This is a genomic window from Pilosibacter rotomagensis (genome assembly GCF_045062245.2).
Classification (GTDB): Bacteria; Bacillota; Clostridia; order Lachnospirales; family Lachnospiraceae; genus Pilosibacter.
This window is the reverse complement of sequence record NZ_CM170323.1, coordinates 1405555-1636240: the sequence shown is the minus strand read 5'-3', so window position 1 is coordinate 1636240 and position 230686 is coordinate 1405555. Positions and strand designations below refer to the sequence as shown.

197 protein-coding genes, 1 tRNA gene, 1 other RNA gene, 1 riboswitch and 2 other annotated features (2 of these 202 running past the window's edge) are annotated in these 230686 nt (G+C 50.6%); of the genes, 21 read left to right on the top strand and 178 right to left on the bottom strand.

Annotated features, from left to right (window positions below; translation table 11 throughout):
* Positions 1 to 38 carry the final stretch of a YihY/virulence factor BrkB family protein gene (locus ACI3EW_RS07250; RefSeq protein WP_405582348.1) on the top strand. Its footprint begins 832 nt before the window's first position, so only the last 38 of its 870 coding nucleotides appear in the window; the start codon falls outside the window, past its left edge; its stop codon occupies positions 36 to 38.
* A gap of 31 nt (positions 39 to 69) precedes the next feature.
* On the opposite strand, the gene ACI3EW_RS07245 is transcribed toward ACI3EW_RS07250, so the two are convergent.
* The 9 genes from ACI3EW_RS07245 to ruvA all read right to left on the bottom strand — a co-directional run bounded on the left by ACI3EW_RS07245 (position 70) and on the right by ruvA (position 10345).
* Positions 70 to 876: an amidohydrolase family protein gene (locus tag ACI3EW_RS07245; RefSeq protein WP_405582351.1), complete on the bottom strand. Its 807-nt coding sequence runs from the start codon at positions 874 to 876 to the stop codon at positions 70 to 72.
* A gap of 165 nt (positions 877 to 1041) precedes the next feature.
* Positions 1042 to 1494: an NUDIX hydrolase gene (locus ACI3EW_RS07240; protein WP_118296753.1), complete on the bottom strand. Its 453-nt coding sequence runs from the start codon at positions 1492 to 1494 to the stop codon at positions 1042 to 1044.
* A gap of 346 nt (positions 1495 to 1840) precedes the next feature.
* On the bottom strand, positions 1841 to 2857 hold the full coding sequence (galE, locus tag ACI3EW_RS07235; protein WP_118296755.1) for a UDP-glucose 4-epimerase GalE: 1017 nt from the start codon (positions 2855 to 2857) through the stop codon (positions 1841 to 1843).
* Positions 2858 to 3132: 275 nt separating this feature from the next.
* Positions 3133 to 4563, bottom strand: a complete 1431-nt coding sequence (locus tag ACI3EW_RS07230) for a peptidoglycan D,D-transpeptidase FtsI family protein (protein ID WP_485663340.1) — start codon at positions 4561 to 4563, stop codon at positions 3133 to 3135.
* A complete protein-coding gene (locus ACI3EW_RS07225; RefSeq protein ID WP_485663339.1) occupies positions 4550 to 5884 on the bottom strand; it encodes an FtsW/RodA/SpoVE family cell cycle protein in 1335 nt (444 codons plus the stop codon). Before ACI3EW_RS07225 ends, ACI3EW_RS07230 begins: the two co-directional genes overlap by 14 nt.
* Positions 5885 to 5894: 10 nt before the next feature.
* Positions 5895 to 8114 carry a U32 family peptidase gene (locus tag ACI3EW_RS07220; protein WP_405582260.1) on the bottom strand — a complete coding sequence of 740 codons (2220 nt, stop codon included), beginning with the start codon at positions 8112 to 8114 and terminating at the stop codon, positions 5895 to 5897.
* A gap of 105 nt (positions 8115 to 8219) precedes the next feature.
* Positions 8220 to 8549 (bottom strand): cell division protein ZapA, encoded by a 330-nt coding sequence (locus ACI3EW_RS07215; protein ID WP_118296761.1) that lies wholly within the window; start codon positions 8547 to 8549, stop codon positions 8220 to 8222.
* 112 nt (positions 8550 to 8661) lie between these two features.
* Complete coding sequence (gene ruvB / locus ACI3EW_RS07210) at positions 8662 to 9663, bottom strand: Holliday junction branch migration DNA helicase RuvB (protein ID WP_405582265.1); 1002 nt, start codon at positions 9661 to 9663, stop codon at positions 8662 to 8664.
* 64 nt (positions 9664 to 9727) lie between these two features.
* Complete coding sequence (ruvA, locus tag ACI3EW_RS07205) at positions 9728 to 10345, bottom strand: Holliday junction branch migration protein RuvA (RefSeq protein ID WP_118296765.1); 618 nt, start codon at positions 10343 to 10345, stop codon at positions 9728 to 9730.
* A 190-nt stretch (positions 10346 to 10535) separates the two neighbouring features.
* On the opposite strand from ruvA, the gene ACI3EW_RS07200 reads away from it, so the two are divergent.
* The gene (locus ACI3EW_RS07200; protein ID WP_405582269.1) at positions 10536 to 11615 is read left to right on the top strand and encodes a ribonuclease H-like domain-containing protein; all 1080 of its coding nucleotides are present in this window, start codon (positions 10536 to 10538) and stop codon (positions 11613 to 11615) included.
* 129 nt (positions 11616 to 11744) lie between these two features.
* Here the strand turns inward: ACI3EW_RS07200 and ACI3EW_RS07195 are convergent, their stop codons facing one another.
* From ACI3EW_RS07195 to pheS, 17 genes are all read right to left on the bottom strand, one after another.
* Positions 11745 to 12326 carry a DUF5662 family protein gene (locus tag ACI3EW_RS07195; RefSeq protein ID WP_118296769.1) on the bottom strand — a complete coding sequence of 194 codons (582 nt, stop codon included), beginning with the start codon at positions 12324 to 12326 and terminating at the stop codon, positions 11745 to 11747.
* Between the two features lie 98 nt (positions 12327 to 12424).
* The gene (gene hslO / locus ACI3EW_RS07190) at positions 12425 to 13309 is read right to left on the bottom strand and encodes an Hsp33 family molecular chaperone HslO (RefSeq protein WP_118296771.1); all 885 of its coding nucleotides are present in this window, start codon (positions 13307 to 13309) and stop codon (positions 12425 to 12427) included.
* 3 nt (positions 13310 to 13312) lie between these two features.
* Positions 13313 to 14074, bottom strand: coding sequence for a class I SAM-dependent DNA methyltransferase (locus ACI3EW_RS07185; protein WP_405582273.1), 762 nt, complete (start codon positions 14072 to 14074; stop codon positions 13313 to 13315).
* A gap of 127 nt (positions 14075 to 14201) precedes the next feature.
* Positions 14202 to 14717, bottom strand: a complete 516-nt coding sequence (locus ACI3EW_RS07180; RefSeq protein ID WP_021904246.1) for an SEC-C metal-binding domain-containing protein — start codon at positions 14715 to 14717, stop codon at positions 14202 to 14204.
* Between the two features lie 140 nt (positions 14718 to 14857).
* Positions 14858 to 16024, bottom strand: a complete 1167-nt coding sequence (locus ACI3EW_RS07175) for an amidohydrolase (RefSeq protein WP_405582279.1) — start codon at positions 16022 to 16024, stop codon at positions 14858 to 14860.
* Positions 16021 to 17214, bottom strand: coding sequence for a M20 metallopeptidase family protein (locus ACI3EW_RS07170; RefSeq protein WP_021904244.1), 1194 nt, complete (start codon positions 17212 to 17214; stop codon positions 16021 to 16023). Before ACI3EW_RS07170 ends, ACI3EW_RS07175 begins: the two co-directional genes overlap by 4 nt.
* A gap of 112 nt (positions 17215 to 17326) precedes the next feature.
* Positions 17327 to 18877 carry an AbgT family transporter gene (locus ACI3EW_RS07165; protein WP_405582282.1) on the bottom strand — a complete coding sequence of 517 codons (1551 nt, stop codon included), beginning with the start codon at positions 18875 to 18877 and terminating at the stop codon, positions 17327 to 17329.
* 391 nt (positions 18878 to 19268) lie between these two features.
* Entirely contained in the window at positions 19269 to 20561 is a 1293-nt protein-coding gene (locus tag ACI3EW_RS07160) for a CapA family protein (RefSeq protein WP_405582285.1), read from the bottom strand.
* Between the two features lie 269 nt (positions 20562 to 20830).
* Positions 20831 to 22483, bottom strand: coding sequence for an ABC transporter ATP-binding protein (locus ACI3EW_RS07155; RefSeq protein ID WP_021904241.1), 1653 nt, complete (start codon positions 22481 to 22483; stop codon positions 20831 to 20833).
* A 1-nt stretch (position 22484) separates the two neighbouring features.
* Positions 22485 to 24281 carry an ABC transporter permease gene (locus ACI3EW_RS07150; RefSeq protein ID WP_243021210.1) on the bottom strand — a complete coding sequence of 599 codons (1797 nt, stop codon included), beginning with the start codon at positions 24279 to 24281 and terminating at the stop codon, positions 22485 to 22487.
* A gap of 112 nt (positions 24282 to 24393) precedes the next feature.
* On the bottom strand, positions 24394 to 25818 hold the full coding sequence (locus ACI3EW_RS07145) for a hypothetical protein (RefSeq protein ID WP_118531684.1): 1425 nt from the start codon (positions 25816 to 25818) through the stop codon (positions 24394 to 24396).
* A 518-nt stretch (positions 25819 to 26336) separates the two neighbouring features.
* Positions 26337 to 26474, bottom strand: coding sequence for a 4Fe-4S binding protein (locus ACI3EW_RS07140; protein ID WP_118531686.1), 138 nt, complete (start codon positions 26472 to 26474; stop codon positions 26337 to 26339).
* Positions 26475 to 26636: 162 nt separating this feature from the next.
* The gene (gene smpB / locus ACI3EW_RS07135) at positions 26637 to 27107 is read right to left on the bottom strand and encodes an SsrA-binding protein SmpB (protein ID WP_118297114.1); all 471 of its coding nucleotides are present in this window, start codon (positions 27105 to 27107) and stop codon (positions 26637 to 26639) included.
* Positions 27108 to 27198: 91 nt separating this feature from the next.
* Positions 27199 to 29433: a ribonuclease R gene (gene rnr, locus ACI3EW_RS07130; RefSeq protein ID WP_346011233.1), complete on the bottom strand. Its 2235-nt coding sequence runs from the start codon at positions 29431 to 29433 to the stop codon at positions 27199 to 27201.
* A gap of 186 nt (positions 29434 to 29619) precedes the next feature.
* Positions 29620 to 29853, bottom strand: a complete 234-nt coding sequence (gene secG, locus ACI3EW_RS07125; RefSeq protein WP_118296789.1) for a preprotein translocase subunit SecG — start codon at positions 29851 to 29853, stop codon at positions 29620 to 29622.
* Positions 29854 to 30098: 245 nt separating this feature from the next.
* A complete protein-coding gene (pheT, locus tag ACI3EW_RS07120; protein WP_405581558.1) occupies positions 30099 to 32513 on the bottom strand; it encodes a phenylalanine--tRNA ligase subunit beta in 2415 nt (804 codons plus the stop codon).
* An 18-nt stretch (positions 32514 to 32531) separates the two neighbouring features.
* Entirely contained in the window at positions 32532 to 33554 is a 1023-nt protein-coding gene (gene pheS / locus ACI3EW_RS07115; RefSeq protein WP_142412572.1) for a phenylalanine--tRNA ligase subunit alpha, read from the bottom strand.
* Positions 33555 to 33622: 68 nt separating this feature from the next.
* Positions 33623 to 33849: a binding site (T-box leader), on the bottom strand.
* Positions 33850 to 34150: 301 nt separating this feature from the next.
* On the opposite strand from pheS, the gene ACI3EW_RS07110 reads away from it, so the two are divergent.
* Positions 34151 to 34615 carry a methylglyoxal synthase gene (locus ACI3EW_RS07110; protein ID WP_118531692.1) on the top strand — a complete coding sequence of 155 codons (465 nt, stop codon included), beginning with the start codon at positions 34151 to 34153 and terminating at the stop codon, positions 34613 to 34615.
* A gap of 479 nt (positions 34616 to 35094) precedes the next feature.
* Here ACI3EW_RS07110 and ACI3EW_RS07105 read toward each other — a convergent pair whose 3' ends face one another.
* The 4 genes from ACI3EW_RS07105 to ACI3EW_RS07090 form a co-directional block, all read right to left on the bottom strand.
* Entirely contained in the window at positions 35095 to 35562 is a 468-nt protein-coding gene (locus ACI3EW_RS07105) for a 2-thiouracil desulfurase family protein (RefSeq protein WP_118531694.1), read from the bottom strand.
* A gap of 220 nt (positions 35563 to 35782) precedes the next feature.
* Complete coding sequence (gene typA / locus ACI3EW_RS07100; protein WP_118531696.1) at positions 35783 to 37624, bottom strand: translational GTPase TypA; 1842 nt, start codon at positions 37622 to 37624, stop codon at positions 35783 to 35785.
* A 430-nt stretch (positions 37625 to 38054) separates the two neighbouring features.
* Complete coding sequence (locus tag ACI3EW_RS07095; RefSeq protein ID WP_118531698.1) at positions 38055 to 38708, bottom strand: YigZ family protein; 654 nt, start codon at positions 38706 to 38708, stop codon at positions 38055 to 38057.
* Positions 38690 to 38869, bottom strand: coding sequence for a hypothetical protein (locus tag ACI3EW_RS07090; RefSeq protein WP_215702813.1), 180 nt, complete (start codon positions 38867 to 38869; stop codon positions 38690 to 38692). Before ACI3EW_RS07090 ends, ACI3EW_RS07095 begins: the two co-directional genes overlap by 19 nt.
* Positions 38870 to 39066: 197 nt before the next feature.
* Between ACI3EW_RS07090 and ACI3EW_RS07085 the strand changes: the two genes are divergently transcribed.
* Positions 39067 to 41760, top strand: coding sequence for a transglycosylase domain-containing protein (locus tag ACI3EW_RS07085; protein ID WP_118531700.1), 2694 nt, complete (start codon positions 39067 to 39069; stop codon positions 41758 to 41760).
* 235 nt (positions 41761 to 41995) lie between these two features.
* Here the strand turns inward: ACI3EW_RS07085 and ACI3EW_RS07080 are convergent, their stop codons facing one another.
* The 28 genes from ACI3EW_RS07080 to ACI3EW_RS06945 form a co-directional block, all read right to left on the bottom strand.
* Positions 41996 to 42964, bottom strand: coding sequence for an electron transfer flavoprotein subunit alpha/FixB family protein (locus ACI3EW_RS07080; protein ID WP_118531702.1), 969 nt, complete (start codon positions 42962 to 42964; stop codon positions 41996 to 41998).
* Between the two features lie 86 nt (positions 42965 to 43050).
* The gene (locus ACI3EW_RS07075) at positions 43051 to 43827 is read right to left on the bottom strand and encodes an electron transfer flavoprotein subunit beta/FixA family protein (protein ID WP_118531704.1); all 777 of its coding nucleotides are present in this window, start codon (positions 43825 to 43827) and stop codon (positions 43051 to 43053) included.
* A 102-nt stretch (positions 43828 to 43929) separates the two neighbouring features.
* Complete coding sequence (locus ACI3EW_RS07070; RefSeq protein ID WP_118296809.1) at positions 43930 to 45066, bottom strand: acyl-CoA dehydrogenase family protein; 1137 nt, start codon at positions 45064 to 45066, stop codon at positions 43930 to 43932.
* A gap of 141 nt (positions 45067 to 45207) precedes the next feature.
* The gene (locus ACI3EW_RS07065) at positions 45208 to 46647 is read right to left on the bottom strand and encodes an FAD-binding oxidoreductase (RefSeq protein ID WP_118531706.1); all 1440 of its coding nucleotides are present in this window, start codon (positions 46645 to 46647) and stop codon (positions 45208 to 45210) included.
* A gap of 57 nt (positions 46648 to 46704) precedes the next feature.
* Positions 46705 to 47997: a nickel-dependent lactate racemase gene (larA, locus tag ACI3EW_RS07060; RefSeq protein WP_118531912.1), complete on the bottom strand. Its 1293-nt coding sequence runs from the start codon at positions 47995 to 47997 to the stop codon at positions 46705 to 46707.
* Between the two features lie 427 nt (positions 47998 to 48424).
* Entirely contained in the window at positions 48425 to 49093 is a 669-nt protein-coding gene (locus ACI3EW_RS07055) for a FadR/GntR family transcriptional regulator (protein WP_118531914.1), read from the bottom strand.
* A 296-nt stretch (positions 49094 to 49389) separates the two neighbouring features.
* A complete protein-coding gene (gene thrH / locus ACI3EW_RS07050; protein WP_118513444.1) occupies positions 49390 to 49995 on the bottom strand; it encodes a bifunctional phosphoserine phosphatase/homoserine phosphotransferase ThrH in 606 nt (201 codons plus the stop codon).
* A 178-nt stretch (positions 49996 to 50173) separates the two neighbouring features.
* On the bottom strand, positions 50174 to 51403 hold the full coding sequence (locus ACI3EW_RS07045) for a hydantoinase/carbamoylase family amidase (protein WP_118531708.1): 1230 nt from the start codon (positions 51401 to 51403) through the stop codon (positions 50174 to 50176).
* Positions 51404 to 51667: 264 nt separating this feature from the next.
* The gene (locus ACI3EW_RS07040) at positions 51668 to 52846 is read right to left on the bottom strand and encodes a PucR family transcriptional regulator (protein WP_118531710.1); all 1179 of its coding nucleotides are present in this window, start codon (positions 52844 to 52846) and stop codon (positions 51668 to 51670) included.
* A gap of 407 nt (positions 52847 to 53253) precedes the next feature.
* The gene (locus ACI3EW_RS07035) at positions 53254 to 53610 is read right to left on the bottom strand and encodes a SpoVA/SpoVAEb family sporulation membrane protein (protein ID WP_118320933.1); all 357 of its coding nucleotides are present in this window, start codon (positions 53608 to 53610) and stop codon (positions 53254 to 53256) included.
* Between the two features lie 120 nt (positions 53611 to 53730).
* Entirely contained in the window at positions 53731 to 54780 is a 1050-nt protein-coding gene (locus tag ACI3EW_RS07030; RefSeq protein ID WP_118531712.1) for a stage V sporulation protein AD, read from the bottom strand.
* Position 54781: 1 nt separating this feature from the next.
* On the bottom strand, positions 54782 to 54913 hold the full coding sequence (locus ACI3EW_RS07025; RefSeq protein WP_275950579.1) for a hypothetical protein: 132 nt from the start codon (positions 54911 to 54913) through the stop codon (positions 54782 to 54784).
* Between the two features lie 159 nt (positions 54914 to 55072).
* The gene (locus ACI3EW_RS07020; protein WP_243022297.1) at positions 55073 to 56071 is read right to left on the bottom strand and encodes a DUF362 domain-containing protein; all 999 of its coding nucleotides are present in this window, start codon (positions 56069 to 56071) and stop codon (positions 55073 to 55075) included.
* Positions 56072 to 56252: 181 nt separating this feature from the next.
* Entirely contained in the window at positions 56253 to 56693 is a 441-nt protein-coding gene (gene spoVAC, locus ACI3EW_RS07015) for a stage V sporulation protein AC (RefSeq protein WP_118531716.1), read from the bottom strand.
* 134 nt (positions 56694 to 56827) lie between these two features.
* Positions 56828 to 57250, bottom strand: coding sequence for a stage V sporulation protein AB (locus tag ACI3EW_RS07010; protein ID WP_118296825.1), 423 nt, complete (start codon positions 57248 to 57250; stop codon positions 56828 to 56830).
* A complete protein-coding gene (locus ACI3EW_RS07005; protein WP_118296827.1) occupies positions 57240 to 57872 on the bottom strand; it encodes a stage V sporulation protein AA in 633 nt (210 codons plus the stop codon). The genes ACI3EW_RS07010 and ACI3EW_RS07005 overlap by 11 nt, the downstream gene beginning before the upstream one ends.
* Positions 57869 to 58093, bottom strand: a complete 225-nt coding sequence (locus ACI3EW_RS07000) for a hypothetical protein (protein WP_118531721.1) — start codon at positions 58091 to 58093, stop codon at positions 57869 to 57871. Before ACI3EW_RS07000 ends, ACI3EW_RS07005 begins: the two co-directional genes overlap by 4 nt.
* Before the next feature lie 217 nt (positions 58094 to 58310).
* On the bottom strand, positions 58311 to 59033 hold the full coding sequence (locus ACI3EW_RS06995) for a SigB/SigF/SigG family RNA polymerase sigma factor (protein WP_215702818.1): 723 nt from the start codon (positions 59031 to 59033) through the stop codon (positions 58311 to 58313).
* 4 nt (positions 59034 to 59037) lie between these two features.
* A complete protein-coding gene (gene spoIIAB, locus ACI3EW_RS06990) occupies positions 59038 to 59451 on the bottom strand; it encodes an anti-sigma F factor (RefSeq protein WP_118297118.1) in 414 nt (137 codons plus the stop codon).
* Positions 59452 to 59516: 65 nt separating this feature from the next.
* Positions 59517 to 59858, bottom strand: coding sequence for an anti-sigma factor antagonist (locus ACI3EW_RS06985; protein WP_405581541.1), 342 nt, complete (start codon positions 59856 to 59858; stop codon positions 59517 to 59519).
* A 104-nt stretch (positions 59859 to 59962) separates the two neighbouring features.
* A complete protein-coding gene (locus ACI3EW_RS06980; protein ID WP_329752020.1) occupies positions 59963 to 61267 on the bottom strand; it encodes a tetratricopeptide repeat protein in 1305 nt (434 codons plus the stop codon).
* A gap of 3 nt (positions 61268 to 61270) precedes the next feature.
* The gene (locus ACI3EW_RS06975; RefSeq protein ID WP_015554816.1) at positions 61271 to 61414 is read right to left on the bottom strand and encodes a hypothetical protein; all 144 of its coding nucleotides are present in this window, start codon (positions 61412 to 61414) and stop codon (positions 61271 to 61273) included.
* Between the two features lie 88 nt (positions 61415 to 61502).
* Complete coding sequence (locus ACI3EW_RS06970) at positions 61503 to 62873, bottom strand: bifunctional folylpolyglutamate synthase/dihydrofolate synthase (protein WP_182426805.1); 1371 nt, start codon at positions 62871 to 62873, stop codon at positions 61503 to 61505.
* Between the two features lie 313 nt (positions 62874 to 63186).
* On the bottom strand, positions 63187 to 65838 hold the full coding sequence (locus tag ACI3EW_RS06965) for a valine--tRNA ligase (protein WP_118531737.1): 2652 nt from the start codon (positions 65836 to 65838) through the stop codon (positions 63187 to 63189).
* 20 nt (positions 65839 to 65858) lie between these two features.
* Complete coding sequence (locus ACI3EW_RS06960) at positions 65859 to 66068, bottom strand: DUF6472 family protein (RefSeq protein ID WP_021906052.1); 210 nt, start codon at positions 66066 to 66068, stop codon at positions 65859 to 65861.
* Between the two features lie 91 nt (positions 66069 to 66159).
* Positions 66160 to 66395: a binding site (T-box leader), on the bottom strand.
* 186 nt (positions 66396 to 66581) lie between these two features.
* Positions 66582 to 67391, bottom strand: coding sequence for a hypothetical protein (locus ACI3EW_RS06955; protein WP_118320898.1), 810 nt, complete (start codon positions 67389 to 67391; stop codon positions 66582 to 66584).
* Complete coding sequence (locus ACI3EW_RS06950) at positions 67388 to 68614, bottom strand: DUF5716 family protein (RefSeq protein WP_118531741.1); 1227 nt, start codon at positions 68612 to 68614, stop codon at positions 67388 to 67390. Before ACI3EW_RS06950 ends, ACI3EW_RS06955 begins: the two co-directional genes overlap by 4 nt.
* Before the next feature lie 13 nt (positions 68615 to 68627).
* On the bottom strand, positions 68628 to 72200 hold the full coding sequence (locus ACI3EW_RS06945; protein ID WP_118531744.1) for a DUF5717 family protein: 3573 nt from the start codon (positions 72198 to 72200) through the stop codon (positions 68628 to 68630).
* Between the two features lie 236 nt (positions 72201 to 72436).
* Between ACI3EW_RS06945 and ACI3EW_RS06940 the strand changes: the two genes are divergently transcribed.
* Positions 72437 to 72958: a DUF4364 family protein gene (locus tag ACI3EW_RS06940; RefSeq protein ID WP_118296847.1), complete on the top strand. Its 522-nt coding sequence runs from the start codon at positions 72437 to 72439 to the stop codon at positions 72956 to 72958.
* Positions 72959 to 73023: 65 nt separating this feature from the next.
* Here the strand turns inward: ACI3EW_RS06940 and yihA are convergent, their stop codons facing one another.
* The 7 genes from yihA to ACI3EW_RS06905 form a co-directional block, all read right to left on the bottom strand.
* A complete protein-coding gene (yihA, locus tag ACI3EW_RS06935; protein WP_118296849.1) occupies positions 73024 to 73716 on the bottom strand; it encodes a ribosome biogenesis GTP-binding protein YihA/YsxC in 693 nt (230 codons plus the stop codon).
* A gap of 40 nt (positions 73717 to 73756) precedes the next feature.
* Positions 73757 to 76069 carry an endopeptidase La gene (gene lon, locus ACI3EW_RS06930; RefSeq protein WP_118531747.1) on the bottom strand — a complete coding sequence of 771 codons (2313 nt, stop codon included), beginning with the start codon at positions 76067 to 76069 and terminating at the stop codon, positions 73757 to 73759.
* A 261-nt stretch (positions 76070 to 76330) separates the two neighbouring features.
* Positions 76331 to 77632, bottom strand: coding sequence for an ATP-dependent Clp protease ATP-binding subunit ClpX (clpX, locus tag ACI3EW_RS06925; RefSeq protein ID WP_118296853.1), 1302 nt, complete (start codon positions 77630 to 77632; stop codon positions 76331 to 76333).
* 33 nt (positions 77633 to 77665) lie between these two features.
* On the bottom strand, positions 77666 to 78247 hold the full coding sequence (gene clpP, locus ACI3EW_RS06920; protein ID WP_118296855.1) for an ATP-dependent Clp endopeptidase proteolytic subunit ClpP: 582 nt from the start codon (positions 78245 to 78247) through the stop codon (positions 77666 to 77668).
* 241 nt (positions 78248 to 78488) lie between these two features.
* Entirely contained in the window at positions 78489 to 79778 is a 1290-nt protein-coding gene (tig, locus tag ACI3EW_RS06915; protein WP_118531752.1) for a trigger factor, read from the bottom strand.
* 554 nt (positions 79779 to 80332) lie between these two features.
* Positions 80333 to 80881, bottom strand: coding sequence for a DJ-1 family glyoxalase III (locus ACI3EW_RS06910; protein WP_215702824.1), 549 nt, complete (start codon positions 80879 to 80881; stop codon positions 80333 to 80335).
* A gap of 232 nt (positions 80882 to 81113) precedes the next feature.
* Positions 81114 to 82454 (bottom strand): DUF975 family protein, encoded by a 1341-nt coding sequence (locus ACI3EW_RS06905; protein ID WP_405581953.1) that lies wholly within the window; start codon positions 82452 to 82454, stop codon positions 81114 to 81116.
* Between the two features lie 265 nt (positions 82455 to 82719).
* Here ACI3EW_RS06905 and ACI3EW_RS06900 point away from each other — a divergent pair, with 265 nt between their 5' ends.
* Positions 82720 to 83172 carry a CYTH domain-containing protein gene (locus ACI3EW_RS06900; protein WP_405581950.1) on the top strand — a complete coding sequence of 151 codons (453 nt, stop codon included), beginning with the start codon at positions 82720 to 82722 and terminating at the stop codon, positions 83170 to 83172.
* 84 nt (positions 83173 to 83256) lie between these two features.
* Here ACI3EW_RS06900 and groL read toward each other — a convergent pair whose 3' ends face one another.
* Together groL and ACI3EW_RS06890 are read right to left on the bottom strand one after the other, a co-directional pair.
* Positions 83257 to 84882 (bottom strand): chaperonin GroEL, encoded by a 1626-nt coding sequence (gene groL / locus ACI3EW_RS06895; protein WP_118296864.1) that lies wholly within the window; start codon positions 84880 to 84882, stop codon positions 83257 to 83259.
* Positions 84883 to 84912: 30 nt separating this feature from the next.
* Entirely contained in the window at positions 84913 to 85197 is a 285-nt protein-coding gene (locus ACI3EW_RS06890) for a co-chaperone GroES (RefSeq protein WP_015554836.1), read from the bottom strand.
* Between the two features lie 478 nt (positions 85198 to 85675).
* On the opposite strand from ACI3EW_RS06890, the gene ACI3EW_RS06885 reads away from it, so the two are divergent.
* Positions 85676 to 86083 (top strand): hypothetical protein, encoded by a 408-nt coding sequence (locus ACI3EW_RS06885; protein ID WP_405581947.1) that lies wholly within the window; start codon positions 85676 to 85678, stop codon positions 86081 to 86083.
* Positions 86080 to 86847, top strand: coding sequence for an IclR family transcriptional regulator (locus tag ACI3EW_RS06880; RefSeq protein ID WP_329752026.1), 768 nt, complete (start codon positions 86080 to 86082; stop codon positions 86845 to 86847). The genes ACI3EW_RS06885 and ACI3EW_RS06880 overlap by 4 nt, the downstream gene beginning before the upstream one ends.
* 72 nt (positions 86848 to 86919) lie before the next feature.
* Here ACI3EW_RS06880 and pdxR read toward each other — a convergent pair whose 3' ends face one another.
* Positions 86920 to 88362, bottom strand: a complete 1443-nt coding sequence (gene pdxR, locus ACI3EW_RS06875; RefSeq protein WP_215702826.1) for a MocR-like pyridoxine biosynthesis transcription factor PdxR — start codon at positions 88360 to 88362, stop codon at positions 86920 to 86922.
* 6 nt (positions 88363 to 88368) lie between these two features.
* On the bottom strand, positions 88369 to 90057 hold the full coding sequence (locus ACI3EW_RS06870; RefSeq protein WP_405581943.1) for a glutamine--tRNA ligase/YqeY domain fusion protein: 1689 nt from the start codon (positions 90055 to 90057) through the stop codon (positions 88369 to 88371).
* 360 nt (positions 90058 to 90417) lie between these two features.
* Between ACI3EW_RS06870 and ACI3EW_RS06865 the strand changes: the two genes are divergently transcribed.
* On the top strand, positions 90418 to 91440 hold the full coding sequence (locus ACI3EW_RS06865; RefSeq protein WP_118296870.1) for a sugar kinase: 1023 nt from the start codon (positions 90418 to 90420) through the stop codon (positions 91438 to 91440).
* A gap of 215 nt (positions 91441 to 91655) precedes the next feature.
* Here ACI3EW_RS06865 and ACI3EW_RS06860 read toward each other — a convergent pair whose 3' ends face one another.
* The 11 genes from ACI3EW_RS06860 to ACI3EW_RS06810 all read right to left on the bottom strand — a co-directional run bounded on the left by ACI3EW_RS06860 (position 91656) and on the right by ACI3EW_RS06810 (position 107619).
* Entirely contained in the window at positions 91656 to 93518 is a 1863-nt protein-coding gene (locus ACI3EW_RS06860) for a cadherin-like beta sandwich domain-containing protein (RefSeq protein WP_405581934.1), read from the bottom strand.
* Between the two features lie 151 nt (positions 93519 to 93669).
* Complete coding sequence (locus ACI3EW_RS06855; protein ID WP_182426806.1) at positions 93670 to 95886, bottom strand: N-acetylglucosaminidase; 2217 nt, start codon at positions 95884 to 95886, stop codon at positions 93670 to 93672.
* 369 nt (positions 95887 to 96255) lie between these two features.
* Positions 96256 to 97668, bottom strand: coding sequence for an oxaloacetate decarboxylase subunit alpha (locus ACI3EW_RS06850; RefSeq protein WP_118320878.1), 1413 nt, complete (start codon positions 97666 to 97668; stop codon positions 96256 to 96258).
* A gap of 67 nt (positions 97669 to 97735) precedes the next feature.
* Entirely contained in the window at positions 97736 to 98884 is a 1149-nt protein-coding gene (locus ACI3EW_RS06845) for a sodium ion-translocating decarboxylase subunit beta (RefSeq protein ID WP_015554843.1), read from the bottom strand.
* Positions 98885 to 98922: 38 nt separating this feature from the next.
* The gene (locus tag ACI3EW_RS06840; protein ID WP_405581929.1) at positions 98923 to 99309 is read right to left on the bottom strand and encodes a biotin/lipoyl-containing protein; all 387 of its coding nucleotides are present in this window, start codon (positions 99307 to 99309) and stop codon (positions 98923 to 98925) included.
* 21 nt (positions 99310 to 99330) lie between these two features.
* Complete coding sequence (locus ACI3EW_RS06835; RefSeq protein ID WP_405581926.1) at positions 99331 to 100122, bottom strand: OadG family transporter subunit; 792 nt, start codon at positions 100120 to 100122, stop codon at positions 99331 to 99333.
* 17 nt (positions 100123 to 100139) lie between these two features.
* Positions 100140 to 101570 carry an acyl-CoA carboxylase subunit beta gene (locus ACI3EW_RS06830; RefSeq protein ID WP_405581923.1) on the bottom strand — a complete coding sequence of 477 codons (1431 nt, stop codon included), beginning with the start codon at positions 101568 to 101570 and terminating at the stop codon, positions 100140 to 100142.
* Positions 101571 to 101745: 175 nt separating this feature from the next.
* Positions 101746 to 102648 (bottom strand): YitT family protein, encoded by a 903-nt coding sequence (locus ACI3EW_RS06825; protein WP_118531774.1) that lies wholly within the window; start codon positions 102646 to 102648, stop codon positions 101746 to 101748.
* A gap of 260 nt (positions 102649 to 102908) precedes the next feature.
* Complete coding sequence (gene fsa, locus ACI3EW_RS06820; RefSeq protein ID WP_118320870.1) at positions 102909 to 103562, bottom strand: fructose-6-phosphate aldolase; 654 nt, start codon at positions 103560 to 103562, stop codon at positions 102909 to 102911.
* 116 nt (positions 103563 to 103678) lie between these two features.
* Positions 103679 to 105310 (bottom strand): RsiV family protein, encoded by a 1632-nt coding sequence (locus ACI3EW_RS06815; RefSeq protein ID WP_215702833.1) that lies wholly within the window; start codon positions 105308 to 105310, stop codon positions 103679 to 103681.
* A 335-nt stretch (positions 105311 to 105645) separates the two neighbouring features.
* On the bottom strand, positions 105646 to 107619 hold the full coding sequence (locus tag ACI3EW_RS06810) for an oleate hydratase (protein WP_118531778.1): 1974 nt from the start codon (positions 107617 to 107619) through the stop codon (positions 105646 to 105648).
* A 516-nt stretch (positions 107620 to 108135) separates the two neighbouring features.
* On the opposite strand from ACI3EW_RS06810, the gene ACI3EW_RS06805 reads away from it, so the two are divergent.
* Complete coding sequence (locus ACI3EW_RS06805) at positions 108136 to 109350, top strand: 6-phosphofructokinase (RefSeq protein WP_118296881.1); 1215 nt, start codon at positions 108136 to 108138, stop codon at positions 109348 to 109350.
* A gap of 141 nt (positions 109351 to 109491) precedes the next feature.
* Here ACI3EW_RS06805 and ACI3EW_RS06800 read toward each other — a convergent pair whose 3' ends face one another.
* The 10 genes from ACI3EW_RS06800 to recQ all read right to left on the bottom strand — a co-directional run bounded on the left by ACI3EW_RS06800 (position 109492) and on the right by recQ (position 122016).
* Entirely contained in the window at positions 109492 to 111774 is a 2283-nt protein-coding gene (locus tag ACI3EW_RS06800) for a SpoIID/LytB domain-containing protein (RefSeq protein WP_485663336.1), read from the bottom strand.
* 87 nt (positions 111775 to 111861) lie between these two features.
* Positions 111862 to 113151, bottom strand: a complete 1290-nt coding sequence (locus ACI3EW_RS06795) for an AI-2E family transporter (protein ID WP_118531782.1) — start codon at positions 113149 to 113151, stop codon at positions 111862 to 111864.
* Between the two features lie 196 nt (positions 113152 to 113347).
* Positions 113348 to 113526: non-coding RNA, 6S RNA (gene ssrS, locus ACI3EW_RS06790), on the bottom strand.
* Between the two features lie 353 nt (positions 113527 to 113879).
* Complete coding sequence (locus tag ACI3EW_RS06785) at positions 113880 to 114566, bottom strand: HAD family hydrolase (protein WP_485663335.1); 687 nt, start codon at positions 114564 to 114566, stop codon at positions 113880 to 113882.
* Between the two features lie 251 nt (positions 114567 to 114817).
* A complete protein-coding gene (locus ACI3EW_RS06780; RefSeq protein ID WP_142411216.1) occupies positions 114818 to 115759 on the bottom strand; it encodes a cell wall hydrolase in 942 nt (313 codons plus the stop codon).
* 303 nt (positions 115760 to 116062) lie between these two features.
* Complete coding sequence (gene ybaK, locus ACI3EW_RS06775; protein WP_118531786.1) at positions 116063 to 116560, bottom strand: Cys-tRNA(Pro) deacylase; 498 nt, start codon at positions 116558 to 116560, stop codon at positions 116063 to 116065.
* 343 nt (positions 116561 to 116903) lie between these two features.
* Positions 116904 to 117698, bottom strand: coding sequence for an ABC transporter ATP-binding protein (locus tag ACI3EW_RS06770; protein WP_405580914.1), 795 nt, complete (start codon positions 117696 to 117698; stop codon positions 116904 to 116906).
* Positions 117691 to 118620 (bottom strand): ABC transporter permease, encoded by a 930-nt coding sequence (locus ACI3EW_RS06765; protein WP_118605694.1) that lies wholly within the window; start codon positions 118618 to 118620, stop codon positions 117691 to 117693. The genes ACI3EW_RS06770 and ACI3EW_RS06765 overlap by 8 nt, the downstream gene beginning before the upstream one ends.
* A gap of 92 nt (positions 118621 to 118712) precedes the next feature.
* Positions 118713 to 119747: an ABC transporter substrate-binding protein gene (locus ACI3EW_RS06760; RefSeq protein WP_118531792.1), complete on the bottom strand. Its 1035-nt coding sequence runs from the start codon at positions 119745 to 119747 to the stop codon at positions 118713 to 118715.
* A 403-nt stretch (positions 119748 to 120150) separates the two neighbouring features.
* Complete coding sequence (gene recQ, locus ACI3EW_RS06755; protein ID WP_405580918.1) at positions 120151 to 122016, bottom strand: DNA helicase RecQ; 1866 nt, start codon at positions 122014 to 122016, stop codon at positions 120151 to 120153.
* A gap of 490 nt (positions 122017 to 122506) precedes the next feature.
* Here recQ and ACI3EW_RS06750 point away from each other — a divergent pair, with 490 nt between their 5' ends.
* The gene (locus tag ACI3EW_RS06750; RefSeq protein ID WP_118296890.1) at positions 122507 to 123091 is read left to right on the top strand and encodes a xanthine phosphoribosyltransferase; all 585 of its coding nucleotides are present in this window, start codon (positions 122507 to 122509) and stop codon (positions 123089 to 123091) included.
* 189 nt (positions 123092 to 123280) lie between these two features.
* On the opposite strand, the gene ACI3EW_RS06745 is transcribed toward ACI3EW_RS06750, so the two are convergent.
* The 14 genes from ACI3EW_RS06745 to ACI3EW_RS06680 form a co-directional block, all read right to left on the bottom strand.
* Positions 123281 to 124678, bottom strand: coding sequence for a hemolysin family protein (locus ACI3EW_RS06745; protein WP_118531798.1), 1398 nt, complete (start codon positions 124676 to 124678; stop codon positions 123281 to 123283).
* A 213-nt stretch (positions 124679 to 124891) separates the two neighbouring features.
* Complete coding sequence (locus ACI3EW_RS06740; RefSeq protein ID WP_118531922.1) at positions 124892 to 125242, bottom strand: type II toxin-antitoxin system PemK/MazF family toxin; 351 nt, start codon at positions 125240 to 125242, stop codon at positions 124892 to 124894.
* Positions 125243 to 125393: 151 nt separating this feature from the next.
* Positions 125394 to 126569, bottom strand: coding sequence for an alanine racemase (gene alr, locus ACI3EW_RS06735; RefSeq protein ID WP_118531800.1), 1176 nt, complete (start codon positions 126567 to 126569; stop codon positions 125394 to 125396).
* Complete coding sequence (locus tag ACI3EW_RS06730; RefSeq protein ID WP_405580923.1) at positions 126559 to 128142, bottom strand: NAD(P)H-hydrate dehydratase; 1584 nt, start codon at positions 128140 to 128142, stop codon at positions 126559 to 126561. Before ACI3EW_RS06730 ends, alr begins: the two co-directional genes overlap by 11 nt.
* A complete protein-coding gene (gene acpS, locus ACI3EW_RS06725) occupies positions 128139 to 128507 on the bottom strand; it encodes a holo-ACP synthase (RefSeq protein WP_118296894.1) in 369 nt (122 codons plus the stop codon). Before acpS ends, ACI3EW_RS06730 begins: the two co-directional genes overlap by 4 nt.
* A complete protein-coding gene (locus tag ACI3EW_RS06720) occupies positions 128501 to 129193 on the bottom strand; it encodes a redox-sensing transcriptional repressor Rex (protein WP_118531806.1) in 693 nt (230 codons plus the stop codon). Before ACI3EW_RS06720 ends, acpS begins: the two co-directional genes overlap by 7 nt.
* A 261-nt stretch (positions 129194 to 129454) precedes the next feature.
* The gene (locus tag ACI3EW_RS06715) at positions 129455 to 131437 is read right to left on the bottom strand and encodes an ABC-F family ATP-binding cassette domain-containing protein (protein WP_405580927.1); all 1983 of its coding nucleotides are present in this window, start codon (positions 131435 to 131437) and stop codon (positions 129455 to 129457) included.
* 206 nt (positions 131438 to 131643) lie between these two features.
* Positions 131644 to 132366, bottom strand: coding sequence for a DUF554 domain-containing protein (locus tag ACI3EW_RS06710; protein ID WP_118531810.1), 723 nt, complete (start codon positions 132364 to 132366; stop codon positions 131644 to 131646).
* A gap of 393 nt (positions 132367 to 132759) precedes the next feature.
* A complete protein-coding gene (locus ACI3EW_RS06705) occupies positions 132760 to 134127 on the bottom strand; it encodes an MATE family efflux transporter (protein WP_243022300.1) in 1368 nt (455 codons plus the stop codon).
* A 315-nt stretch (positions 134128 to 134442) separates the two neighbouring features.
* The gene (locus ACI3EW_RS06700) at positions 134443 to 135333 is read right to left on the bottom strand and encodes a MetQ/NlpA family ABC transporter substrate-binding protein (RefSeq protein WP_118320850.1); all 891 of its coding nucleotides are present in this window, start codon (positions 135331 to 135333) and stop codon (positions 134443 to 134445) included.
* 140 nt (positions 135334 to 135473) lie between these two features.
* A complete protein-coding gene (locus ACI3EW_RS06695) occupies positions 135474 to 136154 on the bottom strand; it encodes a methionine ABC transporter permease (protein WP_118531812.1) in 681 nt (226 codons plus the stop codon).
* The gene (locus ACI3EW_RS06690) at positions 136147 to 137181 is read right to left on the bottom strand and encodes a methionine ABC transporter ATP-binding protein (protein WP_118531814.1); all 1035 of its coding nucleotides are present in this window, start codon (positions 137179 to 137181) and stop codon (positions 136147 to 136149) included. The genes ACI3EW_RS06695 and ACI3EW_RS06690 overlap by 8 nt, the downstream gene beginning before the upstream one ends.
* A gap of 223 nt (positions 137182 to 137404) precedes the next feature.
* Positions 137405 to 138250, bottom strand: coding sequence for an Mrp/NBP35 family ATP-binding protein (locus tag ACI3EW_RS06685; RefSeq protein ID WP_118531816.1), 846 nt, complete (start codon positions 138248 to 138250; stop codon positions 137405 to 137407).
* Positions 138251 to 138487: 237 nt separating this feature from the next.
* Positions 138488 to 138751, bottom strand: a complete 264-nt coding sequence (locus ACI3EW_RS06680; RefSeq protein ID WP_118297848.1) for an HPr family phosphocarrier protein — start codon at positions 138749 to 138751, stop codon at positions 138488 to 138490.
* Between the two features lie 285 nt (positions 138752 to 139036).
* Here ACI3EW_RS06680 and ACI3EW_RS06675 point away from each other — a divergent pair, with 285 nt between their 5' ends.
* The gene (locus tag ACI3EW_RS06675; protein ID WP_118531818.1) at positions 139037 to 140041 is read left to right on the top strand and encodes an MBL fold metallo-hydrolase; all 1005 of its coding nucleotides are present in this window, start codon (positions 139037 to 139039) and stop codon (positions 140039 to 140041) included.
* Between the two features lie 3 nt (positions 140042 to 140044).
* Here the strand turns inward: ACI3EW_RS06675 and ACI3EW_RS06670 are convergent, their stop codons facing one another.
* From ACI3EW_RS06670 to ACI3EW_RS06620, 11 genes are all read right to left on the bottom strand, one after another.
* The gene (locus ACI3EW_RS06670; protein WP_118531820.1) at positions 140045 to 140704 is read right to left on the bottom strand and encodes an epoxyqueuosine reductase QueH; all 660 of its coding nucleotides are present in this window, start codon (positions 140702 to 140704) and stop codon (positions 140045 to 140047) included.
* 225 nt (positions 140705 to 140929) lie between these two features.
* Complete coding sequence (rpoD, locus tag ACI3EW_RS06665) at positions 140930 to 142054, bottom strand: RNA polymerase sigma factor RpoD (protein WP_118297844.1); 1125 nt, start codon at positions 142052 to 142054, stop codon at positions 140930 to 140932.
* Positions 142055 to 142198: 144 nt separating this feature from the next.
* Complete coding sequence (locus ACI3EW_RS06660) at positions 142199 to 143128, bottom strand: diacylglycerol/lipid kinase family protein (RefSeq protein ID WP_346011239.1); 930 nt, start codon at positions 143126 to 143128, stop codon at positions 142199 to 142201.
* A gap of 21 nt (positions 143129 to 143149) precedes the next feature.
* Positions 143150 to 144304, bottom strand: coding sequence for an A/G-specific adenine glycosylase (gene mutY / locus ACI3EW_RS06655; RefSeq protein WP_243022301.1), 1155 nt, complete (start codon positions 144302 to 144304; stop codon positions 143150 to 143152).
* Positions 144297 to 145277, bottom strand: a complete 981-nt coding sequence (locus ACI3EW_RS06650; RefSeq protein WP_118531824.1) for a biotin--[acetyl-CoA-carboxylase] ligase — start codon at positions 145275 to 145277, stop codon at positions 144297 to 144299. The genes mutY and ACI3EW_RS06650 overlap by 8 nt, the downstream gene beginning before the upstream one ends.
* 20 nt (positions 145278 to 145297) lie before the next feature.
* Positions 145298 to 145600 (bottom strand): DUF6637 family protein, encoded by a 303-nt coding sequence (locus tag ACI3EW_RS06645; RefSeq protein WP_118297842.1) that lies wholly within the window; start codon positions 145598 to 145600, stop codon positions 145298 to 145300.
* 23 nt (positions 145601 to 145623) lie between these two features.
* A complete protein-coding gene (locus ACI3EW_RS06640) occupies positions 145624 to 146769 on the bottom strand; it encodes a patatin-like phospholipase family protein (RefSeq protein WP_243022302.1) in 1146 nt (381 codons plus the stop codon).
* On the bottom strand, positions 146753 to 147688 hold the full coding sequence (locus tag ACI3EW_RS06635; protein WP_118531826.1) for an SPFH domain-containing protein: 936 nt from the start codon (positions 147686 to 147688) through the stop codon (positions 146753 to 146755). The genes ACI3EW_RS06640 and ACI3EW_RS06635 overlap by 17 nt, the downstream gene beginning before the upstream one ends.
* Positions 147689 to 147723: 35 nt before the next feature.
* Positions 147724 to 148176 carry an NfeD family protein gene (locus ACI3EW_RS06630; RefSeq protein WP_118531828.1) on the bottom strand — a complete coding sequence of 151 codons (453 nt, stop codon included), beginning with the start codon at positions 148174 to 148176 and terminating at the stop codon, positions 147724 to 147726.
* A gap of 12 nt (positions 148177 to 148188) precedes the next feature.
* Positions 148189 to 148971, bottom strand: coding sequence for a TrmH family RNA methyltransferase (locus ACI3EW_RS06625; protein ID WP_118531830.1), 783 nt, complete (start codon positions 148969 to 148971; stop codon positions 148189 to 148191).
* Positions 148968 to 150899 (bottom strand): NAD(+) synthase, encoded by a 1932-nt coding sequence (locus tag ACI3EW_RS06620; protein ID WP_118531832.1) that lies wholly within the window; start codon positions 150897 to 150899, stop codon positions 148968 to 148970. Before ACI3EW_RS06620 ends, ACI3EW_RS06625 begins: the two co-directional genes overlap by 4 nt.
* A gap of 798 nt (positions 150900 to 151697) precedes the next feature.
* Here ACI3EW_RS06620 and ACI3EW_RS06615 point away from each other — a divergent pair.
* On the top strand, positions 151698 to 153116 hold the full coding sequence (locus ACI3EW_RS06615) for a spore germination protein (protein WP_118531834.1): 1419 nt from the start codon (positions 151698 to 151700) through the stop codon (positions 153114 to 153116).
* A gap of 120 nt (positions 153117 to 153236) precedes the next feature.
* Here the strand turns inward: ACI3EW_RS06615 and ACI3EW_RS06610 are convergent, their stop codons facing one another.
* The 14 genes from ACI3EW_RS06610 to ACI3EW_RS06545 all read right to left on the bottom strand — a co-directional run bounded on the left by ACI3EW_RS06610 (position 153237) and on the right by ACI3EW_RS06545 (position 168235).
* Entirely contained in the window at positions 153237 to 154790 is a 1554-nt protein-coding gene (locus ACI3EW_RS06610) for an ABC-F family ATP-binding cassette domain-containing protein (RefSeq protein ID WP_118531837.1), read from the bottom strand.
* 124 nt (positions 154791 to 154914) lie between these two features.
* Complete coding sequence (locus tag ACI3EW_RS06605) at positions 154915 to 155814, bottom strand: AEC family transporter (protein ID WP_015554888.1); 900 nt, start codon at positions 155812 to 155814, stop codon at positions 154915 to 154917.
* A gap of 114 nt (positions 155815 to 155928) precedes the next feature.
* Positions 155929 to 157383: an IMP dehydrogenase gene (guaB, locus tag ACI3EW_RS06600; RefSeq protein ID WP_118531841.1), complete on the bottom strand. Its 1455-nt coding sequence runs from the start codon at positions 157381 to 157383 to the stop codon at positions 155929 to 155931.
* A 217-nt stretch (positions 157384 to 157600) separates the two neighbouring features.
* Positions 157601 to 158689: a pyridoxal phosphate-dependent aminotransferase gene (locus tag ACI3EW_RS06595; protein WP_118531843.1), complete on the bottom strand. Its 1089-nt coding sequence runs from the start codon at positions 158687 to 158689 to the stop codon at positions 157601 to 157603.
* Complete coding sequence (locus ACI3EW_RS06590) at positions 158689 to 159765, bottom strand: bifunctional adenosylcobinamide kinase/adenosylcobinamide-phosphate guanylyltransferase (protein WP_405580947.1); 1077 nt, start codon at positions 159763 to 159765, stop codon at positions 158689 to 158691. Before ACI3EW_RS06590 ends, ACI3EW_RS06595 begins: the two co-directional genes overlap by 1 nt.
* A gap of 56 nt (positions 159766 to 159821) precedes the next feature.
* Positions 159822 to 160916, bottom strand: coding sequence for a cobalt-precorrin 5A hydrolase (locus ACI3EW_RS06585; protein WP_405580950.1), 1095 nt, complete (start codon positions 160914 to 160916; stop codon positions 159822 to 159824).
* A gap of 152 nt (positions 160917 to 161068) precedes the next feature.
* Complete coding sequence (locus ACI3EW_RS06580) at positions 161069 to 161275, bottom strand: alpha/beta-type small acid-soluble spore protein (protein ID WP_182426495.1); 207 nt, start codon at positions 161273 to 161275, stop codon at positions 161069 to 161071.
* Between the two features lie 55 nt (positions 161276 to 161330).
* Complete coding sequence (locus ACI3EW_RS06575; RefSeq protein WP_405580953.1) at positions 161331 to 162065, bottom strand: hypothetical protein; 735 nt, start codon at positions 162063 to 162065, stop codon at positions 161331 to 161333.
* A 313-nt stretch (positions 162066 to 162378) separates the two neighbouring features.
* Positions 162379 to 163458 (bottom strand): 30S ribosomal protein S1, encoded by a 1080-nt coding sequence (gene rpsA, locus ACI3EW_RS06570; RefSeq protein ID WP_117469879.1) that lies wholly within the window; start codon positions 163456 to 163458, stop codon positions 162379 to 162381.
* Positions 163446 to 164291, bottom strand: a complete 846-nt coding sequence (ispH, locus tag ACI3EW_RS06565; RefSeq protein ID WP_405580956.1) for a 4-hydroxy-3-methylbut-2-enyl diphosphate reductase — start codon at positions 164289 to 164291, stop codon at positions 163446 to 163448. Before ispH ends, rpsA begins: the two co-directional genes overlap by 13 nt.
* Before the next feature lies 1 nt (position 164292).
* Entirely contained in the window at positions 164293 to 164964 is a 672-nt protein-coding gene (gene cmk, locus ACI3EW_RS06560; RefSeq protein ID WP_118297828.1) for a (d)CMP kinase, read from the bottom strand.
* Positions 164965 to 165018: 54 nt separating this feature from the next.
* A complete protein-coding gene (locus ACI3EW_RS06555) occupies positions 165019 to 166251 on the bottom strand; it encodes a BaiN/RdsA family NAD(P)/FAD-dependent oxidoreductase (RefSeq protein ID WP_405580959.1) in 1233 nt (410 codons plus the stop codon).
* Positions 166248 to 167729: a polyphosphate:AMP phosphotransferase gene (gene pap / locus ACI3EW_RS06550; protein WP_405580962.1), complete on the bottom strand. Its 1482-nt coding sequence runs from the start codon at positions 167727 to 167729 to the stop codon at positions 166248 to 166250. Before pap ends, ACI3EW_RS06555 begins: the two co-directional genes overlap by 4 nt.
* A 131-nt stretch (positions 167730 to 167860) precedes the next feature.
* Positions 167861 to 168235, bottom strand: a complete 375-nt coding sequence (locus ACI3EW_RS06545; RefSeq protein WP_118531855.1) for a DUF3783 domain-containing protein — start codon at positions 168233 to 168235, stop codon at positions 167861 to 167863.
* A gap of 132 nt (positions 168236 to 168367) precedes the next feature.
* On the opposite strand from ACI3EW_RS06545, the gene ACI3EW_RS06540 reads away from it, so the two are divergent.
* Positions 168368 to 168441, top strand: a tRNA-Pro gene (locus tag ACI3EW_RS06540).
* 51 nt (positions 168442 to 168492) lie between these two features.
* On the opposite strand, the gene ACI3EW_RS06535 is transcribed toward ACI3EW_RS06540, so the two are convergent.
* Both ACI3EW_RS06535 and ACI3EW_RS06530 read right to left on the bottom strand, forming a co-directional pair.
* Complete coding sequence (locus ACI3EW_RS06535; protein WP_405580966.1) at positions 168493 to 170115, bottom strand: Na+/H+ antiporter NhaC family protein; 1623 nt, start codon at positions 170113 to 170115, stop codon at positions 168493 to 168495.
* A 210-nt stretch (positions 170116 to 170325) separates the two neighbouring features.
* Positions 170326 to 171054 carry a YebC/PmpR family DNA-binding transcriptional regulator gene (locus ACI3EW_RS06530; protein ID WP_015554900.1) on the bottom strand — a complete coding sequence of 243 codons (729 nt, stop codon included), beginning with the start codon at positions 171052 to 171054 and terminating at the stop codon, positions 170326 to 170328.
* Between the two features lie 377 nt (positions 171055 to 171431).
* Between ACI3EW_RS06530 and ACI3EW_RS06525 the strand changes: the two genes are divergently transcribed.
* The gene (locus ACI3EW_RS06525; RefSeq protein ID WP_405580969.1) at positions 171432 to 173360 is read left to right on the top strand and encodes a S9 family peptidase; all 1929 of its coding nucleotides are present in this window, start codon (positions 171432 to 171434) and stop codon (positions 173358 to 173360) included.
* A 237-nt stretch (positions 173361 to 173597) separates the two neighbouring features.
* Here ACI3EW_RS06525 and ACI3EW_RS06520 read toward each other — a convergent pair whose 3' ends face one another.
* Positions 173598 to 174368, bottom strand: coding sequence for a TraX family protein (locus tag ACI3EW_RS06520; RefSeq protein ID WP_405580972.1), 771 nt, complete (start codon positions 174366 to 174368; stop codon positions 173598 to 173600).
* Positions 174369 to 174621: 253 nt separating this feature from the next.
* On the opposite strand from ACI3EW_RS06520, the gene ACI3EW_RS06515 reads away from it, so the two are divergent.
* Positions 174622 to 174951: a helix-turn-helix transcriptional regulator gene (locus tag ACI3EW_RS06515; RefSeq protein ID WP_405580975.1), complete on the top strand. Its 330-nt coding sequence runs from the start codon at positions 174622 to 174624 to the stop codon at positions 174949 to 174951.
* A gap of 148 nt (positions 174952 to 175099) precedes the next feature.
* Here the strand turns inward: ACI3EW_RS06515 and ACI3EW_RS06510 are convergent, their stop codons facing one another.
* The 14 genes from ACI3EW_RS06510 to ACI3EW_RS06445 all read right to left on the bottom strand — a co-directional run bounded on the left by ACI3EW_RS06510 (position 175100) and on the right by ACI3EW_RS06445 (position 187323).
* The gene (locus ACI3EW_RS06510) at positions 175100 to 180022 is read right to left on the bottom strand and encodes an InlB B-repeat-containing protein (protein WP_405580978.1); all 4923 of its coding nucleotides are present in this window, start codon (positions 180020 to 180022) and stop codon (positions 175100 to 175102) included.
* A complete protein-coding gene (locus ACI3EW_RS06505) occupies positions 180023 to 180355 on the bottom strand; it encodes a hypothetical protein (protein ID WP_118600728.1) in 333 nt (110 codons plus the stop codon).
* Positions 180356 to 180514: 159 nt separating this feature from the next.
* Complete coding sequence (locus ACI3EW_RS06500; protein WP_405580982.1) at positions 180515 to 181102, bottom strand: PrsW family glutamic-type intramembrane protease; 588 nt, start codon at positions 181100 to 181102, stop codon at positions 180515 to 180517.
* Between the two features lie 50 nt (positions 181103 to 181152).
* Positions 181153 to 181770: a hypothetical protein gene (locus ACI3EW_RS06495; RefSeq protein WP_405580985.1), complete on the bottom strand. Its 618-nt coding sequence runs from the start codon at positions 181768 to 181770 to the stop codon at positions 181153 to 181155.
* The gene (locus tag ACI3EW_RS06490) at positions 181757 to 182110 is read right to left on the bottom strand and encodes an MgtC/SapB family protein (RefSeq protein WP_405580988.1); all 354 of its coding nucleotides are present in this window, start codon (positions 182108 to 182110) and stop codon (positions 181757 to 181759) included. The genes ACI3EW_RS06495 and ACI3EW_RS06490 overlap by 14 nt, the downstream gene beginning before the upstream one ends.
* Entirely contained in the window at positions 182097 to 182651 is a 555-nt protein-coding gene (locus tag ACI3EW_RS06485; protein ID WP_405580991.1) for an RNA polymerase sigma factor, read from the bottom strand. The genes ACI3EW_RS06490 and ACI3EW_RS06485 overlap by 14 nt, the downstream gene beginning before the upstream one ends.
* Positions 182652 to 183018: 367 nt before the next feature.
* Positions 183019 to 183480 carry a hypothetical protein gene (locus ACI3EW_RS06480; protein ID WP_405580993.1) on the bottom strand — a complete coding sequence of 154 codons (462 nt, stop codon included), beginning with the start codon at positions 183478 to 183480 and terminating at the stop codon, positions 183019 to 183021.
* A gap of 8 nt (positions 183481 to 183488) precedes the next feature.
* Positions 183489 to 183761: a transposase gene (locus tag ACI3EW_RS06475; protein ID WP_405580996.1), complete on the bottom strand. Its 273-nt coding sequence runs from the start codon at positions 183759 to 183761 to the stop codon at positions 183489 to 183491.
* Between the two features lie 83 nt (positions 183762 to 183844).
* On the bottom strand, positions 183845 to 184480 hold the full coding sequence (locus ACI3EW_RS06470; protein ID WP_405580999.1) for a sugar O-acetyltransferase: 636 nt from the start codon (positions 184478 to 184480) through the stop codon (positions 183845 to 183847).
* Positions 184481 to 184492: 12 nt separating this feature from the next.
* Positions 184493 to 185368: an SIR2 family NAD-dependent protein deacylase gene (locus tag ACI3EW_RS06465; RefSeq protein ID WP_405581002.1), complete on the bottom strand. Its 876-nt coding sequence runs from the start codon at positions 185366 to 185368 to the stop codon at positions 184493 to 184495.
* Positions 185322 to 186092 (bottom strand): protein-ADP-ribose hydrolase, encoded by a 771-nt coding sequence (locus tag ACI3EW_RS06460; protein ID WP_485663333.1) that lies wholly within the window; start codon positions 186090 to 186092, stop codon positions 185322 to 185324. Before ACI3EW_RS06460 ends, ACI3EW_RS06465 begins: the two co-directional genes overlap by 47 nt.
* Before the next feature lie 73 nt (positions 186093 to 186165).
* A riboswitch (FMN riboswitch) is annotated at positions 186166 to 186283 on the bottom strand.
* Positions 186284 to 186296: 13 nt separating this feature from the next.
* Positions 186297 to 186692 carry a pyridoxamine 5'-phosphate oxidase family protein gene (locus ACI3EW_RS06455; protein ID WP_405581526.1) on the bottom strand — a complete coding sequence of 132 codons (396 nt, stop codon included), beginning with the start codon at positions 186690 to 186692 and terminating at the stop codon, positions 186297 to 186299.
* A gap of 112 nt (positions 186693 to 186804) precedes the next feature.
* On the bottom strand, positions 186805 to 187146 hold the full coding sequence (locus tag ACI3EW_RS06450; RefSeq protein WP_485663365.1) for a nuclear transport factor 2 family protein: 342 nt from the start codon (positions 187144 to 187146) through the stop codon (positions 186805 to 186807).
* A gap of 54 nt (positions 187147 to 187200) precedes the next feature.
* A complete protein-coding gene (locus ACI3EW_RS06445; protein WP_485663332.1) occupies positions 187201 to 187323 on the bottom strand; it encodes a hypothetical protein in 123 nt (40 codons plus the stop codon).
* A gap of 181 nt (positions 187324 to 187504) precedes the next feature.
* Here ACI3EW_RS06445 and ACI3EW_RS06440 point away from each other — a divergent pair, with 181 nt between their 5' ends.
* Entirely contained in the window at positions 187505 to 187837 is a 333-nt protein-coding gene (locus ACI3EW_RS06440) for a winged helix-turn-helix transcriptional regulator (protein ID WP_405581520.1), read from the top strand.
* Positions 187838 to 188115: 278 nt separating this feature from the next.
* Here ACI3EW_RS06440 and ACI3EW_RS06435 read toward each other — a convergent pair whose 3' ends face one another.
* The 6 genes from ACI3EW_RS06435 to ACI3EW_RS06410 form a co-directional block, all read right to left on the bottom strand.
* A complete protein-coding gene (locus tag ACI3EW_RS06435) occupies positions 188116 to 189828 on the bottom strand; it encodes a recombinase family protein (protein WP_485663363.1) in 1713 nt (570 codons plus the stop codon).
* Positions 189809 to 190039 (bottom strand): helix-turn-helix domain-containing protein, encoded by a 231-nt coding sequence (locus ACI3EW_RS06430; protein ID WP_015540908.1) that lies wholly within the window; start codon positions 190037 to 190039, stop codon positions 189809 to 189811. The genes ACI3EW_RS06435 and ACI3EW_RS06430 overlap by 20 nt, the downstream gene beginning before the upstream one ends.
* An 88-nt stretch (positions 190040 to 190127) precedes the next feature.
* A complete protein-coding gene (locus ACI3EW_RS06425; RefSeq protein WP_117515293.1) occupies positions 190128 to 190313 on the bottom strand; it encodes a hypothetical protein in 186 nt (61 codons plus the stop codon).
* 15 nt (positions 190314 to 190328) lie between these two features.
* On the bottom strand, positions 190329 to 191618 hold the full coding sequence (locus tag ACI3EW_RS06420; protein WP_405581511.1) for a plasmid recombination protein: 1290 nt from the start codon (positions 191616 to 191618) through the stop codon (positions 190329 to 190331).
* A gap of 369 nt (positions 191619 to 191987) precedes the next feature.
* Positions 191988 to 193379 (bottom strand): DNA primase family protein, encoded by a 1392-nt coding sequence (locus ACI3EW_RS06415; RefSeq protein WP_405581508.1) that lies wholly within the window; start codon positions 193377 to 193379, stop codon positions 191988 to 191990.
* Entirely contained in the window at positions 193354 to 193974 is a 621-nt protein-coding gene (locus ACI3EW_RS06410; protein ID WP_117504838.1) for a CHC2 zinc finger domain-containing protein, read from the bottom strand. The genes ACI3EW_RS06415 and ACI3EW_RS06410 overlap by 26 nt, the downstream gene beginning before the upstream one ends.
* A gap of 222 nt (positions 193975 to 194196) precedes the next feature.
* Here ACI3EW_RS06410 and ACI3EW_RS06405 point away from each other — a divergent pair, with 222 nt between their 5' ends.
* Genes ACI3EW_RS06405 through ACI3EW_RS06395 form a run of 3 tightly spaced genes read left to right on the top strand, consistent with a single transcriptional unit; the run spans position 194197 to position 197464 of the window.
* On the top strand, positions 194197 to 195321 hold the full coding sequence (locus ACI3EW_RS06405; RefSeq protein WP_347463160.1) for a DUF6076 domain-containing protein: 1125 nt from the start codon (positions 194197 to 194199) through the stop codon (positions 195319 to 195321).
* Position 195322: 1 nt separating this feature from the next.
* A complete protein-coding gene (locus ACI3EW_RS06400; protein ID WP_117504842.1) occupies positions 195323 to 196252 on the top strand; it encodes a hypothetical protein in 930 nt (309 codons plus the stop codon).
* A gap of 36 nt (positions 196253 to 196288) precedes the next feature.
* Positions 196289 to 197464 (top strand): sigma-70 family RNA polymerase sigma factor, encoded by a 1176-nt coding sequence (locus ACI3EW_RS06395; RefSeq protein WP_405581504.1) that lies wholly within the window; start codon positions 196289 to 196291, stop codon positions 197462 to 197464.
* 71 nt (positions 197465 to 197535) lie between these two features.
* Here the strand turns inward: ACI3EW_RS06395 and ACI3EW_RS06390 are convergent, their stop codons facing one another.
* The 7 genes from ACI3EW_RS06390 to ACI3EW_RS06360 form a co-directional block, all read right to left on the bottom strand.
* Positions 197536 to 199773, bottom strand: a complete 2238-nt coding sequence (locus tag ACI3EW_RS06390; RefSeq protein ID WP_347463003.1) for a M56 family metallopeptidase — start codon at positions 199771 to 199773, stop codon at positions 197536 to 197538.
* Positions 199770 to 200141: a BlaI/MecI/CopY family transcriptional regulator gene (locus tag ACI3EW_RS06385; protein ID WP_368187804.1), complete on the bottom strand. Its 372-nt coding sequence runs from the start codon at positions 200139 to 200141 to the stop codon at positions 199770 to 199772. The genes ACI3EW_RS06390 and ACI3EW_RS06385 overlap by 4 nt, the downstream gene beginning before the upstream one ends.
* Positions 200142 to 200272: 131 nt before the next feature.
* Positions 200273 to 200521: a DUF6061 family protein gene (locus tag ACI3EW_RS06380; RefSeq protein WP_347463005.1), complete on the bottom strand. Its 249-nt coding sequence runs from the start codon at positions 200519 to 200521 to the stop codon at positions 200273 to 200275.
* A gap of 24 nt (positions 200522 to 200545) precedes the next feature.
* A complete protein-coding gene (locus ACI3EW_RS06375) occupies positions 200546 to 202501 on the bottom strand; it encodes a recombinase family protein (protein WP_405581499.1) in 1956 nt (651 codons plus the stop codon).
* A gap of 100 nt (positions 202502 to 202601) precedes the next feature.
* Complete coding sequence (locus ACI3EW_RS06370) at positions 202602 to 202766, bottom strand: hypothetical protein (protein ID WP_405581496.1); 165 nt, start codon at positions 202764 to 202766, stop codon at positions 202602 to 202604.
* A 567-nt stretch (positions 202767 to 203333) separates the two neighbouring features.
* Positions 203334 to 203729 (bottom strand): RNA polymerase sigma factor, encoded by a 396-nt coding sequence (locus tag ACI3EW_RS06365; protein WP_405581493.1) that lies wholly within the window; start codon positions 203727 to 203729, stop codon positions 203334 to 203336.
* A 329-nt stretch (positions 203730 to 204058) separates the two neighbouring features.
* Entirely contained in the window at positions 204059 to 204436 is a 378-nt protein-coding gene (locus ACI3EW_RS06360) for an RNA polymerase sigma factor (RefSeq protein WP_405581490.1), read from the bottom strand.
* Positions 204437 to 204832: 396 nt separating this feature from the next.
* On the opposite strand from ACI3EW_RS06360, the gene ACI3EW_RS06355 reads away from it, so the two are divergent.
* The gene (locus ACI3EW_RS06355; protein WP_405581487.1) at positions 204833 to 205180 is read left to right on the top strand and encodes a helix-turn-helix domain-containing protein; all 348 of its coding nucleotides are present in this window, start codon (positions 204833 to 204835) and stop codon (positions 205178 to 205180) included.
* Positions 205181 to 205240: 60 nt separating this feature from the next.
* Here the strand turns inward: ACI3EW_RS06355 and ACI3EW_RS06350 are convergent, their stop codons facing one another.
* The 19 genes from ACI3EW_RS06350 to ACI3EW_RS06260 all read right to left on the bottom strand — a co-directional run.
* On the bottom strand, positions 205241 to 205615 hold the full coding sequence (locus ACI3EW_RS06350) for a metal-dependent transcriptional regulator (RefSeq protein ID WP_405581484.1): 375 nt from the start codon (positions 205613 to 205615) through the stop codon (positions 205241 to 205243).
* Positions 205616 to 205627: 12 nt separating this feature from the next.
* Positions 205628 to 206215 carry an MptD family putative ECF transporter S component gene (locus tag ACI3EW_RS06345; protein ID WP_006573907.1) on the bottom strand — a complete coding sequence of 196 codons (588 nt, stop codon included), beginning with the start codon at positions 206213 to 206215 and terminating at the stop codon, positions 205628 to 205630.
* Between the two features lie 12 nt (positions 206216 to 206227).
* Positions 206228 to 207946, bottom strand: coding sequence for an ABC transporter ATP-binding protein (locus ACI3EW_RS06340; RefSeq protein WP_405581480.1), 1719 nt, complete (start codon positions 207944 to 207946; stop codon positions 206228 to 206230).
* On the bottom strand, positions 207940 to 209730 hold the full coding sequence (locus tag ACI3EW_RS06335) for an ABC transporter ATP-binding protein (RefSeq protein ID WP_071143466.1): 1791 nt from the start codon (positions 209728 to 209730) through the stop codon (positions 207940 to 207942). Before ACI3EW_RS06335 ends, ACI3EW_RS06340 begins: the two co-directional genes overlap by 7 nt.
* A gap of 179 nt (positions 209731 to 209909) precedes the next feature.
* Positions 209910 to 211568 carry a nickel ABC transporter substrate-binding protein gene (locus ACI3EW_RS06330; RefSeq protein ID WP_405581474.1) on the bottom strand — a complete coding sequence of 553 codons (1659 nt, stop codon included), beginning with the start codon at positions 211566 to 211568 and terminating at the stop codon, positions 209910 to 209912.
* A complete protein-coding gene (locus tag ACI3EW_RS06325; RefSeq protein WP_405581471.1) occupies positions 211565 to 212377 on the bottom strand; it encodes an ABC transporter ATP-binding protein in 813 nt (270 codons plus the stop codon). The genes ACI3EW_RS06330 and ACI3EW_RS06325 overlap by 4 nt, the downstream gene beginning before the upstream one ends.
* Positions 212374 to 213162, bottom strand: a complete 789-nt coding sequence (locus tag ACI3EW_RS06320) for an ABC transporter ATP-binding protein (protein WP_483880009.1) — start codon at positions 213160 to 213162, stop codon at positions 212374 to 212376. The genes ACI3EW_RS06325 and ACI3EW_RS06320 overlap by 4 nt, the downstream gene beginning before the upstream one ends.
* Positions 213143 to 213961 carry an ABC transporter permease gene (locus ACI3EW_RS06315; protein WP_405581465.1) on the bottom strand — a complete coding sequence of 273 codons (819 nt, stop codon included), beginning with the start codon at positions 213959 to 213961 and terminating at the stop codon, positions 213143 to 213145. The genes ACI3EW_RS06320 and ACI3EW_RS06315 overlap by 20 nt, the downstream gene beginning before the upstream one ends.
* Positions 213958 to 214911: an ABC transporter permease gene (locus ACI3EW_RS06310; protein WP_390570206.1), complete on the bottom strand. Its 954-nt coding sequence runs from the start codon at positions 214909 to 214911 to the stop codon at positions 213958 to 213960. The genes ACI3EW_RS06315 and ACI3EW_RS06310 overlap by 4 nt, the downstream gene beginning before the upstream one ends.
* Before the next feature lie 168 nt (positions 214912 to 215079).
* The gene (locus ACI3EW_RS06305; RefSeq protein ID WP_405581461.1) at positions 215080 to 216045 is read right to left on the bottom strand and encodes a helix-turn-helix domain-containing protein; all 966 of its coding nucleotides are present in this window, start codon (positions 216043 to 216045) and stop codon (positions 215080 to 215082) included.
* Between the two features lie 370 nt (positions 216046 to 216415).
* On the bottom strand, positions 216416 to 217843 hold the full coding sequence (locus ACI3EW_RS06300; protein ID WP_405581458.1) for a relaxase/mobilization nuclease domain-containing protein: 1428 nt from the start codon (positions 217841 to 217843) through the stop codon (positions 216416 to 216418).
* Between the two features lie 71 nt (positions 217844 to 217914).
* A complete protein-coding gene (locus ACI3EW_RS06295; protein WP_405581455.1) occupies positions 217915 to 218196 on the bottom strand; it encodes a CD1845 family protein in 282 nt (93 codons plus the stop codon).
* A gap of 73 nt (positions 218197 to 218269) precedes the next feature.
* The gene (locus tag ACI3EW_RS06290; protein ID WP_227177457.1) at positions 218270 to 218608 is read right to left on the bottom strand and encodes a plasmid mobilization protein; all 339 of its coding nucleotides are present in this window, start codon (positions 218606 to 218608) and stop codon (positions 218270 to 218272) included.
* Positions 218608 to 219909 (bottom strand): helicase-related protein, encoded by a 1302-nt coding sequence (locus ACI3EW_RS06285; protein WP_405581451.1) that lies wholly within the window; start codon positions 219907 to 219909, stop codon positions 218608 to 218610. Before ACI3EW_RS06285 ends, ACI3EW_RS06290 begins: the two co-directional genes overlap by 1 nt.
* Positions 219910 to 219985: 76 nt before the next feature.
* Complete coding sequence (gene ltrA, locus ACI3EW_RS06280; protein WP_405581448.1) at positions 219986 to 221887, bottom strand: group II intron reverse transcriptase/maturase; 1902 nt, start codon at positions 221885 to 221887, stop codon at positions 219986 to 219988.
* A 768-nt stretch (positions 221888 to 222655) separates the two neighbouring features.
* Entirely contained in the window at positions 222656 to 229402 is a 6747-nt protein-coding gene (locus ACI3EW_RS06275) for a DEAD/DEAH box helicase family protein (RefSeq protein ID WP_485663330.1), read from the bottom strand.
* Positions 229403 to 229459: 57 nt separating this feature from the next.
* The gene (locus ACI3EW_RS06270; protein ID WP_405581529.1) at positions 229460 to 229747 is read right to left on the bottom strand and encodes a hypothetical protein; all 288 of its coding nucleotides are present in this window, start codon (positions 229745 to 229747) and stop codon (positions 229460 to 229462) included.
* A 5-nt stretch (positions 229748 to 229752) separates the two neighbouring features.
* Positions 229753 to 230427 carry a hypothetical protein gene (locus ACI3EW_RS06265; RefSeq protein WP_485663329.1) on the bottom strand — a complete coding sequence of 225 codons (675 nt, stop codon included), beginning with the start codon at positions 230425 to 230427 and terminating at the stop codon, positions 229753 to 229755.
* Positions 230420 to 230686: the 3' end of a type IA DNA topoisomerase gene (locus ACI3EW_RS06260; protein ID WP_405581440.1), read on the bottom strand. It continues 1824 nt past the right edge of the window; 267 of the gene's 2091 nt are visible here — the last part of the coding sequence; its start codon lies off the right edge, out of view; the stop codon is at positions 230420 to 230422. Before ACI3EW_RS06260 ends, ACI3EW_RS06265 begins: the two co-directional genes overlap by 8 nt.

The window sequence follows — 230686 nt, the reverse complement described above, 5'->3', positions numbered from 1 at the left end:
AGAAGAAAACTGCCTCGGATCCTACTACAAAGATTTGAGTTTCAGACCGGCCGGTCTGCGGAGCAATTCTTAAAATCCGTAGATCCTCTTTGCATTCTCGTAAAAGACTTTCTCCCACTCTTTCTCCGGGATCAGCCATTTTACGACCCCGATGTAATCTCCGTAATTAGCTAACGGCCAGTCAGTTCCAAACATGAACTTCTCATACTGGCTGCAATAGGAGATCCAGGTCTTCAGCGTGTCAAAATATCCTCTCTGCTGCTCTAAAAGCTTTGGAAAATCGATCTTTCCCTCCAGAAGTCCGGAGAGATCCGTCATCACATTCTCATTTTTCTCCACGACAGCCGCCGCATCCATGAGCCACGGATTTCCGAAATGGCACATCACGAACGTCACATCCGGATGGCGGACTGCTGCCTCATCCAGGGTCAGCGGGTGGCTGTACTTTAAGTAAGCGCGGGAACCGGCCGTCTGCCCCATGTGGATCGCAACCGGCTTATTATATGCCTTTGCAAGCTCATAGACCGGCTCATACACTTCATCCGTCACATACGCTTTATTGTAGCCGGGATACAGCTTGATCCCGACGCAGTCCTCCCGCTTTAAGTTTGCCTCCACCTGGTCCAGACTCTTCTTTTTATCCTGACTCACCAGAAAATCCCGGTCGAGTCCGACACAGTATTTCAGAAAATCCGGGTAGGAATGTGCCGCCGGATCAACGCCGCGGTTTCCCATAACGACACCGCCGACGATCCCGTATTTCTGATAGACTGCCCTTAAATCTTCTTCTGTATTTTTATGTTCCGCCCGCACCGCGATCTCCTGAAAATAAGGATTCTCCGGCACAAAGTGAAGATGTACATCAATAATTTTCATATTCTCACTCCTTATGTCTTTCCCTGTACTGTTTTGCCGCACTTGCTGCTTTCCGGTCTTCATATACAGCAAAAACCTCTGTTTCCAGAGGTTTTGCCGGTTGCTTTTCACGGTCAGGAATCTTCCTGACCGAAAATTCTGCATGACACAGTTGTGATCCCGGGATCAGAAATATTTCTTGCTGCCCCAGAGATTACATCTTTTCAGATCCAGATATTCGTGGTAGGCTTTCTCCAGGATCTGCTTCTCATTTGAGAATTTCAGAAGGTGGTACGCCTCATAATATTTATAATATCCGGAGTCTACGAAGTACTCTTCGCGCTGTGGTTTACTGTAATAACTGTCCGCCATCATCAGATACCAATGGACTTCCTTGTCGACGGTATCCTGCGGCGTGTTAAATGAATACTGGCTCTTTCCGATGTACTTGATGATCTGGGCCTGAACCCCGGTCTCCTCTTTCACCTCTCTGAGAGCCGTTTCTTTAAACTCTTCTCCTGCTTCCACAGTTCCTTTCGGCAAAACCCATCCTTCATACTTATTTCTGTAGTTCTTATAGAGGACCAGGATCTTGCCCCGAAATATAACCACACCGCCACAGCTCGTTGCTTCTATCATCGCAATTTTCTCCTGACAGGCATTCAAGGGACTCCGCTAAAAGCAGATTCCGCAGGTGTGTTTTTAACTGTGTTTAGTATACTTCTTTTTATCCGTGTTTGCAACCACGTTTTCTCTGACCCTGACACCAGGAGGCATGTGCCAAGGTACATTCGGGCGTCTCGCGCGCGGTCGCCTGCGACAACCTTCCTCTTCGCGCGAGTACTCATCTTAGGGAGGCAGTGCCCTTTTTTAACAGGAAGTTCCATCGGTATTTCCTGTTAAAAAGAAAACTCCGGCAGGAATATCGACATTCCGCCGGAGTTTTCACATCCGTGACCATTTTCAGGTCGCCTGTTGTTTTCTTTTATGAACGATATCCGTTCGGGTTTTTGGACTGCCAGTTCCATGCATCACGGCACATATCATCGAGTGTTCTCTTTGCTTCCCAGCCGAGCTCCACTTTCGCCTTTGTCGCATCGGAATAGCAGGTCGCGATATCTCCCGCGCGGCGCGGCTTGATCACATACGGGATCTCTTTTCCGACCGCCTTTGAGAATGCGTGGATCACATCAAGAACACTGTATCCGTGACCGGTTCCGAGATTATAGATATATACCGCCGGCTTGTCCTCAAATTTCTTTAACGCCTTTACATGACCTTCCGCAAGATCCATCACATGGATATAATCGCGGACGCCCGTTCCGTCCGGAGTATCGTAGTCGTTTCCGAATACACCGACCTCTTTTAACTTTCCGATCGCAACCTGAGTGATGTACGGTGTCAGGTTGTTCGGGATTCCCTCCGGATCCTCGCCGATCAGGCCGCTCTCATGAGCTCCAACCGGGTTGAAGTAGCGGAGCAGGATCACATTCCACTCCGGATCTGCCTTCTGCATATCGGTAAGAATCTGCTCCAGCATGCTCTTCGTCTGTCCATACGGGTTTGTGCACTGTCCCTTCGGGCACTCCTCGGTGATCGGGACGAACGCCGGGTCTCCGTATACGGTAGCGGAGGAGCTGAAGATGATCTTCTTCACGCCATGCTTTCTCATCACGTCGAGAAGAATCAGCGTACCGGTGATATTGTTGTGGTAATATTCCCACGGTTTTGCCACGGACTCGCCGACTGCCTTTAATCCAGCGAAATGGATCACTGCGTCGATCTTCTCCGCGTCAAAGATCTTTTCCATCGCATCACGGTCCAGCATATCCGCCTTGTAGAATGTGATATCCTTTCCTGTGAGCTGTTTTACTCTTTTCAATGACTCTTCCGACGCATTGTAGAGATTATCAAAAACTACGACCTCATGTCCCTGCTCTAAAAGTGCCAGACATGTATGGCTTCCGATATATCCTGCGCCGCCGGTTACTAAAATTCTCATGATGAACCCTCCCCGAATATTGCCGTTCTGAGATACGGTTATTTTACTTTTTCGTTATCATTTTAACACCGCTGCAGATAAAAGGGAATATCATTTTTCTTTTATCCTATACAGATTTCTTTGTTACTCTTCACGGGTAGGAATTTTCTGAACTGAAAATTCCGTATGATACCGTTGGGGTCGCGGATTTTGCCGATTCGGAATGCGGAGCATCGGCAAAATCCTGTTATAGTGCGCGGGCATGGAGTGCCCGTGTACTGTAACATTTCTTTCCTTTACTGCAGCCACGCGTCAAACAATTTCGCCGCGATCGGAGCCGCAGTGTGTCCGCCGGAACCGCCTTCCTCGACGATCACGCAGACTGCGATCTTCGGATCATCCGCCGGAGCAAAGCCTACAAACCAGGCGTGGGTCTCTTTTGCCTTGTCGACTTCCGCAGATCCTGTCTTTCCTGCCACCTGGTAGGAATCCCGCTTCAAGGCGGATCCTGTTCCGACGTTGACAACCTGTACCATCAGATTCTTTAAGGCGTCCGCCTCGTTCGGCACCATCAGTTCTCCCGCCACTGACGGGGAAAACTTCCGGATCACATCGCCGCCGGAATTCTCCACATGATCCATCAGATACGGTTTCATCAGAATCCCGCCGTTCGCGATCGCTGCAGTGATCAGGAGGTTATGCATCGGGGACATCAGTGTCTGTCCCTGTCCGATACTTGTCTGCAGGACTTCCCATGTCTCTGCGTCCGGCTGCATCTTGAAGGTGCTCCTGCTGTACGGAATGTCGAGCGGCAAACTCCGGTTAAACAGCAGCTGCTCCGCAAGATTCCGGTAGCTTGTCAGATCAAGCTCTGTGCCGAGGTTCGCGAACGCTCCGTTGCAGGAGTTTGCAAACGCCTGCGTAAAGTCCTGGGACCCATGAGCCGTCTTGTGGTAGCACTGGATCTTATTATTCTCAAATGAAAAGATCCCGCTGCAGTCAAAGTGATAGTCATTGTATGCGCCCGGGTGCTCTCTCATATACTCCAGGGCCGTGACGATCTTGAAGGTGGAGCCCGGCGGGTAAAGTCCCTGGGTCGCACGGTTCAACATTTTTGCCTCCGTGCTGTCCCCGTTTACAAGGTCCTGCCAGTTTGCCGCCACCGTGTTCGGATCGAACGACGGTTTTGACACCATGCAGAGGATCTTTCCGGTATCCGGCTCGATGGCAATGACCGCTCCCCGGTTCTTTCCGAGTGCGTCCGAGGCGATCTGCTGCAGATTCACATTTAAGGTTGTCACCACATTGTCACCGACGCTCTTTCTCCCCATGATTTCATCCGCCGTCTGCTCGATCAGGTTTGTATGGGACCGCAGGAGGTCAAAGTTTGCCAGCGACTCGATTCCGGTCTTTCCCACCGTCGAATACCCCACCACATGGGCAAACAGACTGCCGTATGGGTACTCACGGGTCTCTGTCCCGTCAGAACCGGTCGCTGTCACGGTCCTCGCAAGCACGGTCCCGTCATCGGCAAGGATCTTTCCGCGGGTGACCCGGTCCTCGAAGATCGTCGCTCTGGCATTGTAAGGATTGTCGATCACCGTATCGCTCTTCACAACGAGAAAGTATCCCAGATAGATCCCCATCGCCAGAAATAAAAATACTGCTGCATACACAAACCAGAGGATATTCCGGTTTGCTTTCGGATTCGGTTTACTCTTCTTCACTTGAATGTTCCTCCTCCTCTTCTTCTCCGCGTTTTAAGACGTAGAGTCCCTGAATGACCTGGAATATGATAAATGTGGAGACGATGGAACTTCCGCCGTAGCTCACAAGCGGCAACGTCACACCCGTCGACGGGATAAACTTTGTCACACCGCCGATCGTCAGGAACACCTGTGTGATATAGACGCTTCCAAGCCCGAATGCAATCAGTTTGTAGAACATCGCCTGCATCTTCATCGCGATCATCATGAACTGCATATAGCAGCCAAGGCACAAAAACAGAACACAGAGCGCATAGAGCGCTCCCATCTCCTCGGAGATCGCTGCAAAGACAAAATCCTTGTCCACCACCGGGATCTTCTCCGGCATTCCACGGTATAATCCCATTCCGAACCAGCCGCCTGTTCCGATCGCGAACAGCGCCTGGGCAACCTGGTAGCCCTTGTTCGCGATATCAGACCACGGATCCGCCCAGGCCTCCACACGTCTTCTCACATGCGGGAAAAGGTAGTAAGCCGCGACCGCTGCAACGGATCCGCCTGCGATGCCTGCACCGAACCACAGATAACTGGATGTCGCGACAAAGAGCATCGTCATATAGGCCACGAAAAAGATCAGCGCACTTCCCAGGTCCTTCGAGAGCACCAGGACCAGAACATGGACCGCCGCAACAACGGTCGTCTTAATGATCGTGTCCCGGTCTGTCGACTGGTAGAACATGGCAGCCACAAAGAATACAAAGCTGATCTTTACAAACTCGGATGGCTGCACCGTAAATCCCCCGAACGTCAGGGAGAGCTGGGCTCCGTAGGAAGTATTTCCGATCACGCACACCACGGCGAGAAGCACAAGCCCCAGGATCCCGTAGACCCACGGAAACGTGACAAGCTGCCACACCCGGTCGATGATGAACGGGATGATCCATGTCACGACTGCTGCCACCACAACGATCGCAAACTGACGCATCGCCCGGTCGGGATTCAGTCTTGTCAGGATAATAAATCCCGTTGCCAGGAGCGTGCACATATTGTTGACGAGAAGCCTGGAGCTGTTCCGGTAAAACAGGCGGGTCAGATAGATATACAGCAGGAAAAACAGCACCTGCGCCCCATAAAAGGCCAGCATCGTCACAGATCCCGTATTCAGCCAGATCAGGACATTCGCCAGAAAGTGAAGCATAAACAGGCACACGAGCTGACGCCCGCAGACGCGGTCTTTTCCCTCCTCATCCCGTACGGAAAAGAAACGGAAATTGTAATAGGTATCCAGGGCAATGAGAAGGATCATCAGGTATCTCGATATTTGTATGATCAGATTCGTCAAAAATTATCACCTACTCTACTCCGCGCTTAAAATGTCCGCGCGTAAACTGATTTTTCAAAACAGACGGTTCTGCTGCCTTTTCTCCCAGAGCGTACTCCTCGAAAAACGCGTCCAGGATCTCGCCCGCAGCCGCCGGTTCCTCTACCGTAAAGTTCAGGCGGAGCGCCTTCGGTCCGAGTCCTTCCACCGAAGCCGAAAGTCCAAGAAGAGAAAGCGGAGCCGAGTTGTAGATCGTGTTATAACAAAAACGGCACTGATTCACCACCGGGAAACGCATCTCTTTGCGGTCCTTCAGCCACATGATCTCCGGTTTTCCGGAACATCCGAGCGTCGTCTTCCTGATACACTGTGCGGAGATCATCATCGGCAGATAGCCGTATACGATCATCTCTCCGTGGATCCCGGAATCCCGGATCTCCCGCTCATTCAACTCCACAGGAACGGTCAGACGGTCTGCCCCGTACTGCTCCATCGCCTCCCCGGCCAGGTGGTTCCAGGAATACATTCCCTGGTCAAAAAAGAGCGGCAGCCCGATCCCAGCTTCCTTAAGGAATCCCGGTTCTTCCATTGATCCGATCCCGAGAGCGTCAAAACCGGCGTTCTTTAAAAGATCCATCTGCTTTCTAAAATACTGCTCCGCCTCTTTCCGGAAGATTCTCGGCATCATCAGATAACATCTCACTCCGGCCTCATGGCAGCGGTCCGCAAGTTTTTTCCACTCCTGGGCATCAAAGCTCTCCGACGCCAGATAGATCCCGTATTCTCCCGCGGATAATTTCCGGTACATCTTGAACTTCCCGAGAACTGTCTCGAACTGTGCCTTTGTCTGGACAAACGCAGTAAATTCCGGGATCTTTTCCGACGGTTCCCTTACAGGAAGCGTCTCCTCTTCCTTTGTCGGAGGAACTGAGCTGTTTCTCCGATATCCGGAAAGGATCTCTTCCTTAAGTTTTTCCAGGACATCCCGACGCATCTTATTTAACGCCTGTACCGGCATGAACACATTTCCCTCGCACTCCACGGAGAGATCTGTGAAGGTGAACATGGAATCTCCCGTCTTTGAGAGCTGTTTCCGGATGCGCTCCGCGTCCATCGGGGCATTCTTTGCCTCCTCAGCAGGCTGGGATTCCTCCCAGGCCGTATTTCCGGCCTCATCTGACACAGAAAAATATCCCGCGTTTCCAACCGCGATATACGCATTTCCCGTCACCGGGATCTTCTTCTCCGTATTTACATAGGTGCGGTCCAGATAGTCGAAAAGCTCCTGGTTCACGTCGCGGTATTCCGGTTTTTCTTTCAGGACTACCATATCCCGGCCATTGTGGGCTCTGTAATAGCCCTGTGACTGCCCGCCGCGGTCAAAAAGGGCGAGCAGGGCGTCACGGTCCGCCTGGTCTACATGGTACCCGGCGCGGCCCTCTTTTAAATAGAGGTCCACATATTTCCGGTAAATGCTCACGACACCGGCCGTATAGCGCGGGCTCTTCATCCGTCCCTCGATCTTTAAGGAACAGACTCCTGCTTCCAGGATATCCGGGATCAGATCCAGGGTGCAGAGGTCCTTTAAGCTTAAAAGATACTTCTCGTTCTTTTTATTGACATATTTTCCATTCTGCTCCGCGTCAAAAGGCAGACGGCAGGTCTGGGCACAACGCCCTCTGTTTCCGCTGCGCCCGCCGATCAGACTTGAAAACAGGCACTGGCCGGAATAGCAGTAGCAGAGCGCCCCGTGGACGAACGTCTCCACCTCAAGCCCTGTATCATCATAGATCTCGCGGATCTCCTTCAGTGAAAGCTCTCTCGCCGGGACCACGCGGACAGCGCCTAACGACTTTAAGTCCCTCGCGCTGTACTTTCCCGTCACAGTCATCTGGGTACTGATATGCACCGGCAGATCCGGAAAGTGTTTCCGGATATAGGTGAGTGCGCCCATGTCCTGGACCAGGACAGCGTCCAGCCCCGCCTCGTAATATGGTTTCAGATAGGAATACAGATCCCACATTTCTTTTTCTTTGACGAGAGTATTGACTGTCATATAGATCCTGCATCCGTGAAGGTGCATAAAATCGATCGCCTTTACCATCGTCTCCTCATCCAGGTTGTTCGCATAAGCACGCGCGCCAAACCGGCTTCCGCCGATGTAGACTGCGTCCGCTCCCGCGTTCACCGCTGCCACCATACTCTCGTAGGAGCCGGCCGGTGCGAGGATCTCAACCGTTCTGTTCTTCATCTTGTCTCCTTCTTTACATCAGGATCTGCAGCTGGCTGGATCCAGCAGCTGCAGATCCGCACATATTTACAGTCACATTCCGGGGACAACCCGTATTTTCCCCGGCTAGTCCTCTTTCTGGGCAGCCTCCTGCTTCATCTGAAGGCTGATCAGCTCATGTTTCAGGCTGTAGATCTCTTTCTCCATCTCATCCTTCTGGGCGCGCAGCATCATCGCTTCCTGAAGCGTCTTAAAATAATCATCCGCAAGATTTAAGTAGATCATGACTTCCTGGTAATCTTTGTTCTGTCTTGTAAAACCCGGCTGCGCCTTTAATACGGCAACTTTTTCATTGATATAGGCAGCCACTTTCTGCAGATATTCCGGGTCTTCCGCTCCGCCCAGTGTATAGACGTTTCCATTGATCAGTACTTCTGTATAATTCTTCTCTTCCATTCCAATATTCCTCACTTTTTCTCCCCGCATGACCGTTCTTCTGCCTTCCGGTCAGCGAAAAGATCTATCTTAACTGGTAACTGTTTCATATTCTCACAGCTGTCATATTTTTTCATTCTTTTGCCGTCTCAAGTCCGAGATGTCTGTAGGCGAGATCCGTCGCCATTCTTCCTCTCGGAGTGCGCATGATGAGCCCGTTCATCAGAAGATACGGCTCATATACGTCTTCTAACGTCCCGGAATCCTCCCCGATCGATGCTGCTAACGTCTCCAGTCCCACCGGACCGCCGGAGAATTTCTGGATCAGCGTGAGGAGCAGGGTCCTGTCATTATTGTCGAGACCGAGTTTATCGACATCCAGGATATCGAGGGCAAAGTCCGCCACATCTCTTGTGATCGCGCCGTCATATTTTACCTGGGCAAAGTCGCGCACTCTCTTTAAGAGGCGGTTTGCCAGTCTCGGAGTTCCTCTGGATCTTCTGGCGATCTCGAACGCGCCCTCCTCATCGATCTCAACGCCGAGAACCTTCGCGGAGCGCTTTACGATCACACAGAGTTCCTCCGGCGTATAAAATTCCAGCCGCTGGATCACGCCGAAACGGTCACGGAGCGGGGCTGTCAAAAGTCCTGCCCTCGTCGTTGCGCCCACCAGCGTAAATTTTGGAAGATCCAGCCGGATCGAGCGGGCCGAGGAATCTTTTCCCAGCATGATATCGATGGCAAAATCCTCCATCGCGGGATATAATACTTCCTCCACCTGGCGGTTCAGTCTGTGGATCTCATCCACAAACAGGACATCGCCTTCCTGGAGATTATTTAAGATCGCGGCCATCTCCCCCGGTTTCTCGATCGCGGGACCGGAGGTCACTTTCAGATTCACGCCCATCTCGTTCGCGATGATCCCGCAGAGCGTTGTCTTTCCAAGTCCCGGAGGACCGTAGAAAAGCACATGATCGAGCGCCTCCCCGCGGCTCTTCGCCGCATCGATGAAGATCTTCAATGTGGATTTGATCTTCTCCTGACCGATATAATCTTTTAAATATTGCGGGCGCAGAGTCCCATCTATTTTCTTATCTTCTTCCGTCTCTTCGGTCGTAATGATTTTCCGGCTCATAATATTTCCTATCCTGTCTTAGTTTCTGCTCCTCTGATACCGAATTACCTCATACGCTGCGGTATCATAAAAACGCAAGATGTTTCAGCGCACCCTTTAACACATCCTCGGAAGTCATCGTTTCCGTGATCGTCACTTTCTTCACGGCCGTCTGTGCCTCGGATGCGGAATATCCGAGCGCTGTGAGTGCCTCCACTGCCTCTTTTCCGGCTTCCGCCATTCCGGAGAATTCCGTCTTTCCTGTCTCTTCCGGTTCCACCCCGGCAAACAGGACGTCCTCCGCTTTTACCTTGTCCTTGAGGTCAAGAATGATCCTCTGGGCCGTCTTTGCTCCGACACCGGGTGCCTTTGAGATCGCCTTCGCATCGCCGGAGAGCACCGCCATCCGCAGGACATCCGGCTTCAGGGCGGATAAGATCCCGAGCGCACTCTTCGGTCCCACTCCGTTCACCCCGATCAGCTGGCGGAACATCTCAAGATCCTGTTTCGAGAGAAATCCATAGAGGCTCATTCCGTCCTCGCGCACAGAAAAATAGGTATAGATCTTTACTTCCTCCCCAAGTCCCGGCAGTTCCCCGAGAACCGACGACGGAATAAAGATCCGGTAGCCGATATTCCCCGCCTCGACAACGACAGAATCTTCCCTCTTTTCCTCCAGAGGACCGCGTATATATGAAATCACTGGATGAACCTCCTTAATCATAATGCATGTCGTAATCATACCATAGCCGCCATTTAAGTGCAAGCAAAACCGCTGGTGGAATCGAACATATTTTCGATTTTATTTTATCGATGCTTCATTGACTTTCCAAAAGCCCACAGGTATAATCAGAAAACGCAGACACCGAACATAAACACTACAGGAAAAACGTATGATCACAATAGAAAAAACATTTCCCGGCACCATCGCCTACCCGTTAGAGCGCCTCGGCGACCCGGAAAAACTCGTCTTTTTTGACATCGAGACCACGGGATTCTCCGCTGACTACAACACGGTGTATCTCATCGGTTGTATCTGGCCGGAAGGAGATCAGCTCCGCTTTATCCAGTGGTTTGCCGACACAAAAACTGCCGAGGCCGATGTCCTCAATGCATTTTTTGAATTTTTAAAGAATTTCCGCACCCTCGTCCATTTCAACGGGGACATGTTCGATATCCCCTTTGTCACAAAGCGCGCCGGCACATTAAAGCTCACTCCCACGTTTGACTGCGTGGAAAGCATCGATATCTTCCGCCGGATCAAACCATTCAAAAAACTCCTCGGTCTGCCTGACATGAAGCAGAAGACCATCGAGCGGTTTTTAAAGATCAGCCGCGAGGATCTCTATAACGGCGGCGAGCTGATCGAAGTCTATCTGGACTATCTGAAGACCCGGGATGAGGAAGAAAAGCGCCTTCTTCTCCTCCACAACGAGGATGACTTAAAAGGAATGCCGTCACTTCTCCCAGTCCTCTTCTATCCGGACTTTTTCGCTCAGGATTTCACATTGAGCTCTGTGAGGGAAGCTTCCGGTGAGACGGACCGGCTTCTCCTCTCCCTGGCCGGAGATCCGGAAACGATCCTTCCGGCCCCGGTGAGTGCCTCTGTCCCCGCCTACGCTTTTCGGGCAGACAAAGACCGGATGGAGCTTTCCATCCGGGTCTACAAAGGCACATTGAAATATTACTATCCGAACTATAAAGACTACTACTATCTGATCTACGAGGACACTGCGATCCATAAGAGCGTCGGCGAGTTTGTTGACAAGGACGCCCGGATCAAGGCAACGAAGGAGACCTGCTATACGAAAAAAGACAGCGTCTTTCTCCCTCAGCCCGCGGATATCTGGGAACCGGAATTTAAAACTTCCTGCAAAGATAAAACAGGATTTTTTGAAGTCCGGGAAGACTGTTTTTCCGATGCCGAAAAACTGAATCACTACATCCATGAGATCTTTTCATTTCTGAAATGACCGCACATGAACACAGATCCCGCCCACGATCGTCATTTTCCGGGAACCGGCATGACAATGATGACAGCAGCCGACTGTGAGATCCTTCTCTCTTCCCGCTGCTGTCGTTTTGCCTGCACATCTGTTCCTCTAATAATCCCCGTCTCTCAGAAGTTTTCTGATATATGCGAACGTTTTTCTCTCGCCCTTTTCCTTTAACATCAGAAGGATCTTATCGAGACATGCCTTCGTCTCCGGATGCATGACGATAAATTCCTTGTTTCTGGAGAAATAGGTATACGGCGCCGCGTCCGTGTAATTCTTTCCCTGATAGATCTTAGATGCGGCGATCCGGTCCATGACCATCTCTGCCAGATAATTCACCGGCATCTTCACTCCGACGATCTTCCAGTTGTTTTCCGCTGTGGACACGTCAGTCCAGTACTCAAAATGATGCTTGTTTCTTCCTTTATGATGAAGCCATGCGGAGGAATATCCTTTCTCTTCCTTCTCCGCAGCATTCGGGCTTCTCGTTCCCTGATAATACTTTACTCCTGTCCGAAATTCCTCCCAGGAATATTTTGACAGGTCATGGAGCAGTCCCTGTTTAAACAGCCCCACCTTAAAACATCCTTCCATGACAACCAGCTTGTGGTGCGTGATCGTCAGAAAATGATGCCATGCATTGCAAAGCAGCCGTTTTTCCTCATCATTTAACTTAACAGAACTCATATCTTTATTTCCTTATCTTCCGGACCGTTCCATCTTCCGGTGTGCGATCCGGCAAAGATCCATATTTTTGTAGAGGTCTGCCCGCGGCGGATCCTCAGTTACTCTCTTGTCGCCTTTTTTAACATCTCACCCAGTTCATCCACAGAGAATTTATAATGTTTGTTGCAGAACTGGCAGTTGACCTCGATTTCTTTTCCCTCATCGATCATATCCTGGATCTCTTTTCTTCCGATGCTGATGATCGCCTTCTCCACTCTGGAACGCTCACAGTCGCAGTGGAACTGCACCGGCATCTTCTTTAAGATCTCAAGTCCGAACTCCCCGAGAATATCTGTCAGGATCTCCTCCGGAGTCTTTCCTGCATCGAGAAGGGATGTGATGGAGGAAATTCCGGAAAGCTTTGCCTCAAGGCGGTCGATGATCTCATCGGATGCGCCCGGAAGAAGCTGGATGATAAAGCCGCCGGCCTGACGGACGGTATTGTCTTTGTTCATCAGGACTCCGAGAGCGACGGAGGACGGAACCTGCTCGGATGTTGCAAAATAGTAAGTCAGATCTTCCGCGATCTCACCCGTGATGAGCTGTGTCTGTCCCACATACGGCTCTTTTAAACCGATATCCTTGATCACACTCAGGACGCCGAGTCCCAGGGAACCGCCGACATCAAGCTTTCCCTGCGCATTCGGCGGCAGCATGACATCCGGATTGAACGCGTATCCCTTTACATCGCCCTTTCCGTCAGCAGTCACTAAAAGTCCTCCGATCGGGCCGTCTCCCTCGATCCGGAGTGTCAGGAGTTCTCCTTCCCCCTTTAAGTCGGATCCCATCATGGCAGCCGCCGTCATGAGACGTCCCAGGGCAGCCGTCGCGATCGGGCTTGTATTGTGGGCATTCTTCGCGGTTTCCACCATCTCTTTTGTCGTTGCGGCAAAGGCGCGGATCTGTCCGTCCGCAGCCGTCGCACGGATCATATAATCATTCATGCTCTATTTCCTTTCTTTTCCATGTTCTCTCGCGATCACATAAACACGCTCGCTGTCTTTTCGCGGCGGATTTTTCGTAAACGCGTCATAAACGGCAACAAATTCCATGCCTGCCTCACTGATCGCGCGTTTCACTTCCTCCAGGGAATACGCCCGCTGGTAGTGCGTCTCGTGATATTTCCGGAAAAGGTCTCCCTCTTCCCGGACGAAGATCGACAGGTCGTAGATATTGATCTTTTCCTCTTCTTCGTACTGGTTGTCCCAGATAAAGCTGGAGTCGTCCCGGTCCTCGGCGATCGTACTGTCACCCATGATCTCCCGGTATTTGTACTCGGTATTCAGATCAAAGATAAAGACTCCGCCCGGATCGAGATAGTTGTTGACCAGGCGGAACACCTCCGTCAGATCCTCCGGCTCCAGAATATAATTTATACAGTCACAGATGGAGACAACCGCCGCCACCGTGCCGTAAAGCTCAAATTCCCTCATATCCTGGCAGAGATAGAGGATATCGCTTCCGGATTTTTCCTTCTTTTCCAGGGCAAGTTCCAGCATTTCTTCGGAATTATCGACTCCGATCATATCGTAGCCGGACTTTGCCAGAAGCTCCGTGAGACTTCCAGTCCCGCAGCCGAGATCCAGGAGCAGTCCTTCTGAAACTCCCTGCTCTTTTAAAAGTCCTGTGAGATACTCACACCACTCTTCATATGGGATATTGTCCATGAACGTATCATAGACAGCGGCAAATCCTGTATATGCCTGCATTGTTTTTTCTCCTTATCAATCCGCGGTCACAACTGTATCACACAGAATTTTCCGTTCAGAAAATTCCTGCCCGTGTACAGTAATGAAAAAGCCACTACCCGCAATAGGTAATGGCTTACGTTTCATCTTATGCGTTGCGGCCGCAGCACTTTTTGTACTTCTTTCCGCTTCCGCACGGACACGGATCGTTCGGGTAGATCTTGTGGCCCTGGCGGCGTACGGTTCCGGAAGCTTTCTGCTTCTTGTAGAGCTCGGTTCTTGTCTCAGCGGAGAGGATCTCTGTCCACTGCGGAAGCTCATAGAGCCAGGAAGCCTTTGCCTCTACCATATTGTAGTAAAGCTTCTCCGGATCGATCTCGATCTTAACAACAGTATCCTCTGTCATTGTGTCGATCGGGTTCTCATATCCCTTTAAGCTCTCGTTGATTCCATCGAGGAAACCGGTCATAATGAGAACTTCTGTGCCATACTTCTCAGCAAGCTCTTTTACAGTTCCCTCAACAACCTCTGTCGGGTTGGAGAGGATCTTCTCGTAGATGCCTTTCTCGATCGTAAAATAGTTTGTCCAGAGTTCTTCTTTCTTTTTATCATCGAGACCGTCGCCGTAAGCGAGGTTTCTCCATGTTTCAAGTAATGTTGCCATATCAGTTCCATCCTTTTCGTATACTGTTTCTATTCTTTTCCGCACCGCCGAGCTCCAAAAGGGCAGACTGGTACAGGAAACGTCTAGAGCGTATTATAACATAGGATATTTTTTCTGTAAACAGGAAAATTGGCAAAAGGTTATTCCAAATAGTCTAATGCAAACTGCGCATAGATCCCTGTGCCGTGGAACAGAACGTCCTCATCCACATCGAATGACGGATGATGATGCGGTGCTGTGACGCCTTTTTCCTCATTTCTGCAGCCGAGATAGCCGAACACGCCCGGGACATGTTCCGTGTAGACGCTGAAGTCCTCGGCCCCTGTCATCTTCTTTAACGGGATGAGTGCTTCCTCGCCCATCTCCTCCGCAGCCGCGCGTCTCGCTGTCTTCACGAGCTCCTCATTGTCATTGATCAGCGGGCTCGGTCCGAAATAGTAGTCAAACTCCGCTGTACATCCATATCCTTCGACCGTCGGCTCCACGACCTTTTTGATCAGCTCCGGCATTCCGTTCCGGAATTCCCGGTTGAAGGCTCTCACCGTTCCGACAAGCTCCGCCTCATCCGCAATGATGTTCTCCTTTGTTCCCCCGTGGAACATTCCGACGGAGACGACGAGTGCATTGAACGGGTCATTGATCCTGCTCGGGATCGTCTGGAGGACCTGGATCGCCGCCGCCGCCGCCAGGATCGCGTCTTTTCCGAGATTCGGGGCACTTCCGTGTGCTTTCTGACCATGGATCTTTATCGTAAAGCGGTCGCTGCACGCCATCCGCTCGCCGGATTCAAAGTTTGCGGTTCCGGTCGGCATCGTCGCCCAGATATGCATTCCGAAGATCGCATCCACGCCTTCCAACGCCCCGCGTTTTACATATTCCTCCGATTTTCTTCCGATCTCCTCCGCCATCTGGAAGATCAGCTTCACGGTCCCGTGAATTTTATCACGGTTTGCACTTAAGATCTTCGCAGCTCCGAGCAGCATCGCCGTGTGGCAGTCATGACCGCAGGCATGCATTACGCCCGGATTTTTGCTGCAGTATGATTTCCCCGGATTTTCCTGGATCGGGAGCGCATCGATGTCCGCGCGCAGCATCACGGTCTTTCCCGGCATCGTCCCCTCGATCGTTCCGACGCAGCCGGTGATCCCGTCGAATTCCTGTACCGGGATCCCCATCTTTGTAAGCTCCGCTTTGATGAACTTTGTCGTCTCAACTTCCTGCGTGCTGAGTTCCGGATGTTCATGGAGATGGCGGCGGCACGCGATCACATATGCTTCCTGTTCTTTTGCAAGTTCCTGTACTCTCATCGCTCTTCTCCTCCCTTTTTCTCCAGATAATCTGCGGCAAACTGCGCGTAGAACGCAGCTCCCTTTTTCAGGATCTTCTCGTTGACTCTGAATTTTCCGTTGTGGAGCGGATAGATGTCCTTGTCGTTCTCATCATAGCAGCCTAAAAATGCGAACATGGAAGACGGGATATGATCCATCACATAGGAGAAGTCCTCACTTCCGCTTGCCTTCTTCGCCTCAGCCCATGCACCCGGTCCGTAGAGCTTTTCCGCAGCCTCCCTGGCGATCTTCGTAAGCTCCGGATCCCCGTTTACAACCGACGGCTCCAGATAGGAATATTCGAGCTCCGCCGTGCATCCTTCCGCAGCTGCGATATCCGTCACGATCCTTCTCATGGTCTCCTCGACCATCGCCCGTGTCTCCTTCGCGTAACAGCGGACAGTTCCTTCCATGACAGCGGTGTCCGTGATGATGTTGAACTGGGTTCCCGCGGAGACCTTTCCGACCGAAACGACCAGCGAATTCAACGGATCATTCACACGGCTCACAATGTGCTGGAGTCCGAGCAGGATCGAGCTCGCCGCGACGATCGCGTCCTTTCCGAGATGCGGCATGGAGCCGTGGGTCGAAATGCCGTGGACCGTGATCTTAAAGTTGTCACAGCTTGCCATCAGCTCTCCATCTTTGATAAGGACCTGTCCGGCAGGGCCTGTCGGCCACACATGCATTCCCATCGCCGCGTCGATCCCTTCCAGATATCCGTGATCCACATAGTAATGGCTTCCGATAAACGCCTCTTCCGCCGCCTGAAACAGGAGTTTTACAGTTCCCTTTAATTCCTTTTCCTGCTCCTTTAAGAGTCTCGCCGCCCCTAAAAGTATCGACGCGTGGCAGTCATGGCCACAGGCATGCATCACGCCCGGAGTCCTGCTCGCGAAATCGACTCCGCTCTCCTCCATGATCGGGAGTGCATCGATGTCCGCGCGGAGCAGGATCGTTGGTCCGTCTCCTTTTTCTCCTTTTATGGTCGCGATGCAGCCCGTATAATCCGGGAATGTCTGCACCGGGATCCCCATTTTTTCAAGTTCTGAGACGAGATATGCCGTTGTCTCTTTCTCCTCGAAAGAAAGCTCGGCATGTTCATGGAGGAAATGGCGGTCTTTTATGATCGCACTCTCTGTTTCCTCTGCTCTTTTTGCAAAATTCATAAGTGCTCCTTTCTTAACAAGTAAAAAGAGCACTGCACGGCATAACTGCCATCTCATGCGGTGCTCTTTTTTACTATAGTTCTTTTATCTGCTCAAACATTTCCGTTTGTTTCTACAGATAGATCGCTCCTCCAGGTCCAAGCGGAAGGTTTAAGAGAACCCAGATCACAACCTGAAGGATCCATGCAATCGCGAATGTTACCGAGAACGGAAGCATGTTCGCGATGACAGTTCCGAGACCAACCTTCTCGTCATACTTGTGAGCAAAGCCCAGAATGACCGGAAGGTATGTAAATAACGGAGACAGCGGGTTTGTGATGGAATCGCCGATTCGATAAACGACCTGTGTGATCGCCGGATCGAAGCCCATCAACATCATCATCGGAATAAATACCGGTGCAAGGATCGCCCATTTTGCAGAAGCAGATCCAATAAAGATGTTGACGATACAGGAAAGGCAGATCAGGCCAAGAAGCAGCGGGATTCCTGTAAATCCGATCGTGCTTAAAAGGTTTGCTCCCTTGATCGCAAGGACAGTTCCGAGTTTTGATACGGAGAAGAAGTTTGTAAAGATGGCGATGAAGAAGCACATGAATACATAGTTTCCCATCTCGGCAAAGCCCTGGCTGATATCCGCCCAGACATCTTTATCATTTTTATACTTTCCGATCACAACACCGTAAACGATACCCGGGATCATGAGGAATAAAGTGACCGTAAAGACGATACCCTTTGAGAACGGGGATGCACCGCTTGTGATGGATCCGTTCTCATCTGCGAGGATCGCACGTCCGCCGAAGATCGGCAGGCACATGAAGACTACGACAGCCGCATAGATCAAAACAGAAAGACCTGCTGCTGCAATTCCCTTTTTCTGGATCGGTGTGATGTTGGAATTATCTTCATCAAAATCGTATTTGGCAAGTTCTTCTTTTGAAACCGGGAAACGGTGAAGAAGAACTTTCTCAACCAGGATCGTACCCACGATCGTAAGAAGTATGCAGGAGACGATCAGGAAATACCAGTTGATCGCGATGGACTGCTGATAGTTCGGATCGATCATCTGTGCTGCCTGCTCTGTGAATCCGTATGCAAGTGCATCGGAAAGACCGAGAAGAATGTTCGCACAGAAACCGGCTGCAACCGATGCGAATGCGGTGTACATTCCGAGAAGCGGATGACGTCCGATGGACATGTACAGGATCGCTGCAAGCGGCGGCAGTACGATAAAGCCTGCATCACCGGCAATATTTAAGTTGATTCCGAGGAACATGATGACCATGGTGACGATCCATCCTTTTGCCTTGCCAAGGAAATTGACCATGACGGCAACGAGGAAACCACTCTTCTCTGCAACGGAAGAACCGATGACAGCGACAAGCACCATGCCGAGCGGTGCAAAGCCGGAGAAGTTTGTGATGACATTCGTCCAGAGATAACGAATTCCATCGAGGGACAGGAGGTTAAATACCTCGATCGTTGATCCATCCGCCGGGTTTACCGCGGAGACGCCGGCTGCACTGCAGATCGCTGAAATGATCGTGACAATGATCGCCAGTCCAAGGAACATCGTGATCGGGTCCGGAAGTTTGTTTCCGGCACGCTCAATCGCATCCAGAATACGATCAAGGAGGCTTTTCTTTGCGGAACTGTTCTCACTCATAGATGACCCCTTCTTTCCACTGCCATATTGATTAGGCAGCTCTTTATTTTTTTTATATATTATAGCGGTAAAGTTTTTCATTTGCAACCTTTTGTTGAATATTTATGAAAAAAATAAATTTCCTATGAATTTTTTCTAAAAGAATCCTCGATCCGTTCTTCTTTATCAGTCGGGCTGCAGATTCAGACAGTCCGTTCTCCATTGATCATCAAGCACCCCGCTGCTTATTGGAACGCACTGCAATCTGCAGTATTATTGATAAAAAATGCATGGGATTCCGACACATCTTCTGTCTGCAATCCCATGCGTTTTCCGAGTCTCTGCTGCGGTCTGTATTTTCAGCAGAGCATTTTCATGATTCTCCTGATCTTTCCCTCAAAAAAGCAACGTCCTATCTGGCAGTGATAAACCCGTTGTCATCGATCGCAGTTTCCGGGGAGATCTTCCTCATATATGCAAGAATCCGCTCCTTCTCCGCTCCTTCCGCCTTCGTGACACGGCAGTTTTCCTGCTTTGCCGGGATAAACTGCAGGGACTCCAGTCCCTCCGTTCCAAACACCGCCTCGACGAGGCAGGTGTCGAGACTCTTTGAGTTAAAGAGGTAATTTCCGAGGCTGTACACGACCGGAACTTCCCCCACATACCCGATCGGCTGCAGCACATGCGGGTGATCCCCGATGATGAGATCCACGCCTGCTGCCGCGATCTGCGCAGCCTGTTCCGTCTGCCAGTGGTCCAGCTTGTCAGTTCCTTCGGTCCCCCAGTGGATGTACACGATCACATAGTCACTGTCCGCTCTTGCCTCCCCGATCACTTCCAGGAGTTTTGTGATATCGAGACACCTGAACACGCCCGGGGATGTCTCCGTCGCCCCTTTCGTATCCGGCGGATTCAGCCGTTCGATCTGTGTCGCGGAGATGAACGTAAATTTCTTCCCGTTTGCGATAAAAGAAACCGGTCTGACCGCTTCCTCGAGGTTTCTCCCGGCTCCGACATACGGCATTCCGATGGACTCCAGCGTATCGAGCGTGTCCGTCAGGGACACCTCCCCGTAATCATACGCGTGGTTGTTCGCGAGCGACACAAGATCTGCGCCCATGTCAAACAGCCAGGACGCATACTTCGGATCCGCCCGGAAGGTAAACTTTTTTCCGGCCGTCGGCGTCCCGCGGTTCGTGTACGGGAACTCGTTGTTTACCATAAAAATATCTGCGTCCCGCATGATGGAGAGAAGATCCGCGGAGATCCCGCCTTCGATTCCCTGTCCGCGCTTTAAAAGCGATGCCATGATCGCATAGTGGGAGTCAAACAGGATATCACCCGCAAAGACGATCCGCGTCTTTCCGGGCTCTGCTGTCTCCTTCGCATAGATCTTATTTGCCGCCATCACTTCCGGATCCTTTAAAAGATCCGCGTAAGGATCCGGCGTATCCGTCTCAGGTTCCGGCTCTGTTCCTGCTTCGCTCTCCGACCGTTCTGTCTCTTTTCCCATCTCCTCCTGCTGCAGGACCACGCGCGGTTTTTCCGCCTTTTCTTCAGAATGATCAGCCATCTCTTCCGTACTCCCGGCCTGACTTCCAATGGCTGCCGCCGTTCTCGCTGCCCCGGCTGCCTGACTTCCGCAGCCTGTAAGCAAGACACATGTCAGAATTGCCGTCAGCCAGCCTGCTGTTTCTTTTCTCATAATATACTCTTACCGCAAGAAAACGCTCTTTCGGTTCCACCTTTCTTTTCTTTGGTTTCTTTCGATTTTTCTCCTTCGTTCCATCTTACCAGACTTTTCCCTCCCATGCAACGCTTTAATCCCCACAACCATCCCTGAACTGCCAACCTTTCGCAACGGCGCTGTGCAACGCGACCGGCTGCATACGCAAAAAGGTGCGGCAGACCCACTCACAGATCTGCCGCACTCCTCTACTCATCATTCAATTTTATAAATCCAATATCAGCTTTTCACCCTTTCACGCTGAGACTTCCAGCCGCGATCGCCTTCCCGGACTTCCTGTCAAACAGCAGGATATCCGTACCTGCGATGTCCACACCTGTCTCCTCGCCGAGCTTAAAGGTAACGCCTCCGAAGATCACGCCTGTCAGGAGGTACTTTCCTATCTTTAACTTCACGGTCGACTCCATACCGGTCGGCATCGCTCCGTAGATCGTAGATGCGACAGAACCGTCTTTCGAAAGCTTTAATGCTTCCGGCCGGATCGCAAGGACAAAATCCTCGTTGGTGATCTCCGGCTCTTCCTCAACCGCATAGTCGGATTCATCGACCTTCGCGATATGATATTTAAATACTTCATCCTTATTGCTCTTCTCGACAGCCTTCTTATCCTTTAACATCTCCAGCCGCTGGGCTTCCAGGTCCGCCGCATCCTGATCACGCTTTCTGAACCAGGCATCCATATCGATCGGCTCATTCGGCCGGAAAGTCGCCTCGAGGTCATCCAGGATCGTAAAGCGGAAGCTTCCGTCCGCCTGTTCCTTTCCTTTCGCCTCCACAAAGTTGATCGACGGATTTCCGACGAAGTCCGCAACAAAGAGGTTCGCCGGTCGGTTGTATACATCAAGAGGTGCGTCATACTGCTGAAGGACCCCGTTGTTGATCAGACAGATCTTCGTCGCCAGCGTCATCGCCTCCATCTGGTCATGTGTGACATAGACAAAGGTGCTTCCCGTCTCCACATGTAGTCTCTGCAGCTCGTATCTCATCTCAAGACGGAGCTTCGCATCCAGGTTGGACAGCGGCTCATCCATGAAGAGCACGGACGGCTCCGGGGCAAGCGTTCTCGCGATCGCGACACGCTGCTGCTGGCCGCCGGAAAGTTCTGCCGGGTAGCGGTTCATGAACATCCCGATCTTTACGATCCGGGAGACTCTGCGGACGGATTTATCGATCTCCTCTTTTGTGAGTTTTCTCTCCTCGGTGAGGACTTTTCCGCCGGATACGATCGCATATTCGTCATTCAGGGACTGTCCTTTTGCTTCATAGGATTTTCTGATCCCGTCCAGTTTCTTTTTCAGCTCCTCCGCCTTCGCCTTCGCAGCCGCATCCGGATCCGCTGCATCCTGGATCCCGTATCCGTAGAGGATTTTTGCTGTATAGATCGAGAGGATGAACGCGTCGATAAACTTCAGATATACCTTATCCGTGTCGAGTTTTCCGCGCTTATCGCGGCACTCTTCCACGAGCTCTTTGATCTTCTTTCCGCTCTTTAAAGCCCGGATCAGTTCCCCGGTCGTCATGGCATCAAAATCATATTTCGGGAGTTTCTCCTTGATATTGCTGAGACCGAAGGAAATGTTCTGGTAGACGGTCATGTTCGGCCACAGTGCGTAGTTCTGGAACAGGAAACCGACTTTTCGCTTGTTGGCAGGAATGTTGATCCCCGCCTCACTGTCAAAGACCACCTTGTCCCCGATCTTGATCTGACCGGTCGTCGGCGTTTCAAGTCCTGCGATCATACGGAGGATCGTCGTCTTTCCGCATCCGGAAGGTCCAAGCAGTGTGATGAAGGAGTTATCCGCGATATCCAGGTTCAGATGATCGACCCCGTAAAATTTCCCCCAGCGTTTTGTGATATTTCTCAATGTGATTTCCGGCATATTAGTTTCCTCCTATTCCATCGTCAAGGCTTGCACCTGTCAGCTTATTGACTAATGTATTGAAGATCAGGATCGTAACGATCAGGATCAGGTTGATCGCACTCGAGAACGCGTAAAGTCCCATCTCGTCGAAGTAATCGAGCGTTGTCGAGAGGATAAAGCCCTGCGTACATAAGAGCAGGAACAGGGACAGCTCACGGAGACATGTCATGAACGGGAGCATGTATCCGCTGATGATCGCTGACTTCTGGATCGGGATGATGATCCGGAACATTCGTTTCGTCCATGGGATATCCTGGATGATCGCCGCCTCCTCGATCTCATTGCTGATCTGCAGCATGGAGTTCAGCGCGCTCCGGCTCGCAAACGGGATGTACTTGATCGTACCTGCGATGATCAGCAGCGTATATGTATTAAAGAGGTTGATATGTTCATTCGAAAACAGGATGAAGAACGCTGCACCAACTGCGATGGACGGCATCAGGTACGGAAGAAATGCCACACCATTTACATAGCTCGCCCACCGGCTTCTGCGGTTCTTCGCGACCGCATATCCAATCAGGGTACCGATCGTTCCGGCAAGCAGGGCACAGCAGACAGCGACGAGCAAGGTTCCTGCAAATGCATGCCAGATCGTATTGTTGTAGAGGATGCCGTGCTGTCCGTACATACCGTTCTCGGTGATATTCTCCTTTGTGATCCACCACTTCGTTGTCAGGTTACTCAGATCTCCTGTATAGAGGAAGCTGTAATCGCCCGGGTTCGGAAGGAAGGTCTCAAGTGCGAAGGAGAAGATCGGGAAGATACTTGTAAAGAATGTCAGGACGATCATCACGATACCGATCGCATATTTTCCGACTTTTCCAAGGTTCATCTTTGACAGCTGTCCCGATTTACCGGTGACTGTCGTGTAATTTTTCCGGCTCTTTAAGCTCACCTGGTTCATCGTGAGGATCGCGACTCCGAAGATCATCATGATGATCGCCAGGATACTCGCCTCACCTGTGTACTTGGAGTTTAAGGAGATATACTTTGTGGAAAGCGTTGTAAGACCTAAGTAATGCGGTACCGGGTAGCTTCCCATCGAACTTCCGAATACAAGAAGGATCGTCGAGAGGATCGCCGGTTTTACCATCGGGAGCGTGATCCGGAACATCGTCTTGAGCTTCGGTGTATCAAGGATCGTCGCTGCCTCCTCAAGGTTCGCATCCATATTCCGGAAAATACCGCCGATCAGGATATAGGCGAACGGCGCATAATGGAGTCCTAAGACAACGGAACTCGGGAACAGCCCCTGACACCACCATTTCGGCATACAGATCCCCGCAAGAGATGCAAGAAGTCCGTTTGACGTTCCGACAACCGCGTTGCTGTTGAACACGTTCTGCCATACAACGGCGAGTGTCCACTGCGGCATGATGTACGGAAAAATGAAAATAGAGCTTAAATATTTTTTGAATTTCAGGTTTGTTCTTGTTACTAAAAATGCGAAGGTTCCGCCGTAAATGATGGAGATCGTGCAGGTAAATACTGCTAAGAGGATCGTATTCCACAGCGGCTTCCAGAGGTTTGTCTTCGCCAGACGGCTTGTAAAGAGGTCCACATAGTTGACCAGCGTGTAACCGGACGCTTTTCCCGCGAGGTGGGCGTCGATGGTTCCCGGATGGATCGTGATCGTATCCTTTACGATCGCAACGATTGGTGCAACAGTGGAGAAAGTCAGTACGATGCCGAACAGGAGAAGGATGATGTTCTGCGGTTTTGAAAAATATGTTTTTACCCGGTTATATCCATTCACAGAAATGTCCGCTCCTTTCCTAAAACATGGATGCCGTTTGTTACGGCAGATGCCATATGTAACACGAGGGCGCCGCACGCATGTACGGCACCCTCTCAAGTGTCAGTCAGATTTACTTAGCAGAGTCACTGTACTTCGTGAGAAGTTCGATCCAGCTTCCGACTGTGAAGGAAACGGATGCGCAGTAGTCCGGATCTTCCAGAACTAACTCGCCGTCAGTTGTCCACCAGTCATATCCACGGTCATCTTTACACGGATATACATCTTCGCCGGCCTCGTTGTAGCCGCCCTTGCTGTGATGATAAGTTTCCTCGATCGCTGCTGCAACTTCCGGGTTTGCGGAGTAGCCGCCCATGTCTTTGCCCCATGCGGAGAAACCGTCCTCTGTGCATGTCATGTACTGGATGAATGCACATGCAGTCCACGGAAGCGGGCTGTTGTTTGTAACGAAAAGGTAATGGCAGTAACCGTAACCGCCGATGCCTTTGTAGCCGTCCTGATAAGCGGCAACCTTAATGTTATTTAAGGAAACGCCTGCGGACTCTTCTACGGAACGAAGTTTGGAGTAAACTAAAAGGCCAGCCTGATCCGTTGCGGAATCAGATACAAGTGTGTTGCAGATCGGACCATCATCTGTCTGCTCGTTGTAATTTTCAACCCAGAGTTTGATCCATGCAAGTGCGTATGCGCCGTTCTCGCCAAGTCCAAGATCCTCGGCATCTGCTGCCATCTCGTCGATGACCGGCTTGAAGTATGCTTTCTTTGTATCATCGAGAGCATCGTAAGCATCTTTTAACCATCCCGCATACTTATCTTCTGTCAGCATGTATAAGAAGTTCTTTCCGACGATCTCGGAATCGATATCCATGTATAACGGATGAACGCCTTCTGCCACGAAATCCCAGCAGTTATTGTACTCTGCGCTTCCGGTGCTATTGTACATGAATACCTTGTTTAAGGTCTGCAACGGAAGGAATCCTTCATATGCATCCGGTGTGGTCCCGTTTGCCTCTGCCCATTCCTTCGGGATATAAGTCTTTAAGATTCCCGGCTCTACCATCTTCGTCTGGATCTGGTTGCCGTCCTGGATCAGGGTCATCGCGAAAGTTCCCTCGGTCTTTAAGGAATCTGCGGTCAACTGCTCAAAGATCTTGTTGTTCTTCGGCTGCTGCCACTCATATTCCATATTGTAGGACGGGTCGATCGACTGCAGGTATTCGATGAATAACGGGAGTGCGCTCTTACCACGGCTGGAGTTTCCGACACCGTAGAAGGTCTTTCCGTTGGACTCCTCGATGGCTTTCTTTGCAAGCTCTTCCATCGACATTCCTTCGGCTTCCTTGATGATCTTTTCTACATCGGAAAGATCAGCATCGTCCGTTTTCGCTGCCTCCGTTGCCGCTTCACTTCCGGCTGCCGCTGTCTCACCGCCTGCCGCCGCTGTGGTTGCCGTTGTGGTTCCACCGCCGCCGCATCCTGCGAGGGACATCGCTGCCATGGAAACTGCAAGTGCCAATGACAAAGTACGTTTTCTCATAAAACTGTTCCTCCTTCATCTGATTGGGTCATTTTGTTTTTCTCACGACTCATTTTGTACTTTTATTATAGCGGTGCGCAGAAAAATTTAACAGTGGACAAAACTGCGATAGTTTGTGAAATCCTGTGATTTTGTATAATTATGTTTCGTATTTCTGCTTTTTTTGTGCAGTTTCGACATATGTTTTAGATTGTCAGAATTGGTAGTACCGGCATGTTGCTGTGAAGGCATGTTCTTCGATATGAAAAAAATGTGCCTTGTCACATTCGGGCGTCTCGCGCAAGCGCGGACTTTGGCTCGTTGTTCGCGTAAACAAGTGAAAACACGTTTCGCGAGTTTCCCCTTGTTATCGCGACAGTCGCCAAGATCTCGCGCAAGCGCGGACTTTGGCTCGTTGTTCGCGTAAATTAAAAAAGAGAACCTTGCCCCGGCAGGCTCAGTTCTCTTTTCCTCATTTTTATTTTCTGTCATTTCAGCTTCCGGATCCTCTGCCGCTTTTCCATTACAGAGCTTTCCGCCTATTTTCCAAAATACGCCGCGATCTCCTTCATTCTTCCCGTCTGTACGGCATGGAACGGACAGCGCTTATCGCAGTGACCGCAGGAGATACAGTCGGAAGCATGTTTTTCCAGTGTCGCGTAGTGGTCCGCCGCCATCGTATCCCCGGAAATTCTTTTAACTGCCAGTCGATCTGCTTTTTCACCTTCTCGAGATTTGTTGTCCAGCCGTATTCCCCGGTCTCGTAGTTTGCTCCAAAATGCACCTGATAGATCGTCTCTTTCCGGACTGAGGTCTCTTTACAACAATTTTCTCCGCTATTAATACAGGTTTTTCACCTTAAACTCTTTCTCAAGCTCTCTTCTCTGGTCCTTTTTCGCGATATCCGCACGTTTGTCGTACAATTTCTTACCTCTCGCCAGACCGATCTCAACCTTTACGAGACTTCCCTTAAAGTACACCTGAAGCGGGACCAGCGTGTATCCTTTTTCCTGGATCTTTCCCTTCAGCTTGTTGATCTCATAGCGGTGCATCAGGAGTTTCCGCTCGCGGAGCGGATCTTTATTAAAGATATTTCCCTTTTCGTACGGGCTGATGTGCATGCCGTAGATCATGACCTCATCGTTCGTGATCCGCACAAAAGATTCCTTGATGCTGCATTTTCCCATCCTGAGAGATTTTACCTCGGTTCCCGCAAGCGCGATACCGCACTCAAATTTGTCATCGATGAAGAAATCAAAATATGCCTTTTTATTGTTTGCGATCAGCTTAAATCCGCTGCTCTTTGCCATAACTTCGTCCTCTTTTCCGTTCCGGCAGGAGTGTCCCATGCCGGAACCATTTCTATCACAAGGTCTGTCCGCTGCAAAAAACGAAACCGTGCTATCGTTTGTCGAAATTCCGCACCGGAAGGAAATCGATCGTTTTCAGATACCGGTCCACAGAGACGACCTGGATCTTCACGGTCTGGCCAAGCTTGAATTTCTTTCTCGTCCGCTCTCCCACCAGTTCATAGTGTTCCTCATCAAACACATAGTAGTCGCCGTCGAGGTTCGCTAAGCGTACCATGCCTTCCACCGTATTCGGAAGCTCCACATAGAAGCCGTAATTGCTGATCCCGGAGATCACGCCGGTAAATTCTTCCCCGATATGGCGCTCCATGAACTGAACTTTCTTTGCCTTATCGGTCTCCCTCTCCGCCTCGTCTGCGAGACGCTCCCGGGAAGATGTCCAGATCGCAACTTCCGGAAGGATCTTCTCATAATGGGCGATCCTCTTTTTCGTGAGACCGCCGTGGAGATTTTCCTTGATAATCCGGTGGATTTGGAGATCCGGGTATCTTCGGATCGGGGAGGTGAAGTGCGTATAATAGTTTGCTGCGAGACCAAAGTGGCCCATGCATTCCGTCGTGTACTTTGCCTGCTTCATTGAGCGGAGTGCCAGTCTCGCGAGCAGCGCCTCCTCCGGGGATCCCGCTGCCTTTTCGAGCAGTTTCTGCATCTCCTTCGGATGAAGCTCGCCGTTCTGGAGCCGGATCGAATAGCCAAAATTGTTGATCAGAATGCCGAAGCGCTTGATCTTCTCACCGTCCGGTTTCTCATGGCTCCGGTACAGGAACGGGATCTGCTGCCAGTAATAATCCTCTGCGACCGTCTCGTTCGCAGCCAGCATGCAGTCCTCGATCAGCATCGTCGCCGCGTTCCGCTCATACGGCCTGATCTCGACCGGGCGTCCCTTTGCGTCCAGGATGATCTTGCACTCCGGGAAATCAAAGTCGACCGCACCGCGCGCCATGCGCTTTTTCCTCAGCACACGGGCCGTCTCGTCGAGAAGCAGGAACATCGGAACGAAATCTGCATATTCTTCGAGGCACTTCTTTGCAAATTCCGCTTTTTCCTTCGATTTCTCTTTCTCCGGCGCATCCGTCTGCGGTTCCTCAGTCCCATTCTTTGCTTCCAGGATCGCATTCACCGCCGTGTATGTCATTCTGCGGTCGATCCGGACGACCGACTCACAGATCTTATGTCCCACGATGATCCCTTTTTCATCAATATCCATGAGGCAGCTCATTGCCAGACGGTCGCAGCCCGCATTCAGGGAACAGATCCCGTTGGAGAGCCTGTGCGGCAGCATCGGGATCACACGGTCCACGAGATACACGCTCGTTCCGCGCTTATATGCCTCCGCATCGAGAGGCGTCCCCTCCTTCACATAGTGACTCACATCCGCAATATGGACTCCGAGATGGTAGATCGTCTCCCCGTTGATCGTCTCCTTCGACACACTGACCGCATCGTCGAGGTCTTTCGCGTCCTCGCCGTCGATCGTCACCATCGGGACATCTCTGAGATCCACTCTTCCGTTCTTCCCGATCTCCTCCGCCACATAGTCTGCGGAGAGTTCCTCCGGCGCATGGGAAACTTCTTCCATCACGTCCTCCGGGAACTCCTCCGGAAGTCCGTAGGCACGGACGATCGACAGGATATCGACTCCCGGGTCATTGATATGTCCGAGGATCTCCTGCACATGTCCCTCCGGATTCTTATTTCTGGTCGCATATGTGTCCAGTTTCACGACTACCTTGTGTCCGGAGACAGCGCCGTTCTCTTTCCCCTGCGGGATAAAGATGTCCATCGTGATCCGTGGATTGTCGGGGATCACAAAGCCAAAGCTTTTATTTTTTTCAAAGGTACCGATCAGCGTCTCGTTGGCATGTTTTAATACCTTTAAAACTCTCGCCTCCGCGCGGCCGCCTCTTCCGTTTTCATCAATAATGACCTGGACCGTATCCCCGTCCATCGCGTCCCCGGTATCATCCGGCGGGACAAAGAGATCGCCGTCGCGTCCCTCGATCGTCACAAATCCAAAGCCTCTGTGATGCGCTGAAAAGATCCCCGTCTGCGCAAACACCTCGGATCTCGCGTACTTTCCCTTCTTCGAGATCCCGACCTTGCCGGAAGCGACCAGTTCATTTAAGACCTCTTCCAGATCTTTTCTCTGCTCCTTCGGAACTCCGAGAAGCATCGCGAGTTCTTTTAATTTCATCGGAACATATGTCGGATCCTTCATCAGGGTCAGCAGCATCTGTTTCCGCTCTTCCATTAACGTTTCTTCCATTCTTCTCCTTGTCATATCAAAAACAGTTTTTCAAAAGTTCCCGGCACAGACTTCACGCCGGGCAGCCGCAAATAACCGGATAGATCCTGCGGACAGTTCTCAGACAGTGCAGCTTCCGATCTTCGTGTTAAACAAAAACACTCCTGCACGGGAATGATCGCTGCAGGAGTGTTCGTCATCTTAGAATTAGATTACCTTTAAATTTAATACCAGGGCAAGTACAAAAATCAGGACTGCCGCAATTTTTGTAAATTTCTCAAGGTTGCCTTCCATAGAACGACCTTTATTTTTTCCCCAGTAGCTCTCAGCCACACCGCTGATCGCACCAAGTCCGGAAGTCTTTCCTTCCTGCATTAACACGATCACTGTCATTGCAATACATAAGATAACGAATACAATCGTCAGAATAATTCTAATCACCGACTACACCTCCTGTCCACAATTAAAGTCATCATAACATAAAATAGGATGGCTGTCAATCCTCGTATTTTCCGGGCCGGAACTGATTTTCCGGCATATAAAGGAGTGTGCCGCGCGCGGCTGCTTGCATCAATCTCACTCGTCTTGCAAGTGCACATCATTCGCTGATCGTGACTTAGGGGTCAAAAAACGGCCATCCGCCGCAGGATTTCTCCCACAGGAATGACCGTTCTGTATTATGTCACTTATCGGATATCCGCACCGAGACGGAACTTCAGGTTTCCGAGGATCTTCTTTACAAAGCGCTCGACGTCCGTCGGATCAAGTGCCTTGTCCTCCGGGATGAAGGAGATCTTGAATGCCATGCTCTTCTTGCCCTTGCCGATCTGGTCGCCGCGGTAGATATCGAAGAGTTCAACATCTCCGACCTGCTTGCATGCCTTCTTGATCTCATCGATCAGGCTGCCGCAGCTTGTCTCCTCGTCAACGACCATCGCGAGGTCACGGGTCACGGTATCGTACTCGGAGATCGGTTTGTAGCGCAGACCTTCCGGCATATGGGCAGAAAGTGCTGCGAAGTCGATCTCACCGATGTAGATCTGGTTGTTCGCCTTGCTGTTTTTCGGAAGCTTTAACTCACCGGCAACGCTGTTTGCCAGCTTACCGAAGGAACCAACGCGCTCGCCGTCGCAGAGGACATACGCGGAGATTCCCGGATGGAGATACGGAACATCCTCCGCTCTCTCATACTCAAAGCTTACACCGAAGGAAGCTGCAAGCTCTTCCATCGTTCCCTTTACAGTGAAGAAATCTTCCTGCTCGCCAAATGCCGCGAAGCCGACATGCGGGATCTCGTTCGGGAGCTCTGTGAGCGGAAGTGCCTTCGGATAGTATACGTTTGCATACTCGAAGAAACGTCCGGCTGTGTTGCCTTTCTTCACGTTCTCAACGACTGTATTTAACATGGACGGAGCCAGTGTGGTGCGCATGATGGAAAGGTTTGTCGTGATCGGGTTTAACAGGCGGATCACATTGCGCTCTTTTGCATCCGCTGCGATGTGGAGTGCATCGAGGTCTGCGTCGGAGTAGAATGCAAGTGTGGAAACCTCATAGTAACCCTGGGATACCATCACCTGTTTTAATTTTGTTCTTCTCTTCTGTGCCGGATTTAATCCGCCGTTTGTGACTGCGGAATCCTTTAAGAAGGTCGGAACGATGTGGTCATAACCGTACTCACGGATGACTTCCTCCGCAAGATCCGGCTCGCCAACCTCGATATCCTCTCTGTAGCGAGGTGCTGTGACAGTCATGACATCGCCGTCGCGCTCAACCTCGAAGCTGAGTCTGCGGAGAATGTCGAGAACATTCTCTGCCGGGACCTCGATGCCGAGGATCTTATTGATGCCGCTCAATGTTGCGGTAAATTTCTTTCCTTCCTTCGGTGCTCCCGCATCCACATCGAATGCGCTCGCTGTGATCTCGCCGCAGCCGAGTTCCTCGATCAGGTGAAGGGCACGCGCCATACCGATCTCAACGGTGTACTCCGCGATACCTTTTTCGTAGTGGCTGGATGCGTCTGTGTTCTGTCCGAGACTTCTCGCAGTTTTACGGATGTTGTCGCGCATGAACTTTGCGGATTCAAAGAGAAGCTGTGTCGTATTCTCTGTGATCTCACTGTTCATTCCGCCCATGATACCCGCAAGAGCAACCGGCTTGCTTCCGTCGCAGATCACAAGGTTATTCTCGTTTAACTTGAATTCCTTGCCGTCAAGTGTCTGGATCATCTCATCCTGCTTTGCGCGGCGGACGATGATCTGGGAGCTTTCCAACGTGCTCATATCGAATGCATGCATCGGCTGACCGATCTCGAGCATTACGTAGTTCGTGATATCGACCACGTTGCTGATGCTTCTGAGACCGCAGAGAGCCAGATGACGGCGCATCCATCTCGGGGACTGGCCCGGAGTGATGTTTCTCACGCCATGTCCTAAGTAGCGCGGGCAGAGATCCTGTGCCTCTACTTTAATATCAAGATTTTCATATTTATAATCGCTCTGTTTGTAGTCGAGAGCCGGCATTTTCAGCGGTTTATCAAGAACTGCTGCAACTTCTCTCGCAATACCGAGAACAGACTGGCAGTCTGCACGGTTTGCCGTTACGGAGATATCGAAGATGTAGTCGTCGAGACCAACAACCTTTGCGATATCAGTTCCCGGAACGGTGTCCTTCGGAAGATCCAGGAGACCGTAAACCTCAGCGCCCGGATACAGGTCATCGTTTAAGCCGAGCTCTTCACCGGAGCAGAGCATACCGTTTGACTCGATGCCGCGCATCGGTTTTGCCTTGATCTTGATGCCGCCCGGCAGTGTGGAATTATCAAGAGCCGCCGGTGTGTGCATGCCTGCGTAGACGTTCGGAGCACCTGTGAGGATCTGGATATCATTTCCATACTCGCCGCAGTCTACTTTACACTTGAAGAGGTGTGTTCCCTCGATTGGCTCGCATTCCTTTACGACGCCGACAACGACACGGTCGATCTCAGCGGAGAGATCGATCAGTTCCTCTACCTCAAATCCACAGCCAAAGAGCTTGTCTTCCAGCTCCTGGGCAGTGACATCAATGTCAACATATTCTTTCAGCCAACTAAATGGTACTTTCATGATCTTCTCCCTCCCTTATTAGCCTTTGAACTGCTTCAGGAAACGAAGATCATTCTCATAAAGCAGGTTGATGTTGTTAATACCGTATTTTAACATGGCGATACGCTCGATACCGATACCAAAAGCGAGACCGGAATATTCATTCGGGTCGATGCCGCAGTTCTCAAGAACCTTGTGGTGTACGATACCGCCACCTAATACCTCGATCCAGCCGGTGTGCTTGCAGAGCGGGCAGCCTTTTCCGCCGCACTCGAAGCAGCTGACATCGACCTCAACGCTCGGCTCCGTGAACGGGAAATAGCTCGGGCGGAGACGTGTCTTTACGTTGCTGCCGAAGATCGCCTGTACAAACTTGTCGAGCATACCCTGAAGGTCGCAGAGCGTGATCTTCTTATCGACAACAAGGCCTTCCATCTGGTGGAACATCGGGGAGTGAGTCGCATCACTGTCGGAACGGAATACACGTCCCGGTGCCAGCATCTTGATCGGCGGCTTCTTCGCATCCATCACACGGATCTGTCCCGGGCTTGTATGGGTACGGAGTAAGATATCTTCCGCTACATAGAACGTATCCTGCATATCTCTCGCCGGATGATTCTTCGCAACGTTTAATCTTGTGAAGTTGTGGTCGTCATCCTCGATCTCCGGACCGTCGAAGATCTCGAAGCCCATTCCTGCGAAAACATCGATCATCTCATTCTCTGTTACGGTAAGCGGATGGAGACCTCCGGCCGGACGCATCTTTGCAGGCATCGTGATATCGACCTGCTCGCTCTTATTGCGGGCTGCGAGCTCCAGCTCATCCATCTTATTCTTCATTTCCTGGTAGCGGGCTTCTACCTGGTTCTTAAATTCATTGATCGTCTTTCCGACGTTCGGGCGCTCCTCCTTCGGAACACTTCCAAGACCCTTCATCAGGTCTGCGATGCTGCCTTTCTTGCCAAGGAAGCTCTGCCAGAACTCACCAAGCTGTTCCTTGGACTGTACACTGCCGAGAGCGGCTTCCATCTGCTCCTTCAGTGCTTTGATCTTCTCTTCCATAGTCCACCTCATTCTTTCGGTATGGTTTTACATTCTATCAGTGCGAGGACAAAAAAAACTCCGTCCCGCCATGGGACGAAGCTGACTCTCCGTGGTACCACCCAGATTCCGCATGCATTCATGCGGCACTCAAATGTCTGTAACGGGACTTCCCGTCCTGCACTACTTAGATCCCTTTCGCACAGGCTGCTCAAGAGTGAATTTACAAAAGTTTCCTTCGGAAGGTCTTTCAGCCGGTGAACCTTCTCTCTGTCATACCGGAACTCTCCTGTACTGTCTCTGTCATTGCGTTTCACACATGGTCGATGGTAGCACATTCCCACTGGTTTGTCAAGTCTCACCGGGGCAGAGGCAAAATCAGCACCAAAGCTGCACGCAACGCAGTTTCCCGCCCAAACCTTCTAACAGACACTGTCCCCGCATAATAAGTGTAAAACTTCAGCGAAATTTTCTCTCACTTTCTTGACACATCCAGCCATTTATGGCATCATCAGTTTATAGGCAGGAATAATCTGTTAATATTCCATTCCATGGAATTTATATATGATCTGCCCGCAAAACAAACGAAAAACAACCTCAAGAAAAGGAGGATTCCTATGGATTTTCTGACATTAACCATCGGAAAACAAAAAAACATCGCCCTGATCGCCCATGACAGCAAAAAGCATGAAATGATCGACTGGTGCGAAGCAAACAAAGAAATCTTAAAGGGACACTTTCTCTGCGGCACAGGAACAACCGCCAGAATGATCACCGAAGCCACCGGTCTCCCGGTCAAAGGCTACAACAGCGGTCCTCTCGGAGGAGACCAGCAGATCGGCGCAAAAATCGTCGAAGGGCGCATCGATTTCGTCGTATTCTTCTCCGATCCCCTCACAGCCCAGCCACATGACCCGGACGTAAAAGCTCTCCTCCGCATCGCCCAGGTCTACGATATCCCGATCGCCAACAACCGCGCGACCGCCGACTTCATGATCACCTCCCCACTCATGAACGAAGAATATGATCACCAGATCATCAACTTCCACCAGAACATCAAGGAGCGGGCAAGCAAACTGTAGAACTCAAAATGTAAAACCAATCGATGCAAACTAAATTCTACAAAACCTAGAAAGGCATGGAAACACGTTCACAACGTTTCCATGCCTTTCGAACCCTCTGCATTTATCATCTCACGCCAACCAACAGCGGTGAGCTTCCGGGCAGGGGCGCATGATCCGGGGAGCTGGTTCCTCTTGGCCCGCGGGTGACTGCGTTGGACAAGCGATAACACTTGTCTGAGCGCAGCGAGTTGTGTCACAGTACGCAGGCCTTCCTGCCTGCGCACTGTGACAGGATTTTGCCGATGCTTCGCATTCCGAATCGGCAAAATCCGCGACCGCTACTGTATCATACGGAATTTTCAGTTCAGAAAATTCCTATATAAAAGGCGCTGGCTACCTCCACTCGTCCGCCCTTAGCAGTCTCACGCAGGCCTAGTGGAACCCTCCCCGCATCCCCAGCGCCCCTGCCCGGAAGCTCACCGCGTCCCTCTCGCCAATCAATCCCCCATCAACTCTTTCTCCAGAAGCTCCATCTGGCTCTCCCCATACACCTTCAACCCATACCCGGCCAACACCGCCGCCGTCTTCCCCATTCCCTCACGCAGCTTATGCGAAAAACTCCCATCATAAACCCCATTCGATCCGCAGGACGGACTTCTATCCTTCAGGATCGCGATCTCACATCCATACTTCTTCGCTGTCTGCAATGCCGCATCCGCACCGAGAAGAAACTCTCCCGTCACATCCTCGCCCTCCGTATTGATCACCGCCTCATCCGGCATATGGATCTCGGAAGCCGCACGCGGAGTCGGAAGACCGCCCAGCTGTTCCGGACAGACCGGATGGAACTCGGCCTTTCCCTCCATCTTTTTCATAAACTCAAGCACACCCTGATTCCGATTGTTCGTCCCATCCCACTTGCAGTTCTCACCGATGAGACAGGCACTGATAAGAATATGTATCATAATTCTCCCTCTTTCATAGACCAGCTCGCGCAAACCGCAAATCCAGCTCTTTCACGCTCGCTCGATCATCTGCCAATGCAGGCCATCTGTTCGAAAAAAGCAGGACCGCCCCACAAATCAACCTGCGGAAGCGATCCTGCTTTCTCTTTCTATTTTCAGAGATCACGCTGCGTCTTCGCAATCCCCTCTTCACTTGTATCTCAATTCGTTCCGGATCAGATTACATCTGGCTCTTCTTGCTGATCATTGCTCTCTTTCTGAGAGTCGGATCGAGGATCTTCTTTCTGATACGAAGACTCGTCGGTGTGATCTCAAGAAGCTCGTCGGTATCGATGAAGTCTAAGCACTGCTCCAGGCTCATGATCTTCGGCGGAACAAGCTTTAATGCCTCGTCCGCGCTGGAGGAACGTGTATTTGTCAGCTTCTTTGTCTTGCAGACGTTGATCTCGATATCCTCTGCCTTCGGGCTCTGTCCGACGACCATACCGGAGTAAACCTTTACACCAGGTCCGATGAACAGAGTACCTCTCTCCTGAGCGTTGAACAGACCGTAAGTGATGGACTCACCAGCCTCGAATGCGATCAGGGAACCCGTCTTTCTGTAGCTTAACTCACCCTTGAACGGAGCATATCCGTCAAAGCTTGTATTTAAGATACCGTTACCCTTTGTATCTGTCATAAACTCACCGCGGTAACCGATGAGACCTCTGGACGGGATGGAGAACTCAAGCCTTGTGTAGCCGCCGTTTGTCGGGCTCATTCCCTGAAGTTCGCCCTTTCTGCTCGTGAGCTTCTGGATGACAGCTCCGGTAAACTCATCCGGAACATCCACATAAGCAAGCTCCATCGGCTCTAACTTTCTGTTTCTCTCATCGTATTTGTAGATAACCTCTGCCTTGCTGACAGCGAACTCAAAGCCCTCACGGCGCATGTTCTCGATCAGGACGGACAGATGGAGCTCACCACGTCCGGAAACCTTGAAGCAGTCTGCGGACTCTGTCTCCTCGACACGAAGGCTGACGTCTGTGTTTAACTCACGGAACAGACGGTCGCGGAGGTGACGGGAAGTGATGAACTTACCTTCCTGACCTGCGAGCGGGCTGTCGTTTACCATGAAGTTCATGGAGATCGTCGGCTCGGAGATCTTCTGGAACGGGATCGCCTCCGGCTTCTCCGGGGAGCAGAGGGTATCACCGATGTGGATATCCGGGATACCAGAGATCGCAACGATCTCACCGATCGTCGCACTCTGTACTTCAACTCTCTTTAAGCCATCGAATACATAGAGCTTACCGATCTTTACTTTCTTCATCTTGTCCGGATCATGATGGTTTACGATCACGCAGTCCTGATTTAACTTTAAGGAACCGCTGTCGATCTTACCGATACCGATACGGCCAACGAACTCGTTGTAGTCGATCGTGCTGATCAGGACCTGGGTCTCAGCATCCGGATCACCTTCCGGCTCCGGGATATAGTCGATGATGGTCTCGAATAACGGACTCATGTCCACTTCCGGATCATCTAATTCTTTCTTTGCAAAACCTGCACGGGCGGACGCATATACGAACGGGCAGTCGAGCTGCTCATCGGATGCATCGAGGTCCATGAATAACTCCAGTGTCTCATCGATGACTGCCTCCGGTCTTGCCTCCGGGCGGTCGATCTTGTTGATGCAGACGATAACTCTTAAGTCAAGGTCAAGTGCCTTCTGGAGAACGAACTTTGTCTGCGGCATCGGTCCCTCAAATGCATCGACAACGAGAACAACACCGTCTACCATCTTAAGGACACGCTCAACCTCACCGCCGAAGTCCGCATGGCCTGGGGTGTCGATGATGTTGATCTTTACTCCTTTGTAGAATACAGCCGTATTCTTGGAGAGGATAGTGATTCCCCTCTCTCTCTCGATGTCATTGGAGTCCATGACACGCTCTTCTACTTCCTGGTTTGCGCGGAATACGCCGCTCTGCTTTAATAACTGGTCTACCAGGGTCGTTTTACCGTGGTCAACGTGGGCGATGATCGCAATGTTTCTGATATCTTCGCGTTTGATCTTCATAATCAATCCTCTTTCTTCATCTATAACTGTCCGCACACCGATCATTTTCCGACCCGTTTTGCACAGTCATCTTATCTTGTATCTGTTACATTTCCTGATTTTTGCGTTACCGACTCAAAATTATAGCATTCATGAAATCAAAATGCAATACAAAATCATCCAAAATTCGGGGTGAATTCGCCATTCTTTGTGTTTATTTCTGAGCAATTTGCGGTTAGACATCTCTTACTCTCTGGAGAGCGCCTCTGTTTCCGCCTGAGAAAACAGGCTGCTAAAGAGCCGAAGTCTGCCTATGTTCAGACTGTGTGCCTCCTACGGCATGCGAGCGCGAAAGTCTACACCGTACAGATTGCCGCCCTCTATCTTCTCTTCTGCCATTTCCGTGGGAAATCAGCCCTCAGCCTCTTATGTCCTGGTGCTGATGGCTGGTCTAGAAAAGGATCACTTCCTTATTAAGTGTGCCGTACCACACCTCGTCGCCCTTTTCGATCTTCGCGCTGCCGCTCGTTCCTTCCGTGATCTTCTTTTCCAGACCGTCGTAAGCAGCAACCGGGACGAGAACGGAGAATTCCACCTTATCTGTATACACGCTGTCGAGCACCGTCATGTTTTCCTGCCCGAGAATATACTGGATCTTTCCGACTCCCGTGTAATCGGTCACGATTTTCATCTCAAAGGCGCGCTTCTTCTCCACGATCTCGGAGGCCGCAAGTCCTTCCTTCACCGCACCCGAATAAGCCCGTACAAGTCCTCCGGTCCCGAGCAGTGTTCCGCCGAAATACCTGGTCACCACAACGCAGACATTGTGGACATCCTCGCCGAGGAGCACATCGAGCATCGGGCGTCCCGCTGTCTGGGCAGGCTCCCCGTCATCGCTGCACCTGGTCAGTTCGTGGTTCATCCCGATTGTAAACGCCTGGCAGTTGTGGCGGGCATCCCAGTATTTCTTCTTCATCTCCGCGATAAATGCCGTCGCCTCCTCCTCGGACTCCACCGGCTTTAAGTTCGCGATAAAGCAGGATTTCTTCACCTCAGTCTCCGCCGTTCCGCCTTTATACAAAATTTTTACGCTGTCAGCAGCCATATCTTATCTCCTTTTTCAAAAGTCAGCTCAGCCATTCCCTGCTTCCTGTTTTCATTTGCATATGACAGAAAATTTCCGCCGAAATGTACAAATGCAACCAATCCAACGGTGTATTTTTCTATGTTCCCTGTATATAGCTGAGTGTCGTTTCTGAATTCCACATCATGGAAAGTCGCCCATGATATTTATCTTTTTGTCATATTTTTGACGAATCCGACCACAAAATGTAATTTTTCCTTCATATTTCCCCACTTTGCGGTCAAAAATATCATAATACAAACCAAACTTTTCCACAATAACTATTTATAAATGAAAGAAACTTTGCTATAATTAGGGAATGACAAAGGAGGCATCCTGAATGAATTATGGAAAAAACGAGGTGGAAAAGACACTCTGCAAAACAAATTCCAGGGCTCAGAAGATTACCTCACATCTGGTACTTCTTCTCACAAAGATCATCCTGATCCTTGTCCTGTTTGCGGCGGTGCTTGGGATCAGCTTCGGCTACGGGATCTTCAAGGGCGTGATCGATGCGGCCCCGGAGATTGATGTGGCGAGCATCGAACCAAGCGGTTATGCCACCATGGTCTATGACAGTAAGGGAAACCTCACGGAAACGCTCGTAAAATCCGGAGCGAACCGTCTTGAGGCATCCTACGAGGAACTTCCCCAGTGCCTGATCGACGCCTTCGTTGCGATCGAGGATTCCAGGTTCTGGTCCCACAAGGGTGTTGACGTCCGTTCGATGGTCCGTGCGGCCGTCGGGATCATCACCGGCGACTCCAGTGCCGGCGGCGGAAGTACCCTGACCCAGCAGCTCATCAAAAACAATATCTTTGAAGGCGGAAATGAGGACACCTTCGGAGAAAAGCTTGAGCGAAAGATCCAGGAGCAGTATCTGGCGATCCAGTTAGAGAAGATCATGGATAAAAAGATCATCCTCAAAAACTATTTAAACACGATCAACCTTGGAAACAACACCCTGGGCGTAAAGGCGGCGGCTCTCCGCTACTTTGACAAGGACGTCTCGGAGCTCACGCTCTCAGAGGCAACGGTCATCGCCGGTATCACCCAGAACCCGTCGAGATTCAACCCGCTCTCCGAAAACGGAAGAAAGCGCAACGAGGAAAAACGCCGCGTCATCCTCCAGTACATGTACGAGCAGGGAAAGATCACGAAGGACGAACAGGAAGAGGCTCTCGCCGATGACGTTTACTCCCGCATCAAAAACGTGGATATCGTCACAAAGGAGACCCAGACTCCGTACTCCTACTTTACCGACGAGCTGATCGACCAGGTGTTAAAAGCATTGCAGGACAAAAAAGGCTACACGGAGACACAGGCCTACAATCTCCTCTTCTCCGGCGGTCTTGAGATCCACACCACCCAGGATCCTGATATCCAGTCCGTTGTGGATACGGAGATCAGCAATCCTGAAAACTATGACGTGGTCTACTACTCGATCGACTATCGGCTGTCGATCCAGCACGCAGACCAGACAACAACGAACTATTCTGATGAGACTTTAAAGACATATTTCCGCAAGGATCTCGGAGAATCTAACTTTGACGGCCTGTTCACCTCGAAAGAAAAGGCGGATGAGGCGATCGAGAAATACCGGACGGCGATGACAAAGGAAGGCGATACGATTCTCGGTGAATCCGTACACTACGTACTCCAGCCGCAGGCGTCCTTCGTCCTCATTGACCAGTCCAACGGCTATGTAAAAGCCCTGAGCGGCGGCCGCGGGCAGAAAGAAGTCAGCCGTTCCTTAAACCGTGCGACAAACACGCTCCGCCAGCCTGGATCTACTTTCAAGGTCATCACATCCTTCGCTCCGGCGATCGATACATGCGGAGCTACCCTCGGAAGTGTCTATTATGATGCTCCGTACACGATGGGAACAAAGACATTCCGGAACTGGTACAGCAGCAAAGGCTATATGGGCTACAGTACGATCCGTGACGGTATCGTCTACTCCATGAATATCGTTGCCGTGCGCTGTATGATCGAGACTGTGACACCTCAGCTCGGCGTGGAATACGCGAGAAACCTCGGGATCACCTCCCTGACGGACAGCGATTACAACGCCTCTACCGCTCTCGGCGGTATTACAAAAGGTGTTTCCAACCTGGAGCTGACGGACGCGTTCGCTGCGATCGCAAACGGCGGTATCTACACGAAGCCGGTCTTCTTCACCCAGATCCTGGACCACAGCGGAAAAGTTCTTCTGGAGAATGAGCCGGAGACAAAACGTGTTCTCAAGGATTCCACCGCATTCCTTCTCACGGATGCGATGGCACAGTCGATGGAGAGCAGCCGCATGTTCGCCTCCTCCGGAGTCAGCTTAAACTCCACCAGTGCGGTGGCTAATATCCCGGGGATGTCCAATGCCGGTAAATCCGGTACGACAACGAGCAACAACGATATCTGGTTCGTCGGATTTACCCCGTATTACACGGCGGGAATCTGGTCCGGATGTGATGATAACCAGAAGATCTCCGCGATCGGAAGCAGCACTTCCTACCACAAGAAGATCTGGAAAAAGATCATGACAACAATCCACGAAGGACTTGCAGATACCGGTTTCCCGGTTCCGTCTTCCGTCACGACTGCCCAGATCTGCCGGAAATCCGGAAAACTCGCGATCCCAGGCGTCTGCGATCATGACCCGAGAGGAAGCGCCGTCTACACGGAATATTTCGCAAAGGGGACAGTTCCCACCGAGGTCTGCGATCATCACGTCCAGCTGACCGTCTGCAGTGAATCCGGCGGTCTTGCGACCGAATACTGTCCGGAAAAGACCACGAGAACCTTCATGGTGATCCCGGAAGGTGAGTCCGGCGGAACGGATGATTCAAAGTACCGCTCACCTGGAACCTGCACGATCCACGGATCGTCTTCCGTTGTAGTCCCGAGCGATGAGACGTCTGATGAAAACAGCTCCTCTCAGGCTGAGACCACGCAGGAAACGGTTCCCGAGACCACAAAGGCAGCGCCGAAATCGCCGCTTGACCAGGTATATATCCCGAGAGGTCCCGGATACGAATAAAATCCATAGGAAATACGCCATACAGAAATTCCTGCATGGCGTATTTTTATGAGCATATATCCGGTTTTCCTGTATACAAAAAAGAGTCTGAGACGTTGCATAAAAGTAAGCTCTTTTCCATTAAGAAAAATCCCCCGGCATTTTCCATACCGGGGGATTTTTCTTAATTTACGCGAAGCGTGTTTTCATTTACATCATGGCATTTTCTGTAAATTCTGACTGTGATCCGCTCGCTTTATTCTGCTTTTCTCTTCTTCATCTCTTCGATCATCACCGGAAGAACCTTTGTGACATCTCCGACAATTCCGACATCGGCCACATCAAAGATGGATGCGTCCTCATCTTTATTGATCGCTACGATATATCCGGAACCGATCATACCGGATACGTGCTGGGTCGCACCGGAGACTCCGCATGCGATGTAGAGCTTCGGAGCGACGATCTTGCCGGACTGTCCGACCTGGTGGGCTCTGGATACCCAGCCCTCCTCGATCGCCGGTCTTGTAGCGCCTACAACGCCTCCAAGTACCTCTGCAAGCTGTTCCACAAGAGCAAAATTATCCTTGCTTCCCATTCCTCTTCCGCCGGATACGATGACCTGGGCTTCCTCGAGGTTGACGCTCTCAGCGATCTCCTTTACAGTCTCAACGACCTTTGTGCGGACATCCTCTGCTGTCACATCCTCATCTGCAACCTCTCCGCTCCTGCTCTCATCCAGATTCTTTGCGAAGGATCCGGAACGGACAGTCGCGATATGCGGAAGGTTCTCTCCCATCTTCATGTCGTTTAATACATTTCCGTTGTAGGAAAGTGTTGTGTAAACACCGTCTGCAGTGATCCCTGTCACATCCGTCGCACAGCCGGACTCAAACGCTGCCGCAACTGCCGGAGCGATCATCTTTCCTTCCGGTGTTCCTGCCATGTAGAGAGCCTTCGGCTGATATTTTTCCACAAGCTTTGTAAGGATCTCTGCTTTCTCTGCTGCCTGAAGCTCATTGCTTCCTGCTGTGAGGACTTTTGCCGCTCCTGCTGCGATCACAGGCTTTGTATCGGTATCTTTCCCGAATACGACTGCGAGGACTTCCTCTCCTGTTGCTTTCGCAAGCTCTGCTGCCTTGCTGACTGTCTCGAGTGCAGCTCCGATCGCAGCGCCGTCTGCGCTCTGGACGCAGACCATGATATTCTTTCCATCTGTATATTTCATTTTTTCATTTCCTTCCACGACTAGATTGCTGCAGTTCATGAACATTTCTGCCATGAACTGCATTCAGACCGGCAAATCAGGCAGTCTTAGAGCGCCTTTGCCTCATCCATCATGGCAAGTGCCTGGTGCACTGCCTCCTCCGGATCTTCCACCTTGATCTTTGTTCCTGCAGCTCTCTTTGCCGGCTCATAGACCTTGAGGACCGTTACCTGAGCCTCTGCCTTTTCTGCCGCTGCGAGCTCCTCGATCGGTTTCTTTCTCGCTGCCATCTTGCTCTTGATCGTCGGATAGCGCGGGTCATACTCCGGCTTATTGACGGTCACAACGCACGGAAGAACGGACTCGATCATGCGGTAACCTTCCTCAGTCTCCTGTTTTGCTGTCACTTTGCCCTCGCCGGCTGTGATATCAACGATGTCAGCAGTTACCGGAACGTCAAGCTCCTTTGCGAGGATCGTTCCAACCTGTCCGGATGCAAAGTCTGTAGTCTCCTTGCCGCAGAATACGATGTCAAATTTCTTTCCTGTCTTCTCCTCGATCTCTGCTTTTGCGGCCTGAAGTTCTTTTGCGATGACCTCCGGATCCGCATTCTGATATGCGTCATCTGCTGCCAGATATGCATAGTCAGCGCCGACTGCCAGACAGTTCTTTAAAGAGTTCTTAACGCTCTCATCACCGATAGAAAGAACTGTGACCTCTCCTCCTGCTGCCTCTTTTAAGCGGACTGCCATCTCCAGTGCATATGTATCAAATGCGTTTACGACCGGTGTCACACCGTCGAGCGCCGGTGCGCCTGTCTTCGGATCCAGAGCGATCTCTACGGAATCGTCCGGAACCTGTTTTACACAAACTAAAATTTCCATGTTATCCTCCAAACTTATTCGCAGCTGTTCAGTCCCCTCACAGGTATTACGGTCAGCGCAGCAAGTGCGCAGACCTGCTGAACAGTTCCCTTATTTCATTATTTATTTCCCGATCACATTATTTGCAACAACGATCCTCTGTACCTCGTTGGTGCCCTCAAAGATCTGGAAGATCTTCGCATCTCTTAAGAGCTTCTCGACCGGGTATTCTCTGCTGTAGCCGTAACCGCCGAACATCTGGATCGCCTCGGAAGCAACTTCCATCGCAATGTCGGATGCGTAGCATTTCGCGATCGCGGATTCCTTGCTGTACGGAAGTCCCATATCCATCTTTGTCAGGGCATGTGCGACCATCTGACGGGCAGTCTCGGTCTTGATCTCCATATCGGCTACCTTAAACTGTAATGCCTGGTTCTTGATGATCGGTTTGCCGAACTGGATCCTCTCTTTGCCGTATGCGACAGCCTCATTGATGCCTCTCTGTGCAATACCGGTCGCCACGCAGCCCATCCATGCACGCGCCTGGTCGAGCGTCTTCATTGCGATGCCAAAGCCCTTTCCTTCCTCACCGATGAGGTTCGCTGCCGGGATCCTGCAGTCTTCCAGAACAACATCGCAGGTGTTGGAAGTACGGATTCCCATCTTGTTCTCCTCATGGCCGGTGGAGAGACCCGGAGTCCCTGCATCGATCAGGAACATGGAGATTCCCTTTACGCCTTTGGACTTATCTGTCATCGCCGTTACACAGTAGAAGGAAGCGACGCCGCCGTTTGTGATGAAGCACTTTCTTCCGTTTAATACATACTCATCGCCGTCTTTGACTGCGGTCGTCTTGCCTGCACTGGCATCGGAACCTGCACCCGGCTCTGTTAAGCAGAATGCACCGAAACCGCCGTCGAGAACGAGGTCGCAGACATGCTGTTTCTGCTCTTCATTTCCTGCGATCAGAACCGGCTTCATTCCAAGGCCGCTCGCAGAGATCGTGGTCGCAAATCCGGCATCTGCGATCGCCATCTGCTCGATGAGTGCTGCTACATCCACACGGGAAAGTCCCGGTCCGCCGTACTCTTCCGGAACCTCGAGAGCCTGATATCCCTGCTCGATCGCTTTCTCATAAATTGCCTTCGGCCATTCGCCGGAAACATCGTATTCTTTGCACTGTTCAACAACTTCTTTGTCACAGAAATTTTTTACATCCTGCAGGAGATCCTGCGCTTCTTCAGAAATTAAATATGCCATAATCGATTTCCTTTCGTGTCTCTTTTTGTTTGACCGGTGCGTGGGAGCACACCGGCCGGCAGTTATTTGACAAATATGGTGTACGGCGGCTGCCAAATGGGGAGGAAAGCGGCTGCCGCCGGGGGAATCATAAACGGATCGTTATGCCTCTTCCTTCGGGTCATAACAGATCTTGCCCGGATTTAAGATCATCTTCGGGTCGAAGGTCTCCTTGATACCGCGCATCAGGCGCATGTTGACCGGACCGGCAAACTCTGCGAGGTAGCCTTTCTTTCCGAAGCCGATCCCGTGCTCACCGGAGATCAGGCCGCCGAGTTCTGCTGCCTTCTTGTAGATGTCTGCCATAAACTCGGAAACTTCTTTCTTGAAGGTCTCCTCATCCAGATCGTTCGCGCAGGTGTAGATATGTAAGTTGCCGTCTCCTGCATGTCCGAAGCTCTTGACTGCGAAATCATATTTCTCGGAAACACCTTTGACATATGTCAGATATTTTGCGATCTGGTTGACCGGAACAACAACGTCGCACTCGTCGAGGAGTTTTGTCTCCGCCTCGATCGCCTCGAGGAAGGAGCTTCTCGCTGCCCATGCATCTTTCTTCTTTGCAGGTGTGTCCGCAACGAGAACATCGACTGCTCCCGCGTCAAGAACAATTTCAGCAACCTGCTCGGTGAGCTCTTCCAGCTGGTCCATGCTGTCACCATCGAATGTCACAAGAAGGTAAGCACCGATGTCAACACCTTCGACCTGCTTCGGGAATACGCTCTTTCCGAGATAACGCTCGGAAGCGAGGACGATCTCTTTCTCCATGAACTCCACTGCCTGCGGCTGGAAATGATTCATGAAGAACTTCGGAACGGTCGCGATACAGTCTTCCAGGTTCTCATACGGGATGATCAGGCTGATCGTCTCCTTCGGAGCCGGGATGAGTTTTAAGGTGAGCTCGGTGATGATGCCGAGTGTTCCCTCAGAACCGATCATCAGGTTCAGCAGGCTGTAGCCGGTACTTGTCTTGGAGACCGTCGCGCCCATTTTTACGATCTCACCTGTCGGAAGGACAACCGTCATCGCGCGCACGTAATCTCTTGTGCATCCATATTTTACTGCGCGCATGCCGCCTGCATTTGTGGAAACATTGCCGCCGAGTGTTGCGAATTTTTCACCCGGATCCGGCGGATATAAGAGTCCCTGTTTCTGTGCGTCTTCCGCGAGGTCGTTTAACAGAACGCCCGGCTCTACGCGGACAACAAAGTTTTCAAGGTCATATCCGAGGATCTTGTTCATCTTGGTCATGTCGATCATGACGCCGCCATCAACAGCAACCGCCGCTCCGGTAAGACCGGTTCCTGCTCCTCTCGGGATCACCGGGATGGAGTTCTCATAACAGACTTTCACGATCGCTGCAATGTCCTCTGTGGTTGTCGCCTCGATCACAACCTCCGGGATTCCCTTTCCGTAGATCGGCATCTCATCATGAAAATAGTCGCTGTTGATCTCCTCACCTGCGTATACTTTTCCCGGAACGATCGCTTTGAACTGTTCCAGGATCTCAGGCGTCACCTGATTGTACTTCTTTGCTTCCATGTTTGTTTCTCCTCTTCTCATATCCTAAATTTTCAGTCATTCCGTATTGCTGTCTTTCTATTTTTTCGTGTTTCTCACGATCACGGATACCCCGTCCGGGATCACGGTGATCCCCGCATCCGTTTTGCCAAGGTACGCATCCGCCATCCGGATCGCTTTCTCCACACTTTCCGCGTAATCCATCTGCATATCCCGCACCATGGATTCCGGTGCACCGGTCACCATGATCACCTTGTGTTTTAAAAGGATCCTGCACAGGATCTGTGCTTCCCACTGATCCGGGATCGTCTTCTCCATCGGTGTGTCGAGAAACTGCTTCATAATCTCATTTTTGTCTCTTCCGCCTGCAAAGGTGTCATAGAGAGACTGACCGCCGTGACCCTGTCCGCACTCTGCGACCATGATGATCACTCCGCCCGGATTGCAGGTGGCCTCCGCAGCCGTCATTCCCTTTACCGACTGGTAAATGTTCTGGTCGAGCGGGTAACCTCCGTTTGTGGAGATCACGATGTCTGCCGGGATCGCGTCAACTCCGGAAAGTTTATCGACGAAGCGGCATCCTTCTCTGTGTGCCTGATCGAAGTCCCCGGCATACGCCCGGATGACTTTCTTGTTCTCATCGAGGACCACATTGACGATGAAGGCAAGCTTCAGGGTCTTTGCCGCAAATACCATATCTTTGTGGATCGGATTTCCATCAAGGATTCCCGTTCTTGCATTCGGACTATCGATAAATTTGGAGCAGTGGTTTGCCATGACCGTCTCCGCACTGGAAACTCCCGGAAGAATGCTCTTTCGCCCTCCGGAAAATCCGGCAAAGAAATGCGGTTCGATAAAGCCCTCCGAGATCAGAAGATCCGCCTCCGCAGCGATCCGGTTGACCTTTAAGATCCCGCCGGACGGGAGAACTCCCATCTCCTTCATCTCCTCTTTGTTGTGGCTTTTATGTACCACAAAGCGGATATCGTCGCGGTCCAGATATTCCTCACCGAACTTATCTGCCAGCTCCTCTCTCGTGGTCTCCCTGTGGAAACCTGTCGCGATCAGAACTGTTAATTTCGCATTCGGATTGCCTTCCTTGATCTCCTTTAACATTTCCGGAAAAATCACTTTGCTCGGGACCGGTCTCGTGTGGTCACTTGCGATCAGGACGATGTTGTCTTTTCCCTTCGCAAGTTCTCTCAGACGAGGTGATCCGATCGGGTGCTCCATCGCATCCCTCACGATCTCGCGCTCCTGTTTCTCTGCATGGTATCCATGCGCTCCGGAAACCAGGATCCCCCGCAGCCGCTCGTCCGGAATACAGACCGTCTTGTTCTCTCTTCCGTACGGAAGTGTGATGTTTGCCATATTCCCCTCCAGTCTGACATGAAATGTCGTTTCCTGTCTTTCCTGTCCTTTTCCTGCTATCTTTTTGATCATATCGATCATCGTTTTTTATTGGTAGTACCAATCATATTGCTTTTAAAACAATGTGAACATTTGTTTTTACTATGCGCACATTGTTGTTTCTTTGCCTCTTATTGGTAGAACCAATTAGTCTTAAAAAATAACTGCTCTCATAAGCAGTGTATTTTTTCTGATACAAGGATAGCGCTGTCTTGTATTTTTGTCAAGACATTTTGTTTTTCTTTGCATGAATTTCGCACAGATTGTCTGATTTTTGTCAATCTCAGGAAGTCTGCTCCTCTTTTCTTTCTCCGTGCTCTGCAGGCCGGATCTCTTTCCAGTTCCTCTGAATCGTTTACGATTCCTGATTCCGGTTCTCTCCTGCTCCTTACATATACTGATAAATATAATGAAAATGGAGTTTCAGTCCCTCTCGTGCCTTCTCGATATTTCCTTCCGCAAAACCTTCCGCCAGCGTCCGGTGCGCACGGCTCAAAAACTGTTCGCTGTGCATTCCTTCGATAATCTTTCCGCGCATCTTCGGGATATACTCATCCATGATCTTATTGAGTGCTTTATAGTTCGCGATCATGCAGAGATTCCCGCCCGCCTCGATCAGAAGATAGTGGATCGCCTTGTCCCAGCGGACACGCTCCTCCTCCGTCTCAGCATTCTCCAGGTTTTCCAGATATGTCATCATTTTTTCGCGCTGCTCCGCGGTTGCCTGACGGACCCCGCTCTCAAGCGCTCCCCATTCCAGGGTGGACCGGAATTCCGTGATCTTATCCACATCGATCTTTTTTAAGATGAACATGAATGAGAGCATCTCCGCGAGGATCTCATCAAAATTTCCGGAGACATAATTCCCGGCTCCCTGCTGGCTCTCCAGGACTCCCATGTTCTCCAGGATCCGGAGTCCTTCTCTTGCAGAGTTGCGGCTGATCTCCAGTTTCTGGGCGAGCTCCCGCTCCGGAAGAAGTTTTTCTCCCGCCTGGATCTCTCCGCTTCCGATCCCTTTCTTTACATATTCAATGACTTTTTCATAGGATTTCTCCATCGTTTCTGATCCTTTCCCCAAATCATTTCCTGTCCGGAACCGTCATGCCTTTCACGCTCCGCATTCCGAATCGGCAAAATCCGCGACCCCATTGGTATCATACGGAATTTTCAGTTCAGAAAATTCCTACCCGCTAAAAGTAACGGAATTTTTCCTCTTCAGGATAGAAAAAAGGAATGTGCCATGGCACATTCGTATGTCCTTCGCAGCCGCCGGCAACTCCTTTCGGATACATGATAATTGAAAGCTGCAGCCGGTATCATGTACCGGCTGTAGTCTTTCACGCCTTTCCGTTATTACGCTTCCATTGCCTTTTTGATCGCATCAAATAATTCGTCATATGTCTCATATGCCGCAAGCTCCGGGTGATCCTTTTTGATCTGCTCCGTGCTGCGGAATAAGAATCCCGCCTTGCTCGCTTCGATCATTCCGAGGTCATTGTAGCTGTCGCCGCTCGCGATCGTCTCAAATCCGATCGACTGGAGCGCCTTTACCGTCGTATACTTCGACTTCTCGATCCGCATTTTAAACCCTGTGATCGTTCCGTCCGGGGCAACCTCCAGAGAGTTGCAGAAGATCGTCGGCCAGCCGAGTTTTTTCATCAGCGGCTTTGCAAACTGCGTGAAGGTGTCACTGATGATGATAACCTGTCCCATCTCACGAAGCTTGTCCAAAAACTCTTTCGCGCCCGGGAGCGGGTCGATCTTTGCGATCGTCTCCTGGATCTCCTTCAGACCAAGACCGTGTTCCTTTAAAATTCCAAGTCTCCAGTTCATCAATTTATCATAATCCGGCTCATCTCTCGTCGTTTTCTTAAGCTCCGGGATCCCGCTCTCCTCCGCGAATGCGATCCAGATCTCCGGCACGAGAACTCCTTCCAGGTCAAGACACACGATATCCATAATCAGTTCCTCCTCATTGATCGTACTTCTATGTCGCAATGCAGATATTATACCATCATCCACTGTAAAAATCCAGAACTGCTTTCTGATCGTGTCCACAGAATTTCACCCGGAATTTCATTGTGCACCGAATTTTTCTCCTGCATGTACCCGAAGGCACCACACTCAAACTCACTGCCTATTCCTGTCCCTGCAAACCGGCGACTGTTTTCAGATATTCATACATCACCCGCGCCCCGTCACAGATACTTGAAATTTCTGTGTGCTCGGATGGGTTATGGGAAATTCCGCCACGACACGGGATGAATACCATGCCGGTGTCGCAGATATCTGCAAAAGACATGGAATCATGGCCGGCACCGCTCGGCATTCTCCGGCTCGAGATCCCGAGCTTCTTTGCCGCCTGTTCCAGGCCGTCTTCCACCTCGGAGCTCATCCTGATCGGCGGGATGCTGTTGATCTTTTCCGCCACATACTCAACGCCGCGCTTTTTGCAGCTTTCCCGCACAGCGGCCTTGAAATTCCGTTCCATGCAGTTTAAGCTGTCCTGATCGATCCCGCGCATGTCCACGCCGATCTCTACACGTCCCGGGATCACATTTAAAACGTTCGGATAATTCTGGATCACGCCGACGGTCGCAACGGACTGGTACGCAGATTCCTGCTTTCCGATCTTTTCTAACTCCAGGATAATCTCCGCCGCCGTACACAGCGCGTCACTCCTCATGTCCATCGGCGTCGCTCCGGAATGTTCCGCCATTCCTCTCAAATACACCCGGTACCGGATCGGTCCCGCGACCGTGCCGACGATCCCGACCTCCGTCTGATATTCCTCGAGGACCTTTCCCTGCTCGATATGGAGTTCCAGATAACGCCCCACACCGGATATCTGTTTCGGATGAAGGTTCAGACCGCGGCTGGCAAAGATCTGCTCCAGAGTCTCCCCGTTTTTCGCAGTCAGATGTCCGATATCCTGCTTGTAGACTTCCTTCGTGATCAGTCCGCTTCCGATCGTACAGCAGCCGAAATTGCTCGACTCCTCACAGCGGAATGCACCGACTCGCAGCGGGATCCGGAGACCGTCCTCCTTCGCCCACTTCATCACCATAAGTCCCGCGATCACACCCGCGACGCCGTCATAGCGGCCGCCGTCGATTACGGAATCGAGATGCGAACCGATCAGCGTATACCCCATCTCATCCGTATTGGCCACATAAGTATTTCCGACCTCATCCGTATGGATCGATCCGCCGAGTTCCCTGCCGAGTCCTTTGAAGACCTCATGCATCGCGTCCTCCGTCTCCGTATAGCCAAGTCTTGTCACACCTCCCTGCGGCGTGCTCCCGATCTCATAAAAACTCTGAAACAGTCTTTCACAGTACTGAATATCCTTGGGTTTATGCTTCATATGCGCTTCCTCCTGCGTATGCTCATGTTTATCGTAACTGTCCGCCTGTTCTCCTTCAGGAAACAGATTTCCAGTATGTTTTTTCTGATAATATCATTATAAACGCAAAATACTCAGAATCATATGTGTATTACGACAAAAAAAGAGGATTGTTTTTGGCGTTACAGACAAACAACGCCTTCCACCCGGATCATGGTTTTCCGTTTTTCATTTTCAGGGAATCAAAGTCATGTAAACCAAGAAAGAACCCTGCATTCTATACTGCTATACCCCCGCTCCCAGCTTCCACGCCAGTACCGCCATATAGATCATAAAATTGTCCTCCGGTTTCTTAAGATCCAGCCCCGTGAGCGCCTGGATCCGCCCCAGGCGGTATTTCACGGTATTCTTATGTGCATGGAGAAGTTCCGCTGCCTGATCGAGGTTTCCGGAACAGCTAAAATAAGTTGCAAGTGTATCGAGGAACTCCTGACTCTCCACAGGTTTTAAGATTTCTTCAAATGTTTTTCCCTTTCCGGACTCAAAAAACTCCTGAAGCGCACAGAATGCCCGGACTTTTTCATACTGACAGACACTCGTCTCCGGCCAGAGCTTTCTCTGGACCCGGATCGCCTGAAACGCATCGCTGTATGTATCCCGGATCCCGGTAAGACCTCTCCGGACCGATCCGGCCGCACAGACGATCCGGTCCGCCCCGGCATCCCAGAGTTCCCGGATCTTCTCCTCCGTAAACAGATCCGCAAGGACCGTCCTGACCTTGTCCTCCGTCTCTCCCTCTGCCAGGAGAAGATATCCCTTCTTTAACGGGATCCGGATACACTCCGTGATCTCCGTTCTCTCCCTAAAGAGTCCAAGAACCGCTCTGGCAAGAAAACGGATCCCCTTCCAATCCTGCTCGTCCGGCACGACCATCTTCCTAAAATTGATCACGACCGCCGCAAACCAGTCATGCTCCACATCCATCCCAAAAAGTCTCCCGCGCTCCGCCATCAGGACCCTGTCACTGTAATTCTCGTATAGAATATCCTTCACATACTTCTCCAGGATCGCCGAATTTCCTTCCTCCTCAAAGATCAGGTTCATCACGTTCACGATAATATCAATATAAGGAAGAGCTTCCGGCAACTCCAGGATCGGCAGCCCCACTTCATCCGCCTCTTCCCGCACACGATCTGAGATACACGCCACATACGGCCCCGTCTTCACCGCGATACAACAGCAAATGTCCGCGACCTCCCGGATCAGCGCACACTGCTCCTCCTCTCTCTTCCTCACAGAATAAAAACTCGTGATCAGAAAATCATTCCCCTTCAACCACTGCCTGATCTCCGGAACCTCCATCACCGTCACATGCTCCACTTTCCCAGAAAGCCCCGCTTCCCCTGCAAGGACACGCACTCCCCGCATGACCGGAAGCTTCAAAACATCACTCACCTTCGCCATAAACGATCCTGTCTCCTCCTGTCAGTCATCCCACACCATATCCATACGATAGACTCCCCACATACAGCATCCCCTCCATGAGCCATCCATCTTCCTCCGCTCCGGCAACACTGACCAGTATTCTCATAATGTATGATTATAACGTGTATTCGCAAAAGATTCCATGTATTTTTACATGCCGCCATCACTCTTTATCCCCTGGAGAAGAAACATCCTTTACTGTGCAAAATCATCTATCATACCTCCTCATCTCCCCACATTCCAAACATCCGCGCCTTTTTGCCCTTCCAGGGCAAAAACAGCCCACCCATGCCAATACACAGCGGCGGGGAGACTCCGGGCACGGACCGCCTGATTCCGGAATCCACCAAGCGTCCGCGCCCGGAGTCTCCCCGCCGCGTACCCCCCTATTCCTTCATCCCCGGCCGAAACACGATCGCCCCCAGATACCCAAACACCAGCGCCCCGCTGATCCCGACCGCACTCGCCGTAAATCCTCCCTTAAAGACTCCCAGCACACCATCCTCGCTCATCGCCTTCACAACGCCTTTCCACAGCGTATTCCCAAACCCTAAAAGCGGAACCGTCGCTCCGGCCCCCGCCCACTCTGCAAACGGCTCATAAACGCCAAGGAATCCCAGAACACTCCCGCTGACCACCAGCAACACCATGATTCTCCCCGGCATCATCTTTGTCTTTTCCATCAGGATCTGCACCAGCATGCAGATCAATCCACCGACCACAAACGCTTTTATATATTCCATAGTGGCACCTTCTCCTGATATAATTCTCTAATATAAAAATCTCCAGCAGTTATTTTCAACCTCATAGCTACTACTGCGCGCAGTGAACACTACCTTCAGCCGCACAGCCACCGGCACAAGCTACGACACCTCCAGCACCACCGCATGCGCGATCCCCGGCACACTCTTCCCCTCATTAAAACTCACCGTCGAAAGCAGCGCTCCCGTAGGCAGAAACAGCACCCGCTTCCACTCCCCGCTCCGGATCTTCGGCAGAATATATCCGCACAATACCGCAGCCGAACACCCGCAGCCGCTTCCTCCGGCGTGGGTATCCTGCTCCTCCGGTGAAAACATCTCAATCCCGCAGTCCATATATCGGCTCTCGATCCGGTATCCCGCCTGCATGAGATAATCGAGAAGAAGTCTCCTTCCGACAGTCCCGAGATCACCGGTGATGATCTGATCATAATGCGTCTCATCCACCCCGAGATCCCGGAAATTCCTGACGATCGTATCGAGCGCCGCCATCGCCATCGCCGCGCCCATGTTCATGGAATCATGAAAATCCATGTCCACGATCTTTCCGGTCGTCACCGCCGTGATCTTCGCAAGCGGCGGCTCCTCTCCCCGATAACTCCCGGAAGATAGGATCACCGCACCGCAGCCTGTCACCGTCCATGTCGCCGAATACGGCCGCTGATTCCCATACTCCAACGGAAACCGGAACTGCTTTTCCGCCGAGGCAAAATGGCTGGACGCGCTCACGAGCACATGGTCTGCGAATCCGCCCTCCACGCACATGGCACCCAGCCCCAGTCCTTCTCCCATCGTGGAACAGGCCCCGTAAAGTCCGAACATCGGGATCTCCAGATTCACATTCCCGAACGACGTCGCAATGAGCTGAGCCAGAAGATCGCCCGCAAACGAGTACCGGATCTCCTCCCTGGAAAGCCCGCTCTTTTCGATCACAAGCCCCGCAGTCCTGCTCTGAAGCTCGCTCTCCGCCTCCTCCCACGTTTTCTTCCCCAGCATGGGATCCAGCTCCACCCGGTCAAAACATGTCCCCAACGGCCCGTCCCCCTCCTTCTTTCCCACGGTTGAAGCTGCGGCGGTAATCACTGGCGGAGTTTCAAATACAATGCTCGCCCGACCCCGCTGTTTTTTTCCTTCTCCTGTTTTTCCTTTCATTTCATTCCTGCTCCTGTCTTTTATTTCTCAGCGGATATTTGCAATCCGCTTTCGCTGCCTGCTCATAGCCAAACAACCGTTCCGCAACTTCTCCCATATGATCTGCTGCTCCGGTTTTCCCGTTGCCATTCATGGTCAAGAAGTTTCCGTACACTGTGACAGCATGCAAATGTTTGATACCGATATCTTCCCCAAAATGAAAAAAAAGATGCGGAAATCCAGCACTCTCTGAATTTCAGCATCTTTTTCATTTCCATATTTTATTTCCATATCTGCGTTTCGCGCGTTACGATCAGCCCTCAAACGGCTTTACATCTTTGACTGCTTCCTTCGGAATGATCTCATGGTCCTCATCATCGATATCGATGAGTTTATACTTGTCGTTGCCCATGTGGAGTTCCTTCATATAGGAAAGCTGGCGAAGACCATGGCGGGTCTCCATGCGCTCTACGAGATCTTTATGCTGATCTTCCTTTAATGCGTACACAAGGTCCACGGAAGCCTGATCCGCGGCAAGGATATCGCGGGACGCAACAATTCCGATGTTCGGTGTTACGACCGGAGCAGCCGCACATCCTTCACAGTCACAGGATACGGACATGTTGCGGAGAACATTCACGAATGTGATGTGTTCACCGAAATGGTCCACAACTGATTTCGTGGATTCCGCGATGCGCTCCATAAGCTCTTCCATGCTGATGCTCCACATATTGTCGGAACCCTCTACTGTATGGATCATTCCCTTTCCGATCCGTCCGTCCGCACAGCCGATCCCGATATTCTTATTGGAACCGCCGAAACCGCCCATCGTGTGACCTTTAAAGTGAGTCAGGACAACCAGGGAATCATAATCTGCAAGATCTTTTCCCACAGACATCTCGGTAAACCATTTTCCGCCCTTTACCGGGAACATCGTCGTTCCGTTCTCATCCAGGATATCCACCGGGCAGAATGTCCAGCCATTGACCTTTAAAGTCTCTCTGTGCTGTTCTGTCGTATAGCGGTCTCCCTCATAATATGTATTCGTCTCCACGATCGCTGCATCCGGAAGATCCTTCTCGACCAGTTCCTTCACCCATGTATGCGGGATGATATTCGGACCGTTCTTCTCGCCTGTGTGGAGCTTGATCCCGATCTTTCCCTCGATCTTCTCATTGACGCGCTCGTAGATCTTTCTCAGACCTTCCGGGGAGAGATCTCTTGTAAAGTATACAACAGACTCCTCCCCCGTTCTCTCTTCATATGGAATATAATGTTCTCCGCCGGTTCCCGGTAAAATTTTCTGTGCCACAATGTCCTCCTTTTTGTGATAAAAAGTTTGCGGCTGTTCTTTTACACAGCCGCATAAGTTCATTTTCTGATATGATTATAAAACTTAAACTTAGGTTTAAGTCAAGGACTTTTTAGCTAAAATATTGTAAAATACAAAAGCATACGAAGAGACCGTTCGACTGTATAAGATCCGAATTTTCCTAGAATCTCCAGAAAAATTTCACCATTCCGAGTACCCAGCTCGCAAAGACCCCATAGAGGATCACCGGTCCGGCGATCGTAAAGATCTTGCAGCCGATCCCGAAGACATGGCCCTCCGCCTTATATTCGATTGCCGGCGAAACCACCGAATTTGCAAAACCGGTGATCGGAACGAGCGCTCCGGCACCGCCGAATTTTACGATTTTCTGGTATATATGGGTTCCCGTGAGGATCACGCTGAGTCCGATGAGACTTAAGGTTGTCCATGATGCAGCGCTCTCTTTTTCGATACCGAAAGACATATAGACAGAAGTCAGAATCTGCCCCAGCATGCAGATCAGTCCGCCGACCAGGAATGCGCGCCAGAGATTTTTCCAGGTGTTGTGGACCGGCGTCACCTGCTTTACATAGTTTCCGTATTCTTTTTTGTCGATCTCCATAAGTTTCACCTCATAATTTTCAACTCAGACACACATACACTCCGGCGCAGAATTTCAACCGGCACAGACTGACAGGCACTTTGCAGGATTTCTCTGCAGCCATGGGCTTTTTGCTGCCCGAAAGCAGCTTTTCATTATCCGAAATCTCTTATAAAATACACTGCTGCCCCAAACGCTTTCCCCGCTGCCACAGCCAGGATCACATACTGAAGTCCCACCGCAAGCCGGATCCGTCTGTTTAAAACAGGGAGCGCCTTTAACGTCTCCGCAAGTGACATCACGAGACAACCGACAAAGATCCCCACAGACATGCCGCATATTACAAGCACGATTCTCCCAGGAAACGGAAACGGTACACGGTAGAGATCCGCCAGATTTCCCCATACTCCCCCGAGGATCAGCAGTGTCTCATAGAGCAGCACATGTTCTGCCGTGTGCGTCACACCGATGAGCCGCGGAAAAACACCGATGATCGCAAGAAAGGCAAAGATTCCGGCCGCGATGACAGCACCCGCTCCGAGACCCGCAAACGCCAGGAGTCCAAGTCTAAGATACATCGATCCCCGACTCCTTTCTCCCGCCGTTTTTGATCAGCGTCTTATTCAGGTTTTCCTCGTACAGGCGCATCTCCACCTCGATCGGAGTCGGATCCACCGTGATCTTCCAGGATGCAAAATGATTGAAAAACAGCAGGATTCCCACTGCAAGTCCTACGGAGTAAGATGCCTCGAGGATCGTCGGCCCGTCCGCCCGTGTCCCAATGACCATCTCGTAGAGCTTCGCGAATACATCCGTCACATTGGCGTCATTGTTGAAGGTCATGATCGCAAATGCTGCCCCGAAAAAAGCCACCGCAGAGACAAGTCCCGTCTTCATCCACTCCCAGAGGCGGCTTTTCCTCCTTTTCGCCCGGTATGTGACAACAAAATCTGTTTCTCCGAGATTGTCCACCTGGATATTCTGCCCGGCCTTCTCGATCTTTTCCACAAGATCCATGACGTTTCCGACATAGGCCGCCTCCTTTCCCTCTCCGGAAAATGAGGTGACCTTCACGGCTTTCGCCTTCGCCTCCGCAGCCCTGTCGCTGCTGTGGACATCTGCGATCATCCCCAGATACACTTCTGTCTCGTAAACCTCTTTCACCTGAGGGATTTTTAAGTAGACAGTCGTACTGCTCATGCCTTCCACGGCTTTCTTTCCACGTCCTCAAGTGTCTTTAAGATCCCTGTGACACTCCCTTTCCGGACTGGAGCTTCCGCCCCCGGAACCATCACAAACGTCCCGGACTGCTCCGCATGTTTCGCCGGAACCGCCACAAGAAAATACCAGAACACAAATACCAGAACCGCCAGCGCCAGCACCGCAAAAATAATCTCCACATAGTCTTTCAACGGTTTCATTTCACATTCCACCTTTTCATCCAAACTTTTCTGTCAGGAGAAGGATGCGCAGGATGGAATGGTTTTATGCAAGGTTTTATTTGCGGCCTGATTTTTTTCTGTCTTAACCTAAGTTTTTGTATCTCATTTTCCAGCACATATTTATAAATCTGTCGTTCTTGTTCACTATCCGGCATTTTATCGGCACTATTCGGCACTTTTTTGGGGGGTATCGAGATCACTCCCCCATCATCCTCTCCCGCATCTCCCGCAGGATCTTCTTCTCCAGCCGTGACACCTGAACCTGTGAAATTCCAAGTCGGGATGCGATTGCAGTCTGGGTCTGGTTTTCAAAATAGCGCAGCTTTATGAGCTGCTGTTCCCGCTCCCCGAGGTCAGAGAGAAGCTCTGACAAAACGATCCTGTCCAGGACGCGGTCGTTCTCCGATGTCTTTTCCGCGATCTTATCGGCCAGACAGCCGCCGGTCCCGTCCCCGGGATCAAACGGTTCATAGATGGAGCCGACTCTCGCCCCGGCTTCCATGGATGCCGCCACCTCCTCACGGCTCGCCCCCACGGACTTTGCAAGTTCCTCCACGGTCGGCTCCCGCCCGAGATCCGCTTCCAGCTTCTCTCTCGCCGCTCCGACCTTCCCGGCAAGCTCCTTTAACGGCCTGCTGACCTTGATCATGCCGTCGTCGCGGAGAAACCGGCGGATCTCCCCGAGGATCATCGGCACCGCATACGTTGAAAACCGGACGCCAAGCTCTGTGTCAAACCGGTCAATGGCCTTCATGAGCCCGATATTTCCGATCTGGAACAGATCTTCCACTTCCGTTCCACGGCCCGCAAACCTCTTTACAATACTCCAGACAAGTCCTGCATTCTCCATAACGAGCCGGTCTCTCGCCTCTTTATCCCCTGCGTGTGAACATTTTAAAAGTTCCGCAGTGTCCGCCATCTCGTCACCTGCCGATCTTCTTTTTCATCGTGACGGAGGTTCCCTTTCCCGGCGCGGAGACGACCTCCACCTGGTCCATAAACGCCTCCATGAAGGAAAATCCCATGCCGGACCGACCGTCCTCCGGGCATGTCGTGAACATCGGCTCCATCGCCTGCTCCACATCCGCGATCCCGACGCCCTCGTCCCGGACTGTCACGGAAAACAGCCGCTCTTTCTCCCATGCTGTCGCAGCGAGAGTTATTTTCCCTTTCCCGCCCCGGTATCCGTGGATCACCGCATTCGTTACCGCCTCCGAGACTGCCGTTTTGATGTCATCCAGCTCTTCCAGGGTCGGATCCAGGCGGCTCGCAAAGACAGCCGCGACAACTCTCGCAAACTCCTCATTCTCGGACCGGCTCTCCATCACGAGTTCCATCGTCTCACACGCCGCCGTCTCCTCGCCTTTCCCATTCTGCACATTCTTCACCGTCGTCTCCATCCCTATACCTCCCTGCTGTAGATCGCTTCTTCCTTTGACTCATACTGGTGCATCAGTCCTAGGATCCCCGCAACCTTCAGAACGCGCATGACCTGCGGGCAGGCGCCGTAAAAGCTTGTGTGCCCCGCCTTCATCTGCTTGTAGCAGTTTAAGAGGACTCCGATGCCGGAGCTGTCCATAAACCGCGTCCGCGTAAAATCAAAGATGATCCTGGAGACATAATTTTCCGCCATCAGAAGATCTGTCTCATAACGCAGATTCCTGCAGTTATGGTGGTCAAACTCCTTCGGCAGATGAATGATGAGTGTCGGACCTTTCGCCTCGTATACAAATGAATCTTCCATATGTTCTTCCTCTCCTTTTCTATAATCTGATTATTTCCGGCCAAACAAAAAGAGACCTCACAGCTTTTCTTCTGTAAAGTCTCTTGATCATTTTTATTTGATTTCTAGTATCCCCGCTCCGTCTTCGCCTTCTCCGCAAACTCCGAATCCGCAAAGTTCATGATGACCTGTCCGAACATCTGGTTCGCATTGTCGGTGTCGCCCTTTGACTTGTACACCATGCCCATGTCGTAGATGACTTCCGGGTTCTTGTCGTCGATCTCCATGTATTTTTCATAATAGTGGAGCGCTGTGTCATAGTCACCGGCAGCTGTGGACTGAGCAGCCGCCGCCATAAGGACCGCCGGGGCATTTGTGTCCATGTCCGCTTTGATCTCATTTAAGATCGCCACAGAACTGTCATCCGTGATCTTCGACTGATCCATGTCCACATAGCTTAAAACCGCCGTGTTCATGTCCCCTTTTCGGTACGCATCGAGGATCTTTGCGAGTGTCGCATACTGGTTTACCGTGCTTCCTGAATCCCCCTTCAGGTCATTTAACTGACCTTCCGCGTCCTCCTTCTGCTTCTGGTAATCCTCAACCTGGAGCTTTAACTTGTCCGTCTCCTGGTTTGCGAGATTCAGCTTATCCGTGTAGGACTGCATCTCCTGATTATGTTCATAATTGAGCGCCCGCTCTCTCGCCGGCATGATGAGGAATACGACCATGACCGCGCCCAGGACAAGACCGATACCGATATTGATGATCGACTGCCAGCCCGTATTCTCCTTATAAGTCGGCGGCAGGATCACATCATCATCCTGCATTTCCCGGTGGGAGAACGCATTTTTCAGCTTTCTCTTTTCCACCTCCGCCTTTCCGGTATGCTCTTTTACATACTCCATGTACCGGGTGGCCTTCTCGTTGTTGTTGTCGATCTGGAGCACCTTGACCAGGGACTTTCCCGCCTTCACATAATCGCCGTGCTCCATGTAGAGGAGCGCGAGGAGCAGATGCGCCTTCACGAAATTCGGCTTCTCATCGACGATCCTCTTTAACTGCAGGACAGCGAGATCATCGCTGTCATTCTGCGCATAAAACAGTGCCTGGTTGAATTTCTTCACCATCTGGCTCGCGATCTCCAGCTGTCCCGGCTTTCTCTGCACCTCATCAAGGTAATGGTCCGCGCGGTTGTTGTCCGGCTGGAGATTGATGCTGATGACCCACTGGATCAGCGCATCCGACGTCTCCCCCATCTCGTAAAAGATGAGTCCCAGAAGGTTTCTGGCATCCGTGTGGTATTTATTAAACTGCAGGGCACGCTTTAAAAATCTCGCCGCCCCGGAAAGGTTTCTCTCCTTTGCCATTTCCAGACCACGGTTATAATAGCTGTTCGCCGCGTACTGGATCTTCTGCATTTCATCCATATATTACTTTTCCTTCTTGATATCCTTCATGATGTCCATCATGATGTCAGCCATATCTGTGAGGTCACTCTTTACGATCGCATCGCTGACCGCCTCGACCTCCAGACTCGGTTTAAAACGCTCGATCTCTTCTTCAAAATTGATCATATCTGTATCTCCTTTATCGCTGCAGTCTGTTCCATGCACGAGACCGCCGCTCCTGCTGCCGCTTTCGTATCTTCCGCGGCATCCGTTATCACTTTTCTCTGCCTGAGTTCCCGAAACACTCCTTCACTTCCCCCGCCAGATACAGCGATCCGGCGATCAAAGTCAGATCATGTTCCCCGTGAATGCGGAACAGACGGTTTAACGCCTCTTTCACATCCGGACAAACCAGGATTTCCGTTTTTTTCCCGCATTCCTGATCGGCAAGCACTTTTGCCGCCTCCTCCAGTTCCCTGACGGAAAGCGTCCGATGGGACTCCATCTTCGCAAGGATCCAGAAATCCGGCTGCAGACGCTCTCTGATCTCTGCCAGCATCTCCGGGTACTTCTTGTCCGCGGAGACCGCAAACAGGATCCTCACATGATCCGGATCCCGCAATTTCTTCAGCCTGCAGGCCGCATCCAGGAACGCCCGGATCCCATCTTCATTGTGCGCCCCGTCAAGGTATACGCCCGGACAGATCTGTTCCATCCGCGCGGGCCATTTTGCTTTCCGAACCCCCGCCTTCGCCTGCTCCGGCGTCACCGGAAGTCCCGAGACATCTAACGCCCGGATCGCCAGCGCCGCGTTCATAAACTGGTAAGGCGCCTCAAACGGGATCTCAAACGGTACCTCTCTGCCGCGGTAAGACAGCTCCAACAGATTTCTGTCCAGCCGGGCAGCCTCATCAGCCTCCATACCCGCGAGACGGGTTCGGATCCCGCGACCTGCCGTCTCCGGCGTCACAGGAAACTTTTGTACTCCCAGCTCCTCAGCCTTCGCAGAAATCACCGCTGCCGCCTCCGGAGAACTGCAGTCATATACCACAGGATGGCCCCGCTTTATGATCCCCGCCTTGTGCGCAGCGATCTCCGCGATCGTCGATCCCAGAAACGCCGTGTGATCGATGCTGATGGACGTGATGACCGAAACAAGCGGATCCTCCACCACGTTCGTCACATCATATGTACCTCCCATTCCCGTCTCCAGGACCAGAACCCTCACACCGGCATTCCGGAAAATACAAAGTCCCATGTAAAACAAAAACTCAAAGTAGGTAGGATGAACCTCTCCCCGCGCAGTCCATTTCTCACATACAGCCTGCACCTCCAGAAACGCCCTTACAAAATCCGCCTCCGGGACCATCACCCCGCCGATCAGAAACCGCTCCCGGATATCCACCAGATGCGGCGAAACAAACGTTCCGCACGGGATTCCCGCTTCGCAGAGCATTGATGTCAAAAAAGCACAAACCGAACCCTTTCCGTTCGTCCCGGCAACATGGATCACCTGAAACTCCCGGTCCGGATCGCCCAAAAGCCCGAGAAACTCCCGTATCTTCGGGATCCCGCTCTTCTTCCTCGCATACCCCGGGATTGCCTCGATCTGATCCCACGCGTCCTGCATCGTTATGTACTCCAAGAAAACTCCTCCTCGTCGTGACCTGCTTCTCCCACATATGATACCCGTTTCTCCTGCGTTTTGCAACCCAAACATATCGGAACAATTCGACGCATTCCAGCAAAACTCACCACACATGGACATTCACCGCCATCACCGAGCAAAGCGCCCGGGAGCTTAGAGGAACCATCCCCGCATCCCCGGGCACTCCTGTCCGGACGCTCACCGCGTACTTCCGCCAACCTCTCAGACAACCTTCCCTTCAAAACAGAACAGCCACAGGTAATAAACACCTGCGGCTGCCCCTATATCATCAGCACTTTCGCGCTATCACTTACTTTCCAAGCTGCGCCAACCGAGTTTTCACCTGCTCCATCATCTCTGTATACTTCTGAAGCTTCGCTCTCTCCTCATCGATCTTCGCCTGCGGCGCCTTGCTCACAAACTTCTCATTCGCAAGCATTCCGTTTACACGCGCAAGCTCCTTCGTAAGACGCTCCTCTTCCTTCTTCAGGCGCTCCGTCTCCTTCTCGATATCAACAAGCTCCGCAAACGGCATATAGATCGCTGCCTTCGGGATCACTGCGGATACAGCATCCTCGCCGATTCCTGTCTTATCCTTCTGGATCACAACCTCATTCGCAGAAGCAAGCGTACTGAAGAATACACGGCTGTTCTCAAAAATCTTTGTGAGATCAGCATCCTCAGTCACAACGAACACCTTCGCCTTTCTGCTCGGCGGAACGTTCATGGATGTGCGCACATTACGGATCGCGCGGACAGCCTCCTTGATGACCTCGACTGCATGCTCATCCTCGGCGAAATTCCACTCTTCCTTATATACCGGCCAGGAGGAGATCATGATGGACGGCTCCTCATCCTGTAAATTGCAGAAGATCTCTTCCGTGATAAACGGCATGAACGGATGTAAAAGCTTTAAGGAATTGATCAGGACTGTCTTTAATGTCCAGATCGCCGCTGCCTTCGTCTGGTCCTCATCGTTCCAGAGACGCGGTTTTACCATCTCGATGTACCAGTCACAGAACTCCTCCCAAACGAAATCGTAAACCTTCTGGAGGGCAATTCCGAGCTCGTACTTGTCCATGTTTTCCGTAACTTCCTTCGCAAGATCATTGACCTTGGAGAGGATCCATTTATCTGCTGCCGTAAGGTCACTGAGCTTCGCCTCGCCTGCCGGTGCCTTCTCGATATTCATCATGATGAAACGGCTCGCGTTCCATACCTTGTTTGCGAAGTTTCTGCTGGCCTCGACTCTCTCCCAGTAGAAACGCATGTCGTTGCCCGGTGCGTTTCCTGTCATAAGCGTCATACGGAGAGCATCCGCGCCGTACTTGTCGATCACCTCTAACGGGTCGATACCGTTTCCTAAGGACTTACTCATCTTGCGTCCCTGGGAGTCACGGACAAGACCGTGGATCAGGACGGTATTGAACGGGCACTCGCCTGTCTGCTCAAGTCCCGAGAATACCATACGGATGACCCAGAAGAAGATGATGTCGTATCCGGTGACGAGAACGTCTGTCGGATAGAAATACTTCATCTCGTCGGTCTCCTTCGGCCAGCCGAGTGTGGAGAACGGCCATAACGCGGAGGAGAACCAGGTATCGAGGGTGTCCTCATCCTGCTTTAAATGTGTGCAGCCGCATTTCGGGCACTTCTCAGGCATCATCTTCGCAACCGTCATCTCACCGCACTCTTCACAGTAGTAAGCCGGGATTCTGTGGCCCCACCAGAGCTGTCTGGAGATACACCAGTCGCGGATTCCCTCGAGCCAGTGGAGATATGTCTTACCGAAGCTCTCCGGAACGAATCTTAATTTGCCGCTCTTTAAAGCCTCGATGGCCGGTTTTGCCATCTCGTCCATCTTTACGAACCACTGCGGTTTTACCATCGGCTCTACGGTTGTGCCGCAGCGGTCGTGGGTACCAACATTGTGGCTGTGCGGAACGATTTTTACGAGAAGACCCATTTCCTTTAAGTCCTCGACCATGGCTTTTCTCGCCTCATAGCGGTCCATGCCGAAGTATTTGCCCGGAACATTGATGGTCGCGTCATCGTTCATGATGCAGATCTCTTCCAGGTTGTGGCGTTTTCCAACCTCAAAGTCATTCGGGTCGTGGGCCGGTGTGATCTTTACGCAGCCGGTTCCGAATTCCTTATCTACATACTCGTCAGCGATCACCGGAATCTCGCGGTCTGTGAGCGGAAGCTTTAACATCTTTCCGATGATATCTTTGTAACGCTCGTCCTCCGGGTTTACGGCAACGGCAGTATCGCCGAGCAGTGTCTCCGGTCTTGTCGTCGCAATCTCAACGAATCTTCCCTCTTCGCCTACGATCGGGTAGTTGATGTGCCAGAAGAAGCCGTCCTGCTCCTTGTGCTCAACCTCAGCGTCGGAGATGGATGTCTTGCAGACCGGGCACCAGTTGATGATCCTGGATCCTTTGTAGATATATCCTTTTTCATAAAGGCGTGTAAACACTTCTAAAACAGCCTCAGAACAGCCTGCGTCCATCGTGAAGCGCTCTCTGTCCCAATCCGCGGAGGAACCGAGTTTGTGGAGCTGCTTGATGATCCTTGTGCCGTACTCCTCTTTCCACTTCCAGGCCTCTTTTAAGAATCCCTCACGTCCGAGGTCGTTCTTGTTGATGCCCTCTTTCTTTAACTTGTCGATAACCTTGACCTCGGTAGCGATGGCTGCGTGGTCAGTACCCGGCTGCCAGAGTGCCTCGTAGCCCTGCATTCTCTTGTAACGGATCAGGATATCCTGCATCGTGTTGTCAAGAGCGTGTCCCATATGAAGCTGTCCTGTGATGTTTGGCGGCGGCATTACGATCGTGAACGGCTTCTTGCCCTCACGTCTTCCTCTCTCCGCATCTGCATGGAAATACTTGTTGTCCAGCCATTTCTGGTACAGGCGGTCTTCAATGTCCGCCGGATTGTAGGTCTTTTCCAGTTCTTTCATGGTCTTCTCCTTATTCTTTTCTACATCTGTTTTCTTACGATGGCATATTCATCATCAAGCTGGTAGAACCCGCAGGAAAAATCACTTCCCCGAAGGAACGCAGACATCTCGTCCTCGTCCAGATCCGCCTCGCAGACGTAGTAGCCATACTCTTCATCATATGTGTAAAAGGCGCAGGTCTCGCAGTTTGTGATTTGTACTTTTTTCTGTTTGGAATCTTTCTTTGTCATCGTTTTGTACTCCTGTTGCCGGTGCCTTTTGTTTTTCCGGAAATCCTGCCGGACTTTCCCGCTAAAACAAAAACGCCCTCTGCACATTCATGCAAAGGGCGAATCACCGCGTTACCACCTTTATTCACCATCCCCAGGACCTTCCGATCCTTCAGACAGTATCTCATTTGTTCTTAACGAGGTTTCTCCCCGGGAACAGCTACTTTCCGTTCACTGCTCCGGCTCCGAAGCTACCTTCCATTTCCGCATTCCCAAACCGTCTTCCAGCCAATGGACAGTTCTCTCTGGAGGCGCAAAAAATGTACTCCTCTTCTTCCCAGCTTTTCACTTGTTTCCCAGACCGGCTCTTTCTTTCATCCGGTTCGCTTCACAGCCGCAAATATTTTCCGACTGCTCTTTCCTAATATAGTAGAATCCTGATAAAATGTCAAGGAAAAAGTCAGCAAAATCCACCACTGTCCCTGTATCACACAGGATTTTCCGGTCCAAAAACTTCTGCCCGTGAAAATGATCTTACAGCATTCTCCTGTATTCCATCTTCCAGCGGTTCAGCACATCCCCCGCCGCCGCGATCCGGCCAGCCGGGTCTTTCTCGAACACAGCGGCAAGTTTTAAGGTCTCCGGCGCTTTTTCCGCCTCTTCCCTTGCCTCCTTCACTTCCTGATCCCAGACTTCCTTGTCATCCTCCCCGATCATCTCCTGGAACTTATCTTTTAATTTAAGCTCCGGATTCAGCGCCGTGAGGAAGTACATGCGCTTCACATACTCCGCCTCCGCCTTTGCATTCCAGGCGTTCTCGTAGGCATGCATCGCCTTCTGGTAGCAGAAAAGCTTCGCATAGCAGGCTGCAATGTTGTTCCAGACTTTCCCGCGGAAATCCCCGGAGAGATGGCGTCCTGCCCCGTCTAAGATCTGCTCGTAGATCGTGACTGCTTTTCCGAAGAGATCAAGACCGTAAAAATAATCCGCACGGCGTTTCTTGTATTCTTCCTCCGTGAGTTTCTTTAATCCGTTTACCGTCTGACGGTAAGCAGCCTGCTCCTTCGGGGAATAATAGTTGCACTCCTGAAGGATCAGATACAGGATCTCCTCCGTCGCACCGCGGCTCTCCATCCATTTTTCGATCTTCTCCGCGAGGAACGGCATGCGCAGCTCACTCCGGAGGAACTCCGTGAGGCGGCTGTCGATAAAGTCCTCCAGAACCAGCAGCGGGTTATTGTAGATCACATAGCAGAGCTCCTGGGAAGAATAGATATGGATCCCAAGATCTTCGATATAAAGAGGAATCTTCACAGGCTCCTGTCTGCAGAGAATCAGACTCATAACGTCACCTCCTGGCGGACCACCGCGTCCGTCTTCGGGAACAGCTCCCCGAATCCCTGGTCTGTGAGCTTGACCACCATCGTCTTCTCATCGATGAAGCCGACAGCCACCCGGATCTTCGTCGTCTTATTCGGACGCTCCGGGAATCCGTCAAGGGCAACCTTCACCTGGCGTTTCTTTTTCGGCTCCTGCTGCGGCGTGATCGTAAACGTGATCGCACGTTCCCCGTCCGGGATCACTTCGACCACACTTCTCGCCTCATACCAGCTCTCACCGGCAGATGCCAGGACGAGCTCCGACTTCGCGTCCCGCTTCATGACCTCCATGGAGACCGTGGACCATAATTTGCCCTCACAGAGGCAGACAAATGACGGGGAATCGCTCTCGTTTAAGTATTCCTCCGCCTTCATGGCAGCGCCCTTCGCAAAGAGAGCCGTCTCCACAAAGACTCTTCTCCTGTTGCAGATCTGTTTCATGAATTCCGGCGCCCAGTCTGTTCTCGCAAAGCCTTTTCCCGTCAGGAAGATCGAGGAAAAGATCTTTTTCTGCAGAAAACGCTCCCCGCAGGCGCAGAGGATCTTATCCGCCATCTTTGCCCCGGAGCCTGTATCCAGGACGCTCAGGCTAAAGCCCTCTTCCAGCTCCTCGTGCTCCGCCATGGCCGTCATCTGGCGGGGTCCTCTCGTGACCTTCAGTTCATAGTAGCGCAGATCTTCATCCGACAGGGAGAACATCCCCACCTGGCCTCCCCAGACGTCTCTCCTCTGGTTTAACACATAGTGGACAAAACATTCCGTGTGGCTTGCGATATGGATGCATCCCTTCGGAACGCCTAGGGCCTCCACGCTGGCCGTAAGACCTTCTAAAAGCTTCATCTCCATGTTTTTCAGGCTGATGACCAGCTCGTCGATCTTCTGCCCGCCGTACTCTGCCCGGACCATGGCGAGGATGCTGCCCAGGAATCTCTGCAGCAGCTCCATTCCGCCGTATTTCACGCCTCCGATAGTGGACGTTCCTTCTTTTGCCGCCAGGCTCAGGAGCTTGTCAACGATGACTCCCTCGCCCACCAGCGTATATTTGTACGCATCTTCCCCCACATACCACTCTTCCGCAGCCTTCTTTCTGCAGATGACGGTCGGGAGCATCCACGCATCCTCACGCCCCAGGACAGCTGCCTGGGTGTAGTTATCGCAGAGGTCGATGCCAATGATCAGTTTCTCCATTCCTTTGTCCTCGTTACGCCAGACGGAACAGTTTTTTCGCGATCTGACTGTCCGTCACATATTCTGTCATGCTTTCTTTCAATTTCCGGTCATCCTTCATTCCGAGATAGAGATTCATGGAATTCAGAGCCGTAAAGCGGTTGCCTTTGTCCCCGGTCGCCGGTTCGCTGCAGGTCACTTCGCCCTCCGCCTTCTTCACCATCGTTCCGTCCTCATTCTCCCAGATCTCGTATTCCATGATCTCGCCGTCAAATAAGAGCTTCTGACGCACATAGATCCCCTTATAGACCATGTTCATCTCTTCCTCATGGAACTCTTCCTCATCCGGCAGGATCCGGATCTTTAAGATCGGTCTTCCGTCCGGCCGTCCATGGTACTCAATGATCTCCTTGTCCATGACTTCGCCCGGCATTTCCACATATCTCGCCAGATCCTTATACCACGCAAATACCATGCCGCGTGCGGAGAGAATATCCATCATCCGGGAGAGAAGCTCTTTCTGCTCCTCGGAGATGGATGCCTGGCCAGAGTAGAATTTTGCCAGTGCCAGAAGATAGATTTCCGGGACTTTCCGAAGCTCCATCCCATGGATTGCGCCTTCCAGGTACGCAAACACTTTATCCCCCGGGACGACATCCCGCAGAAAATACTCCGTACACTTCACCGTAAAGTACGCCTTCACAATCACATCGCTGGTCTCTTTTCTCGACGCATAGAGATCAAATACCGTGTCCATATGTTTCTCACAGCCGGAGAACAGGTACTGGGCAAGCAGGCGCTCCTCCAGATCGTATGTCTCCACATGGGTCTTCACAGCCTCCGCAAGGATCCGGTACATGGATTCGCCGCTGCCGTTATAATGTTCACAGAGATAATCAAGGATCACGCTGTCTCCGTGACCGTCCGCGAATACGCGGCCCGCGAGGTGGAGAAGCAGCTCATCCTCCTCGAACATCCGGTCCAGGATCAGCTGGGATACAAGGGCCGCAAGCCGTTTCACGCGGATCTGCTCCTCGCCGAACTCTTTGATCATCTCGTAGGCCTGGACCATGTAACTCTGGACGATCAGCGTCTCGCAGACATCCACACGCTCCGGTCTGGAGAGTGTCTTTTTATCAAGTTTTAAGAGGTACGCACCGCCCTCCGCGTCCATCACCTCATCATCGCCTGAGAGAGCCGCGCGGTAATAGGAAATGATCCTCGTCAGCATCTTCTGCTGATAGGCAGGTTTCACCGGGAGGTTGTCCAGAGCCGTCTCGAGCTCAGTCACATCCTCTTTATCGAGATCTTTTTTCTTCATGATCTCCAGGCACGCCTTCATCTTTAACATCGGGTGCTCCGGATACATCTCAAAGCATTTTTCTTCCAGTTCTTTCTCGTCGAGAACCGGTTCTTTCGTATATTCCACGTCCAGATACCTGTTTCCGAAGGTATCCTGGAACATGATCACACTGTCCTCAAAAAACAGCGGCACATAGGCCGTCTGGTCCTGCAGTGGGTAAGCGTCCTCGCCGGTCAGGATCTCGTTGGAGACGATCACATATTTCATCGCCGAATCTTTGACCCGGATCCGGTTCGCCTTTAAGATCCCCGGTAAGACCCGCGCCACCTGTTCATCGATGATGTCCCGGTAGATGATATGTTTGTAGATCACCGCGAGTCTCTTATTGATCCGGGACTCGAAAAGCTGCTCCATGGCAAACTTTTCCATCTCGCGCTCGTATTTTTTATAGAGCGGATCATCCTGAGGAATATAGGCAGCCACGTTCGCGTAGAGAGCCGCCCGGCTCTTCTGGTCCAGGTGGGCGCTCTCGTAGGAGAAGTATAAAAGGACCTGGCGCGGCATCATCTGCTCGTAGGAATCCGGAAGCGCATAGAGGAAATATTCATAGATCCTCGTGAGACTGATCTCCTGGCTGATCCCCTTTTCATACCACGAAAAGCTCTCTTTTCCGCGGACATTTCCCTTGATCAGGAGACAGCATACCGCAGTCAGCATCTCCTTCGTCGGATACTTTTCATAAAGCTTTGCGAGCAGTCTGTAATACAGGCGGTGGAAGAATTTCGCCCCCGGCGCCAGCGCACAGATCCGCTCCGCCAGTTCCTCCCCCACAAGTCCGTTCATCGCCCCGTAGTAGAGAGCGTGGATCTCAAAGACATCCATCGTCTTTAAAAGCTCCGGGTTCTTCCCGAAAAGCCGGATCGTCTCGATATAGAGGAACGGGCTGCGGCAGCCGTTCTTATACTGCATCTTAAAGCTCTCCGCGAGCGCTTCCTCCTCCTCATACATCTCCGGCATCATTTTCAGCTGTAAAAGCTGCAGATAAAATCTTCCGTTGGCATCCTCCAGTTTCTTCCGGAACAGGCGGATCACCGCGTCCTTTTTCTCCTCATCCGGCTCCAACCGGTACTGAAGGTACTGATAGTAGCAGTAAAGTGTTCCGAGACGGTCTCTCAGAGCCGCGACCGTCTCCCAGGAATCATCCAGGCATAACGCTGCCTGATCCGGTCTTCCCGCATCCAGATACGTCTCCGCCTGGAGTAAGGACAGGATCACGGAACCGCCGTTTGCGCCGCGGATCGCATCCAGCTCATTCTGGATCTTTCCGAGAACGAGTTTTTTGTCGTAAAGTCCGCTCTCATAAGCTTCGCGGAGTTTCATATACCGGCAGACACCGGCCTTGCTGATCTCGCCCTCGGCGCGCTTTTTCTCCGGTTCCTCTCCCATCGCCTCGATCCGGATCACCGTATCTCCGTGGACCGTGAGAAGACGGATCGCACCCAGGTTCTTTCCGCGGTGCATCCGCTCCGGATGGATCCGGAAGCGGAGATCCAGACGGTCATCCTCAAAATCCGCCTGAGTGATGACTTTTTTCGGGATCTCGATGAAATCACCGTCAGCACGGACTTCCATATAGATATATCCCCAGGTGTTCTTCCGGAGGACTACTTTATCGCTCACGATATCCTTCGGTCTGTCGTAGACCTTTTTCGCCGTCGAAAGAGTCAGTTCGATCGGCTCCTTCACGCCTGCTGCCAGGAAGAACTCTTCCAATGCATTCTGGCGGTTTCCATGTCCCTTCAATCCCTCATAGATCGTGCGGATCTTCAGGTCCTTAAAGAACGGCGCTTCCGTAAAATCCCGGTACTCCATAAGTCGCAGCGCCAGATCCATATCTCTTTTTGCCAGCTCCACAAAGTCTTCCATCGTCTTCAGGGTTGACAGGACACGGACGGACTCGATCATCTCGACACGAAAAAGAAAAGGGACCTCCAGTTCTCCGCTGTTCGTGACAAGCGTGAAGTTTCCCCTGATCAGGTCTCCGTTCTCGCACCAGGAGGTGTCGACCTCGTAGACAATATGGTTTCTTAAGCCTCCGAAGGCACTCTTTAAGATCCTTACACGGCTGTGGCTTGAGTAGGCAAGACCTTTGATATACAAATTATTCTCGCTTGCCAGGTATAGTTCTCTTTTATAAACTGTATCGCTCCCCAGAGTCTCCTCGACCTTCGCAGGTTCAAGGAACAGCTTCGGCGTCTCCGCGTCCACGATTCCTCTGGAAAGGCGCATGATCCGTTCTCTCATATATTCATTCACCTTAAATTCATTATCCGATACCCGATCGCTCTGCGCCCCGCGCTTTTGCGATCTGCTGAAATATTCGTGGTATCATCATAGCACATTTTCCGTTCAAATTCACTACAATTTTCGACCTTTTTCATGGGAAGCCGGAAAAAGGACTTGAATCCGTTCAGTGAAACCTGTAAAATAGATGTATTCGCAAAGATTTTTACAGACTCTAAAATAAAGGAGCAACCCCTATGTTATCTGATCCGATCACGCTCTACAAACTGATGATCTTATATATGCTGGACCATGTCAACTTTCCGCTGACAAACTCCCAGCTCACGGATTTTTTCCTGGATCATGAATATACAACGTATTTTACGCTCCAGCAGGCATTAAATGAGCTGAAAGAGGCGGGGCTGATCCGGATGGAATCCACCCACAATTCCTCCCGCTACGAGATCACAAAAGAGGGTGACGACACGCTCTCCTTCTTCGGAAACAATATCTCCCCCGCGATCATCGAGGATATCGACAGCTACTTAAAAGAGAACAAATTCCGCCTCCGCAACGAGGTTGGCGTCATCTCCGACTTCTATAAATCAACAAACCAGGACTACATCGTTCACTGCGAAGTCCGGGAGGGAAAATCCATCCTCATCGGCTTCGATCTCTCCGTCCCCGACAAAGACCAGGCTGAGACGATGGCCAGCCACTGGAAGGAGCGGAGCCAGGAGATCTACTCCTATGTGATGAAAACGCTGATGAAGGGATGATATTCAAAAGCGGCATTTCCACAGATCATGTTCTGTGGCAATGCCGCTTTTTTGTTTACATTCTCTTATTCCTGTTCCTTCTTTGCGTTTTCCGCTTCCTTCGCAGCCTTTTTCGCAGCCCATTCCGCGGCTTTCTCCGCCTGGATCTCCTCCTCGGCGGTCAGAAGATCTTCTCCGGCAGCCATCTTGTCGATGAGCGTCCAGATATCCTCTCTTCCCTGCTTGGTCTCAGCGGAGAACGGGATCAGGATATCCTGTTTCTCCATTCCGAGACCGGTCCGGATGAGTTTTACCTGTTTCTGGATCTGGCTCCGCTTGATCTTGTCAAGCTTCGTCGCAATGATGACCGGGCGGAAGCCGTTGTAAACGATCCAGTCGTACATAGTCTTATCGTTGGCAGACGGCTCATGACGGATGTCCACGAGAAGGAAGACGCATTTTAACATCTGGGACTTATGGAGATAATTCTCGATCATCTTGCCCCATTTTACCTTCTCAGACTGCGGAACTTTCGCGTAACCGTAGCCGGGGAGATCCACGTAATAGAGATCTCCGTTGATGTTATAAAAGTTGATCGTCTGGGTCTTTCCCGGCTGGGAGGACGTTCTCGCCAACGCTTTCCGGTTCATGAGTGCGTTGATCAGGGAAGATTTTCCCACGTTTGATTTTCCCGCGAACGCGAACTCCGGCAGCGTATTCTCCGGCAGTGTGCTCGTCACACCGCAGACGGTCTCAAGTTCCACATTTCTGATAACCATTCCTATTCTCCTTCTATCTGGCTGGTGCAGCTTTCCTGTATCACGCGAACGCTTCGCGCACCACGTCGTCCATGGTCTTCACGAACACGATCTCCATGCCCTTCGTGATCTCCTTCGAGATCTCCGCCATATCCGGCCGGTTCTTGTCCGGCACGAGCACCTTCTTCATATGTGCCATTCTCGCCGCAAGTGTCTTTTCCTTTAAGCCTCCGATCGGCAGTACACACCCCCGCAGAGTGATCTCGCCGGTCATTGCAACGCTGGCGAGGACCTTTTTGCCGGTCACTGCGGAGAGCATCGCAGTCGCCATCGTGATGCCCGCGGACGGGCCATCCTTCGGCACCGCACCTTCCGGAATATGAAGATGCAGATCATGTTCCTTAAAATATTTGCTTTCCACACCGTACCGGTCAGCCACAGATCTTACATACGTCAGTGCGATCTGCGCGGATTCCTTCATAACATCGCCCATCTGGCCTGTCATCTGGAGTTTTCCGTCGCCCGGCATCACATTCACTTCGATCTGGAGAGTATCCCCGCCAACGCTGGTCCATGCGAGACCTCTCACGATCCCGACTTCATCCTCCTCGTTGGCATTCTCGAAGGTGATCTTTTCTTTTCCGAGATACTTCTGAAGATTTCCCTCTGTGATATGCACGGATTTCCGTTTTTTCTCAAGGAATTCTCTTGCCGCCTTCCGGCAGATCTCGCCGATCCGGCGCTCTAAGTTCCTGACTCCGGCTTCCCTCGTGTAGTTGTGGATGATCTTTTCCAGCGCTTTATCGCTGAAGGAGAGCATTTCCCCTGTGAGTCCGTTTCTCTCTAACTGCTTCGGAACGAGATATTTCTTCGCGATATGGAACTTCTCATTCTCCGTGTAACTGGACACTTCAATCACTTCCATACGGTCAAGGAGCGGTCTCGGGATCGTGGACACATCGTTGGCCGTCGCGATAAAGAGGACTCCGGAAAGGTCTAACGGGATTTCCAGATAGTGGTCGCGGAATTTCCCATTCTGCTCTCCGTCAAGGACCTCAAGGAGCGCAGACGAGACATCTCCCCTGTAGTCCGCGGAGACCTTATCGATCTCGTCCAGGAGCATCAGCGGGTTCGCCACGCCTGCCTGGCGCATCGCATCGGCGATCCGGCCCGGCATCGCGCCGACATACGTCTTTCTGTGGCCGCGGATCTCCGCCTCATCGTGAATGCCGCCGAGGCTGATCCTTACATACTTCTTTCCGAGCGCGCGGGCCACGGATCTCGCAATGGAGGTCTTACCTGTTCCCGGCGGTCCCACAAGGCAGAGGATCGGGCTTGTGCCTTTCTTTGTGAGGGCGCGGACCGCAAGGAATTCCAGAACGCGGTCTTTTACCTGCTCCAGACCATAGTGATCTTCCTCCAGCACTTCCTTCGCATGGATGATGTCCTGATTGTCCCTGGACGTCTTCTTCCACGGCATCTCGAGGACCGTCTCGATATAGGTGCGCAGGACATTTGCCTCCTGGCTTCCGCCCGGCATGCCTTTGAAACGCTGGATCTCTTTTTTGATCTTCTCCTTTGTCTCCTTATCCGCATTCAGCTTTTCAAGCTGTTCCAGATACCCGTCAGCGTCCTCCGCCCCGGCATCATCTCCCAGCTCCTCACGGATGACCTTCAGCTCTTCCCTCAGGATGTAGTCGCGCTGGTTCTTATCGATATGTTCCTTTACTTTTCCCTGATAATCACGCTTGATCATCAGGATCTCGATCTCACGCATCAGATAATACACGATCCGGTCGTAGAGGTGGCTTACATAGTCACATTCCAGAAGCTCCTGCTTTACAGCAAAATCCCACGGGAATTCGTTCGCTGTCTGGGTCAGGAGCGGCTCCAGGTCTGTGATCACGAGGAGACTTCCGATAAAGTCCTTCACCGCCTTCGGGTTCGCGTTTCCAAACTCCTCAAGTTTTTCCTTGACGATCCGGCTCATCGCTTCCTTCACGGTATCCGAGAGCTGCTCCTCCTGCATCGGAGCGTCCTCGATCTCCGCCTCCAGATACTGTCCGTCTTCGAACAGTGTGAGAAGAGCCGCTCTCTCTAATCCTTCCACCATCACGCGCAGGATCCCGTTCGGCATTTTCACGATCTGTTTGATCTGGGATACCGTTCCCATCTGATACAGATCTGCGGCCGTCGGCACCTCCTGCTGTGGATTCCGCTGCGTCACAAGGTAGACCTTCTGGTCTCCCATCATGGCTGTCTCCACCGCGCGGACAGATTTTTCCCGGCTGATATCAAAATGCTGCACCATTCCCGGGAGGATCGTAAGTCCCCGGAGTGCCACAGCCGGCATCGTAATTTTCTTATCTTCCATTCATTTCTCCTGAGCGGAAATCCGTTTACGACATTCCGATCGTCGTGATTTCCGCCTTTTTCTATGAGACAGTTTCAGACAGGTCAGCGCATCCCATCGGATAATGCGGCTGTCCTATCGATCGTATTTGTAAAAAACGTCTCCGGCAGTTTCCGGATACATTGCGTCAAAAAGGCTGCCGTGACATTTCTGTGCGCAGCAGCCCCTCTTATCTGCGGGATACGGGTCCTGCAGGTTCATTTTGTAAGGAGAGCCGTTCTCTTACGCGATCTCCCCGTTTCCATCTTTTCTGGATCTTCCGGACAACGCCTTTTTCGGCACCGTCACATCGCGGTATACGACTTCCGGCTTTTCCTTTCCGTCCACCGCATCCTTCGTAACGGTACAGATACCCACGTTGGAATCGGACGGAACCTCGTACATCGTATCCATCATGACAGATTCCATGATCGCACGGAGTCCTCTTGCTCCCGTCTTTCTCTCCACCGCCATATGGGCGATCTCGTGGACAGCCTCCGGAGTGAACTCCAGCTTCACGTCATCCAGCTCAAATAACTTCTGATACTGTTTTACGAGCGCGTTCTTCGGCTCCGTGAGGATCCGCACAAGGGCATCCTCATCCAGAAGATCTAAGGATACCATCACCGGGACTCTTCCGACAAACTCCGGGATCAGACCGAATTTCGTAAGATCCTGCGGCATCGCCTGCTTTAACAGCTTGCTGATATCCGTATTTTTCTTATCCACGATCTTCGCGCCGAAACCGATGGAACTTGTCTCCAGTCTGGACTCGATAATTCTCTCAAGGCCATCGAAAGCACCGCCGCAGATGAACAGGATGTTCGTCGTATCGATCTGGATCAGCTCCTGCTGCGGATGCTTTCTGCCGCCCTGAGGCGGAACGCTTGCAACAGTACCTTCCAGGATCTTTAACAACGCCTGCTGGACGCCCTCGCCGGAAACATCACGGGTAATGGACACATTCTCGGATTTTTTTGTGATCTTATCGATCTCATCGATGTAAATAATACCGTACTCCGCACGGCTCACATCATTATCTGCTGCCTGGATCAATTTTAAGAGGATGTTCTCCACGTCCTCGCCGACATAACCGGCCTCAGTCAGCGTCGTTGCATCTGCGATCGCAAACGGAACACCTAAAAGCTTCGCAAGTGTCTGCGCAAGATAAGTCTTGCCGGATCCGGTCGGACCGAGCATCAGGATATTGCTCTTCTGAAGATCAACATCACTTTCCTTCTTCGATGTGATTCTCTTATAATGATTGTAAACAGCCACGGAAAGAACTTTCTTCGCCTCATCCTGTCCGATCACATAGTCGTCCAGAAATTCTTTGATCTCCTTCGGTTTTAAGAGGTTGATTCCGGAGAAATCCGGTCTTTCCTCCTCCTCGTTTCCGAGTTCTTCCTCAAGGATCTCACTGCAGAGTTCGATACACTCATCACAGATATAGACGCCGTTGGAGCCGGCTATCATTTTTCTTACCTGATCCTGATTCTTTCCGCAGAAGGAACATCTGATCTTTTCCTCAGGTCTTACTGGCATGTTCGCACCTCAATTCTAAATTTATAACCGGACCTAGTGTCCTGTGATCACGCGGTCGATCAGGCCGTATGCGGCTGCCTCTTCCGCTGTCATATAATTATCTCTCTCCGTATCGCGGGCGATCACGTCGAGCGGCTGCCCTGTGTTTGCAGCCAGGATCTTGTTGAGCTTTTCTTTTGTCTTTAAGATCTGCTCCGCAACGATCTTGATCTCCGTTGCCTGACCCTGTGCCCCGCCGGACGGCTGATGGATCATGACCTCAGCGTTCGGAAGCGCAAAACGTTTGCCCTTCGCACCGCTGGAGAGAAGGAATGCTCCCATGCTTGCAGCCATACCGATGCAGGTCGTGCATACGTCGCATTTAATATAGTTCATCGTATCATAGATCGCCATACCGGCCGTTACGGAACCGCCCGGGCTGTTGATATAAAGGTTGATGTCCTTATTCGGATCCTCGGATTCCAGGAACAGGAGCTGAGCCACAACAAGGCTCGCGCTCACATCGTTTACTTCCTCACCGAGGAAAATAATACGGTCTTTTAATAATCTGGAATAGATATCGTAGGAACGCTCTCCTCTGCTTGTAGATTCAAGCACATAAGGTACTAAGCTCATATTATTTCCTCCATCTTTTCTTTTATGATCGCGGCACACAGAAATATCTGTCCGGAACCTGTGCTCACCGTCAAAATTCCGGCTGTCTGCACACATTTCGGAACTATCCCTGTATAACCGACTGGGGATTGCCGCGAAAAGCTCTCCGCAGCAACCCCCTCTGAATGCGGGTCATGGTCCGTCATCAGACCACTTTCCACCATGTTTTCTGTGCAGATCCGTCTAAAGTATGTTGCCCTGATTAGTCAACGAACTTTGCCTCAGCTACAAGGAAGTCGATCGCTTTCTGTACAGCAAGGTCTTCTTTTAACTGTGCCATCTGCTCTTCACCAAACATACCCTTGATCTGTTCTTTATCCATCTTGAAGTCTGCAGCCATCTTGTCGAACTGCTCCTCAACTGCAGCATCGTCAGCCTGGATGTTTTCAGCCTTTACAACTGCCTCGAGAACAAGTCTTGTCTGAATTCTCTTGATCGCCTGCGGCTTCATCTGCTCGCCGATCTTCTCAGCTGTCATGCCTGTGATCTCAACATACTGCTTGAAGGAGATACCCTGGCTCTCAAGTCTGCGCGCATAGTCGTTGACCATACCGTTAACCTGCTCCTCAACCATCTGATCCGGGATCTCCATTGTTGCGTTCTCGATTACCTTAGCAACGACCTTATCCTCGTCTGCTGTCTTAGCTGCTTCAATCTTCTCAGCCTGTAATTTCTCTGTAAGGTCTTTCTTGTACTCTTCCATTGTATCGAAATCAGATACTTCGCTTGCGAACTCATCGTTTGCTTCCGGAAGCTCTTTTCTCTGGATCTCTTTTACTTTTACTTTGAATACAGCCGGTTTGTTCTTTAACTCTTCTACATGGTACTCAGCCGGGAATGTTACGTTTACTTCGCACTCTTCGCCGGTCTTCTTGCCGATGAGCTGCTCCTCAAAGTTGTCGATGAATGTATGGGAACCGATCGTAAGCGGATAGTCCTCAGCCTTGCCACCCTCGAATCTCTTTCCGTCTACGGAACCGTCGAAGTCGATCGTTACCTGATCGCCATCCTCAACGCCTCTGTCCTCAACTGTGATCAGGCGGGAGTTTTTCTCTCTTGCGCGCTTGATCTCTGTCTCGATATCTTCCTCTGTAACGTCAGATTTTGTCTTCTGAACCTCTACGCCCTTGTACTGGCCAAGAGTAACTTCCGGCTTAACAGCAACCTTTGCTGTGTAGATGAAGGACTTTCCTTCCTCGATCTGCTCGATGGAAACAGCCGGACGGGAAACGATCTCAAGTCCGCTCTCCTTTGCAGCATCCGGATAGCTTGCGTCGATCACTTCATCAACGGCATCCTCGTAGAATACGCCAACACCATACATCTTCTTGATCATGTTGAACGGAGCTTTTCCTTTTCTGAAGCCCGGGATATTGAATTTACCCTTATTCTTATTATAGGAATGCTGTACAGCCTCCTCAAACTTTTCTGCCGGCACTTCGATTGTAAGTTTTGCCGTATTCTTCTCTAAATTCTCAACCTGTACGCTCATTTTATGAGTTCCTCCTTAAATATATCGATAGCGGGGATCGGATGGTCCCGCCCGTATGATCTCGTAACTGCCGCTTTTTGGGCGTTACACGTTTTCCGGCATTATGATGGCCGCTCAGCGAAAAATCCGCCCGCAGGCATCACTTCTCCGTCACGCGCACATAGCGCCGCATGAAATTATAACATAAGACGCATAAAAAGACCAGACCTAAATTACAAAAAATCCAGAAAATACGGGATATTCTTGCTGCAAATACCTGCATTCTCTCCCCACGCCTGCCAGTCCATACCATTCCCGGCACACCACGCTCACATAACGCGCCTGCCCCACAGCGGTGAGTATCCAGGCAGGCGCACCTTGATCCGGGGATCTGGTTCCTCTTAGCTCGCGGGTGACTGCGTTGGAACACAGATGCCGCACTGTCTGAGCGCAGCGAGTTTGCGGCATCTGTGTTCCGCCTTTAGCAGGCACACGCAAGCTTAGCGGAACCATCCCCGCGTGCACCTGCCCGGATACTCACCGCGTACCTCAGCCAACACCCTCAGCGAGTCTATTTATCTCTCATACTGGATCGCCTTCCTGATCTTCTCCGCCTCATTCTCACTCACCAGAATACGGATCAGCTCCAACCCAAGGTCGATCGCCCATCCCATTCCGCGTCCGGTACTGATCAGCCGATCCGTTACCACACCGTCGCCGCGGCAGTCCGCACCCTTCATCTGATTCTCAAACCCCGGATAGCAGGTCGCACGATGGCCTTCGACAAGACCGAGCTCCCCTAAAACACTCGGAGCCGCACAGATCGCCGCAAGCCGCTTTCCTGCTGCAGCATGGGCCTTCAGCATCTCTGCCAGACCTCTGTGCGCCTTCAGGTTATTCGTTCCGACAAGTCCGCCCGGGAGGAACAGCACATCTGCGTCATCCCCGATCTCCTCGAACAGACAGTCTGCCTCAATCTTAAAACCGTGGGATCCCGTCACCATCTTTCTTCCCATGATGGAGACCAGTTTCACATCCACTTTCGCTCTTCTCAGGCAGTCACACACCGCGAGGCACTCCACCTCTTCCATTCCGTCTGCCACAAACGCATATACTCTTGCCATTTTCATTTACGCACCTTTCTGATCGCAGTGCGGGGGAAATCCCTGCCTTATAACGCAGTAGAAATCCCCCGCAAATCTCATTTTTTCGTAACTGTTCAGTACCCTCACAGTTACGAGCAAAAATCCATTCCAGATCGGCTTCGCCGATGGGATTTTTGCCTCCAGACCTGTGCTTTATTACGGTCAGCGCAGCAAGTGCGCAGACATACTGAATAGTTACATTTTTTCAACATCACTGTCCGTCTTTCTCATCATCCGTATACGGATAAAATTTCCCGTTCAGATAATATCCGCGTCCAGGTCCGCCCTCCGACCGTTTTACTTCTGTTCCGCGATCCTCTGCATCCGCCTGCTGCTGTGCGGAAGAATCCACGGTCTGCTCTGGTCCATGATACTGATACGGCTCCTGCGGCATATCATTCCAGCTGTCCGAGGCGCTGTTCTGTCCCTGTCCGTACGAATAACCGGTTCCGCCATTCTGTCCATAGCCGCCGTTCATATTTCCAGTTCCATACGCACCGTATCCGCCGCCCGGGTTTTCATTCCCACCGACATCTCTCACACTGTCCGGTTCCACATACTGTCCGCCATAGCGCGCGTTATTCTGTACAAACGGTTCCCCTCCGAATCCATTCAGGCGTCCCGAATATGGTCCGCGAAGCACTGCGTAAAGCTCCGCAAAGGTTGCATCCACATACGGCTGGACGAAGAAGGTTCCGATACCGCAGAGCAGGGTTCCTAAAAGCTGCCATCCCAGGAAGGAAAGGCCGAGTACAAAGGCGTTCCATTTCTGTCCATCCATCATCTCTTTCGAGAGTCTTAAAACTTCCATCGTCTTCATATCCGGGTTTTCAGCAAGAATATATGGAACCATCAGATAGCAGTACTGGAAATAAACAGAAACAAAAGCTCCTATCGTAGCGCATATCATTACTGCCCAAAATACACTACCGATCCATTCAACACCATTAAACAAGATCACAAGAAATCCCAACAGACTGGCCAGGATCACAACACTCTCTGTGATCAGTCCCCGAAGGAACTGGGTTCCCACGATCTTTAAATATCCATTGGAAAATCCCCAGAAGATCTTTCCGACACCCGCCGACTGCCCCGTCACACGGCTTTCCAGATAGAACCGGTTCCGTCCGACTTCAAACAATGGCTGTACAAAAATTCCGATCACGACAGAGACGATCACAATAACGACCACCGCTCCCGCGAAAAGACGGTAAAACAGGTTGCTCGCAACCATGGATCCGGCATTTCCGGCTCCCGGTCCGTAAGCGTCGCCAAGTCCAGGGACAAGCTCGATCCCGCTGGCAAGACCACTCTGGGTACTTCCACTGAGGCTGCCGTCGCCTCCTAATTCACCGATCAAAAGACCGCTCTGGTCATCCCGGCTGCTTCCCGTCGCATTCTGCTCCAGGTAGCTTGTAACTCTCTGCGTGTTTGCATTCGATCCGCCGAATCCGCTGAGGATCGCAAAGATCAGGCTCACCGCAAATGCCGCCCAGTAATATCTGCTCAGACACATTTTTGCACGGTTCTTTAACTCTGTCCTTGTCCACATACGCACTCCTCCTTTTTTCATGAACGGTGTTGACCGATATGCAAAAACAGGACGTTCTCCCGGATTCCGCATACTGGAACCGCTGAACTTTCATCTACATTTGTTTACTAATATTGTAACATGTTTTTTTACAAAAGACCTTACTTTTTCCTTGCGATATGATATGATTTATTACAGTTTGTTTCAATCACTGCCGGTAATTTCATAAGAACTGGCGATCAAATCTTCTGCCGCAACCGCCGGCATCCCAGAAAGGATATTTATCATGGAAATCGAACGCAAATTTCTCGTCACGACACCTCCTGAAAACTATGGGTCCTTCCCTCTTCATGAGATCGAACAGGCATACCTCTGCACCGAACCTGTGGTGAGGATCCGGAAGGAAGATGACAACTACTACCTCACCTACAAATCCAAAGGATTTCTCGCAAGGGAAGAATATAATCTTCCGCTCACAAAAGAGGCCTACGCCCACCTGCTCACAAAAGCGGACGGGAACGTCCTCACGAAAAAACGCTACCTGCTCCCTGTCCCGGGACGCGAGGATCTCACCGTGGAATTCGATGTCTTTGAAGGAAAATTCGCCGGACTCATGCTCGCGGAGATTGAGTTTTCCTCCGAGGAGGACGCAAAAGCCTTTCCTCCGCTCCCCTGGTTTGACCGGGATGTGACCTGGTCCGGAGAATACCAGAACAGCAAGCTTTCAAAAATGCCGTAACTTGTAAAAAAAGACCACCGACGGCCCAAAGAACCGCCGATGGTCTTATTTATTTTCATTCAGATTGCACGGATCCGGAAGAAATTACATCATTCCGCCCATTCCGCCTGCGCCTGCCGGCATTGCCGGAGTCTCTTCTTTGATGTTTGCAACAACGGACTCTGTTGTAAGGAGTGTGGAAGCAACACTTGTTGCGTTCTGTAATGCACTTCTTGTAACCTTAGCCGGATCAAGGATACCAGCTTTGATCATATCAACAAACTCTTCGTTGTAAGCATCGAAGCCCTGGCCAACCGGAAGCTCTTTTACTTTATTTACGATCACAGCACCCTCAAGACCTGCGTTGGATACGATGTGGAATAACGGAGCTTCGAGAGCCTTTAAGATGATCTTTCCGCCGGTCTTCTCATCGCCTTCCATGCCGTTTACAAGAGCTGCAACCTTCTCTGCTGCATGAACATAAGCAGATCCGCCGCCTGCGATGATACCTTCTTCAACAGCTGCCTTTGTAGCTGCAAGAGCATCTTCCATACGAAGCTTTGCTTCTTTCATCTCTGTCTCAGTAGCAGCACCTACACGGATAACAGCTACGCCGCCAGCGAGTTTTGCAAGTCTCTCCTGAAGTTTCTCTCTGTCGAAATCGGATTTTGTCTCTTCGATCTGACCTTTGATCTGGGCAACTCTGTCAGCGATGGCTTTCTTGTCGCCGAGACCGTCAACGATGATCGTGTTCTCTTTCTGAACCTTAACGGATTTTGCACGTCCAAGCTGCTCCATTGTAGCATCCTTGAGGTCAAGACCGAGTTCATCAGAGATCACAGTACCGCCTGTTAAGATCGCGATATCCTTTAACATCTCTTTTCTTCTGTCGCCGTAGCCCGGTGCCTTAACGCCAACTACGCTGAATGTACCTCTTAACTTGTTGACGATAAGAGTTGTAAGAGCCTCGCCTTCGATATCCTCAGCGATGATGAGAAGCTTTGCACCTGTCTTAACGATCTGCTCGAGTAACGGAAGAATATCGTTGATGTTTGCGATCTTCTTATCTGTGATCAAGATATACGGGTCATCAAGAGTTGCCTCCATCTTCTCCATATCTGTGCACATATATGCGGAAATGTATCCACGGTCGAACTGCATACCTTCTACAAGGTCAAGCTCTGTTTTCATGGTCTTGGACTCTTCGATTGTGATAACGCCGTCGTTTGTAACTTTCTCCATTGCGTCTGCAACCATCTCGCCGACCTCATCGCTTGCTGCAGAGATTGCTGCAACTCTTGCGATCTGGTCCTTGCTGCTGATCGGCTCACTCATCTCTGCGATCGCCTTAACAGCTTCGTCGGTAGCTTTCTTCATACCTTTTCTTAATACGATCGGGTTTGCACCTGCTGCCAGGTTCTTCATACCTTCATTTACCATAGCCTGTGCAAGAACGGTAGCGGTTGTTGTACCATCACCGGCAACATCGTTTGTCTTTGTTGCAACTTCTTTTAACAGCTGTGCGCCCATGTTCTCAAACGGGTCTTCCAGTTCGATCTCTTTTGCGATCGTAACACCATCGTTTGTGATGAGCGGAGCACCGAAGGATTTGTCGAGAACAACGTTTCTTCCTTTCGGTCCGATCGTTACGCGAACGGTATCAGCAAGTTTATTTACACCAGCTTCAAGAGCTTTTCTGGCCTCAACGCCATATTTAATTTCCTTAGCCATGTTAAGATTCCTCCAATCAATAATAAGTGATTATTCGATCACTGCAAGAATATCATTCTGTTTTACGATGATGTAATCTTCTTCCTCAACTTTTACTTCTGTTCCGGAGTATTTGGAGTAGATGACCTTATCGCCCGGTTTTACCTGCATCTTGATCTCTTTTCCGTCAACAACTCCGCCAGGACCAACAGCGATCACTTCTGCCTGCTGCGGTTTTTCCTTTGCCTGACCCGGAAGAACGATACCGGATTTTGTGGTCTCTTCTGCAACTAACTGTTTTAAAACAACTCTGTCAAATAATGGTACTAATTTCATTACTGACTCCTCCTTGTCATTTTACAAGCTCTTGTGACCGCTCTGTAATTTTCAGTCACAATTCTTTTTTTCTTTTATCTTATTCAGTCTGACTAAGGTCTTTTCCCTGACCCCTCGTCACAAATCATGTTATAGCACATGTTGTTAGCACTGTCAAGTCATGAGTGCTAATTATTTTATGAAAAATTTGTGACCTATGAATTTTCTGCATTTTCCTCCGTCAATCGTTCAATATATATCAATTTACGCGGAGAATCTTCATACAGACAAGCCTTCCGGGAATCTTCCTGTTACAGTAGGCGGGCATGGAATGTCCGTATACTGTAAAAACTTTTCATTGGTTTTATACATTTTTTTAACTTTTTTCATAATTATCTCTTTCTTTTTCCCATGAATTCGATTATGATTATAAATAGCAGACTGGCGGCTGCAGGCAGGATCTTCGATCCTCTGGATGCAGCGGAAAGGAGAATGAACCATGTCAAAAAAGAAATCAGGCCTTCTTATCGCATTTGGCGCGATGCTCGGCGGCGCAGTTGCGGCCGGTATCTCCTACTATCTGAAATTAAAATCCTTCAATGATGAGCTCGATCAGGATTTTCACGAATACGAGGAAGAAGATTCCCCTTCTGATGAAAATGAAGAGAAAGCGGAAAGTGCTCCGGAAAGAACTTATATTACGATCAACTCCGGAAAAGACGCAGAGACCGCCGATGATCCTGCAGCAGAAAAAAAAGAAGATCCCGATACAGCAGAATGTTCAGCAGCAGAGGGAACCTGCGAAACAGCAGCAGACAGCAGCTCTGCGGCAGAGGGATCTGCAGCAAATGAAAAAACATCCTCCGTTGTAGTTGAGGACGATACGGAGGAAGGAAAAACTGAATGATACAAAGTCTTCTCCGCTCCATGGAGCTATTAGAAGTTTTGAAAGAAAAAAACCGCAATTTCTCGATCGCGGAACTGGCGGAAGCGATGGAGCTTCCCCCAAGTACGGTACACCGGATCCTTCAGACATTCTGTGAGAAAAAGTATGTGATCCGCGATGACAGATCCCACACCTACCGGCTCGGTCCGGCACTTATTCCTTTAGGAAAGGCTGCCGCCAGAGGGATCCGTCTTCAGGATGCTGCCCACAGTATCCTGACGCAGCTCGCAAAGCAGACAAAGGAGGACGCTTATCTCGTGATCCCGGTCGGCAATAAGGGCCTTGTGATCGAGAAAGTCGATGGTCCGAGCCACTTAAAGGTCGTCGAGGAATTCGGCTACGAGATGTATATGCACTGCGGAGCGATCCGAAAGGTCCTCCTTGCATGGCAGAGTCCGACCTTCATCGACGAATATTTCCGAACCATCATCATCCACGACCAGGCGTTCCCGCATGTCCGCCCGGATGATCTGCGCGAAGAGTTAAAAAAGATCCGCCAGGACGGCTACGCCATTACCCGCGGAGAATATGTCAACGATGCTGTCGGGATCGGTGCCCCGGTCTTCAACTCTGAGGGCGAGCTTGCAGGTTCCATCGGCATTATTGCCCCGGAGATCCGGATCGGCTCTCCGGAACTTCTTGAGACCCAGAGAGATCTTGTCCAGTTTTATGCATCCGCCCTCTCCTCCGACCTCGGATACGAGAAGCACGATGTATTTCAATAGTCACTTTTGAATCTTCGGGATATACATTTTCAAATGTATATCCCTTTTTGTATCTTTTCCTCTATCCTTTTTTCACTCCAGCGCTTCGCGCAAAAGTTCCACGCCCTTCCGGATCTCCTCTTCTGTAAGTCCTGCATACCCAAGAACGATCGTGTGGGATTCCTTTGCCCGCCTTTCTTCCATACAAAATCCGGACAGACCGTAGACGCGGACCTTTTTTTCTTCTGCCTTCGCTAAAAGCGCCTGTTCCGCTTCACCCTTTCTGTCGGTCAGAAGAACATGAAGTCCCGCGTATTCCCCCTTGATCTCGAACCGTTTTTCCAATGGTTTTAATGCACCAAGGAGTACATCATGCTTTCCCTTGTAGATCTCGCGCATCCTGTTCAGATGGCGCTCGAAATATCCCCCGGAAATAAAATTCGCCAGGATCCTCTGATCGACTCTGGATACCGTCGAGGAATAAAATCTTCCCTTTTTGCGGTATACGGAAAGCAGACTTTCCGGAAGCACCATGTATCCCACACGGATCGCAGGGGCGATAGCCTTCGAAAAGGTTCCCATATACACGACCGAACCCGTCTGATCCATCCCCTGGAGCGCCGGGATCGGTTTTCCCTTATACCGGAATTCACTGTCATAGTCATCCTCGATCAGATACCTTCCGGGAAGCTCCCCCGCCCAGGATAAAAGCTCCTGCCTCCGCTTTACCGGCATCACGATCCCTGTCGGGAACTGATGGGACGGCATCACATACGCGGCCTGCGCAGTCTGATCCTCAAGCTCCTTTACACAGAATCCATTCTTATCGATCCCCACCGGCAGGACTTTATGCCCCACGCCGGATAATACCCGGTACGCCTGTCGGTAAGTGGGATCTTCCATTGCGATCACTGCATCTTTTCCGAGCAGCTGGGAGAGCAGCATCAGAAGATATTCGTTTCCCGCTCCGATGATGATCTGGGATGCATCGCAGTTCACGCCGCGCGCCGCATGGAGATATTCCCGGATCGCCTCCCTGAGGATCAGGTCTCCCTGCGGATCCCCCTTCAAAAAAAGATCCCGGTCCTCCTCCTTCAGGACAGCACGGCTGATCTTTCTCCAGGTCGCATAGGGAAAGCCCTCCAGGTCGATCCCGCGCGGGGAAAAATCCACTTCCATTTTTTCCGAAAAGAGCTGCTCCCCGGCATTTTCCTGTTCCATGCCGGAGGACAGCTCTCTTTTCTGATCCGTTCTGGCAACGGCAGACCGCGCCACCGGAGGAAAAATTCCGTCCAGTGACGCCGCAAAATAACCCTTTCGCGGAACTGCCTCAAGATAACCTTCCGACACCAGCTGCTCATACGCAAGCTGCGTCGTACTCCTGCTGACCTTAAGGCTCTTCGCAAGATCCCTGGATGAAGGGAGCTGCTTTTCCGGTCTTATATTGCCTTTTCGGATCTCATCTTTGATATATTGATAGATCTGTTCATACAGAGGCCTGTCCCCCTGTACATTTAACGGTACGATCAATTCCATAAATCTTTATTTCGGAAGCTTGAAGGAGCTCTTTAAGGAAACGATACGGTTGTATACCGGCTTTCCTTCCTCGCTGTCCTTGCAGTCTACACAGTAATAACCGTTTCTCATAAACTGGAAGCTGTCGTAAGCCTTTGCCTCCATGAGCTTCGGCTCTACATATGCGGTCGTGACGGTCTTGGAGTTCGGATTTAAGTTCAGGGTTCCGTCTGCGTTCAGCTTTCCTTTTTCCTCATCCACGATATTCTCATAGAGACGGCACTCGACTTTTCCGGCTGTCGGAACAGATACCCAGTGGATCGTTCCTTTTACCTTTCTTCCGGTAAATCCGGAACCGCTCTTTGTCTCCGGATCGTATGTGCAGTGGATCACTATCACATTTCCGTTTTCATCCTTCTCAACACCGGTACATGTCACGAAGTAAGCTCCCATGAGACGCACTTCATTGCCCGGGAAGAGGCGGAAATACTTCTTCGGCGGATTCTCCATGAAGTCCTCGCGCTCGATGTAGAGTTCTCTTGAGAACGGAACCTCACGCTCGCCCATCTCCGGATTTTCAAGGTTGTTCGGGATACTTAACATCTCGGTCTGTCCTTCCGGATAGTTATCGATCACAAGTTTGACCGGATCAAGAACAGCCATCATTCTCGGGCGTTTTAACTTCAGGTCCTCACGGATGCAGTACTCCAGCATCGCATAGTCGACGGAGCTGTTTGCCTTGGAAACACCGACGAGATCCACGAACATTCTTAAAGATTCCGGTGTATATCCTCTTCTTCTGAGAGCAGCGATCGTAACAAGACGCGGGTCATCCCAGCCGTCCACGATCCCGTCCTCAACGAGTTTTTTAATGTAACGTTTTCCGGTTACAACGTTTGTCAGGTACATCTTTGCGAACTCGATCTGACGAGGCGGATTCTCAAATTCACATTCTCTTACGACCCAGTCGTAGAGAGGTCTGTGATCCTCAAATTCCAGAGTACAGATGGAGTGTGTGATGTGCTCGACTGCGTCCTCGATCGGATGAGCGAAGTCGTACATCGGGTAGATGCACCACTTGTCTCCCGTGTTGTGGTGTGTCATATGGGCAACACGATAGAGGACCGGATCACGCATGTTGATGTTCGGGGATGCCATATCGATCTTCGCACGGAGAACCTTCTCACCGTCCTTGTACATACCGTTCTTCATGTTTTCGAATAACTGGAGGTTCTCCTCGATCGAACGGTCACGGTACGGGCTGTTTTTACCCGGTGTTGTGAAGTCACCGCGGTACTCCTTGATCTGGTCAGCAGAAAGATCGCAGACAAACGCTTTTCCCTTTTTGATCAGCTTTACTGCACACTCATACATTGTGTCGAAGTAGTTGGAAGCAAAGAACAATCTGTCCTCAAAGTCAGCGCCAAGCCACTTTACATCCTCTGTGATCGACTGTACAAACTCCGTTTTTTCCTTCGTCGGGTTTGTATCATCGAAACGAAGATTAAACTTTCCGCCATACTCTTTTGCGAGACCGGAGTTTAAGATGATCGATTTTGCATGTCCGATATGAAGGTAGCCGTTCGGCTCCGGTGGGAACCGGGTCTGGACATGGTCATATACTCCTTCCGCAAGATCTTTATCAATTTCCTGCTCGATAAAGTTTTTGGAAACTACTTCTTTTGTTTCCTCAGCCGGTGTCATATTCTCAGCCATATCAATTTCCTCCATTTCGTTTTTTCAATAACATGCCCGTACATCCTTCTATTTTCAATTTCCGCCGTATTTCCTTTTCCGGCAGGATCAGATATCGAACTGTTATAGATATAATACTAAATATTAGCACACTTTATCAAAGAATTAAAGGGGAAATTTTACAGGATTTACATCCTTGACTATGTTATCTTTCCTTTTTACCGGCAGGAATCTTCTGAACCGAAATTTCTGCCAATGAAAAAGGGTGAAAATTATTGACTGAAAATGTAGAAAATCCTTTGACGAATCTGTATTCAGGGATTATACTGTCCTTATAACCTGCTAAATTTTTCACAATATATAAAATCCGGAGGAAATGATATGGACAAGAATTCTTTCGATCTGATAACATTTGGTGAGATCATGCTGCGCCTTTCCCCGCCGCGTCATGCCCGCATCGTCGATGGCGATATCTTCGAAAAGCGTGCCGGCGGAGCGGAACTCAATGTTGCTTCCGGCGTTGCCCTTTTAGGACTTCGTACCGGTATCGTTTCCAAACTTCCGCAGAATGAGCTCGGAACCTTCATTAAAAACAGGATCCGTTTTGTCGGCGTATCCGATGACTATCTCGTCTATGACGACACACCGGACGCAAGACTAGGACTCTACTATTACGAGATGGGTGCTGCCCCGAGAAAGCCTACGATCGTCTATGACCGCCATCAGGCTTCCGTTACGAGGATCAAAATGAGCGAGATCCCGGATGACATCTACCACTCCGCGAGAATGTTCCACACGAGCGGAATTTCGTTAGCGCTCTGTCAGAACATGCAGAATGTTGCTGTGGAGCTGATCCGCCGATTCAAGGCCGCTGGAGCAACGATCTCCTTCGATGTCAACTACCGCGCGAACCTCTGGAGTGAGGAAGATGCCAGAAAGACGATCGAGGAGATCCTTCCGCTCGTCGATGTGCTCTTTGTCTCCGAGGAGACAAGCCGCCGGATGTTCAAAAAGACCGGTGACCTGAAGGAGATCATGAAGAGCTATGCCACTGATTATGGCGTAAAGATCGTTGCCACCACCCAGCGCACGGTCATCAGCCCGAGAAAACACAACTTCACTTCGATCGTCTACGACGCACGCTCTGATAAATTTTACACAGAGGCGCCTTACAACGACATCGATGTCATCGACCGGATCGGTTCCGGTGACGCCTATGTGGCCGGTGTCCTCTTTGGACTCTTAAAATACGGCGACCCTGAAAAGGCCATGCAGTTCGGAAATGCCACATCGAGCGTCAAAAACACGGTACCCGGCGATCTTCCGTCCTCCGATTTCAAAGAGATCGACCGGATCATCCGCGAACATCATTCCACAGGTCCGGTAAGTGAGATGAACCGGTAAGAAACAGCTGATTTTATCACATAAAACTTTTTGCACAAAAAGGTCTGAGTCTTTAATGCTGCTCAGACCTTTTTTATTCTATCATTCTCCATGTACACAACGTTTAAGCCAATCAGGCAAGTGAAAACACGCTTCGCGAGTTTCCCCTTGTTATCGCGACAGTCGCCAAGGTCTCGCGCAAGCGCGGACTTTGGCTCGTTGTTTTTTACATTTCCTTACAGATCCAGATCGATGAACTCGAAGCCATCATCATTCTCTGTCTTCTTATCAGGAGCTGCTTTCGCGGCTTCCGCTTCCTTCGCAAGATTTCTCGACAGATCTTTTTCCACATCTGCGACATTCTTTCTGACAGGTCTTGCCGGTCTCTCCGGTGCTGCTGTTCCGGTTTCTGCGGAAGGTCTTTCCGTTCTTACCGTTTCACGGGTTTGTACCGCCGGACGGCGTGTCTGTGCAGCCGGCTGTCTTCTGCGCGGCGCTTCTTCATTTTCCTCATACGGAAGTGTTTCTGTGCAGGCAGCCGGTCTTGCGGCCGGTCTTCTCTCCGGTGCTTTCGCTGTCATTCCGGACTTTTTCGTTGTCTGCTTCCCGGACTTTCTGTTTTTCCGTCCGTCTTCGTAGTCATCATATTCGTCATCGTATCTGTCGCGGTCCGGGTTCTTCGGTGCCTTCGGCTTTCTAAGCAGAAGAACGACCACAATGATCACTAAGATAATGCAGAGTGCAAAGAGTCCGATCACAAAGAATCCGCGAATCTCATAGTCCTTTAACAGACTGTTGTAATCCTCCGCAACCTTTAAGTACTTGCTGCGCGCATCTGCCGCATCCGGATCCTGGAAATAACGCTGGAGCGTCATCTCTTTCTGATCATAGCGGTAGAAGCCTTCATCGCCATTTTCGTTCCGGCCGTAGACTACACAGTATTCCGGAGCAGAATCTCCGCTGTCCTTCCAGATCCAGCCGTGAACCGTATGATCTCCGATATCGATGGTGCACTCGGCAAATCCGTCCGGAAGAGCTGTTCCCTCAGGGATGCACTCAGGAGGAAGAACGACAACCGTCTTCTCCGCCATCTTGACGACCACATATGCGGATAATGTTCCGGTCTCACTGTTGTATACAAAGAAATCTCCCTTGCCGGTATCATCGGTCATGTAAAGCAGGGTCATTCCGGAATCATCTGTCGCTGCCTTTACGGTTCTTCCCTCATACTCGATCTCCGTCGCAGTAAAGCCGGACGGGAGTTCCGAATCATCAAAGGTATCCGCAACCGTCCAGTTGCCTTCCTCGCCGACAACACCGCCGCTTGTCTCAGTGGAATCCGCAGTTGTCTCCTCATCGGAAGATGCCGCCTCGTCAGACTTTGTCACAACGATCGTGTACGTCTTTGTTGTCTCCCCGTCTTCCGCCGTAACGGTACAGGTGATCGTGTTCTCCCCGTCCTGGAGATCATCATTTCCGCTGATAGCAACCTTTGCAGCTCCATCTTTTGCAGGTGCACTGACCGTTACGGAAGTCACATCGCTGGAAACCGCAGCCGTGTACTCCGTAACATCGGCGGAGAACGCCGGTTTCAGCGTACCAGGTGAGATTTCAAGGGATGACAGGGACGCATCTTTGGAGGAAGACGCCGCCGCATTGATCTTCACGGAAGCACTTCCGACATGGTCAAGTGTTACAGCCTTGGAATCTGCATCATAAACCTCCTGGGATGTCACCGTGATGGAGGAAGTTCCCGCCTTTAAGGCATTAAATTTCAGTGTAAAACTGAATACCTTCTGGTCTGCGGCTTCCGCAGAACCGGTCACGCGGACCGAACCGGCGCCGCCGTTTGCATTTGTTCCGCTGACAAATTCAAGGGCATCCGCATCATACTGGAGCATCACGTCCGAGGAACCGAGAGCTCCGTCCGAAGTGATCTTCATCGTGACAGATACCTGATCTCCCACCGAAGCGGTCGGGTCGGAAAATGAGAGTTTCCCGGAGGCCGCAAAAGAGACCATGGATCCTGCCGGCAGCAGCATGACCATCAGAGCGAACGCCAGCAGTCCTGCCGCCAGTTTTTTCATACATTGTTTCATATTCTTCTCCTATTCCAGCTCATTCAGACAAATACCTGATCTCCTGCCCGCAAAGGCAACGGGTAAATCACGGTCCCTGTCAGAATAAGCTCCTATATCATCTTGATCCAGGCATAGTCTTTCCAGAAACAGACCTGTAATACGTTTTGTTCTATCTTGACGCTGTCACAAGTTTTCCGCTGCCGGAGGCGCCTTCCGGGTACGAACCTGTACTTCCCGGATTCGTACTTCCGGAGGTACCGGTCGTGCCCGAAGATGTCGTCACGAGCTTTCCGGAGCCGGAAGCACCTTCCGGATAGGAACTCTGTGTCCCGGAAGTGCTGCTTCCCGGACCGGAAGTTCCGGAACTACTTCCGGAGCTCGATGTACCTGTCGAACCGCCAGGTCCCACCGTTGATCCGGACTGACTTCCCGCCGAGCTGCCCGTTGACGGGGAGACAACAGTTGTACTGCCGTTTCCGTTTCCTTTTGCAATGGAAACCTGGTATGTTCTCGTATCACCGTTTTCTGCCTTCACTACGATCTTAACGATTGTCGTTCCGCTGCCGAGACTGATCGTACCGGCTCCGCTGACAGTTGCCTTGGAGTCGATCGCCGTCGCGCGGATATTGACGGAGGAAACGGAAGAATCAACAACAAGGTCATATTTCTCCGTATCCTTGCTGAAAGTCGGTGTCAGGGAATATCCGTCGATCGTGATTCCGGACAGTTTATTGTTCGGGCTTCCATTCACGGTCGGTTTCGCGCACGCTGTTTCCGGCATGTTATTGAACACCGGGATCTTAAAGACAAGTGCCTGTTTCTTCATCGCATCCGTATATGCTCTTGCGAGCTTCGCGCCCTCTCCGGCCGCGCCCTCCACGTTGGTCATATACTGGTGCTTGTACAGATTGCTACCCTGCACATTAAACTTTTTTAAATAGAAGGTATCCTGTCCGTTTTTCAGGAAATTCTCGCTGTAGTAGGTCGCTCCGCCAATGATGGACTTCTCAATGGAATTCCATGGTCTGCCGTAACTTCCCGACTGGGATGCATACCAGAGTCCTCTTGTAATTGCAGACATGGATCCCGACGCAAAAGCGCCGACATTAAAGAAGTTATAATATCCTTCATAGCCTGCGGTCTTTCCTGAAATACTTCCCGACTTTCCGGTTCCCTGCTCCTGAAGGATCATCGCTCCGAGAACGTAAGGATTGACACCGGTCTGCGCAGCCGCCTTCATGATGATATCCACATAAGTCTGCCCGGTCGGTACCGGAGATGTGTTTGACGCACCGGTATTGTCATCGGTGATCGAGGATGCATCCATTCCCGGGCCGTACTCGACCTCCGGGAGTGCCGTCGTGATCACTTTTCTCTGGCTGATCGTGGAGCTCACTGTGGAACCAGGGCCCTCAAGACTCACGCCCTGACTGCCGGTACTGCCGGAGCTGCTTCCCGAAGAAGTTCCTCCGGATGTGCCCGTGCTCATTCCCGGTCCATAGCTCTCTCCCTGCTGGAGCGAGCCGGAAGTCCCTGTGCTTCCGCTGTTATTGACGACCGGAGAGTTTCCGGAACCGGTGGTCTCCTGCACGCTCTGGGTCGCCGCGGTTGTCGACTCCGGTGTTTTTTCCAGGAATGTTCCGGTGATCAGGCTTGTAAGTCCCTCTCTCGTCTGCGCATTGCTGTCGTAAGCATGATGCAGGAACTGGAACACGTAAGTATCATTCAAAAAGTTTCTCGGATCCATATAGTAGGCGACAATATCTTTTGATGCCGCCACCCAGGACGATCCGTCAAAGCCTGTCCAGATTCCGGTATTCCAGTCATAGGCACCGTACTCTGTGGATTTCCAGGAAGAAATGCTGGATTTTGATACCAGATTCGTTCCGACAGCTCCCTCCGCCGCCATCACGTCGCTCCAGTTCAGCCCCGTCTTCTGAGCCTGAAAGACCCAGGTCGGATGCTCCGTGTGAAGTGTCCGCAGAGACACCTTATAGCTTTCCGGGAATCCCTGACTGTTCAGATAATTCTCAAACGTGGAGTCATAGCTGTAGGATACCGGGAATTTAATATAATCTGACCGGACGTAGCCTTCCTGCGTCCCGGATCCGGAAGAAAACTGGATCTTATACCAGGTTTTTCCATCCGATCCGGCTGTCTCGGAGACCACCGTGACGGCCGCCCCGTAGGCCAGCTTTTTTACGACGGATCCCGTCGTCCCCGGTGTGCTTCTCACATTCAGGGTAGTCGCATTTACCGTCGCCGAACCTGTCGCCGCATACGCCAGAGACAGTCCGGATATCATCGTTCCGGTCCGAGCCGCGCAGTCCCCCAAAAGGACCGCTCCCAGCATCAGCGCCAGAATTCTTTTTTGTTTTTTTGTCATGTTTTTCTTCTCTCCCACTGCCGGTTTCGTGATTTTTTGCATAAAACCGACATCATACCCATTATAATGACAAAGGCACTTTTCTGTCAACCGCGCAGGGAAAACTTCACACAAATTCCAAATATTGCCGCATTTTCTTAAGGGTTTTGTAAAAGTTTGGTTAAATAGAATGTGCCTCGGCACATTCGTGCGCCTCGCGCGGTCGCTTGCGACAATCTTCATCTTCGCGCGAGTGTGCATCTTAGGCACGCAGTGCCTTTTTTTAACAGGAAGTTCCATCGGAATTTCCTGTTAAAAAAATCCGGCACCTCCTCTCGGAAATGCCGGACTCACTTTTTTCGTCAATTGATATTCAGATTTACTGCAAAATTATACCGGATAAGCTTTATTCGCTTTGTCAGCAGTCTTCTGGTCAACCTTCGTCTGCTGTGCTTCGCGGTACTCGAAGAAGTCTTTCGCTACAGCCGGGAACAGAGCGTAGGATAAAACATCCTCATCCTGCTGCTTCCACTGTGCGCACTCCTTCTCGAATTTCGGTAACTGCGGCGGGATCAGATCTGCTGGACGACAGGTGATCGGAGTCGCGTCACCGATGATCTTCTTCTGGACTTCTTTGTTGAACGGTTTCACCGTCTTACCAAATTCGCCCATCATGATCTTCTTGGATTCCTTCGGAACCATTTTGTATCTCTCGCCGGAAAGAACGTTCATAACAGCCTGTGTACCAACGATCTGGGAGGACGGAGTTACAAGCGGCGGTTCGCCGAAATCTTTTCTTACTCTCGGGATTTCCTCAAGCACTGCGCGGTACTTGTCTTCCTGTCCTGCTTCCTTTAACTGGGAAACAAGGTTGGAAAGCATTCCGCCCGGTACCTGGTACTGGAGAGTCTTTATGTTGACACCGAGAACCTTCGGATTCAGGAGTCCGCTCTTTAAAGCTTCCTCACGGATCGGAGTGAAGTAATCGGTGATCTCTGCAAGCAGATTCTGGTCGTAACCAGTATCATACTTGGTTCCGCGGAATGTCTCGACCATAACTTCTGTTGCTGGCTGGGATGTACCGAGAGCCAGCGGAGACATTGCACAGTCAATGATATCACAGCCTGCTTCCACAGCCTTTAAGTATGTCATGGAAGCAACACCGGAGGTATAGTGCGTGTGCAGGTCGATCGGCAGTTTAGTGCCCTGCTTTAATGCCGTAACGAGCTCGGAAGCCGCATACGGAGTTAAAAGACCAGCCATATCCTTGATGCAGAGGGAGTCAGCGCCCATGCTCTCGATCTCGGAAGCGATATTCTTCCAGTAATCAAGTGTATACGCATCGCCTAATGTGTAGCAAAGGGCGATCTGGGCATGTCCGCCTTCCTTCTTTGTCGCCTTAACGGCAGTCTCAAGGTTTCTGATATCATTCAGGCAGTCGAAAATACGGATAATATCAATTCCGTTTGCGATGGATTTCTGTACGAAGTACTCAACCACATCGTCCGCGTAATGATTGTATCCAAGGATGTTCTGACCACGAAACAGCATCTGGAGCTTTGTGTTCTTAAAACCGGCTCTCAGCTTTCTGAGTCTCTCCCACGGATCTTCTTTCAGGAAACGCAGGCAGGCATCAAAAGTAGCGCCGCCCCAGCATTCTACTGCGTGGTAGCCAACTTTATCCATTTTGTCAACGATCGGAAGCATCTGCTCAGTCGTCATTCTTGTTGCAAGGAGAGACTGATGCGCATCACGAAGAACGGTCTCAACGATCTTAACCGGCTTTTTCTGAACTTCTGCCATTTTATTATCCTCCTACCGGGAGATCTGCCTGAGCAGACCTCCCCTATATCAAAAGTTTCGGTTTCAATTAAACTCCGAAGATAGCCATGAAGGTACCGGCAGCAACTGCTGTACCGATAACACCTGCTACGTTCGGACCCATTGCATGCATCAGAAGGAAGTTTGTCGGATCTGCCTCAGAACCAACCTTCTGGGATACACGGGCTGCCATCGGAACTGCGGATACTCCGGCAGAACCGATTAACGGATTAACCTTACCACCAGTTACCTTGCACATGAGCTTACCGAAGATAACGCCGGCTGCTGTACCGAACGCGAACGCGATAAGTCCAAGGATAACGATCTTGATGGTTGTAACTTTTAAGAATCTCTCAGCACTTGTTGTAGCGCCAACGGAAAGACCGAGAACGATTACAACGATGTACATAAGAGCGTTGGAAGCTGTCTCCTGTAACTGTTTAACAACGCCAGACTCACGGAAGAGGTTACCAACCATAAGCATACCAACGAGCGGTGCAGTTGTCGGAAGGATCATACAAACAACGATCGTAACGATAACCGGGAAGAGGATCTTCTCAAGTTTGGATACCGGACGAAGCTGTTCCATCTTGATCTTTCTCTCTTCTTCTGTTGTTAAGAGTTTCATGATCGGCGGCTGGATGATCGGAACGAGCGCCATGTAGGAGTAAGCTGCTACAGCGATCGGTCCCATGAACTCTGTCTGTCCAAGCTTACCAGCAAGGAAGATGGAAGTCGGGCCGTCTGCACCACCGATGATGGAGATCGCAGCTGCTGCCTTGTCGTTGAAGCCCATGAAAATAGCCATAAAGTAAGCGGCGTAGATACCGAACTGAGCGGCAGCGCCTAAAAGGAAGCTCTTCGGGTTAGCGATGAGCGGACCGAAGTCTGTCATAGCGCCGACACCCATGAAGATCAGGGACGGGAGAATACTCCACTCGTCCAGTAAATAAAAGTAGTGAAGAAGTCCTCCAACACCGTTGGAAGAATCTTCAATGCTCAGCATAATATCCGGATAGATATTTACGAGCAGCATACCAAAGGAAATCGGCACAAGAAGAAGCGGCTCGAACCCTTTACCGATTGCAAGGTAAAGGAAGATACACGCAACTAAGATCATGATCAGGTTTCCTACGCTTAAGTTCAGGAATGCTGTCTGCTGAAGAAGATTCAAAAGTGTATTTTGAATGTATTCCATGTTAATCCCTCCATGTGGAATCTGCAGTCAGCAGAAAATTAGTTTAATGTAGCGAGTGTAGCACCCGGCTCTACGGAATCACCAACAGCAACGTTGATTGTTGCAACAGTGCCGTCCTGCGGAGCAACGATCTCGTTCTCCATCTTCATAGCTTCAAGGATCAGGAGAACCTGACCTCTCTTAACAGCCTGACCTGCAGATGCCTTAACACCAAGGATCTTACCCGGCATCGGAGCTGTAACTGCTACTGCGCCTGCTGCGCCAGCCGGAGCTGCTGCCGGTGCCGGAGCTGCCTTCGGTGCTGCTGCCGGTGCTGCCTTCGGAGCCGGTGCTGCTGCCTTCGGTGCGGAAGCTGCGCCTGTGAAGCCCTCTTCTACTGTTACTTCATATACATTACCGTTTACTGTGATTGTATAATTTTTCATTGTGATTTCCTCCTGATAATATTAATTCCAGTTTCTGTTAGAAACACGTTTGATGGAGCGGACTACAAGTCCGTTGTCAACAGTCTCTTTTCCCTCGTAAGCTGCGATTGCTGCTGTGATTACGGAAACGAGTTCTGTATCATCGGTAAGGTTCTCCTCCTCAGCCGGAGCTGCTGTCGGAGCCGGTGCTGCTGCAGGGGCCGGAGCTGCTGGTGCTGCCGGTGCTGGCGCTGCCGCATTCTTCTTTGCTTTCATCTTTGCCTCAAATACGCTGATGTATTTGAACATGCTGATCAGCCAGCTGATGAAGATCAGGACTACGAATACAACGCCCATACCCATTAAGGTATTCATTCCGGCTTTCGCCATCTTCTCGCCTGTTGTGTAAACCGGGGAGAAGGAAATTGTCTCAACTTTGCTGAGATCTTCGTCCGCGATCAGAGTGAATTCCATCGCTCTCTTCTCGTAAACGGTGTTCATTCTTGCGATATAGCCGTCATCACCTTTTGTAACGACTGCTGTCTCGCTGGAAACGAACGCGCCAAGGTCATCCTTAATGGAATCCCAGGATTTTAACGCATTCTCCATAACAGTATCTTTGTTCTTTACGCTTGTTGCAAGGGCCTGTTCGATGGAAGCATCATCCATCTGGTTGAACAGATCCAGGTACTGCTGGGAGCCGGACTGCATCGCCATTTCGATCTGTGGATCGATTGTTTCAGCGGTGTCAGCGGCTGCAGAGCATCCTGCAAGCGTGAAGAGGCAAACTGCCATGCAGAGTGCAAGCCAGATTCTTCTAATTCTCTGTTTCATATTTCAGCCACCTCATATTAGATCGTTCCGTGCTTTTTGGACGGACGATCCTCTCTTTTTGTGAACAGCATCTCAAATGCAGCAGCTACACGCTGTCTTGTCTCGGAAGCCTCGATGATATCGTCTACATATCCTCTCTTTGCTGCCGCAAGTGCGCTTGCCTGCATCTCATTATACTGTGCTGCTTTTTCATTGATCAGGGCTGCCGCATTGTCAGCCTTTGCGATCTCGTCAGCATACATGATCTTCACAGCCGGTGCTGCTTCCATGACGCCGATCTTCGCGTTCTTCCATGCGTATACAATGTCAGAACCGATGGACTTGCTGTTCATGGTAAGACCTGCTGTTCCGTTTGCCTTGCCGACAACGACAGTTACCTTCGGAACATCTGCGTTTGCGAATGCGTAGGTCAGGCGTGCTGCCGCCTTCGCGATCTTCTTCTCGTTGCATTTGCAGTTCTTGTAGCCGTCTACATTGACGAGTGTAAGTACCGGGATCTCGAAAGCGTTGCAGAAGTTTACAAATGCTGCTGCTTTCTCACATCCTGCTGCGGTAAGGGCTGCGTCATAAGTAGCAGTCTTCTCGCCGTCTGTATAAACTTCGCTGCGGTTTGCAACACAGCCAACGGTAGCTCCGTTTAAACGGATAAATGCCGTTACCATCTCCGGTGCATAGTCCTTCTTCATTTCCATGTAGAAGCTATCGTCGGAGATCATGGACAGAGCGATAGATGTATCGCCTGCGCAATTTTCGATGTCTGTGCAGATTCTGTTTAAGTCATCTTCACATTCGCTGTAAGACATGTCATCCTCATTGTTTGCCGGGAGGATGGAAACAAGGTTTCTGATCTCTGTGAAAATTTCTTTCTCGGAGCCAGTCGCGCATACGTTTCCTGTCTCTTTTGCCTGATACTCAGCGCTGGAATTATCAGCATCGTTCTCAGCGATTACAAACGGAGCATTCACAAACATTTTTGCTTCCTGTTCCATAAATGTAAAATCAGCCATTTCAGATGCCACAGCCATTCCGCCGCCGCAGTTTCCGAACACAGCCTGGATCTGCGGGATCACACCGGATGCCATTGCCTGGCAGACATAAAGTTTGCCGAAGCCGTCCAGAGCATCCATGTTTTCCTGAAGTCTGAATCCTGCACAGTCAACAAGCCCGATAATGGGAGCACCCATTTTCATAGCCATATGATAGAGCTTCTCGATCTTCTTTGCGTGCATTTCGCCGATGGATCCGCCCATAACAGACGCGTCCTGGCTGTACACATAGACGAGAGCGCCATTGATCGTGCCATAACCGGTAACAACACCATCTGCAGGGGTTTCCTGAGACTGCATGTTGTAATCAGTGCTTCTGGCAGTAATATAAGCACCAACTTCAACAAAGCTGTTGTCATCAAGCAAATCATGAATTCTGTTGATTGCCGACGTTTTTGTCATTTTGCTTTCCTCCATTATTCCTTAAATTGACGAAAATCAAATTTCTGCCTAGTGTAATAATAAACGGATTTGATGCAAAATTCAAGGAGTTTTTCCCCGCTTTAGCAACATTTTTATCCCTTTTCGTCAGAAAAATTTAAGAAACTTTTTTTCTAATGCCTGTCTCGTGATGCAGTTAATTTTTTAAACCTCCTGCTTCCAGATGACGTTTCATCTCCGTAAAGCCCCGCCCACGGACTTCTCCGACCTGATGGACCACCATGAATGCTTCCTGATCGATATCCATGACGATCCGGTTCAATTTCTGGAGCTCCCGTCCGGAAACAACGGTAACAACAGCCATGGACGGCTTTCTCAGATGACCGCCCTCGACCTTGAACAGGGTCGTCCCGCGGTCAAGCTGCTGCTGTACTGCAAGATTGATCGCCTCATATTTTTCACTGATGATCTTCGCCTGCACCTGCTTTTTGCCCATCATGAGCATCTTGTCGAGGATCACCGTGTAGATCATGACCATGATGATCCCGTAAAGGATCTTTTCCCGATCACGGAAAAGAAGCTGGGACAGTAAGATCGCCACGTCGAACGCGTACATGGACACGGAAACCGGGATCTTAAGCCGCTTCTGGAGCACGAGCGGCGGAATGTCCATACCGCCGGTGGATGCTCCGGAGCGGATCACGATCCCCAACGAAAATCCGATCATCACTCCTGCAAAGATCGCGCAGAGCATGGGATCTTTTGTGAAAACGAAGTTTCCCGCCAGCGCGCTTAACCTGTTCAGGATAAATGGATAATAAAAAGTCGCGATCAGTGTTGTCGCCGCAAATTTCTTTCCGAGTTCCAGCCATCCGAGTCCGAACATGGCGATATTAAAGATCGCCACAAAGCCGGAGAGCGGGATCCCGAAGTAGTGTTCCGCAAAAAGTCCCAGGCCCGTGGCCCCCGCCGCGATCATGCCCGACGGAAGGATGAAGAGAACGACTCCTGCGGCATAGACCGTGAGGCAGAACAGGATGATCGCGGTCTGGATGACGGCGGATGCCGCCTTATTTTTCTTTGTTTCTGGTGTTTCCATGTTTTCTTTATCACCTTTCTTTTTAGATTGTCTATATTATATGTATTCTTTGTTCTTTTTTGTTTTTATAAACTATTCTGATCTGTTTTATGATCCGGTAAAGCTTTTACCGGTTAACACAGTACACATCTCCCAATGTCCTGCTCTCTCTTATCATTCAAAATCTGCTTTTCTGTGTCTTTACTGTTCTTCCCTCTACCTCTTTATCACAAAAAAGCGCGCAAAAAAAGGACGCCCGAAGGCGTCCTCATGAATTTTTCTTATTTGCCGAAAACTGCTTCATAGTCTTTGCGGAATTTCTCGATTCCCTGATCTGTCAGCGGATGATGTGTCATCTGCTCGATCACTTTGTACGGAACCGTTGCGATATCAGCACCTGCGAGTGCACACTCTGTCACATGCATCGTGTGGCGGACACTTGCTGCGATGATCTCTGTCTCGATATCATGAAGTGCGAAGATCTCGGCAACAGTTTCGATGAGGTCGATACCCGGCTGGGAGATATCATCAAGACGGCCTACGAACGGAGATACATAAGCTGCACCTGCTCTCGCTGCGAGAAGTGCCTGGTTTGCAGAAAAGATCAGGGTAACATTTACTTTGATTCCTTCCGATGCAAGGACCTTTGTTGCTTTTAATCCCTCAACGGTCATCGGGATCTTTACGACCATATTCGGATGGATCTTCGCGATCTCACGTCCCTCTGCGATCATTCCTTCCGCGTCCGTTGTCGTTGCCTTTACCTCGCCGCTGATCGGTCCGTCTACGATCGACGCGATCTCTTTCAGGGTCTCAACATAATCTTTTCCCTCTTTTGCGATCAGGGACGGATTTGTCGTAACTCCGCAGATCACTCCCATATCGTTTGCTTTGCGGATCTCCTCCACATTGGCTGTGTCAATGAAAAATTTCATTGGTTCCCCCTCCTGTTATTTCTCATAATCATGTTCTGCTGCCGTCTCCGCGCATGCGGGCGCCAGCTCTGTATAAGTCCATTTTAGCATGAGGATATGGTTTGTCAAGCAAATCATCATCCCGCATATGGAACAAACTCGAAGCACTCCTCCTCGGAGACACCATCGATCAGGAATCCCCAGCCATCGCCGGACTGTCTGACCGCGATCCGGCATTTTCTTCCGTCTTCCAATTCCATGTCCACAAACGTCTCTTCATCCGTCGCTCTCACATAGAATTTAGTCCCGACCGGCATAGTTGCCTCCGTCTCGCTTCCGTCAGCTCCGAAAAGTGTTACCGGCAGCGCTCTCGTCGATACGAGCGGCATTTCGTCTTCATGGGAATCGGCAGTGCGGATCTTTGTATACACATTTCCGTCCGCCTCCGGCATACCGTCCGCTCCCACATGGAATTTCCGGTACGCACTGTATGTTCCGAGCGCATCGATCCGTCTTGTGAGATAAAAAGCATCCGGAGTCTGGATCGGCGCGCCGTTTACGCTGTCTGTGGAACTGCCGGCTTTCGCCACCTTCTCACCGTTCAGATCATACACCTCCATGGTCTTCCAGTCATTTTCACTGGAAAGCTCCATGTAGAGATAGGAACGTCCGTCATCCGTCATGACAAGCCAGGTATCCCCGATCTTTCCGTAAACATCTTCGGTAAACGTATCCTTTTTCCCGTTCTGTTCCCGCTCGATCGTGAGTTTTCTTGTAAGGTCATCTTCCGTCTCCGGCTCTTCATATGTATAGCAGACGCTTGCGTCCACATCCCCTGAACGATAAGTCACGGTATCCCACGGATCCACTTTTTTTGCCCATCCATCCGTGGAAGCACCCATGTAGGCTTCCTCAAACATCAACTCATGGTCCTTAAACGGGACAGCGATCTCGATCTCGCCCGCCGCATACGGTCCGATCTCGTATGGAGCGAAGTAAACGCTCACCCCATTTTCCGTGATGGCCCACTCCAGGCTGGAATCTGCGTTCGTTCCATCAAACAGCGTGTCCACCGTATCTTCATAGCCATCGAACAGCTCTCCGTCCGCCGCGCGTCCCGCAAGTTCTTCCTTTACATAGCTCCGGAATCCGTCCATATTTTTCACCATATCAGAAAGCTCCAGCTGTTTTCCGGTCTGTGTATCAAAATTGTAATAATCGTTGTAGGCGGTCGGATGCGCACCGCCCATATCATAATACTTCAGCCAGGACATGCTGGCAACCGCCCCGTCAAAACGGATCGGCTGGAATTCATAATTGCAGGCATACGTGAACTTTGCGTCTGTAAACTCTTTCCGCATGTCTATCGCTTCCACTTTATACTCCTCGTATTCCTTTTTGTGCGCAGCCGCCATCTCATCATTTTTTGCCGAGAGTGCACTCTTTAACGCCTCATATCCGTCTCCCTGGACAAAGACCCTGTCACACCGGGACGTGATGATCGGAGTCTGGCTGTCGTCCCACTCCCCATCGTACTCGCCTGTCACCGCGATCGGGATCGGATCCAGCTTTCCTGTGCTTTCCGGCTCCTTTGCATCTGTCTCACCGGATGTTTTTGATTCTTCCGGTACCGTCACTTTTGCACTTTCTGTTGTCTTTGTCTCTTCCGCAGAAGTCTGTGCAGTCGTCGTATCCATCGCCGTATATTTTTTCTGGCAGCCCACAAGAAGACCAACCGCGATCAAAAGATATAATCCATACTTTCTCATACTTTTCTTCTCCAAATCCTGTTTTATTCGTCGTTATCCGCCGGAACGCCGACGCAGATCGGGATCCGCGTTTTCCGGATCGTTCCGTTTTCTATATCCTACCGCAGATCTTCCCCGGAATCCATTCATTTTCCCTTACGAATTCTTAAAAACAGCGCACAGTACACGGGCACTCCATGCCTGCGTACTGTAACAGGATTTTGCCGATGCTTCGCATTCCGAATCGGCAAAATCTGCTGCCACAACTGTATTGTACGGAATTTTCAGTTCAGAAAATTCCTACTGCGTACAGCAGCGCACGGACTTCTCCAGTCCGTGCGCTGCCCGTGTTTTTCTTATTTTAACATCCAGTCCTTCAGAACATCATGATCTCTCAGAAGCTTTCCTACGATCGTCCTGTCGATTTTCTTAAGAAGTGGTTTCTTCATCATCTCAAACGGCATCGGAAGTTTCATCTCGAGCGGAGACTTTCCGTCCATCAGCTTCACGGTGCTGTCCAGAAGTTCTCTCACATCGTAAACGCTGCCCCAGACCTCCGGCACACCGCGGTCCACGCCACAAAGTCCGTAAACAGCTTCCATGGCCGTGCGGACAGAATATTCGGTCGTGAAGATCGTATCTCTCGGTGTCTCTGCGAACTGTCCAAGGAAGGCCGCGTTCACAGATCCGTCCGGGATCACATCCGGGCGGTCGCCGGCTCTTCTCGGCATGAAGAATGCTGTGATATACGGCATCATCGTCGGTGTGCAGTTGCATGCTTCCCCGGCAAGCCGGTCGATGTCCTCCACCGGGATCCCGAGATGGTACAGCCACTCAGCTGTGATCTCCTTACCGGTGCACTCTTTCATCGGTTTCTTCACATGATCTCCCGGAACATCGGTAAACAGGCTGTATACCCAGACGCAAACCTCATCCTTTTTCTGGTTTTTAAACTGTCCCTGACGGTTGATCGTCCAGCTTAAGAGCCAGCTGGAATCCCGGCAGCTCACGATGCCTCCGGTGACGACCTTTCCTGTTCTCGGATCACGTCTGCAGATCTTTTTGATCTGGTCGATGATCTCCTCATTCGAGGTTGTGACAGTCGCGGACTCCCAGTTTGTCTTCTCGATATCGGAGCAGAATTTTTCCGGATGTCCAAAATCCGGATCCTGGGCCGCGATCTTTTTCCAGAGGCTCCAGCAGCCGCTGCTGCGGACTTCCGCATCTCCTAACGGTGCATGGTCCTGATCCCCGTAGATCGTTCCTTCCGTGCAGCTTCCGTTTGTGATGAATACCAGGTCTTTCTCCGTCAGCGGGATCTCCATCTCCCCGTTCTTTGTGCGGCACTCGATGGCACGGGCCGTCTTCTTTCCGTCTTTGATCTCAAAGCGGACGTTTGTGACTTCCGTGCCGAACCGGAATTCCACGCCTGCTGCCTCCAGATATTTCTGCATCGGCAGGATCAGGGATTCATACTGGTTGTATCGGGTGAATTTCAGTGCGGAGAAGTCCGGGAGTCCTCCGATATGATGGATGAATCTCTGGAAGTACCGCTTCATCTCCAGGGCGCTGTGCCAGTTTTCAAAGGCAAACATGGTCCGCCAGTAAAGCCAGAAATCGGAACGGAACACCTCATCGTCAAACACGTCTTCGATCGTCTTGTCGTAGAGATCCTCATCCTTTGTGAAGAAGAGCTTCATGATCTCCATGCTGCCTTTCTGGCTCAGCCGGAATTTCCCGTCCGTGTGGGCATCTTCCCCGCGGTGTTCCGTCGCCCGGCAGAGGGAATAGTTCGGATCATGTTTATTTAACCAGTAATATTCGTCGAGAACGGACGCACCCGGGATCTCCAGGGACGGGATACTGTGGAACAGATCCCAGAGGCACTCGAAATGGTCTTCCATCTCACGGCCGCCGCGCATGACATATCCTCTCGTCGGATCGTCGATCCCGTCGCAGGCACCGCCGGCAATGTCCATCGCCTCTAAAATGTGGATGTTCTTTCCCGGCATCTGCGCATCACGGACAAGGAAGCAGGCCGCCGCCAGGGACGCAAGGCCGCTTCCCACAAGGTACGCCGACTTCTCCTCGATCCCCGCCGGTTTTTCCGGGCGGGCGAATGCCTCATAGTTTCCGTTTGTGTAGTAGATCCCCTTGCTGTTCTTATCATGCTTTCCGAGTTCCGTGTTGCGGTAGTCAGACCTGCTTCCCGCAAAAGACCTGTCTGTCTTTTCTGCATTTCTGTTTCCCCGTTTCTTCGCCGCAAGTACCGCTGTGATCCCTGCTCCCGCTGCCAGGACTGCGCCGGCTTTCCATCCTTTTTTGCTCATCGTTTTTGCATTCCTTTCCCATTGATTTTGTTTTATATCCTATATGATGTAGTTTTTATAACCATATTATTAATTCTGATAGTAATCCTTTGTATATGCTTTGTCAAGCTTTTCCATTCAACTATTTTGAATATAAAACTTTTTCCGTTGTATTCCTCCTTATTTTTTCAAAAAATACCCCGCCCGCTGCACCAGGCAAACGAGCAAGGTATTAAAAAGGGGAGGATAAGTATTAATCTTTTTCTTTGGTACTGATCATAGGATTGCCTGTTTTTCCTGTTTTATACACCTCTAAAAAAATTTCTCCGCAGCAAAATCTGCGACTGCAGTTGTATCATACGCACTTTATCGAACCTGCTCAAAAGATGATTGATTTTCCATTCACCTTTTTCTATAATAAATACAGAAACGAATCCTGAACTTCCATCCCAAAAGATCCGGGTGGAAGTTCATCTGCTGCGAGACCGGTCATTTCTCAGACGGATCGCTGCAAATTTACTCAGATTGGAGAATCTTATGAAAAACCTTGTAATCGGACAGTCCGGCGGACCGACCGCCGTCATCAATGCAAGTCTTTACGGAGCAGTCAAAGCATTTAAGGAATCCGGTACGGACGGACATGTACTTGGAATGATCAACGGGATCGAAGGTTTCCTCGCAGACCATGTGATGGATCTTTCCACAGATCTTTCCGATGAAGAACTGGAGCTCTTAAAGCTGACTCCGGCCGCATACCTCGGCTCCTGCCGCTATAAGCTTCCGGCAGACCTCGAGAGTGAAGTCTATCCGGCGATCTTTGACAATTTCCGTGAGATGAACATCGGTTACTTCCTCTATGTCGGCGGAAACGACTCCATGGATACCGTCGACAAACTCTCCCGCTACGCGGAGAAGATCGGCAGTGACGTGAAATTCATCGGAATTCCGAAGACGATCGACAACGATCTGGTCCTCACCGACCATACACCGGGATTCGGAAGTGCTGCAAAATATGTCGCTTCCACGGTCCGCGAGATCGTCCTCGACGCCTCTGTCTACCAGCAGAAATCCGTCACGATCGTCGAGATCATGGGACGCCACGCAGGCTGGCTCACCGCGGCTTCCAGACTGGCAAGAAAATACGAAGGCGACAATCCATATCTGATCTACCTTCCGGAGGCTCCGTTCTCCTTAGAGCAGTTCTATAAAGACCTGGAGGAAGCGTTCAAAAAGTCTCCGAACCTCGTCGTATGCGTCTCTGAGGGAATCGCCGATGAGGGCGGCACATTCATCTGTGAGTACTCCGACGCTGCAAAACTCGACTCCTTCGGTCACAAGATGCTCACCGGATGCGGCGAAGTCTTAGAGAGCTTTGTGCGCGATAAATTCGGTGTCAAAGTCCGCTCGATCGAGCTGAATGTCAACCAGCGCTGCAGCGGAATGATGGTATCCGAGACTGATATCGAGGAAGCTGCCATGGCCGGTGCTGCCGGTGTGAAGGCTGTCCTCGCCGGAGAGACAAAAAAGATGATCGCCTTCAAGCGTGACTCCGATGTTCCGTACACAATGCACTGTGCAGCGGAGGATGTGAGCCTGATCTGCAACCAGGAGAAAAAATTCCCAAAGGAATGGATCTCCGCAGCAGGAAACGATATCACCGATGATTTCCTCGCTTACGCTCTCCCGCTGATCCAGGGCGAGCCAAAGCGCGTGATGGAAAACGGCGTGCCGAAATATCTGTACCGGAAATAGTTTTACAGCACCATTCTTCTTTGTTAATAAAAAAAGTTTGTTTAGCAGGAAGTTCCATCTGAATTTCCTGTCAGACAAAAAAGGTCCATGAAAGTGATCATTCGTTACTTTTCACGGACCTTTTTTCAATATTCAATTCGATCAATTCACTTCACTGATATCCATCAGCCCGCAGCCATCATAGAAGAACTTCAGGATCTCCTGACAGGTCTTTCCCTGCTTTGCCATGCCCTGGGCGCCATTCTGGCTCATGCCGACGCCATGCCCGAAGCCGCCTCCATAGATCGTAAACGTCGTCACCTGGTTTTCATCGGTGCCGTTATTCTCGATGTAAATAAAGCCGCTCGGAAGTGTATCCCATCCCGTGGATGTTGATCCGTCTTTTCTGTTGTATACAAGCGATGAATTTCCAAGAACGCTGCGGATCTTGCTCTGTCCGGAGAATGTCTTGGAACCTTCCGTTCCCACGACCTTCAGGGTCTTTGCGTATCCGCCGGCCCCTCTCGACGTGATCGTAAGTCCTGTGATCCGGCCGACACCGCCGATCTTCTCATCCAGGATCGTGCTGGTCGTCTTTGTGTTCCAGCGGAACATCGGGAAATCGGAATCGTAAGCATCTGTATTCTCATCTTTGATAAAGTTCTCAAACGCTTCATTCGAAGTCAGATCCAGCTTTTTCGCCTTGTCGTTGATCGTCACTGCTCTGAGATACGGCGTGTTGGACGCATCCGCTCCCCACACACTTCCGTCGGTCCCATGTCCGTCGGATGTGGAGTAATAGAACGCCTCGATCGGGTCCCCGTTGTATTCCAGAAGCTGCCCGAACGTCTCATTCACAGCAGCATCCGTGGAATCATACGTCAATGTATTGTTGTATACCTGGAAATTCGTGCTGTCATCCACATGGGCGCCGTAAGTGGAATAGGCGTTGCCCTGGATCTGGCGCCATGCGTAAGTTCTCGCGCAGATCGCCTGGGCCTTCAGTGCCTCCAGCTCATAAGTCGGCGGCATCTCGCTCGGCGTTACCCGTTTTAAGTATTCCTCGAGATCCACCTCGTTTAAGAGCAGCAGTCCGTCGCGCTCCTCCGTGATCTCCATATGTCCCGGATAGACCGGAGTTCCCTGGGCACGCTCTAAGCTGTGCACCGTAATCATCCCGCCATCGTTGGCAGATTTGAAGGTAAGACGTCCGCTTGCCAGTCTGGAGTCGCCCGGCTTGATCGTCACCGTCTCTCCTGCCGCGATGGATTCTGTCTTCGCATCCTTCTCATCCCCGTATTCCAGGACCGCCATCGAATCACAGGAAAGCGTGATCGAGTCGTGGAACAGAGACTTAAAACCATTTGTCATGATCAGGACACGGATCGCGTCGATATCCGGTTTCTCCGTCGTGAGTGCCGCACAGATCTCCCCGTCTGCGACCACAAACTCCTGCATGTGGTAACCGACAAGAATGTCCTTTTTCTGCTGCTCCCTCAGGACCCCGTATGTGCGGTAGATCTTAAACTGATCCGCCAGCGGCACACTGCCGTAGCCATCGATCTCGATCTCCGTATCTCGGACCGCAAGAACGGTTCCGGTGATCTTTTCTTTTTTCAGCACCAGCCGCTTTGGCTGACCGCCCTTTAAATACAGATCCCCGATCTGGCCAGAGATCTCACTCTCATCCTTTAATACTCCCTTTACCGGAAATTCCCTCTGGATATTTCCGATAAAGACGGTCACAGTCCGCCCGGAAAATCCAGAGATCCAGGCGTTCTCGTAGACGATCTCGTCAGAGACCATCGTCTCCACCTTTAAGATCTCATCGTCTCTCGCCAGGAACCGGATCTTCCGGTCAATATAGTTATCCAGATAAAGTCCCTCAAACTGGAAGGTCCCGTCCCTTGTGTATGCCGTCCATGCCGGAGCTCCGTCCACATTGTCCGGAGTCCCGTAAAGATCCGTCTCGACCTCGGCAACCGCCCCTTCCGGATCTGCGGCTGCACGGAACGCATCATAAAATTTCCAGAAATTTTCGCTGGAAACTGCTTTTTTTGCGCGGTCCCCGGCATCCACATAGGAAAGGAGTGCATCGGTTTCCCCGTTTCCCTCCTCTGATGCCTTTTTCGCCCAGTCCGAAAGGACTGCGTATGTAACTGCGGATGTCGCGCTCCTCTCATCCGCCTGGATCACCCCGCTGTCAAGATATCCCTGCCCATACAGGTAATCCATATATTTTACATACCACTGATCAGAAAGTTTTTCGTCAAAGTTCGATGTCTCCGGCGCATTTTCCAGGATCCCGCTCTCCGACTCCAGCGTCAGAGCGACCGTTCTGGACGCTGCCGCCAGAGAAACTCCATCCTGTTCCGTGTCCAGAAGTACGATCACGATGAGCAGTGCCACGACAAATGTCGTGACCCCTGCCATCCAGTTTATCATTTTCCTACTCTCGTTCATAATTCCTTTCCCGGGCAAACCCGGCCCGGTCACTGTACACGGGTTCTTCCCGCGTGAAAACATCCGGACTTACTGTTTGTCCGTGCGCCTGATATACTCACCGCTCTTCTCGTCAATGCGGTCCAGTTTTACATAGTCGTTTTCTTCCTGACTCAGATTCTTTTTCGCAAGAAAATGATCCTGGATCTGTCTGTAAACGTGGATGATGACCGCCATCAGCGGAACTGCAATGATCATTCCCACAAATCCGAACAGTCCGCCAAACAGCAGGATCGAGAACAGGACTCCGAAGCTGGAAACGCCTGTGGAGTTTCCGAGGATCTTCGGTCCTAAAATATTTCCGTCAAACTGCTGGAGTACCAGGATCAGACCGATAAAGTAAAGGCACTGTTTCGGACTGATGAGGAATACGAGGATCGCACACGGTACAGCCCCGATAAAAGGTCCAAAAAACGGGATAATGTTCGTCACTCCGATGATCACGCTGATCAGCAGCTCATACGGGAGTTTGAACAGGTTCATCAGGATAAAGCAGAGGATTCCGATGATCAGGGAATCGATCAGCTTTCCGATGATAAAGCCGGAAAACGCTTTTTTGATAAAACGGAACTCTCCGACTACAATGTTCGCCGCCTTCAAAGGCAGGATCGAATAGATAAATTTCTTTCCCTGAGCCGAGAGCGATTCCTTGATGTTTAACAGGTAGATCATGACGATCAGCCCGATCAGCAGATTTTTTGTCAGGGTGATCAGATTCATGACACCGCTGGAAACACCGCCGAGGATCTTCTCGATATTCTGGAAATTCTGGAAGTTCGAGAGATTCGACATCAGGTCTGTCTCCATCCAGTTCTGGAAATACTGGGCTGACTGCTCATAAATATTTAAGATCGCCTGCTCCACCGGAGGATTGTTCACGAAGAAATCCGTCAGCCAGTCATACACATTCTGGAAATATTCCGGCATCATATTGATGATCCCTACGATACTGGAATACAGCTGCGGAATGATCATACTGGAAAGACTGACGATCACCGCCAAAAGAAATACAAGGCTGACAGCTGTTCCCACGCTTCTTCCGAAAAAAGCACCCAGTTTTTCATTTTTAAATCTTGCCTTTGGCTCCCCGGACTTTCCTGTATACACAGTCAGCCGGTAGCACCAGTTGTAGACCGGGGACATTAAAAATGCCAGAACCGCTCCATAGATCACTGGTGCAAGCACAAAACGAACCTTTCCCAGAAAGGCAAACACCGCCGACCTTTCCAGAAACAGAAACACGACGAACACCGCCGCGATCAATACCAGGATCGCCGTCACACCTGTATAAATGTACCGTTCGAACCGTTCATTTTTCATATAAAAGTTTCTCCTTTGCAGTTACTTCTCTTTTTCCGTCTATCGAAACCATTTTGTACCGTCGACCATGGCATCATCATACCATACTTCTCATATTTAGAAAAGAGCCTTAGCAAAATCTGAACGAATGCAGAGCATCGGCAAATTTCCTGTTAAACGAAAAGAAGCAGCGATCTCTCGCTGCTTTTTTATCTTTCGCAATCCCAAAATGCCGTTTCCTGAATAATTGACGCCTAGCAGTGCTAGGTGGGCATCCGCACTTAAACATCTGCCTTCCACTCGATGGAGGCCTGGCATCCGTTCAAGGATGTAGGAATCCCGTATGTCAAAATGTAGGTTCAAAATAGACAGGAGTGTCGAACATCCCAGGAATCACATTCCCTTTCACTGACAACTATTATAGCGCATCATCGATCATTTTTCAAGTTCCATTTCATGGTACCGTACAATTTTGTTACAGTACACGGGCACTCCATGCCCGCGCACTGTAACAGGATTTTGCCGATGCTTCGCATTCCAGATCGGCAAAATCCGCGGCCTTAACGGTATCATACGGAATTTTCAGTTCAGAAAATTCCTACCCGCGAAAAGTAACCAATTTTCTTACTGTCGGATCCGTACACTTTTCTGCCCGTAAAAACGTCCGGTTTCTGAAACTGAAACACGATCCTGCCGCTGCTTCGCATTCCGGACCGTCAGGATCGCAGCCGCTGTATGATACAGAATTTTCAGTTCAGGGAATTTCCATCTGCAAAAGCCAGCGATCTTAACAGCTCTGCAACCTCACTTGGAGTTTCACAGAGATAATCTGCCCCGGCATCCTGAAGCTCTTCCTTGCTGCCGTATCCGTAAAGCACGCCTACCACGGAAAGTCCCGTCTTCTTCGCGCCTTCCACGTCATGTTTCCGGTCGCCCACCATGATCACGGATTTCTTTTCTTCCTCGCCGATCCCGTTTTCTTCCAGCACATACCGGATCACGTCATCCTTGTTCACGCGCTTTTCATCCAGGGACGCGCCGCCGATGAATTTAAAGTAGTTTGTCAGATGAAAATATTCCAGCACGCGCTTTGCGGTCACCTCCGGCTTGGAAGTTGCCACATAGAGTTCGAGTCCTGCGTCCTTTAAGGACTTTAACATCTCCTCAACTCCGGCAAACGGTGCGTTGTCCTTCCATCCTTCCACATCGTAATATTCCCGGAACACGTAGATCGCATCCTCCGCGTCCTTCTCGGAGAAATTGTAATACTCCTTAAAACTGTCGGAGAGCGGTGGACCGACAAACGGTTTTAAAACATTCAGGTCATCCACCTGGATCCCATAATGCTTCAATGCATACTGAACGCCTTTCGTGATCCCCGGCATGGAATCCGTCAGTGTCCCGTCAAGGTCGAAAAAAACTTTTTTTAACTTCATTCTGTTTCCTCTTTCATGTATTCCAATATCATCGTTCCGCCGCATATATTTTCTCCTGCTCACGGCGAAACCGTTTTTCCATATTTCAATTTCACAGGTATTTCTGCGATACCAGTGTCTTATTATCCCATGGCGGAGTATAAATGTCAATTGTAAAAAGCGGCATGCCCCAAAACGATCTTCACCGCCTGTCGCATGCCGCTTTTCCCTTATCCTTTTTTATTCTAATCCTTTTATCTGACCCGGAGTTTTTACCGGAAAAACTCGTGATTTCCATGTTTAAACAGGAATTCCAGATGTCTGTCAAACCAGCTCGCGTTCTTCCTGGAGGATGCCCGCCGGTTCATGAAATACAGGGCGCCGTCTGTCAGATCTTCACCCGAAAGTGCCCTCTCGACTGCCTCTACGGTCTCGGCCGTGACCTTGCAACGCTTGATGGATCCGTTTCCCACAGGGGAAAACTGGTGCTTCTGGTAAACGACTTTCGTGATCGTGTTCGGGAATGCATCGTCCTCCACACGGTTTAAGATCACGTTTGCCACCATGACACGTCCTTCGATGTCGCAGTTTCCGGCTTCCGCCTGAACGATCCGGAGAAGAACATTGTAGTCGCTTTCGGAATACCCCGTGAACGCTTCTCTTGCAGGTTCCTCTGCCACGACGGTCTCTTCTGCTGCCGCCTGTACCCTGGCTTCCCCGGACACCTCTGTTTCCGGCTCTGCCTGCGTGATCCCGCTCACTTCATCCGCCGCAGCCGCAGTTTCTGTTTCTACAGCTTCTTCCGGACCATGATCCGTGTCCGCATTTTCCGATCCTGCAGCAGGCTCTGTGATGCTCTCCTCTTTCGTCTCTGTATTTTCTGTTTCTGTCCTGATATCTGCTTCCGTCTCTGCGGATGATGCTTCATCCGCTGTCGTCTCATCCTCTAAAACATTTCCGTCTGTTTCCGGAAGAGCAGTATCTTCTGTCTCCTCCAGACTGTCTTCATCCGAACCTCCCTGCGTCTCGGCATACGCGACGATCGCGTTTTTGCCTCCGCCCTGGAAGTCCACCGCTGTAAATGGAATCACTGCGATCAGTGTTGCGCCCATCGTGAGGACTGCCGCATTCCGGTGCATCTTCTTTGTCACACCGCCGAAGAGTGATTTCACAAACTGAAAGACTGTCTGAAGAAATGAGTTCCATGGATTCATTTGAATACCCTCTTTCTCCGTCCTGTCGCCGGTTGTTCATTCCGACCGTTTTCCGGCCGGTGTCTGTGATTATAGGAGAATGAGGGGGCGAATGTCAATAAGTCCTGCACAACTTTGTTACATTTTACAGCCTGTTTTTTAAAGATTGTTACATTTTTTTAATAGTTTTTCCAAATATAATCCGCACAAAATCTGGATTTTTGGTAGTATTGGCAAGTATAAAATATTGCAAATATTACAATTTTGTTAAATATTGAGCTCCCATTTTTGAGTGGTTTCCCATAACGTTTTCAGTTATGTCAACTAATTTTGCTGAAGATCCAGAAGTTTTGCCCCGACATAGTCCGCAAGAGCCTGCGGGGAAAGCAGGACCTGAAAGCCTCTCTGGCCGGCGCTGACCGCGATCGTTTCATAATTTAAAGCCGCTTCATCGATAAATGTCGGGAACTTTTTCTTCATGCCGATCGGGGAACAGCCGCCGCGGATATAGCCTGTTGTGGCCAAAAGATCCTTCATCGGAAGCATCTCCACCTTCTTATCTCCTGCCGCTTTTGCTGCCTTTTTTAAGTCCACCTCGCCATCCACCGGGATACAGCAGACGAGAAAACCTGTGCGCTCTCCTTTCAGCACGAGAGTCTTAAACACACTCCCGTGGTCCACTCCCAGCATGTCAGCCGCATGGCTCCCGGAGAGGTCATGTTCATCCACCGGGTACTCCTTTGACTCATACGAGATCTTTGCGGCATCTAAAAGCCGCATCACATTTGTCTTTGTTTTATCATTTTTTGCAGATTTGCTCATAAATTTTTCCTCCTGAAAGCGACATTCTCTCTGCCGCCTTTGACTGCAGCCGGCTGCACATCCTCTCGACCGCATCTTCTTTATACAACGTCTTTGTAAAAAAATCCAGTCTTTTCTATAAAAGAATGTATGCCCACATATTTGTACCTTTAAGCCTGTATTTTATTACAGTCAACGCAGCAAGTGTGCAGACCTGCTGAACAGTTACCATTTTTCGCTGCATTTACTGCCGCATAAAAAAAGACAGCCGGTCCCGCATTTTCGCAAAATCGACTGCCTCTTTCCATCTTCTGATCTGTTTCTTCTATATAATATATCGCTTCTGATTCCGCATCTCAAAAGCCTATGAGAGGATCATCCGGTCGTTCGCGAGCGCGCCGCCCGCGGCTTCCTCAAACTTCGCGAGAAGATCCTGAACCGTCAGGTGCTTCTTCTCCTCACCTGCCACATCGTAGATCACATGGCCCGCGTTCATCATGATCAGGCGGTTTCCATGTGCGATGGCGTCACGCATGTTGTGAGTGATCATCAGAGTGGTCAGATGTTCACTGTTTACGATCTTATCCGTCGTCTCGAGGACTTTCGCCGCCGTCTTCGGGTCGAGGGCCGCCGTGTGCTCATCTAAGAGAAGAAGTCTCGGCTTCTTTAAGGTTGCCATGAGAAGTGTCAGCGCCTGTCTCTGTCCGCCGGAGAGAAGACCGACCTTCGATGTAAGGCGGTCCTCCAGGCCAAGTCCCAGAATCTTTAACTGTTCTCTGTAGAATTCTCTCTCTTTCGCGGTGATCCCCGGTCTCAGGGAGCGCGTCATTCCTCTTCTCGCCGCCAGGGCCATGTTCTCCTCGATCTGCATGGTGGCAGCCGTTCCTGTCATCGGATCCTGGAATACACGTCCGAGATACTTTGCACGCTTATGCTCCGGGAGCTTTGTCACGTCGATATCATCGATGGTGATTTTTCCTTCGTCCACAAACCACGTTCCTGCAACTGCATTTAACATGGTAGATTTTCCGGCTCCGTTTCCACCGATGACGGTGACAAAATCGCCTTCGTTTAAATGAAGATTTAATCCGTTTAACGCAGTCTTTTCATTGACGGTTCCCGCGTTGAAGGTTTTATAAATACTGTGAAGATCAAGCACGAGGTGCACCTCCTCTTTTTACCGGTTTAGAGAAATATTTGCCTTTCATGTACGGGATCGCAAGGAATACCGCAACGACAAGGGCAGACAGGAGTTTTAAATCGTTGGAATTTAATCCCATCCAGAGTACGATCTGAAGGACCAGATAATAAATGATTGCGCCGAAGGCAACGGAGAACAACTTGAAACCGAAGTTCTGGCTGATCTTTCCGAATACGACCTCACCGATGATAACGGCTGCGAGACCGATCACGATGGCGCCACGGCCTGCGTTGACATCCGCAAAGCCCTGATACTGGGCATATAAGCCGCTCGCAAAGGCAACGATCCCGTTAGAGATCATAAGACCTAAGATCTTTGTGAAATCGGTATTGATGCCCTGGGCACGTGACATGTTCTGATTGGAACCTGTGGCACGGATGGAGCATCCGATCTCTGTTCCGAAGAACCAGTAGAGGACCGCGATCAAGATCACAATGATCAATGCCGTCACGAAGATCGTGTTCCTGTAAAATGCGACTCCCTTTACATAACGGAGAGACACTAAAAGATCATACTTATCCACACTGATGGCCTGATTTGCCTTACCGCCCATAATGCGGAGGTTGATGGAGTAGAGACCAAGCTGGGTCAGGATTCCCGCAAGGATCGCCGGGATCCCCATCGCCGTGTGAAAGATTCCGGTCACAAGGCCCGCGATCATTCCCGCGATAAACGCCGCAAACAGGGACACTCCCACAGAATGTCCGTTTAACATGAAAATGATGCAGACAGCACCTCCCGTACACATGGTTCCGTCCACGGTAAGGTCTGCAAGATCGAGGATCTTATATGTAATATAAACGCCGATCGCCATGATGCCCCAGATGAGTCCCTGTGCACAGGCACCCGGCAATGCATTAAACAATGTTGCAAAATTCACGTTTCTTTCCTCCTATGGCTAATGATAACAAACAGGGTGACAAAAGTTTTTGCTGTTTGCCACCCTGATGTCCTCATAATTTCAAGTCGTTATTATTCTTCGATCACAACGTAGTCATCCGGAACCGTGATTCCAAGTGCCTCACAGTTTGCCTTATTGTATTTCTTTGTTACCTCCGGTGCAAACTCGATCGGCATTTCCTTTACATCTTTGCCGTCCATCAGGATCTCTGCGCCCATCTCACCGGCTTTGTATCCGATATCGTAGTAGTCGATGGAAAGAGTTGCAACGCCGCATCCGGAGCAGATTCCTTCTTCACCTGCAATTACCGGAACTTTCGCCGGAAGGCAGATATTGTTTATGATCTCTGCATTGGAAGCAGCCGTATTGTCAGTCGGAACATAGAGAACATCGTTCTCGCCTGCTGCTGTTGTTGTTACGGAAGCGATATCGTTGGAGTCTGCGAAGGTGTATTCCTTACAGGTATATCCGAGATCCTCAAGATATCCTTTTACGGTTGTTGCCTGGTATTTGGAGTTCGGCTCTGCGGAGCAGTATAATAAGCCGACATTCTTTGCATCCGGGAACAGCTCATTTAACATTGCTGCCTGCTGGTCGAGCGGAGCAAGGTCGGAGGTACCGGAGATGTTGAGACCTGTCGTACCTGTCCAGTTGTCGATATCAAGCGCTGTCGCGTAATCTGTGATGGAAGTTCCGAGAATCGGAATCTCGCTGGTTCCTGCTGCCGCTGCCTGAAGTGCTGCAGTCGCATTTGCAAGGATCAGGTCCACATCGTTGGAAACGAACTGGTTGATGATCGTTGCGCAGGTAGCGGAATCGCCGGATGCGTTCTGAAGATCAAATTTAACATTGTCACCGAGTTTATCTTTTAATGCAGCCTCGAAGCCTTCTGTCGCCGCATCAAGTGCCGGGTGCTGTACTAACTGGCAGATTCCCACATTGTAGGTCTTTCCGTCTTCTTTTGCTGCTTCTGTGGAATCGGCCGCTGCTGCTGTCGTTGTCTCTGCTGCAGCTGCTGTTGTCTCTGCTGTGGAACTGGATCCACATCCGGTTAATGCGGAAGCCGCTACAACGGCCGCCATTGCAAGTGCTGTTACTTTTTTCATAATATCGATCTCCCCTCAGTTTTTCTTTTTTGTAACATCCCGCTGTCATTTTCAGGATCTATAGATCCTCCCCTTCAGACGGGATCTCACATTCTCAAATGCGTTGTTGCGTTACGCTTTAACGCATGTAAGTGAAACTGTCCTTATCATACACCTATACGCCGGATTCGTCAAGCTTGATTTTCCTGTTTTTACCTTTTCTTGTTACAGTACACGGGCACTCTATGCCCGCGCACTGTAGCAGGATTTTGCCGATGCTTCGCATTCCGAATCGACAAAATCCACGACCACAACGTTATCATACGGAATTTTCAGTTCAGAAAATTCCTATCCGTGAAAAGTAACCTTTTCTCAATATCCCACAATAATTGTAGGTTTTTCACAATTTGTCAGACGATTTTTGTCAGGAAACGGAATCCGTTTTATCCGCAAAAACTTTCAGGAATCTCTCCCCATACTTCGCATACTTAAATTCCCCGACTCCGGAGACCGTCAGCATTTCTTCCTTATTCTTCGGTCTGATCAGACACATATGCACCAGAGTCTTATCGGAAAATACGATATACGGTGGAACCTTCTCCTCCCGCGCGATCTCACGGCGCAGTTCTTTTAACCGGTCAAACAGTGTCGTCTCCACCTCCGTAAACGACTCGGTACCGGCTGCCATCTTCGGCTTCTTCGTGCCGGAGATCTTCCCCGTCTTCACTCTCTCCTGCTCCTTCGGAAGCTTCATCATGAGCGTTTCACCGTCGTTTAAAAGCGCTTCCGCATTCTTTCCCGGCTTCACGATCGCGTACTCGTCAGAGGTCACCACCAGATATTCTTTTATCTGCAGAAAATTTAAAACCTGTCTTAACCTGTAGACCGGGACTTTTGCCAGCTTTCCGTAAAAGGAATTTTCATCCATGTGATAATTCCTGATCTTCGCCGTCGAAGCTCCGTGCACCGTGTCGAGGATCACCGTTGTCCCGTACCGCCCGCGGCACTCCGCGACGCAGCCGACGATGGCTCTCGCGATCTCCGTCACATCCGTCTCCTCAAACTGTGTCTTACAATTAGAACAGTTTCCGCAGTATCCGCTTCCGTACTCCCCGAAATACCGGAGAATATATTCCCTGAGGCAGTCATTCGTAAAGCAGTAGAATGTCATCTTTTTTAACCGTTCCCGGTCGCGCTCCGCAACGATCTGCCTTGTCACATCGTCGAGCTCTTCGTTGTCACGGTTGTTGTCGATAAACATCTGGTTCGTCACGACATCCCGCCCGCCGTACAGGAGCAGACAGTCCGCCGGTTCCCCGTCACGCCCTGCGCGCCCGGCTTCCTGATAGTAACTCTCCATATTTTTCGGCATGTTGTAGTGGATCACAAAGCGGACATTCGATTTGTCGATCCCCATTCCAAACGCGTTTGTCGCCACCATGATCTGGGCGCGGTCGAAGATAAAATCTTCCTGATTCTGCTTTCTCTCGCTGTCGGAAAGTCCCGCATGGTATCTCGTCACGGAGAATCCGTCCTTCATCAGCTTCTCCGTCACTTCCTCCACGAGTTTTCTCGTCAGGCAGTAGACGATGCCGCACTGTCCTGCATGTTCTTCGATATATGTTTTTACTGCCGCATATTTATCTTTCGGGCTCTGAACCTCAAAGTAGAGATTCGGGCGGTCAAATCCCGTCGTCGTCACGACCGGATCCTGCAGCTTTAAGAGATCGATAATGTCATCCCGGACTTCCGCCGTCGCGGTCGCCGTAAAGGCACTGACGACCGGGCGCTCCGGAAGTGCCCGCAGGAATTCCTCGATCTTTAAGTATCCCGGCCGGAAATCCTGGCCCCACTGGGAGACGCAGTGCGCCTCATCGACCGCCACCATGGCGATCTTCGCATGGACGGCAAAATCAAGAAATTCCGGAGTCAGAAGCCGCTCGGGAGCGACGTAGATGATCGGATACCGTCCCTCTCTCGCATATCCGAGCGCCTTATAATACTGTCCCGCCGTCAGAGAACTGTTCAGGTACGCAGCATGAACGCCCGCCTGGTTCAGGGCGCTGACCTGGTCTTTCATAAGTGAGATCAGGGGCGAGATCACCAGCGTGATCCCCCCGTTTGCCCCCGCCATCAGAGCCGGGATCTGATAACACAGAGACTTTCCTGCGCCCGTCGGCATGATCCCCAGCACATCCCTGCCGGAAGTGATCGCATCGATCATCTTCTCCTGCCCGTCCCGGAACGTGTCATAACCGAAATATTGTTTGAGAACCTCATATTTATCCATAAAAGTAATGATCCCTTTCCACACCCGCCAATTGCTGCCGGGAACCTTTTTATCGTTGATCTGTTGGCTGCAGCTGGTGAACCGCTTTCCAGTTGTCTGTCCATGATATCACTCTCCCGCCGCCCCCGCAAGTATGACCGCCATTAAAATTTCATAAACAAATCGGCAACCGTTACAGTACACGGGCACTCTATGCCCGCGCACTGTAACAGGATTTTGCCGATGCTCCGCATTCCGAATCGGCAAAATCTGCGACCACAACTGTATCATACGGAATTTTCAGTTCAGAAAATTCCTACCCGTGAAAAGTAACCGGCAACCACTACTGTATGATACAGAATTTTCAATTCAGAAAATTCCTGCCTGCGAAAAATAACTTTTTATCTCATCCACGGCCCGCCGCTTTTTATCTTGTAATCTCTCCCCGATATTGCTATAATTGGATACAATACAAAGATACTCAAAAAGAGTGATTGACGGAGGAGAAAACATGAACTTTTTAGAAGAGCGCATCGCAAAAGACGGTGTGGTAAAAGAAGGAAACGTATTAAAGGTTGACAGCTTTTTAAACCATCAGATGGATATCGAGCTTTTTGACGAGATGGGTGCGGAATTCAAGCGCCGTTTTGCCAATGAAAATATCAACAAGATCCTGACGATCGAGGCATCCGGTATCGGTATCGCCTGTATCGCGGCAATGCACTTCCATGTGCCGGTCGTATTTGCAAAGAAATCCCAGAGCATCAACCTCGACGGCGAAATGTATGTGGCGGAAGTTGAATCCTTCACCCATAAATGCAAGAACCAGGTTATCGTCTCCAAAAAGTTCCTTTCCCCGGACGATCACGTTCTGATCATCGACGACTTCCTTGCGAACGGCTACGCGCTTCAGGGACTGATCTCGATCGTCCATGACGCAGGCGCTACCGTTGAGGGAATCGGCATCGCGATCGAGAAAGGATTCCAGATCGGCGGACAGGTCATCCGAAATCTCGGCTACCATTTAGAGTCCCTGGCGATCGTAGATTCCATGGATCCGGCCACCGGAACCGTTAACTTCCGAAGCCAGGAATAGAAAAGAATGTGCCTCGGCACATTCTCGCGCCGAGCGCGGTCGCTTGCGACAACCATCATCTTCGCGCGAGTGCGCATCTTAGGCACGCAGTGCCTTTTTATTTAACAGGAAGTTCCATCGGAATTTCCTGTTGAATAAAAAAGAACATCCTGCAGTCAGTACCCAATGTACCGGCCGCAGGATGTTTTTTTATTTTTTCCTGTCAGTTTTCTCATTCATCTCGTTCCCGTTTTTCGCTTCTGTTCCGCTCTTCTCCTTCGGAAGCGGGATCGCGAGAACGGTCTGGATCACCTTGTTCTCCACCTTCATGATCTTTAAGAGGTAATCCCCGATCCTGACACTTCCCTTCTCTCCAACCTTCGGGATATGTCCGATCCTCGATACCATAAAACCGTTCAGGGTATCAAAATTGTCCTTATCTTCCTTATCAAATTCCACTCCGAGCGTCTCTTCCACGTCGTCCAGAAGGGTGAGACCCGTGAGCTCATATGTACCGTTTTTCCGGGATACGATATCCGGCTCTTCCTTGTCGTACTCGTCGAGGATATTTCCGACGATCTCCTCGAGAATGTCCTCCATCGTGACGATGCCGGCAAGCTGACCATACTCATCCACCACAAGTTCGATGTGGATCTTCTGGGACTGCATCTCCTTAAAAAGAGCGTTGATATTTTTCGTCTCCGGGATGAAATGAGGACTTCTCAAAAGGCCCTTGATCTTTGCGATCGGCGTGTTCAGATGGTCCTTGGAATCCGTATAGTGGAGCATGTCGCGCATGTGAAGGATGCCGATGATATTGTCGATATCTTCGGAATAAACAGGAAATCTCGAATAATTTGCTTCCTTCACAACGAAATCGAGCGCTTCCTTCAGAGTCATCTCCCCGTCGAGTGCGATGACCGCGGTCCTGTGTGTCATGATATCCGCCGCCACCTTATCATCAAACTCAAAGATGTTCGTGATCATCTCCGCCTCGCTGGCCTCCAGAACGCCCTGTTCATGGCCTTCATTGACCATGTACATGATATCTTCCTCAGTCACGTTGTCATCCTTCTCGCGGATATCGATCCCAACCGTCTTTAAGGAAATATAGGCAAACTGGTCCATCAGCCACGCAAACGGAAAGAGACATTTTGTCACAAGTTCCACGAGCGGCAGAACTTTATAACAGAAGCGGATCGGGCTCTTTGCCGCGATGCGCTTCGGGATCACGATCCCGAGCCCCGTGAGCAGAAATGCGATCCCGACGAGTCCCGCAATGTAGGCGATCCCCACCGCTGCCGGATGCGGGATCTGTGTATGCGTCCCGATTAAAGCCGTGAGTTTTTTTACCACAAACGCCAGCGAGGACGCGCCCATCGCAAGCGTCAGGATACTCGTCGCGAGCTGGTTCGTGCGGATGAAGAGATACGGGTCTCCCTGTATCTTTAAAAGTTTTTCCGCCCGCTTGTTTCCTTCGTCGCGCTCATCCTCCAGCGCACTGGTGTTCAGGGCCTGAACGGCCGCACCGAATCCGTACATCACCGCAAACAGGATCACTGATGCGGCAAACAGAACAATTCCTATCCATGAATTGCCATCGTCCATGAGATTTTCCAACACTCCTTTATCTTTCCATAACTATCCTATTTTTTCAGTTACTTTTTTCCGTATTTCGTCCACTATAACATCTATTTCCATGCCCGTCAAGGAATCATTCCGCCGTATCACTTTTCACGTTACAGTACACGGGTCCTCCATGCCCGCGCACTGCAGCGCCAAACTGCGATTATGTAGCAGTTTTTTCTCCCCGCACGGTCCTCAAAAACCGCCAAGTTCCAGACTGACCTTCAATGCGTCATTTACCTGGTCCAGCAGGTCCCCATCAAGATGGCAGATCTTTTCCCTTAATCGCTGCTTGTCGATGGTCCTCAACTGTTCCAGGAGAATCACCGAATCCTTCATCATGTCGCAGTCCCTCGCGGATAACTCCACATGAGTTGGAAGCTTCGCCTTATTCATCCTCGATGTGATCGCCGCACAGATCACAGTCGGACTGTGTTTGTTTCCCACATCGTTCTGGATGATGAGCACAGGGCGCACACCTCCCTGCTCAGAACCTACCACCGGTCTTAGATCCGCATAATAAATATCGCCCCGTCTGATGATCACAAGTCTCACGCTCCGTCTGAATTTCTGCGGAGAGTCCGGGGCTGCTGTCAAAGCCATAACGGTATCTTTTTTGACAGCTTCCCTGACATTTCCGTATTCAGATTGTTCCCCACTTATGATATTTTATTCAGAAATCGCGGCGGCGTGCCGGTCAGAATCCGACATACTCCTCATCCGGGCAGTTCATGATCCCGAGGACCTTTCCGTTCTTCACATACACACGCGGAACCCGCTTTCCGATCAGACACGGGATCTCGTAATGGAAGCCGCCGGAAACCTCTGCGATCTCCTCCATCGTGATCTCTTCCTCCCCGTCTCTTCCGATCAGGGTCACAAGATCTCCCTCTTTGGCCTCCGGAATCCCGGTAAGATCCACCATGAACTGGTCCATGCAGACGCGGCCGAGGATCTTCGCGCGCTTTCCGTGGATCAGCACTTCCCCGCGGCCGGACAGGTTTCTCGGATATCCGTCCCCGTAACCGGCGGAGACTGTCGCAATCCGCATCGTCCGGTCTGCCTTGAACGTTCCTCCGTAGCTGACTTCAGTTCCAGGCCCGATCTCCTTGATATACGTGATAAAGCTCTTCAGTGCCATCGCCGGCTTCATCGTGAGGATATCCTTTCTCACCTCATCCGACGGGTACAGACCGTAGATCGTGATCCCGGCGCGGACTGCATCCATGTTCATCTCCTGCATCTCCACGATCCCGGCGCTGTTGGAGCAATGGCAGACCGGAACCTCCACGCCTGCTGCCTTCACAGCATCGCAGAAGTTCTTAAACCGATCATACTGCTGTCTCGCACCAGTCTTATCCGCCTCATCCGCTCTCGCAAAATGCGTGAACATGCCGTCGATCTTCACTCCCGGAAGCGCCGCGATCTTTTTTACCATCTCCACGGACGCCGTGTCCGGTCTGAGTCCGATCCGGCTCATTCCGGTATCCACCGCGATATGGACGTGGGCTGTCTTTTCCAGCTTTTCTGCAGCTTCTGACATTCCCTCTGCCTTATCCAGTTCAAAGACCGGCATGCAGAGCTCCTGCCGGATGCACTCCTCGTATCTCGGAGCAGCGACCGGACCGAGGATCAGGATCTCCTTCGTGATCCCGTGTTTCCGCAGCTGCACACCTTCCTCAACGGTCGCGACCGCATATCCGCATACAAAGCGGTCAATCGTCTTCGCGACCGGAACGGCGCCGTGTCCGTAAGCATCCGTTTTCACGACTCCGTACATCTTTGTCCCCGGGCGGAGATTTTTCTCCATCGCCTCCATGTTTTCCTCTATATGACCCAGATCGATCTCTGTATAAATTCTGTCAAATTTCATTTTCTCTATCCTCCGAAAGGCAATCCGCGATCTCCCCGGCAAGGACTGCGTGGACGCCGAAGCGCTTCGCCGCTTTTTCCCCTGCCAGACCGTGCACATAGACTCCGAGGGAAGCCGCATCGCTCTCCTCAAGCCCCAGCGCGATCAGTCCCGCAATCACACCGGTCAGAACATCCCCGGAACCTCCCTTTGCCATAGCGGGCGTCCCACTTCCATTGACAAAGGTCTTTCCGTCTCTTCCCGCGATCACGGTCGCCGCGTCCTTTAAGACGCAGACCACTCCGTACTGATCTACAAACTCTCTCGCTGCACGGATCGGATTTTCCTTGATCTCCTCTATCTGAATTCCTGTGAGCCGCGACATTTCCTTCATATGCGGCGTCACGATGATATTTTCTGTAAAATAACCGGTGAGTTCCCGGTACTCCGCGGCGAGATTCAGCGCGTCCGCGTCAAGAATGATCGGCACATACGCGTCCTTTAAGACGTTTTCCACCATGAGCCGCGCATGATCCTCCATGCCGATCCCCGGCCCCAGAACGATCACATCCGCCCATTCCGTCTCCCTTGCGATCTTTCTCGCAAAACTCTCCGGATCTTTTCCGGCTTCTCTCGCATCGTAACTGGAAAGGATCGCCTCCGGGAGTTTTTCCTGGACGATGATCCTGTTTTCCTCCGGTGTAAAGATCTTCACGAGTCCGGCTCCCATCCGGTATGCCGCTCTCGCGGAGAGGCAGGCTGCTCCCGCCATGTTCTTTGCCCCCGCCATCACGAGGACTTTTCCGTATGTTCCCTTGTTGGAATCCGGCGTCCTTTCCGGGATCCTCAAAAGATCTTCCCGATCCAGCATCTGCACGTGTTTTTCCTGCTCCGCGCTGCTCTCCGGCACAAAACCGACGTCCCTGACCAGAAGCTCTCCGCAGTATTCTCTTCCCGGGAACAGAACCTGTCCGAGCTTTTTCATTCCGAAAGTGACCGTCACATCCGCGCGGACCGCGTCCCCCATGACTTCTCCTGTGTCGGAGCTGATGCCGGAGGGAATGTCCACAGCGATCGTCTTCATATCCTCATTGCGGTTGATCCAGTCAATGAGCTTTTTGTATGCACCTTCCACATTTCTCGAAAGACCGATCCCGAAGACCGCATCCAGGATCACGCCGCGGCATGCGTTCGCCTTTGTCACCGTCTTTGCAAACGGATGCGCCGGGGATCGTTTTTCTTCTGCATCCGGCAGTTCTTCCGCCGTCATCACCGGGATCCCCAGCCGTTTCACGATATTTAACTGGGCTTCCAGCTCTTCGCTCCCTTTTCCGTCCCGTCCCGGGAACAGGATCTTCACATCATATCCCTTTAAGAACAGCATCCTGGCGGCGGCCACTCCGTCTGCCCCGTTATTTCCAAAACCGCAGACGGACCAGACTGTCTCTGCCTGTTCTCTCTTAAGGATCTCTTCCGCTTTCTCCGCAACGGCAAGAGCCGCCCGCTCCATCAGCACCAGGGACGGGATCCCGTACCCCCTGATGGACCTGGTGTCAAACGCTTTCATTTCTTTTCCGCTCAGAACTGCTTTCATCCGGCATCCCCCTCTCCGACGGCAAACGCCATCGCATGGTCCTTCGTGTCAGAGATCGACACTTCGATCGTCCTGATCCCAAGCTCCTCCGCCTTCATCTCTGCTCCCGCATGAAGTTCGACATACGGCTTTCCAAGCGGGTCCCTTAAGACCTCCACATGGACCGGCATAAAGTCCCGGAATCCCGTTCCAAACACCTTCGCTACTGCTTCTTTAACCGCAAAAGTGCCGGCAAGGACCCGGGGATCACCCTTTGCCTGCCGGCGCTCGCGCTCGGTATAGATACGCGTCAAAAAAGCCTCTTTTTCACAGGCTTTTTTCACACGCTCAATTTCGATCAAATCACAGCCAACTCCAATCAACATGTCTCATTGGTTCCCGTCTGTTCTGCTTTTTCCTTTGCTTTCCGCTCCCGCTCATCCTGCATGCTGCAGACACGGTAGGAAAGACGCATCAGGCTCTCGGAAAGATGTACATTCTCAACGACTACATCATCCGGCACATTTAAGTCTGTATGGGCAAAATTCCAGATCGCCTTGATCCCGGCTTTTACCAGGCGCTCCGCGATCTCCGGTGCTTTGGACTTCGGGATCGTGAGAGCCGCGATCTGTACTTCATTGTCGACAATAAACTGCTCCAGGTCATCGATCCCACGGATCTCGACTCCGCGGACCACAAGACCGATTAGGCGCGGGTTGATATCGAACATTCCCTTGATCATAAAGCCGCGCTTCTCAAAATTTGTATAGTTGGCGATCGCCTGACCTAAGTTTCCGGCACCGATGATAATGAGGTTGTGCTGTCTGTCGATCCCCAGGATCCTTGCGATCTCGGTGTAGAGATATTTCACATTGTATCCGTATCCCTGCTGTCCAAAGCCGCCGAAATTGTTAAGATCCTGACGAATCTGGGACGCTGTCACCTTCATTCTGGCACTCAGTTCGTTGGAAGAGATCCTCTCGATCCCCTCCTCCATCAGTTCGCCCAGATATCTGTAATAACGCGGAAGTCTTGAGATTACCGCCTTTGAGATCTGTCTCTCGTCTGTCATTTTCTAGTTCCACCTTCTCAGTATAACGCTGTCTTTTATTATACCTATATCTATATTATTTGTCAAATCTTTGTCAGTAAAATGCGCAAACTGCCCAGACGGAAAAATGCCCCGCCCGAAATCTCCCCAGACCGGACGAAGCATTTTCCTTTGAGTATGTCTGTATTCGTAAGCATTCAATCCTGCATTCCCACAGGGCCGAGAGCTCACTCTGTATAAAAGCCTGCCCCTTTTGCAGCGCGGGCTGTTAGACAGTCATGATCATTCTGCAAGTTCTTCCCACTTTTCGTAGAGAACTTCCAGTTTTCCTGCGATCTCCTCTTTTTCCTTGTTTAACTCCATGAGTTTCGCAACGTCGGAGAAGACGCTCTCATCGCAGAGGAGGCCGTCGATCTCCCCGTCTCTTGTCTCCAGCTTGTGGATCTCATCCTCGACCTTCTTTAAATCGTTCTGGCGTTTTCTCTGGCGGGCCTGTTCTTCCTTCTGAGCCTTCCAGTCGAGCTTTCCGCCGGCATCCGCTGCCGGATTCTCCACAGCCTTTCCGGCAGTCTCCGCCGCCGCTCCTGTCTTCGACGCGCCGAATCCGACGATCCCGCCGGCACTCTCCGGCGCCTCGTTTCCGAAATGGGCCATCATCATCGCGTCATGTTTTTCCAGATAATAATCGTAATTTCCGATATAATTCATCATCCGCTTTCCGGTGAGATCCAGGATCCTCGTCGCGGTCTTGTTGATAAAATAACGGTCATGGGAGACATAGAGCACAGTTCCGCCGTAGTGGCTCAGCGCGTTCTCCAGAATCTCCTTCGATGTGATATCCAGATGGTTTGTCGGCTCATCGAGGATCAGGAAGTTCGCCTCGGAGAGCATGAGCTTTGCAAGCGACACACGTCCTCTCTCACCGCCGCTCAGATCCCCGATCCGTTTAAACACGTCATCCCCGGTGAACAGGAACGCCGCCAGCGTACTTCTGATCTGTGTGTTGGACATTCCCGGATATGCGTCGGAGATCTCCTCAAACAGCGTCTTTTCCATGTGCAGGACCTGATGATCCTGATCATAATAGCCGATGTGGACTCTGGAACCCAGAATGATCTCACCGGCATCCGGCTCGACAAGACCATTGATAATTTTTAAGATCGTCGTCTTTCCCGTTCCGTTATCCCCGATAATCGCCACGCGCTCGCCGCGCTTGACATCAAAGCTGAGGTCCGTAAACAAGGTCTGGGAGCCAAAGGACTTCGCAAGTCCGTTGACCGTCAGTACATCATTTCCGCTCAGGATATTCGGCTCCAGGCGGATGTCCATTGCATCGTTGACCTCCGACGGCTTTTCCAGGACCTCGATCTTATCGAGCATCTTTTCGCGGCTCTCCGCCCGCTTGATGGACTTTTCCCGATTGAAGGACTTCAATTTCTCGATGACCGCTTCCTGATGTTTGATCTCCTGCTGCTGGTTTAAGTACGCCTTCATCTGGATCGCGCGCATCTGCGCCCGCTTCTCACTGTAGGCCGTATAGTTTCCGGAGTACACGATCGCATGTCCGTTGTCCAGCTCGATGACCTTTGTTACGATCTTATCGAGGAAATACCGGTCATGGGCAACGATCAGGACCGCACCGCGGTAATTTAAGAGATATGTCTCCAGCCATGCGATGGAGGACATATCCAGATGGTTCGTCGGCTCATCGAGGAGAATGATGTCAGGATTTGTGAGAAGAAGTTTACCCAGAGAAACTCTTGTCTTCTGTCCGCCGGACAGTGTGGAGATCTGTTTGGAAAACTCTTCCTCCGTAAATCCGAGTCCCTTTAAGACTCCGACGATCTCACTCTTCCAGGCATAGCCGTTGATGAGCTCAAATTCGTGGCTCAAGCGGCTGTACTGGTTCATCATGGTCTCCAGCGCTTCCCCGGAGGCCGTTTTCATCGAATTTTCCAGATCTCTCAGCCGGTTTTCCATCTCGATGACCGACTTTTTCGCATCGAGCATCTCCTCATAGATCGTCCGGTGACTTAAAAGATCCTGATTCTGTGCCAGATACCCAAGTGTCTTTCCGCTTCCCAGCACGACCTCGCCGGAATCCGGTGCCATCTCACCCACGATGATCTTTAACAATGTTGATTTTCCGGCGCCGTTGATGCCGACGATCGCCGCTTTTTCATGATCTTCAATATGAAAGGAAGCGTTCTTGATAATATCGTCGCTTCCGAACGATTTGCAGATATTGCTGCAGGATAATATCATAAAATCCTCCTGTTTCTTGTTGTACAGCCGCTATTTCCTTCGTTCATACGGCTTCTGTATTTTTCCAGACGACGTTTTTCTTCCTCGCACAACGGTTCCGTTCCTGCACCGTCATGCATAAAAATCCGTCGTTAATCTTTTCATTGTTGTCCTGAAAAAAGGATTACTCTTTTTCACAGAATTTCTGCCTTTTCTCAACTTCTGCGTTACGCCCACGGGAAATACGGCCACACCGCCGCAAGAAACATGACCGGCAGCAGGTTCGCCACCTTGACCTTCTTTCCCCAGATCAGGTTCACTCCGACGCAGAAGATCAGGACCGATCCTGTCAGGGACATGTCCGCCAGTCCCTCATCCGTCAGGAACGGCTCGATCACCTTCGCAAGGAGCGTCATCGCCCCCTGGAACATCCCGACCGGGATCGCCGAGAAAATACAGCCTTTTCCCATGGACGCCGTCATGATCGCGACGATGATCATGTCGAGAACAGCTTTTGCCGTGAGAATCGAATAGTCGCCGTAAATTCCGTCCCGGATCGATCCGACGACCGCCATCGCTCCGATACAGACGGTCAGGGAAGCCGTCACAAATGCATCCACGAACGCATTGTCGCCGTCACTTTTCGTCTTCTCCTTCAGCCATTCCCCGAACCGTTCCATCTTCGTGTCGAGATCGATCCACTCGCCGAGAAGAGCCCCGACAGCAAAACAGGCGATCATCATCATGGATCCCGATGAAGAAAGCCCGTTTTCCGTCAGTTTTAACATCTGCTCCATACAGCCGGAGACTCCGATAAACAATACGCAGAGCGCCGACGCCATCATCAGGTTGCTCTGATAACGCTCCGTCAGTTTCTTTCCAAATAATAACCCCATCACGCCGCCCGCGACGATCGCAGTGACGTTGATGATCGTTCCAAGTCCGAACATAGTTATCTCTTTTCTTCTGTCATGATATCACGATCCGAAGTTTTCACACTCTTTGCGCTATACGGCGATCGTGATCCGCACTCGCTGTTTTCCAGCAATCTGCAGACCGATTTTCCTCTCCTGTGCCATGATCGCCTGTATACATGCAAATTGAAGTATAGCACAAAATCATATTTTCGTCTATCTCCAAGTTTTCCGGTCTCGGCATTCCCCGACATTCTGCCAGACGAATGACACCGGCAATGGAAAGGCGATTCGTCCCACTTTCCCTGCCTGTTCATAGCAAAACAACTGGAAATTCCACCCATTATTTAAAACGACCTCAGGTCAAGCCCTTATGATTTTCATCAGGATCCTGACACAGAGGTCGTTTTCTGCGTTTATACTGATTTTTTAATCTTCTTTTACCTTTTCTTCCCATCTGCTCCTTCTGTAATACAGGAAGGAAAGGATCGCGCATACGATCCAGCCGACCGGATATCCCATTCCGACCGTATACTCGTTGAATGCGATCTTTGTCACGAAGAAGAGATAGATCTGTCTGCAGACAACGAAGCTGAAGAGCATGATGCACATCGGTCCCTTTGCATCCCCGGATCCTCTCAAGGAACCCGCAAGGATCTGGTTGAAGGAACTGCAGAAGCGGAACGGGACCGTCATCAGGATAAATAAGGTTCCATAGTGCAGCACATCCGGATCCTGGTTGAAAAGGGATACCAGGGATCTTGCGGAAATTGCCATCGCGCCGGAGATGCAGATCAGCACGCCCACACCCATGAACACTGCCTGTTTGACGCCGTCTCTCGCACGCTTCACATTCTTTGCTCCGAGATTCTGTCCCACGAACGTTGTCGCGGCCTGTCCCATACTCTGGGCAGGCAGGATTGCGAACTGGTCGATCTTTGAGTGGCAGCTCCAGCCCGCCATGATGATAGAAGAGCCAAGTCCATTTACATACGACTGCACAAGCGCGTTGGAAAACGCAGTGAGTCCCTGCTGGACTCCCGCCGGAAGACCGATCCGGAAAATCTCGCCGAGGCAGGATTTATTGATGTGAAGGTCCCGAAGAACAAGGCGATGTGCTTCCTTCGTCCTCATAAGAGTCGAACACGCAAGAGCAGCGGAAACTGCCTCGGCGATCACCGTAGCGATCGCGACACCGCTGATCCCCCAGCCAAATTTCGCAACAAAGAGAATATCCAGAGCGATATTTAAACAGCTGCTGATGATCAGGAAATTTAACGGGCGCTTCGTGTCGCCCACAGCCCTTAAGATCGCACTGCTCATATTGTAAAGAAAGAGGACCGGAACTCCGGCAAAATAGATCTTTAAATACTCTCCCGCCGGTCCGATCACATCATCCGGCGTTGACATCCATTTTAACATCAGCGGGACAACCCAGACCGAGATCAGAGAGACAAAGCATCCGACGATCACTGCAAACAGGATCGTCGTCTCGACCGCCTCGTGGAGCTTTTCATGATTCCGGGAACCGAAACACGTGCTGATCACAACTCCGGCACCGATCGAGATCCCATTAAAGAAGTTTACCAGCGTATTGCAGATCGCCGTCGTCGCGCCGACCGCAGCCAGCGCCGATGTTCCGAGATAGTTTCCCACGACAATGCTGTCCACTGTATTGTAGAGCTGCTGGAAGATATTTCCCATGATCAGCGGGATTGCAAAAAGAACCAGCTGTTTCCAGATCACGCCCTGTGTCATATCGATATTGCTTTTTCTGCCGGATGTAATTTTTGACATTCTTTTGTCCCTTTCTGCGATCGCATGTGTACGAAATATGTAAAATCTGCCGTCATTCTGTAATATCTATGTAAATCATACGGGATTTTCCGTTAAAAAGCAAGCTGTTCTCTTTTGTTGATCCCACAGGAAATTTTTGTATCCGGCACATGATTTTTTTGTACCCCGTTCTTCTGGTCTGCCCGGGCATTCTTTTCGCCTTCAGAAGCTTTCTCCGGCTTTTTCTCTCTCGTTCACAAGAAAAGGACAGGATCCCTTTTCGGTACCCTGTCCTGTCTTTCCCATCTTTTTATTTTATGGCCGTGATTTCAGGAGTTACTCCCATGTCGGGATGTAAGCTCCCTTGTAAGTGTCCTCGATCACTTTTGCAACTTCCGGTGTACGGAAATAATCGACTACTTTCTTGTAAAGCTCGTTGTCCTTATCAGCTGTTCTTGCAACGATGATGTTGACGTACGGGTTGTCAGATCCCTCTTCCACGCTCTCAAGGAAGATCGCATCTTCCTTCGGGTTTAAACCGTTGTCAACTGCGTGACCGCCGTTGATGACTGCTGCTGCAACGTCCGGAAGAAGGCTTGCTGTATTTGCTGCCTCAACCTCTTTGATGTCAAGGTTTAACGGGTTCTCTGTGATGTCTTTCTTTGTCGGTGTGTAGCCTGCTGCCGGATCAACCTTGATCAGACCTGCGGACTCAAGAAGTTTTAATGCACGGCCGCCGTTTGTAGCGTCATTCGGGATCGCGATGATATCACCGTCCTTGATCTCGGATACGTCCTTGATCTTGTTGGAGTAGAGGCCTAACGGAGCCATGATGGTCTCACCGATGATAGAAAGATCATAACCGTTGTTCTTGCAGTCATCCTCAAAGTAAGCGATGTGCTGGAAAGAGTTCAGATCGATCTCACCGTCATTTAATGCACGGTTCGGAAGCGGATAATCCGCAAATTTTACAAGCTCAAGGTCGATGTTCTCCTCAGCAAGCTTGTCGATGACCGGCTGCCACTGCTCGTTGTTCTCACCTACAACACCGAGTTTGATGACTGTCTTCTCGCCGGAGGCTGCGGTTGTATCAGCTGCTGCCTCAGAACCGGCTGCGGTTGTATCGGCTGCTGCCGCTGTTGTCTCTGTCTTCTGGCTGCTGCCGCACGCGGTTAAGGATAATGCTAAAACTGCTGCTGCGCCAAGTGCTAAAACTCTTTTCTTCATAATTTTTCTCCTCCTGAACTTTCTTTGTCACTGCCCGTTTTCATTCGCATTCGCTGTGCGGACCGGACAGTTCCTTTTATTGATACGGCCCGGAAATAGTTCCTCTCCGTTTCAAGCAATTTTAATCTGAAACCACCGTTCTAGTGAGTCGTCTTTTTGATCACATAGGAACCGGTACTCTGGATCAGGCTTACCATGATCAGAATGATGATGACGGTTACATAGGTGACATCGGTCTGCCCTCTGGAGTGACCATAACGGATCGCGAAATCGCCGAGTCCGCCGCCGCCGACCGCACCGGCCATCGCGGTAAGACCGACCAGGCTGATAAATGTGATCTGCATTGCACGGACGATCCCCGGGACACTCTCCTTTAAGTATACGCGGAAGATGATCTCCCACGGGCTGTTTCCCATGCTCTCCGCCGCTTCGATCAGACCGTAGTCAACTTCAGCGAGCGCACTCTCGATCTGTCTCGTAAAGAACGGGACCGTTCCGAAAATAAGCGGTAAGATCGCACCCTTTGTACCGATCGCTGTTCCGACGACCATACGGGTCAGCGGGATCAGCGCTGTCAGAAGGATTACGAACGGGATCGAACGGAAAATGTTGACCAGCTTATCTAAAATATTGAAGATCACCTTGTTTTTCAGGACACCCTTCGGAGCTGTCGCAGTGAGGATGATCCCAAAGAAAAGACCGAACACCATGGAGATCGCACCTGACACGATGACCATGTAGATCGTCTGACCGAAGCTTTCGAAAAGCTCATCCGGCTTTGACATGACATTCGGGATAATCGCATTTAAGAAATCAAGCATTCTCGATCACCTCCACTCCAACATTCTTCTCCTTCAGATATTCGATCGCGGCTTCGATATTCTCCTTCGTTCCGCTTGCGATCGCCACAGTTCCGCCGATCGGGGCGTCCTGAACGATCTCAATATCTGCAAAGATGATATTCAGATCCACGCTGAATCTTCTGGAAGCTTCGGAGATCAGTGCCTCCGACGTATTCTTCTTAATGTAATTCAGCCGCAGGATCTTTTCACCCGGCTTTAATGCGACAAGCGGTGACTTCTCCTCGACCAGCTTTTCGATCTTCTGAAGGTTGGATGTCGTGCGGATGAAGTCTCTCGTGATCCCCGCCTTCGGTGCTGCGAAGATCGAGTAGACATCGCCTTCCTCCACGACATTACCGTGTTCCATGACGGCTACACGGTCACATATCTCTTTGACGACCGCCATCTCATGGGTGATGATCACGATGGTAATGCCGAGCTTTTCATTTAAGTGTTTTAAGAGCTGTAAGATCGCCCCCGTCGTCTGCGGATCCAGGGCGCTCGTCGCCTCATCGCAGAGGAGAACTTTCGGATCATTCGCAAGCGCTCTCGCGATCGCAACTCTCTGTTTCTGTCCGCCGGAAAGCTGACTCGGATACGCATTCTCTTTTTCTGCGATATCGACAAGCTCTAAAAGCTCCCGCACTTTCGCCTTGATCTGTGCTTTGGAAAGTCCGCTTCCCTTTAACGGGTAAGCGACATTCTCTCCGACTGTTCTGGATCTCATCAGGTTGAAATGCTGGAAAATCATTCCGATCTTCTTTCTCGCTTCCCTGAGTTCTTTCGCCGGAAGATCCGTGAGAACTTTTCCGTCAACCGTGACGGTTCCGCTCGTCGGTCGTTCCAGTAAGTTGATACATCGCACCAGTGTGGATTTTCCGGCACCGGAGAATCCGATGATACCGAAGATCTCACCACTCCTGATATGGAGTGTGACATCAGAGACCGCATGGACTTTTTCCGCACCGGTATCAAACGTCTTTGTAATATGGTCTAACTGAATCAATTTTATCCTCCCATGTACGTGTCAGCCGTACATTTTCTAATCTCTGTGTGTGCTAATAAGATACCACGTTTTAACCTATTCGTCCAATATAGATAAGAAATAAGTTATTATAGGTTTTTTCTATAGCAAAGCGTTTTTTATCAATTCCCGCCACGCAAAAAAGTACGGGGCAGCAACCATGTTCGCCGCCCTGTACTTCGTGTTCTGATCTATTTCTCTTTTCTTACGCTTCTTCCACAGCCTTCACAGCCTGATCAAGGAAATCCGCCTTCACATACTCGACCGTTCCCTCATCAACAGCCTTTGCGATCTCAGGACGGATCGGGATCTGCGCGAGAACCGGAATTCCGTATTCTTTCGCGACTTCCTCGATACGGCTCTCTCCGAATACTGCGATCTTCTTTCCGCAGTCCGGACATTCGAGATAGCTCATATTTTCAACAAGTCCGAGGATCGGAACGTTCATCTTTTTCGCCATGTTGACGGCCTTCTCAACGATCATGGAGACAAGCTCCTGCGGGGATGTCACGATGATGATCCCGTTGACCGGAAGTGACTGGAATACAGTAAGCGGCACATCGCCGGTTCCCGGAGGCATATCAACGAACATGTAGTCGATATCCTGCCAGAGTGTCTCACTCCAGAACTGTTTTACCGCACCGGCGATCACCGGACCACGCCAGATCACCGGATCTGTCTCATTCTCCAGAAGCATGTTGGAGGAGATCACATCGATCCCGGTGGAGGATGTCGCCGGAACAAGGAGTTTTCCGTCCGGTGTCACGGTCACGCCGTCATGGATCCCAAATGCATTCGGGATCGACGGTCCTGTGATATCGGCATCAAGGATTCCGACTTTCGCACCTGTCGCGCGCATCCGGCATGCCATTAAGGATGTAACTAAAGACTTTCCGACGCCGCCTTTACCGCTGACTACTCCGATCACTTTCTTTACGGAACTCGCCGGATTTAACTTCTCAAGGAAGCTCTGCGGCTCGCTCGTTCTGCTTCCGCAGTTTGCGGAGCAGGTTCCGCAGTTATGGGTACAATTTTCTGCTGTTTCGCTCATTACTATCTCACTTTCTAACTGTTATTCAGGCGTAACTGTTCAGTACCCTCACAGTTACGAGCAAAAATCCATTCCAGATCGGCTTCGCCGATGGGATTTTTGCCTCCAGACCTGTGTTTTATTACGGTCAGCGCAGCAAGTGCGCAGACCTACTGAATAGTTACATTCAAGCATACATTCTGCCTTGCATTTTATGTACAGAGCATAACCTGATCGTCCTGTACTGCTCTCCGGATCTTATTCCTTGAGTCCTGTCTCGATCAGATTGCAGACTGCTTCAATGGCCTCTTTCTCGTCCGGTCCGTCACAGTGGACGGTGATCTCATCGCCGCAGCGGATCCCGGATGCCATTACGTTTAATACGCTCTTCGCGTTGATTTCCTTTTCTTTATAAAAAATCATCACTTTAGAATCGAACTTCATGGATGTCTGGCAGAGCAGTCCCGCCGGGCGAAGATGAAGACCGGTCGGGTTTACGACTGTAACTTTTCTTTCTACCATTACCTAATTCCTCCTATTCTGATTGTAAGTTCATAAACAAGTAAAAACCGCCCCAAATGACCATTCCTCATTTACGACGTTTTTATTCATGACCAGGCAGTTTCATTGTATACTACAATTCCCCTAATGTCAACGGAGCATCCCCCGGAATCGTTTGACATTTTCCCCTCACCGGGCTACAATCAAAACAATATCGTGCACAAGCAACGTGTCCGGCCAGCCTTCACGATCCTGTCCCGACTGGAATGCCGGCACGTCCAAATATCCAACGAGGAGTTTTCCCCAATGAAAATACTTGCCCCAAACTTATATAAGACCATCCTGACGAACAAAAACATGAGGACTTCATCCAGAAACCTCTATATTATAAAAGGCAGCGAACGAAGCCTCATGATCGACACCTCCTGGAACGTGCCGGAGTGTCTGTCGGAGATGGAACAAGCCCTGAGCGAGCTCTCCATCGACTGCAGGAATCTCGACATCTTCGTGACCCACAATCATGTAGACCACAGCGGCTATGTCTCCTTTTTCACCGACCGCGGCGCCCGGGCGTTCATGAATCCGGTAGAGATCGCAGCCTCTTCCGACCGCTACCATCGTTTTTATGAGGACAATGATATGCGCCGCTCCTACACAAGTGAAGTCGGAGTCACAAAAGAACGGACTCCGGACGCATGGCAGGAGATCAAGGCAGGCGCCGACCAGCTCGCCAGGGATAACAACGTGAATTTCGACTTTCCATTCACGCCCATCGCCCCCGGAGACCGTCTTTCTTACGGCGGTTACGACTTCGAAGTCGTCTCCCTTGCCGGACACACCTCCGGTCAGTGCGGACTTGTTGAACGAAATGCAAAGTTATTCTTCTGCGCCGACCAGGTGATCCTCGGCCTTGTTCCCATCGTCATCACCTCAGGAAAGGATCAGCATCTCCTCACCGAATACTTCGCTTCCCTCAGGGAACTCGCATCTGATTACAGCGGATACCGTTTTCTCCCGGGGCACTACGGTGAATTCACAGAGATCAAAGAAGAGACCGACCGGATCATCGCCGGATACGGGGAGCGCTGCACACAGCTCCGTCAGGTACTGGCAGAAAGTAATCGCCCGATGACTCTCCTGGAACTCGACCAGGCGCTCTACATCCAGCGCATGCAGACTTACCGCTACTCCTTCCTGTTCTCCTATCTCCACACCTGGCCAAAGCTCTTTTCCTGCCTCGACTGGCTTTTCGAGACCGGTGTGATCGACCGCACGGAAAAGGACGGAGTTTTGTACTGGTCTCTCCGGTGACGCCTATTCGCTGCGCCCGGTCCTCTCCTCCGCCTCTCTCTTCGAGAACACGCACCCGCAGTAATTCTGCCGGTACAGCGCGTGTTCTCTGGAGAGCTCCGTGGATCGCTTATATCCGTTTTTCTTCTTGAAATCCGACGGCAGAAATTCGATGCCGTACTCTTTTCCCATCTCTTCCCCGATCCGGTTCAGCCGCTCCGCATCTTTTAACGGGCTGATCGTGAGGGTCGTTGTAAAGAAATCGAACCCGCCGGCTTTTGCCTCCCTCGCAGCCTCGGAAAGGCGGAGTTTAAAGCATTCCGTACACCGTGCGCCGCCTTCCGGCTCCTGTTCCAGGCCTTTTGCCGCCGTGTAGAAATCGTCCGGCACATACGTTCCCGCCACGAAATGGATCGGATGGCGGTTCGCCTCGTTTTCCCACTCTCCGTTAAATTCCCGGATCAGGCGCTCCTGCTCCGAAGTCCGTTCCTCGTACTCGGACGGCGGGTAGATATTCGGATTGTAATAAAAGACCGTGATCTCAAAATACCGGGAGAGATATTCCAGGACATAACTGCTGCACGGTGCACAGCAGCTATGGAGAAACAGCGTCGGCACCCCTCCCCCGCTCTGAAGTTCCTCCAGTTTTTTTTCTAATTCTTTCTGATAATTTCGTTTATTCATAAATTCTCCAATGATAACAATCGAAAACACGCTTCGCGAGTTTCCCCTTGTTATCGTGACAGTCGCCAAAGTCTTGCGCAAGCGCAGACTTTGGCTCGTTGTTCGCGTAAATAAAGGAAGAGAAAAAAGGCAGCCGGATCTTCTCCTGCTGCCTGTATCTCTTTTTCGGATCCACCAGACACATCCGCACCTGCGATCCGCTTTCATCTTTTTTGAAACGAGTTTCTACAGGAAATCCCTGATCCGTTTGCTGCGGACCGGATTTCTGAGTTTCCGGAGCGCCTTCGCCTCGATCTGGCGAATACGTTCTCTCGTTACGTTGAACTCTTTTCCTACCTCTTCAAGTGTTCTCGGATGTCCATCCTCAAGACCAAATCGAAGCACGATGACCTGACGCTCTCTCTCTTTGAGATCGCCTAATAATGCATCGATGTGCTCTCTCAGCATTACAGACTCTACATTTCCCTCCGGGGTAACCGCGTTGCTGTCCGCAACAAAATCGCCCAGGTTGGAGTCATCCTCCTCACCGATCGGAGTCTCCAAGGATGCAGGTTCTCTTGCGATCTGCATGATCTCCATGACCTTGTCCTCTGACATATCAAGCGCTTCCGCAAGCTCTGTCACGGACGGCTCATAGCCAAGTTCCAGGGTCAGCTTTCTCTGCATCTTTGACATCTTGTTGATCGTCTCTACCATATGAACCGGAACACGGATCGTTCTCGCCTGATCTGCAAGCGCTCTCGTCACGGACTGACGGATCCACCAGGTTGCATATGTACTTAACTTATATCCTTTTGTATAGTCGAACTTCTCAACGCCCTTAATAAGACCAAGGTTTCCTTCCTGAACAAGATCCAGGAAACTCATTCCACGTCCTGTATAACGCTTTGCGATACTTACAACAAGACGCAGGTTTGCCTCGATCAGGCGCTCTTTCGCAGACTCATCTCCCTCTGCCTTTCTCTTCGCGAGACGAAGCTCCTCATCCGCGGAAAGAAGCGGCACAGTACCGATCTCCTTTAAATACATGCGGACCGGATCTTCTGTTCCGATACCTTCCAGAAGGTCGATGGCGTCTAAGTCAATGTCCTCTCCGTCCTTGTCTTCACGGTAGTCATCATCCAGATCGTCCAGAAGCATGGAATCATCCGCAAGCATTGCGTCATCGATTACCGGCACAACATCAATATTGTTATGCTCCAGGTAATTATAAATTTCGTCCATCTGCTCCGGTCCGAGGTTATCTCCGGCAAAAAAGTCGTTGATCTCCGTCGCGTCAAGGGCATTCTGTTTTGACTTGCCGAGTGCGACAAGTTTCTTAAGTTTGTCTAAAAATACTTCTTTTTCCACTGAATAACGTCCTTTCAGGTTGGGGCTTGCTCAAACTGCTCCACGATAGTTCATTATATACCATCCAGCGACATTTTTCAACTTTTTTCCTTGAATTTTTCACTGATTTTTAGCATATTCGAAATATCTCATGCCGCTTTGCGATCAGTTTTCCGTCTTCTCTTCCTTTTTTTCCGGTTCCGGGCTGCAGCTCAGAGTAACTGCTTCCTTTACATTCTCGATCTTCGCCTCTTTTACCGCCCCGCCGAACTCACCGTCGAGGACCCACGGGACATCCTCATCTGCAGTCACCGTGAATTTTGATGACTTGAACCGGATCATATCCTTATTTTCCTGTTCCGGGAACAGGAGGAGTCCGCTTAAGATGTTTGGAAGGTCCACCGGTGACTTCGGTGTCCGGATAAACAAGCCCTCAAACAGACCGTCATGGAACGAAACATCCTTCGGAGCGAGTCCGCTGAATCCGCCGACACTCGTGGTATTTGTCACCATTCCGAAGATAAATTCCCCGTCTGCCTCGCCGTCATCCCATGCAATATGCATTTTATAAGACTTCAGCTTTCCCAGCGCCTTGATTGATTCCAGGATATACGCCTGATGTCCGAGAACATTTTTGACATCCTGCGGCGTACTGTAGGAAACCTCAGTAAACGCTCCGAACGCTGCGATATACACAAAATACCTCTGATCCCCGAATTTTCCGATATCGACACCGTAGGATTTACCGCTCACCACATCCCGCGCTGCCTCCGTGAGGTTTGCAGGGATCTTTAAACTTCTTGCAAAATCGTTCGTGGAACCGGACGGAAGATACCCGATCTCCGGTCGTTTTTTTAACTTCATGATGCCGGAGATCACGCTGTTTAATGTGCCGTCCCCGCCGCTGCAGACAAAAAGCTCTACCTCACTGCCATACTCCTCGGCGATCTTTGCCGCATCTCCCGGCTCCTGGGTCACATAGACGGACGGCAGATAACCTGCCCTGCAGAAGATCCCGAGGATATCGGATAACTGATTTTTAATGGCTTCCTTCCCTGAACGGGGATTAAAAAGAAATATCATTTTTTTCATCATGATCACGCTCCATACTTTCAACTAGCTCTCGCAGCTGTCCATTGTCTGCGCAGCTGCAATCTTTCTATAAGCCGCAAACGCATTCGGGATCGGATACTTTTCCTTCAGCTCTTCCCGATCTGCAAACAGCAGTCCCGGAATTTCTTCTGTTACACGGATCAGATATCCGCTCATATGCCATTCCACATGGCTGAAAATATGCTTTGCCGTCGGGAGTTCTTTCTCGATCACAGCTCTGCATTTCATCTGTTCCAGCACTTCTTTCCCGGAAAGTTTTCCCTCCAGGTTCGGGAACTCATAGAGGGATGCCAGAAGCCCTGTGTCATCCCGCTTTCTAATGGCTATTTTATCCCCGTATTCCACTAATAATACGGTCTTTTCCTCTATTTTCCTTTTCTTTTTCGGTGTTTTCACCGGGATCTCTGCGGTCAGAGCCTTTTTTCTCGCCTCACAGACGGTATAGAACGGGCACGGTGCTCCGCAGAGCGGCGCTCCGTTCGGCACACAGACGATCGCTCCCGTCTCGATGAGAGCCTGGTTGAAGTCCCCGGCTTCTCCTTCTTTTAAAGTTTTCAGGGTCTCCTCCACCGCCAGTTCCATCTTCTTTTTCACTGCCTGCTTTAAGATATCCTCATAGCTTCCCGCCACTCTTGACAGGACCCGCATAACATTTCCGTCAACTGCAGGGACAGGAAGACCAAACGCGATGGAGCCGATCGCTCCCGCCGTGTAACTTCCGATCCCGGGAAGTAAGAGAAGCGCCGCGTGGTCTGCCGGAAGCGCTCCTCCGTATTCGGAGACGATGATCTCTGCCGCTTTTTTCAGATTTCTCGCTCTGCTGTAATAGCCAAGACCTTCCCAGCACTTGAAAAGTTCCTCTTCCTCACAATCCGCCAGCGCCTGCACGGTCGGAAAGTGTTTCATGAAGCGGGCAAAGTACGGTTTTACTGCCTCGACTCTCGTCTGCTGCAGCATAATCTCCGAGATCCAGATCCGGTAGGCATCCCGGTTCTCACGCCACGGGAGATCTCTCCTGTTTTCCCGATACCACGAAAGGAGCGGTCCTCTCGCGGCATCCAGACGCTCCGTCAGGGTGAGGTTCTTCTCATCCGGAAAGATTTTCTGGAGGCCGGAATAGAGATCCGCCCCCGAAACATTCATTTCTTCCTTATACATATCCATAGACTCCGCGGACTGAAACTTCCCCGGAGATAATCTCCTTTAACGTGCCGTCAGCGAGACGTACAAGCAATGCGCCTTCCTTGTTGATCCCCTCGGAAACGCCGCGGAACTCGCCCGCCGGGTCCAGGACACACACCTCATTGCCGAGATTTACGAGATTCGCATTGTACTCCTCGATGAGTCCCGACATATCCTGAGTCTTGATAAACGTGTCATAGTATCCCTCAAAGGCCTCCATGATCGCTGCGATGATCTCGCTTCTCTTCTGGATCTTTCCGCTCTCTATGTAGAGGGAAGTTGCGGTAGCCTTAATGTCGTCCGGGAAATCCTTCTGGTTTACGTTAATGCCGATTCCCGGGATCACATACTGGATCTCCATGAGTTCCGTGCTCATCTCCGTCAGGATCCCGCAGATCTTCTTCTTATTCAATACAAGATCGTTCGGCCATTTGATCTCCGATTTCAGTCCCGTCGATATTTCAATTCCCTTTTTCGCCGCAAGAGCCATGACCAGCGTCAGCATCGACGCAGCCAGCGGATCGATCTGAGGTCTCAACAGCATGCTCATCCAGATCCCGACTCCCGCAGGGGATGTCCAGACACGGCCCCGTCTTCCCTTTCCTCCAAGCTGCTGTTCCGCAACTGCCAGAGTCCCGTGGGGCGCGCCCTGTTCCGCAAGGCTCCGGATCTCGTTGTTTGTGGAGACTGTCTCCTCAAAGAATACGACATTCTCTCCTGCCCACTTCGTATGGATCGTACTTTCCAACTCTTCCTTCGAGAGCACATCCGCAGATCCTTTCAGAATATATCCTTTATTCCGGACCGCTTCAATCTCATAGCCCTCTTCTTTCAGCTGATTGATCACCTTCCAGATTGCTGTCCTCGATACACCGAACTTCTCACAGAGCTCCTGTCCGGAAATATAGCCGTCTGTCTCTTTTAATAATTTCAGGATTTCTCCCTTCATCTCATTACCTCCAACAGTTCCTACCAAATGCTAACCGCGCTTAAGATCGTGAAGATCAGCAGGACCGTTCCGAATCCCATCTGGAACACCGCCGCAGTTCTTCTCCGCCGCTCCCGCTTTGTCCGGGAGAGCCAGTATTTTCCTGTGGCGAGATTTAAAACCGCCGCCAGAAAAAAGATCACCGGAAAGAGGAACATGTACCTCTCCGTGTCAAGAAACGAAATGACGGACATGACCACCACGGCGATCCCGATGATGATATGCATGGCATCAAGCGCCATGGATTCGCTCCTGACCTTTCTTCTTTTATTGTTTTCCGCCATATTTCAGCGTTCTCCTCATATCTCTATCCTACCGTCAGCTTATCCGAAAGCAGTTCATGGATCTTCCCAACGATCTCATCCGGCGTGTATACACGGTAGACTTCCAACTGCATCTTTTTTGCAAACAGCTCAAGGACCGCACCGTAAAGATCCCTGTAGTCCCACTCGCTGCAAAGCCTCAGCTTCTTTGCGAGAAACGGAAAGATCTTTTCCGTGTAGACACGGTAACCCGTGAGCTTCGCGAATTCGTCCTCTTTCACATACGGTCTCAGCCAGATCTTAAAGAGGTCAAGCTCCGACATGATCCTGCCAAAATAATACGCCTCGGAATATGGCATGTCAAGATAATATTTCCGCCCACAGAGTCCGTAAAGAAATCTCAGCCCGTCGAAATAGCCGAGCTTCATGTTTTTCTTCGTCCTTGCGCTGTCAAACTCCAGGATCCCGCCAAGATTTCTCCCCGGTGCGATCTCATGGATCGTCACGTCCGCCGGAATCTCCATAAACTTTCTCCGGTCCACGCCGATCCCGTAAAGGCGGATCACGATGATATCTTTATATCCCCGGTCCGTCAGAAGATCGACCGGGACATTGTTGACGCTGCCGCCGTCCAGATACGTCTTTCCGCCGATTTTTTCCTGCTTAAAGCCCGGAAAGTAAGCGCTGGCCATCATCATGTCCTTCATGGTTCCCGGCGGCGCTTCCTTCACATCAAAGTCCTCTTCCTTCCGGTCCGTGACTGAAAATGACGCGGCACAGAAATCACGTGGTGAGCGCCTGATCCGCTCCTCATCCACCGTCTCTTCCAGAAGTTTTTTGAGTGGGGCGATATCAAGCCCCCTGTCTGAAAACAGCCGTTTGAATTCTGCCGCCGCGTCGGTCATTTTCATGGATCGAACGCCGAATTTCTTTAGTTTTGCGATCATGGGATCATCCACCCGGAATACCGTGGAGTAGGTCATATTCCCCCAGATCTCCTCCGCTTTTTCCAGGTCATCCATACAGATCAGTGCGCCGTTCAACGCCCCTACTGACGTTCCCGCGACTCCCCTGATCTTCACGCCGGCTTCCCGGAGCGCTTTCCAGACGCCGATTTGGTACGCACCCCGGGCTCCGCCGCCCTCTAAGACGATCCCATATTCTTTTTCAAGATCAATTCTCAGTTTCACTCTTCTTTGCAATCTCCGTTACACTTGTCACAAGGCCGGCCAGGGACTGGATTTCGGACGGAATAATGATCTTTGTCGCCTTTCCGTCCGCCGCCTTTGCGAATGCCTCAAGACTCTTGAGCTGTAAAACTGCCTGGTCCGCTCCTGCTTCCTTGATCATGCGGATGCCGTCGGCATTCGCCTGCTGGATCTTTAAGATCGCCTCCGCCTGACCTTCCGCCTCGCGGATCCGTTTTTCCTTCTCCGCCTCAGCGTGGAGGATCGCTGCCTGCTTATCCGCCTCCGCATCGAGGATCGCGGACTGTTTCTTACCTTCCGCAACGAGGATCGTGGACTTCTTCTCACCTTCCGCACGGAGGATCGCCTCACGGCGCTCACGCTCCGCCTTCATCTGTTTCTCCATCGCATCCTGGATCGCTGCCGGAGGGATAATGTTCTTTAACTCCACACGGTTGACCTTGATGCCCCACGGGTCCGTCGCAACGTCCAGTGCGGAACGCATCTTTGTGTTGATCGTCTCACGGGAAGTCAGGGTCTGGTCAAGTTCCAGGTCACCGATGATGTTCCGGAGTGTGGTTGCTGTCAGGTTCTCGATCGCCATGATCGGATTCTCAACGCCGTAAGCGTAGAGCTTCGGATCCGTGATCTGGAAGAACACGACCGTGTCGATCTTCATGGTAACGTTATCCTTTGTGATCACCGGCTGCGGTGCAAAGTCAACGACCTGTTCTTTTAAGAGAACGCGCTTTGCAACACGGTCGATAAACGGAACCTTAAAGTGGATTCCCACGTTCCAGGTTTCCAGGTATGCGCCAAGCCTCTCCACGACCATCGCCTGTGCCTGAGGCACGATACGGATGCAGGAAACAAGGATCAGCAGAATGATAAAGATCAGTACTAATACTAAAATTGCTGGCATATTTAAATCCTCCTTTATGAGTTTTGGGAAAAATTTTATTTCTGGCTTTCAGAGGTTTCGGAAACCGGTTCTACAATAAGCTTCACGCCCCGGACTTCCTTTATGAGCACATGGGTCCCCACAGGGATCGTCACTGCGTCATCCGCAGATCTCGCCGTCCACTCCTGCCCATTGACGACTGCAACTCCGGACGGCTCATTGTTGTCGATCTTTGTGATCACTTTCGCCTTTCTTCCGATCAGTCCGTCCACATTCGTCTTCACGGTTTCCCGGTTGATGAACCGTGCTGCGAGCGGTCTCGTAAAGAGCAGCATGAGAAACGATACGACCAGAAATACTACAAGCTGCATTTTGACAGAAAAGCCAAAGATTGCAACGAAAAACGCAAACAACGCGCCGCCTGCAAACCAGATCGTCGTGAGCGCCATAGTCGCCGCCTCGATTCCGATCAGAATTACAAAGGCTACCAGCCATCCGATCATATCCATAAAATCACTCCTTTACGCGCGCCGCTGTCTCGCCGTCTCGAACATCAGGATCGATGCAGCGATGGCGGCATTTAAGGACTCCACCTTTCCCGCCATGGGAATCTTCACCCAGGTATCTGCCAGGTTGGAAAGCTTTTCTGTCAGCCCGTTTCCCTCATTTCCGATCAGGAATGCTGTATTACCAGTATAATCTTCCTGTTCGTAATTATTCTTTCCTGCAAGATGGGCCGCAAAAACACGGATTCCCCGCGCCTTCAGATCCAGGACCGTCTGTTCCAGATCATCCGTATAATAGAACGGGACACGGAACACGGATCCCATGGTGGAGCGGATCACCTTCGGGTTATAGAGGTCCACAGTGTCACGGCTCATGATAAGTCCCGTGATCCCCGCACCTTCTCCGGCTCGCAAGATCGTTCCGAGATTTCCCGGATCCTGAAGATTTTCCAGAACCATCAGGTGGGCGGGACGATCATTCTTTAAAAGATCCTCCATTCCATAGGAAAATTGTCTGACAAGTGCCAGCACACCCTGAGGCGTCTGTGTATCGGACATTGCCGCAAACACCTGATCACTGACAAGTTCATATCCCGGGTATTCTGCAAGAATTGCGGCATTCTCCGGATTTTTCGCGAAGGTTTCAGAAACATAGATACTTTTAACCTGATCCTTCGGGAGCTCAGCGGCCATCCGCACTCCCTCGACAACGAAAAGTCCCTGTTCGTTTCTCGCTCTCGCTTTCTTCTTTAACTCGATGACCGCTTTTACCTGATCATTTTTTGTACTCGTGATCATCGATCTGCCTCCGGGTCAAGTTTCTCCACTTCATCCATCCAGATCCGTCTCGCCGCGTCACTCGGCATTCTCAAATCTCCTCTCGGAGAAACCGCAACAGATCCGACCTTCGGGCCGTCCGGCAGGCAGGAACGCTTGAATTGCTGTGCGAAGAACCGGCGGTAGAAAGTATTTAACCACTTGTAGATCACCTTGTCCTCGTAAACTCCCGCGAAAGCGATCTTCGCCAGGCGGTAGATCTTCGCCGGATGATAACCGTAACGGAGAATATAATAGAGGAAGAAATCGTGAAGCTCGTAAGGTCCGACCAGGTCCTCCGTCTTCTGGGAAATCTTTCCGTCCTCCGGCGGCAGAAGTTCCGGGCTCACCGGGGTATCGAGAACATCGTAAAGAACATCCGCAAGGGCCTTGTCACCGCAGGTATCCGCGTAGTAACGGACAAGATGGCGGACCAGTGTCTTCGGAACAGAAGTGTTCACGCCATACATGGACATGTGGTCACCGTTGTAAGTAGCCCAGCCGAGAGCCAGCTCGGACATATCTCCGGTTCCGATGACCATACCGTTTGTCTTGTTCGCAAGATCCATAAGGATCAATGTGCGGTATCTCGCCTGAGAGTTCTCGTAAGTCACATCATGGATCGCCGGATCATGTCCGATATCCTCGAAGTGGGTGGAAACTGCTTTTCTGATATTTACCTCTCTTAATGTCGCACCCAGCTTCTTTGTGAGCGTGACTGCGTTGTTGTAGGTTCTGTCCGTAGTTCCGAAGCACGGCATCGTGACGGAGAGGATATTTTCTCTCGAAATGCCCAGCATATCGAAGGCTCTCGCTGTGATGAGAAGTGCCAGGGTGGAGTCGAGTCCGCCGGAGATTCCTACAACCGCGCTCTTGGCACCGGTGTGGGCGAGACGTTTCTTTAAGCCCATCGCCTGGATCGTTAAGATCTCCTCACAGCGTGCGGTTCTCTCTTTCTCGTTTGACGGAACGAAAGGTGCCGGATCGACATAGCGTTTTAATGTGAGCTCCGTTTTATTTAAGGTGAAGTCCATGTAATCATAGTCCTCAGTCTCCGCACCCGGCTGACATGTGGTCATTCTTCTTCTCTCGTTTTTAAGTCTGTAAAGATCGATGTCCGCCGTGATCATGCCGTTTTTGAAACGCTCGGATTCCGCAAGGATATTTCCGTTCTCGGCAATGATATCATGTCCGCCGAAGACGAGGTCCTGGGTGGACTCGCCCTCTCCGGCATTGGCATAGATGTACGCACATACGAGGCGGGCAGACTGTCCGGCGATCAGTGTCTCACGGTATCCCGCTTTTCCTGTGGTCTCATCGCTGGCGGAGCAGTTTGCGATCACGGTAGCTCCGGCCTTCGCGTGGGATACACTGGGCGGATCCATCGTCCAGACATCCTCACAGAGCTCCGCGGCAACTACAAGTTCCGGGATATTTGTACAGCGGAATAAAACCTTGCTTCCAAACGGGACCAGGCGTTCTCCCCACTCTACCACATCAGGCTTTACCGGACCCGGATTGAAGTGGCGGAGCTCGTAGAACTCAGAATAGTTCGGGAGATGTCTCTTCGGAACGAGTCCCAATAATTCTCCGCTCTTGATAACAGCCGCCACGTTATAAAGTTTTCCGTCCTTCATCCACGGGAGTCCGATGAAGGTCAGCATATCCATCGCTTTTGATGCATTTAAGAGCCATAAGAGTTCTTCCTTTGCCTGATCGACCAGCGTATCCTGTAAAAACAGATCACCGCAGGTATATCCGGTAAGCCCCAGTTCCGGGAACACCAGAATCTTTACGTCCTGATCCGCCGCCTCCTGCATCATCTTCCAGGTCTGCTCCCGGTTAAACACCGGATCCGCAACCTTTAAATCTGGGGTGGCTGCCGCCACCCGGATAAATCCATCTTTCATGTCTATTCTCCTTAATCTATTCTGACTTTGATGGCCGCGCTGCGCGCAGATGTTCAGTCAATCCTGGAGTGTATTCCGTTACAGCAACTGTTCCGTATCTTCGCAGCTACCCGTTATACAACAATTCAGTCATAAACGGTGCTTTCTATTGTTTTGAAAATTTCCGCATGGCTGAATGATTACTTTTTATTATACACTTTTTTTCTGAAAATAGCTATGGCTTTTCGATTGTTTTATATATATTTCATGAATCGTTCTACCATGTGTCAGTTCAGCAAGTACGTGTGCGCTGCAAACCTGCCTGCACAGAAACTCGCATTCGCTGAACTGCATAAGGGCAACGCTGGAATGGCGAAAGGCTGTGCTCCCCCACTGAGCACAGCCTTTCATTCACGTACAATTTCCTTGCATTATACAGTTCCTCGAAATTGATACCCCTTCAATTTCAATGCTTATGCAGTATAACAAAATATTACCGGAAATGCTATGGTAAATATAGTTAAATTTGCACAATTTTATTGTATATATTTACTATCTTCCGCACAAATGTCCGCTGAGGAAAAGCAGATTCGTTGTTTTTACAAAAAAACAATCTATTCTATGGCCGTCCTGTCCGATATGGTCAGAATTTTGTATACTGCACACATTTGCTGGTGGCATACAGATGCCATGTATCCCCCGCATAATTTCATAGTTTTTAAGAAATCCTATACTGTACTGCAGCCATCACAGTAAATCCGCAGCTTTGCTGAAGCGTTGCCTTTACACTGTAATTATCCTCGAAAGGACCAATGAGCCATGAATATTTCAACCAACTTCGACCAGAACATCTCACACTTTCACGAAATTCTGGACATTTCAAAGAACTTTGACATTGTCTACCGCACGCTGACCATCGCCGGCAAAAAAGCCTGCCTGTACTTTGTGGACGGCTTCACAAAGGACGAGATCCTTTTGCGGCTGATGCAGGACTTCGCCTCCATAAAGCCGGATGCTTTCCCGGCATCCGCCCATGACTTTGCAAAGCAGCATGTCCACTACGGCGAAACCACCATCGAGACCGATGATACCATCATCTTCACTCAGCTTCTCTCCGGCCTCTCCTGTCTTTTAATCGACGGGTATGACCGGGCAATCCTCATCGACTGCCGTACTTACCCGGCCCGCGGGGTTTCGGAGCCCGAAAAAGACAAGGTGCTCCGAGGCTCCCGGGATGGCTTCGTGGAGACCATGATCTTCAATACCGCCCTGATCCGCCGCCGGATCCGGGACGTGAATCTCACGGTGGAGATCATGCAGACCGGAGAAAGCTCCCACACAGACATCGCGATCTGCTACATGAAACGTCGTGTGGACGAGGACCTGCTAAATAAGATCAAGGACCGCATCGAAAATCTGCATGTAGATGCTCTGACTATGAATCAGGAAAGTCTGGCAGAATGTATCTTTCCCCACAAATGGTTCAACCCGTTCCCAAAATTTCGTTTTTCTGAACGTCCGGACACGGCTGCAGCGTCTATTCTGGAGGGAAACATCGTCATCCTTGTTGACAATTCCCCCGCCTGCATGATCCTGCCATCCTCAGTCTTTGACATTATTGAGGAGGCAGATGACTATTACTTCCCGCCGGTGACCGGAACCTACCTGCGTCTCTCCAGGATGACAGTCTCCTTCCTCACCCTGTTTCTGACCCCGGTGTGGCTTCTCTTTATGCAGAACCAGAACTGGATCCCAGACTGGCTGGAGTTTATCAAGCTGGCGGATGACATGTATGTGCCGCTGATCTTCCAGCTCCTGATCCTGGAATTTGCCATCGACGGCCTGCGCCTCGCCGCTGTCAATACGCCCAGCATGCTGACGACACCCTTAAGCGTTATCGCCGGTATTGTCCTCGGTGAGTACTCCGTAAAATCCGGCTGGTTCAACCCGGAGACGATGTTATATATGGCCTTCGTCACCATCGCCAACTACTCCCAGGCGAGCTTTGAGATGGGTTACGCGCTAAAATTCATGCGTGTGATCCTGCTGATCCTGACCTCCCTCTTAAACGTCTGGGGATTCATCCTCGGCACCGCCATCGCCGTCTGCTCCATCGTATTCAACCGCACCATCGCCGGAAAGAGCTATATCTATCCGCTGATCCCGTTTTCGTGGCCGGAGATCAAAAAGAGATTCCTCCGGGGACGGCTGCCGCATACAGAGAAAAATAAACGCTGACCATTTTCCGGTAAATTCCGTATTGATGCATTTCATTTACCGGAATTTCCCATTGCACAAAAAATCCGTGTCCTGCATATTTCGTTGTGCAGGACACGGATTTCTTCAATTGTAAATATATCAAATCTTCAACGACCATTTACTGAGATCCCAAACCTTTGACACCAGTCCGTCATAGAACTCCGGCTCATGGCAGATGAGGAGAACTGCTCCTTTGTACTCCTGAAGTGCTCTCTTAAGCTCATCCTTCGCATCCACATCCAGATGGTTCGTCGGCTCGTCGAGAAGAAGAACATTCGTCTCCCGGTTCATAAGCTTGCAGAGGCGGACCTTCGCCTGCTCGCCACCGGAGAGGACGCGGACCTGGCTCTCGATATTCTTCGTAGTCAGGCCGCACTTTGCAAGGGCAGAGCGGACTTCGTACTGGGTGTAGGACGGAAACTCCTTCCAGATCTCCTCGATACAGGTCGTCGTATTTCCCGGTGCCATCTCCTGCTCAAAGTAGCCAGGAAACTGGTAATCACCGACCTCAACACTTCCGGAGATTGCCGGGATCAGGCCCTGAATGCTCTTTAAAAAAGTGGTCTTTCCGATACCGTTGGCGCCAATGACCGCGATCTTCTCACCGCGCTCCATGAGGAAATTAAGCGGTTTTGAAAGTGGTTCATCATAACCGATCACAAGATCCTTCGTCTCAAAGATCAGTTTTCCGGTTGCCCTTGCATTCAGGAAATGGAACTCCGGCTTCGGTTTTTCCTTTGCAAGCTCGATGACCTCCATCTTGTCCAGCTTCTTCTGTCTCGACATCGCCATGTTTCTCGTCGCAACACGGGCCTTGTTTCTCGCAACGAAATCCTGAAGCTTCGCAATCTCCGCCTGCTGCCGGTTGTAAGCTGCCTCCAACTGGCTCTTTTTCATCTCGTAGACTTCCATGAACCGGTCATAGTCACCCACATAGCGGTCAAGCTTCTGGTTCTCCATATGGTAGATCAGGTTTACCACGCTGTTTAAAAACGGGATATCATGGGAGATCAGGATAAAGGCATTTTCATAGTCCTGGAGATACCGTTTCAGCCACTCGATATGCTGTACATCCAGGTAGTTTGTCGGCTCGTCGAGGAGCAGGATATCCGGCTTTTCAAGAAGAAGTTTTCCGAGGAGGACTTTCGTTCTCTGTCCGCCGGAGAGCTCGTCAACGTCCTTGTCAAGACCGATCTCGTCGAGGCCGAAGGCGCGTCCGATCTCCTCCACCTTGGAGTCGATAATGTAGAAATCATGTGCCATCAGAAGATCCTGGATCGTTCCCAGCTCCTCCATCATGGCGTTCATCTCTTCCTCAGAGGCGTCTCCCATCTTCGCGCAGATGTCGTTCATCTTCTCCTCCATCTCAAAGAGGAAGGAAAAGGCACTCTTAAGCACATCGCGGATCGTCATACCCTTCTCAAGCACGGTATGCTGGTCTAAGTAGCCCACACGGACATTCTTCGACCACTCGACCTTTCCCTCATCCGGCATCATCTTTCCGGTGATGATATTCATAAATGTGGACTTTCCCTCACCGTTTGCTCCGATGAGACCGATATGTTCCCCCTTTAACAGGCGGAAAGAAACGTCCGTAAAGATAGCCCGGTCTCCGAAACCATGGCTCAGGTGTTCTACATTTAAAATACTCATAAAACTTCTTTTATTCCGGCTTTTCCTTATAATTCAGCCGTTTTCCCTTTCTCCTGGAACCCCAGGTAAACCTATACTACTGCAAGCAAGCTTGCGTCGGACTTCAGACCTTTTGACCCTGATATCATATAAATAATGTCATGATCGGAATTGTGATCAAAGAGAACAGTGTATTGGTAAGCAGACATTTCGACGCATACACCGGATCCGATCCATATTTCTCCGCCAGAAGCGCCGTCGTGCTTCCCGCAGGCATCGCTGTAAGAATCACCGCGCACCCTGTCATGATCGGATCTGCATTTAACAGGCGCATGATAAAGAGCGCCAGAAACGGCAGTGCCACAAGGCGCATAAACGCCAGATACACAGTACTCCAGTCCTTAAAGGACGCCAGTGTCAGTTCCGTCATCATCGTCCCGATCAGGACCATGGAGAGCGGAGTTGTACAGTTTCCAAGTCCCGTGATAGACTTTGCCAGAAATTCCGGCAGAGTAAAATCTGTGAAGCTCCTGAAAAGTCCGATAAAGATCACGATCACGCACGGATTCAGCATGACCTTCTTAAACGCAGCCTTTTTATCCGCCTCCGCCGTGAAAATCGATACTCCCGCCGTCCACATAAAGATACGGTTCGGGATAATAAAGATCGACGCCAAGAACATTCCCGCCTCGCCGAGCACCGCTTTTACGATCGGCAGCCCCAAAAACGCCGCGTTATTGACGAGTGTGGCATACTGTAAGACGGATTTTTTCTCCTTCGGATACATGTTGTAGACAACTTTTCCACCGAGCCATGCCGCGAAGCAGATAAAAAACGCCACTCCGAGACACAGGGCCGCCTGTTTTAACATGTCCAATGTGATATGCATGCTGAAGGAGTTAAAGATCATACAGGGCAGCGTGATCCTGAGAACAAAATCCGTGAGCTTTCCCTGCATCTTTTTTTCAATAATTCCACGCTTTCTGCAGTAAAATCCCACCGCCATGTACACGAGCAGGATCGCCTGGGTCGAAAGCATCTTCATAAAATTTTCCATCTGGTCCCTTATTTCTAAATACACACAGTCCGAAAAAAGGCTGTGCAGGGAACAGCGTTTCCGCCGCCTGCACAGCCTTTTGCTGCCCTCTCGGGATTAAAATTATTCGTCTACGCTGTAGTTCGGAGCCTCTTTTGTGATGTGGATATCATGCGGATGGCTCTCGCGGAGTGCGGCTGCGGAGATCTTAACAAAACGACTGTTCTCCTGAAGCTCTTTGATATCATGAGCACCGCAATATCCCATACCGGCACGAAGACCGCCCAGCATCTGGAATACGGTATCCTCAACGAATCCCTTGTAAGCAACACGTCCTTCAACGCCTTCCGGAACAAGCTTCTTCGCGTTCGACTGGAAGTAACGGTCCTTACTGCCGTTCTCCATAGCAGAAATAGATCCCATTCCACGGTAAACTTTATATTTTCTTCCCTGATAAAGTTCGAAGTCTCCCGGGCTCTCATCGCAGCCCGCGAACATGGATCCCATCATGCAGACATTACCGCCGGCTGCGAGAGCCTTTGTAACATCTCCGGAATACTTGATACCGCCGTCGGCGATGATCGGAATACCGTACTCCTTCGCAACTGCATAGCAGTCCATAACAGCAGTGATCTGCGGAACACCGATACCTGCAACGACACGTGTCGTACAGATCGATCCCGGTCCGATACCAACCTTGACAGCGTCAACGCCGGCCTCGATCAGGGCTCTTGTAGCCTCACCCGTTGCAACGTTACCGGCGATTACCTGAAGATCCGGATATTTCTCCTTGATCATCTTTACGCAGTTGATAACGTTCGCAGAGTGTCCGTGCGCAGAGTCGAGAACAACAACATCGACCTTTGCATTTACAAGGGCTTCCGTTCTCTCAAGAACATTTGCTGTGATTCCGATTGCAGCACCGCAGAGAAGTCTTCCGTGGTCATCCTTTGCGGAGTTCGGATACTTGATCTGCTTCTCGATATCTTTGATCGTAATGAGTCCTTTTAAGTTAAAGTTTTCATCAACGATCGGAAGCTTCTCGACTCTTGCCTTTGCAAGAATGCGCTTTGCTTCTTCCATGGTTACGCCTTCTTTAGCTGTAACCAGATGCTCGGAAGTCATGCACTCTTTGATCTTCTTGGAATAATCTTCCTCAAATTTCAGATCACGGTTTGTGATGATTCCGACAAGCTTTTTACCCTCAGTGATCGGAACACCGGAAATGCGGAATTTTGCCATCAGCTCATCTGCATCTTTTAATGTATGTTCCGGGGACAAATAAAATGGGTCTGTGATTACTCCGTTTTCAGAACGTTTTACCTTATCTACCTCTTCAGCCTGCGCCTCGATCGACATGTTTTTGTGAATGATACCGATTCCGCCCTGTCGCGCCATAGCGATCGCCATGCGGTGCTCAGTAACGGTATCCATGCCGGCACTCATAAATGGAATATTGAGTTTGACTTTCTTTGTCAGGTGTGTTGAAACATTAACCTGATTTGGGATTACTTCAGAATATGCAGGTACAAGGAGCACATCATCAAATGTAATACCTTCACCAATGATCTTACCCATTTTATGGTTCCCTCTCTTTCTTCTGTTTTATTATTTTTAAAAAAAATATAACTAAAAACTGTCGTTGCGTCAGTTCCAGTTATTATCCTAGAGTATAACAGCTTTGTCGAATTTTAGCAACCGTCAATTCATATAATTTTTTTCACTTTTTTATTATTTTTGCTTATAAATTTCCGAAAATTTTTCAGCCCGGCAGTTCCAGCCTCGCCATACGGAATTACCGGTACTCTTTCAGGATCTCCAGAAACTCAAGATTTTCCTCGTGCGTCCGGACGCAGATCCTGTAAAATCTCGAATCGAGTTCCCTGTAGTTTTTGCAGGACCGGATCAGGATCCCGTGTTCCAGAAAAAACTCGTACAGCCACGATTCCTGCTCCGTCTTAAAATCCTTAAACAGAAGGAAATTCGCCTCCGAATGGAACACTGTAAATCCCGCCTTTGTGAGTCCGTCCGAGAGAACCTTTCTCTCCTTTTCCACCAGCTCCCGCATTTTTTTCAGGAACGGGATCCGCTCATCCGAAAGAGCCGCCAGCCCAGCTTCCTGGGCCGGGATCGATACGCTCCACGGCTGCCAGTTTTCTTCCATCCGCTCGATAAGCCCCGGATCCGTGCAAAATCCATAGCCGATCCGCAGTCCCGCCATCGCGTATGTCTTCGTAAATGCCCTGAGGAGAAATAACGTTCCCCCATTTTCCGGCATTCCTTCCTTCCACGCCAGAAATTCCCGGATACAGCCATCCGCCTTTTCTTCATTTAAGAATTCGATAAAGCATTCATCGATCACGGCAACGATCCCCGCTCTTTTGCAGTAGTCGAGGATCTTTAAGAGATCCGCTTTTCTCATCATCGCACCGGTCGGATTTGCCGGTGTACACAAAAAGATCATATCGGGGCGTTCTTTTTTCAGAAATTCCAGATATTCGGAAATGTTTAGAAAAAAGGATTCCGATTCTTTTAAGTAAAAAAAGGAAACTTCCGTCCCACATGCTTTCAGTGCGGTCTCATATTCCATAAAAGACGGGGCGGGGATCGCGGCTTTCTTCGGGCATAACGTCTGCACCAGCCGGAAGATCAGCTCCGCAGCGCCGTTCCCGAAGATCATCATCTCCCCCGGGATCCCGGTAAGTTCCGACATTCTCGCGCGGAGTGCTCCGCAGGTACTGTCCGGGTATCTGGTGCTGAGTGCGATGCTCTTCATCGCCGCCTCCCACACAAAATTCGGCATCCCCAGTGGATTTACATTGATCGAAAAGTCAAGCTCCACGTTCCGGTTCCGGTAAACATCACCGCCGTGTCCGTATTCCATCACTGCTCACCGCCTTTTAACAGCACCGGGATCCCGCAGACAACGCGAAAGACCGTTCCCGCGCGTGCTGCCAGATACTGGCACGCGTCCCCGGTCATCTCACGCCAGAGGCGGTCATCCGCGTCCACCGGGACGATCCCGCAGCCGATCTCATCACAGGTGATGACTGCTGCCGGATTTTTTTCCAGAATTTCATCCAGAAAGCGGTACATGCACGCTTCCGCCCTGTCCCCGCAATTTTCCTCATTTCCAGCCGGATATTCCGTCCGCAGTCCCGACTCGTCCGGATCCTTGATCATTCTTCTTATATATATATGAAGATTTAAGATCACCTCCGCGTTGAACGCATCGGCAAATCGCGTTTTTTCTCCGTCCGCCGCACAGATAAAGCGGTCTTCTCTGTTCTCCACCGCCCTTTTCATGGCAAATTTCGCTTTCCCCTGATGCGCTCCCCCTGTGATCAGCGTGATCCCGTCTGTCATATGCTCCATTTTCTCCTTGTCCTCTCTCTGAGCCGTGTTCTTCTCCGCAGTTTTTATCTTTACCGGAATTCCGCAGAGGACCTCATACACTTCATCGGCCTCCCCGGCCAGCGCAATATTGATCTCTCCCAGAAGGTTCCGGTACTCTTCCGTCTCCTCCGAGTATGCCCCCTGCTCTCCGGAGACATCATTTGTCACGATCACGAAAAAGCCGGACTTCTTCCTGACCTTTTCGATTCCGGCAAGGATCCTCTCTTTTGCATGTTCCTCCGGATTCTTCATATCTCCCCGGTACATCTCATTCGCCGCAAGGTTTGAAACGCATTCCAGAAGACAGCGGCTCCCAGCCGGGATCTCCGCCGTTTCAAGATCCACCGGACATTCGATCGTCCTGAAATTCTTCTCCGCCCGCATATTCCGGTGTTTCCGGATCCGCTCCCTGCACTCCTCATCCCAGGCGATCATCGTCGCCAGATACCAGGATGGGCAGGTCTTATTTTCTTCCGCCCGTTCTCTTTTATCCTGTTCAAGGATCAGCGATTCCGCAAATGCCGATTTTCCGCTCGAACTGCCTCCGTTTACAAGAATCATCATAGTCTCTTCTCTCCTATTATCCGTGTACATCACAAGCGCTGCCGCATAGCATCTTTTTACAGCCTGGGATCATACGCCGCCGCCACCGTCACGCCATCTCCCGCTTCCTTTTTAAATAAGATCCGGCAGTCTCTGACTCCCATCCGGCAGGCTGCCACCGCAGATCTCTCGCAGACATTTCCGGTTCCCGTCGTCTTTTTGACAAATTCCGACTCTGTAAACGTTCCCGGCTGGCTGTTCAGCTCCTCACTGGAAAAGGTGAGAAACGGGACCTGCAGCGTATTTGCAAAATCGATGATCCCCTGTTCCTGCTTTTTGATATCGATACTCGCGACCGCAAAGACACTTCTGAGGTCGATCCCGTTCCGCCTCATAGCGTCCTCCACCGTCTCTCGGATCTTCTCCGCGGGAGTTCCCCGTTTGCATCCGATCCCCAGTGCCACACACCTCGGTACGAGGCGCAGGACACGGTCTGACGGGATCCCGTCCTTCTCCCGGTCCGACACCGTGATCCGGATATTCCGTTTACAGAGCCGGTCGCGAAACAGTCCTTCCGGTATTTTTTTCCATCCTGAAAAGCCGAAATCCGAGAGCACGCCAACCGGTTCCTCCGCAAGAATATCCGCCGAGATCCTTTTTGCAAGTACCCGGTCCGTGATCACAAGCCCGTGATCCTTTGCAAAGACATCCACTGCGAATTTCCGTTCCACATCCGTCGCCGTCGTGACGACAGGGACCGCCCCGATCCCACCGGCCACAAACTCCGCCAGGCGGTTTGCTCCTCCTACATGACCGGAAAGGAGCGGGATCACGAACGTTCCCGCCTCATCCACGCAGAGAACAGCCGGATCATGGAATTTATCCTGCACGAACGGGGCGATGGCGCGGACAGTGATCCCGCAGGCGCCGACAAAAATAAGCGCATCCGAGCGCTGAAACTCCGCCCCGGTCCACGCGGAAAGTCCGCCCTCCGCGATCGCCTGATAAGGAAGACCGGCATCTTCCCTGGCAAGCCGGAGCGCGTAACGCCCTGCGACCCACAGCGACGTGTCCCATTTTTCCTCATTTCCGCCGGCACTCCCCGTCCCGGCGATCTTTTTCATCGTTTCAAATCCCATTCTCGTAAAGCAGACGAGCGATACCTTCATCATCTTCCATCCTCTCCGGATCAAGTCTCACTTGCATTCAGCCAAACTCTTTCTTCCTCATTATAAAAGAAAACTGCCGGTTGTTCAACGGCAGTTTTCCTGTTACTTTTTGCGGGTAGGAATTTTCGGTCCGAAAATTTCCCTTTTTCTCCTCATCAGATGTGTTCTTCCCCCGCAGACAGCTCTCTTTTCTTTTTTGTCATAAGACCGCCGATCCGTCCGCTCTCCTTTGCAGTGAGTGACCTCCACCCGCCGGCTACAACCTTGTCGGCAAGTCCCAGTTCCTTCGCGATCTCAAATTTCATCCGATCCTCCGGCTTTATATGCTCCGGATCGATCGGTTCCCTTTTCTTTTTAGACAATGGTCCACACTCCTTCCGTAAAGGAAGTATGCCCGGATCCTGTCTTTTTATTCCCTTAGTTTCCGCTCTGGAAGATCACGATCTTCTCTGTCTTTGCGGCATCATCTGCAGATGTCCAGACGAGGATATCGGTTCCCTCTGTGAGATCTTCCTCGGAAACGATATTTTTAGTCAGATACGGAAGAAGTCTTGTCTCAGCCGTGATCGTGTATTCGCTGCCATCCACGGTTGTTAAAACGAACTCTCCGTCTGCACTTCCCTGATCAAGGCTCTCTACCTGGGTATATTTCGGGAACGCCGCGTCCTCCGGAACATCCGTGATGATCATGATCCCGTTCGCGATCGGCGGCAGACTCATTGTCATCGCCGGTCCCACATAAACGTTCACTGCTTTTCCTTCCGTCAGAGTATCTGCTTCAACCGGGTAACCGTTGACGCCGTCGAGGATCTTTGTATCATCAGAGATCGTGATGATCACTTCCTCGGTAGAATCCCCGACCTGGCGGTTCATCGTAAGCTCACCGTTTTCCATGGAAACAACGGTGCCGACAAACGGAGCGTATTCACTCTCTGCCTCCGCTCCTGTGCCCTCCGGGTTTTCGCCGCCTGGAAGCATTGTCGCCTCATTTTCTGTCGTTGCGGAAGTTTCCGTTCCTGTCGGAGTCTCAACGACAACAGCTTTTGTCTCTTCCTTTGTCTGTCCGTCCGCCTTTGCACATCCGGTAATTCCCATAGATGCCATCATCATCGCTGCACATGCCAGCGCAGTCATTTTTTTCATATTCTTCATAATATCAGTTCCTCCTCAAATTTTCCAGATTTCAAAAAAGTTGTCGCAGCTGTTTTCTTTTTTGTAGGCATATCTTAGCATATAATTCTTGAAAATACACTAGGATTTCATTTACAAATCCCTTACGCATTTTTGTAGAAAGGATCCGGATTGCGGCATTTCTGCGGCAATCCGGGCACTTTGGAGTGCGCACCCTGGGCAGGCAGTGCCCTTTTGCTTAACAGGGGTTCCGTTGAAATTTCCCGTTAAGCAAAAAAGGGACATCACAACTGTGATGTCCCAAAAAATTCATTTCCGATCAAAGACTTCCAGATTACTCCTCAGTCTGCTCCTGTGCGTTGTCAGCCTCAAGAGCCTTCATGCTTAAGCTGATCTTTCTGTCTGCCTCGTTGAAGTCAACGATCTTTGCAGTGATCTCCTGACCGATGGAAAGTACATCAGCCGGCTTAGCAACGTGCTCTCTGGAGATCTGGGATACGTGAAGCAGAGCGTCTACGCCCGGCTCAAGCTCAACGAATGCGCCGAAGTCAGTCATACGAGCTACCTTACCTGTAACTACGTTGCCTACTGCGTACTTCTCAGCAGCGTCAGCCCACGGATTTGTCTCCGGGAACTTCATAGAGAGAGCGATCTTCTCACCGTTGATATCTTTGATGAGAGCTGTTACCTTATCGCCAACCTTGAATACTTTCTTCGGATTCTCGATTCTTCCCCAGGACATCTCGGAAATGTGGAGTAAACCGTCAGCGCCGCCGAGATCGATGAATGCACCGAAATCAGTTACGTTCTTAACAGTTCCTTCTACCTTATCACCTACATGGATCTTCTCGAAGAGTGCTTTCTGCATCTCAGCCTTCTTAGCAACGATAAGCTGCTTGCGGTCGCCGATGACTCTTCTTCTTCTCGGATTGAATTCTGTGATTACGAATTCGATCTCTTTATCAGCATATTTGGATAAATCTTTCTCATATACGTCGGATACAAGGCTTGCCGGGATGAAGATTCTAGCTTCGTCCACGATCACGCTTAAACCGCCGTCAAGAACCTGAGAAACCTTTGCTGTAAGAACCTCGTGGTTCTCAAATGCCTCCTCAAGTCTCTTATTTCCTCTGTCTGCAGCCAGTCTCTTGTAGGAAAGAGCAACCTGACCTTCACCGTCGTTCACCTTTACGACTTTGGCTTCCATCTCGTCACCAACATGTACAAGATTTCTTAAGTCTACGTTGGACTCGTTTGTGTATTCACTGCGGGTAATGATGCCATCAGACTTGTAACCAATATTTAAAACGATTTCGTCTTCTTTTACGTCAATGACCTTACCGGTGACAACCTCTCCTGTACGTATTGTTTTTAATGATTCTTCTAACATTTGTTCAAAACTTAACTCTGACATTTAGTATGAACCTCCTCGATAATATTGTTTGGGGTTGACGCCCCGGCCGTAATACCTACACTGCGCACAGAACTAATACATTCAGGATTAAAGTCGCCCAGAGTCTGGATGTAATAGGTGTTTTTACATTCCTTCCGGCAGATATCGTATAGCTTCTGGGTATTCGAGCTGTGTTTCCCGCCGATAACCAGCATCACGTCCACCTGCGAGGCTATCCTCATCGCTTCCACTTGTCTTTCCTGTGTTGCATTGCAAATCGTATTTAAAACAGTTATATCATACCGCGTTTTAGAAATTTTTTCAACTAGATCTTGAAATTTCTTGTAATTAAATGTCGTCTGGGATACGATACAAAGCTTTTCGTCCTCCGGTAATTCCAGTCTGCGGAAATCATCCATGTTTTCGATGACTTTTGTCCTCTCATCACCCCAGCCCTTGATGCCCTGCACTTCCGGATGGTCCTCACTGCCGACGATCAGGACTCTTCTTCCCTCTGCGGTCTGTTTTTCCACGATCCGGTGGATCTTTTTTACATACGGACATGTGGCATCGACGATCTCCACTCCGTTTTCTTTCAAAATGTCATAGACATCTTTTCCGACGCCGTGGGAACGGATCACAACAACGGCATCGCGGATCGTCCTCAGCTCTTCCAGAGTGTCGATGACCTCCACTCCTTTTTCCTGAAGATCCCCCACGACCTGTTCATTGTGGATGATCGGACCGTAGGTGTAGATCGGTTTTTCCGTCTTTCCGATCTGCTCATATACTTTTTCCACAGCACGCTTCACGCCAAAGCAGAAGCCCGCTGTCTTTGCCACTGTTACTTCCATGTCACGCACCCTGCTTTTTCTCGATCATCGCAACGATCGCGTCCACAACTTCCTTCAGAGTCATGTCGGAGCTGTCAAGAAGCACCGCATCCTCCGCCTGCTTTAACGGAGAATTCTCCCGGTGCATATCCCGGTAGTCCCGGTCGATGATGTCCTTCTCGATCTCGTCGAGATCACAGTCAGTGCCTTTCTCTTTGAGCTCATTGTAGCGGCGTTTTGCACGGACTGCGGAGCTTGCAGTCAGATACACCTTCACGTCGGCATCCGGAAGGACGCAGGTTCCGATATCGCGGCCGTCCATGATGACGTCCGCCTGTCTCGCCAGCTCCTTCTGGAGTTCTACAAGCTTCTCCCGGACCTTTTTATAGACAGAAGTCGCAGATGCCATATTTCCGACCTCCTCGGTGCGGATCAGACCGGACACATTCTCACCGTTTAAGATCACCTGCTGCGCACCGTTCTCATAGCGGATCGTGATCTCCACCTGACCCAACGCGGCGTTGATCGCACTCTCGTCCGTTTTGTCGATGCCTTTTCGAAGAAAATAGAGTGCCATGGCCCGGTACATCGCTCCGGTGTCCACATAGATAAAGTTTTTCAGTGCCGCGACAGATTTTGCCACGGTACTCTTTCCGGCCCCTGCCGGGCCGTCGATCGCTACATTAAAAGACATGTCATTCTCCCCTTAGTTTATTTCAAGTTTTTTTATTTATTCGTGACTGTTCATTTATTCCGCACTTCTTCCGGCCAGCATTCCCGTCGACCAGGCGATCTGCAGGTTGAATCCGCCGGTGACGCCGTCCAGGTCAAGGACCTCTCCGGCGAAGTAGAGACCTTTTAACTTCTTCGACTCCATCGTGGACGGATTTACTTCCTTCACATTCACGCCGCCCTGGGTCACGATCGCCTCATTATATCCGCGAAGTCCTGTGAGCGTTACCGTGAATGCCTTCGTGAGGTCAACCAGACGCTTCCGCTCCTCAGCCGTCACCTCATTGACCTGTTTTTCCGGATCGATCCCGCTTCTTTTGATCATCACAGGGATCAGTTTTGCCGGGAAGAGATGGTTCAGCGCGTTCTTGAACTGCTTATTCTTCGCCTCATCGAAATCCCGCAGGATCCTGGCGTCCAGCTGCTCTCTCGAGAGCGCCGGTTTCAGGTCGATCTCCATCTTAAGAGGCGTTTTTCTGATGATCTTCGCAGCATAGCTGCTGGCGCTTAAAACGACCGGTCCGCTGACGCCGAAATGGGTAAACAGCATTTCCCCGAATTCTTTCCAGAGAAGCTTCTTTCCGTTCCAGACCGTCACCTCGATGTTTCTCAGGGAAAGTCCCTGAAGTTCTTTCACATCGTCCTCCGCGCACACGAACGGGACAAGCGCCGGTGACAGCGGTGTCACCGTATGGCCTGCCTCCTTTGCAAACCGGTATCCGTCCCCGGTAGACCCTGTAGACGGGTAGGAAAGTCCGCCTGTGGCGATCACCACCGCGTCGGCCTCTACGGTCTTTCCTGATTTTTCCAGGATGATCCCGGCTGCCTTTTCCTCGCGGATCACGATATCCTTTACCGGTTCATTCAGAAAGATCTTTACGCCGAGGGATCTCATCTTCCGCTCCAGAGCCCCTGTCACATCGGATGCATGATCCGATACCGGGAACATCCTTGCGCCGCGCTCTTCCTTTACCGGACAGCCATTTGCCTCCACGAGATCCACGATATCGAAATTCGTGAACCCGTAGATCGCACTGTAGAGGAATTTTCCGTTGGAGACCATGTGTCTGAACAGGTCCTCCGTATCGCAGCCGTTTGTCAGGTTGCATCTTCCTTTTCCTGTAATATAGATCTTTTTTCCAAGCTTTTCATTTTTTTCATAGACGGAGACGTCATGTCCGCACTCCGCGGCGCCGATGGCAGCAGCCATTCCCGCTGCCCCGCCGCCGATAATCACAACTTTACTCATTTCTTCTTATCTTTTTCCACTTCTTTTATCTTTTTCTCCATGGCGTCCGCCACAGTCTCGAGGACCTTGATCCTCGCATACCATTTGGAATTTCCTTCCACGACGATCCAGGGTGCGTCCTTCGTGGAGGTCTTTTCCAGCATTTCATTCACTGCAAGAACATAGGAATCCCACTTCTCCCGGTTTCTCCAGTCCTCGTCCGTGATCTTCCACTGTTTCTCCGGATTTTTCATCCTGTCATTGAAGCGCCGTTCCTGCTCATCTTTGTCGATCTGGATCCAGAATTTCAGGACAAGTGCTCCGGAATTGACGAAATGCGTTTCCATCTCGTTGATCTCCCGGTAGGCATGATGCCAGTCTGCCTCGGAGCAGAATCCCTCGATCCTCTCCACCATGACTCTTCCGTACCAGGTCCGGTCGAAGATCGCGATATGTCCGGCCTTCGGCACATTGTTCCAGAATCTCCAGAGATAGTGGTGGGATTTTTCCAGGTCATTCGGGGATGCCGTCGGGCAGACCTTGTAACCTCTCGGGTCGAGGTGGCTTGTCAGACGCTTGATCGCGCCGCCTTTTCCAGCCGCATCCCATCCCTCGAATCCCAGTATCACCGGGATCCGCAGACGATAGAGTTCCCCGTGGAGCGTCTCCAGGCGTTTCTGGAGCTTTGCCAGTTTTTTCCGGTACTCTGCCTCCTTGAGGCTCTTCGTAAGATCCGCTTTCGCAAGAATCCCTTTTTCATACCGGTCCGGCGGGAGCGGAGCTTCAAAAAGTTCCGGCTCTTTTCCTGCCCGTTTTTTCTCAAGCGCCTTTTCCAGAACATCCGCCACCGTCTTTATCACTGTAAGGGCCGTTTCCGTCTTATCCTTCGCATCGATCACATACCAGGGTGCGTAAGGCATATCGGTCCGGCGGATCATCTCGTCGCTGATCTTTTTGTATTTTCCGTAGTGGGCGTTCCTCTCACGCTCTTTTTCTGTCACGCGCCATGCGGTATCCTTTGATCCCAGGAGTTTTTCAAACCGTTTTGCCTGTTCTTTTTCCGATATTTCGAGGAACAGCTTCACGATGACTGTTCCGCCGTCCACGAGACAGCGTTCAAATGCAAGAATATCCTCAAACGCTGCATCCACCTGTTTCTCCTTCAGGATCCCCTCAAAGCGGTCCGCCTGGACTCCCCGGTACCAGCTCGTGTCATAGATCGCGATCCGCCCCGCTGCCGGGGCATGGACCGCAAACCTCCAGAGGAACGGGCGGAGTGCCTCCTCCTCGGTATCCTTGTCTCCGGTGTAAACGTCAAATCCTCTCGGATCAAGCGCCTGCATGAGACGCCCGATCTGAACGCCCTTTCCGGCGCCATCATACCCGTCAAACAGGAGATAGACCGGGATCTTTTCCTCCTTACATTCCCGCTGCAGGCTTCCAAGTCTTTCCATCTCTTTTTTCAGGACTTCTTTTTTCTGCTTTTTTTCATCTTTCATCGGCTGATTCCTCCACTCTATGGTCCGATCAGACATTCTTAACCATTTTTGTTTCCCATGCCTATTTGCAGTTTTTCCGCCCTGGCACGATCTGTCATCAGTTTCTTCCAATTCCCGTCCGGGTATGCTTTTTACTGATTCATCCGCGCGTGCTCTCCCGCAAGCTCTTCATACAATTTCAGCGCATTCCAGTTCTGGTTCGTCGGTGTGAGCACTGCCTTGTAGTCGATCCGTCCGGCTCCTGCCTTTCTGAGCGCCAGGATCACCCGGTCCACCTGTCCGGACGTAAGACCTGCCATCACCATCATCTCTTTTTCAAAGTCCTCTCCGTCGTAGATCTCGCCGCAGGAAGTGATCTCCTTCACTCCTGCGAGATATCCCACCGGTTCCAGATACTCTTCCTTCTTCACTGCGCGAAGCTTCATTCCAAGTGGAAACAGCGCTTTTTTGATCTTTAACAGTCTCTCGCCCTCCGGCAGATGGTATAAAAGGATCGTAGGTTTCATATATTTTTCTGATTCCTTCCTGTTTTCATGTATTTCATTATATCAATTCCCGTGCAGCTTTGCAACGGCACAGAAAGATCCATGATTTTTTTGTTGATTTTTCCCTGGATTCTGATATAATGAATTTACTTCCGGGGTATGGCGTAGCTTGGTAGCGCGCTCGGCTGGGGGCCGAGAGGTCGCAGGTTCAAATCCTGTTGCCCCGATTTTTATAAGAGCAGAGGCTGAAAAGCCTCTGCTCTTTTTGTTTTTCTTCTCTATTCTTCTTTCAGCACCCCGTTTATCCCGCGGATCACAAGCATCGTGATCACCATCAGCACGATCGCGATCGGAAGTGCGATCCAGGCGGACTGGACGAAGCCTGCGATGATGTAGGAGATAAAGGATACCACCGCAGCCACGATCGCATACGGAAGCTGGGTCGTCACATGGTTTACATGCTCACACTGGGCACCGGCAGACGCCATGATCGTCGTGTCAGAGATCGGGGAACAGTGATCCCCGCAGACAGCTCCTGCCATGCAGGCGGAGATGGAGATGATCATGAGATCCGGATTGCTGTTCTCAAATACCGCAACAACGATCGGTATCAGGATTCCGAAAGTTCCCCAGGATGTTCCCGTCGCAAATGCCAGGAAACAGCCCACAACGAAGATGATCGCCGGAAGGAAATTTAAGAAGGAACGGGCGCTGGACGCAACCACAGTCGCCACATAGACATCTGCGCCGAGGCTGTCCGTCATCGCCTTCAGTGTCCATGCGAAGGACAGGATCATGATCGCCGGGACCATGGACTTAAAGCCTTCCGGGATACATGCCATGCACTCGGAGAATTTCAGGACCCGGCGCACCTGATAGAGACCGATGGTAATCAAAAGTCCAAAAAAGCTTCCCATCGTAAGTCCCAGGGACGCGTCACTCTGGGAGAAGGCTGTCACAAAATCCTCTCCCGAGAAAAATCCACCCGTATAGAGCATGCCGATCATGCAGCAGATGATCAGGGATATGATCGGGATCAGAAGATCCAGAACAGTTCCCCTGACAGAGACCTCCGGCTGTTTCTCCGTGTCATACGGACGTCCCGGCGTGGTATAAAGGTCCCCCTTGAGCGCATTCTTCTCATGAAATTTCATAGAGCCGAATTCTGTCCGTAAGAGTACCATTCCGATCATCATCACGATCGTCAGGATCGCGTAAAAGTTGTATGGGATCGCCCGCACGAAGATAGAAAATCCGTCCTCGCCCTCAACAAATCCGGTAACCGCGGCCGCCCAGGAAGAGATCGGTGCGATAATGCAGATCGGAGCTGCCGTCGCATCGATCAGGTACGCGAGTTTTGCTCTTGAGACTTTAAATTTGTCTGTCACAGGGCGCATCACGCTTCCCACAGTCAGGCAGTTAAAATAATCATCGATAAAGATCAGACAGCCCAACAGGATCGTCGCAAGCTCCGCGCCCACGCGTCCCTTAATATGATCCGCCGCAAACTGGCCGAATGCTGCCGACCCGCCGGCCCGGTTCATCAGGCACACCATCGTTCCAAGGATCACAAGGAAGATCAGAATTCCCACATTGTAGCTGTCAGAGAGAACGCTGATCATTCCGTCCTCAAAGATATGGGTGATCGTTCCCTCAAAGCTGAAACCGGAATACAGGATTCCACCCATGAGAACACCAACGAACAGAGAACTGTACACCTCTTTTGTGACAAGTGCCAGCCCGATCGCCACGACCGGCGGAACGAGTGCCCAGAACGTCGCGTAGACCGCCGGCACATACTCTTCCGTCTGCTCTGCGCCAAATACGGTTGTCGCGAACACCAGGATCAGCACCACGGAAAGCACTGCTGTCCTTTTTATATTTTTCTTCATATCCGTCATAACAGACTCCTCCCTCCTGCCTCCGGAGAGTTCCACGCTCTCCGCTTTTCCTGCAGTTCTATGTTTTATGTGACTGTCCGGTGCCTTCCGGCTGCCGGCTTATTTTTATGTAACAGGGAATTCCCCGGAATTTCCTGTTACATGAAGAAATCCCCTCTCATCAGTACAATTCTGGTGAAAGGGGATCACAACATACACAATTACGATTCTTTATTCATCCCAGTTGTGATATACAGCCTGTACGTCATCATCCTCGTCAAGGAGATCAAGGATTCTCTGCATCTTCTTGATCGCTTCCTCGTCGGTAAGTTCTACCCAGTTCTGCGGGATCATAGTAATATCAGCCTCTACCATCGGGATTCCGGCTTTCTCGAGAGCCTCGCGGACTGCACTGAAGTTGTCCGGATCTGTGATAACCTCGTAGCTGTCCTCTTCCTCGGAGAAATCCTCAGCGCCTGCATCAAGCGCTGCCATCATGAGCTCGTCGGCATCCATATCACACTCTTCTTTGTCGATCACGATCTGGCCCTTGCGGTCGAACATGAAGGAAACGCTTCCCTGTGCGCCTACGTTTCCGCCGCCCTTTGTGAAGGCGCTTCTTACGTTCGCTGCAGTACGGTTCTTGTTGTCAGTCAGTGTGTCAACGATGATCGCTACACCGCTCGGACCGTATCCCTCGTATGTTAAGTTTTCGTAGTTTACAGAGTTTAAGTCACCGGCTGCTTTCTTGATACCGCGGTCGATGGTATCGTTCGGCATGTTGTTTGCTTTCGCTTTTGCAATCACATCACGCAGTTTGCTGTTGTTAGCCGGATCAGCGCCGCCCTCTTTAACTGCGACAGCGATCTCTCTTCCGATTACGGTAAAGATCTTACCCTTTGCTGCGTCGTTTTTCTCTTTCTTGTGTTTGATGTTGGAAAACTTATTATGTCCTGACATCGATTTATCTTCCTTTCTCTTCGCATCTCGCTCTTTTTTATCTCTCGTGCACCGGTCCCAGGGATCTTTTTGTGCGCATTATACATAGTCTAAAATATTTTAACATCATTTTTCTGATATGGCAAGCGCTTTTTCCGGATACCCCTGCTTCTGCTTCACTTTTCCTTGACACACTCCACTCTGAGTATTTATACTCATTTCATAACGATCCAGTGCTTTCCGGCTTATGATCTGCCGGGGGCAACCCAGCAGGTTCTGTGAATGGATGCACCTGATCTGCATTTTCGCGCTAATACACATCATTGGCACATTAGTGCCTTTTCGTGTAACAGGGAATTCCCCAGAATTTCCTAATATCAATTATGGAGGACATGACGATGAAGAAGATTGAGATCGACACATTCCTGAAGTTCCGCTTTTTGAGCAACCCGCAGTTTTCACCCGATGGAACGAAGATCGCCTTCACGGTATCCGTACCGGACCGGGAGACCAATGGCTATCTGTCTGACCTGTACCTGTATGATCTCGGGAATAAGACTGTCTCCCGTGTCACCTGCGCCGGTGACGCGAAGATCTGGTCCTGGACAGCAGAAAATACGCTGATCTTTACTGCGGCCCGGACTGCGGCCCTTAAAAAGGAAAAAGAAAACGGCACTTCTTTCTTTTATGAAATCTCTCCGTCCGGCGGCGAGGCCTCATGCCGCGCATCGGTTCCGGCTTCCGTCACAGGAATCCGTCTTCTCCCGGACGGGCGTTACCTCCTGACGATCCGCCATGATAATTACAAGGATACAAGGAAGAAATCTTACGAGGTCTTCGACGAGCTTCCGTTCTGGGGCAATGGCCAGGGATACACGAACGCGAAGAGAAACCGTTACGCTGTCTATGATATGGGATCCGATAAGCTCACTTACGTGGCGGACGAATGGACTGACTGCTCCCAGCATTCTGTCCTTGGAAACCTCCTGCTCTACAAGGCCTATCCGTGGAAACAGAGTGTCATGGGAATCCGTCCGGGCGTTTATCTTTATAACCTCTCCACCGGAGAGACAAAAGCCTTGATCGCGCCGGATTCCATGCGCACCGGAGTTGTCTCCCTCTTAGACGAAAAGACTGCACTCATTGCGGCAACGGATGACTCCTATAAGGATACGACGAAATACTGTGACTTCTACCATATGGATCTCGCGGACGGATCCATGAAGCTGATCCATCCTTATGAATCTTCCATCGGCGGCTCCTCCGTGGGCTCCGATTCCAGATTCGACGCAGGACAGACGTTTAAGGCTGTGGACGGGGAATTTTACTATATCTCCACCGTGGAAGATTTTTCCCATCTCTATAAGATCTCGCAGGGCGGCACTGTCTCCGGGCCGCTGACGGCAGGAAGCTCCTGCGACAGCTTCGATCTTGCGGGCGGACACATCGCCTCCATGGAATTCCACGGCCTCCACATTGCGGAACTTTTTGTAGACGGCGAGCAGGTGACCCACATGAATGACTGGCTCACCGACGAGTACGACGTCCAGACTCCGGAATCCTTCACATTCACTGCCAGCGATGGGTACGAGATCCACGGATGGGTATTAAAACCGGCAGGTTTCGAGGAAGGTAAGTCCTATCCTGGAATCTTAAATATCCACGGCGGTCCTAGAACCGTTTATTCAGATGTCTACTATCATGAGATGCAGATGTGGGCAAACCGCGGATATTTTGTGTTCTTCTGCAACCCGAGAGGATCTGACGGACGGGGTACGGACTTTGGAAATATCAACGGAATCTACGGAACTGTGGACTATCAGAACCTGATGGATTTCACGGATGAAGTCCTGAAACGGTACCCGATGATCGATCCGGAACATCTCGGTGTCGCAGGCGGCTCCTACGGCGGCTTCATGACAAACTGGATCATCGGACATACAGACCGGTTCCACGCGGCGGCTTCCCAGCGTTCCATCTCCAACTGGGTATCCTTTGAGCACAACTCCGATATCGGACACACCTTCATCTTAAACAACCAGGGAACCAACACGAGGACCGATGTGGAGCTTCTCTGGAAGCAGTCCCCGCTCCAGTTTGCGCCGAACTGCAAGACACCGACACTCTTTATCCACTCCGATGAGGACTACCGATGCTATATGGCGGAAGGACTCGCCATGTTCAGCGCCATCAAGCGGAACGGCTGCCCGTCGAAGCTTTGCCTGTTCCATGGAGAAAATCATGAGCTGTCCAGAGGCGGAAAGCCGGAGAACAGGATCGACCGGATGACGGAGATCATTGACTGGATGGATGAATATTTAAAATAAAGGAAACAATCCTACCGCTCTTTTTATACATGCCATAAGATTTCCTGTTAATGAAAAAGAATGTGCCTTGGCACATTCTCGCGCCTCGCGCGGTCGCTTGCGACAATTTACATCTTCGCGCGAGTGCGCATCTTTGGCACGTCAGTACCTTTTTATGTAACTGGGAATTCCTCGGAATTTCCTGTTACATAAAAAATGGCTGCAGGGTCGTATCCCCTGCAGCCACAGATCTTATCATTATCGATTCACATAATTCAACACCAATGCAAGAAGCAGCATATGGACCGGATAAAACGCATAACAGCTATACTGGAAGACTTTCGTATGGCAGCCCTGCCGTCCACGATACAGCCAGATCGGAAGCAATGAAAGCAATGCAAGTCCCTGCTGGCAGAGTTCAAAGTCCATCCCCAAAAAACGGATGGGGTACATCAGACCTCCCAGAAGCTCTACGTTGACCCAATAAAGCGCCAGAAGCTGTCCGGAAAAACACCACCATTTTCTTCCCCGGAAAAAGTAAAAAATAAACAGTGTCAATACACCGGCACCGTAGTAATCTGCCATTCCTACCGTCCCAAGCGCACTTCCAGCCAGCACGACCAGAACCGCTGTCGGCAAAAAGATCCACAGTTTCCGTTTTTTTCGAACTTTTTCCATCAAATGGATTCCAGAGAGTCCTATCAACAGCGTCCAGATCACATTCTGATGAAACGGATAAAACCAGGTTCCGCCATACATCAGATCAAAGGGTATCTCCGACAGCACCGCAAACAGCAGCAGCCGGAGAATGTACTTTTTAAAGCTGTGCGTGTGAAAATATCCTTCCACTGCCATAAATGCAAAGATGGGAAACGCGAGCCTTCCTACGCAGGTCAGCCAGTCCTGCGCCGGAAGAAGCGTAGCCCAGAGATGATCCATCAGCATAAATGTCATGGCAATGATATGGAGCATTGCTGCACTGATGTCAAAGGTTCCTGACTGAGATGAATGTACTTGATTATTTACCATATTGTCACTCCTGTTTTTTTCTCTCAGTCCAATTATACTTCCATTTACCATCTCTGGTCAAATCCTTATCAGTGACAACGTTTCTTCTGCCTGCCGTCTCACGTTCACGCCTGTCAAAATCGAATCCTGTAAGCCCTGCCCATAGTGCTACTTCTTTTCGTCTGTGTCTGGCTATGATTTCATATCTACCACCATGTGGACTCTTTCTCACCAGAAACAGAACTAATACACTTTCTTTCTAAAGCAACAAATTATGTTCTCATTTGGTTGTTCCCTTCGCTGCGCTAGAGAAAAATGGGATTATACCCGTGAGCAAATTGCGGATCGTGCCGAAATCAGTTCTCGTTTTCTATCAGCTATCGAGAATGACAAACGAAAGCCGAGCTTGGACGTCCTGATCCGTCTCGTTAATGCTATTGGTGCTTCATTTGATGAAGTTCTCGCACCGCAGATAGAACAGGAGAGTGAAATCGTAGAGCGCATACAGCGTTTAGTCCTACAATGCAGTCATCGGGAACAGGAGCTTTTACTTGCCCTGATTGACAAATTGCTCGACACAAGGGGAAAACCAGAGAAAGAATAAACGCGGCTGGGTATCTGCTTACCCGACCGCGTTTATTCTTTGTCCGCTGCTATTACGGGCAAACAGTCTTTTTTGTAGAAGGGGCATTCCAGTACACATGTCGTTTGGAATGCCCCTGTTTTAATTCTTAATTTGCTGGTAAAACAACTTACTTTCTGACTCCATCCGCACCGATGGTCTTGCCGTCTACGGTGGTATTCACCGCCATAGAGCCATCTGCGTAGAAGTAATACTGCTTACCGTCAATCTGCTTCCAACCACCAGAGAACATTTTGCCGGTATTTTTGTCCAACCAGTACCACTTCTGATCATTAGAGAGCCAACCTTTGACCAAATCCCCGTTTTTGTAGTAACTCCATTCACCGCTGTCGTTCTGCACCCAGCCGTTGGCAGTCTGCGGATCGATGACGATCTCCACGAACCGCCGCAGGACGGTAGCGACTTCGGCTCTGGTTGCGGTTCCGGCAGGGTCGAAACAGTTGTTTGTCTTGCCCGCAAGGATGCCCGCCTGCTGCATGGACTTGACCGCTTCTTTTGCCCAGGAAGAAATACCTGCGCTATCCGCAAAATTCACAACTTCCAGAGTTTTCGGGATGGTGTAGCCCAGTTTGGTAGCGTAGTTCTTCATAATGACCGCCATCTGCTCGCGGTTGATGTTGGTATCCGGGGCGAAAGTAGTATCTGTCGTTCCACTGACAACGCCAGTCTTTGCCGCCCAGTTGACATATGGGGCGTAGTAAGCATCTTCTTTCACATCGGTAAACATGCTGGCCTGGTAATCAGTCGGGTCAACACCTGCTAATCGCCCCAGTGCGGTGACAAACATTCCTCTGGTCATGCCGGTATTGGGACTGAAGGTGGTGGCACTGGTACCACTCAGCAGCCCACGGCTAACAACAAAGAGCATATTGTCCTTTGCCCAGTGGTTGTTCACGTCGGTAAAGGCAGGAATCTGATTCTTGTAGCCTATGCCGTAGATGCTGAAATGCTCTGCTACAAAAATCACTGCTTTCTGATCCATATTATAGCTGGATTTGCTGATCCACTGTACATTACCGTTTTCGTCCACATAAACCGCATACAGGTTGCCAGGCTTCTCGTTTTTCGCCGGAGTATACGGAATTGCAATGCTGACGGTCTTCCCGCTCAAGTTGACAGCAGTTTCCTTGCCGTTCTTTACTTCCCATAAGGTAATATCATAGACCGGGCGATTTCCAATGGCTGTTTCTACTTCCTGAGAGGTAACTGCGGTCTTCTTCATTTTTAGAATAAGATCTCCGGTAGTCTGACGGTTCAGTTCCTTTAGGGTATCCAGCATAAATCCAAAGTCAGCCATACTGTCGGTATCGATGGTGAACCGTTTGGCACCAGAGGACACTAGTTTATCCAGTGCATCTGCTTTCAGCGTAATCTGCACACCAGCTAACGCTTTGCTGATTTCCACAGGAACAACCACCGCGATACCGTTTTTCGTATTCCCATGCTTTATTGAGTCAGACTGGGCAACGGAGATAACATCAGCAACTATGCTTCTTGTAATCACTGCATTTCCCTTACTATCCACTTTTACAGAATTTGATTTTGCTGTAGTTGGTGTGGTCGGGTTATCCTTGTTCGGACGATCAGTGATAAAGGCGTTGCCAGAGGGATCGTCCCTGTCTTCGGAAGATGAACTGCCGCTAGTATAGATCCAGTAGGCATATAGGGTGGTATCTGCCGTATAAACCTGATTTAAGGTAACTTTTATGCCGCCGGTCTGTTCGGTGTACCATCCATCAAAACGATAGTTGCCACCACGGGTTGGTGTAGGTAAAGAGGACAGCTTGCCGGAACTATCTGTGGTAGCAGCAACCGGATTGACACTGCCACCATTAGGGTAAAATGTCACGGTATAGGTATTTGCTTCCCACTTCGCCCAGTATTCCTTATTGCCCGTTTCGGTGTCGCTGATTGCCGTAACAGGAAAGCCGGTCAAGCCTTCGTTGTCATACCATCCCTTGAACGTATATCCCGTATAGGTCATATCGTCGGCTGTCGGAAGCGTTGCACCCACGCCGTAGGTGTATCCGGTGACATTACCGCTGTTGATCGTGCCGCCGTTTGTGTTCAGCGTGACGGTGTAGGCATTTGCTTCCCACTTCGCCCAATATTCCTTGTTGCCCGTTTCGGTGTCGCTGATTGCCGTAACAGGAAAGCCGGTCAAGCCTTCGTTGTCATACCATCCCTTGAACGTATATCCCGTATAGGTCATATCGTCGGCTGTCGGAAGCGTTGCACCCACGCCGTAGGTGTATCCGGTGACATTGCCGCTGTTGATCGTGCCGCCGTTTGTGTTCAGCGTGACGGTGTAGGTATTTGCTTCCCACTTCGCCCAATACTCTTTATTACCCGTTTCGGTGCTGCCGATTGCCGTAACAGGAGAGCCGGTCAGACTCTCGTTATCATACCAGCCCTTGAACGTGTGGCCTGTATAGGTCATATCGTCCGCCGCCGGGAGTGTTGCGCCCACGCCATAGGTGTATCCGGTGACATTGCCGCTGTTGATCGTGCCGCCGTTCGTATTCAAGGTTACGGCATAGGTCGGGGCTGTCCACTGCACCGTCAGTTCCGTCACATCAGCCGGAACGTTGACGCCGGGCGCGTAGAGCTTCCCGTTGCTCCCGAGCCACATGAAGTAGCTGCCTGTATTTCCGTCCGGGCGGGTCAAGCCATCGGACGCAGGCGCGGCAAAGCTCTCGCTGCTTTTCACAATGATTTGAATCTCCTCGGAGCTGCCGCCCAGCTTGCCGCCGCCAAGGTCAAGGGTAACGGCCTTCAGTCCGTCAGAGCCCAGTTCGTCAGGGTTCAGGACTTCAAGGACGGGGCGGAAACCGAGGTACGGGAAGGAGCACGCAACATTGCAGCTGATCCAGTAGCGGGCCGAATAGTACCCGCGAACCGCACGGTACGACTCGGCGGCAGAAGAAGTATCCTGTCCCCACGAATACATTTTATTCCAGTTTTGGATATATCCGCTGTTCTTGTTCAGCATCGTGTCCCATTCGTTGCTTTGGGGCACGCCGCGTTGGGAATCGCCCGAACCTGTAGAGATACTTCCCACAGACGGTGCGCGCAGGGTATAGTCCACGCCGCCGCTGGCATAATTTTTGCCGAAAATCAGACCTTCGTCATTCAGGCCACCCCAGCTAATCGTATGCGTTACGGCATAGTCCGCCACAAACAGGCTGTGGGGATATTTGTTCTGCTGTGCATACTCCTCGGTGGTTGCCGTCGCAGACGTGAGTTTGTAGGCTTCTATCGTTCCCACATAGGTAAAGGGAACATAGTGCAGCGACGTATCCGGCAAAGAAACCGCACCATCTGAGTTTCCGCCGTTTGCCGTTCCGGGAATATTCATCGCCGAAAGGTCAAAATAATATCTGCCGCCGGGGGTAAGGGTGAACTGCTCTGATAAAGCAAACTGCGCCGTGAGCTTGGTAACTTCCGCCGGAACGTTGGCACCGGGCGCGTAGAGCTTGCCGTCGCTGCCAAGCCACATGAAGTAGCTGCCTGTATTTCCGTCCGGGCGGGTCAGGCCGTCGGACGCAGGGGCGGTAAATGCGCTGCCGTTTTTCACGATGATGTGAATAGCATCGGAGCTGCCGCCCAGCTTGCCGCCGTTCAGGTCAAGGGTAACGACCTTCAGTCCGTCAGAATCCAGTGTGTCAGCGTTCAGGATTTCAAGCACGGGGCGGAAACCGACGTTCGGGAGGGAGTACGTAGCAGTGTAGTAGCCCCAGTAGCGGGCCGAATTGCACCCGCGAATCGCACGGTACGACGCATCAGCATGGTTGTCCTGTCCAAAGGAATACTTACGTGACCAGTTTTTGATATACCCAGATGTATTATCCTTCCAGTCTTGATTTGCCTTATCTAAAATCGCATCCCATTCGTTGCTTTTCGGGATGCCTCGCGTACTACTACTATCGTCTTTGCCATTATTATTATTAGACTGACTCCCTGCCGACGGCGCCCGCATGGTGTAGTTCACGCCGTAGCTGGTATAGGGTGTGCCGAAAATCATTTGTTTTTCGTTCAACTGATTCCAGTCTACATTAAAGGTCACATTGTAGTCCGCAATAAACAGGCTGTGGTCATATTTGTTCTGCTCTGCATGCTCCTCGGTGGTTGCCATTGCTGATGTGAGCTTGTAGGCGTCCACCGTTCCTGCGTAGGTAAAGGGAACATAGTGCAGGGTGCTGTCCGGCAGATCGCCGTTTGCCGTTCCGGGAATATTCATCGCTGATAGGTCAAAGTAATATCTGCCGCCGGGAGCGAGGGAAAACTGCTCGTCAGGCGAATCATTAGCCAATAGCATTGGCGCAGCCAGCGCCCCCAATGCAGCGGCAGCTTCCGCATACCGGGTCATATCCAGCTCGTCGGTTTCCTCGTCGGAGAGCTGCGCCTTCGCCTCGTCGATGGCCTCAAGCTGCGCCTTGACTTCCTCAGCGTTCTCTTCAGTGATTTCTTCTGCGTTCGGTAAAGCGTTGATCATGGCCTGTACGCTTGCCACCGTGACAGCCTCCGCATTGGACGGAGTAGCCAGTTTCTCACTATCCTCACTGCCGCACAGTTCGCAGACATACCCGCAGGGGGTCCCCGCAGTTGCAGGAGAGTAGCCGCACTCATCGTCATGCTCATGCTGGCAGTTTAATTTCTTGGTGATACACCCGCTTTCCTCGTCGCAGATGTGGGGGCAGTTCTCCGGCTCCCGTTTTTGTGCGCCGGACGGGGTCGCTTCATTGCCGGAAACGCTTTCCTCCGGGTAACAGTCCTCGTCATGTTCATGGACGCAGTTGGTTACTTCCTCATAGCAATCTGCGGTGTGTTCATGGACGCAGGGTGTTCCCGCCGTTCCCTCCGTGTAGCCGCAGTCCGCGTTATGCTCCGGGTGGTGTTCGCACAGGCCGCTTGTGCCTATTGTAACGCCGCCCGCCTGCCCATTCTCCTCGGCCAACACGGATTGAGAGCAGAGGGAAAAGAGCATTGCGCCGCAGAGCAGCAGGCTCAATATCCGTTTTTTCAATTTCATTTAGTCCTCCCTTTCTTCCGTACTGACTGTACGGTCTTTTGATTTGTTTTTCAGCCGGATGCAGATCATGGTCACTGTCACCCCCACCGCAAAGGCGGCGATGCCGACCACAACGTATGCGCTTGTGCCTCCTCGCAGCAGCACAGAGCCATAGCTGTCTGTCACGGTGGGGACGCCACCTGACTGTACCTTCCGCAAAAGAATACCGATCCCGGCAAAGAGAAGCAGACTGCACACGCTTAAGGTGGAAAGCACGCGCCTTTCGTACCGCTTCCTGTATTGCCTCGTCCGTCGCCGGATCTCCCGAATCCGGCGCTCCGTTCTGCCGGTCATTGTCAATGTCTCCTTTCGCTTTTTGTTTCCAGGGTCAATCAACGACCCTCTACTTCCTAAAAGACATGAAATCCAAAATCCTTCCACCTAAAATCGAAAAAAATTCAAAAAAATTGAGCCGCCCCGAATTTGGGACGGCTCTGCGCGCGAAATCTGTATTTATTCAAAGGAAATGTTCTGCCTTGGCAGCAGCTGCTTTGCTGCGTATAGGCAGAGGAGGAGCAGCGACGGAAAGAGGTATCCTGCCGTTTTCCATACACCGTCCGCCGTGATGAGCAGATTATAGATGGCATGGAAACCGATGCAGGCTCCAAGAATACCCACGGTGCCGGTTGCTGCCAGCCAGTGACGGCGAAACACATGGGAAACACCGAAGCCGGAAAAAACGCCGCAGAGAATATGCAGCGCTCCAGCGGAGATCCCGCGGATCAGCAGAAAGTTAAAATTGGCCGCGCCGTTTTCCGTCAGATAGCAGACATTTTCAAAGGTGGCAAAACCAACGGCGATGGCGATGGCTGCCGCAGGCATCTCTTTCGGCTCCGGCTCAAAAATCAGATAGAAAAACAGCAGCGGCAGAAGTTTCATGACTTCTTCACATACGGGCGTGATCTCGATAGCGGCAACGGTGCCGTCCACGCCGTATTGCCCCATGAAGAAGCTGCTGACATAGGCGCTGAGCAGGCAAACGGCCATACCGACGGTCAAAAACAGCGCATAGCGCCGAACGCGCCCCTTGATGAAAAACATGGATAAAATCAGCGGAAGCACAAGGCAGAGGAAAATATTTTCAATATAGGTCAAGCCTGCTTCACCTCCCGCAGCGTCAGGGGCAGCAGCGCCGCCATGGATAACGTCAGCGCAAGGTCTACAGCGTAGTAGAGCTGAAAGCGCGTGTAGTCGTGCGTGAAGTCAGAAACCAAATATAATAACACCTGCAACATAACGCAGATGATCATAAAAAAGTCTCTTTTTCGGTACAAGCTGCCGTTTTGTATATGAGATACCGAGAGATACATGATCGCGCCCGCCGTGAGCGCAAACAGTGCGGAAACAAAATAAGACGGGCCAAAATCGTGGTCGAGAAAAGCAACCGCTGCAATGAACGCAGCCGCGGCTCCGGCAGGGAGCGAAAAGCGGCACTTCATCCCCTCCGTTCGCAAAATCTGTGCGGACAGGTAGAAAAGCCACGCAGCCAGCCATGAGATCTCCGCCACATAAAATACTTGCGGCCAGATACCAATGATGATCAGATACAGCACATAGTATATCGTCCCCATGGCAAAGCAGGCATAGGCAAGAGATAAAATCAGGAGGCTGCGGTTCCTGTGACGAATGGCAAGAATACCGGCAGCGACACAGGCGCAGAGCAACACCGTGATCTGAAAAAGATTATCAATGAGTTCAAAGTTCTCCATCTCCGGCATCCTCCTGCTTCTGTCGTTCACATCTCCGATGCACACGGTATAAAAGAACCGTCACGCAAACTCCAAGAAGAAACGCCAACAGCCCCATCATGATATAGCCAAGTGCGGCGTGGCTTCCTATCAGGCTTGCCGTTCCTGAAGAATGGACGATGCTTCCGTCCGCTGCGTTCCTCATCAATCCCGGCATCATTGCACCGATGCCGATCACCAAAAACAGGCAGGCCGCCATGCAGACTGCATATATCCCTTGTTGTTTCTTTTTTCGATGCTCTTGTTTAATTTCCGCTGTCCGCCTGTGGATCAGGCGGGCACGCTCCTCACTTGTCCGCATAAGTAAATCCCTCCTGCTCCAAAATTACTTTCAGGCTTTGTTTTCCACGGTAGACCAGTTTTGTGATCTGGCTCTCACTTTTGTTCATGACCGTTGCCGCATCGCGGTAGCTCATATCTTCAAAATAGACAAGATAGAGTGCTTCCCGGTATTCTGCTTTCAGCTTTTCAAGCGCATCATAAAGTTGGCGATCTCGTTCGCTGCGAAGTAGATCGGTATCGATCAGGGTGTTGCTTTGCGGCTCAAAGTCCAATTCATCCAAGCGCAGAAACGCAAGACGGTGTTTCTGCTTATGTCGAATCGCAAGATGACGAGCGGTTTTGTAAAGATATGCCTTAAAACTGCCCACACCCTCAATCGGCCGCTCCTTTGCGAAAAGCTGTGAAAAGGCCTCGATCATCAGATCCTCCGCCTCGTGGATGTCCTTGATATATCCGTTGATGTAAAGTGTCAGCGCATCGCCGTAGCGTTCCACCAACAGGTCGGTAGCTTTTTGCTCTCCGTCAAGATACCGTCGGTATGCGGTTTCATCGGAGATCATATCCACCGCCTCCTTCCGTGGCCTTCCTACGAGGGTCGGACGGTTTCTCCGCATTTTCCGGGATCGCCCATGAGCGCCCGAACCGGGACGCGCCGGGGATCCGCCCCTCGGCGCAATATTGGTTGACCCGCCGCTCTGACACGCCCCAGTGATAGGACGCCTCCCGAATGGAGATATAGCCCTTAATCCCGTTCATACCGCACCTCCGCATGGATAATACTCAACACGATACATTGTATACGAATATCCGAAGAAACGCAAGGCATCCGGAGAAGTGTTCAGAAAAAAGTTACCGTGGCAAGCAATGCCTGTGTTAATACACACAGACTCGCAGAGAAGAAAATCCTTTTGTGATTTTCCTCTCCGCTTATTTCCATTCACGCCCATCAAACATCTTTAAATGGGCCACATCTTCTCCCGGTTCTGCTTCCTTATACATGACATCCCGATAGAATACCGGCATCGCATGATTCTCACAGACCAGCTTTGGTTTTCCCTTTCGTTCTCCTTTTTCCCACAGATCAAGCCGTGTGTAATAGGAGGACACCGCTCCGAGTGCATGTTGGATCGCTGACCTTCGCAGATAGGATGGCATCTTGGGGAAATGACGGTCAAACGCAAACCGGGCATGATTCTTTTTCGTCTCATGTACCAGATGTTCCGCTTCATTAAAGCGTTTTTGCGGATTCCTGATTTCGGAAAGTTCTTCCCACGTCTCTGCATACACCGGGATCAGATAGGAAACTGCTTTCCGGAAAATATCCAGTGTCGCACGGAGCGGTATATTCTTTTTATTAATTTCTACTCCATAGCTGGATACAATCTGCATAAAGCCCCCTACTTTCTTTTTTTCTTCTCTTTTTGTCCCTCAATATATGCCATTACCTGATCCCGGCTTCGGTCACTTACGGTAACTGCACAATACGACGGATTCCACAAATGTCCTCCCCACAGCTCATACAGCATCCTTTTACATTCTGCATCTATCCCATTCTTCAGAACCTGTTTTCGATATTTCGTGCACCAGACAAGATGGTATTGTAAAGAATATACATAGCCTCTACCATATGAAAGTTCATTTTCCTTAATAGTAAATATATCTTTCTCCATGTTTACCGTATATCATATGTCTCCACATACGGCAAACATTTGTTCTGGACCTCGATAAAAAATTGGGCACACCTAACTCATCACTAAAGTAACGAGAATGCGGTGTGCCGTTTTTCAAAATTCTCTTTTTCATGACGCACTTCCTCCTGAATACAATCTTTCTCTGTGATGTCCCGCACGACACGGCAGGGATTCCCCATAGCAAGAACACCTGCGGGAATGTCCTTTGTAACCACGCTTTTTGCCCCAATCACAGTGTTAGCTCCAATTGTTACCCCCGGAAGAATAGTAACGTCTCCTCCGATCCATACGTTATCTCCAATTGTTATCGGCTTTGCTTTTTCCAGGCCTCGATTTCTGTCCTCTGGATATAGCGGATGGATTGCCGTATAGATGCCACAGTTCGGGCCAATAAAGCAGTAGGAGCCGATAGTGATAGGGGCGCAGTCCATGAGATATGCATTGTGATTGAAGAATGTATGGCTGCCGATTTGACAGTTGCAGCCGTAGTCTGTATAGAATGGTGTTAAAATCGTCACTTTCTCTCCACACATAGGAAGAAGTTTTTCTATGAGAGTTTTCTTTTTCTGCCCATCCTTTGGCGAAGTCTGATTCAGTTGAAAACACAATTCATCCGCGTCTTCACGCAGCTTCAGCAGCTGCGCATCATTGTTTGCATCATACCATAGTCCATTTTCCAGTTTTTCTTTTTCTGTCATCTGTTTTTCTCCTTATTCTACTGTTAATTTTGCCAAACACCGGCCTATATCTCCCTTAATACAGAGTGCCTGTTCCTGAATTTCTCTGGGACAATATGCTTCTGACAGATTGATGCAGGCATACACTGCCCTGGGATTCTGGTGTGTCATGCGCCAGAAGGGGTACTTGATGATAATCGGGGTGTTGTAGCCAACGCCCAATTCCAGAAAGAGAATTTTTTGTCCTTCACGGGTACGGAGAAAGTTTTCATACCGCTCCGCTGCTCTGTGCCAACCTTCGTCCTCAACAAACTTACTATCCGACCGCAGGTTCATCGTCAGCGGCTTGCCGCAGTGGGGGCAGACAGGGAGCAGCGCTGACGGGATTTTCATATCTTTCTGCCGTTCCACCATCTCCCGAATCACAGCTTCGTTATCAAAGGTTTCCTGACAGCACGGCTCACCGCACTGGAACAGACCATAATCGCCCTGCGTGTAAAACAGCCGTTTCTTGTCAAAGCCAGCCTTCTGAAAGCAGTGGTCAACGTTCGTGGTGATGACAAAATAATCCTTGTCCTGCACCAGCTTCAAAAGGTCATCGTAGACCGGTTTGGGAGCATCCATATAGCGGTTGATGTAGATGTATCGGCTCCAATACGCCCAGAATTCTTCCATCGTGGGGAAGGGATAGAAGCCGCCGCTGTACATATCTTGGATACCGTACTTTGCCGCAAAGTCGGAAAAGTATTTTTCAAACCGTTCGCCGGTGTAGGTGAAGCCCGCCGCCGTGGACAGTCCGGAGCCGACACCGATCACCACGGCGTCGCAGTCCTGTAATGCTGCTTTCAGCCGTTCCATCTGCTCAGAGCAGCTTTTCGTAGATGGCTTTGTCCAAATCCTTGAAAACATTGAAGATCACCTTCTTGACACTAGTTTGCTTTTTGAAAAATTCTTTGACCGTCCGGACTGCAATCTCTGCCGCCAGATCATTTGGAAAATGAAACTCACCCGTGGAAATACAGCAGAACGCCACGCTTTCCAAGCCATTCTCTGCCGCCAGCTCCAAGCAGGAGCGATAGCAGGAGGCGAGCAGTTCTTTGTCCTCTCTGGTTGCTCGACCGCTGATGATCGGACCAACCGTATGCAGCACATAGCGGCAGGGCAGATTAAACGCCGGGGTGATTTTCGCCTGTCCGGTGGGTTCCGGATAGCCCTGCCGCTCCATCAATTCCTCACAGGCAAGCCGCAGCTCTACGCCCGCATAGGTATGAATGGCGTTGTCAATGCAGCGATGGTTGGGAATATAGCAGCCGGTCATGCCGGAGTTTGCCGCATTGACAATGGCATCGCAGCGGAGCGTGGTAATATCGCCCTGCCAGAGATACAGCCCCGGCTGAATGGGTGTCAGGTCGGCAATATCCGTGATACCCTTTGCGGCGGTCTCGTCTTGCAGATAGGCATCCTGTGTTTGCAGGAAATTCGCGCCAATCGGATAAGCTCTGCGGACATTCATCAGACCGCGCAGTAAAATCTTCTGCCGTTCGGAATCCGCCGGGATGATCTGCTTCTGACAGGAGGGGCGCTCGTTCAGCAGAGATTGTATGAGAAACAGTCTTTTTTCGCTCTGGTTCATAGTCAAAACCTCAAAAGATATGCGGGGATTTGAAGCAGCCCCACAGGACGGGTTTTCCTACGGGGCTGCTTCCTCATATCTTCTTTCATCCGGACTATACCGTCGGTTACGGAATCTCACCGTATCGGGCGCTTTTGCGCTTCGCAGACTTTACTGCCGGTCAGGGATTTCACCTTGCCCCGAAGATTTCGTTGGTTTGCTTTCTTAGAACTCGTAGGGAGGGTTGCCGGAGAAGTCGGCGATGATGCCGTGGGCATTATCCAGATAGAACACCTCAAAGATGGGGTTGGTGGCCTCGCCGTACTGACCCTTCACGATGGGGTTCCGGATGCACATTTCCTTGGCAGCCATGTTGTTTTCAAACACAGCCTTGCCGTGGAGACGGATCCACGCATAGTCTGGACTGGAAACGGAGATCTCTACCTCCGGGTTCTCCTGCATATCCTTGTAGACATCCTTGGTGTTGTTGGTGCAGAACCACAGCTTGCCGTCCAGCTCGCCCGCGAACATGAAGGGGCGGCACTTTGCCTTGCCGTCACGACCGACGGTAGCCAGATACTGCACAGGGTTGGCATTCAGAAATTCTACGACTTTGTTCATGTTAAGTACCTCCAAAAATTTGTTGTTTTCTCTTGATGCTTTGATTGTAATGCGATTTGTACGGCTTGTGAAGTATGCACAATATTGTGGTATGGTTACCTCTGGGTAACGATCAGAACTTGCCATTCTGATTCTGCCAGGTGGACTGGTCTGCGATGGTCTCCATCACATCCCAATGCTCGGCGATCTTGCCGTCCTCATCGAAACGGAAGATGTCAAAGGCGACCTGCTCACCGGCACCGGCGAAGTTGTAAATCGTCTGCAAGAACACCTTGTCACCGTCCTCGAAGGCGCGGATGTTGTTCACAGTGGTTTTCACATCGGCGGATGCGAGATATCCCACGGAACCGATGAAGGTGTCCGCATCGGTGCCGTATGCCAGATTGTGCTGGATGTAGCCATCTGCCAACAGGCTGCGGGCGGTGTCCGTATCGCCGGTGGCAAAGGTGTTGATGAGCGCCAGCGCCTTTTCGGTCTGGCTCTGCTCCTGCCGGACAGGCGTCGTCTGCTAGGTGTTTTCAGCGGGTGTTTTGGCAGTGGGTGTTTTGGCAGCGGCATCCTTGGAGCCGCATCCGGTGAGAGCCGTGCCGAGCATGGCAAGAGTCAGCGTGAGAGAAAGAAATTTTTTCATTTTGAGTAACCTCCTTGGTAATTGGGCTTGCTTTCGTTTGCCTCTGGCATTATAATAATACCGTAGCTTCAATTCGTGAAGTAAGCACAATATTGTGCTGTAGTTACCAAGAAGAAACAATTGCGCCGTTACTGGGTTCTCCCGTGTTTCGGCGCTTCCAATTTTTTTCGGAGGGATTGAAATGATCGAAGCAAAAGCAAAAACTGAGCTTCCGGCCTGTCCCGTGGAGACCACGCTGACCCTCATCGGGGATAAGTGGAAGGTGCTTATTCTGCGGGACTTGATGCCGGGAACGAAGCGATTCGGGGAACTGAAAAAGTCCGTAGGCAATGTGTCCCAAAAGGTCTTGACCGCCCAGCTCCGGGCAATGGAGGAAAGCGGACTTGTAAACCGCAAGGTTTACGCCGAAGTCCCGCCGAGAGTGGAGTATTCGCTGACAGAACTCGGCAAAAGCCTGAAACCCATTCTGGACTCCATGTGGGCTTGGGGCGAAGCATATAAGGCCAAACAGTAAAAAACCCGAAGCAGTACCTTTACCGTGCTGCTTCGGGTTTTCCTTATGTGAAGTCAAATCATTCCAGAATCTTTCAATGCCTCTGTAATGGCTCTTTTCTTTTCCGGCGGACATTGTGGCTGTCTGGCATCCTCGGATTTCGATTTATTGTCGTTTTCTCACTCAATAATGCCTTGTTTCTGCTTTACCGAAGCGATATAAAGACTACTGACCTTCAAGCCGCTTTGTTTCAGCGCATAATCCTCGATTTGCCCATAGGTTGCCAGTCCTCTTTTATCCTACACCATTTCGTCCACATCAATGTTGATCTGTGTCACAGGATTCCGCAGAACTAAGAGACATATTGTCTCGACAGTTGTTTCAGTTTCCAAGGGAAGTTCTTTCACTTCCTCACCATCAACAGGTACGGGGAAATTGAATACAATCTTCTTTATCCAGCTTCCGTCTTTCCTTTTCTCCGGGAACATCTCAATTCGCTCGATAAAGGCCTTCATAAACTCCTTCTGCTCCGCTTCCGTTGCGGAATGGTAGACTTCATCAAATGCCAGCAACAAGCGATAGATATTGTCACCGGAAATCTTCTCCTGCTGGATGCTGCGGATCTGACTTTGCAATTCGCCAATCTGAGCTTCGATTTCCTCTATCGTATCATACTGCTCATCATAGCGGCGCTGCAAGTCCAAAATCTTTCTGTCATAGTAGACATCGTTGATGTCCAAGGTATCCATCTGACGCTCCAAGCGGCTTTTCGTTCCAAAGGCTTGCTTTAGCCGCCCTTGTAGGACAGCAATCTGCTTTTCCATATCTTCTGTATCTACTGCTGTTCCGATTTTCGCCTGAATTGCTTCTACAAATCGTGGATTGTTGACCATAGCGGAGATAACCTTCGCCACAAATTTGTTGATTTCCATCTGCTCGATATTCAGACGGAAACTGCACTCATGCCCTGTCGGTGTAACCGTATTTTTGCAGTAGTAATAATACCGTGTTTTCTTGTCCTTGCTGTGCGCCTTGGCGATATTGCCGTACATACTCTTGCCGCAGCATGGGCATTTCAAGATACCGGACAGGATGTGTGCATGGTCTGGATTATTGACCTTTTCCCGCTTAAAGGAATTGATCTTGCGCTTTTCCTGTGCCAGATACCAATCTTCTTCGGAAATGATAGCTTCGTGCTGCCCTTCATAAACCGGGAACTCCGACTGCTCAACCACGTGCATCTCGTTTCTTGTACCCTGTTTCTTTTCTGTTCTTCGTCTGCCGTAAGCAATCTTTCCCATATAAACAGGATTGTACAATACATTTTTCACAAAATCCCTTGAAAATCCCGGAATGGTATTATTCTGTCTTAGTTTCTTAGTATAACCATTGCGGTTCAGATATTTTGCAACTCCTGCAACACCCTCATTAGTGTGAATGTAACGGTCATAAATGACCCGAATTACTTCCACTTCATCCTCTGCAATGACAAGGTTTCCATTTTCCAGTTTGTATCCATATGGAGCGAAACCGCCGTTCCATTTGCCCTCACGAGCCTTTTGCTCACGTCCTGCCATTGTCTGTGTGCGGATATTTTCTCGCTCAATCTCTGCCACCGCAGACAGCACAGAGATCATCAGCTTTCCTGCATCCTTGGAGCTGTCAATGCCATCCTCCACGCAGATCAGATTGACACCGAAATCCTGCATGAGTTGCAAAGAGTTCAGAACGTCCGCTGCATTTCTGCCAAATCGGGACAGCTTAAAGACCAACACATAAGAAACATCATCTTTGCCGTCCTGGATGTCATTCAGCATCCGTTGAAACTCCTGCCGCCCTTGAATGTTCTTTCCGGAAAAGCCCTCGTCAGAATACTCCCCGGCAACGATCATATCCTCGTATGCCGCATACTTCCGCAGCTTGTCACGCTGGGCATCCAAACTGTATCCGTCAACCTGCATCGAGGTGGACACTCTTGTATAAAGATAGCATTTAAGTTGTTTCTTTTTCAGAATCTCCACCTCCCTCATTCCTTCCTTTTACCATAAGTCCCTCGTTGCGGATATAATACTCCAAAAGCCACAGCACATAATCCGGTGCATGGCGGTTGTCCAATTCCCATTCAGTCATAGTCCGGTAAGGAATATGGACGAGCTTGCAAAAATCTTTCCGATTCAGTCCTGTGCTTTCACGCAACTTTATAATTCTGTTTTTACAATCCATCCGTCTTTTCTCCACAAAAGCAAAAATACACATTGCGTAATCATTATAGCATAGCCATAGTGAATACGCAACGTGTAAATTGCAAATTTTACGCAGCCTTATCCGTCAAAAGCTGCGCTTGATTACTTTCCTCGGAATGCTCCACTTCCTGCGGTGCGTCCTGCTCCAATTTATCCAAAACCTGATGTCCATATTTCTGGAGCATCTGGTTCATAACATCCACACAGCGGTCAAATGCCGCATTATATTTCGCTTCCTCATAATATTTCTTCAATAGGCGATTCCTCCATCAAAGTTCCATATCCTGTCCACGCTTCCGGGCAGGGTGTTCGTGTTCCTGTGTTTCCTTTCCTCTGATGAGGATAGAATTGATAAAAGCCCGAACCTTTTCGGATGCGATTTCCAGTGCATCCAGAAAGGGTTGGGCTTTCTGTTTGAGTTCCATATATTTTTCGTTTACCGCTTCATACCGCTGCTTCCAGATGGAAACCGTCTTTTCTGCGGAAGCCAGTTTTTCTTTCAGACGCTTGTTGTCAGCATTGGCGATAATGCCATTGACCGCATAGCGTTTGAGTGTGTCGCATTCATCCGGTGTCAGCGTGATATTGTTTCCGAATGTGGCTTTTTTGCCCATTGCTTCAATGTCCTGCACTGTCAGCGCAATGGTCTTTGCCGCCTTGGTTTCCATTTGCAAAGATTCCAGTTTCTTTTTCTGTTTTGCTGTGGCAGCTTTGGCATCCTCCAAATTCTGTTCTGCCTGTGCCACCTGCCCGGTCACAGCTTCCAGCCGCTGCTGTTCTGCCTGCACCTTGAACTGGGTCACAGTCAGATGTTCCTCGGTGCTTCCACGTTCTCCACGCTCCAGATCGGTATATCCGGCAACTCGCATGAAATGAAAAAAGTCATCCTGCAACACACTGTAGGATGACCTCAAAATCTTTTTTCCTTTTGCGTTCAACATTGGATTACCGTCCTCGTCAAGCACCAGCTTGGACTCCCATTTCTTACTGCGGCTGACCTGTGTGATGACCTCCTTAACGGTTCCCCGGAGGGCTTCATCCTTGCATCGCTTCGACCAAAGGATCTGCTTTTCCACCACCGGGATATAAACCACATGAAGGTGGTAGTGGTACACCTCCTCGCCCAGAGCTTCGGACATTGCCCGGTTGCGCTCATCGGCGTGCATCACAGCGGAGAGGATATACTGTTCACCGCCCACGATCTCCACGGCGGCTTTGTAGGCATCGGCATAGAACTCTTTTGCAAATTCATAGCCACCGTGGTTGTAGAAGTAAGCGGAGTTCACATCGAAGATCAACTCGCCGTATTTGACGGCATCCGGTTTCAGACCTCTGGTGGAGATCACGCCGTCTTGTTCCATCTGCTCAAACATTTTTACATAATCGTCCATGGGTGCTTTGAAATGAACGTTCAAAGAAGTGCGTTCCGGCACGATGTCCTGATTGCTGTAGCTGTCCTTTTCACGCTCATTGTGTTCCTGTACCTTAGCCACATCAGCCGGTGTTTCCAAGTCCTGATTTCTGGCTACGGTACGGTCTATTCCATCATTTCTTGCCATTGGATTTTTCCTTTCTTTGAGATTTGCAGACAGCGGAGGGCTGGAGAACGGCACTTTTTCAAAGTGTAATAACCCACTATTACACTTTCATCCATACTGGCTGCAAAGTGCCGTGGGCTCTCCGAGGGCTCTCCCGAGGGGGAATGCGGTCACTGCGGTGACCTCTGCTGAACTGCCCGAAAACTGTCTGCATCGTTTTCTGTTGTTCAGCCCGGATAGCTGCTGTTTTGCGAAACACCACCCATCCCGGCGGCAGTGAAAATCAAATCTTTCACTGCAATAGAAACAGCCCAAATAAAGGAAATGAGCTGTTTCTATCAAGAGCGTTTCACGCTCTTTTGCTGCGTACATACGTACCAGCAATGGGATTTACTCGACCTGCCGCCATTCCTCCGGAATGTCCTCCGGTACGTACGTACACGGCGAATCTCCGTAAAACCCATTTATATGAGGTCGTGCAATGGCTTCCACTCCCATGAATCCCCAAACCCGCCGTCCGGCAGAGTTGGTGATATTGTTGCAATGTTCCAGATTGAATCTCCCGGCATTGGCAATCATGGCGTCGCTGAAGCTGCGGGCTTTCAGCGGTGCAAGGGAATTTTCTTCGCACCACATCCGGTAGATTTCATAGAAATCCTTGGAACTGATGGACGCATCCGCTTTACGCTGGATGTATCCCTCGGAATCCATGAAATCAAAGATATTGTTGTTGTCACGCTTGACCGCTTCCCGGTTTTCCCGGATACGGTCACTCTCCGTAAACTTAAAGTTGTTGGTAACAAGCCGCTGTAAGCCTTCAAATGCCCACAGGAAGATACCCTCGGATTCGGCTTTCATCTTCTCCGCAAGGTCGGGATCGTCAGCTCTGTCCACTGGCTTTTCCTTGGTGGTCAGCACAAGCTGTCTGCGATAAAATCCGTCACTGCGGTCATACAAGGCTTGCAGATCACCGTTGCTGAATGCCAGCAATCGGGCGAACATCCAGCCCTGATAACTCTGCTTGCCTTTGCGTTCCAAATCCATCTTGCCCTGTGCGGTGACAATGGATTTTACATAGTTGGTCTGGCGCAGAGCTTCCATCCGCATATCATCATCCACGCACAGGAGAATGTGTTCCAAATCAGCACGGGCGAAGCGGTTTTCAGAAATCTTGCCGATGCTGCCGTCTTTCATATTCGTGCCGAAGATGGTAGACAGTACCGCACCGATTTGAGATTTACCTTCGCCGCCGTTGCCTTTAATCACCATCATGCGCTGCCCCTTGTTGGAGGGAATCAGGCAATAGCCGATAAACTCCTGCAAAGTGGGGATGTCCTCCGCATGGAGCAGCCCATCCAGAAATTTTAGCCAGGTCACAGGTGTAGGTGCATGAGGATTGTAAACAACAGGCAGACGGTTTCGCACGATAGTCGGTCTGCCCTCGGTAAATGTGCCGTTCAGCAGTAGCGTACCGTTGGACAAATGAATCCGATCCTGCTCCGGTGGAAAGTCCGGCACTTGCGCTTCCAGTTTCAGCACTTCCAGAATGTTGGTGATCTTCCGGGGGATATTGTTTACGGCACAGAATTTCAGCTTGTCGTAAATCTCCCCACGCAGAGGGAGATCGTCCGTCACTCGACCATTGGGCGTGAAAAAAGCTCCGTTTGCGAAGATGATTCTGCGCTCCTGCAGAAATTCTTCACAAAACAGAGCTTCGTTGATGTTCTGCCCGTCAAACCAGACAGGCAAATTCATATCAGGCGTTTTCCGGTTCTTCGCCATGGTGCGCCACCTCCTTTTTCTTTCGTGTGATGTACTCTTGCAGAAAAGCAATTTTGCCGTCCTGCATCAGCTTGTCCACCAATGCCACCCGTTCTTCCAGATCACCCACCGTCAGCACATCTGCCATATATTCGATATAGCAGTGCATCTGGCAGGCTTCCACAAAACGGTCATCCAGAGCATCTTCCGGTGTCTTGGGTGCGTATCGTACTTTCCAATCTTCCAGCAGATGCAGATAATCCGTCAGCACCCGGAAACACAGCATTTCATCCTCCCGTAACTGACGGATATAGGGACGCTTCGGCTTGACCATAGCTGCGGCAGTGGGCGGTTTTGGGTCAAGTCCAAAGTCCGCAGCCAGCTTTTGCGCTGCTTCATAACTGCTCAGATCGAACAGCCTTGCCACAAGGTCGATTACGTCCCCCTTGGCTCCGCAGCCGAAGCAGAAAAAATAGTCCTCATTCAGCTTCAAGCTCGGATGCCTGTCGTTGTGGAACGGGCAGCAAGCCATGCCGTTGTGGCTCACTTTCAGCCCGTAGTGTTCGGCGGCTTGCTTGACGCTGATTGCCGCCTTGATGGTTTCATAGATTGTCATAGAAAACCCTCCGTTCATAATATTCTGGAAAGCACGAAGCACCCGCCGTGATTGGCAGGTGCTTCGCTCCTTCTATTATGGTTATGACGGATTTTTCAAAAAACAGGCTAATGACAGGACAATCCTGTTTCAAAAAACAGGACAACTTATCTGAGGACGTAGATTTCTTTACATTTACATGATATAATTAGAAAAATGAAAAAACAGGACAGGAGGGCAAGCATGAATCAAGAATTGATGACATTGGATTTCTGGCAGGATACGGTCATATATGAGAGCAAAACATTTCCTGTCGGTACGCTTGCCTGTGATGCACTGAATGTTCCTGTGAATACCATTGCAAAAATAAACGAGCAATGCGAGAAAATCAATCTGCTGCTTGGAATATTAAACGCCGGACAGGATGCTTCTGCACTCTGTCCTATTGCAAAGGAAGCTGCTCTGACGATGCTTGATATTCTCAGTCAAACACCGCCGTTCTCCTATATGAATATCTCAAAGCACAGAGAACGGATTGAAAAAGTCTTTACTGTGGACAATGCGCTGAAATATGTGGAGTTTGCCATAAAAGCCGCAACCAATTCTTTGCAATTTGAAGAAATCCAGAACTTTACCGATGCGATGATGCTCCAACGCTATACCGCAGTTTTCGGGCATCTGGCATACTCCCTTGGGGAATACCAAACGGCCATGCTTGATTTTGCAGAAAAAACAGACGGCAACGAAGCAGACCGCACCGCAGAGGGTTTTGCAAAAATGTTCGGCAGCTATTTCCCGCCGGAGTTTTCCATCACGGAAGGCAATACCTGGATGTCTACCCTGAACAATTCCGTTCAGTATGTATCCGTCATCCGTCCCGGCGAAAAAGTTGCGAAGCTGGTCAAGCGGATGCACTATGTATCCTTTGTAGGGATGTTCCGGTCTGATCTTTTTGAGGGCTTATGTGTTGGTCATGCACCGAAGAAATGCCGGATCTGCGGCAAGTGGTTTCTGACCACCAACGCAAGGCACACCAAATACTGCGGTGGCTATGCACCGGGGGACAAGCTGCACCGCACTTGCCGTCAGATCGGTAATCTGAAAGGTAGAGAACAGCGAGAACTTGCGGACGATCATCCGCTGAAGCAGATTTATGAGAAACGGCTGAATACCATAAACCGCTATGTGAAGCGTGGTACTCTGGACGCTGATCTTGCGGAGGTTATGAAGAAGCTGGCAAAAGATAAGATGCTTCGGGCGGTCAGCAATGTTGCTTATGCCAAGGGTGATTATGAAAAAGAGATGGAACAGGCTGCTTTGAAGAAAGAAGCCAAGATCATAAAACAGACTTATATCGGGGGAATGTGAGATGGGAGAATTTGATTTTACATACAGTGTACCTGCAAATTTTAATAAACGTGTTGTTCAATTTCTTCAGCAATTCGGAAAAGCTCATGTAGCCCAAGCCTTTCAACGGTGCGAATATGAGTATGAAGATCTTGGTCTGGCTTATTATGCAGGGATGAAAGGTGATAACTGGAATAAAAACGCTCTGGATTTCACATTTGAAGGGGCAGAATCTGACATAGCATTACTACAGTCTTTCGATTCCGTACTGCAAGATGCGATAGGAAAGGCGCTCAAGGCAAGTGAATCGGGACTTCTCGTTCGAAAGGTCTACTATTTTGCTTCTGACAGTACAGCCGAATCCACAATGATTCCACCATCAAATGAGGAACGATTAAATGCTGATATGGCAGCAGCTCAGAGTGTACTCGATGATTTGATACAGGTGGGCGAACGCGTTTGCTTGAACGCTTCGTTCACCGCATCAAGTTCTGAGAACACCATAAACGACTACTTTAGAGATATGCTTTCTTTTAAGGGATATAACGAAGTAAAAGACCAGACAAGGCATGGCATATCAGCAAGCGGAAAGGATGCAGCAGAGGTTGATATACTCTTGACCAAAGCTGGGCGAGAAATTGCTATATTTGAAGGTTTGAAGCTGGACAGTGTATCAACAGTGTACATTGACGCTCATATTGACAAAGCCATTGTCAATTATAATGCACTCGGGACAGCTACTTTCCTTGTTGCATATGTAAACTCTGCGGATTTTGAATCCTTCTGGAAGAGATATTCCGATCATGTGCGGCAGTACGATTTTCCACTCCAGATAAAGCGTCCATTCAATGTGCTGCCTTATCCAAATGCGGCTGCTCGGGTTGCGACCCTGATTCTTACACGAGATGGATTTGATTTCCCTGTGTATTTCATCGCTTTTAAGATTAGTTAATGGTTAGCATCTGATTCACTTGAAAGGAGGTGCGCTATGCTGAATGATTTTACATGGAACATGACTGGATACATACCGAAATACCAAGCCAATCCGCACGGTGACGGCATTATTCCCTATGTGGCAGAGCGCATCTTCCAACTGGAACCGGAGCCGCCAGTGGTGGACAGTCTGAACGAATATATCCTGTCTGCCTTACAGGAGAAGAATTTGATATATTTCTCGTTCTTTCTCCACCACTACGAACCGCAGCTTAATAAGCGTATCAAGAGCTTTCTTAGCGTGGATGGCGGCGATTTGTACGACACAGACCGATTTATAGATATAAAGCTCTCCTGCCGGGAGCAAATGCTCCAAAAGCTGATTGTTTACGACCCCGCCAAGGGTGCAGAGTATGCCACCTGCATTTATCCGTTTATCCGGGATGCTATGCTCCGTTTCCGTATGGGCGAAGAAAAATGGTCGGTATCTTCTCTGACCAATTATAAAATGGTGCGGTCAATGGCATGGCTGTACCATAACACCAAGGATGCGGTCAGCGAGTTTTCCAAGAAATACAACTGTGATCTTGCCCTTGCGGAAGAATATCTGAAAGTTGTCCGTGGCATCCGTAACCAGCAGCCATTCTATGTGACGGACGAGGACGGAGAAGAAACAGGCGAAGATGTTGCCCTGGATGATACTTGGAACTATACCGACATCCTATGGAATGGTATACAGGCAGAAAAGGTACAGCGGGCATTTGAGAAGCTGAACTATCGGGAACAGACCCTGCTTGAGAAGCGTCTGGCAATCTGCATGACCTGTGGGCGTGTCGGTTCATGGAAAGAGCGTCCCACCTTTGAGGAACTGGCGGTTATGTTTGAGGGCAGTACAGCCAGCGGTGCAGAACGAGCTTACCGAAAAGCAGTGGACAAGCTGACGGAATTGTTGGTTGCCAAGGGCGCAATCCATGCAGTCCGGCTAAAACAGAAATCCAAAACCAGACGAAAAAAGAAAATCGCCGCCGCAATCTACGAATACCAGGCAGACTGCGACGGCGAATGGGGTAAGATTTCATTTGATTTTGAAAGCAGCACAGCAGAGATCATCCACCTTGCCGATTGGGATACGATAAAAACCAACCGCTTTGCGAACAAGGCCGTAGCCTATCTTCTGAACTGTGAAAATGAGAAACTACCAAAGGAAACAATGGTGGCATTTGAACCATAAAAAGAAAAACCGCTACAACATCCATCCCACTTTGGAATGAGAATTGCAGCGGTTTATTTGCTGGGAACTAATTATTCGATATTTGTGATTTCCCAATCATCATTTACCAGATGGGTAAATCCTTTGTTTTCTTCTTCATCTGGAATTGATGCTGTCCAGATGATTTCTCCGTTTTCACCCAGGGCAGTTATTGTTAATCCTCGCAGATCAGTGTAGCCATCGAGGTTTTCGAGCCAGATGCGTTCGCCTTTCTTGAGCAGAGAACCATCTGCATTTTCAAAGCCGCCACTGGAATTTGGCATTGAAAGCTTGATGCTCTTAACACCTTCAGAACCAATGGTCAGATAAAACTTTGAAGGTTCATTCTCTGTAGATGGAAACAGAATTGCCTGGCGTGCTTCTTCGGTAGCGAAGATCCACCACTTGCCATTCATAAAGAGTTCAATGGTTCCCTCGGTTGCCCCGTATTGATAACCATATCCTGTACCAAAATTGGACTGATCGTCAACGGTGGGCTGTTTACTTCCATCAACTTGGGATGTAATCTCACCATCCATCACGCCGCATCTTGCTTCTATTGTGCTTTCGTGACCGGTATCGAGATACAATGTTCCATTCACCATAACCATAGGGATTAAGTCCCATGTTTCGGCTTCCCTTATAAGCTTGATTCCATAAACATCTGCAATTTGTGCAGGATAGGATTCAAGGATTTCACCGGAATATTCAATTTCGATTACATTTCCGATTTCAGGTTCTGGTGATGGATGAGCATTGCTAATAGGTACCACAATTCGGTCTGCACTATTCAATTCCCAACTACCTTCAACGGGCTTCACAAGATAATGGCCATCATGAATTTCCAGAATTTCAGCCCGGAACACCTGATGGGCTTCGTTGGAAAAACCTTCAATCTGAATACTATTATTCTTGAAAACCAGTCGGCCTGTTTCTACCAGTTCATCGGTATTATACTTTGTTTTATCTACATAGAGGTATCCATCAGCTTCATTAAATCTGAGGGTAAAATCGAAATATCCTCGATCAGATAGCTCATAGCTTGCTCCGTTTGCATAGTCATATATGATTATGCGACTATCAATGATGCCGGAACCAAAGGTGTATGTGGAGCAGAGGTCAGGGATTCTGTCGCCTGTTAGATCACAGAAATAGGTGTTCCATATAGGCATGCCATGGAATAGAGGTACAATTCCTTCTTCAGTTACAGCCTCCATTTTTTCAGGATACCAACGGAACGTTACACCCGGAAACTCCGGAAGATTGATTTCAAGTCGTCCGTCCCATACCATTTCATCGGGGGTCTCAAGATAATCAAACCATTCGGTTACCGTCCCGTCCGTGCCATTATTCTTTGTTACAGGATTTGTTAAGAAGCAAACCGCAACAAACACGCAAACAATGACTGCCAGAACGACACCCCAGAAAGCAGGCTTCTTGTAATTCATCACAGACTTCACACGATCTTTAACACCAACTTCACCAAAGGCAAGAGGACAAGCGGCGATCATCCGGCGGTTTACGCTGCAAGCAACAAGTGCTTGGGTATAGTCGGCTCTTTGTTCGTTGCCAAGTTCCTTGATGACCCTTTCATCACAAGCAAGTTCGATATCACGGCATAGCAGAACATAAGCCAGCCACACCAAAGGATTGAACCAATGGATAGTCAGCAGGAGAAAACCAAAAGGCTTCCACCAATGGTCTTTACGATGAATGTGTGCCTGCTCATGGGCAACAACGTGTTCCAGATCCTGACCGTTCATGTTGAACGGGAGATAGATTCTTGGCTTTATGATGCCAAGCACAAACGGAGATTTTACATTCTCGCTCTGGAAAATGTTGTCCTTGTAGCGAACGGCAGTATCAACTTTGCGATGCAGACGCCAATAGCTGATAGCTGTATATAAGGCAAGTGCAATCATGCCGAAAATCCAGATGTATTCAAAGATACCGATGGTGATTTGCAAAGGATTTACACTGGCACCAGCCATCGGAGTATTGGACTGGCTGATGATAGGATTAACAGCATTGTTTATTGCATTTATTCCACTATTGATGGTAGGGGTGGTATTCATTCCAATGTTCGGCGGAATGGTTTCGGCACTTGGAATTAGACTCAATGCGCTCTCGATGGAAAATGGGAAAGCCAGCCGCACTGCTACGATGCCCCAGAGCAGGACATTGACCCACTTGGGGGCTTTCTTCAAAACAAACCGGAGCAACAGCACTGCCAGGACGAGCCAACTTGCCGATATGCTCATGTTGATGATTTTCAAAAAGAGTTCGTTCATTGTGAACCTCCTTTCCTGATGCGGTCGATCATGCGCTGCATCTCATCAAGCTCATCTTCGGACATAGCCTGATGCTTTGTAAAAGCAGCGATAAAGGCAGGCAGAGAACCCTCGAATTTCTTCTCAACCAGTTCGTCGATCTCACACGCCTGAGCTTCATCTTTGGAAACGAGAGAAGTAATAGTGCCATTGTCGTTTTTCAGCACACCGCGATCTCCAAGACGCTTGATAACGGTATAAGTTGTAGTCCTTTTCCATCCGAGCTGATTCTGACACAGCTTTACAAGCTCGACGGCAGTAACCGGCTCATGCTCCCACATAATCAAGCAAAACCTATACTCACTTTCGTGAATCTTCGGAAAATCCATATTCATGCCCTCCATGTCTACACCGTTAGACTCCATAGATAGTCTACCACATTAGACAATCAAAATCAATAGAGTTCACAGAAAAGATACAAAAAATGCCCGCAGAATTTCTCCCACGGGCAAGGTGTTGGTTAGCTATCAAGCGGTTTGTATTCAGTTACAGTTTTCAAATAGGTTTCTGGATTACCGTTCAATATCAAGTCTGCATATCCAATCGGATCATTGTAGATCAGATAGTCCAGTTCTGACCGCTGATACATATTGTCGGCAATCTCGTTTTCCACGGCGATGGTGTTAATCGCAATCATGCTACCATTTGCAAATTCCAGTTCCACACAGGCATTATCCATGTTGAACTCACAAGAAATCAATCTATCCATAAGAAACCTCCATTTTGCTGGATGTTAGATCATCCCAAAATATTTGAATGCTTCTCGGATTGCTTTTTCCTTCTCCGGTGGGCATTGTGGCTGTCTGGAATCCTCGGACTTCGGCAGATTGTAGTTCTTGCCGACTTCCAGTCCGCATTTTCTCTTTATCTGAGAAATATAAAGGTTGGAAACCTTTAACCCGGTATGCTCCAAAACATACTCCTTGATCTGCGGATAGGTTGCTCCATCTTGGAACTCGGACATATCCATATCTTCCAAAGAGAACTCAACCCGAATCTTTTTCGAGTCGACCTCACCCTTGGAAAGCAAGACAACCGTCTCCACATGCTTATCATTGTCCAAACTTAATTCCATATTTTCCCCAATGATTGGTAGCTTGAATTTGATTGATTTGAGCCACTGTCCATTGGGCTGGCGCTCCGGAAAGATTTGTATTTCTGAAATCAGCGCTTCTATAAATCTTCTCCGTTCTACGTCATTCATCACCCCGTATAGTTTTTCAAAATAAATTAGAACCTTGTAGATGTTGTCTGCGGTTAGCTTTTCAGCCTCAATAGCCTGCTTTTTTGCCCTTGCCTCAACCAGAAGGTTTTCTTCCTCTTCTATCTTATCATACATTCGATAAAGCCTGTCATCAAGATCTGCTTTTCGTTTAATATAGTGACGATCATCAGGATCAAGCGAATCTATTTCTTCCATCAATTTGGATTTAGTGGAATAATACTGACGAAGTTGCTTTTCGTGATTCGCCACCTCCTGATCTATTGTGGAAGTGTCTACCTTCATATTGATTTTTTCCTGCATCATCATGGCAAATTTAGGCTTGCTGACTAATGCTACTATGATTTCTGCGACTGCATCATCCAATAGTTCCTCATTGATTTGCTTTCTGTAATCGCACTTATGTCCACGGGTCATGGTGCGGTGTTTGCAACCATAGTAATAAAAATCCTTATACTTTGTTCCATCCTTTTTGTGTTTGATACATTTGTTTCCATACATTCCTGCACCACACACAGGGCATTTTACAATACCCGAAAGCAGATGAGTTCTCGTATCTTTTCCCTTATTTACATGCTCATATTTTTTTGCCTGAGCAAGTAATTTGACCTGCGCCGCCTGCCAGATTTCTTCGGAAACAATGGCTTCATGCAATCCGTCAACCAGTAAATAGTTCTCTTGTTCTACAAGATGATAGTCATTTCTGGTTCCATGTACTTTTTCTGTTCTTCTGCGTCCATAGGCGATTTTGCCACAATATACTGGATTTCTTAGTATTAGGCGAACCAAATGGGCATCAAACAGAGGATTTTTTCCATTTTGCCGTTGTATTTTTCGTATTCCGTGATTTTCCAGATATTTAGCAATGCCATTTGAACCAATATTGGTATTCACATATTGGTCGAATATCACGCGAATTGCTACTGCCTCTTCCTCGTTTATTTCCAGTTTTCCGTCCACAAGCTGATAGCCATACGGTGCAAATCCGCCGTTCCATTTTCCTTCTCTGGCCTTTTGGATACGTCCTTCCATCGTTTGGACACGAATATTTTCCCTCTCAATTTCAGCGACTGCCGAGAGAACGGAAATCATCAGTTTGCCAGCATCCTTAGAAGAGTCTATCCCATCCTCAACACAGATTAGATTCACGCCAAAGTCCTGCATAATCTGCAAAGTCGAAAGAACATCTGCCGCATTTCTCCCGAAACGGGATAATTTAAAAACAAGGACATAAGAAACTCCGTCTTTTCCTTCTTTAATATCATCCATCATTTGAGAAAACTGTACTCGGCCTTCAATGGATTTTCCGGACTTACCGGCATCCTCATATTCTCTTACAATTTCATAATCATTGTACTCTGCAAAAGCTTTCATTCTTGACTTCTGTGCGTCCAAGGAGTAGCCGTCAATCTGCATTGTTGTTGACACTCTGGTGTAGGTATAAACCTTTACTTTTTTCTTATCCATAAGCAACCTCACTCATAGTGCCACTGATGTGCACTACATAATATCATACATCGTTCCAGTTCCAAAATTGTTTGGACTATATTATCACGATATAATTATATCATGCAGCCTTTTTGATTTCAACAGATTCACACTTTAAATCGATAAACTCACTAATATTTTTCTTTTCTTTAGGGTCTGGCAAACTGTCAATATCTAAAACATCCACATACTTCTCGATTAAATCAGCAAGCAAATCCGCAAGGCCATTCCATTCATCTCCCATAAGCCATTTCTCCCAAAATCAAAAAGAAATAAGTATGAAATCCAATCAAACATTTATCACCTCTTTATATCAAAGAAGTGCTGCGCCGATTATCCCGACGCAGCACCGCTTCTCTCTTATTTTTTGTATCGTATTCTCTGGACAGCAGGACTGCCCATCAGCACACCCCCGATACAGGGAATATTCAAGCCGGTTCAGGGTTAGTCAGCCGGATGGCTGCTGAAGCCGCCGCATACCGCCGATAGGTGGTTGGCACCATATTCGCAGTAAGTTTCGGTGAGTGGCACGGTTCCTTGCGCTGCGCGTCCTGGCACTTTCCGGTCCACCACAGGCCGGTCATCAGCCACCAAATGACCGCTCGGCCCCTTTGATGTTATCGTATTGACGGATGCTCTGACCATCCGCAGGGGGTTATCGCGTTTGTGCTATGCGATGCTCGGCGCAGCACTCAAAAACTTGAATACTGAGTATGAACGGATTGCCCGTTGTTTTTCAAGGTACACAGTCAAAAGGGTTCTTTAAAATCCCTTTCACTATATAGGAGGGAAAACGGGTAATCGTTGATAGTTACGCCGCAACTTTTTTGCGGATTTTTTTCAAGGCGGAGTGCACGGAACGCATGACCGCCGATTTATTGCAGTCCTGCATTTTGGCAATCTCTGAATAGGAGTATCCGTAGAAAAAATGGAGAATGAAACGCCACCGCTGCAACGGAGGAAGTTTCTCCAATATGCAGCCGATCTCCAGCAAGGTTTCCAGGCGCTCGGCGGTTTCTTCCAGCGGCTCCGTAGCCAGATCATACAGTAGACAATCATCAAAAGATTTCCCTTCGATATGTTTCCGGCGCTCATACCGCTGCCGTTCCTCCTGCTTCCGGCTTTCCTCGTAAACGCGGTAGATTTCAAGGGATACTTCCACATCGACAGGGCGGTGATCCGCATTTAAGATTTTGACAAGATACATAGTGCGCCCTCCCTTATGCAACTCGAACCAGAGCGATGATTTTATCATCGTCCTGTGGATCAATAAGGAACGGGCTGGGCTGGGCATTCGCAGCGCCAGGCGACGCAGGGGGCGGCGCAGGCTCTGTCAGGATGAGAAGTGATTCACCAGGGGCCAAATGGATTACTTTAATGGTTTTCAACATATTGCAACACCTCCGATTATTTTCTGAGGGCTTGTCCCTCTACATATCGGAGATTTCAGCGCCCCTCAATTAAGGGGGCGTACAAATTTCTTGAACGGAATAGGCAAAGGCAAGGACAGCATCACAATGCTGCCCTTGCTTTCACTTATTCAGCTAAGAAGCTGCGGAGCCGGTGAAAGGCCCTTTGAAGCAGAAGTGTGACCGCTGCCGGTGAGCAGCCAAAGATGACTGCAATCTCCTTGTACTGATACCCTTCCCAAAAGGCCAGCTCGATAGCGAAACGCTGCCGGCCTGTCAGGCGGCGCAAGCCATAAGCCAGCTTTTCGTTTCGGACGGTATCAATAAAATCCTCCACCATCAGTTGCTCCGTAAAATCATCCTGGATATAGATAGACCGCTCCTTATATGTAAGTTCCTCGCTCATACTCTCCAGGGAGTAGCAGTGATACCGGAACCGGCGGTCAGAGTTTGCAATAATACGATCCTCGTCTTTAAGGATCGCAGCCCAATCTTTTTCGGCCATAAGCCTGTTCTCCTTTCTGTCGTTTGTCTGCGTGGGCGGGCAGACAAACGGGGGAGAACGGCTCCGTGCGATAATCGCAAAATAGGGACTAACATAAGTACAGGTTTTTCCCGTACTGATGTTAGTCCCTATTAGTGGGTTAATATAAGCATCGCAGAGTTCCGTATAAGTGTGTAGATATTCAGCACATGCTGCGTGATATTTTTTCGCCGGAAATCCGGTTCAAATGTGCTGAAATCTGGGCCATATCTGTTATAGAAAGCCCTTTTGCAACCACTAATAAATCATCAGCTCCTCTCTTAATGACTACTTAGAGTAGCTATTAAAAAGCAACGTATAAATCATTTTGAATACCTCACAATCCAAGTACAATACTATTATGTGAGGTGACGGAGCGTGGCTAAGAAAAAACAACAAACCGTTTATTCCTTTGGTTTCGCGTACCGATGCGCAAGAGAAAAGCGAGAATATACCCGTGAACAGGTTGCAGAACGGGCAAATATCAGCCCTCGTTTTCTCTCGGCAATAGAAAATGACCGGCGAAAACCAAGTTTGAATGTTCTGATCCGGTTGGTTCTTGCCATTGGAGCATCTTTTGACGAGATACTGGCTCCGAGTGCAGTTTCGGATGAAGAAGTAACAGACAGGATTAAACGGCTTATTACACAATGTAGCCGACGAGATCAGGAGCTTATCCTGGGTCTTATCGACAAGATGCTGGATAACAAAGAAGAAAAGCAGTAACACGGATGGGTGGAAATCCAACCGCGTTACTGCTTTTTCCATGAACGGGCGCTTTCCCCTTCATTCTTCTTTATGTGTGTTGTAGGCACCCTTCAGATGCTCAAAGGACTCCTGGCTGATGACGTGCTCAATCCGGCAGGCGTCCCGTTCCGCCGTTTCCGGATCTACGCCGGCTTCAATCAGCCGGTCGGTAAAGAAACGGTGCTTTTCGTAGATCTGCTCCGCCACTTCCCGGCCCACATCGGTCAGGTGCAGGAAATAGTCGCTGTCCATCGTCAGGAAGCCCCCGTCCCGCAGGGTCGCCACCGCATGGCACACGCTTGGCTTGGACACGTCCAGGCGCCGGGCGACATCCACGGAGCGCACCATGCCTTTTTCTTTTTGCAGCATCAGCACAGCCTCTAAATAGTCCTCGCCCGACGCATGAATCTTCATTCTATCACCCACTCACATAATCCCAGCATTTGCAAACTGCTTGTTGTAAACCTTTTTTGCAATAACTCCGACAATTATTGAGATAACTACGGTTGCGGCAATAGCAAGAACCATAAACCACGGAGAAGTCAAGGTTGATAATATCTCAGCATAATTTGCAGACATTTCTTCGGATGCCTCTGAAATGGCATAGTCAGAGAATACCCATACATACAACGGAGAACCGATATTGCTTAACGAAAGCAGGATATAACTCATCATGATACCTTTGTAATTCTTATATCCGGCCCATTTCCGAATGATTTCCGCTAAAATAGAACAAGCAATCAAGCTCCCAAGCAATAGATTCGCAAGCTCCCCAAAAGCCACGAAAGCGATTGCTACAAATAGGTTCATAATGAGAACCACGCCTGCTTTCGGCACTTTTGCCATAACATACATATATGGAAGCCATGCCACGAGAGCAATTAAAGCTGTTACAAACAGATAGAGCAATGGGTGTATGCCGCCCATAATCGTAGCTGCCAAAACCACAGCAAAGTAAATAACGGAAAATACGATTGTCAGACCTAAATCTTTTAACTTCCAGTGTTGTTCCATAAGATTTCCTTTCTATTTTCCTTGCTGTAATTCAACAAGGTGTGCATATAGACCGCCCTTTTTCATCAGCTCAGCGGGTGTACCCATCTCACTGACCTTGCCATCATCCAGAACAACGATCTTATCAGCATTTGCCACTGTCCTCATGCGATGGGCAATCACCATGACCGTCTTATCCTTCAGCAACACCGACAAGGCATCCTGCACCAGCGTTTCACTCTCGGCGTCCATAGAGGCAGTTGCTTCATCAAGCAGGACAATGGGAGCATTTTTCAGCAAAGCGCGGGCAATCGAAATGCGCTGACGCTCGCCACCAGACAGGGCGCTGCCGTTTTCCCCGATGTTCGTCTGATACCCTTGGGGTAGGTGCTGGATAAATTCCTCGCATTGGGCGGCTCTGGCCGCAGCCATCACTTCCTCATCGGTGGCGTCGCCCCGGCCCAGCCGGATATTCTCCATGACCGTCTCATCAAAGAGCATGACATCCTGGAACACAATGGCATAGTTCTTGAACAGCGTTTCCGGTTCGACCGTTTTGACATCCACACCGCCCAAGGTAATGGTTCCGGAGTCCGCATCCCAAAAGCGGGCCGCCAGTTTGGAGGCGGTGGACTTGCCGCTGCCAGACGGGCCTACCAGCGCCGTGACCTCGCCCTGCTTTGCCACAAAAGACACGCCCTTCAAAACCGGCTCCTCATTGTAAGAGAACACCACATTCTTAAACTCAATATCGTAGCCCTTGTTATTGCAGACATTGGTTCCGGTCTGCTCCGGGGTCGCGTCAATCTGTTTCATTCGCTTGACGCTGACAAGGGAGGAAAATACTTCCGCCATCAGCATGAAGCAACTGGTGAAGGGGTCATAAATGCGGCCGGCAAACAGCAGGAACAGGATGAACATGGGGATGGACAACGAACCGGCTGTCACCAGAATGCCTCCCACCAGCATAACCGCCACAAGGCCAAACCGAAGGATGAATTGAGCCGTAGTTGTAGCGGCACCGGGAGCGATCTCGTTGCGGAAGGAACACTTCACCACATAATCCAGCTTCTTTTCCAGCCCTTCCAGGTATTCTTTTTCACGGGAGCAGGACTTCAGCTCCTGGATGGTGTCGAGATATTCCTGTACACCGTCATAGGCAGCTCTTTTGGCATCCATGTTGGCGCTCTCGGCATTGGACTGGGCTTTCTTTGCCGCAAAGACTACCAGGGCCGCCACAGGCACCGGCACTACAATGCAAAGGCCCATCCGCCAGTCAAGCGCCAGAAGGCCGATGGCCGTTATCACAAACATGAAGATCGTTCCGAAGAGCTGCGGGATCGCATTGGAGAATACGCGCTCCAGAGCCGTACAGTCCCCCATAATGGTGGTGGTCAAGTCAGAAAGGTCACGCTGGCCAAAGAAGGACAGCGGAAGTTTCCGCAGCTTCTCTGCCAGGACAATCCGGCGGTTGGCACTTTCCTTATACGCCACAGTATAAGTTTTGTTGTACTGGAGCCATTGGGTCAGAAACACAATGATAAACATGACCACAGTGCCGCAAATAAACAAGGCCGCATGATCCCGCATACTGCTTTCCTGCCCGGAAATCACATTCAGCAGTTCCCATATCACCATGACCAGCAGGCTGACCGGGGCAATCAGGCACAGATTGCTGAGCGTAGTGGCTGCAATTCCTTTATTCAAATCTCTTGATCCCTGATCGCTCAGGGCAAACATCCGTTTCAGCATACTTTCACCTCATTCCCGATGTGCCACTTGGTAGTCTTTGTGTAGTTGCTCCACATTTTGGCGTACTCACCGCCCTGCTTCACCAGTGCGTCATGGGTTCCGCTTTCCACCAATTCACCCTGCTTCATTACCAGAATGAGGTCAGCGTCCTGGATGGTGGAGAGCCGGTGTGCGATCATAATGACCGTCTTGCCCTTGACCAGCCCTTCAAAGGCTTTCTGGATCTGCTGCTCGTTCTCCGGGTCAGCGTAGGCGGTGGCCTCATCTAAGACCACGATGGGGGCGTCTTTCAAAATGGCGCGAGCAATCGCAATGCGCTGTGTTTCGCCGCCGGAAAGATACACACCTTTACTGCCCACCACGGTATCGAGGCCATCTGGAAACTTCTCCAGAATATCATCACACTGGGCCAGATGCGCCGCCTGCAAGACTTCCTCCCGTGTGGCGGAAGGTCTGCCTGCCCGGATATTTTCCAGAAGGGTGTCCTTGAACAATTTGGGGTCCTGGAATACAAAGGCAACCATCTTCATCAAGTCAGCATGAGGAATTTCCCGAATGTCCACACCGCCGATCTCGACTGCCCCCTGCTGCACATCGTAGAAGCGGGGGATCAGGCTGGCCGTTGTGCTTTTTCCGGAGCCGGAATGCCCGACCAATGCGGTAGTTGTTCCAGCCTTGGCCGTGAAGCTCAAATGGGATACCGCCGGATGGTCCGTATTTTCGTATGCGAAGGTCACATTCTCAAAGGACACATCATAAGTCTTGGGATGTTTGGGTGCAGAAGTCTCCACCTGCGGCTGGGCAGTCAGAATCATGTCGATGCGGCGCATGGACTCCTCCGCCTGCATTTTGTAGCTGGTCATATACATGATCTTGTTAAGCATAACTGCACAAGCAGGAGAGAAGATCACATAGAACAGAAAACTTTGCATAAATCCGATCAGGTCGTTGGAAACAAACCCGATAATAAGCGCCGTAGGTACCAGCACCAGGAAGCTGGAATTGATGACTGAGTTAAACGCCACCATTCCCTTTTTGCAGGACATCGTGTAAGCCAGAGCAAACTTCCGGTAGGATTTGATGGCGTCGTTAAACTTGGTGATAGATTGCACTGTCTGTCCGAACACCTTGACTACCGAAATGCCCCGGATGTACTCCACCGCCTCATGGTTCATCGTTTCCAAAGAGTCCTGGTAGGTCTGCATGAATTTCATGCTGTCCTTCCCCATGAGGGACCCCTGTAAGAAGAAACCGATGCCAAAGAGCAGCAGGAGAGGGATACCTACACGCCAGTCAAAGACCAGCATCAGCACCAAACTCACGATCATCGTGACCTGTGCGCCCACCAGGTCGGGAAGCTGGTGAGCGATGAAAGTCTCGGTCTGAAAACTGTTATCGTCGATGATCTTCCGCAGTTTTCCGCTGGGATTGGCGTCAAAGTATCCCATAGGCATTTTTGCGAGATGTTTCAGTGCCACCATTTTCAGGTTTTTCTCTGTGTGGAACGCTACGACATGGGAGCAGAGCAATGCTGAGAAATAAAGGAGCAGACCAATCAGCTCCAGCCCCAGAGCAAGCAGGCCCCAGCGAACAAGACTGTTCGTGTCTAACGGCGTCCCGGCAAATACGCCCACCAAGTCACGCGCTGCAAAGTAAACGCAGAGGAACGGTCCAAGGATAAAGACCGAACTGATGCCGGATAGAATGCGGGAAACGGTGAGTAGCCCACGATGCTTTCCTGTGAACTCCATCAACCGCTTAATCCCGCCGGATTTTTGTTTCATGGATACAAGACCTCCTTATCAATTCTTTGATTAGTTATTGCTAACCTCTTGATTTAAGTGTACTGCTTTCGCTTGGCATCGTCTACGACCTATCAGGTATGTTATGCTCCAATCGGGCCAAGTGAAAGGAGCGGGCCCATTTAATCGGCCTGCTCCTTTTGTCAGTTAATTTGAATGGCTCAATTCAGATGGATATTCTGAACGGAAGTAAAGCTGGCATCGGTGGGGAAGGTATAGCTTGCTACCGCATCGCTGTAAATGGCAAGCTGCCGGGTATAGATCAGCGGCGTAGTCAGGCACTGGTCTGCCATAGTAGTCAGGATGGTGTTGTAAATTTCCTGAATACGGGCCTCATCAGTAGCAGAGTCCAGTTCGTCTACCAGTGCCGCCAGCTCCGGCTGGGACGCCCCAATCTGCATGAGGATGGGGTCCATAGAGGTAGACGGGTTGATGTTGGTAATGACCATAGCCGGGTCATAGTAGCCACCCTGGGTCTTGAAGATGGTCAGGCCATAGTCACCGCTCTGGATCATGGCATACCAGTCCATCATTTGAGCGGATTGCGGGGTCAGCTCAATGCCGATCTTGCTGGCCTGGTCACAAATGTAGACAACCATATTGTCATCGGAGGCGGTGCCGGTTTGATACAGGAAAGCGGCGGACAGTTCGACTCCATCCTTCTCACGAATGCCATCGCCATCGGTATCTACATAGCCAGCCTCATCCAAGATTTGATTGGCATGATCCAGATCAAAGCCGTACACTGTCTGCTCTACATCACAGTAGGGCAGGTCACGAGAAAAGAAGGTATCTGCCTTGTCGAACAGGCCACCGTAGATGTTGTCTACTACGGCATCCTTATCAATGGCGGAAGAAATGGCCTCACGAACCACCTGGTCGCCAAAAATCTCACTGCTCAGGTTATAGCCCACATAGTAAGTCTGCAAAGACTTTTCATCGACTTGAGCGCCATATCCATCCGTCTGCTCCATCTGAGCATAGCTCTCGGCAGAGACATTCTTAATACCGGAGAGGAAGTCCACCTCACCATTCTTCATGGCTAAAATTTTGGCATCGTTGTCGGGGATGTACTTGATAGAGAAGCTATCTACTTCAGGTGCTTCTCCCCAGTAATTGGGATTGCGGACGAAGTTCCATGTCTGCCCGTCATTGTCCCCAGCGTACATATAGGGGCCGGTTCCATAAGTGGCGCTGCGGAAACTCTCCTGCTTGGCAGTCAGATCCTCATTGAACTGCTCGCTGGATACGATGCCGAAGGGGTTAGCAAGGCACAGTTCCCGGAGGGTGTTGTAGTAGGGCTGGGTCAGGTGCAGCTCCACCGTGTACTCATCGGTGGCTACCGCATCCTCAATGATCGTGGACAGGCGGCCATAGGAGCCGTTGTACTGGCCCAGGTTGACCGGAACAGCCAAAATAGACTTTGCCACATCCTCGGCGGTCAGGTCAGAGCCATCGGAGAACTTGACGCCCTGCTTGATCTGGAAGGTATAGGTTTTTCCATCCTCGCTCATGGACCAATCTTCGGCCAGCACACCCACGACCTCGCCCTCGGAATTGTACTCAAACAGGGTGTCATAGAAGCTGGTGAGATAGTAGGTAATGTCGTAACTGGAGGAGGATACCTCTGGGGTGAGGATGGTGTAAAAATACTCAAAGCCCCAGCTCTCCGCCAAGTTCAGATGTACGGCCTGAGCCTCAGTGCTTTCCTGCGGGTTCTGGCTGCTCTCTGTATTGGTGTCGGCGTTGCCTCCGCAGGCGGCCAGAGATACCGCCATGACCGCCGCCATGAGCATAGCGGCAATTCGTTTCAGTCTCATTGCAAATCAATCCTTTCTTTCGTTTTATCATTCCAGTCTGTTGAAGTGTTCACTAAACCGCTTGCCTCCAAGAGCATCCTGCTGTATGGATCGTGAAATACAGAATAATCACCGGAGAACGCGGCGCACTCCACCAGATTAGAATTTCGCATGACAAAAATCTCGTCCGCCACGACCACTGTCAGTTCCATGTCGTGGGTTATGAAAATCAGCGTAAAACCAAGCTGCTGTTGCAGGTCTATAATTTCATCAATGATTTTCTTCCGCAGCGGCAAGTCAAATCCATTGGTGGCCTCGTCGAAGATCAGGCATTGCGGCTCAGCGGCCAATGCCCTGGCGATTGCCACCCGCTTTTGTTCTCCACCGGACAGCTCTGATGGAAGGCGGGTATAGTAGTCCCGCGATAGATTGCAAAGCTCCATCAAGTTCCGGCAGCGTTCCCGCCGTTTCTCTTTCTCCATGTGAAAAAAACAAAGCAACGGTTCCTCTATGGATTTACCCACCGGGATCTTGGGGTCCAGGGCAGATGCGGAGTTCTGCTGAATGATCTGCACCTTCCTGAAATGTTCTTTCCCTGCTCGTTTCCGCCCATAGACGGGTGCGCCATCTACGAACACCGAACCGCCGCTTGGCCGCTGTAATCCTGCAATCATCCGCGCCAGGGTTGTTTTGCCCGAACCGGACTCTCCCACGATTGCATACCGGCCGCCATCACTGAAATGGGCGCTCAATGGGGACACAGCAGTAAATAGTCCTTTCCCACCAAAGCCGTCAGAAAAAGAACAACTAACCTCTTTCAGTTCAATCAAGACATCTCCCTCCTTTCCAGCCGGCAGGCGTTCAACAGATATTTTGTATAATCCTCTTTGGGGGTGTTTAGTATCTGCTCTGTCTTGCCCTGTTCGACAATCCGCCCGCGATCCATCACAAGGATACGGTCAGACACCGAGGCAGAGCGCAGGTCATGGGTCACGAATAGCACAGACATTCCATCTTTACAGAAACTTTTCAGTTCCCTCATTAGCCCGATCCGGTTGCAGGCATCAATGGCCGTGGTCGCTTCATCCGCTACCAAGAGGGATGGCTGGCACATCAGCGCTGCCGCAATCATTAGCCGCTGGAGCATTCCGCCAGACAGTGTAAAGGGATAGCTGTTCAAAATCCGCTGGGTATCCTCCAGCCCCAGCCTCTGCAAGATGCCAGCAAATAGACGCTGCATTTCCTGCTTTGGCGTTTTTCCATAATGGAGCAAATAGGTCTTTTCCAACTGTCGCCCCACTCGAATGGACGGATTAAAGGCGGTCATTGGGTTCTGCATAATCAAGCAGATTTCTTTCCCATAGATAGCTTGCCGCTTTCGTTCCGGCAGGTTGAGCAAATTTTCCGCTTGGAACAGGATTTCGCCATCAGCACGATAAGCGTTTCCCAGCAGCCCCATAATTGCCTTGCAGATGGTAGTCTTTCCCGCGCCGGAGCTGCCAACAATGGAGAGCATTTCCCCCTGGCCTAACTGAAATGATATATGTTCGGCCACGCTTTTCCCGGAAGTTAAAGAGATATTCAGGTCTTTGACCTCAAGCAACACGAATATCATCCTCCTTCCCGATGGCATCCCGCAGGCCCTCGCCCAGCAGGTTGAAGCCCGCGCAGCAGACGATAAGGCAGATGCCCGGATAAATCAGGAGCGCAGGGTTTGAGTAGACACTGTTTCGGGCCTCATTGAGCATTGCACCCCATTCCGGGGTCCCGGCGATCAGCCCCACGCCCAGGAAAGCAAAACTGGACACCGACATGATCGCCGTGGCAATTCCAGTGGTGAAGTACACCACAAACTGCGGGAACACATTTGGGATCAGGTGGCGAAGTACAATGCGGAGGCCAGAAGCGCCGGAAATCCGGGCTGCCTCTATGTATTCCTTTCCGCATTCAGTTTTTGCATAAGAGCGTACCATCCGCAGAAACCACGCCAGCATAGAAATCCCGATGGCAATGATGACACTTGCCACAGAATTATCCACCGCCGACACCAACGCCATCGCAATGACGATGAGTGGAAAGGCCATAAGGATGTCGCAAAGTATCCGCATGACTTCATCCAGCAGGCCGCCTTTATAACTGGAATAGCATCCCACGAACAGGGCGAAGGCAGCCAACACGATCAGTACCGGAATGGTCAGCCCCATAGAGTATCTTGCTCCATAGAGAAGTCTTGATAGTTCGCAACGGCCCATTTGGTCACAGCCAAGAGGGTACTCCGCAGAAGGCGGAGCATTTTTCAGCGCAAGATCTGTGGCATTTGGATCATTTGGGGCCAGTAGCGGGGCCGCCAGAGCCATAAGAATAAAAACCAGAATCAGAGCCAATCCAACAATGATTTGTCCTTTTCGTTTCATACCGCTTTCCTCCTATACGCAGGGCAGATAGCACTCGAAAGCAAATCCGCCAGGGTGTTGAACAGAACAAACAACACGCCGCACACCAGGATGGAACCGGAAATCCCATAGATGTCCATACTCTCGCAGGACTCCATCAGGTAAATGCCAAGTCCCTGGATGGAGAAAACGCTCTCTACCAGTGCCGAAGTCCCAAAAAGAGCAGCACAGTATTGGGCGAAAAGTGTGATGGCTGCAGGGAGAGCATTTCTCAGCACCTCGCCATACACGATCTTTGAATTGGAGAACCCTCTTGCTCTGGCATAGGTCACATAGTCACTTTTGAGTTCATTCAGCACTGCCGCCCGCAGCACCCTGGCCGCAATACAGATAATAGGGACCGCCATTGCTACCGATGGCAAAATCAAAGATTTGAAACTGCCGTCCGAGATCACACTGAAAATGGGGATTTGAACCGCAAAGGCGGTCAGCAGGATCAGCGCCAGCCAAAAGCTCGGCACGCAGATCCCAATGATACAGATAATTCGCATGACATTATCAAAAATCCCACCTTTTCGTATGACGGAGATGGCGGCAATCAATACCGTGAAGAGGATGACCCATGCCATTGCCATAACTACCAGCATACAGGTCACAGGGAGGGCGTCCTTGATATTTTCGATGACCGGCTGCCGGTTCGTGATTGCGGTTCCAAGGTCGCCGGTCAGAACACCCTTGATGTAGTCGGCATAGCGTTCCAGAAAAGGAGCGTCCAGTCCCAACTCCTCTCGCACAGCCTGAATCTGTTCCTCTGTTGCAAAGACATTAACCTTGCGGACAATCATCTCTGCCGGATCGGTCCCAGTAAAAACTTGCAGGCAGAAGCTGAGTGTAACGACGCCCCAAATAACAAGAATAAAATTGATGATGCGTTTGGTAATTCTTTTTGCGGTTCCTCCCGCAATCCGCATAGTACATCCCTCCAAACTTTAGTTAGGTTATGCTAACCGCCGGTCAAAAAAAGCAGCCGCGGTTCAGCGGCTGCTTCACAGCGTACTCACCATTGGCACATCAATAATGATAGCATACCAGGGTGGTACATTCTATAACCGAACAGGTCGGATTTTACTCCAATCAGGTCAGCAATATTTGTGGCGATATGCCTGCGGGGTCACTCCCATAACAGATTTGAATGCGGCAGAAAACTTGCTTTGATTTTCATATCCCGCCACACTTCCGATCTCCCCAATGCTCAAAGTCGGCTCTGAAACCAGCATTTCGGCAGCAGCCTCCATGCGTTTCGTCTTGACAAAGGTGCCGATGGAGGCCCCAGCAATAGATTTGAAGCATCTTTTTAAGCTGGACTCTGCCAGTCCGAACATACAGGCCAGATCCTGAATGGTATCTTTGGTAAAGGGATTTTCAATAATATACTGGTAAACCTCCTGTGTCCGTTTGGAGATGTCCGCAGAAAACTGCTGCGGCCGACAAACTGCGCTGTCATCCAGGAGACTTAAAAACAGTAGCAATTCGATGACCTTGATCCAAAAGTACGGAACCTGGATACGCTCGTCCACCGAGTAAAGCTCGCTGAAAATATGGTCGATTTCGTGTTTGGATTTGATGATAAGGGAACGCCCATCTGAACACAGGCGTTCTTTTATCTGTTCCAAACTGATATGAGCTTGTTGAAAGCCCTGATCCAAGGTTTGCTGCGCGGTTTCCATTTCCAGCAGTACGGTGATGCCTCGGTATTTTTTCAGAGGGATACGGGAGCCAAGGAACACCTGTTTATCTTTGGAGAGGTAATCCACGCAAAGATCGCCTTCGCCTAAAAAGCTGACTGAGCCACCTTCCAGTTCACATTCATAGCAGCCCTCAAGACAATGATTGATCTGCAAAAAGTCTTTTTCAAATCGGATAGGGTGAAAACAAGAATCCATTTTCAAATCGTTATAGGTAATTTGAATACCAGGCGCAATTTCAAAGCGCCTCATCGTTCCTTCGCCTGACTCATTTCCCTCATGCAATGTACTTGCTGTGTTCTCATTGTCAAGCGAATAGATATTATGAAATGCGAATGAGTTATTGATGATGGATTCCACATCCTTTCAATTCAGATATTTAGATTATACTTTATTTGGATGTAAAAGACAAATTATTTGCGGTAAATTGAAAATAATATTCAGCAGTTATTTGTTATCCTAATTTCGGGGTATTTTTTGCAAGCAATGGAAAGGAATATCCTTTCCTGCTTGTTGGGGCGTTCCCCAAACCCCCGGCCCGACAAAAATGTGCGGGCCGAACACCATGCAGGGCATGGTGGCTTGCGCGTCCGGAAGGACGCTTCTCTGCCGGAGGCATAGCAAAAGCCGGAGGCCGCGTCAAGGGTAAATAAATGCGCTTCGCGCACCCCTGACCCGGCCCCCGGCTTTCGCTTTTTGGCGAACAAGGCGGCAAACTCGCAAAGCGGTTTTACCGGCCCTGTTCCTGATTGTTTTCTTTTTCTCGCTGGTACTCCTGCACCTGCTCGATCCTTAATAATGCGTCCACATTGGCCTTTACCGTCTGCAATTCCTGGTTTTCTTTTCGGAGTCGCTTATAATCTTCGTAGGCGGCCTTTTTCTTTGCCAGCAGGTCACTGTATTCCGTCTGTAAGGTTTTGACCGTCGGCAGCTTCTTTTCTCCAAACTCGTCAAAGGCCCGTTTGGCAGCTTCGTGCAAAAGCAGCTCCGCTTCATGGGCCGCCTGGAACCGTGACTTTTCCCTGGGGCTGGCTTTCCGATAGGCCACATAGGTATCACGGGTTTTCGCATAGTTGATGATATGCTTTTTCAGCTCCGCGATCTGCTCCATCCGGTGTTCATACTGCTTGATGGAAGCTGTCATTTTATCAAAATTCTCGGATACGGAAGCGACCCGCGCTGCCAGCAACTCATAGTCCGTGATGTTATGTTCAGTCAGATAATTCAGCGTTTTCGCCGCTTCCTTCAGGTTATGGATTTTCAGCCAGCGTTCATAGCCCGGCCCGCGTCCCTGCAAGCGGCTTTGAATATCCAAAAGCAGATTGACCCGGCCATTCTTTTGAAGCGGCGCAGCCCTCCGGCGCGGGCGCTTCACCGGCTGTCCAATGCGCTCTTGGATAGCCTCCTGCGTATAGTCGGCTCCCAGGGTTTTGGCACGGGTAAACCGTTCCTGTCCCTCGCTGGCCAGACGAAAGCTCAGGGCCTTCCGGGTGGTCTGGATCTCATATCCTTCCCGGCGCATGGCTGCAAGAAATTCCTCATAGCTTGACACCGTTGGCAGTACCCGGTCAATCGTCCGGCGCAGCTTGTCCTTCCAGCTTGTGCCGCGCCGTGCGTTCGCCCACTCTGCATAATGCTTACCTTTTTCTTTGGGCTTTTCAATCACGGAAAGGCCATGCTCCCGGCTCAGGCGGTCATTGATTTTCCGGATCGCCTGATAGGTATTCCAGTAGTTATTGAACTTGTGAGAACAGTCCAGGGCGGTGCTGTTAAATTCGATGTGACAGTGGATGTGTTTCTTATCCACATGGGTAGCGACAAGGAACTGGTGCTGCCCGCCGGTGAACTCCAAAGCAAGTTGATACCCCAGCTTGTTTGCGTCCTCCGGCGTGATTTCCCCAGGCTTAAAGGACTGGACAATCAGGTAGGAGATCACATCGTTTTCCGGGGTGCGTTTCCGGCCGGTTTCCGCTTCGTAGATCTGCTTGCTTAGGGCAAATTCCTGCCAAGCGGTATCCGGGTCGCACTGATAGGAGGACACCAGCAGCCCGCCTTTTGTCTTATCCGGATTCTTGTCATAGTCAATCCGGTCTTTCAGAACCGCCGCAATACTCCGGCCCTCGCTGGCGTGGCGCGGTTTGATTTTTGAAATTGCCATCTGCTGGCCCTCCTTCCAGAAAAAATAGGGGCGCGGCCCTCACAGAAAGAGCCGCGCCCGCAGGTCATAGATTAAATGGATTTTAACATCTGGTTGAAGTCTGCCACCCGATCCGTCAGCCAGGATGCTACCAACGGCAGACCGTAGGGACTAACGAGCCACGCCAACACCATAAACCCGATGAAGCCGTCCACCCGCCCGGCGAACAGCACCAGCAGCCCGATCAGGAACAGCAGCACCGCCACGATACCGAGGATCATACCGGAGAACAGGCAGAAGAAGCGGCAGAAGGCCACCAGAACCGTCAGCACCAGAACCACAGGGAACAATAAAATTTTCAAAAGTATTCTCATAGGGGCGTCCTCCTTAGAAGCTGGTTTACAAGACGAACTATATCACATTAAAGTGTGAAAGTAAAGGCGTGATTTATAAATCTGTCAGTTTCCCCAAAAGGGTACTGACTGCGCCCCAAAGCTCCCGGTATCGCTCCTGCAGGTCGGCTACGTCCTCCTGATAGAGATTTCCCGTGCTGTTCACCCGTTTGGCGATCTGGTTTAGGTTGTTGGAGCAGTTACGCAGCAGGGACACAAGAGTCTTGAAGTCGGACATATCCACCTGCACCGCGTACCCGTCCACCGCCATTTTCCGTAAGTAGGCCCGCTGGTTATGGATACCAAGCTGCGCCATCTTTTTTTCAATGAGTGCCTTTTCTTGCGGCGACACCTTAAAATATAGGGGAATGGTGCGCCCGCTGCGTGGTTTCATCAGATTGCCACCTCCATATCCTTGCCCTTTTGCGGAGGAGAAGCGGTCGCCGCCGATTCAACCCCAAGGCGTTTTAACATTCCTTTGATGGAGGGCTTTCCTCCATCCAGTTCCTCTTTGTCCCGCTCCCGCTTGCCGGTGGATTTTCCATCCATATTCAAGGCAATCCGCAGCACATTCAGACGGGCGGATTTTTCGGCCAGCTCCTGTTCCTGGGGGAAGGGACGTTTCACCTCCAGCTTTGCTTCCTCCATCTGCGCGGTCAGATTTTCCAGCTTGCCTTTGTGTTGCTCCAGATTTTCTGCGATAGCTGCCAGGGCATTATCCAGACGGGCGATGTTGCCTACCGGATCGCTGCCCAGTTCAATGGTATGGGATAGGTTTTGCTTCATTGTCACTTGAAATTTCTGCGTGGCTGTATCGGCCCACAGGGTCATGGGGAAGCCACGGTATTCGCCAAGCTCCACCCGCTGCGAAACGTCGGTCATTTTCGTGCAGGCATCGATGATGGCCTGACCTGCGGCCTTTCGCTCTGTATAGGTCTGGCCTGCCACTGTGATAGAAAAATGCTCCTTATCCGGCTGGGGGTGGGCCTGAAAAACCGCCAAGTCTCCCTCAAGCCCCTGGATCTGTTCCTTTGTGCCGTTAATCGCTTTAGGGAAAAACTGAATGAGCCGATCCTCCAGCATATACCGCTGTCCCTCGTGGTTAGCTTTCAGAAGTTTTAACTTTGTCACCTGGCTGTCCAGATCGGTCATTTCAATAATGCGCGGGTCGCCGGAGGCCAAGGCCTTGACTTCGGCATAGCTTAAAGCAGCCTCGTCCACATCCTCGCAGGAACGGGATGGATTTTTGCCGCTCATCAACTGGCCGATGAATTTCTGCTTGTTCTCCAAAATGCTCCAGTTATATGCGTCAAAGGTATTCTCCGTGACGTATTTATAGATTTTCACGGTTTGATTCATGTTGCCCTGACGCAAAATGCGGCCTTCGCGCTGCTCAATGTCGGCAGGCCGCCAGGGGCAATCCAGATGGTGCAGCGCGGCAAGGCGCGTCTGTACGTTGGTGCCCGCGCCCATTTTGGCCGTGGAACCAAGCAGCACCCGCACCTGTCCTTTCCGCACCTTTGCAAAAAGCTCCGCTTTCTGAGCCTCTGTCTTTGCATCGTGAATAAAGGCGATTTCCTCCGGCGGTACGCCCTGGGCCATGAGCTTTTGCTTCATATCGTCGTAGACGTTGAAGGAACCATCCCCCTTTGGGGTAGACAGTGGCGATAGGTAAGATTTTGATGTTATCTCCAACTTTTCCCCCGCCCTAAACCGTGCATGAACCTTTCAGCTCACACGGCTTGCCATCAAGGGCAAATTGATTTACATTTTAACAACTCTCAACATGAACAAGACTTCTGAGCTTATCAACTTTGGTTTTCTGTTTCGGAGTGAGGTTTAAGGAATCCGTAAGCCTTGCAATAGTGTTGGTATCGGTAGCGTGAATAAGCCTGTGGGCATTTCCGCATAACAAAATCAGATTTTGGTATGCATCTGTGCCTCCGTTGCAACGTGGGACTTTGTGGTGACAGAAAATATCTCCAATCATCAGCTTCGCCCCGGTTACGGCACATTTACCCATTTGAGCCGAGTATAGTGACAATCTGTTGTCGTTATACTCTATGGTGGCATTCCAGACCGGGTTTCGCATCAGATAATGCAGAATCTCCATATCAACTGCTTCCAGTTGTTTATGAATCATTGCCCTACCTTCTGCGGTGTACGAGTTCACACCACGTTTTCGCTGAATGGGATGCCTGTGCTTGACATAGCCTATTGGCGCAAGCGCAATTCCTCCTACATATCGCAACTGCTTACTTTTTCCGTACCGTTCCTTAATCACGTCTGCTATATGGCACGGAATCCGATTCTTTTCAACCTCTGCTGCCGTTTTTAACCGCTGTCGAAATCTTGTTTTCTGGCTCTTTTGGACTGAAAAGGCTAATCCTCTGAAATCCTTGCTGACCTTGGTCGCCATGCTGTAGTAGTCATGGACACCGAGTACAAAGGCATTGTATTTCGCAATTTCCTCATATTCGGAATGTGCCGCATTCTTCGGGTACTGAATCGCATGGGTCAGTTCCGCAAGGTTGTCTTTAATTTTCTTAATGGATTTCTCTCTGACATGGCTCTCTACAACAAATTTGGTTTGTCCCTGTTTGGTTTTGCCCCTGGGAATCACTTTCAGTCTGAATCCCAGAAAATCGGAATAGTCCTCTTTCAGGCTGATTACCTTGGACTTCTCCGGGCTTATATCCAGACCGAGACGCTCTTTCAGCCAGTCCTTTGTTGCATGGAACAGCTTGACCGCATTAGGATAGCTGCTGGTAAATATTTTGAAATCATCTGCATATCGGACACAGGTTATTTCTTTCAATCCGCTTCTACGCAGGGACGCATACTTATTACCATGATTGGGGCTGCCATTGCGGTTAGGCGTTTGCTTGAACGGATATTGTGTTGGAATGTTTTCCCATTGGCTTGCCAACCACCAGTCCAGTTCATTCAGCACAATGTTTGACAGAAGCGGAGAGATGATACCGCCCTGCGGTGTCCCTTTCTCTGGAAACCCAATTCCTGCCACTTCCGCTTTCAGCATTGCAGATATAATAGAAATCAGCTTTTTGTCACATATTCCAAGTGTCCACAGTTGTTTTAGCAGCTTGCCATGGCTCACATTATCGAAGAATCCCTTAATGTCAATGTCAACTACATAATGCAGATGGCTTAGCTGCATATTTTTATGGACTTGAGAAATTGCGTGCTGCTGGCTTCTGTTTGGCCTGAATCCGTAGCTGTGGTCATGGAATTTTGCTTCACAAATTGGCTCTAAAACTTGTAGAACACATTGCTGAACAAGTCTGTCCATAATGGTCGGTATCCCCAACGGTCTTGTCTTACCATTGTCCTTTGGTATCTCTACTCGGCGAACACTTTGGGGGACATACCAACTGAATTTCCGTTGCACAAGCACAACGAGCTTTTCTTCAGAGAGCTTTTCTAAGTGCTGTATGGTCTTGCCATCTGTGCCTGCTGTTTTGCTTCCTTTATTCTTCTTGATGTTCCGGTATGCCAATTTGATATTTTCCGGCAGGGTGATAATTTCCACCAGCTTGGTGAACATCTTGCCATCCATACTTTCGGCATACAGCTTATCTTGAATTTTCTGGAAATCGTAATATTCAGCATGGCGCAGTTTCGATTTCTTCAAAGCCTTTTTCTTTGTTGCCATAGTCGGTCATCACTCACTTTCGTGGGCTTAACCTTTCTTAGTCCTACTCGAACCTATGCGTGTTTGTTAATAATGATATTTTCAATTTACTCTTGACTACAGCCCGTCCCTCCACCGCTTACTTTTTTCACGGCTTCTAAATTCAACCATCGCTGACTGAATACGGTACCATGGCTGCACCTTCCTCCCGGATTAAGAAAAGTTATACTGCACCTTCATTCCTGATGACACAGATTTCCTTTTCATGCTTCATAGCGTGCAATCGCTCCACATCTGGGACTTTCTACGTTCCGATATTCCTATCTGTACATGATGCCCTTAGACTATCCTTTTGGCCAGTATGCTGGATAGCACCTGTAATGCTATAGGGAATTTCATTGCGACCGCCTTACTTTACCCCACATACACCATTTTCATGGCAACGGCATTTCTACCGTTCTTTCTTCTTGACCCATACATTCGGACTTTCGTCAGTGGTTGTCAGCCACATTCTTGTCATAGGCATTTTATAGACCCCCGACCTATAGACCGCACTATCCACCTCTGGACAGCTTTCCACATCTGCCTTACGGCTCTGTTTGGACGGTTCTCAGCCGACTTCAACGTGCTGTGTCAGCGCAGGATATTGCACTCCTTTGCTTCCAACGTAGTATCAGGTGAGCGTTTCAGGGCGTTACCCCATCATTCCACTCTTCAGAATATCAGTTAGGGAAAACTCTGTTTTCCCCGCTACTTTTACCTCCTTACAGGCTTTCGCCCACATAAAGTTTATTTGTAGCAACGTATCGCTACACGGTCACAGAATACAAGCTGCGTCCCCTTGATTTCCTCCGTGTCCCGCCAAACCTGCAACACATTCCGGACACAGGCATTGACCTTACTTTCCGGATCGTCCGGCAGCGTCGGATCAGACAGCCGCTGATCCAGGGCCAGCTTGCGGCCATCCGAGGTAATTTTGAGCATATTGTCCTCGCGCGGCTCCACCTCCCGGTTGCGTACCGCTTCGGCCCGCTCCCCCAGGTCGGCCACCAAATCCCGCTGGAAGTCGCTGGGGGTGGTAACTTCGGTGATTTTTTCCGCCGCCGGAACCGGCAGGCGCAGCATATCCGCCGTCTGAATGTCAGCAGCCTCCCGCCACATGGCCATGAGTTCCGGAAGATTGAAAAACTTTGCAAACCGGGTCTTACTGCGAAAGCCCGTCCCTTCCGGGGCCATCTCCAAAGCAGTGATGGTTTCGCCAAAGTTGGCCGCCCAGCTATCGAAATGCTCCAGGCCGCTGGACTTTAGCAGGTCGTATTGCAGGTAGCGCATCATGGTGTAAAGTTCCACCATCGAATTGCTGACCGGGGTGCCGGTGGCAAAGACCACGCCGCGCCCGCCGGTGATTTCATCCAGATACCGGCACTTCGCAAACATATCGGAAGATTTCTGCGCTTCGGACTGGCCGATTCCCGCCACATTCCGCATTTTTGTTGCCAGAAACAAGTTTTTGAATCCGTGGGCTTCGTCCACAAACAGCTTATCGACGCCCAATTCCTCAAAGGTAATCACATCATCCTTGCGACTCTGGTCATTTAACTTTGCCATCCGCGCTTCCAGGTTCTTTCTGGATTTCTCCAACTGCTTGATGGTGTAGCGTTCGCCGTTCTGCTCCTTTGCCTCCTGGATACCGTCGATCACCTGGTCGATCTGCTCCTGAAGGATGGCTTTCTGACGCTCCGGCGAAAGGGGAATTTTTTCAAACTGGCTGTGCCCAATCACCACGGCGTCATAATCGCCGGTGGCAATCCGGCTGCAAAACTTTTTCCGGTTCGCCGGTTCAAAATCCTTTTTGGTAGCCACCAGCACATTGGCACCGGGATAAAGCCGCAGAAAATCCGCGCCCCATTGCTCGGTCAGGTGGTTGGGAACCACCACAAGGCTTTTCTTTGCCAGCCCCAGGCGTTTGGATTCCATCGCCGCCGCAACAATCTCAAAGGTCTTGCCTGCGCCCACACAATGGGCCAGCAGGCTGTTCCCACCGTAAAGCATCCGGGCCACCGCGTTGCGCTGGTGGGGCCGCAGGGAAATTTCCGGATTCATACCAGAAAACCGGATATGCTCCCCGTTGTAGCTGCGGGGCCGGATGGCGTTATAGAGTTCATTGTACTTCTGGCACAGGTCGGCACGTCGGGCCGGGTCTTTCCAAATCCAATCCTTGAATGCTTCCCGGATCTGTTCCTGCTTCTGCTGGGCCAGCATAGTTTCTTTGGCATTGAACACACGACTGGTAGTGCCGTCCGGATTGTGGACGGTATCATAAATTCGGGTGTCCCGCAGGTTCAGGCTGTCCTCAATGATGGCGTAGGCGTTTCTCCGTTTGGTTCCGTAGGTCACATAGGCCAGGGAATTGTTTAGGCTGTCCCGCGATTTTCCGCTCACATTCCATTCGCCGGTGGCCGGGGAATAGCGCACCTGTATGTCCTTCTTGAGATAGAAAGGCGGTTTTAAGAGTTCATGGACAAATTGGGTGTAATACTTCGGGTCAATCCAGGTGACGCCGATCCGCACATCAATCTCCGCAGCGGAAAGGTCTTTGGGCTGCGCCTGTTCCAGCGCGGCCACATTTTCCGCAAATACGGGGGCGGTTTCTGCCGCCGCCCGCGCAGCGGCCAGCTTCTTCCGGACGTTGCCGGATAAATACTCGTCTGCCGTTTCCCATCCGTTAAGTGGGCCGCCACCGGCTTCCGGATTTTTATAAATCACCCCTTTCAAGTCGCGGATGATGCTGTCGGTTTCGCCGGGAGTCCCCAGCAGGGAGGCCATATATTCCAAATCCACACGGGCGTGCTCCCCGATGGAAACGGCCAGTGCTTCGCTGGCGGTGTCCACATGGTCAATCGTCACCTGCTGGTTGATGGTACGCTTTGTGAACATATCCGCTTTGCGTTCCAGGTTCCTGTCCTCGTCCAGAACCTCCAGGGAACACAGCAGGCAGTAAGACGAATCCTGTTCAAAGGCCCGCTTATTGCCGGTGCTGTTTAAGAGGCCGTATTCTGCGGTGTAAGCGTCATAGGCTTTCCCCAATTTTTCCTGGACTGCCCGGATTTCCTCGTCGGTGCCGCCGTGAAGCTGCAATTCAATGAGGTTTCGGGTCACATCCCGCAGGCCGATCATGCCACGGATGCGCTTTTCCGTGGTGGCGGGAACCTCCACCGGAATCCGCTCGCCATCCTCTACAAAGTAGAGCTTACCGCCGACCTCCGTGTAACTGAAATTCCGGGCTTCCAGGTCGGCAGTTTCCATCCGCTCCAGCAGCTCCGGGGCTTCCACCTTGCCCTTTCGGGAGAGAAGCTGCTGATCCGGCGGGGAAAGTTTTGAAAGAGCTTCGCTCAACTGATCGGCCAGTTCAATCCCAGGAAGCGGGGCGCAGGTAGTTTCCCGTTCGTTCCCATACATACTTTTGTCCCAGGCCATCGTGCCAAGCACCATATCCGGGTGGGTTTCAAAGTAGCGGTTGATGGGGATTCCGTCTGCGGTCTGCCCCAAATGCACCCAATCCGGCACCTGCTCCGGCGGCTGTGCCCGCTTTTGCAGGAATAAAATATCCGTGGTTACATCCGTACCGGCGTTTCGGGAAAAGGCGTTATTCGGTAGGCGCACCGCGCCTAAAAGGTCAGCCCGCTGTGCCAGATATTCCCGCACAGTGGAATCCTGCTTATCCAGTGTGCCCTTTGAAGTAATAAAGGCCACGATTCCTCCGGGCTGTACCTTATCCAGCGTTTTCACGAAAAAGTAGTCGTGAATGAGAAGGTTTTGCTTATCGTACCGGGGATCGGCCAGTTTGTAGCTGCCAAAAGGCACATTTCCCACAGCCAGGTCGATGGAATTGTCCGGCAGGTTAACGCGCTCGAAGCCGTCCACAGTGATGTTGGCCTGAGGATAAAGCTGCTTTGCCAGCCGCCCGGTAATGCTGTCCAGCTCCACGCCCATCAGGGTGGCATTTCGCATGGACTCCGGTAAAAGTCCAAAGAAGTTTCCCACGCCCATTGCAGGCTCCAGGACGGTATCCGGATGAACGCCCATCTGCTCCAACGCCTGATACATTCCCTCAATCACGGTGGGGCTGGTAAAGTGTGCATTCAGGGTAGAACCACGGGCAGAAGCATATTCCTTCGGGGTCAGCAACGTTTTTAACTCTGTATATTCTGAAGCCCACTTTTCATTGGCTGTGTCAAATGCCTGGGGAATGCCACCCCACCCAACATAGCGGGATAGGACTTCCTGTTCCTCCGGCGTCGCGCTGCGGCCCTGGGCCTCCAAGTCCTTCAAGAGCCGGATTGCAGCCACGTTGTTCTGGTATTTTGTCTTTTGCCCGCCTGCGCCCAGGTCAGGATCGGTGATGTGGAAGTTTTGGGCAGTATTCTCCGGAATGGCTGCTTTGATTTGCTCCCATTCTTCATCGGACACAGTAATATCAACTTCATGGGTAGCGGGGCCGTTCCCGATTGTCAGGGTATCGCCCTCGCGGGTAATCGGCTGACCGGTCAAATCAGGCTGCTGCTTTTCGGCATCTGCCTTTTCCAATTCTTTTATAAATTGAGCGGCAGATTCTGCATCGGGAAAAACCTTTGCCCAACTATCCTCGTCATAGTAATAGTCCTGTGTTTCTTCATCTAAAATGGCAAATCGGCCACCATCCGGGACATAGGAATCCGTGTCACTGGCTTCTATCACAGAATAGCGGCTATGTGGCACTGCCTTCTCTTGCTCCAGTGGTTCCTCCGGCATCGCGTCCATTCCTGTGTGGATCAGGCTGTCAAAATCCAGCACGGAAAGCTCCTGGGCAATCAGGTCTGAGAGGGTTTCGTATTTGTCCTGATGTACCTGCACCCCGTCTACCAGATAGCAGACGGTATAATCCACCAGATCCGCATCCACCTGGAGGATGTGCTTTTCGTCCTCAGTGGTGGTGCAGGCCAGCCCGATATGCCGCAGGTCGGTAAATTCCACCTCGGAGCCGTATTCCCGTTCACAAAACTCGGAAATCAGCCCTTTTGCGGTATCAAGCTGGGACTGTCCGTAAGCGGCGGCAGCTCCAACAAGCATTTCCTCTGTACGAGCTGCCACAGCCAGGTCTTTTTCCTGCTGGTGTTCCACCCATTCCCGCACCACGGCTACCGGCTCACTGCGGAAGATGGGAAAGCCGGTGCCAGCCGCAAAGGTATCATCCCGCAGACTGACGCGGCCCGTAGCGTAATCGACCTGATCGACGGTAAAGGTGCGCCCATCCTGTTCCAGCTTCATCCCAAGAGGGATAAAATCAGCCACTTCCAGATTTTTGACAACCTGATACCGGCCATCCTCCGGCTCGCCAATGGCGACGTTATGGCCGTGAAGCTGCAACTGCTTTGCCAGATGGGGCCAACCCAGGTTGGTGCCGGTGACGGTAGTTTCCCCAAGACCGGGAATGTCCTGAACCACAGTCTTTAGGCCCAGGTCAGCGGCGGCCTGCTTTGCGTCCTCGCCATAGAGAAGGAAATAGTCGCCAACCCGGACGCTCACCATAGAACCAGGATGATCTGCCTTTAACTTCATGTATTCCGGCACATCCGGGATAAGGGAGGGCATAACGGGGGCCTCTGTGGACGGTTTGACCGCTTCGGGCGCGCCCGCACCGGTGGGTTCCGGGGGGGAAATCGACGAAGGTGGGGTTATACCCTGGCTATCCCCGTTTTGGGGTTCTATCTGTCCACGCCCGGCCGCTTGCCGCACATCTGTTAAGGCTGTGGCCGCCTGCTCCAATACCTCCCTGTCCATCCGCCGGTGGAACTCCGGAAAATCATAGTAAAGCCGCAAAAGCTCCGGTTCACTCACAGTCAGAACTGCCCGCCGGACTGCCGCTTTTCCCTCAATCGCAATATTTTCCGGATCACTGTTTTTGATAGCGTTTTGGTACGCTTCATCAGCCAGCACGCGGGATAGCACCATCGGCCGAAAGTCCTCATACAATTCCCGCACGCTGCGAGGTTCGGTGATTGCGGAAAGGTCAAAGGATAGCTGCTCATTGGCTGCCGTGCCGGATTGCTCGAACAATTTCCGGCTGGCCGCCTCCAGTTTGTTATCCTTCGGCTGCTCCGGCGTTCTGCGCCTGGAACGGGAAGAAGCGGAGGCCGCAGCCTCCGCTTCCTGGTGGGAAATCTTCTGTATCTGCATTTCCGGCAGGTCAAAAAGGGTGAGCTGCCGGTAGTCCGGTTTGGTGGAAAACGGTGTTTCCATCTCCACGGACGAAGAAACGGCAGGCTGTTCACCTGCCGTTTCTTCCGGATTTAACTGTAAATTAGGTCGCTTCGGATGATCTCCTCCGCCGACTGCCGGATGTTGTTCATCCGCTGCACCCATTCCATCTGATTGCTGGCTTTCAATGCTTCGGTCACGCCCTGTTCCTTCGCCATTTCTGCCACCAGATTGTCCATCTGCTCCTGGGCCGTCCGGTCGATCTCGGTCAGATGTGTCCATAACCTGCCGGTCAGCAGCATCGAATTGTAAAGTCCCCTGCGGTGCTCCATCAGATATTTCTCTCTGGCCCTTCCGAACCGGCCCAGGGTCTGCGGCTCGTTCTCCCTCTCGTCCATCCGGAGATTGGGAACCTGATACCCGTTCTGTTTGCTGTATGTCAATGTCGCCATGCGTATCGCTCCTTTCGCGCTTTAATGTGCTAAAGTTTCCTTTATCATTATACGGCTCTACGCCAGACTTTGCAAGAGAATTTTTGACCTTTTCCCGTTCTATTTTCCGTATGGTATCGCCAATCTCCAAAAGCAGCTCCCGGCTCCCTTGAGATACCGCCGTACCCAGGCAGGCCAGGGCAGCGGTGGTATTGAAGTTGGTGATTTCACGGAAATCCTCTGCGTCCAGGTAACGGCTCACATCCAGGCCGCAGCGGGAAAGGACGGCGTACTGGACGCTTGCCCGTAGGGTGTTGCGGAACAGCACCTCCACGTTGAAATCGTCCAGCTCTTCTAAAAAGCTGTCCTCCCGTTCATAAAGTAGATCGGGCAGGTATTCGCCGTAGCTTTCCTGCACCAGCTTTTCCGCTGTCTCCATCAGAAGGTCGCCCAAATCGCCGGAGCCGTCAATCCCAAAAGTGTCGCGCAGCCGTTCCATAACCGGCTCACGGTTTTCCTCCGTCAGTTTCCAGAGCCAGGGGTCTTTACCGCCCCGCACCGGATGGGTGTCAGCCACATCATGCACATAGTCCAGATAAGGCTTGCCGCCGTATCCTTTGCGGATCAGCGCGATAGCCGTACTGCCCGCATTAACCCACCGGCGCATTTTATTGTTCCAGGTAGACATATCCGCGCAGGCCGTCGCGTTCGGCTTCTGTGCGTAAATCAAAAGCTGATCGTCAAAATCGTAGGCTTTATAAAAGCGTGCCGCCGTAGTGAGAAAGCGGCACCATTCTTCTGGCGAGTATGTGACCTTCCGGCTGGTTTCCGCAGCCAGTTCCGAAATGGTCTGCCATTTCTGTGCCATAAGAGCCTCCTTTCCAAAAAGCAGGGCGGCATAGTCACTCCATGCCGCCCCAAATGATTATGCGGATTGCCTGCGCTCCCGATTGCGCTGGTTCATCTCGTCCAAAACCCGTTTCTGTGCTTCGGAGAGCGCCCGCGGCGGTGAGATTTTCACCCACTTTTTAGGCAATTCAAAGGTCAGCCCACCGCAGCGGTTATCCTCAGTCTGCCGCACCTGGGCCGGATGGGTCTGGCACAATTCCAGAAGCACCCGCTGCAAGGACGCATTATGGGTGTAAACGCTGGCCGTGGCTTCTGCTTCGTTAAAAAGAATGATGGTTTCCTGTTCTACCTTCAGCAAGGCCATCCCGATCACCGTTCCCTTTCCGGCGCACCGGCCCCAGGCAGGGGACGCGCCTCCTGCGCCCGGCGAAGCTGCTCCCGCAGAGACGGCGGCTTTTGGGTCATCTTTTCTTCCCTGTGTTCCGGCGCTTTGACGGTATCACCGGCCTTTTCCGGCTCCCGGTCTTTGGCGCGGGTTCGCTCCGGCTGGCGTTCCAGAAAAGCAAGAATTTCTCCATCCGGATAGCGGATCGGCTCAAAAATACGTCCGGTCTGCAAAAACATCCCCTCCATTCCGGCCCCGGCCTTATAGTTTCCCTGGCTGTCCCGTTCACTTTCCAGAAGCACCAGGCCGTTGTCCAGCACATACCCCGGCTCCTTGCGCTGGTTCACCCCCGGCAGGCCGATGGTCACAGAAAAATCGGTGATGGCGGCAAACTGTTCGCGGAGGCCGACCTCGGCAAAGGCGTGAGGCTGCATTTCATCCCCGTCATAAACGGGGACAAACAGCTTTGGAGCTGCTGGTGCGCCGGTAACGGTGTGGTCGCCGGATTCATACACGCCTGGGGCCTCCTCCATAAAGTAGAGAAGCGTCCCATTTTCCAAAATGTACTCCACGCCGGGGATATTCTCATAGCGCGGCCCCAGGTATCGCTCAAAAGTGTCAAAGGGCACCACGGCATATTGGTTTCGTTCCTCACTCATGCTTTGCACCTGCTTTCTTCTGGTCAAATTCCAGCTTGTAATTCACATACTTGCCGGTATCGTCGAGTACCACGGTGGCATCGTAGGCCACGCCCTTTTTCTCGCTGAATAGGCCGGTCATTTTGACACGGCCCTTTTTCAGCAATGCGCTTGCCACCGCTTTGGTCAGTTCTTTATGTTTGTCGGTAAAGAAGCGGCTGTTCTTCCACATGGTAAACCCGCAGGAACGGTCAACACACAGAAAACTCAGCTTGCTTTC

Bases quoted from the DNA above. Each gene is read 5' to 3' on its own strand.
- ACI3EW_RS07245 (WP_405582351.1), bottom strand. From the start codon at position 876: ATGAAAATTATTGATGTACATCTTCACTTTGTGCCGGAGAATCCTTAT.
- ACI3EW_RS07240 (WP_118296753.1), bottom strand. From the start codon at position 1,494: ATGATAGAAGCAACGAGCTGTGGCGGTGTGGTTATATTTCGGGGCAAG.
- galE (WP_118296755.1), bottom strand. From the start codon at position 2,857: ATGAGAATTTTAGTAACCGGCGGCGCAGGATATATCGGAAGCCATACA.
- ACI3EW_RS07220 (WP_405582260.1), bottom strand. From the start codon at position 8,114: ATGAAGAACAGAACGGTTGAGATCCTCGCACCGGCCGGCTCCTACGAG.
- ACI3EW_RS07215 (WP_118296761.1), bottom strand. From the start codon at position 8,549: ATGGAAGAGAAGAATTATACAGAAGTACTGATCAATGGAAACGTCTAT.
- ruvB (WP_405582265.1), bottom strand. From the start codon at position 9,663: ATGAGCCGGAAAATCATTACGACCGAAGAGACGGAAGAAGATAAGAAA.
- ACI3EW_RS07200 (WP_405582269.1), top strand. From the start codon at position 10,536: ATGATCACAATAGAAAAAACATTTCCCGGCACCATCGCCTACCCGTTA.
- ACI3EW_RS07195 (WP_118296769.1), bottom strand. From the start codon at position 12,326: ATGAGTTCTGTTAAGTTAAATGATGAGGAAAAACGGCTGCTTTGCAAT.
- hslO (WP_118296771.1), bottom strand. From the start codon at position 13,309: ATGAATGATTATATGATCCGTGCGACGGCTGCGGACGGACAGATCCGC.
- ACI3EW_RS07185 (WP_405582273.1), bottom strand. From the start codon at position 14,074: ATGCAGGCATATACAGGATTTGCCGCTGTCTATGATACGTTCATGGAC.
- ACI3EW_RS07180 (WP_021904246.1), bottom strand. From the start codon at position 14,717: ATGGCAACATTACTTGAAACATGGAGAAACCTCGCTTACGGCGACGGT.
- ACI3EW_RS07175 (WP_405582279.1), bottom strand. From the start codon at position 16,024: ATGAGAGTACAGGAACTTGCAAAAGAACAGGAAGCATATGTGATCGCG.
- ACI3EW_RS07170 (WP_021904244.1), bottom strand. From the start codon at position 17,214: ATGAATTTTGCAAAAAGAGCAGAGGAAACAGAGAGTGCGATCATAAAA.
- ACI3EW_RS07165 (WP_405582282.1), bottom strand. From the start codon at position 18,877: ATGAGTGAGAACAGTTCCGCAAAGAAAAGCCTCCTTGATCGTATTCTG.
- ACI3EW_RS07160 (WP_405582285.1), bottom strand. From the start codon at position 20,561: ATGAGAAAAGAAACAGCAGGCTGGCTGACGGCAATTCTGACATGTGTC.
- ACI3EW_RS07155 (WP_021904241.1), bottom strand. From the start codon at position 22,483: ATGCCGGAAATCACATTGAGAAATATCACAAAACGCTGGGGGAAATTT.
- ACI3EW_RS07145 (WP_118531684.1), bottom strand. From the start codon at position 25,818: ATGAGAAAACGTACTTTGTCATTGGCACTTGCAGTTTCCATGGCAGCG.
- ACI3EW_RS07140 (WP_118531686.1), bottom strand. From the start codon at position 26,474: ATGGCGGCGGACCACTACGCGACACTGGAAAAACATGCTTCCGACTGT.
- smpB (WP_118297114.1), bottom strand. From the start codon at position 27,107: ATGGCAAAGAGCAGCGGATTTAAGCTGATCGCAAACAATAAAAAGGCA.
- rnr (WP_346011233.1), bottom strand. From the start codon at position 29,433: ATGGAAGAAACGTTAATGGAAGAGCGGAAACAGATGCTGCTGACCCTG.
- pheT (WP_405581558.1), bottom strand. From the start codon at position 32,513: ATGAAAGTACCATTTAGTTGGCTGAAAGAATATGTTGACATTGATGTC.
- pheS (WP_142412572.1), bottom strand. From the start codon at position 33,554: ATGGAAGAGAAGATCAAAGCACTGAAGGAGCAGATGGAAGCCGCTCTC.
- ACI3EW_RS07110 (WP_118531692.1), top strand. From the start codon at position 34,151: ATGGATTTTCTGACATTAACCATCGGAAAACAAAAAAACATCGCCCTG.
- ACI3EW_RS07105 (WP_118531694.1), bottom strand. From the start codon at position 35,562: ATGATACATATTCTTATCAGTGCCTGTCTCATCGGTGAGAACTGCAAG.
- typA (WP_118531696.1), bottom strand. From the start codon at position 37,624: ATGAAGATCAAACGCGAAGATATCAGAAACATTGCGATCATCGCCCAC.
- ACI3EW_RS07095 (WP_118531698.1), bottom strand. From the start codon at position 38,708: ATGGCTGCTGACAGCGTAAAAATTTTGTATAAAGGCGGAACGGCGGAG.
- ACI3EW_RS07085 (WP_118531700.1), top strand. From the start codon at position 39,067: ATGAATTATGGAAAAAACGAGGTGGAAAAGACACTCTGCAAAACAAAT.
- ACI3EW_RS07080 (WP_118531702.1), bottom strand. From the start codon at position 42,964: ATGAAATATACAGATGGAAAGAATATCATGGTCTGCGTCCAGAGCGCA.
- ACI3EW_RS07075 (WP_118531704.1), bottom strand. From the start codon at position 43,827: ATGGAAATTTTAGTTTGTGTAAAACAGGTTCCGGACGATTCCGTAGAG.
- ACI3EW_RS07070 (WP_118296809.1), bottom strand. From the start codon at position 45,066: ATGGCATATTTAATTTCTGAAGAAGCGCAGGATCTCCTGCAGGATGTA.
- ACI3EW_RS07065 (WP_118531706.1), bottom strand. From the start codon at position 46,647: ATGGAAGCAAAGAAGTACAATCAGGTGACGCCTGAGATCCTGGAACAG.
- larA (WP_118531912.1), bottom strand. From the start codon at position 47,997: ATGGCAAACATCACACTTCCGTACGGAAGAGAGAACAAGACGGTCTGT.
- ACI3EW_RS07055 (WP_118531914.1), bottom strand. From the start codon at position 49,093: ATGGAGAAATCCTATGAAAAAGTCATTGAATATGTAAAGAAAGGGATC.
- thrH (WP_118513444.1), bottom strand. From the start codon at position 49,995: ATGGATATCGTGTGTCTTGACCTGGAAGGAGTTCTCGTGCCGGAGATC.
- ACI3EW_RS07045 (WP_118531708.1), bottom strand. From the start codon at position 51,403: ATGAAGCATAAACCCAAGGATATTCAGTACTGTGAAAGACTGTTTCAG.
- ACI3EW_RS07040 (WP_118531710.1), bottom strand. From the start codon at position 52,846: ATGGCGAAGGTGAGTGATGTTTTGAAGCTTCCGGTCATGCGGGGAGTG.
- ACI3EW_RS07035 (WP_118320933.1), bottom strand. From the start codon at position 53,610: ATGGAATATATAAAAGCGTTTGTGGTCGGTGGATTGATCTGCATGCTG.
- ACI3EW_RS07030 (WP_118531712.1), bottom strand. From the start codon at position 54,780: ATGAAAGGAAAAACAGGAGAAGGAAAAAAACAGCGGGGTCGGGCGAGC.
- ACI3EW_RS07025 (WP_275950579.1), bottom strand. From the start codon at position 54,913: ATGAATGGCAACGGGAAAACCGGAGCAGCAGATCATATGGGAGAAGTT.
- spoVAC (WP_118531716.1), bottom strand. From the start codon at position 56,693: ATGGAGATCGACAAAAAAGAATACGGAAACTATGTAAAGCAGGTGACG.
- ACI3EW_RS07010 (WP_118296825.1), bottom strand. From the start codon at position 57,250: ATGTATCTTAGACTTGGACTCCTGGCGTTTGCGGGTCTCGGAGCGGGT.
- ACI3EW_RS07005 (WP_118296827.1), bottom strand. From the start codon at position 57,872: ATGAGCAGTACGACTGTCTACTTAAAAATCCCTCAGGTGAAAGAGGTT.
- ACI3EW_RS07000 (WP_118531721.1), bottom strand. From the start codon at position 58,093: ATGAAACCGTTGAAAGACTATGTGGAGATTATTTTTGCGGTGCTGGCG.
- ACI3EW_RS06995 (WP_215702818.1), bottom strand. From the start codon at position 59,033: ATGGCGGACACTGCGGAACTTTTAAAATGTTCACACGCAGGGGATAAA.
- spoIIAB (WP_118297118.1), bottom strand. From the start codon at position 59,451: ATGGAACTCGTGATGGAGAGCCGGTCCGAGAATGAGGAGTTTGCGAGA.
- ACI3EW_RS06985 (WP_405581541.1), bottom strand. From the start codon at position 59,858: ATGGAAGATTCATTTGTATACGAGGCGAAAGGTCCGACACTCATCATT.
- ACI3EW_RS06980 (WP_329752020.1), bottom strand. From the start codon at position 61,267: ATGGATGAAATGCAGAAGATCCAGTACGCGGCGAACAGCTATTATAAC.
- ACI3EW_RS06975 (WP_015554816.1), bottom strand. From the start codon at position 61,414: ATGATCAATTTTGAAGAAGAGATCGAGCGTTTTAAACCGAGTCTGGAG.
- ACI3EW_RS06965 (WP_118531737.1), bottom strand. From the start codon at position 65,838: ATGAAAGAACTGGAAAAGACCTACAATCCGGCGGACATTGAAGACCGC.
- ACI3EW_RS06960 (WP_021906052.1), bottom strand. From the start codon at position 66,068: ATGACAAAGAAAGATTCCAAACAGAAAAAAGTACAAATCACAAACTGC.
- ACI3EW_RS06955 (WP_118320898.1), bottom strand. From the start codon at position 67,391: ATGAGTCTGATTCTCTGCAGACAGGAGCCTGTGAAGATTCCTCTTTAT.
- ACI3EW_RS06950 (WP_118531741.1), bottom strand. From the start codon at position 68,614: ATGGAGAAACTGATCATTGGCATCGACCTCTGCGATAACTACACCCAG.
- ACI3EW_RS06945 (WP_118531744.1), bottom strand. From the start codon at position 72,200: ATGAGAGAACGGATCATGCGCCTTTCCAGAGGAATCGTGGACGCGGAG.
- ACI3EW_RS06940 (WP_118296847.1), top strand. From the start codon at position 72,437: ATGTTATCTGATCCGATCACGCTCTACAAACTGATGATCTTATATATG.
- yihA (WP_118296849.1), bottom strand. From the start codon at position 73,716: ATGGTTATCAGAAATGTGGAACTTGAGACCGTCTGCGGTGTGACGAGC.
- lon (WP_118531747.1), bottom strand. From the start codon at position 76,069: ATGGAAGATAAGAAAATTACGATGCCGGCTGTGGCACTCCGGGGACTT.
- clpX (WP_118296853.1), bottom strand. From the start codon at position 77,632: ATGCCAGTAAGACCTGAGGAAAAGATCAGATGTTCCTTCTGCGGAAAG.
- clpP (WP_118296855.1), bottom strand. From the start codon at position 78,247: ATGAGCTTAGTACCTTATGTGCTTGAATCTACAAGCAGAGGAGAGCGT.
- tig (WP_118531752.1), bottom strand. From the start codon at position 79,778: ATGAGCGTACAGGTTGAGAATTTAGAGAAGAATACGGCAAAACTTACA.
- ACI3EW_RS06910 (WP_215702824.1), bottom strand. From the start codon at position 80,881: ATGGCAAGAGTATATGCGTTTGTGGCAGACGGAATGGAAGAGGTGGAG.
- ACI3EW_RS06905 (WP_405581953.1), bottom strand. From the start codon at position 82,454: ATGTGGACAAGGACAGAGTTAAAGAACCGTGCAAAAATGTGTCTGAGC.
- ACI3EW_RS06900 (WP_405581950.1), top strand. From the start codon at position 82,720: ATGGAAATCGAACGCAAATTTCTCGTCACGACACCTCCTGAAAACTAT.
- groL (WP_118296864.1), bottom strand. From the start codon at position 84,882: ATGGCTAAGGAAATTAAATATGGCGTTGAGGCCAGAAAAGCTCTTGAA.
- ACI3EW_RS06890 (WP_015554836.1), bottom strand. From the start codon at position 85,197: ATGAAATTAGTACCATTATTTGACAGAGTTGTTTTAAAACAGTTAGTT.
- ACI3EW_RS06885 (WP_405581947.1), top strand. From the start codon at position 85,676: ATGTCAAAAAAGAAATCAGGCCTTCTTATCGCATTTGGCGCGATGCTC.
- ACI3EW_RS06880 (WP_329752026.1), top strand. From the start codon at position 86,080: ATGATACAAAGTCTTCTCCGCTCCATGGAGCTATTAGAAGTTTTGAAA.
- pdxR (WP_215702826.1), bottom strand. From the start codon at position 88,362: ATGGAATTGATCGTACCGTTAAATGTACAGGGGGACAGGCCTCTGTAT.
- ACI3EW_RS06870 (WP_405581943.1), bottom strand. From the start codon at position 90,057: ATGGCTGAGAATATGACACCGGCTGAGGAAACAAAAGAAGTAGTTTCC.
- ACI3EW_RS06865 (WP_118296870.1), top strand. From the start codon at position 90,418: ATGGACAAGAATTCTTTCGATCTGATAACATTTGGTGAGATCATGCTG.
- ACI3EW_RS06860 (WP_405581934.1), bottom strand. From the start codon at position 93,518: ATGAAACAATGTATGAAAAAACTGGCGGCAGGACTGCTGGCGTTCGCT.
- ACI3EW_RS06855 (WP_182426806.1), bottom strand. From the start codon at position 95,886: ATGACAAAAAAACAAAAAAGAATTCTGGCGCTGATGCTGGGAGCGGTC.
- ACI3EW_RS06850 (WP_118320878.1), bottom strand. From the start codon at position 97,668: ATGGCAGAAGTTCAGAAAAAGCCGGTTAAGATCGTTGAGACCGTTCTT.
- ACI3EW_RS06845 (WP_015554843.1), bottom strand. From the start codon at position 98,884: ATGGAATACATTCAAAATACACTTTTGAATCTTCTTCAGCAGACAGCA.
- ACI3EW_RS06840 (WP_405581929.1), bottom strand. From the start codon at position 99,309: ATGAAAAATTATACAATCACAGTAAACGGTAATGTATATGAAGTAACA.
- ACI3EW_RS06835 (WP_405581926.1), bottom strand. From the start codon at position 100,122: ATGAAACAGAGAATTAGAAGAATCTGGCTTGCACTCTGCATGGCAGTT.
- ACI3EW_RS06830 (WP_405581923.1), bottom strand. From the start codon at position 101,570: ATGACAAAAACGTCGGCAATCAACAGAATTCATGATTTGCTTGATGAC.
- ACI3EW_RS06825 (WP_118531774.1), bottom strand. From the start codon at position 102,648: ATGGAAACACCAGAAACAAAGAAAAATAAGGCGGCATCCGCCGTCATC.
- fsa (WP_118320870.1), bottom strand. From the start codon at position 103,562: ATGAAATTTTTCATTGACACAGCCAATGTGGAGGAGATCCGCAAAGCA.
- ACI3EW_RS06815 (WP_215702833.1), bottom strand. From the start codon at position 105,310: ATGAGAAAGTATGGATTATATCTTTTGATCGCGGTTGGTCTTCTTGTG.
- ACI3EW_RS06810 (WP_118531778.1), bottom strand. From the start codon at position 107,619: ATGAGCAAAAAAGGATGGAAAGCCGGCGCAGTCCTGGCAGCGGGAGCA.
- ACI3EW_RS06805 (WP_118296881.1), top strand. From the start codon at position 108,136: ATGAAAAACCTTGTAATCGGACAGTCCGGCGGACCGACCGCCGTCATC.
- ACI3EW_RS06800 (WP_485663336.1), bottom strand. From the start codon at position 111,774: ATGATAAACTGGATGGCAGGGGTCACGACATTTGTCGTGGCACTGCTC.
- ACI3EW_RS06795 (WP_118531782.1), bottom strand. From the start codon at position 113,151: ATGAAAAATGAACGGTTCGAACGGTACATTTATACAGGTGTGACGGCG.
- ACI3EW_RS06785 (WP_485663335.1), bottom strand. From the start codon at position 114,566: ATGAAGTTAAAAAAAGTTTTTTTCGACCTTGACGGGACACTGACGGAT.
- ACI3EW_RS06780 (WP_142411216.1), bottom strand. From the start codon at position 115,759: ATGAATCCATGGAACTCATTTCTTCAGACAGTCTTTCAGTTTGTGAAA.
- ybaK (WP_118531786.1), bottom strand. From the start codon at position 116,560: ATGAGCAAATCTGCAAAAAATGATAAAACAAAGACAAATGTGATGCGG.
- ACI3EW_RS06760 (WP_118531792.1), bottom strand. From the start codon at position 119,747: ATGAAAAAAGTAACAGCACTTGCAATGGCGGCCGTTGTAGCGGCTTCC.
- recQ (WP_405580918.1), bottom strand. From the start codon at position 122,016: ATGGATAAATATGAGGTTCTCAAACAATATTTCGGTTATGACACGTTC.
- ACI3EW_RS06750 (WP_118296890.1), top strand. From the start codon at position 122,507: ATGAACTTTTTAGAAGAGCGCATCGCAAAAGACGGTGTGGTAAAAGAA.
- ACI3EW_RS06745 (WP_118531798.1), bottom strand. From the start codon at position 124,678: ATGGACGATGGCAATTCATGGATAGGAATTGTTCTGTTTGCCGCATCA.
- alr (WP_118531800.1), bottom strand. From the start codon at position 126,569: ATGAAATTTGACAGAATTTATACAGAGATCGATCTGGGTCATATAGAG.
- ACI3EW_RS06730 (WP_405580923.1), bottom strand. From the start codon at position 128,142: ATGAAAGCAGTTCTGAGCGGAAAAGAAATGAAAGCGTTTGACACCAGG.
- acpS (WP_118296894.1), bottom strand. From the start codon at position 128,507: ATGTTGATTGGAGTTGGCTGTGATTTGATCGAAATTGAGCGTGTGAAA.
- ACI3EW_RS06720 (WP_118531806.1), bottom strand. From the start codon at position 129,193: ATGACAGACGAGAGACAGATCTCAAAGGCGGTAATCTCAAGACTTCCG.
- ACI3EW_RS06715 (WP_405580927.1), bottom strand. From the start codon at position 131,437: ATGATATTATCCTGCAGCAATATCTGCAAATCGTTCGGAAGCGACGAT.
- ACI3EW_RS06710 (WP_118531810.1), bottom strand. From the start codon at position 132,366: ATGTTCGGACTTGGAACGATCATCAACGTCACTGCGATCGTCGCGGGC.
- ACI3EW_RS06705 (WP_243022300.1), bottom strand. From the start codon at position 134,127: ATGTCAAAAATTACATCCGGCAGAAAAAGCAATATCGATATGACACAG.
- ACI3EW_RS06700 (WP_118320850.1), bottom strand. From the start codon at position 135,333: ATGAAGAAAAGAGTTTTAGCACTTGGCGCAGCAGCAGTTTTAGCATTA.
- ACI3EW_RS06695 (WP_118531812.1), bottom strand. From the start codon at position 136,154: ATGCTTGATTTCTTAAATGCGATTATCCCGAATGTCATGTCAAAGCCG.
- ACI3EW_RS06685 (WP_118531816.1), bottom strand. From the start codon at position 138,250: ATGAGCGAAACAGCAGAAAATTGTACCCATAACTGCGGAACCTGCTCC.
- ACI3EW_RS06680 (WP_118297848.1), bottom strand. From the start codon at position 138,751: ATGGTAGAAAGAAAAGTTACAGTCGTAAACCCGACCGGTCTTCATCTT.
- ACI3EW_RS06675 (WP_118531818.1), top strand. From the start codon at position 139,037: ATGAAAATACTTGCCCCAAACTTATATAAGACCATCCTGACGAACAAA.
- ACI3EW_RS06670 (WP_118531820.1), bottom strand. From the start codon at position 140,704: ATGAATAAACGAAATTATCAGAAAGAATTAGAAAAAAAACTGGAGGAA.
- ACI3EW_RS06660 (WP_346011239.1), bottom strand. From the start codon at position 143,128: ATGATGAAAAAAATGATATTTCTTTTTAATCCCCGTTCAGGGAAGGAA.
- mutY (WP_243022301.1), bottom strand. From the start codon at position 144,304: ATGTATAAGGAAGAAATGAATGTTTCGGGGGCGGATCTCTATTCCGGC.
- ACI3EW_RS06650 (WP_118531824.1), bottom strand. From the start codon at position 145,277: ATGAAGGGAGAAATCCTGAAATTATTAAAAGAGACAGACGGCTATATT.
- ACI3EW_RS06645 (WP_118297842.1), bottom strand. From the start codon at position 145,600: ATGGCGGAAAACAATAAAAGAAGAAAGGTCAGGAGCGAATCCATGGCG.
- ACI3EW_RS06635 (WP_118531826.1), bottom strand. From the start codon at position 147,688: ATGCCAGCAATTTTAGTATTAGTACTGATCTTTATCATTCTGCTGATC.
- ACI3EW_RS06630 (WP_118531828.1), bottom strand. From the start codon at position 148,176: ATGGATATGATCGGATGGCTGGTAGCCTTTGTAATTCTGATCGGAATC.
- ACI3EW_RS06625 (WP_118531830.1), bottom strand. From the start codon at position 148,971: ATGATCACGAGTACAAAAAATGATCAGGTAAAAGCGGTCATCGAGTTA.
- ACI3EW_RS06620 (WP_118531832.1), bottom strand. From the start codon at position 150,899: ATGAAAGATGGATTTATCCGGGTGGCGGCAGCCACCCCAGATTTAAAG.
- ACI3EW_RS06615 (WP_118531834.1), top strand. From the start codon at position 151,698: ATGAATATTTCAACCAACTTCGACCAGAACATCTCACACTTTCACGAA.
- ACI3EW_RS06610 (WP_118531837.1), bottom strand. From the start codon at position 154,790: ATGAGTATTTTAAATGTAGAACACCTGAGCCATGGTTTCGGAGACCGG.
- ACI3EW_RS06605 (WP_015554888.1), bottom strand. From the start codon at position 155,814: ATGAAGATGCTTTCGACCCAGGCGATCCTGCTCGTGTACATGGCGGTG.
- guaB (WP_118531841.1), bottom strand. From the start codon at position 157,383: ATGGGTAAGATCATTGGTGAAGGTATTACATTTGATGATGTGCTCCTT.
- ACI3EW_RS06595 (WP_118531843.1), bottom strand. From the start codon at position 158,689: ATGGAATACGGACACGGCGGTGATGTTTACCGGAACCGGAACGTGGAG.
- ACI3EW_RS06590 (WP_405580947.1), bottom strand. From the start codon at position 159,765: ATGATGATTCTTGTAAACGGAGGCAGTTCGAGCGGAAAATCGGCATTT.
- ACI3EW_RS06585 (WP_405580950.1), bottom strand. From the start codon at position 160,916: ATGATGAAGGTATCGCTCGTCTGCTTTACGAGAATGGGATTTGAAACG.
- ACI3EW_RS06575 (WP_405580953.1), bottom strand. From the start codon at position 162,065: ATGAAGAATATGAAAAAAATGACTGCGCTGGCATGTGCAGCGATGATG.
- rpsA (WP_117469879.1), bottom strand. From the start codon at position 163,458: ATGTCAGAGTTAAGTTTTGAACAAATGTTAGAAGAATCATTAAAAACA.
- ispH (WP_405580956.1), bottom strand. From the start codon at position 164,291: ATGGAAGTAACAGTGGCAAAGACAGCGGGCTTCTGCTTTGGCGTGAAG.
- cmk (WP_118297828.1), bottom strand. From the start codon at position 164,964: ATGTCTTTTAATGTAGCGATCGACGGCCCGGCAGGGGCCGGAAAGAGT.
- ACI3EW_RS06555 (WP_405580959.1), bottom strand. From the start codon at position 166,251: ATGAGTAAAGTTGTGATTATCGGCGGCGGGGCAGCGGGAATGGCTGCT.
- pap (WP_405580962.1), bottom strand. From the start codon at position 167,729: ATGAAAGATGAAAAAAAGCAGAAAAAAGAAGTCCTGAAAAAAGAGATG.
- ACI3EW_RS06545 (WP_118531855.1), bottom strand. From the start codon at position 168,235: ATGAAACCTACGATCCTTTTATACCATCTGCCGGAGGGCGAGAGACTG.
- ACI3EW_RS06535 (WP_405580966.1), bottom strand. From the start codon at position 170,115: ATGACGGATATGAAGAAAAATATAAAAAGGACAGCAGTGCTTTCCGTG.
- ACI3EW_RS06530 (WP_015554900.1), bottom strand. From the start codon at position 171,054: ATGTCAGGACATAATAAGTTTTCCAACATCAAACACAAGAAAGAGAAA.
- ACI3EW_RS06525 (WP_405580969.1), top strand. From the start codon at position 171,432: ATGAAGAAGATTGAGATCGACACATTCCTGAAGTTCCGCTTTTTGAGC.
- ACI3EW_RS06520 (WP_405580972.1), bottom strand. From the start codon at position 174,368: ATGGTAAATAATCAAGTACATTCATCTCAGTCAGGAACCTTTGACATC.
- ACI3EW_RS06515 (WP_405580975.1), top strand. From the start codon at position 174,622: ATGTTCTCATTTGGTTGTTCCCTTCGCTGCGCTAGAGAAAAATGGGAT.
- ACI3EW_RS06510 (WP_405580978.1), bottom strand. From the start codon at position 180,022: ATGAAATTGAAAAAACGGATATTGAGCCTGCTGCTCTGCGGCGCAATG.
- ACI3EW_RS06505 (WP_118600728.1), bottom strand. From the start codon at position 180,355: ATGACCGGCAGAACGGAGCGCCGGATTCGGGAGATCCGGCGACGGACG.
- ACI3EW_RS06500 (WP_405580982.1), bottom strand. From the start codon at position 181,102: ATGTTTTTCATCAAGGGGCGCGTTCGGCGCTATGCGCTGTTTTTGACC.
- ACI3EW_RS06495 (WP_405580985.1), bottom strand. From the start codon at position 181,770: ATGGAGAACTTTGAACTCATTGATAATCTTTTTCAGATCACGGTGTTG.
- ACI3EW_RS06490 (WP_405580988.1), bottom strand. From the start codon at position 182,110: ATGCGGACAAGTGAGGAGCGTGCCCGCCTGATCCACAGGCGGACAGCG.
- ACI3EW_RS06485 (WP_405580991.1), bottom strand. From the start codon at position 182,651: ATGATCTCCGATGAAACCGCATACCGACGGTATCTTGACGGAGAGCAA.
- ACI3EW_RS06480 (WP_405580993.1), bottom strand. From the start codon at position 183,480: ATGCAGATTGTATCCAGCTATGGAGTAGAAATTAATAAAAAGAATATA.
- ACI3EW_RS06475 (WP_405580996.1), bottom strand. From the start codon at position 183,761: ATGGAGAAAGATATATTTACTATTAAGGAAAATGAACTTTCATATGGT.
- ACI3EW_RS06470 (WP_405580999.1), bottom strand. From the start codon at position 184,480: ATGACAGAAAAAGAAAAACTGGAAAATGGACTATGGTATGATGCAAAC.
- ACI3EW_RS06465 (WP_405581002.1), bottom strand. From the start codon at position 185,368: ATGTTTTCAAGGATTTGGACAAAGCCATCTACGAAAAGCTGCTCTGAG.
- ACI3EW_RS06460 (WP_485663333.1), bottom strand. From the start codon at position 186,092: ATGAACCAGAGCGAAAAAAGACTGTTTCTCATACAATCTCTGCTGAAC.
- ACI3EW_RS06455 (WP_405581526.1), bottom strand. From the start codon at position 186,692: ATGAACAAAGTCGTAGAATTTCTGAATGCCAACCCTGTGCAGTATCTG.
- ACI3EW_RS06445 (WP_485663332.1), bottom strand. From the start codon at position 187,323: ATGAAAAAATTTCTTTCTCTCACGCTGACTCTTGCCATGCTCGGCACG.
- ACI3EW_RS06440 (WP_405581520.1), top strand. From the start codon at position 187,505: ATGATCGAAGCAAAAGCAAAAACTGAGCTTCCGGCCTGTCCCGTGGAG.
- ACI3EW_RS06430 (WP_015540908.1), bottom strand. From the start codon at position 190,039: ATGGATTGTAAAAACAGAATTATAAAGTTGCGTGAAAGCACAGGACTG.
- ACI3EW_RS06420 (WP_405581511.1), bottom strand. From the start codon at position 191,618: ATGGCAAGAAATGATGGAATAGACCGTACCGTAGCCAGAAATCAGGAC.
- ACI3EW_RS06415 (WP_405581508.1), bottom strand. From the start codon at position 193,379: ATGGCGAAGAACCGGAAAACGCCTGATATGAATTTGCCTGTCTGGTTT.
- ACI3EW_RS06410 (WP_117504838.1), bottom strand. From the start codon at position 193,974: ATGACAATCTATGAAACCATCAAGGCGGCAATCAGCGTCAAGCAAGCC.
- ACI3EW_RS06405 (WP_347463160.1), top strand. From the start codon at position 194,197: ATGAATCAAGAATTGATGACATTGGATTTCTGGCAGGATACGGTCATA.
- ACI3EW_RS06400 (WP_117504842.1), top strand. From the start codon at position 195,323: ATGGGAGAATTTGATTTTACATACAGTGTACCTGCAAATTTTAATAAA.
- ACI3EW_RS06395 (WP_405581504.1), top strand. From the start codon at position 196,289: ATGCTGAATGATTTTACATGGAACATGACTGGATACATACCGAAATAC.
- ACI3EW_RS06390 (WP_347463003.1), bottom strand. From the start codon at position 199,773: ATGAACGAACTCTTTTTGAAAATCATCAACATGAGCATATCGGCAAGT.
- ACI3EW_RS06385 (WP_368187804.1), bottom strand. From the start codon at position 200,141: ATGGATTTTCCGAAGATTCACGAAAGTGAGTATAGGTTTTGCTTGATT.
- ACI3EW_RS06380 (WP_347463005.1), bottom strand. From the start codon at position 200,521: ATGGATAGATTGATTTCTTGTGAGTTCAACATGGATAATGCCTGTGTG.
- ACI3EW_RS06375 (WP_405581499.1), bottom strand. From the start codon at position 202,501: ATGGATAAGAAAAAAGTAAAGGTTTATACCTACACCAGAGTGTCAACA.
- ACI3EW_RS06370 (WP_405581496.1), bottom strand. From the start codon at position 202,766: ATGGGAGATGAATGGAATGGCCTTGCGGATTTGCTTGCTGATTTAATC.
- ACI3EW_RS06365 (WP_405581493.1), bottom strand. From the start codon at position 203,729: ATGTATCTTGTCAAAATCTTAAATGCGGATCACCGCCCTGTCGATGTG.
- ACI3EW_RS06360 (WP_405581490.1), bottom strand. From the start codon at position 204,436: ATGGCCGAAAAAGATTGGGCTGCGATCCTTAAAGACGAGGATCGTATT.
- ACI3EW_RS06350 (WP_405581484.1), bottom strand. From the start codon at position 205,615: ATGAAGATTCATGCGTCGGGCGAGGACTATTTAGAGGCTGTGCTGATG.
- ACI3EW_RS06345 (WP_006573907.1), bottom strand. From the start codon at position 206,215: ATGGAACAACACTGGAAGTTAAAAGATTTAGGTCTGACAATCGTATTT.
- ACI3EW_RS06340 (WP_405581480.1), bottom strand. From the start codon at position 207,946: ATGCTGAAACGGATGTTTGCCCTGAGCGATCAGGGATCAAGAGATTTG.
- ACI3EW_RS06335 (WP_071143466.1), bottom strand. From the start codon at position 209,730: ATGAAACAAAAATCCGGCGGGATTAAGCGGTTGATGGAGTTCACAGGA.
- ACI3EW_RS06330 (WP_405581474.1), bottom strand. From the start codon at position 211,568: ATGAGACTGAAACGAATTGCCGCTATGCTCATGGCGGCGGTCATGGCG.
- ACI3EW_RS06320 (WP_483880009.1), bottom strand. From the start codon at position 213,162: ATGATATTCGTGTTGCTTGAGGTCAAAGACCTGAATATCTCTTTAACT.
- ACI3EW_RS06315 (WP_405581465.1), bottom strand. From the start codon at position 213,961: ATGAAACGAAAAGGACAAATCATTGTTGGATTGGCTCTGATTCTGGTT.
- ACI3EW_RS06310 (WP_390570206.1), bottom strand. From the start codon at position 214,911: ATGCGGATTGCGGGAGGAACCGCAAAAAGAATTACCAAACGCATCATC.
- ACI3EW_RS06300 (WP_405581458.1), bottom strand. From the start codon at position 217,843: ATGGCAATTTCAAAAATCAAACCGCGCCACGCCAGCGAGGGCCGGAGT.
- ACI3EW_RS06295 (WP_405581455.1), bottom strand. From the start codon at position 218,196: ATGAGAATACTTTTGAAAATTTTATTGTTCCCTGTGGTTCTGGTGCTG.
- ACI3EW_RS06290 (WP_227177457.1), bottom strand. From the start codon at position 218,608: ATGAAACCACGCAGCGGGCGCACCATTCCCCTATATTTTAAGGTGTCG.
- ltrA (WP_405581448.1), bottom strand. From the start codon at position 221,887: ATGGCAACAAAGAAAAAGGCTTTGAAGAAATCGAAACTGCGCCATGCT.
- ACI3EW_RS06275 (WP_485663330.1), bottom strand. From the start codon at position 229,402: ATGGCACAGAAATGGCAGACCATTTCGGAACTGGCTGCGGAAACCAGC.
- ACI3EW_RS06270 (WP_405581529.1), bottom strand. From the start codon at position 229,747: ATGGCCTTGCTGAAGGTAGAACAGGAAACCATCATTCTTTTTAACGAA.
- ACI3EW_RS06265 (WP_485663329.1), bottom strand. From the start codon at position 230,427: ATGAGTGAGGAACGAAACCAATATGCCGTGGTGCCCTTTGACACTTTT.